The following is a 230,686-nucleotide window of genomic DNA, read 5'->3' as shown; positions in this document are numbered from 1 at the left end:
ACTCTTCATCTAAAAAACTTAGTCGGTAAATACGGCGGGGTCTTCCTTTATGCGATACTTTCTCTTCACCGATAATCGTTACCAATTCGGCATCCGTCCATTTTAGTAGGATTCTATTAGCACTCCTTATCGTTATATTGAGTGTGGACGCTAATTCTTGACCTGTGTACTCAATTTTTTTATGTCTAGAAACGCGTGCCATTAGCTTTGTCATGTAGGATGCAGACATACCTGCTTTTGCAGCTTTTTCTAGTAGTTGTGGATCGGTAATTACTAAATTATATCTTTCGTATTGTTTGTTAGTCATTACATCGACAGGACCCAAAACACTACGATCTTCCCGTACGATATAACAAACGTTGCCACCTAACTCTTTGGATTGTCGAAGTGCTAAACGAGCGTGATTGCCTGCCTCGGCAGCAGTACGACCAAAGCCAACACCCAGACTTATTGTAATGCCAAGTTCACTTTTGACATCCTGCAGTAATGGGATAAATTTATACCCTCTCGTTTCACGTTCAAAAATGCCACGAGTTGTAATGAATGTATATTCTTCTCCACCTAAATTGAGTAGATACCCATCAAGCTGTTTAATATAATCCAGAAGCATTTGTTGGATACTTAATTTAAATAATTGAACATCATGCTCAGAAGAATAATTTACTGTGACTCCTTTAAAATTATCAATGTTAATGAGGCCGAAAACAATTTGAGATTCTTTGTTTCTTCGTGTAGTCGTTGCTAACAGAGCTCTTTCTAATGAAATAGTCAAATCTTGCTGAGTCGGAGTTACCCATTCATTGGGGATACCTCTAGCGGATAGATGTTTAGAAACTTCTTGAATTCCTGTAAGTGCAATAGAATTGTTTTTTTGATGATTGTCCACATGAAACTGAACGACTTCTTCAATAATCGTATTCGCCGAAGGATTTTTATAAGTAATCAGTTCACAATTATCTTCTTCAAGCTCTATTAAAATTTGTTCAACATACTTAACTTCAACTGTATCAATGGACAAGGATTTTAAGCTATATCCATTTTTAATAATAAATAACGATCTATATAATCCGGTGCCCATAATCGGCATATGGTGCACAGGTATTATAAATTCCACTGCTTGTTTGACGATATTGTATGAATGATATTCGGTAAACATTAGAACTTCAACAACATCCATTAGTTCTCTTGTGATATCAATAAGTAGACTATCAGGATGGATTACACGGAAAACGGGTTTGAAATTAGGAAAGTTTTTTAAGGTTTCACGTGTTTGATTGACAAGCGCTTCTGGACCTATTATCCCGATATTTATTTCTGATCTGTCTGAAATAAAATGATCTTTTTGCATAAATTCATCCCCATTCACCATTTTAGTCATATGAATCTTTGAAATCATGTCCTTTAATATAATATTTAGTTCATAATACTTTCTAATAGGTAGTCTGTCAAAAACAAGGCAATATAAAGTGAAACATTGTTATTGTTCTAATCTATTAAAAGACCACATAAAGACTTGTCTTTTAATGAACGTGTACATACAATTAAAAAGAGTGAAAGTTGAAATATTTAGGTTGCTAGCTAAAAGCAGAAATAATAAATAGGAGTGGTAAAATGAAGACGCTTACAGAACTAGACGATTTTATGACAGCGCCATCACTAGAGTTGATTGAAGATTTAAAATTAGTGGACGGGGATATTATCATTTTGGGTGTGGGAGGAAAAATGGGGCCAACGCTAGCGAAAATGACGAAACGGGCCATTGATCAAGCTGGCTTGGACAAAAAGGTAATTGGTGTTTCTCGATTTTCATCAGAGGATTTAAAAAACGAGTTAGAGGAATTTGGCATTGAAACGATTGCAGTCGATTTGTTAAAAGACGAACAATTGCAATTACTACCAGATGTTAAAAACGTAATTTTTATGGCGGGCAATAAATTTGGTACTGCTGGCAACGAACATTTCACATGGGCAATGAATGCTTATTTACCTGGTAGAATCGCAGACAAATTTAAGAACTCTCGAATAGTTGCATTTTCTTCTGGGAATGTGTATCCACTCACAAATGTTGTGAATGGTAATTGTTCTGAAGATACACCGGCAAGTCCGATTGGAGAGTATGCACAATCGTGTTTGGGAAGAGAGCGTGTTCTGACAAACTTTTCACGAACGAATGACACACCAATGCTCATCTTACGTTTGAATTACGCAATAGACTTGAGGTACGGGGTATTACTTGAAATCGCTAAGCATGTGTTCGAAGGTAAGGCCATTGATCTAACAATGGGGAGTGTCAATGTTATATGGCAAGGAGATGCCAACGAATATGCTGTAAGATCTTTATTGTATTGCGAGAATCCTCCTAAAATATTGAATGTGACTGGGCCAGAGACGATCTCAGTTCGCTGGTTGGCAAAGGAATTTGGAAAACGATTTGACAAAGAAGCAGAGTTTATCAATGAAGAACAGTCGACAGCATTATTAAATAACTCCTCTAAAGCACATCAATTATTTGGTTATCCAAAGGTACCACTACAACAAATGATTGATATGACAGCAGAATGGTTGGTTAACAAAGGAGAAACGCTTAATAAGCCAACTCATTTTCAAGAGCGCAAAGGAGAGTTTTAAATGTTGAATCCTGCGGTTAAAGAAAGTTTACATAAAGGGGCAGTTATACCGGCTCACCCTTTAGCGCTAACAGAAGATCGCCAGCTTGACGAAGCCGGTCAACGAGCACTTACTCGTTATTATATTGATGCAGGAGTAGGCGGGATTGCTGTTGGCGTCCACACAACACAGTTTGAAATACGTGATCCACAGTTCAATTTATTCGAAAAGGTATTAACGATTGCGATTGAAGAGATGAAGAAAGCACAGGTTCCAAATTCATTTATTAAGATCGGTGGAATTTGTGGACCAGTAGAGCAGGCCATCGAAGAAGCGAAGTTTATCAAATCAATTGGTTATGACATTGGTTTGTTGAGTATGGGTGGGTTACAAAACGTTACCGAGGAAGAGTTGCTACATAGGACTGAAAAAATTGCAGAGATCATCCCGGTTTTTGGATTCTATTTACAAACGGCAGTTGGTGGCCGAATACTTTCGTATGACTTTTGGAGAAGACTTGCGAATATCCCGAATGTTCATGGCATAAAAATAGCACCTTTTAATCGCTATCAAACTTTTGACGTCGTCCGTGCGGTTTGCCACTCTGAAAGAAATGAAGAAATCGCAATTTACACAGGAAATGATGACAATATCATTAATGACTTGTTAACAACCTATCGAATCACTGTAAACGGTGAACAGGTAGAGAAACAGATTGTAGGCGGTTTACTTGGGCATTGGTCAGTGTGGACGAAAACAACAGTGGATATTTTTAATACAATAAAAGACATTCGAGGAACAGGGCAGATTCCAAGCGAGCTCTTAACATTGGGACAAGAAATAACAGATGCGAATGCTGCATTTTTCGACCCAAGCAATCAATTTACAGGTAGCATTGCAGGTATCAACGAGGTGCTGTCAAGACAAGGACTTTTAAAGGGGCGTTGGTGTCTACTGGAAAAGGAAAAACTGAGTCCAAATCAATTGGATGAAATAGACCGTGTCTATGCCGAATATCCACATTTACATGATGATGCATTCGTGAAAGAGAACTTGGCCAAATGGTTCAAAGAGTAAGGAGCAAATCAAATGAAATCTATTGTTGCGAGTCATCAAAAAGTCCATATTATCGAGATTGCTAAGCCAACTATCGAACATTCCTACGTATTGGTGAAAACATTACATTCTGTGATTTCACCTGGGACGGAACTTAGCTTAGTCGGAATAAGTAAGGATAGTGAAATATCATTAGGTTATAGTGCAGTAGGAATTGTTGAAGAGTGCGGGGAAGATGTAGAGACATTCCAAATAGGTGATATTGTCGCGTGTTACGGAGCACCCTATGTTGGTCATTCGGAGTTTTTATTAGTCCCGACAACATTGTGTGCGAAGGTCCCAGCTAACGTAGAGCCAAAGGAAGCCGCATTAGCAGGGATTGGCGCGATTGCGATTCATGCACTTAGAGTTGCAAAGCTTGGTTTTGGCGAAACGGTTGTAGTCGTTGGTTTAGGATTACTAGGTCAAATGATTGCTAAAATCGCTGCCGCAGCCGCATATGATGTAATTGCTTTCGACGTTCAATCAGAACGAGCCGCAATGGTCAATGGAGAAATGGGAATTCGTTCATTTTCAACGATGTCGGAGATGGAAGCAGAAATAAAGAAATGTACGCAAAGCAATGGAGTAGATGCCGTTCTATTATGTGCAGGTGGCAAGCGCTCCTCGCTAACAAGCCAAAGCTTAGAATGGATTCGTAAGCAGGGGAAAGTGGTAATTGTGGGAGACATTGAACCGGATTTCCCTCGCCAATTGATGTTTGCAAAGGAAGCACAAATCCTTATTTCGAGAGCCGGTGGTCCAGGACGCTATGATCCGGTATATGAAAAGCAAGCTATCGATTACCCATATGGCTACGTACGATGGACGGAAGGTAGAAACGTAGCGGAATATTTACGGCTAGTAAGCGAGAAACGTATCCATGTACTACCCTTCCTAATGGATGAGGTCGATTTTAATGACGTACCTACTGCATACGATGATTTGATGAATAAAAAATCACTAACAAAAATTATTAACTATATATGTTGACGTTTAGAACTCTAACTATAACACGTGTGGTGCCTGCAGCGATAAGTCGGACAAATATCACGGTGTCTATCTTATAAATTCGATTACACATGTAATCGCTCATTCTGGATTTTATAAAGTATCATTAGTGAATTAAAAGGAGGCTTTACAAATGTTAAAGGTTGGAGTTATAGGGGGAGGTTCTATATCAGCGTTTCACATTAAGCCATACGTAGAAAACGTTGGAGTAGAGTTGGTAGCATTATGTGATAAAAATGCAGAACGTCTAGCGATAGCAGGCGAACTGTATGGTGTAAGTGGATTGTATAGCAACTATGAAGACTTATTAGAGAATCCGGAAATCGATGCCGTTAGTATTTGTACATGGAATAATACCCATGCAGAGATTGCTATCGCTTCATTGGAAGCAGGAAAACATGTTTTGGTTGAAAAGCCATTGAGTATGACTGTCGAACAAGCCTTAGCTGTTGAAGAGGCAGTCAAGAGAACGGGTAAAATTCTACAGGTTGGATTTGTCAGAAGGCATGGGGATAATACGAAAATACTAAAACAATTTATCGATTCAGGTGATTTCGGGGAGATGTATTATGCTAAGGCTTCCTGTATCAGAAGGCTTGGCAATCCTGGAGGTTGGTTTAGTGATCAGTCAAAATCAGGCGGAGGGCCGCTTATCGATTTAGGCGTTCATATGATTGACATATGCTGGTATTTGATGGGCAAACCGCGCCCTGTCTCAGTGAGTGGAAATACCTACTCAAAGCTGGGTAACCGAAGCAATATAAAAAACTTATCATTCTATCAAGCGGCTGACTATGACGCGGCATTAAATAATGTCGAAGATCTAGCAAATGCCCTCATTCGTTTTGATAATGGTGCTTCTTTATTTGTAGATGTTAGTTTTACGCTACATGCTAAAGAAGACGAATTATACGCTAAATTATTTGGGGAAAAAGGCGGAGCAGAAATCGAGCCACAATTAGCGATGGTGACAGAAAAAAATAATACCATTCTAAACATTACGCCGCAAATTGATAATCTTAGTTTTGATTTTGAGAAAGCCTTTACGAATGAAATCAATCATTTCGTTGACTGTTGTATAGAAGGAAAAGAAACGATAGCACCTGTTGCTGACGGCGTGCAAATTATGAAAATGCTAAACGCTGTCTATGAATCAGCAAAAACAGGCAAAGAAGTGTATTTGTAAATGGATACGTTGAAAAAAGATCTTGTCATTATAGGTGCTGGTCTAGGCGGTTGCGCCGCAGCATTATCGGCTTGTGCTAATGGATTAAATGTCGTGTTGACGGAAGAAACTGATTGGATTGGTGGTCAAGTCACTTCACAAGGGGTACCACCAGATGAACATCAATGGATTGAAGAGTTCGGCTCAACACGGAGATACCGGGAATATCGTAGTAAAGTACGCGAAACGTATTTGCGAGCAATGGATGTCACGGTTCAGAACACAGCATTTAATCCGGGGAACGGTTTAGTGAGTAAGATTTGCCATGATCCAAGAGTTAGCTTACATGTATTAAAAGAAATGCTTTTGCCGTACGTCTTAACAAATCAGCTAACGATTCAGTTGAATACAATTGTTACATCGGTTGAAAGAACGGGTAGAACAGTGATGAACGTAACCTATCAAAATACACTGACAGGAAAATTAGGTAAGCTGGCTGCTCCGTATTTCATTGATGCTACGGAAGCTGGGGACCTATTGCCACTCGCCAATATCGAATTTGTAACGGGTGCAGAAGCAAAGTCTGATACAAAAGAGATACATGCATTAGAAATCTCGGATCCGAATGATATTCAAGCATTTACTTATGTACTTGGAATGGAATATAGAGAAGGAGAAGATCACACAATCCCTGAGCCGGAGATGTACTCATTTTGGAAAGAGTTTCATCCGGACATATGGCCTGAAAAATATTTGAGTTTCTTCGCTCCACACCCGATCACGAAAGAGAAAAGAGAGTATACGCTATTTCGTGAAGAGCAGGGGTTTCCACTCTGGGAATACCGACGTAGCTTTGATAGAAAACAATTTACAACTCCTGTTTATACGGGTGATGTAAGTTTAATGAATTGGCCACAAAGTGACTACTTTTTAGGAAATATTTATGATGTCACAGAAGAAGAAAAAGGAAGAAATATATACCAAGCTAAACAGCTTAGCTTATCACTTCTCTACTGGCTACAAACCGACGCCCCACGACCTGATGGTGGCAAAGGATACCCGGGGTTAAAACTGCGTAAAGATTTATTCGAAACGGAAGATGGCTTGGCAAAAGCTGCTTATATAAGAGAGTCAAGGCGAATCAAAGCGGAATACACAATTGTCGAACAAGATGTTTCCCCTGAATTTAATGATGGAAAAACAGGCAAGTTATACGAGGATCGGATTGGAATCGGGTCATATAGTATTGATTTGCACCCGAGTATGACAGGGAGAACGTATTTTGATGTTGATGCCTTACCATACCATATTCCATTAGGTGCGCTAATCCCAAAGGATACTGATAATTTATTGGCAGGTTGTAAAAACATAGGGACAACACATATCACAAATGGCTGCTATCGACTTCATCCAACAGAGTGGAATATTGGAGAAGCTTGTGGGGCATTAGTTTCTTTTTGTATAAAAGCGAAGGCAAAACCAAAAGAAGTACGTGAAAATAGTCAGTTGTTAATGGAATTTCAAACGAAGCTAAGAGCAGAGGGCTTTGAACTTGAGTGGCCAAAAGAGTTCTACAAAGATTGAAATTCTTTAAAGCACGAGTGGGGGGATATTATGAAAATTAGTGTGAGTATGTATAGTTTAGCAACAACAATAAAAAAAGAACACTGGTCGGTTGAACAATTTATTGACTATGCAAGTATGATTGCAATTGATGGTGTAGAGCTACTCGATGTGTACTGGGAAAACAAAGCAGATATAACTGAAGAACTGGACCGAGTAAGAGTTGCATTAAAAAAATATAACTTACGAGTGTCTGCCTATGACATTATGAATAGCTTTGTAAAAGAAACAAGGGAAGAACGCGCTGAAGAAGTAACTGCCGTTGTGAATGCAATTCAAGTGGCAAAAAAACTGGGCACAAATATTGTTCGTATATTTTGTGGAGATGCCAAAGAAGACTTAACCTTTGAAAAAGGATTCGCTTGGATTATTGAAAGTTTAAAAGAATGTGCACGAACTGCTGAAAAAGAGCAAGTATATTTAGCGATTGAAAATCACGGATTATTGGCTGGTAAGAGTAGACAAGTAAAAGAAATTATTGATGCAGTGAATAGTCCGTATGTAAAATCAACATTTGACACAGGAAACTTTTTGCTTGTTCATGAAAAGCCGACAAAGGCGTTTGAGCAGCTAAAAAACGATATTGTGCATGTTCATTTTAAAGACTTTCGTGCAAAAACGGCAAACGAATCTGTTCGTGGGTTTTTATCAACAGATGGTTTGGAACTAATCGGTGTAATACCTGGTGATGGTGAAGTCGATCTGAATTATATTGTAGAAGGTTTAAAAAACATTCATTACGACGGTTGGTTATCGATAGAGTATGAGGGGCATGACGATGCAAAAAAAGCGAATGCAGAGGCGGTTAATCGTTTAAGAAACCTATTGAATTAGGAGGCTTGCAACAATGATGAAAATTATACTTGGCGGCTTGGAGAAACTCGACTTTAGCGCAACAGCAGAAAATATCCGAGTAGTAGAATCAGTAGAACAATTATTGAAGAAAAACAATGATGAAATTACATATTTCTCAACTTTGACAGAAGAAAATAGTAATGCTGTAGTTCGTAATCCAGAAAACGTTTATATTCCGGCAACTAGCCTATTAGAAAGCCATAAATCGTTAGGATTACACATTTATTTTGATTTGGAAAGCTATCCGTTTTATCAAAAGGTGAAAGAAATAATTAGTAAAGAAGATCAACCAAAAGGTGTTTTCCGTTTTAGGCGAACTGTTCAGCATGATCGTAATCACTCGTTACTCACTGGTGATTTATATACCTTGTCATCATTATTTGGCAAGCCACAAGATATCCGCGTAAAACAAACAGACCAATCTGTTACACCATCCCATACGATTATTTTGATGAACTTTGGTGGAGGAACGATGGCCCATATCGAATACACGGTAAGTGATCGGGAGCGCATCGAACTTGAGTGGAGTGGGATAAAAAAAATAATCGAGTTTGATAGTGATCAGATGGTATCCATTCAGTCAACAAGAAAGCCGGCCCAACCATTAGCTTATTCAGTTGACGCTATTTTAGCATGTGCACAGAAAGTAGATCAGGAACTTATTGACCGATTGAATGATTTTAGCAGGCTTATCGATGGAGGTGTCTATTCATGAAGATTGGGATAATGAGTTTCGCACATATGCACGCATATAGTTATGCTAACGCATTAACTAAATTACCAAACGTTGAATTAGTAGGCATTTTTGATGACGATATCGATAGAGGAATAGAAGCGGCCGAAACGTATCATACAACACATTATAGTGACCAAGCTGGATTTCTAGCATTAGACATGGATGCTGTCATTGTTTGTAGTGAAAACAATCGTCACAAAGAAATGGTTTTGCATGCAGCGAAAGCTAAAAAGCACATCTTATGTGAAAAACCAATTGCGACGAATCTTGCAGATGCACAAAAAATGATTCAAGCATGTAAAGATCATAATGTGATTTTGCAAATTGCTTATCCAGTAAGATTCAGTTCACCCATTCAGCAACTAAAAGAAATGATTGATAACGATGAGCTAGGTGAAATTATTGCCTTTCGGACAACAAATCGCGGACAAAATCCGGGTGGTTGGTTTATCGATGAGGACCAATCAGGTGGTGGGGCTGTCTTAGATCATACAGTGCATATGGTAGATATTATGCGCTGGTATTTAAATGAAGAAATCTCCGAAGTGGAAGCGATTGTCGATTCATATTTTCATGGAATAGATATTGATGATGCGGGACTTTTGACTTTTGAATTCGCAAATGGAGTAGTCGCTTCGCATGATGCAAGCTGGTCTCGTTTTACAGAATACCCATCATGGGGTGATGCAACAATTGAAGTCATTGGAACAAAGCAAACTGTGAAAGTGGATGTATTTCAAGAACACTTTAGAATGTTTACCAATGATAATAAATCATTGGAGAATGTTTTTTGGGGAAATGATATGGACTTTGGATTGATACAAGATTTTGTTAACTGTGTGAAAGAGGGAAGAGAACCGTCAATCACGGGTTATGACGGGTTGAAGTCATTAGAGGTTTCACTGGCGGGATACGAATCAAGTAAGTTGAATAAGACGATTCACTTATAATTACCGATAAATAAGGCACTAGTGATTATCAATTTTGATAGGAAACGATAGTGCTTTTTTCTGTTCTTTGCTTTGCGATAGGGCGAATAGTAAATAAAAAACATCTATTGGAAAAGGTGCTGAGAATCATGGACGAAATTATTTATTGGAATCAGCATGAAACAACTTTGTTTGCTGTTGAAGAGTTAAGAAGGTTGATGCGCAATGCTGGATATGAATGTACGATAACAGATTCCGGAAGGTCGTCCAGTCATATTGAAAATAGTAATAGAAAAATTCACTTGATCACAACAAATGAATATCATGCCACTTGTAAAGATAAAAAAATAATCACAATTAACGATGATGGATTTGCGTTGTTTAAGTCTAGCAATGATGTGTGGATTATCGGTAATGAGGCACGTTCGATTCTATATGGCGTTTATATGTATTGTAGAATTCGTTTTGGCTATGAGTGGACTCGTTTGGATGAAGAACGCATTGTGGATAAAGATATACCTACACATGAACAACTGTATATTCATGAGCCGATGTTTGCTAGGCGAGGTAATATTATCGAAACCATTAATGATCCTAATTATATTAACGCTCTTATTGATTGGGGTGTGAAGAATGGTCAAAATGAATACTTTTTCACATTCTTTTTATGGAATGACATCAAATCATACGTGTCCTCTACGTTGAGAAAACGGAATGTTCATGTAACTTTAGGTGGACATAGCTTAAGCTTTTTACTAAATGAAATACAAGAAAAAACAAGTGATAGTGAACTTAAACAGAACGATAAATTGAAGTTTTTTGCTGAAAATACGAAGCTTCAAGATAAGGTTATTCAAAAAATAGTAGACATCTGTATGGAAAATGAAGTGATTACGAGAGTCTCTTTATGGCCAGAGGATATCGGAATTGATGAGAAAAATGGAAGCGAGTTTTTACCGACATATATTCGATTTACCGAAAAATTGAAAGAAGCTCTCCAGAAGAACAAATCACAAGTAGGTGTGGAATACATTGTCTACAATGCAGGTTTGTCTTGGAATATGTTAGAAAGAAAAGAGCAAATGGAATCCTCGTACCATGTCGATGTATTGTATGCCTTTTGGGGAAGGGATTATTCAACCTCAATTGACTCCAACGAACCTAAACAAAAGAGAGCATATGAAACATTGCAGGATTGGAATAAGGAAGCCATTAAAAAAGGCCGATCATTAACTGTTCTAGAATATTATAGTGATCATTTTATGTTATCCGAACTGTTCCCTCCATTACTGACAAGAATTCAGCAGGATTTACATGATTACAAAAAATTGAATATACAAGGCGTTTTAAATTTAATTGTACCGACGCATCAAAAACGAAAACATCCTGAAATAGAGGAAAACTATCCATGGAAATGGATTCACCATTTCAATAATTATTTATACGCTAGAATTGCATGGGGCGAAGAATACAAGGACGTTGTCGAAGAATACTTTAACGTACTGAATGAAGACAAAGAGGCATTTCAACAACTGTTTATCGAACTGGAAAAACTTATTTCACAGCACACGAAGTGGAATGCTCCCCTATTTCCAGCACGGCTTGTTGACCCGGAAAAAGTACAAGACCGGTTAAACTATCCTCAAATTCCATTGTACTTACGTGAAGTTTATAAACGTTTAGCTGAGTGGGATTTAACGGAGACAGAATCATTATTAGCGATTCAAACAAAAGATAACTTAACATCATTTACAACGAAAGAAATGATGTTAATTTATTTTTATTATCTAAAAGAGGTAGCTGGAATTCATGCAGAAGCATGGACATTAGAGGTAGAACATTAATACAAGAAAGGTAAGCGGAGGTCTATAAATGGGTATTAGCAATCTACATTATTACGTACCCACCCAAAAGGTGGACAATCAAACTTTAATTGAAAAAGAGCTTATTATTTACGGCGGTACACCAGCAGGGTTAACGGCAGCTGTTCAAGCAAAACGGATGGGTATAACGGTTGCAATAGTGGAGTTTAGCAAAAATATTGGTGGGATGACTGCCAGTGGATTGGGTGCGACAGATCTTGGTGCGGAAGATGCAGTTGGTGGTCTTTCGCGTGAATTTTATCAAGAAATTGCAAAATATTATCACAAAGAAAAGCAATGGACATTCGAACCTAAAGCAGCTCAATTTGTGTTCAATCAATGGATGAGAATATATGATATTCCAGTATATTTATACCAACATTTAGCTGAAGTAACGGTAGAAAATCAGCAGATTACTGAAATTGTCATGGAAAACGGAGCCCGATATAGTGGGAAAATCTTTATGGATTGTAGTTATGAAGGTGATTTACTCGCCAAGTCAGGTGTTTCTTATTTTGTTGGACGCGAATACAATGCAACATATCAGGAAATATATAATGGCATTCAGTTTGGTGCGCCGCATCATAAATTCGAAAAATGGATTGACCCTTATGTTGTTGAAGGACAACCGAAAAGTGGCGTTTTGCCAGGGATTACAGAAGATGATCGTGAACAATTGGGCTATCAAGGGCAAGGAGATCATCGGATTCAAGCGTATAATTTCCGCATTTGCTTGACAAAAGATCCAGAGAATAAGTTACCTTTCCCAAAACCAGCTCATTATGATGACAAACGATACGGACTTTTACTGCGCTATATTCAATCTGGAGTTTGGGATGCCATGAAACTTCATACGATGTTGCCAAATGGCAAGTCAGATTTAAATAACTATGGAGCGATTTCAACAGATCATATCGGGATGAATTACGATTGGCCGGAAGGAAGTTACCAAAGACGTGAGGAAATCTTTCAAGATCATGTAAATTATGATATGGGAATGTTGTACTTTTTAGCGAATGATTCGCGCGTTCCAGATGCAATACGTCAGGAAGTGAATGAGTGGGGATTGCCGAAAGACGAGTTTATAAAAACGGGAAACTGGCCACATCAGTTGTACATTCGTGAAAGTAGACGAATGATTTCTGAATATGTCATGACGGACCGTAATTGCCTGCAACAAACTTTTGTTGACGATTCAATCGGTTTGGCATCGTTCCATATGGATTCTCATAATTGCAGACGCGTCGTCATTGATGGCCGATGTGTGAATGAGGGGGATGTTCAAGTTCCCATTGGCCCTTATGAAATTTCATATCGATCCATTCGTCCAAAAGCTACGGAATGTACCAATTTACTTGTCCCGGTTTGCTTATCAAGCTCTCATATTGCGTATGGATCCATTCGAATGGAACCCATTTTCATGATTCTAGGCCAGTCGGCGGGTGTGGCTGCAGCTCTTGCTATTCAGCATGAAACAACTGTACAAGATGTCAATTACGAGGAGCTGAAGCAGGAGCTTCTAAAGGCCAATCAAGTCGTTCGATGGGGGACAGGTATGGTTGATGATCCGATAAAACGAATGGAAGAAACGTTTGGTAAATAAAATAATCAAAGAAAGATTATTTATCTAATGGAGGATTCATATGAAGATACTATCTTGGAATCATGATCGCTTGGAAGAGCTAGTTGAGTTGTGGAATAAGGAATTGGCCGAAGACTTTCCAATGCGTAAAGAGTTGTTTGAACAAAATAGTTTTAATGATAAAAACGTTTCCTATGAAGATTCACATATCGCTGTAGATGAACAAGACCATGTCATCGGCTTCGTTATCGCTAAACACTGGAAAGAAGAAATCGATGTTAAAATGGATGACAAAAAAGGTTGGATTCAAGTGCTTTTAGTAGATCGTGACCACCGTGGAAAAGGAATTGGAACAGAGTTACTTGAACGTGCAGAAACAGGATTAAAGGAAAAAGGAGTTGTGACCATGCAATTGGCTGGTGATCCTTTTCATTATTTCTCAGGCATTCCAGAACAATATCAAGATGCACAAAAATGGGCAAAGAAAAATGGTTATGTTAAAAAATTAGCCACCTATGATTTAATAAACCATTTGGACAAAAAGTATCCTTTCCCAAAGATTGATTCTGTTACATTTTCAAAACTAAAAAGAGAAGAGGAAGCAGAATTCATTTCATTCTTAGAAAGGTGTTTCCCGGGAAGATGGGAATATGAAGCCATTAAATATTTTGAAATGAATTGGGAAGGCCGAGAGTTCGTCGTCCTTAAAAAGAAGGGTCAGATTATCGGATTTTGTAGAATTAATGATTCCCACTCGCCATCAATTGCGCAAAACGTTTATTGGAGTCCGCTTTTTACCCGAGAAATTGCTGGGATTGGTCCATTAGGAATAGATGCAAATGAACAAAAAAATGGCTATGGATTAGCGATTGTTCAAGCCGCAATGGCGTATATACAAGAAAGAAATATCGAAACAATTATCATTGACTGGACAATATTAGTGGAGTTTTATGAGAAATTAGACTTCAAAATATGGAAAAGTTATGGGGTTTATTTGAAAGATGTTAAGTAATTATTTCCATAAAGGAGTTGAACAAATCGTCATAATTTCACCTCTTGGTCAACTGAATTTCGATCTCTTTTGCAAGCAAAAAACGCGCGATATAATAATGTTGAAGTAAAGAGGCTCGGATAAAACATAAAAAAATGCATGAAGGCAAAATTCGCCAACATGCATTTTTATGCTTTTATAATGTTTCTTTTTCATTTTCATGAGTGGATCGGAGGGGAAAAAGACCGACTCCTCGAAAATGCTGATGCATTTCCTTCGTTCAATGCTTATTCGACGAAGTCTATTCAATGTCCTGAAGGGTTTAGCGCAGATGTTGAGTCCCGCAGGGAAAGCCGTCACGTAGAACGGCTTTTGCGAGCAAAAGCGCAGAGTTGGGAGCCAATCGAACTCTTCGTTTTTCGATTGGCTCGAGCGCGCCCCGCAGAAAGCGTGTCTTTTGGAGCGCAGAGGAATGGCTATTTAAAGTTTTGTCCCAGCCTTGTTTTGTTTATTACATGTACAAGGTTTCATAGAAAGAAAGGTTGGAATGTGAACGGTCTTCAAATTTGTTGCATATTAAGCAATTCCTTATACATTAACAAGTATTAGTTGTATTAGTACGAGTAAATTTTTGTGATTTGAGAAGCTAGCTAAGAATTTGTAACAAAAAGAGTCATTGCGCGTCTGACTACTATAATACTATTTTAAAAACTAGGAGGAGTCTAGTATGAGCAAAAGCCGCTTTTTTATATAGCGATTGTATCTGTCGCAACAATAATGAATGTGTTTGCCGTTTTATGCATTCTTTTTCCGTTCCTTGCTCAACAAGTACAAAATCTTTCTCCACTTGTTTACGTTTATATGTATCTTGATCATTTACAGTTCACGACGATTGCATGTAGTGTCTTGCTGGCATTCCCTATAATTTATGTACTGTCAAGACGTTTCCGCACGCATAAAGCGCAGTTAATTGTCATAGGTATTCAGCTTGTATTGTTAACGTCGCTAGTAGTTATCGTGTATTTCAACCTGGATTATTTAAATGAAATAATGCTTCGACCGACATATGAATGATTATTGTTTTGTGTAGTCGGTTGTGCAGTCAATTACCGATGAGCTAAGTCATGAGATGAATTTTAGGTAAGTGCAGACTTTCTGCATATTTAGGGGGTAGAGGAGACAGAAACTCAATCATTTCATGAAAGGAGATCTACAGTATGAAAAGTTACGGAAGGTTTGCGATGATGATTGTGACATCCACAGTTATCATGTTTGGATTGATGTATTTGAACACATATGCACTCGACCATGTATTCTTCAGTGAAACACGACTGTATATGGCTTTGCTGATGGGAGCTACAATGGCAATGATTATGATGGCATTCATGTGGAAAATGTATGCGAATAAAAAGTTGAATGTTGGAATTTTAGGCGTAAGTGTAATCATTTTTGCTTTGTCATTGTATTTAGTCCGCAGTCAGGCGACTATTGAAGATACATCTTGGATGAAAGCGATGATTCCGCATCAATCAATTGCCATTTTAACGAGCGAACGCGCAAAGATATCAGATTCACGTGTGAAAGATTTAGCGGACAAAATTATTGAAGCGCAGAAGAAGGAAATTGAAGAAATGAAGGTATTAATTGAAGAGTTGGAGCAACGTGAATGAATTATTTAATATCGTTAATTTAAATATGAGCAACAAAGGATAAAAAGACGTCAATGAAGGCGTCTTTTTGTTTTAATTATTTAGAATAAAAACACATTAGTATAGAACTAAAGAATACGGTAAATTTTTCCGATAGTAATATTGTATGCTAATAACCAATTTGTGTTTTAGGGGGAAAGTCATGTTAACGATACAAACATTAAGTAAACAGTACATTAATGGCTCCTGGAGAGATGGAGGAAGTCGTAATAAGCTTGTAAATGTTGATCCATACTCGGGTGAAGAACTTGCAAGTATGAAGATCGGGACAATAGAGGATGTCGACCAAGCTTATAATGCGTCATTTCGTAGTCAGAAAGAATGGGCGCACGTAAATGCCTATAAGAAGCGTACCATTTTAGAAAATGCGGTCGCTTATATTGAACAGCACGAAGAGGAAATTACAGAGATAATTATTCAAGAATTAGGCGCAACTAGACTTAAAGCGGCTTTTGAGATTGGCCTAGTCAAGAACATGATTAAAGAGGCAGCTACGTTCCCACTAAGAATGGAAGGGAAGATATTGCCTTCGACAGAAGATCATAAGGAAAATAGATTGTACCGTGTACCGGTTGGAGTTGTGGGTGTCATCAGTCCATTTAATTTTCCTTTTTTCCTATCCATGAAATCTGTTGCACCTGCTTTAGGTGCGGGGAATGGCGTTGTCCTTAAACCACATGAAGAAACACCTGTCACTGGTGGGACACTAATAGCTAAGATTTTTGAAGAGGCTGGATTGCCTTCTGGGCTATTAAATGTTGTCGTAACAGATATTAAAGAAATCGGTGATGCTTTCATTGAGCATCCGATACCTCGAATAATATCGTTTACTGGATCGACTCAAATTGGACGACATATTGGTCAAGTTGCTATGAAAAATTTCAAAAAACCTTTGTTGGAATTAGGTGGAAATAGTGCATTCATCATTATGGCGGATGCAGATATTAATTATGCTGTAAATGCGGCCACTTTCAGCAGGTTCACGCATCAGGGACAAATTTGTATGTCTGCAAATCGGATTGTTGTCCATAAAGATGTATATGAGGAATTTATCAAGAAATATAAAGAAAAGGTTTCATCCCTAAAGGTCGGTGATCCGAAAGAGGCTGACACCATTATTGGACCAGTTGTAAATAAGCGACAGGCATCCACATTGAAGTCGTACATTGATAAAAGTATTGAAGAAGGGGCTTCTATTATATTAGATGGTTCCATTACTGGTAACTTGGTTGCGCCAACAATTATAGGAGATGTTACACCGGATATGACGGTAGCTCAGGAAGAGTTATTTGGACCAGTTGTGTGCGTCATGCAATTTGAAACGGAACAAGAAGCAGTTAACATTGCAAATGATACACGTTTCGGATTGAGTGGAGCGATCCATACGAGCAATCTTGAAAAAGGTGTTGAAATGGCTAAGAAAATTCATACGGGTATGATTCACATCAATGATGTAACGATAAATGACGAGCCGATTGTTGCGTTTGGAGGAGAAAACCAATCTGGAATTGGACGGCTAAATGGGCAATGGAGTTTGGATGAGTTTACTACAATGAAATGGATATCATTAAATTTTGGACAACGAACCTTTCCATATTGAAGTAGGGGGTACAGACAATTGACGAAGCATGATACAGCGACGAATGTTGAGATTTTAGATGCTTTCATAAAGATAGCACCTTATTTAAATCGCTTAATACAAGATGATATTACAATAGGGATTTACGATACAAAACAATTGTTGTTAAATATACCAGGGGAAACGTTTGCATTGGATGTGTCTGTTGGTGATCCGTTAGCGCCGGGAGATATTATAACAGAAGCTCTAAGAGAAAATAGTGACAAAGTCGCCATGGTGCCCAAAGAGCTTTTTGGATTTCCATTGATTGCTCGGGCCATTCCCCTTCACGATGATCACGGCAAGATTGTCGGTGGAGTAGGGATAGGGACAAGTCTTCAAAAATCTAATGAATTGTTCATGGTTGCCGATAGCTTATCTGCAATTGTTGAGGAAACCGCTGCTTCTCTCGATGACATTGCAAATTCTGTTACCAATTTAGCAGATCAAGTAGTCGATGCAAATGAAATAATCGCAGAAGTAATGACAGGAACTGATGAAATTGGAAACATCTCTTCGGTTGTTAAAGGAATATCTGATCAAAGCAATCTCCTGGGACTGAATGCTGCGATAGAAGCAGCAAGGGCTGGTGAACAAGGTAAAGGATTTTCAGTAGTAGCTGACGAAATCCGTAAACTCGCAACCAATTCAAAAGAGAATGTTTCGCAAATTGATCAAGTTATCCAACGAATTACTTCTGCTGTAGATGCGTTAAACAAATCATTCTCAACGATTAATGAAGTATCTTCCAATCAAGCGGCAGCGATCGAAGAAATTTCAGCAACTGTTCAAGAAATCAGCCGGAATGCTCAAAGTTTATCTTCCATGGCAGAGAATACATTAGAGAATCAATAATGAAGTACAAAACGACCGGAACTTAACTGCTAAGTTCTTGGTCGTATTTTTTTGCTGATAATAAATTATTTAATAGTCAGTACATGGTGAGAGAGGTAATTTCGCAATTTCCGTTATCACCTATTACGTTTGTACAAGCGACACAACTTTCATTGAATATAGTAAGAAAGAGTAAAGAAGGAGGTGAATTGAATGAGATATCACTATAAACCTATTCGATGTGTGCAAGCTACTCCAGTTGATTCTTGTTTTAATCCATGCAGAGCTTGCCCGCCAGGTCAACGAGGCCCACAAGGTCCTGAAGGTCCACAAGGTCCGGCGGGCCCACAAGGTCCTGAAGGTCCACAAGGTCCGGCGGGTCCACAAGGTCCGGCGGGTCCACAAGGTCCGGCGGGTCCACAAGGTCCAGCGGGTCCACAAGGTCCAGCAGGTCCACAAGGTCCTCCGGGAGGTGTGCTTGGTGCAGCATATATTTATGATACAACACAACAGACACTTGAAGAAGGTGATTCTGTAACTTTTGATACAAACGGAAATATCACACCTCCAGGATTCGTCACACATGTTCCAGGTGATGCGGAAATTACCATTAACGAAACAGGCACATATTTGATTACCTACGAAGTGAATCCACAACAAGGAACATCCGCATTTGCGTTATTTAACGGTAACAGTCAAATTATTGGGACAGCCTATGGGGCAACGTCGGGTAACCAACCTTTCGTCGGTCAACAAATTATCACTTTAACGGCTGGGGATGTTCTAACTGTGAGAAATCTTGATGGACGTACAGTATTAGACAATCAAATATCTCCAGACATTCCAGTCATCAGTGCTTCTATTGTGATTGTGCAATTAGCGTAAATAGTTGACTTGTTTATGTGGCAAATCATACAGAAAGCCGAACAGATTGTATACTCTTATTCGAGTATACAGTCTGTTTTTATCGGTTATATATTTACTCTACCTGTAATAATTTCCTAATTTCTTTAGCTGGTAGTGGTTTGTAGAGAACAAAACCTTGCACAATCGTACAGTTGTGGTCTTTTAAAAACTCTAATTGATCCAAAGTTTCCACACCTTCAGCGATGACTTCCATTCCTAAATTGTGTGTCAAGTCTATGATTGTTTGTACAATGATGGCGTTATGTTGATCCTTCATCATATCTGCAATGAATGACCGGTCAATTTTAATGAAATCGATTGGAAGATGTTTGAGGTAATGAAGCGAATTGTGTCCTATCCCAAAATCATCAATACTAATCGCGATACCGATCTCTTTTAGCTTTCTTACAACGTTAATGGAGGATTCGTCTTCCATAGCTATATATTCTGTAATTTCAACGCCTAAGTATTGAGACTTTAGCCCAGTTTCTTCTAATGTTTGTTCGATGAATTGTACGAGGTTCGTTTTATTGAACTGTTGTGAAGAGAGATTGACATGGACTTGGATGTGTTTCAAACCGTCGTCCTGCCACTTTTTGTTCTGTTTACATACTTCAGCGATAACCCACTCACCAATTTTTGTAATGTACCCGTTTTCCTCAGCTAACGAAATGAAACGATTAGGTGCGAGATGGCCGAGTGTCGGATGTTGCCAACGAATTAACGCTTCCAACCCAACGATCTCTTGCGTACAACTATGAAGTTGAGGCTGATAATACAGAATAAATTCGTTTTGTTCAAGTGCTCTTCGCATGTCCATCTCAAGTATGGAGTCACCCATCAGATCAGTTAACGTATCTGTGGAATGAAGAGCATAGCGATTTTTCCCAAGAGACTTCGCTTGATACATGGCATTATCCGCATAAATAAGAAATTTTTCTTTAGGTATAGGGTGATCGGGATATATTGCAATTCCTATACTCGCTGTTGTGTAAATTTTTTCGTCATGTACATAAAAGGGTTCTTGGAAAAGCTTAATAATCGTATCGGCTTTATTAGCTATATCAGTTGCGTCTTCAAAATCTCGCAGTAACATGACAAACTCATCGCCACCCATTCTGCCAAGTATATCTTTTTTTCCTAAGCACCCAGCTAAGCGTTTGCTTACTTCGATCAAGAGCTCGTCTCCATATGAATGACTAAAATTATCATTTATGATCTTAAAGCGATCAAGATCAATGAACAATAAAGCTAATTCATTACCTTTTCTAAATGCTTTATGTTCTTCAATAAAAGCAGATAGTTCCTTGTTGATGAAGCGCCTGTTAGGTAAATTTGTTAACTCATCATGAAACGCTAAATAGTTATATTTCTCCTCCAGTAAGTATCGTTCAGTAATATCTCTGAACTGTCCATATGCCCCAATTAATTTCGTGTTTTCAAAAATAGGATAGGCGTCAAACAAACAGACAACAGTATTCTCTTCTATGTTTGGAAAAGGTATTTCTTCATCCGTAATGATCTTTTCTTCTTCAAGTACAGCTTTAAAATGGTTGCCGACTAATTGAAATTGATGTATAGGAAGCCCAATTAAAGATTTTTTTTGATTTACGATTTGTTCTGCAAATAGATTGGATGTTGTTACAACTCCATTTTCATCTGTAATGATAATACCGTTTTTTGTTCGTGTGAGGAGAATTTGATTTAATATATTGAGTTTCTTATTTTGTTTTCGAAGTAAAAGCTCTCTCTCAATCGAGTCAACAGTTAGTGCTAACATTGTTAGTAATAATGGGTTTTGAAATGGGAGTGGTGTCATAATGGATATACTTCCAAGTAGTTTCGTCTCGCCTTTTACATGAAAAGCCGTACCATAGCATGCCACATCGTGTAGAACAGAATGGTAATGCTGATCGCCGATAATGCTAACAGGGTGTTTTTGTTCCAAAGAGAGTGTCACCACGTTTGTACCTGTGTCTTCCTGTGAAAATTGACTGCCTGCAACAATCCCAAATTGTTCGATAGCTGCTTTGATTGTTTCGTCTCCAGTTACGTCAATCAAGTAACCATCTGCATCAGAGACAACTACAAGTATAGGTGTTCCTTTTAAAGAATCAAGAAGCTTGTTAGAAAAGAAGCGGACCACTGATAAAATTTCACGATAGAAAGTCAATTTCTCTTCAAAAGCTACTTCGCATAGAAATTTTTTTGGTTTTGCTACTTTGTCTGGATCCATTCCAGCCAATTTACATTTTCTCTTTGATTCTTTTATGTAATGTGGTTCTGTCATGTGGAATGCCTCCATCGTGAGTGATAGGGAATCGTGACGTCGAAGATATTGTTTATTTCTCAGGAAATAAATGTCTGTGTATTTGGTTGTTTTGAGATGTCGTGAAAGCAGTGTATCCACTATACATGGCAACTAAACTGAAAGCGTTCCTAATTCTTTGCTTATAAACAGGATGTAGACTTGTGTATAGACAAATAATGTTCAATCGTAGTTAGTTAATGAATATGAAATTGTGGTCGGTTATTGAATGTCCATCAAACCTTTCTGCATATCTTTTTCATAATCATTTTCTATAATAGATTGAGATGTATTGGGAGGTGAGGATGCTGAAGAGAATTTCCACAAAACTAGCTGCCTACTTTATATTGTCATTTCTTTTGCTTGAATCGATTCTTATGATCTATCTGCACCAAACGATAATTCACGCGCGAATTGAAGAAGAGTTTGAGAGAGTGATGGCTAATGGCTCTAACCATCGTGAGGTGTTAGAGGATTACTATTCTGAAGAGACGATGAATCATATCGTCTTAATGGAATACGGCAAGGAAAGCGAAGTAGTTATCACGGGAGAAAACGATGAGGTTATTCAGAGTTCAGCCGAAAACCTTCTTGCTTTGAATAAGTATTTGAAGCTATTGGACGGTTCTCGCCGAGAAGATGATCAGTTGCTATTAGATGATTGGAAAAACTCGGAGTATATTGTGAGTGTTCATCCTTATCAGATAGCTGATTGGTCAGGTCATGTAGTGATGTTCCAAAAGACTGAACCTATTCAACGATTAGTCGACCGTGTCAACTTGCATTTCGGTTTAGCAGGCGGTGTAAGCATAATCATTTTGTTTGTCATTTATCTTGTCCTATCCAAGTTTTTAACGCGTCCGCTCGTACATATGAAAGAAGCAACTGAAAAATTACGTGAAGGAGATTTTCGTGTTAGTTTGCCGAATGCAGGAAAAGATGAACTCGGAGAACTGTCTATGGCCATTATGGAACTGGCGACGGACTTGGAAACTATGAAAACGGAGCGAAATGAATTTTTAGCGTCGATTTCCCATGAACTTAGCACGCCTCTGACGTATATGATCGGCTACTTGAAAGTGGCGATGAGAAATGAGCTTACGGATGAGGAAAGAATGGAATACTTGAAGATCATTGCGGAAGAATCGAACCGAATGAAGGAACTTGTGAAAGATTTAATGGAGTTAGCGAAAATGGATGAATTGTCTTTTACGGTTGAAAAGACGTATTTCTCGGCACAACGATTTGCAAAGGAATTATATCGTCTCGTACAACCTTCATTTGAACTGAAAAACATCAACCTAACCATTTTATGTGAAAAAGACTTTCAACTGTTTGCAGATCCCTTACGCTTGGAACAAATTCTATTGAATTTGTTGGATAATGCATTGAAATATTCAGAAGCGAATACGGACGTAACGATGACCGTATACGAGGAGGGTGCTAATGCAGTCCTACAGGTCTCTGACGAAGGAATTGGTATTCCTCATGATGAAATTGACCGGATTTTTGACAAGTTGTATCGAGTTGAGAAATCTCGTTCACGTACGTCTGGAGGCTCAGGATTAGGACTAGCGATTGTGAAGGAGCTAGTTGAAGCGCACGATGGTGTCATTTATGTAGAAAGCCGCGTTGGCACTGGCTCCACTTTTATCGTGAAACTATAAGTTGAAAGGGGAGATTACATTGCGAAAGATCCTACTCATCGATGATGAACAAAGAATGCTTAATTTACTTGAATTATTTTTAGCTCCACATGGATTTGCCTGTTTGAAAGCGGAGAGTGGTGAAAAAGGGATTGAAATGATCCAGTCACAACAAATAGATCTTGTCATTTTGGATATTATGATGCCTTTCATGGATGGCTGGGAAGTATGTGAAATGATTCGCCAACAAGTAAATGTGCCGATTATTATGTTGACTGCAAGGGCAGATAAATTAGACGTTGTTCGAGGATTAGATGTTGGCGCTGATGACTACGTTACAAAACCGTTTGATGAAGGTGAACTCGTTGCAAGAGTGAATGCGTTACTTCGAAGAGTGCATAAACAGGAAGACGAAAATACAACGGTAAATGGTGAATTCATCTTAAGTCATTACACGTATTCGTTGAAATATAGGCATGTTGAAGCCTATCTGACACTGAAAGAGTATTCCATTATTCATACGTTAATTAGCAATCCGAAAAGGACGTATACGCGAGAGCAGTTACTGCGTACTGCATGGAATTACAACACCTACACGGACATTCGTACAGTAGATTCACACATTAGAAATCTACGGGAAAAATTGAAAGCGGCTGGTTTTCCAATCGAGGAATTTCTCCATACTGTGTGGGGGATTGGTTATAAATGGGGATAAAGAGATTTTGGTGGAATCGATTACTGAAAAAGTAAAAGAAATAAATCAAGTCGCTAAGAAATATAGGAGGTGTTTTACATTTGTATGGAATCTTATCTGAGATAAGTGTAAGTATTACCGAGCCAATGACTCGACTCATCAATTCATTTGGGAATTACCCCCTAGTTGTTGCACTATTACTAGGTGTAATTGGTGCGGCTGCTCCTTGTCAGCTCACAGGCAATATAAGTGCGATGACGCTGTATGGGCAACGATCTGTACAAACAAAGAGTGATTGGAAAGAAGTCCTATTTTTCATTCTAGGTAAAGTTGTTGTTTTTAGCATATTTGGGCTTTTCGCATGGTTGTTTGGCCAACAATTTGAATCATCCTTAGTAGGCTATTTTCCAATCTTTCGAAAGGTTATCGGTCCCCTCATTGTCCTTACAGGTCTTGTACTTCTCGGGATTGTAAAGATGCGCTTTTTAAATCGATTAGCGATACATGTCCCTCAACGGTTACGTGACGGGAAGCTTGGTTCTTTTCTGTTTGGTGCAAGTTTTTCAGTCGCATTTTGTCCGACAATGTTCATTTTGTTTTTCGGTTGGCTTATGCCTGTTGTCACTGCCACGTCCTATGGCTTAATTCTTCCAGCTGTTTTTGGTATAGCTACTGCATTTCCTCTTATTTTGTTGTTTGTGTTTATTTGGTTTTTTAACGTAGACAAACGGATTATGCGAACAAGTGTCAAGATTGGTGCTGCTATTCAAAAAGTGGCAGGTGTCATGCTTATCATCATAGGATTATTGGATACTGTGACTTACTGGAGTTGAATTTTACTTGAAATGACTCGTGTAAACAGTTCCATCCTCTCAAGTGTAATTCCTACAAATGAGAACTCCTTCCTATTTGTGATGAATTGATTACGATATGCATAGATTTTCCTTATTTATTTGCTACGCTACGTAACGAACGATGGTGAAGGATTGGAGGAAACGATGATGAATAGCAACAAACTCGCACTGATGATGTTAGGGGGCTTCCTAATATTGAGCGGCTGTGTGAAAGAGGAGCCTGCAGAAGTCCGTACGGATCAGACAATGATGAATCATGATGAAATGGAAGACGGTATGAGTCATGGTGAAATGGAAGGCCATATGAGTCATGATGAAGTAATGCAATTAAAAGATTCTACAGGTGAAAATGAATTGATTGTCCCACCGGTTCTTGAGCGGAATATAGATGGTGATGTCACTTACACGGTAAGGGCTCAAAAAGGGGAAACTCAAATATTTAATGGAAGTAAAACGAAAACGTATGGCTACAATGGAACGTTTTTAGGCCCCATGCTCCAGTTTACAAAAGGAGAAACGATTAAAATCCGGACAATTAATGAACTTGATCAAGAGACAACTTTCCATTGGCATGGGTTGGAAGTGGCTGCTGATGCAGACGGTGGCCCTCATGATGCACTACAACCGGGTGAGGAGAGAGTAATTGAGTTTAAGGTGACACAAGAAGCGGCAACACTGTGGTTTCACCCTCATCCTCATGGAAATACTGCAGATCAAGTATACAACGGATTGGCTGGTTTAATTTTTATTGAGGATGAAAACTCAAAGCATCTTAATGTGCCGGATGACTACGGGAAAAATGATTTTCCGTTAATCATTCAAGATAAGCTGTTTGATGAGAACCATCAATTGAATTATCGTGAAGCTCGAAATGAAGACGGCACAATCGGTGATACGTTACTCATAAATGGAACGGTCAATCCCAAGTTGACAGTGGAGAAAGAGAAAGTACGGTTGCGAATCGTAAATGGCTCGAATGCGAGAAATTACACATTGAAGTTAAATAGTGGGGATTCGTTTGTTCAAATTGGTACGGATGGCGGTTTTTTGAACGAGCCTGTAACCGTTCAGGAAGTCACGTTGACACCTTCTGAAAGAGCGGAGATTGTCATTGACTTTCAAGCAATTGATGCAACTTCTGATTTGGCATTAGTGAATGAAGATGGCTCCGTGCTGTTGCCTTTTGACATTTCTCATTCAAATGGAGTGGCAAGCGAATTATCGACACAGTTAAATGATTTCACGCTGACTGCTGAGGAAAAGAACTTGCCAGTTAATAAGACGGTAGAATTATTCGGGATGATGGATCATGTGACGATTAACGGGAAGAAATTCGACCCGGACCGAATCGACTTTACACAAGAGCAAGGCGTTACTGAAGTATGGGAAATTTATAATAAGCCGGACATAATGGGTGGAATGATTCATCCGTTCCATATTCATGGTGCACAATTCAAGATTATTAGCAGAGATGGCGCTGCACCTCCAGAGAATGAACAAGGATGGAAAGACAGCATTGCTGTACATCCCGATGAGACAGTGAAGATTGCCATTCAATTTAAAAATAAAGGGTTGTATATGTTCCATTGTCATATACTCGAACATGAAGATAATGGAATGATGGGACAAGTTTTAGTAGAGTGATCGAAGAGGTTTTACACCTTCTTATGTGGGGAAGAGAGTAACGAACTTCATAAAAGGAGCTGAGCAAATGAACGTGAACTATGAAGAATGTCTCCAAGCCTGTTTGGAATGCTTGGAAGCGTGCAACAGATGTTACGATGCTTGCCTAGGTGAAGAAAACGTGAAGATGATGGCGGACTGCATTCGTCTAGACCGTGAATGTGCAGATATATGTGCGTATACGGCACAAGCAATTACACGTAATAGTCCGTTTGTAAAAGAAATTATGGAGTTGTGTGCGAAAATTTGTGAAACATGTGAAGAAGAATGTGACAAACATGACCATGAACATTGTAAACAGTGTGCAGAAGCTTGCCGTAAATGCGCAGAGGCGTGTAAAAAAGCTGTCGCTTAACAGCAACTTTCGATAGAAGGAAGAAGGGGTAATCCACTTCCTTCTTTTTTCTTGTCAAATGGAAGGAATGAAAGTCCTGTTGTAACGTAATATTCATCGAAAGCTGATGCATAAATCGATTCCAGTTGGAAAATGCTATGTGGTATAGTGGAGAGGATGAAAGAAGGTGAATGTCGTGCGAAATAAGTATGGGAAATTGCTGAAAAAAGATAATATCGTTGTATTTCCAGGCGCATTGGATGGGCTGATTGAAAAAGGACTGGATGCCGTTGAGGATGTGGACTACGAACTTGCGGTTGAATCCTTTGACCAAGTTTATCATTTTGACCCGGACAATATGCGTTTGTTGGCACCGTATGCTGTTTCTTTATATGAAACGAGAAACTTTGAAAAAGCGAAAGAAATCGCTACGAAATTATTACATAGTGGAGCAGCAGAGTATTTAGATGCGATGGAATTGTATTTAGCAATCAGTATTCAATTGCAAGATTATGAAGAAGTGGAAATGACCATCGCTACACTTCTCGAGGAAAATATTGTACCACCAGACATGATACAAAAGTTCAACTATTTACGTGATTTAAATAATCGATTAGCGAGCCGCTACGCTATCTCTGAAGAACCAATGATAGAACTACAAGAAGCACTGACAATTGAAGAGTTTTTAGCGAACACACCTGAAGTGCAACAACAAATAGTAGCGTCAATGGAGAATCGCCAGGTTGAGGCGGAAAGTTTAAAATTACTCGCTGAGATTGCCGAACATGAAGAGATTCATCCTCTAGTTGTTACATATGCGCTCGTTCTTTTACGTGACGCTGCTTGCGATAAAACATTGACTGTGAAGAAATTCGGATTTGAAAAAGCGGTCGTACCCACTGAATTACATTTGCCAAACCAAGATGAAAAAACACGGGAAGTAATTGATCGGATAAGCGACCTTAACGAAAAAGATCCATCGAGGATGCAAATGGCGATTGAAGCGAGCTTGCGTTATGGCATCATTGCATACCCATTCAGTTGGGAAGGCTTTTCTGCGGAAGAAGTTGCGCAAGGCTATATTCATTACATAGATGGTTTGTTTACTGGGGAAAAGTGGATTGATTCGGAACTAATGAACTTGATCCAATCAATTGATGAACAAACTGAACAATAAGTAGCAGTAAATCTGTTGAAAGATCGAAAGACTATGATATACTATAGTGGTTGTAAATGGCGTATTAACATGCGATATTATACTTGTCATAAATGATTCGGAGGTATTTACTAATGTCAGTTAATTGGGAAAAACAAGAAGGTAATAAAGGTACACTCACAGTTGAGGTGCCAGCAGAAAAAGTGAACGCTGCGATCGATGAAGCGTTTAAAAAAGTTGTAAAGAAAGTTCAAGCACCTGGATTCCGTAAAGGGAAAATGCCTCGTAAAATGTTTGATAGAATGTACGGAGTGGAAGCTCTTTATAATGACGCACTTGATATCATCCTACCGGAAGCTTATGGCAATGCACTAGACGAGTCAGGTGTAGAGCCGATTGCTCAACCTGAAATTGAAATCGACGAAATGGAACAAGGCAAAGCGCTTGTATTCAGAGCGATTGTTACATTAAAGCCGGAAGTTTCACTTGGAGACTACAAAGGTCTTGAAGTTACTCGCCAAGAAACGGCTGTGACGGATGAAGAGATTGAGGAGCAATTGAAAGATCGTCAACAAGCACTTGCAGAGATGGTTGTAAAAGAAGATGGAGCAATTGAAGACGGCGACACTGCAAACATCGACTTTGAAGGGTTCGTTGATGATGAAGCGTTTGAAGGCGGGAAATCTGAAGGATACGACTTGCAAATCGGATCTGGTTCATTCATTCCAGGTTTTGAAGAGCAATTAATCGGCCTTAAAGTCGGCGAAGAGAAAGACGTAGAGCTTTCATTCCCTGAAGAATACCATGCTGCTGAATTAGCAGGTAAACCAGCTGTATTCAAAGTGAAAATCAATGAAATCAAAACAAAAGAAATTCCTGAACTAAACGACGAACTAGCTCAAGAAATTGACGAAGAAGTCGAAAGCCTTGAAGCACTTCGCACAAAGTTAAAAGAAAAGACTGCTGAAGAAAAGAAAAATGCTGCTGATGCTGCATTGCGTGACGAGCTTGTCGAAAAAGCTGCAGCGAACGCAGAATTCGAAGTACCTGAAGTAATGGTAGATTCTGAAGTGGATCGCATGATGCAAGAGTTCGGTCAACGTTTGCAAATGCAAGGTATGAACCTTGACCTATACTTCCAATTCTCTGGTCAAGACGAAGCAGCTCTTCGTAGCCAAATGAAAGACGATGCACTTAACCGTGTGCGTGTATCATTGACACTAGAAGCAATTGGCAAAGCTGAAGATCTTCAAGTAACTGAAGAAGAAGTGAACGCAGAACTTGAAAAGATGTCTAAGCAATTTGGAATGGAAGTTGACCAAATTAAACAAACACTAGGTGGAACGAAAGTTCTTGAAAACGACTTGCGTTTGAATAAAACAGTGGAATTCCTCGTTGACAACGCAAAAATCACTGAATAAGTAGACACAATCATACAAGGTGCGGCTTTCCCGTACCTTGTTTTTCATAGGACGAATTGAACCTGTGGGAAAAGAGGATAAGTTCTAATTAGTTGATAAAAACGGGGGAATCTTGTAAGATTGTCACTTGATAGGGGTGAGCTTGATGTTCAAATTTAACGATGAAAAAGACAACTTGAGTTGTTCATTTTGTGGTAAAACCCAAGACCAAGTAAGGAAACTTGTTGCTGGTCAAGGTGTTTATATTTGTGATGAGTGTGTCGAGCTCTGTGCTGAAATCGTTGAGGAAGAAGTAGGCCTTGAAGAGCACTTTGAGCTTAAAGACGTACCGAAACCACGTGAAATACAAAGTATTCTTGATGAATATATTATCGGTCAAGATAGAGCTAAGAAATCATTGGCTGTGGCGGTATATAACCACTACAAACGGATTAATACGAACAGTAAAGTAGATGATGTGGAAATTGCAAAGTCAAACATTGTCTTAATAGGACCTACTGGAAGCGGGAAAACATTATTAGCTCAAACGTTGGCACGTATTTTGGACGTTCCATTTGCGATTGCAGATGCAACTTCCCTAACTGAAGCCGGCTATGTCGGTGAAGACGTGGAAAATATTTTGTTGAAGCTTATCCAAGCTGCAGATTTCGATATTGAACGAGCTGAAAAAGGAATTATCTATATTGATGAAATCGATAAAGTTGCTCGTAAATCCGAAAATGCTTCGATTACACGTGACGTTTCTGGTGAAGGCGTACAGCAAGCGCTTTTGAAAATCCTTGAAGGAACGGTAGCAAGTGTACCGCCACAAGGAGGAAGAAAGCATCCACATCAGGAATTCCTGCAAATCGATACGACAAATATTCTATTTATCGTAGGTGGAGCATTTGACGGGATGGAAGAAATCATTAAGCGTCGTACGGGTCAAAAAGTGATTGGATTCGGAACGGATATTGAGAAAGCTGATGAAGAAGCTTCCTTACTTTCTAAACTGATTCCTGAAGACTTACAACGCTTTGGATTGATTCCGGAATTTATCGGTCGTCTACCGGTTATCGCTACTTTGGAGCAATTAAATGAAGATACGCTGTATCAAATTTTAACGGTTCCAAAAAATGCAATTGTCAAGCAGTACCAAAAGATGGTTGAACTCGATGGCGTTGCGTTACGTTTTGAAGAAGATGCGCTTCTTGAAATCGCTAAAGAGGCGATTGTTCGAAAAACAGGTGCTCGTGGATTGCGTTCTATCATTGAGAATATCATGTTAGATATTATGTATGAACTTCCTTCTTTGGAGGAAGTAACAGAATGCATCATTACGAAAGACGCTGTTCTAAAAAAGTCCAGCCCGATTCTTTATCGGGAAGATGGATCTGAATTTGATTTGGATCCAGAAAAGAACACGGCATGATAACAGGAGGGACAAAGCCGACTCCGGCGAGGCGATTCATTCGCTCATCGGTTGTCGGCTTTTTCCACCTTATATGAATTGCGAATATTGGACATACATAAGATAGGAACTTTCGGAGGTGACTACTGCATGGATATTGAAACAAAAGCAAATGTTCCACTGTTACCATTGCGCGGAATGTTAATGTTTCCGAAGATGGTTTTACATATTGATGTGGGGCGCGAACGCTCAGTGTTTGCAGTCGAACACGCCATTGCAAATGGCAATATCATCATGCTCGCTTCTCAAAAAGATACGAGTGTCGAAATACCTGAAGCGGATGATCTGTACACAATTGGTTTGTTGGCCCATGTAAAATCGTTGAATGAACTACCGAACGGTACATACCGAATCCAACTTGAAGGCTTGGAACGAGCGGAATGGAGCAATTATGAAGAAGCAGATCTATATCCTGTCGTCGATGTGAAGGTTATTCCCGCAAAGGAAGAGAACGATGCAGAAATGATAGCGCTAAAGCGTACATTGCTCCCGTATTTCAAGAAGTACGCCAAAAACTCATCGAAAATCTCCCAAGAGACGTACGATTCGATTGCATCGATCGAAGAACCAGGAAGATTCGCAGACACAGTTGCTTCCCATCTACCGTTAAAGTTGGCAGCTAAGCAAGAAATTCTTGAAATGAGTAATGTCAAAAAACGATTGGAATTTCTCGTACACAAACTCCATGATGAGCAAGCGATATTAGAATTGGAAAACAAAATAAACAATCGCGTAAAGTTGGCGATGGAACGGACTCAGAAAGAGTTTTACTTACGTGAACAAATGAAAGCCATTCAAAAAGAGCTTGGTGATAAAGATGGAAAAAACATTGAAATTGTTGAGATAACAGAGAAAATTGAAGCTTCAGGGATGCCTGAACATGTAAAAGTTGTAGCCTATCGTGAATTGCAGCGTTATGAAAAAGCGCATTCGGCTTCAGCCGAAAGCGGTGTAATTCGTAATTATCTTGACTGGCTTGTGGCACTGCCTTGGACAGATGCGTCTGCAGACCAACTTGACATTAATCGATCTGAAGAGATTCTAGATCGTGATCATGAAGGGCTTGAATCTGTTAAAGAACGTATTTTAGAATACTTAGCTGTCCGTCAAATAACAAATTCACTAAGAGGACCAATCCTATGTCTGGACGGACCACCAGGTGTTGGTAAAACTTCACTTGCCCGTTCCATTGCAGAATCGTTAGGCAGGGATTTTGTGCGTATTTCCCTTGGTGGCGTTCGAGATGAGTCTGAAATTCGGGGTCATCGACGGACATACGTTGGGGCCATGCCTGGTCGAATCATTCAAGGGATGAAAAAGGCAGGAAAGATTAATCCTGTTTTCTTGTTAGATGAAATTGATAAAATGTCAAATGATTTTAGAGGAGATCCTTCTGCAGCGATGTTAGAAGTGTTAGATCCTGAACAGAACCATTCGTTCAGTGATCATTATATTGAGGAACCATATGATTTGTCAGGTGTTTTATTCATTGCAACATCCAATGATGTCAATGCCATCCCGGGTCCATTGAGAGATCGAATGGAAGTCATTTCAATTCCAGGTTATACAGAGGTTGAAAAGCGGGCAATAGCAAAAAATCATTTGATTCCTAAACAATTGAAGGAACACGGTTTAACGAAATCACAAGTTCGTTTTAATGATGAAGCGATTATGCATATCGTCCGCTACTATACACGTGAAGCAGGCGTCCGTGGACTTGAACGTGAAGTGGCGCGCGTATGTCGTAGGGCAGCTAAAAAAATCGTGACAGGCGAAAAGAAAAGTGTGACCGTAAGTGCCAACACTTTGGAGTCACTACTTGGTAAGAGAAAGCACGATTATGGTCAAGCGGAACTGAAAAATCAGATTGGTGTTGCGACCGGTTTAGCGTATACATCCGTAGGCGGAGATACTTTACAAATTGAAGTTTCATTATCGCCCGGGAAAGGTAAACTCATCTTGACTGGGAAATTAGGGGACGTCATGAAGGAATCTGCCCAAACAGCGCTTTCGTATGTCCGATCGAAAGCAGAGCAGTTTAACATCGATCCGGAATTTTATGAAACGAAGGATATTCATATCCATGTTCCACAAGGGGCAGTACCAAAAGATGGTCCATCTGCAGGTGTGACAATTGCAACTGCGCTTGTCTCTTCGTTAACGAACAAGCCTGTTCGACGTGAAGTCGGCATGACAGGCGAGATTACGCTAAGAGGACGAGTTTTACAAATTGGTGGTGTGAAGGAAAAATCGCTCAGTGCCCATCGAGCAGGTTTAACAACCATTATTTTACCGATGGCGAATGAGCGTGATATTGAAGATATACCGGAAAGTGTACGTAGTGAGCTGTCATTCAAGCTTGTTTCGGATGCTGAAGAAGTATTAGCAATTGCATTAGAGGAGGCTTCCGAATGAAAGTCAATCAAGTAGAAATGATTATGAGTGCCGTAAAACCTGAGCAATATCCAGATGATGGATTCCCGGAATTTGCATTAGCGGGACGCTCCAATGTTGGAAAATCGTCTTTCATCAATAAGATGATCGGTCGAAAAAGTTTAGCGAGGACATCTTCCAAACCAGGAAAGACACAAACGCTGAACTTTTATAAAATCGAAGAAAAATTGTTTTTTGTAGATGTACCTGGATATGGCTATGCAAAAGTGTCAAAATCCGAGCGAGAAGCATGGGGCAAAATGATTGAGCGGTATTTGACGGGACGAGAACAACTACGTGCAGTTATTCAAATCGTCGACCTTCGTCATCCCCCAAGCGCTGATGATTGCGTCATGTATGATTTTTTAGGGCATTACAATATCCCTACCATCATTATTGCAACGAAAGCTGATAAAATTCCAAAAGGAAAATGGGAAAAGCACAAAAAGATTGTCCGCGATACATTACATGTAAGAGCTGGAGATCCGATTGTTTTGTTCTCATCTGAAAAAGGGATTGGTATGGAACAAGCTTGGAGCGAAATTGAAAGTCGGATGTAAAGATAACGTTTCATAACAGAAAATCCGGATTAGCATTTGTGGTCCGGATTTTTTTCTGCCAATCAGGTCACACTAATTGATAATCATTATAAATATTGCCATTCAACCATTGATGGTTCAAGAGTTGTTCACAAAAACTACAGAATTCGACATCGTTATATGGTATAATCGATATGTTTAAAAGAACGGGAGAGGTGTGAACACCCAATGTATACAATCGTAGTCGGTGTCAATCACCGGACGGCTCCAGTAGAAATAAGAGAAAAGTTATCTTTTGTTGAGACTGACTTGCCGCGGGCAATGCAAACTTTGCAAAAAGAGAAAAGCATATTGGAAAACATCATCATTTCTACGTGTAATCGGACGGAAATTTATGCAGTAGCGGATCAAGTCCATACGGGACGTTACTACGTAAAGCGGTTTTTAGCCGATTGGTTTAACATGGAGCTTGAAGATCTTTCCCCTCATTTGCTTATTTATGAAAATGATGCAGCAATCGAACATTTGATGAGAGTAGCTGCTGGAATTGATTCGATGGTTCTTGGTGAGACACAGATTTTAGGACAAGTCCGTGACAGTTTCTTGAAAGCACAAGAAATTGGAACGACTGGAACAGTTTTTAATGAACTATTTAAAAGAGCGATTACGGTGGCTAAACGCGCGCATTCCGAAACGGCAATTGGAGATAATGCAGTATCCGTTTCCTATGCAGCTGTTGAACTTGGAAAGAAAATTTTTGGTTCATTACAACAGAAACATATCGCCATTTTAGGTGCAGGGAAAATGGGCGAGCTTGCTATTAAAAATCTGCATGGTAGTGGTGCAGGAAAGGTCACGGTCATAAACCGAACACTTTCTAAAGCTGAAGAAATGGCTGAACAATTTGGTGGTGTTGCCAAATCGATGCAAGAGTTACAATGCTCATTACTTGAAGCGGATATATTGATTAGTTCTACAGGTGCTACAGACTACGTCATTGACTTTGAACTGATGCAAATGGTGGAGAAACTTCGTAAAGGGAAACCATTCTTTATGGTTGACATAGCAGTTCCTCGAGATCTGGACCCGCGTATTGGAGAGTTGCCAAATGTCTTCCTGTATGACATTGACGATTTACAAGGGATTGTTGAAGCGAATTTAGCAGAGCGTAAACGGGCTGCGGAAGAAATTGGCCTCATGATTGAAGAGGAAATCGTAGTATTTAAAGAATGGATTACAACTTTAGGTGTTGTACCACTTATTACAGCCTTACGGGAAAAAGCGAATGCAATCCAATCTGAAACGATGGATAGTATACTAAATAAAATGCCTAATTTGTCAGAGCGTGAGAAGAAGGTATTGAATAAACATACGAAGTCAATTGTCAACCAGCTCTTAAAAGAACCGATTCTTCAAGCGAAAGAACTGGCAATGGATGGACAGGCAACAGAAAAGTTGGCGTTGTTTAAACAGATATTTGGTTTGGAAAATGAGCCGGTTTTTCAAAACGTACGACAAGCAGAGGAACACGTTAAAACGACAAAAAATGTAAGCGTACAAGCAAATCCAATTGCATAAATCTTTACCTGTTAGTGGAAGCGAACACAATGATGATGCGAAGAACTTGTTGCATTTCCATCTATTTTAAAAACATGAGGGATGAAATACGATCTTCATGTGAAAGGCAGAGAGTGCATCATGGCTGAATTAACGATGGCGAGATTTCATGAAGTGATCGTCATTCTTTATGCGGTGAGCCTTGTTTTTTATTTTGTTGACTACTTGAATAAAAACAGATTGGCTCACCGCAGTGGTTTTTTCATTTTATCGATCGTATATATGATGCAAAGCGGCTACCTGCTATGGCGACTTGTTGAGACCCAACGTTTACCAATCCTTTCCCTTTACGAAGGGATTTATTTTTATGCATGGCTACTGATCAGCTTATCAATGGTTCTTCAACTTGTTTCGAAAGTCGGTTTTGCCGTTTTCTTTTTGAATGGAATAGGCTTTGTATTTATGACGATCTATACATTTGCACCTTTACAGCTTGAGCAGTCGCCAATTGGCGATTCACTTATATCTGAATTATTAATTATTCATATAACTTTTGCAATCTTTTCTTATGCAGCTTTTTCCATGTCTTTTGTTTTCTCAATTCTCTACTTGTTAGTTTATAAGTTGTTGAAACAGAAAAAATGGTCTAAGCAGTTTGGACGCTTACCTGCACTTCAAACTTCTTTGACAGGTATGAAAGCCTCCATTTATGTAGGAATACCAATCTTATTTGTTAGTTTGATCTTAGGGACACAGTGGGCATTTGTTGCACTGGATGATTGGTCACTTACAGATATTAAAATTATTGGCTCATTTTTTATCATTTTCATTTATAGTTTAGTATTGTTCTTACAACGAAGAGGTAAACTGACAGCAAATGATTTTGCTTGGGCGAACGTCTTCGCTTTTCTATTTGTTATCGTCAACTTTTTCTTAGGGAGCAAGTTGTCCCAATTCCATTTTTGGATGTAAGACGCAAACAGAAACACTTACTCGTTTTTATGAGCAATTAATAAACTTACCACCGGAAGGAAGATACAATTGAGAAAAATCATCGTAGGTTCACGAAGAAGTAAGCTTGCATTGACACAAACAAATTGGTTCATCGATCAGATGAAGGCCGCAGGAGCTCCTTTTGAATTTGAGGTGAAGGAAATCGTCACAAAAGGTGACCAAATCTTGGATGTTATGCTATCCAAAGTCGGTGGTAAAGGCTTGTTCGTAAAAGAAATTGAACAAGCATTGTTTAACAAAGAGATCGATTTTGCAGTCCACAGTATGAAAGATATGCCAGCCGTTCTTCCGGAAGGATTAACGATTGGTTGTATACCGCCACGTGTTGATGCACGGGATGCTTATATCGCAAGAGGGCATGTTAAGTTCATGGACTTGCCGGTCGGAGCAGTTGTCGGTACATCCAGTTTACGTCGTAGCTCACAATTACTCTTGCTACGACCTGACTTGGACATTAAATGGATCCGCGGCAATATTGATACGCGTCTTAAGAAAATGCAAGATGGCGAGTATGACGCGATTTTATTGGCTGCAGCTGGTTTGAAGCGTATGGGCTGGAGTGACGATGTCGTGACAGAGTATATGTCGATTGAAGACTGTATACCTGCAGTTGGACAAGGAGCTTTAGCGATTGAATGTCGCACAGAAGATACAGAGTTGCTAACGGAATTGAAAAAAATGTCAGATGACAAAACGTGGAATGAAGTTGATGCTGAGCGAACGTTCTTATCCGAAATGGATGGATCTTGCCAAGTCCCAATTGCAGGGTTTGCACACACTGTTGGAGAGGAAATAACTTTTACAGGTTTTATCGCTTCTCCTGATGCGAAACAAGTCTATAAAAAAACAGTCAGTGGAAAAGATCCGATTGCGTTAGGAAAATCTGTTGCATCTACTTTGCGTGGGGAAGGTGCTGCTGAAGTCATCCAGAAAGTGAAGGCTGAAATGGATGCCTAAACGGTACCCTTTGCAAGGTGAAACGGTCATATTTACCGGGACACTAAAATCACCAGATGCGCTAGAACTTGTGAAGGAATATGGAGGCAATCCTCATTCTTTACCACTCATCCAGGTGAACGAAATCGAACAAACAACAGATAATGAGCGACTGTTGGAAGCCGCACACTATGATTGGCTTATTTTCACAAGCCAAAATGCGGTTCAGGTGTTTCATGAAAAAATGCTTCGTCATGCTATAAAACCTGCACAAATTCCATGTAAAATTGCTGCGGTAGGTAGCCAGACTGCTTCTGCTTTAGAGAAGATCGGGTTTACTGTTTCTTTTATCCCTACAACTTTCAGTGCGGATGTGTTTGTCCAGCAGTTTAAACCAGAAGGAACAAACCTCTTAAAAGTACTGTTTCTTAGAGGCTCTCTCGCAGGAAGTATTCTACGTGAGGAACTGCCGTTTCAAGTGGAGGAATGGACAGTTTATGAAACAGGTGCAAAGCCCGCTTCTATCATTTCCATTGTGGAATTGTTAAAAACGGAGAAGAACTGTACAATTTTATTTGCTAGCCCATCTGCCGTGCATGTTTACGAGCAAGGCGCTGCACCGATAATCGGTTGGGAAGGGTTCACGATAGGCGCAATAGGGCATGTAACAGAAAAAGCGTTGCTTGCTGCAGGAGCGACCGTTCACGTGAAACCAGAGACCTATACGTTAAAGGAACTCGTCAACGCTTTGGCGAGGCGAAAGGAAGTAATTCAATGACACAGCTACAATTTCGACGCAATCGACGTCTTCGTAATTCTTCTACATTACGTTCGATGGTAAGAGAAACACACTTACGTAAAGAAGACTTCATTTACCCTCTATTTGTAATTGAAGGGGAAAATGTTAAAAACGAAATCAATTCAATGCCCGGTATTTATCAATTATCACTTGACCGACTACTAGAGGAAATAAAAGAAGTACATGCATTAGGCATTCCTTCCGTCATTCTTTTCGGTATCCCGGCAGAGAAGGATGCAGTTGGAACAGGTGCCTACGCCGCTGAAGGAATTGTGCAACAGGCAACACGTCTCATTAAAGAAGCGTATCCTGACCTTGTCGTCATTGCAGATACTTGCTTATGTGAATATACCGATCATGGTCATTGTGGTGTTGTCCATGGCGACAAAGTATTGAATGACCCATCGTTAGACTTATTAGTAAAGACGGCAATTAGTCAGGCTGAAGCGGGTGCCGATATTATTGCACCATCCAATATGATGGACGGATTTGTCATTGCGATCCGACAAGGATTGGACGCTGCAGGCTTTGAACATATTCCAATTATGTCCTATGCAGTAAAGTATGCTTCTGCATACTACGGTCCTTTCCGTGATGCGGCTGACTCTGCTCCGCAATTCGGTGACCGGAAAACGTATCAAATGGATCCTGCAAATCGTATGGAAGCGCTTCGAGAAGCGGAATCAGATGTTGTAGAAGGTGCAGATTTCTTAATCGTCAAACCTGCATTATCGTACTTGGATATTATGCGTGATGTGAAAAACAATGTGTTGTTGCCTGTAGTCGCTTATAACGTCAGTGGAGAATACTCCATGGTGAAAGCAGCTGCACAAAACGGTTGGATTAACGAAAAAGAAATTGTGCTGGAAACGTTGACGAGTATGAAACGTGCAGGTGCAGATCTCATTATGACATACCATGCTAAAGACGCAGCGCGTTGGTTGGAGGGAAACTGAATGGGTAGAAACTATGAACAATCCAAACAAGCTTTTGCTGAAGCGGTTCAGCTAATGCCTGGAGGGGTGAATTCTCCAGTTCGTGCTTTTAAATCGGTCAATATGGACCCGATTTTCATGGAAAGCGGAAAAGGACCAATCATTACCGATATCGATGGGAATGAATATATCGATTATGTGTTATCATGGGGTCCGCTTATTTTAGGTCATACCGATGAGGATGTCGTTGAGGCTATTAAAAAGGTTGCTGAAACGGGTACGAGCTTCGGTGCACCGACGCTATTGGAAAATGAATTGGCACAAATCGTTATCGATCGAGTTCCATCCATCGAAGTTGTTCGTATGGTATCATCGGGAACAGAAGCGACGATGAGTGCATTACGTCTTGCTAGAGGGTACACAGGAAGAAACAAAATCTTGAAGTTTGAAGGATGCTACCATGGGCACGGCGATTCATTGCTTATTAAAGCGGGTTCCGGTGTTGCAACACTCGGTCTTCCAGATAGTCCAGGGGTTCCTGAAGGAGTAGCAAACAATACAATTACGGTCGCATACAACGACTTAGACGGTGTCAAGCAAGTGTTTGAACAATTTGGTGATGACCTTGCAGGTGTTATTGTCGAACCGGTTGCAGGGAACATGGGTGTTGTTCCACCAGAACCTGGTTTCCTTGAAGCATTGCGTGAAATGACAGAAGCAAATGGCACGCTACTCATTTTTGATGAAGTAATGACCGGCTTCCGTGTAGATTACAATTGCGCACAAGGATATTTTGGCCTAACACCTGACCTTACTTGCCTTGGTAAAGTTATCGGTGGAGGCCTACCAGTCGGCGCATATGGTGGTAAACGCGAAATTATGGAAAACATCGCGCCAGCAGGAACGGTTTATCAAGCAGGAACACTTTCAGGAAATCCACTCGCTATGACAGCGGGTATCGCGACATTGAAAAAATTGACGCCTGCCTCCTACGATCATTTTAAAAAGCTTGGCGATCAATTGGAAGCAGGTTTCCGTGAAGCAGCGACGAAATACAATATTCCGCACACTGTAAATCGTGCTGGGTCTATGATTGGCTTCTTTTTCACGAACGAAAAAGTTTACAATTATGACCAGGCAAGAACATCGGACTTGGAACTGTTCGCAGAATACTTCCGTTTGATGGCGGAAGAAGGCATATTCCTACCGCCATCCCAATTTGAAGGCATGTTCTTGTCAACTGCACATACAGAAGAGCATATTGAAAAGACGGTTCAAGCTTTCCATAAAGTGTTTGCACAATTAGCGAAGTAAGATAAGCTAGAGCACGCATTTGAGTGTTGCGTTTGATACTTGAGACTAAATAAAACCGTGTGAGAATCCAAGACATGAAAACTTGGTTTCACACGGTTTTTGTGTTGCTGCAAGATGAACCATATAGATTTCTTAGTTAAATTTAAAGTTAAACGTGTCATTCTTTTCCGCGCAACTTCTACTTTCAGTTACTTCGCATATAATGGCAAAGGAACGATACTGGGGAGGGAATCGGAGAATGAAAACATTACAATGGAACATGGAAGAAATATTTTATTTCCCATCTGAAGTTGGCGTCCCTTCAGAAAATGGGACAGTCAAAGTGAAAGCAGGATTTACTGAAAATCGAACGGACGATGCTGTGCGATTGACAGGGATCTATCATATTGCTGCAAATGTCGATTTTGCTGAAGGTCAACGACAGGACGTCTTACCGGAAGAAACCGTCTATGTAGATGATGTGGAATTGGACGGTCAAACAGGGTATTTTGAGTATGCTGTGCCATTATACGTGGATTTACCACCTGAAGTGACGCAGCCTTTAAAGGTGGAGGCGACGGATGTCCAAACTGCAACCGATGAAAACGGTGCATTTAAAGTTTCTTGGTGTGTTACATGCTCGTACGATGATGCGGTCGCTGAAGCGGAAATTGAAGAAGAGGCGGTGGAGGACAAGGCGACAGCGCAGCATTCAGCAGAAGCAACTCAAACAGAAGCCTTTGACCAAAAGCACCAAGCGAGTCGGGAAGTGGCAGTGTATGACAGCAGTTCGCTAACGACAAAAGATGACGTACTGTCATACATCGCCACATTGCCTGATGAATGGACGTCAACCACTTTTCGTTCAAATGATGTCTTTGTACAGCAGGAAAGCTAATCCTGCGAGTATGCATAATAATAAAAAATCACCTGTCGTCGGTACGATTAAAAGGCGGATCAATTGAAAAATGGCAATTGGGATAATGATCCCTTTGCAATAAAATCTTGTTTTTCGTAACCATGGCGGTAGTAAATACGGGTTGTAACCTCGTCTCATCATTTCATCCTTTCTAATTGGACTTGACGCAAGCTCCTCCATTCAGCTACAATAAGCGTAACTAGATAATGATGCGTTGATTGGGATAGTACGCAACATCATTCATTTCAGAGAGGGTCTGGTCGCTGAGAGGGCCTATGAATGGGTTGAAGAAAGTCACCCAGGAGCAGTTTCCGTGAAATTACGTAGCGGGAGCCGGTTTGAAGCCGTTACTTGTTATTGAGGTGCAAATGATCGCTATTTGCACGAATAAAGGTGGTACCACGGATAACTCCTTCGTCCTTTTCGACGAGTGGAGTTTTTTTGTTGCCGTTTTTATGCAAAAGCGTATCAGACAAGTCACAAGGAGGAGTTTACATGTCAACAGAAAACATTTCGATGCCAACAAAATATGAACCGCAATCAATTGAAGCAGGTCGCTATGAATGGTGGCTTCAAGGCAGTTATTTTGAAGCGCAACCAAAGAGCGGAAAAGAGCCGTACACAATTGTCATTCCACCACCGAACGTAACGGGTAAACTACATTTAGGGCATGCTTGGGATACGACGCTTCAAGATATTTTGATCCGTATGAAGCGTATGCAAGGCTATGACGCGTTATGGTTACCAGGTATGGACCATGCGGGCATTGCGACACAAGCGAAAGTGGAAGAGAAACTCCGTGCCGATGGAATTACACGTTATGATTTGGGACGTGAAAAATTCCTTGAAGAGACATGGAAATGGAAAGAAGAATATGCAGGGCATATCCGAGCACAATGGGCAAAATTAGGCCTTGCACTTGACTACTCAAGAGAGCGTTTCACGCTAGATGAAGGTCTTTCTAAAGCAGTACGAGAAGTGTTCGTAAAGCTGTATGAGAAAGATTATATTTACCGTGGCGAATACATTATTAACTGGGATCCAGCGACAAAGACGGCGCTATCTGACATCGAAGTGATTCACAAAGACGTGCAGGGTGCATTCTATCATATGCGCTACCCACTCGCTGATGGAACAGGTAGTATTGAAATTGCTACGACACGACCAGAAACGATGTTAGGGGACACGGCAGTAGCGGTACACCCAGAGGACGAAAGGTATAAGCATTTAATTGGCAAGAGGGTGAAATTGCCGATTGTCGGAAGAGAGATTCCAATCGTTGCGGACGATTATGTCGATATGGAATTTGGAAGTGGCGCTGTAAAGATCACACCTGCTCACGACCCGAACGACTTTGAAATTGGAAACCGTCATGACCTTCCTCGTGTACTTGTCATGAATGAAGACGGCTCTATGAATGAGCTTGCTGGCAAATATAACGGAATGGACCGTTTTGAGTGCCGAAAAGCAATCGTTAAGGACTTGCAAGAGATGGGTGTGTTATTCAAAATCGAAGACCATATGCATTCTGTTGGACACTCGGAAAGAAGTGGGGCAGTCGTCGAACCGTATTTGTCGACACAATGGTTTGTACGCATGGCGCCTCTTGCAGAAGAAGCGATTAAACTCCAACAGAGCGAAGGGAAAGTCAACTTTGTTCCAGAGCGTTTTGAAAAGACGTATTTGAATTGGATGGAAAATATCCACGATTGGTGTATCTCGCGTCAATTGTGGTGGGGCCATCGAATTCCTGCTTGGTACCATAAAGAGACAGGTGAAGTATATGTAGGGCATGACGCACCAGCTGACATCGAAAATTGGCATCAGGAGGAAGACGTACTTGATACTTGGTTCTCCTCTGCGTTGTGGCCGTTTTCAACGATGGGTTGGCCGGATGTAAACAACGAAGAATTCCAACGTTATTATCCGAACGCTGCCCTTGTAACAGGATATGATATTATCTTCTTCTGGGTTTCTAGAATGATCTTCCAAGGACTGGAGTTTACGAATGAACGTCCGTTTAAAGATGTGTTAATCCACGGTTTAGTGCGTGCTGAAGATGGTCGCAAAATGTCTAAATCACTTGGTAATGGTGTCGATCCGATGGATGTGATTGATCAATACGGTGCAGATGCTTTGCGTTATTTCCTGGCAACAGGCTCTTCTCCAGGTCAAGATCTTCGTTATTCAACAGAGAAGGTTGAAGCAATTTGGAACTTCGCCAATAAAATTTGGAACGCATCCCGTTTTGCGTTAATGAATATGGATGGCATGACCTTTGACGAAATCGATTTGACAGGTGAGAAATCCGTCGCGGATGCTTGGATCCTTACACGACTCAATGAAACGATCGAACAAGTAACAAAACTTGCAGAGCGTTATGAATTTGGGGAAGTGGGCCGTGCATTGTACAACTTCATCTGGGATGATTTCTGTGACTGGTACATTGAAATGGCGAAATTGCCATTATACGGTGAAGACGAAGCGGCGAAGAAAACGACTCGTTCGGTACTCGCATATGTTTTAGACAACACAATGCGTTTGCTACACCCACTCATGCCGTTCATTACAGAAGAGATTTGGCAAAACTTGCCTCATGAAGGCGAGTCCATCACAGTTGCGGCATGGCCGATAGCTGATCCAGCGTTGACGGACACTGCGAAAGCGTCAAATATGAAGTTACTCGTCGATCTCATTCATGCGGTACGAAACATCCGTGCTGAAGTGAATACACCGATGAGCAAGAAAGTTCCACTTTATATTGCGGCGAAAGACGAAGTAGCAGTAGCTGTTTTGGAAGCGAACCGTAATTACATCGAGCGCTTCTGTAATCCAGAAACACTTGAAATTGGCGTCGGCATCTCGGCACCAGGTAAATCAATGTCAGCTGTTATCACTGGCGCTGAACTATTCCTTCCACTCGAAGGTCTTCTCAATATCGATGAAGAAATCGAACGTTTGAAGAAAGAACTCGCGAAGTGGGAAGGCGAAGTGAAACGTGTCCAAGGCAAGTTATCGAATGAACGGTTCGTCTCAAAAGCGCCTGAAGCTGTCGTTGAAGAAGAACGTGCGAAAGAGAAAGATTATCTAGAAAAGAAAGCAGCCGTCGAACGCCGTATCGAGGAACTGCAAGAGATTTAAATGGAATGAGAAGTCGAAGTTGAGTGCATTTGCTCAACTTCGATTTTTTTGATTCGCGAGAGAGTGAGTCGTAAGTTTATAGGCTTGTTCCGCATGCATCCGTGTGTCTCGTGCCGAACAACGTTGGCAGTCTCTCGGATAAAGCAGTCTGTCCCATGCCCACTTATTAATTTGCCAATCAAAAATCGCATGAAACTAATTTCCCGTTAGCTTCATGCGATAGATAAGACGAACTAGTATTACACACTGTCCAATTTCCGAAATGCAAGGAATGAAAGAATTACGCCTAAAAAGAGGAGTCCATAGGGCAAAACAATCTGCTCAATTCTAGGGTCTAACACGAGAATGCCACCGACGATTGAAAGATGCAGTCCAAACAACATTGCGCCTACTGGCGAGTTGGACTTTTTCATTGTCCGGAAGAAAAAGATTGTTGCAAAAACGAAAAGTGGTACGCCGATGAGAAGTGTTACAAACACAGTAACCATGGGGCTCATTGTATCATCCTTTTCTAAATAATCATCAATTACTTCAACGTATTCATGATGTATGCAATTAATTTCTCAGCAACTGAAAAATCATGCGTTACATACAGAGAACGTGCGCCGACGGGGTCTTCAATTTCATTTAAGAGCCAACTGCCATCGGGACGTAGCAAAAAATCGATTCCAATATAATCGCTTTTTAATGCACGAGCAATCTGTTGTACTTCTGTCACTTGATCGTACGACAAACAATATTTTTCTACAGTTCCGCCTAACGTAAAATTTGATTTAAAAGATTGCACGCCTGTGCGTTTTACCGCACCAAGCACTTCATCACCAAGCATGAAAACACGTACGTCTTGCGCATTCGTTTCAATGAATGGTTGATAAATGAATTGTAACTGAGGGTTTTGTGTAGAGACATCTAATGCTTCTTGTCGCGAGTGACAAAGGTAAACGTTATTTCCGCCATAGCCATCGACCGATTTTAGGACAACCGGGTACGAATCAATTTCGTCAATTGTCCGTAATTTTTTTGTCGGTACACTACGTATGCCAAGCAACGAAACGAATTCATACGTCTTTAACTTGTCATTCGCAATTTCATTCACTTGCGAGCGATTAATAACCCGATGGCCCATTGACTCCCATTTGTAGGCTAAAGCAGGTGTGCGATCGCGGAAAAGAACAAAATCTGCTCCTTCACTAGGTTGTTCATCATCTACAATTAATTGTAATGAAATTCCTGCAGACTTGGCGTGTTGTTGTAAATCTTCAATGAAGGCGTAATTGCGTTTTGCTTCAATGGAAGAGTAGTAGAGATACCCTTTCATGAAAGCTTCCTAAGGATGTAGGCAATCATCCGGTCCGCGACGTTAATGCCTGTAACGGTGTAGATGTTGCGAATATGAGCAGCTGCATTCACTTCACAAACGAGTGGCTGTTCATTCTCTCCAAACAATAAATCCACGCCTGCAAATTCAGCACCGACTGCTTCTGCTGCCCGAATGGCTATTGTCTGTTGTTCCTTTGTCAATTCGATGACTGTTGCGACCCCGCCATTTGTAATGTTTGCACGAAAATCTGTTTGAGATGAACGATGCATAGCCGCAACAACTTCGCCACCAACAATATTGACACGAATATCTCTTCCTCTACTCGTTGCGATGAATTGCTGAAACACATAATCAACACCGCGCAATGCATCCACTTTTTCAAAGAAATCTTTTTCTGTTTCAATTAAATACACTTTCATCCCGAAAGAACCGTGACCTTCCTTAATGATTAACGGTAAGCCTAATGTTTCAAGGACTTTTTCGTAATAACCTGAACCTTCAATTGTAAAATTCGGATACACTTTTGGGGCAATAATTGTTTCAGGCATTGGGATGTTATGCGTTGCCAATTGAATGTATTGTTTCGCTTTATTGTCACATGTTTCAATGACAACAGGGTCATTAAACACCGCAATTCCAGCATTTTTTAAGTAGGTTGCTAATAAAATATCCTTATCTAAAAAAACTACAAAATGAGGGGGGGAGGCCAACTCTTCATGCAGATTCATTAGGACTTCATAGTTCTTTTTTATAAATGCTTGCACACCTGCGCGCTCAGCAGCTTCTTTCATCAGTTCCGCTTGATCGCGAAATTTATCGCTCGTCAAACTACCATTATAAATAATCCAACAACTTTTCATATCAATTCCTCCGCACATGCTATACTTTACCTAAGCTGATTCTATCATAAGGAGCGAGACAATTGATTCCTAAACTTAATGAGTATAAAGAACGATTTAACATACAATGTGCAAATGAAATTAAACCTGGCTTAGCAAGTATTCAAGAAGCGTTGCAGAAAGTAGGGAATCCTCAAAGAGATTTACAGTTCATTCACGTCGCAGGCACGAATGGAAAAGGGTCTACTGTCGCGTTCATGGAGTCGATTTTAAGTGAGCATGGTTATACGACAGGCGTGTTTTCATCACCGGCGATACAGGATGTACATGATCAAATTCGTATTGCGGGTCGTCCAATTGCAACAGAAGAAATGGACTGCACCTTTGAGAAGATTAGAAGAGCAGGTATTAGTGGGATGCTGACAGACTTTGAGTTGTTGACTGTAGCTGCATTCGTTACGTTTGAACGGTTGCGACCTGATTATATCCTTCTCGAATGCGGGATGGGAGGGTTGCTTGACAGTACGAATGTCGTTACTCCACTTGTGTCGGTCATCACGTCCATCGCGAAAGATCACGAAGCTTTTTTAGGCACAACGATTGAAGCAATTACTACACAGAAGGCAGGCATTATTAAAGAAGGCATTCCCGTTGTAGTAGGAGAGGTGCCCGAAGAGGCGGAGCAAATCATCCGATTGAAAGCTTTAGAAACGAAGAGTGAGGTTGTTGTATACGGAGAAGATTTCTATATGGATGAAGACAAGCACTTCCATGGGTGTCTACGGGTCTTTATTCCAAAAAGAGAGATGAAAGGTCCGCATCAAGCAATTAATGCTTCACTTGCAATTGAAGCATTAGGGAAAGCGGGTATCTCATTGCATGAAAAACAAGTCGCAAAAGGCATTGCAGAAACGTCTCTACCTTTTCGTTTTCAAGAAATCAAACCGGGCGTGTTTGTTGATGGGGCCCATAATCCAGCCGCTGCAAAAAGATTGACCGAAACAATCGAACGTCAATTTCCAGGTGAAAAAGTGGATTTTGTTGTGGGGATGCTAAAAACGAAAGATATAAAAGCGACGTTAGATGAACTTATACCGGTCGCAGCAAGCTTTACGTTTGTTACATTCCAGCATCCACAAGCTGCAAGTGCAGAGGAATTATTGGAGAATTGTCAATATAATAGAAAAAAGGTGACAAACGCTGACGATAATACTATAATACTAGTAAGGGAAGGTTCAAGAAAGAAGATAGTAGTAGGTTCTCTCTATTTACTTACAAGTCTTTTGGACTATAAATACTAATTTACTTCGTAGAATGATTCTTAAAGGTGAGGGGTGTTTGGTAGTTGTCTAAGGAGACGAAGGTTACACTTTTTCATTTCATCGTGTGGTTGCTAATCGTGCCACCTGGAATCACATTTCTTTTGGCGACACAAATGCCTAAAACGGTTTCACCATTGTATGTCACGTTGTTTGTCTTGTTTGGTTTGTTGACTGTTCTGTTTCCGATTAAGAAAAATGGCAATACGGTTACATTGTTAATGTGGATTACGCTCCCTTCGTTTTTATTATATGGACTTGTAATCGAAGTTATTGTTATGCAACTATCCATACTGGGCGCAATAATTTCTACAAAAAATCGACAGCAAACGATTCAACGTTTCTTTGTAAACTCAACAATGATGTTCATGTTATCGCTTGCTAGTGCGGCTGCTTTTCATCTTGTTGGTGGACAAATCGGTTCGCTTGAATTTTGGCCAATGTTGCTGAGTGTAATTGTTTATCGTTTGACATACACAACAACAAACTTAGGGTTTATACAACTGTATATGAGGTTGCGAAAAATGAAATTGCCTTTCTCCGCTAAAGAGATTGGTGATGAATATGCTACAACCGTGCTTATCCTACCTTTAGCTCTATCCTTGTACTTCATGTTGCAAATTGTCGGGATTGGCACATTTTTATTAATGGGTTTACCGTTTTTTTGTACAATTGGTATGATACGGATGTATAGTCAATCGGAAAAAGTGAACGGGTTACTTGAGAATGCCGGAAGTATCGGTACAGAACTATCGTTGTTAACGGATAGAAAACGTGTAACAGAGCAATTCGTTCAACAAACGTGCAAGTTGTTCAATGCGGATAGTGTGTTGTTTTTTAAGTATTATGAAGGATGGTTGGAATTGGAGATTGCATTTGCAAAAGATCGATTTGTCGAGTTGCATTATGGTTCGATTCCAGTAGGTGAGGGTGTGGTCGGGAAAGTTCTCGAAACGAATGAGCCGGTCATTTATTCCAAAAGAAAGGAATGGCAAAATTTCGCCACAGAATTTGTACCGATGGAATTAGAGAGTATGCTATGTATTCCGCTATCACATAACGGTCTAACGATAGGCGTGTTATCACTAGGTTCTAATCGTCGAAATGCATTTAAAGATTACCAACTAAAAGTATTAGAGTTATTAGGATCGTATTATATTGTAGCTCATGAAAAATCGGGTTATGTACAAGAGGCAAAAGTAAAAAGTGAGCGGTGTGCTTTAACAAATCTTTATAACTACCGCTACTTGGAAGAACAATTGCGTATAGAAATGCAGCGTATCCATACGGGGGAACTCGACCAATTGTCACTTGTCATGTTGGATATTGATCGGTTCAAAGGGGTCAACGATACATACGGCCATCAAAGTGGGAATGATATACTTTGTCAACTCGCGAGCATTCTAGAAGAGGAAATTCCTCCAAATGGTACCGTAGGGCGATACGGAGGAGAAGAATTCGTTTTCATTTTACCGAATTATTCAAAGCAGGATGCATTGGAATTTGCTCATGCGATACGTCACCGCATAAAGGGTCATCCGTTTACGATAATCCAGGACCTAGCGGAGAACAAGCAGACGATTGAGTTATTCATTACAACAAGTATTGGTGTTTCAAATGCGCCAACCGACACAGACGATGCCATTTCGTTGTTTCGAAATGCAGATCGAGCATTATATATTGGTGCAAAACAATCGGGCAGGGACAGGGTTGCGGCGTATAGTAAATAATTGGTCGGGGGGTCTCGTGAATGAAGATGACAACTACACAAAGACGAATCATACATGTCATGTGGCTTTGTATTGTGCCGACGGCGTTTTACGTGGCCTATCAGTTTTATCCGGCCAATGAAATTGACTATTCGAACTTACTGATGCTTGCATTCGTTCTTCTTGCAATTATGAATTTGCCGATTGCTTGGCAACATGTATCCATGACGCTGGAACGGTGGGTCGTCTTTACTGTGTTTTTTCAGTATGGAATTATTGCGGAAATGGTTTTCATGCAAGTTGGAATGATCATGCTGATTTTTACATTGAAATCTTCAACCCCTAAACTATTACGATTTACATTTAACTCTATTAACTTTGCAGTCACTTCGTTACTCAGTAGTCTTGTTTACTATGCAGTTGGCGGTTCCTTGGAGTATATGTCGTTTAGTACATTCATGATCGCCGGGTTCATCTATGCTTCGGTCTATTCATGGTTCAATAGTTTATTGCTCACCGCTTTCTTTCGGATCTTCAAACAAGAGACAGGGAAAATGGGCAAAATTATCATCTGGGATTATGTAACGTCTATTCTTCTGTTGCCCTTTGCGATCATTAGTTGTTATTTGTTTCAGCAGTTTGGAAACAAATCGATGTTATTAGTTGGTATCCCTTTCATCCTTGTACTCCTTGTTACAAGAAGTTATTTGAGGTCGAACCAGCAAAACGAAGTATTATCATCTGCGGCCATGATTGGACATGAACTTGCAGAACAGTTACGTGTGGATGAAGTGCTTCAATCGTTCCTCGGAAAAATAAAAACGGTCATCCCTTATGAAAGTGCGTACATTATTGACCGTCGTATCGGTGAGCAGTTGGTCCTTCTCACTTCGACTGAGTGTGTGGACTACGTGGAAGGCCCTCAAAAGGTTTTGGTCCCTCCAAAGAAGACAGAGCAGGATGGTTTGAGTAGCGGACGCACGAAGAAATATTCTACACGCAAAGATTTACAAACACTACGAGGATTTACATTCCCAATTGCTGTTGAAAGTGCCATGACTGCACCCATTGTTCGATATGGAAAAACGGAAGCCTATCTTCTCGTAACGTCGACACGGGAATATGCTTTTAACGATGTTCCTACTAAAATTGTGGATTTGTTAACAGGTTATTTAGCTGTAGCCGTTGAAAAAGCACGTTATTACGAGCGGACAGTAGAGAAAAGTGTGAAATGCGGGTTAACGGGTTTATATAATTTCCGTTATTTAGATGAAAAGATGGACGAAGAACTCGTACGATACCATACAGGAGAAATCGGAACTCTGTCGACAATTATTTTAGACATTGATCGATTCAAAGGAATTAATGATTCATATGGTCACCAAAGTGGAAACGACTTATTAGTTGCTTTTGCTACCATTTTGCAGAATTATACTCGTGACGGAGTGACATTGGCGCGTTATGGTGGTGAAGAATTTGTCTTCATCTTGCCAGATTGGTCAAAGGAAGCAGCAATTGCTTTAGCGGAAACAATACGAAAAGAAGTAGAAGAGACGACGTTTACCATACTTCCGGACTTATCGCCAGATCGGGAGCCGACAATTGTCCAAATGACTTGCAGTATCGGAGTTGCTTCCCTTCCTGAAGATGCTGCGGACGGCAAAGATCTTTTACGGAACGCAGATCGCGCTCTTTATATTGGTGGTAAACAAGCAGGAAGAAATAAAGTAGGCGTGTATGAGGAAAACCCGAAAATCAATGCAGCAACATAAAGTGTGTCGATAAACAGTGTAAGACCAATTACGGATTGTAATGGTTTTACACTGTTTTTTTTGAATGAAAGCTTATACAATTTCATCCGTCTTGTGTCGTTCATTCTATGAATAAATAACTAATTTCGTTGTGTAGTTGCTAAGTTCAACCAAGTTTTGTATGCTGTAAGTAATAGATTTACAGAAAGGGCGGATTCCTGTGAAAAGTAGAAGGAATGTAATGAATTCACAAGGAATGACACTTGTAGAAGTGTTGGCAGCTCTCGTGTTGTTAGGCATTGTCTTCGTCGGTTTTATGACCATTTTTCCACAAATGACGATCTTTAATAATAAAACCGAAACAAAATTGAAAACGATGAATGAAGCTCGAATTCTGTTAGACGATTTTAAACAATCCAGTCATACATATAGCGATTTTAATAATGGAAGTAAGTATGTGGAGCAAGAGGGGACTTGGACCAAAGTCGTTCCAAGTGGAAATGGTTTATCTACCACTTACCGAATTACAAAGTCCCGTGATGTAGCTTCGGATGGGTTAACTGGACAAGTAAATCTCCATCAGGTCTATATTGCCATTCAAAAGGATGGGAAAGTAAAAAGTGAAACATTTGGCTACATTGAAATTGCAGATGAGTAAAAAAGGGGGGGCGATGATGGCTAAACAACAAGGCATGACGCTCATTGAAGTCCTCGTTACGCTTGTTCTAACGTCTTTAGTCATCATGCTCATTTGGACGACCATTTTGACGAGTATGAAATATAACGTGATGGAGTCCAAAAAGATTCGGATGCAACAGGAAGTTAACTACCTCATTACAAAAATTCAACAAGTACACCGTAAAAACGATTGTTATGAACTGCAAATAGAAGAGACACGTGTAGAAATGTCAAGCTGTCAGGGGGAGCTCCTTTATGGAGAGACGTTTAGCAATGGCTTTGGCTTTGAACCACAAAGCATCTCAGACATTCAACCGAGAGAAGTCAATTTAGATTTGTCGATCACGATTTTTGACTTGACGAATGAAGCGCAAGGCAAACAAAGAAGTCTCACAGTGGATACAGTCTTTGCTAGATATAAAGACCAATAAGTTAGGAGGAGCGACGATGAAAAGGACAACCAATGAACAAGGTTACGCATTATTGCTCGTTCTATTTTTAATATTTTTTATTCTCCTCGCGAGCGCTGTATTCATCAAAGGTTCTATTAGCAATGCAAAGCAAGAAAAGAAAGTAGATATGAATCATTTATCCGTCGTGGCGGCTGAGATGGGTGTGGATTATTATCAAAATAAGTATAAAAATGTTTTCTTTAAAGAAAAAAAAGACGTATGGAATCATTTATATGAACAATTTACAATAGATAAGCAAGAAATTATGAGTAAAAAGATTAGTGAAGTCAGGAAAATAGAAGAGATACGAGCTAAATCAAACGAATATGAAAGAGAAGTTGCTATAAGTCTGAAAAAAAAACTTGAAGGTCTTGAAAATTTTATTTTAGATGAAGGAGAGGAGCTAAACAGCAGAATTGTTAATAGTAGAGATTCAAAGATCACTTTTTCAGATTTGAAACTTTTGGACAACCAAGGTGTTCGAGTACAATCTATCAACAACAACAATAATCTAACTTATTATCTGGTTATTGAAGGGGAGATAGAAGGTAATTATAAAGGGGAAGAAAGTTTTCTCAATCTAAACTTGATATTCTATATTCCTGATATGTTTGTAGAACAAGGGACGGAATTACCAAGTAATATTAATATACTTGAGAATCCCCTATCATTTATTGAAAGACCTAAAGTGAATTGTGATAAAAGTATTACTAATAGCCCTTGTGTTGGAACCTCAAAAACTCAATTGGAATCTGCCAATAATTCACAAATTTATTTTGTTGGAAATAAAAATTGGAACGGGGCTATTTCACACCACTTTAATAATAGCGAAATCTATGTTGATGGTAATATTGAGAATATTATGTTGAAGGGTGCGACTGGAATAAAGATATATTCAAAAGGTGAATTTTATCTTAAGCAAGGGGAGCCTTTGTCTAACTCGATAATCGTAACTGACTCGAATTTAATTACAGATAAACTCAATCGATTGGAAAGTAGTAAGCTTTTTGTTAAAGGGAATTTAATTTATACAAACAAGTTAAACATATTTAAATCTACTGTATATGTTGGGGATGACCTAGAGGTATCTGGAAACGGCAATACTGACGTAAAATTTAATAATTCTAACGTGTATATTAATGATAACTTCAAACATCCAAAAGGGAAAACGATAATCAGTGGAAATTCAAGAGTATGCGTTGGGAATGATTTTATTTATGGTTCAAAAGGTTTGGAAATTGAAACAGGGAGTAAACTTTTTATAACAAAAAATATTATTACAAATGGTACAATAAACAGTTATATAAATGACAAACGCATCGAAAAAGTAACAAAAGATGAATTGAAATACTTATGCAATTCAACTCCCAATGAGCAAAATTGGGAATATGATTTGGATGTAAACTATTGATTAGAATTGAAATATCGTCTTTTAAGCTTTTAGTATAATTCATCTTTTATATAATAAGAGAGGTGTATGATGAGAAAATCAATCATTGGAGTTAGCATCGTGGTCATTATAGCTTCAGCAATATACGCACTTAACGCCACAAATGTGCTTGCTAGTTCTATTTTTTCAACAAAGGAATTTTCTGATCATACGTATGTTGGTCCGTTCTCCGTATCCAATGTGAAAGTAAAGAAGGCAAAGGAGCAGCTTGCCACAGATTTTGCGTTGTTACAACAACAAATGCAAGTCGATGTCATGTACCAAGACTATTCGTTCGTACTTCCTGAAGAGCTCATTTCTTTTGATGTTGAGCAATCCATCGAGCAAGCTGAATCAGGGAAGGACAATCCAATCATTGCGCACGTGAATCAGGAAGGACTAGAGACGGTATTACGCAATGAACTTGCAATTTTGTCGTTATCTGACGCATCCATCACGGCAATTGCTAAAGGAATTGAAGGGGAATTGGTAACAGGAATTATCCCTCAAACAGTTGACTTGGTCGACTACATACAAGAAGAAGATAAGAGAATGGCCGAGGTCGCTACAGCTACTTATGAAATGAGTCATGTGAGTCCATCTTTTAGTCGAGCAATAAAAGCGCTAAATGAACTGACGATTGAACCTTTTGAAACCATTTCATTACTTGAACTGCTCACACAATCTAGTGTAGGTGCACTAACAGAAGATGAATTGCACATGATTGCCTCTTCCTTGTATACGGCAGTCCTTCAAACAAATTTTACAATCGATGAAAGAACGATTGGTACCAGTCTATCCAATGATGTGAAAATCGGTTTTGATGCAACGATCAATGAAGCATTGAATCTGGATTTGAAATTTACAAACCCGAATCGCTCAACTTTCATTCTAAAAACAACATGGCAGAATGGGGACTACCATCTGTCCATTGAAGGACTTCCTTTTTATTACACGTACGAACCATTTGTTTTGGAGGAAGAGAAATTCGATTTTCGAACGATCATACAATACAGCGCGTTCGTTAATCGTGGACAAGTCGTTCTTGCGAAAGAAGGAAAAGAAGGTGTGGAAGCGACTGTCCATCGCACAATTTCACATAATGGCGATGTCGTAACAACAGAGCTAATTGCAAAAGACTTTTATGCTCCCCAAGCACGCGTTGAACTACATCCATTACAAAGTGAGAAAACCTCTTCGAATACAAATAACACAACGAATGAGAATTCTTCAGCTACAGGGGAAAGTGGACAAAATGAAACGAGTGGAGGGTCTGCAACTGTGGACGAAGGTAGCAATGACGGTGGGCAGGATAGTTCTTCAGTAGGTAATCAAGTTGATAGACCCGTTGAAAAACCACCTGCAACAGGTGAAAACAATCAACACGGCAACAACGAGCCGGAATATGATAAAAGCGGTCTCCCGCTGACAAGTAAGTGAATTAGAGGGGGTTGCAAATGGCGACAACACGAAAACGGTTAGGCGATTTACTCGTTGAATCCGCACTGATAACAGACGCTCAACTTCAAACTGCATTGGCAGAAAAACCAAGGGATCAGAAGCTAGGGGACGCGCTTTTACAAAGAGGCTATATTACGGAACAGCAATTGATTGAAGTATTGGAATTCCAGTTAGGCATTCCCCACGTCAATCTATTCAGATACCCTTTCGATCCAAAGTTGTTCAATGTTGTCCCTAAGGACTTTGCGAAACGCAATTTACTCGTACCCCTTAAAGCGGAAGGAGATCGATTGTTTGTCGCAATGTCTGACCCGATGGACTATTTAGCAGTAGATGATTTGCGATTATCAACAGGATTCCATATTGAAACCGCCATCGCGTCGAAAGACGATATATTAAAGACAATTTCTAAGTACTATGACGACGATTCATTAGAAGAGTTTTTCATCGATCAGCCGGATGATGCAAAAGAGCAACAAGATGAATTGACGGATTTGGATTCGCCGATTGTTCGTCTAGTCAATCAAATTCTATCTTCAGCAATTACACAAAAGGCGAGCGACATACATATTGACCCCCAAGAACATCAAGTTGTCATCCGTTTTCGCATAGACGGTATGCTGAAAACAGAAAGGTATTTGCCGAAACATATGCAAGCGATGCTCATCGCCCGGATTAAAATCCTTTCGAGTCTCGACATTACGGAACACCGTGTACCACAAGACGGGCGCATTAAAGTGACGATTGACTTCAGACCGATTGATTTGCGTGTGTCTACTTTGCCGACTGTTTTCGGAGAAAAGGTCGTTATGCGGATTTTGGATTTAAGCAGTTCATTGAACGACTTGACGAAATTAGGATTCAGTGATGTGAACATGAAACGATTTTTACAAGAAATCGAACGGCCAAATGGGATTGTCTTAATTTCAGGGCCAACGGGTTCAGGGAAATCATCGACATTGTATGCGGCACTTAATCGGCTCAACCAAGAAGAAGTGAACGTTATCACCGTCGAAGATCCTGTCGAATACCAGCTTGAAGGGGTCAATCAAATTCAAGTGAATGCTACGGTCGGATTGACGTTTGCAAATGGTTTACGTTCAATTTTAAGGCAAGATCCTGATATTGTGATGGTTGGTGAAATCCGTGATCGGGAAACTGTTGAAATTGCAATCCGCGCTTCCCTCACTGGGCATCTCGTATTAAGTACGATTCATACGAATGATTCCATTGCGTCAATTACGCGTTTAATTGACATGGGTGTGGAGCCGTTTTTAGTAACAGCTTCTGTCAATGCAATTGTCGCGCAACGTCTTATCCGGCGCGTCTGTCGGGATTGTGGCAAGCCGATGCCAGCCTCAAATCGTGAAAAAGAGATTTTTGCAAAACGTGGGAAGTCGATTGAAACGATTGTTCGAGGACCTGGTTGCGCAGCTTGCAATATGACGGGATATCGCGGCAGAATTGCAATTCACGAAGTACTTGTCATCAATGATGAAATGCGGGAAGTCATTAATAATCATGGAACACCTGCACACCTTCGTGAAATTGCAATGCGTAATGGCATTATCTTCTTAATAGACGACGGACTCGAAAAAGTACAACAAGGTATGACAACAACCGAAGAAGTGCTTCGTGTAGCACTTATCGAATAGAGGCGATAGTATGACTGAAACACTTAACGCAGTGTTAACAAAAGCGGTAGAATTGAAAGTTTCCGATATTCATTTAACTGTCGGACAGCCACCTGTTTTTCGGATGCATGGTGAATTGAAGCGTTATGGCGATGTACCGGTCGACGAAACGTATACAGAAGCAGTGGCGAAAGCGACCATCCCTGCGAAGTTGTATGAGACTTTCGTAGAAAAAGGCCAAATCGATTATTCGTATGAATTAAAAGGAATCGCACGTTTTCGGGTAAATGCTTTTCAGCAAAGAGGCGCGATCTCACTCGCATTCCGAACGATTCCAACAAATATACCATCCATTGACGACCTGCAAGTACCGAATGTTTTAAAACAATTGGCACAAACGCCTCAAGGACTCATTTTAGTAACCGGTCCGACTGGTTCAGGGAAGTCGACGACGTTAGCAGCAATGATTCGTTACATGAACGAAACGATGCGCAAACATATTATTACACTGGAAGATCCGATTGAGTATGTCCATACCCACGAATCGTCCATCATTGATCAACGTGAAGTCGGTTTTGACACACAATCGTTTGCAGATGGATTACGTGCTTCGTTACGCCAAGATCCAGACGTCATCCTTGTAGGAGAAATGCGTGATCTTGAAACGATTTCTACCGCAATTACAGCTGCAGAAACCGGGCATTTAGTGTTGGCGACACTTCATACGTGGAGTGCAGCTTCGACAATCGATCGGATTATTGACGTGTTTCCACACGGACAGCAAGCGCAAATACGCGTGCAACTGGCCGGCGTGTTGACAGCGGTATTGTCTCAACGGTTGTTTCAGACGGCAGACCGAAAAGGACGGAAAGTCGCAACCGAATTAATGATTGCAAACCCTGCAATTGCCAACTTAATTCGCTCTGAAAAAGTACACCAAATTCCAAACGTCATCCAAACAAACCGTGCGATGGGTATGCACATGATGGAATCTTCCGTAAAACAGTTGCTTGAACAAGGAGCAATTTCATATGAAACCGCCATGCCCTATTTAAAAGGTGATGAGTAACGATGGCTCGCTTTAAATATGAAGGCCGAGATGCCCATGCCAAAAAGTCAGGTGTTATAACGGCTGCGAATAAAAGAGAAGCGGCGATGAAACTAAAAAGCCAAGGAATCCGTGTAACTGACTTGACGGAGCAAGCGGAAACCGTATTGACGAAAGAAATTCATATTGGCAAACCAATCAAACGAACACAGTTCATTATGTTCCTCCGTCAATTTTCCACACTGCTTCGAGCAGGTGTGACGATTGTTGAATCAATCCGCATCTTGTCCATGCAAGTGGAATCCAAACCGTTTCAAAAAATCTTAGTGTCGATTGGCGATGATTTACGCGGCGGCGGTTCATTATCGGAATCACTTACGAAGCATCCGAAAGCATTTGAACCATTGGTCATTAATATGGTAAAAGCAGGAGAGTTATCAGGTTCTGTTGACGATTCATTGGATCGGTTGGCAGAGCACTACGAAAAGGCTCACCGTACAAAACAAAAAGTCATTTCAGCGATGTCTTATCCAATTGTCGTTGGAATCGTCGCAATCGGTGTCGTCATATTCCTCTTATCGTTCGTTGTACCGATGTTTGTCGACTTGTTTGAGAGTATCGGTGGAGAATTACCATGGCTCACACAATTTGTGCTAAAAGCGAGCGACTTCTTGTTGGCGTACTGGTACTTATTTGTGCTACTAGTCGCTGGACTCATTGTTGGTTTCTTACTGTTACGTAGCAATAAAGAAGGCAAATTCCTGTTAGATTCATTTTTATTACGCATTCCGATATTTGGAGATTTATTAAAAAAATCCGCACTTGCAACCTTAACACGAACTTTAAGTTCATTGTTTACAAGTTCAGTGCCCATTTTACAAGCATTATCCATGACGGAGAAAATCGTCGAAAACGAAGTAATAGCGCGTGTCGTGGCACAGTCCAGGTTGTCTTTAGAACGGGGCGGCTCATTAACCGACCCGATGGCCAAACACTGGGCATTCCCGCCCTTAATTCCTCACATGATTGCAATCGGCGAGCAAACAGGTTCACTCGACGCCATGCTCGCAAAAGTGGCGGATTTCTATGAAAAGGAAGTAGAAGCGGCAACCGATCGTTTAAAAGCACTGATTGAACCGATAATGATTATTTTACTAGCCGGTCTAGTAGGCACAATCGTCCTTTCGATTCTCTTACCGATGTTTACAATTTTCACTGAAATAGATAGTATGTAGCGGATGCTGTCGAAAAATAAATAGTTTCAAAGAAATCTAGGAATTTAGTTCCGTTTTTGTAGAAAGTTTGCTATTCTTAAAAGGTACACAAAAGTACGCACTTATAGGGAGGAATTCATAATGAAAAAGTGGTTACAAAAACGTTTGAAAAACGAAAAAGGGTTAACACTTGTCGAGCTTTTAGCCGTCATCGTCATCCTGGGGATCATCGCAGCAATCGCAGTACCGTCGATAGGGAAAGTTATTGATAATACTAAAGATAAAGCAATACTAGCGGATGCTTCCAATATCTTATCCGCTACAAAATTAGCAGTTACGCAAGGTGATTGCAAGAGTGCATCAGAATGTGAGCAATCAGATCTATCAGGCTATCTAGAAAATATTGGTGGCACTTATTCTACTAAGAAGAATGAAAGTGGTGTTTGGACAGTCACTTATTCTAAAATAGGGGATATTAAGAACGATAAATACAAAGCTACTTCAGGTAATACAATGACTGAAGACGAGTTACTAAAGAAAATGGGAAGTAAAGAGTAATATAAAGGAGTCCTACCATGCAATTATTCTCCCGCCGCAAACAACCGGCTACACTCACAATTGAAGAAAACGCAATCCGTTACGTCCGGTTGAAGTCGCGGGAACCCCTTGTGATCGACACGGCTGAAGAAATCCAGCTCCCGCCGAACACAATCGTCGAGGGCAAAATTGTCGACTCCGAAAACATAACGATGATTTTAGAAGGGGTCGTAAAGGAATGGGGCATCGCCAAGCGTGAAGTCCAATTTCTTGCCCCTGATACATATGTAATGATCCGTAAAGTACCGTATCCTGAAGACATCCAGCCCGATGAATTGAAAGGGCATTTTTTCATTGAAATCGGTTCAACGATTTATTTACCGTTTGATGATCCTGTTTTCGATGTGGTCCCTTGCGATTTGAACCCTGCTGCCCATGAGGCGATTTTAATCGCGTCCAAGGAGAGCATTCTTGACCAGTATGAACACGTACTAAAAGAAGTAAAGCTCCATCCAGTCGTTGCCGATATCGGACCGCTCGCGCTGTACCGATTGGCGCATAAAGTGCATGCATTCACGGGTGATGAACACGTCATGCTCGCGGATCTCGGTGAAGGCAAGTTAACGGTTTCTACTTTCCACCACCATTATCCACTGTTCATGCGTCCTGTAGACCTTCAGCAATCTGCAGACCTTTCCGTTGTGACAGATGGACACGTGGATGCATCAATCATTACGCCGACGTCCATCGTGATGGAACTAGAAAAACTAGTGAATTTTTATCGCTATAATTTACAGAATGGGACTGCCTCCATTACCCATCTACTCGTTAATGGGGAGTATGATCATATGGATGCACTACTAGAAGCTATTCGGCAACGGTTTTCAATCCAGGCTGATCGTTTGTTGCAACAGCCATTTCAACTGGCAGATGGACGCGACCTACCAGCAACATTCAATCGTGCGATCGGATTGGCATTGAAAGAGGTGTAAAGATGCTCGTTGATATTAATTTATTGCCCGAAAAAGAGAGGGAGCGCTCTACGCTACTACTTGCTGCACTTATACTAATTGGTGCGGCTCTTCTTTTATGGGCTGTTTTTTTTATAAGCTCACTTCAGTTGGCGAAGTCTACCACACAAGTAGAGGGCCAAATTGTTGAGTTGCATGCTAGACAAGAAGCTATCCGTGAACGCTTGCAACCAACAGATACAGTGAGCGACCGTGATCAGTTAGCAGCAACTGTGACATGGGCAGAATCCTATCAGTTTGCAACTTTACCATTGCTGCGAGAAATGATTGCCTTAATGCCGGACAGAGGCTTTTTTGTTACTTTCCAGTTTACTGCTCCGAATCAGGCCACAATCGCGGTTCAATTTGATGATAAACAGGATGCGGCGCATTATTTGACACGTATTCAAGCTTCATCGCTTGTGAACACAGCGATGATCGAATCTTTAGTTGCCGAGGAGTTGGAGGAAGGTGACGGTAAGAATGAAAACGTCCTTCCGCGTTTCCTTGCGACATACGTTGTCGAATTTGTAGACGAGCGCGGAATGGTTATTGAAACAGAGGACGCTAATCCGGATTTGGAAACGGAGATAGAGGAAACCGACATAGAGGAAGTGGATGGAGAGGTGGACGCGGATGAGTAATTTGACGAAACGGCAAAAGGAAAAAGCACTCATTGGATTAGCTGCCCTCTTTCTACTAGCACTCGGAGCATATTCGTACGGTAAACTGTACAGTCCTGCAAAACAGGCGAATGAACAAGCAATTCAATCGTTGACTAACGAACGAGATATCCTTTTCGCATTGCAACGCCAAGAAGCACAACAGGTTGGAGAGAAAACGTTTAGTTCAAGAACCTTACAAGAAAGAGTTCCTGTCAAACCTTTGGAAGACCAACTACTTCTACAAGTGCATGAAGCAGAAGTTAAGTCTGACACGTTCGTACATGAAGTAAATTTCACTTTAGATGAAACCGTGTTGGACAATTCTCCTGAAGAAGTCGAAAAAGTCCACGCGTTGCTGACTGAAGTGCATTTACAAGCTGATGCTTATTCCAAAGTGGATCGCTTTATCGAGGAAATTGAAGCATTGCAGCGAATTGTTGTTGTGGAATCGATTGAATTCTCTGCGCCTGTTGAAGAGCGTACGAGTAATGACGACGATGTGCTAATGGATTTGACAGTCACGTTTCGCGCATTTTATCGACCAGACCTTGTGGAACTTCTAGAAGAGTCGCCGAAAGTCGATGCACCGGAACCGTCCTCTAAAAAAGATCCTACGCCTATCAATCCAATTCCGTCGATGGAGGAAGAGTAATGACTGTATTATGGGGAAGTGTATTTTTCATTTATGGATGCATCTTCGGCTCCTTTTTCAACGTCGTTGGCTTACGTGTCCCGAAAAAGGAATCAATCATTACCCCTCCATCGCACTGTACACATTGCGGGAAGAAGCTCGGAATGATCGATCTGATCCCTGTTCTCTCTTTTATCTTTTTAAAGGGGAAATGTCGTCGTTGTGGGACAAAGATTAGCCCGATCTATCCATTTATGGAGTTCGTGACGGGAGGATTGTATGCACTTGCGTATGTGCAAATCGGTTTTAAGTTGGAGTTAATCATTGCGATTTTATTCATTTCATTGCTCGTAATCATTACCGTTTCGGATATTGCGTACATGCTTATTCCTGATAAAGTGCTTCTTCCGTTCGCTATTACTTTTCTTATCGGTCGATGGATCATTCCGACGAGTCCGTGGTGGGACAGTTTGCTTGCGGCAGCCGTTGGATTTAGTGTGTTATTTCTAATAGCGATTGTGTCGAAAGGTGGCATGGGTGGCGGAGACATTAAACTGTTCTTTGTCATTGGTCTTGTGTTAGGTACCATCAATACACTCGTTACGCTATTCCTTGCCTCACTCATCGGTTCTGTCGTCGGGATTTATATCCTTAAAAAGACGGGTAAAGGACGAAAAACGCCAGTGCCATTTGGTCCTTCAATTGCAATTGCGGCCATCGTTGCATACTTTTGGGGAGCAGACTTTGTCGATTGGTATCAGCATTTATTCATTTAGGTCGATAAATTTCTTTGGACAAGGCGACATACGTCTTGTTCTTTTTCATGTTTGTTTTGATATGGTTGCTTAAAACGAGGTGAGCAGACGTGAATTTTAAGAAGAAATATTCGAAAATGACAGTTCTGGCAGCAATGATCCATGGAGTAGTGATTGGCATTGCGGCTGTTGCCATCGTTGGCTTTGTCATTGTCGGGACAAGTGGAATAGGGAAAGAACAGGCAGTGGAGAAGGGAGTTGCCACGCAACCGGAAAAAAAGGGAGAAGAGGAGAAGACTCCGGTTTCAGGTGATGTGGTACCAACTGGCGATCCGTTGAAAATGGTTGCGAAACAACATGGTGTTTTCTCATCAGCAGACGCGGCAAAAGAATTCATTGCAACAGACGCTGCATTAGCAAAAGCGGCTGTCATTGAGGCGGACGGTCAATTTTTTGTTTGGAGTGCAATCGGCCTTGCGGAAGATGAGTTGATTGTCAGTGAAGCGGAAGGGACATTCAGAAAACCGTTTTATGCTGAAACATCGGCTTGTTCAGCAATCGGAGCTGGGAAATTGACGAAAGCGTTAAGTGAGACCGATTTAGCGCAAATTAAAATTTTGACGACCTCAGGAGAAGGGGAGTCTGACGAAAAAGGTGTGGCAGACTTTAGAAAGAATTTGGTTGCTGTGACGGCGTTTACGTCAGATTTGCAAGTGATTCGTTTGCAATTATTAGCTCATTATACACATAAAGATGGGTGTGCCAAAATCAGTTTTTGATAAGTTTTCCAGTCCATTATTAATTTTTGGCCGTTTAGAGAAAATTTTCATTTGCCACCTCCTCGTATATGATAAAGAAAAAGGAGGGAGTAAAGTGAAGTTCACTGTACAAAAGCCAATCATTTTAGCATCTGGCTCACCAAGAAGGCAGGAATTGTTGACGTTAGCAGGTATTCCTTTTGACGTGCAAGTCAGTCATGCAGAGGAAGATATCGAATTGATTGAACAAGATTTTGGTAGGTATGTGGAGCAGTTGGCAGTAAAGAAAGCTTCCGTCGTTGCAGAAAATCATCCCGAGGCGCTCGTCATTGCTGCAGATACGATTGTCGTCTATGAAGGAGCGATTTATCCGAAGCCTTCATCAGCAGAACAGGCGGTAGCGTTTTTGAAGGAATTCTCCGGTAACACACATTCAGTTTTTACAGGTGTTTGTTTACTGGAAGGTGGAAAGTCGAAATTATTTTCGGTAGAAACGAAAGTGACGTTCCGCTCCATTGACGAAGCATTAGTACATGCTTATGTCCAATCGGGGGATCCAATGGACAAGGCTGGCGGATATGGCATCCAAACAGCTGGTGCATTGCTCGTTGAAAAAATAGAAGGCGATTATTTAAATGTTGTCGGTCTGCCTTTGTCGAAGCTAGTTGAGCTGTTAAGGAAAGAAGGGCACATCCGTTTGAAGGAGGGTGAACATTTCCTTGACAGTTGACGTGAAAAAACAAATGATGATCCGGGATGTACATATCGCTGACAGACCGCGTGAAAGGCTGATTCGACAAGGGGCGGCAAGCCTTTCGAATCAAGAACTTGTTGCGATTCTTTTGCGGACAGGTACACGAGAGGAATCCGTTCTCATGCTTGCAAACCGCATCCTAAAAACTTTTGATAAAATCCAAGATTTAAGAGACGCGACCGTCGAAGAGATGATGGCTGTTAAAGGTATTGGACAAGCAAAGGCTGTCCAAATTCTTGCTGCCGTGGAAATCGGAAAGCGACTTTATCAGAAACATTCCGAGGGGCGTTATGTCATCCGGTCTCCCGAAGATGCAGCAGCTTATTTGATGACTGATATGTCTTCGCTTTTGCAAGAACATTTTGTCGTTTTGTTTCTGAACGTGAAAAATGAAGTGTTGCATAAACAGACAATCTTCATCGGTAGTTTAAATTCATCGATTGTACATCCACGCGAGATTTATCGCGAAGCTGTAAAACGTTCAGCAGCTTCAATCATTGCTGCGCACAACCATCCTTCCGGGAATCCCGCGCCGTCACCCGAAGATATCGAGGTGACGAAAAGGTTAGTGGAAGCAGGTTCGATCATCGGCATCGACTTGCTCGATCATGTCATCATCGGGGATCATAAATTCATCAGCTTGAAGGAAAAAGGATATATGAACTAGAAATAAACGCCTATTTTGGTAGATTACAATTCGACATAAAATCACAAAAAACGTCATAAAGCCAATAAATAAAAGGTTTTTTAACTAGTCTAAGAGTAATGGAAATCGTTCACACACTTATTAATCTGTCAGCTAAAACGATTGACACTGTGAATTTGTTCGCCAATCCGTTATAATGTGGTTTATGATTTGAAGAAGACCATATTTAAGCGGTCGAATAGAAAGGAAGAACAAATTTGTTTGGATTAGGATCTAGAGATGTCGGTATTGACCTCGGCACAGCTAATACATTGGTTTTTATTAAAGGAAAAGGGATTGTTCTTCGTGAACCTTCTGTCGTTGCAAAAAATACTGTTACGAATGAAATCGTAGCCGTCGGTTCGGCTGCTAAAAATATGATTGGCCGGACACCAGGCTCCATTGTAGCAACACGTCCAATGAAAGATGGTGTCATTGCGGATTTTGAAATTACGACAGCGATGATCGAGCATTATATGCGTGAAGCGACAAAAGCTGCGGGTAGTTCTTGGAAAAAGCCCAACGTAATGGTTTGTGTACCATTTGGTATTACATCTGTTGAACAACGTGCGGTTATTGACGCTGCAAGACAAGCTGGCGCAAAAGATGCGTATACAATCGAAGAGCCTTTTGCAGCAGCAATCGGCGCTAATTTGCCTGTTTGGGAACCTACAGGAAGCATGGTCGTCGATATAGGTGGGGGTACGACTGAAGTAGCGGTTATTTCACTTGGCGGTATTGTCACTAGCGAATCAATCCGCATTGGTGGAGACTCCATGGATGGTGCAATTATTAGCTACATTCGTAAAGTGTATAATTTGACGATTGGTGAACGCACTGCTGAAGCCATTAAGATTGAAATCGGTTCAGCGAAAGTATCAAACAAAGCTGAGAAGATGGAGATTCGTGGTCGTGATTTATTGACTGGTCTGCCGAAAACGTTGGAAATCTCTTCAGATGAAATTGTTGAAGCGCTCCGTGAGTCGATTCTACAAATTATCGAAGGTGTTAAGAAAACGTTAGAAGCGACACCACCGGAATTGTCTGCAGATGTCATGGAACGTGGAATTGTGCTGACTGGTGGCGGTGCGTTACTCGACAATTTGGACAAGGTTATTTCTGATGAAACGAATATGCCTGTTTTCATTGCTGAGGATCCATTGGATTGTGTGGCAATCGGGACAGGGAAAGCACTCGATAATTTTGAGTTGATTAAGAAAATGCAAGTTCGATAATTTGAGGGAGGATTTATGCAATGCCACGATTTTTTTCAAATAAACGGTTGATTTTATTGCTTGTAGGCGTAATCGTCCTAGTGGCATTGATTTCCTTCTCTCTTCGGGACAGGCAGAATGCCACCCTTCCAGAAAAAATTGTTAAAGATGTTGTCGGTTTCGGTCAATCGTTGTTCTCGAAACCGGCACATTACTTAACCGGCACTTTGGATAAGATTGATGGACTATTGAATACATATGAAGAAAACAAGAGTTTAAAAGCAAGACTACAAGAATATGCCGCTACACAAGCCGAATTATTGGACGTGAAAGCGGATAATGAAAAATTGCGTGAAATCGTCGGTAAGCAAGATAGTCTACGGGATTATAATCCGATTCATGCGACCGTCATTTCGAGAAACCCTGATCAGTGGGAGGAAAAAATTATCATTGATAAGGGAATTGAACACGGCGTCCGACTGAATATGGCTGTCATTACAGCAAACGGTTTAGTTGGGAAAGTCGTACTTGAAAGTGCGTTCACGTCTACGGTTGAATTACTATCCACGGAAAACCCAAATTTCCGGGTTTCAGCGATGATTCCGGGAGAGACACCTATTTTTGGCTTGATTGAAGGATATGACACGACGCGTGGCGAATTGATTATGAAACGAATCGATTCCAACTTTGAAGTGAAGGAAGGTCAAAAAGTTGAATCGTCAGGACTTGGTGGGATTTTCCCTAAAGGTTTATACATTGGAGAAGTGACTGAAGTATCCACAGATGACTTTGGGTTGACAAAATTGGCATATATCCGTCCGGCTGCCGATTTTTCGATGCTCGATCATGTGATGGTGGCAGATCGGGTATCCACAACAGAACCAAAAGAAGGCACTGACGGAGCGAGTTCTTCGGACGGCAAGGGGGACGATGGATCGTGATTAGGTTCATAATCCCTCTTATTGCTGTCGTGTTATTTTTTTTGGAACCTGTTTTCAGTCTGTTTTCGCCGGTTTCGATTGGTCATGTAGAATATACCCTTGTACCACGATTAGTCATCGTCTATTTAATCTTTATCGCCGTTTACTTCAATCGTAAACGAGCAATCTACTATGGAATCGTATTTGGACTCTTGTATGATATGTATCACATTGATATTATTGGAGTATATACTTTTTTATATCCGGTACTATGTTATCTTGCGTATTTGATTATCCGACAAGTGCACCGCCACATTTTGACGGTGATGGTGCTGTCTTTAGTGATGATTGCATTGCTTGAGTTACTTTCTTATTCATTCGCAAGTGTCATTGCCCTCACGTCAATAGGGTTTGAAGAATTCATCGTGAGTCGACTCGTTCCTACAATGATTGCTAATACAATTTTTGTTGGGATGTTTGGGTACTTCTTCAAACGACTCCTAATAAGAGAGAGCTACTAAACACCGGTCTATAAACAAGAAATTGTGAGGGACGCAAATGACGAAACAGCACTATGTAACGATAAAAGGGACAAAAGACGGACTTGTCCTCCGACTAGACGACAAATGCGCTTATTCGGACATGCTTGCAGAACTCCGCAATAAAGTGAGCGAAAATAGTCTGGACGGTCTTGCTGAAGTGAAAATCCATATTGGAAATCGCTACTGTAACGAAGAAGAACTAAAGGAAATCATGAATGTCGTCCATGAATCACCGCATTTACAGGTTTCGAAGATTCAAAGTGAAGTCATTTCAATTGAAGAAAGCAATCGAAAAATTTTGGAGAACCAATCCGAAACGTTCATTGGAATTGTCCGATCTGGGCAAGTGGTGAAGGCTGACGGAGACCTTGTCGTTATCGGTGATGTCAATCCGAATGGACGTGTCGTTGCTGCTGGAAGCATTTATATATTAGGACGACTGAAAGGGATCGCTCATGCGGGTGCGAACGGCAATGAGGAGGCTGTCATTGCAGCATCTTGGCTAGAAGCAACGCATTTGATGATAGCAGATAAAATGGAAACGATGACGGATGAACTGACAGTATTGTCTGAGCAACCTGAGATGGAGTGTGCGTACATTCATCCAAATGGCTTCATCGCCATAGATCGTTTGCAGGAGCTTCGGATTCTCCGACCTAATTTGTCAACATTTAAAGGAGGGAGCTAGTGTGGGAGAAGCAATTGTCATAACGTCTGGAAAGGGAGGAGTCGGAAAGACGACTACCTCTGCTAATCTTGGGACTGCATTGGCTCTGCAAGGTAAGAAAGTCTGTCTCGTTGATACGGATATCGGACTGCGTAACCTGGATGTCATTTTAGGGCTTGAAAATCGGATCATCTATGATCTCGTGGATGTCATTGCAGGTAGGTGTAAAATTCACCAAGCACTTGTGAAGGATAAGCGGTTTGAAGAAGGGCTGTTTTTATTACCCGCAGCGCAGACAACCGATAAAAATGCGGTTACTCCTGAGCAAATGAAGGAATTAATTACCGAGTTGAAGAGAGATTATGATTACATTTTAATTGACTGTCCAGCCGGTATTGAGCAAGGGTACAAAAATGCGGTTGCAGGGGCTGACCGTGCAATCGTCGTCACGACACCTGAAATTTCTGCTGTCAGAGACGCTGATCGGATCATCGGTTTATTGGAGCAAGAAGAGATCGAGCCACCTAAACTGATCATCAATCGGATTAAAAGCCGCCTCGTCAATAGTGGAGATGCGTTAGACGTCAATGAGATTACGACGCATTTATCCATCGACTTACTTGGAATCGTGTTGGACGATGAAAATGTCATTTCTTCATCAAATAAAGGGGAACCAGTCGTGATGGACCCTTCCAATCCTGCTGCAATTGGTTACCGGAATATTGCCCGCCGTATTTTAGGTGAATCGGTGCCGCTAATGTCGCTGGATGAAGGGAAAGCAGGCTTTTTCGGGAAATTAAAATCATTATTTGTAAAGTGAACACAAATCCTTGACATGACCTGTCAGGGGTTTTTATTATTGCGCTAAAAAATTGGCAGGCTTTATGAAGTAGATTTGCTAATAAATTTTCTGACAAAAAGATTGTTTCAAGTCTTTTGCCCATAATATTCCCGAACGTCCCATCATATACTGAGAAAAAAGGTGGTGTGACGGGGTGAAATGGAAGACGAAATGGATTCTTGCTATTCTTTTGGCAATTGGTGTGTTCAGCTTTGCTAAGTTGGAAGAGATGGGCGTCGTGAACAAACCGATAACCCAATATATAACAACTGGAAAGGACTTTATCGTCATGAAAAAATGGGTATCTTCATTGATAGATAATGACGATGAAGATGCAATTGTTGTATCCGCGGAGCCGGTGGAAGAACTGCCATTTGCTGCATACGAATCGATGCAACCGTATAAAGACGGGGTAATTGTCTCGTATACACACGCGATGCCGATTACAGCTCAAGGTGACGGACTTGTTGTGTTTACAGGTTCTACGCGGCAATCCGGTAAGACTGTAACCGTGCTCTATGATGATGGTGATGAGGTGACATATGGGTTTGTAGGATCCATTCAAAAGTTGCCGTATTCAACTGTGAAAAAAGGGGACACGCTCGCTTTGATGGATGAAGAAGCCATCTATTTGAAAGTGAAAAGAGAAGGGGTTATTTTAGAAGCGGGTGTATTAGCTACTTATTTCTCGGATACGAACGAATGAAGTTTCGTTTACATCCGATACTTGCCCCATTTTTTCTCTTCTTAGCTTTTACTGGAGGTCTGTCCTATTATGCGCTCATTTTCATATCGCTACTTCTCCATGAAGCAGGTCATTTAATTGCAGCACGAATGTGTGGAATGAGCGTGCAATCTTGTACAATAATGCCTTATGGTGGAGAGTTACGAATTCATAATCGCTTTATGCATGGAAAGATGCAACGGATTTTTGTAGCGATCAGTGGACCACTTGCTACCATGATGGTCCTTCTCCTAGCAATGGTGTTTTCATTTCCAGGAGATGAGCAAGTTGTGCATATTCAATTCGCAATTTTACTCATAAATTTACTACCCATTTTACCACTTGACGGTGGACAAGCTATAAGTGCGCTTCTTGAAACGGCAGACAAAAAATATGAAGTGAGAACGGGGTACTTGCTTTTCTCAATTTTCGCGCTGCTATTCAGCATTGCTTTCATGTCTTTTAGAATGCCAGAGACGATTCTTTTCCTATTACTAGCTCTTTTTCTACTGAGCCAAAATGTGTCCGCTTTTCAATTTCGAAAATATGAACAAGCTTATGAGAAGTTGATACGAAAACAGTTGACGCCATAGCGTAGACGTGATAATATTTTACTGTTATTGTTTGTAGCACCCGTGCTACAACCGCACTGATAAGGTACAAGCATCTTTCGGGATCACCTTTGAAGGCGAGTCTGAGTCTATAGAGGAGGTGCAAGTATGTACGCAATTATTGAAACTGGTGGAAAGCAAATCAAAGTCGAAAAAGGCCAAGAAGTCTACATTGAGAAAGTAGTCGGCGAAGCTGAGGAAACTGTAACATTCGACAAAGTTCTATTCGTAGGTGGAGATGACGTGAAAGTTGGCGCGCCATTCGTTGAAGGTGCTTCTGTAACGGCTAAAATCGTTAAGCATGGTCGCGGTAAGAAAATCACGGTATTCAAATACAAGCCGAAAAAGAACTACCACAAAAAGCAAGGTCATCGTCAGCCATACACTAAAGTTGTCATCGAAGGCATCAACGCGTAAGCCGGCATGATCAAAATCATGATTAATGAACAACCATCTGGCCGGATCGCCTCTTTTGAGATGAAAGGCCATGCCGATTACGCTGAACATGGAAAAGATCTCGTCTGTGCAGGTGCATCTGCAGTTTCTTTTGGAGCTGTCAATGCAATTATTGCACTCACTGGCATCACGCCTGATATCCGACAAGGCTCGGACGGAGGGTATTTGAAAGTGGAGTTTCCCGAAACGGAAAAAGATGAAGAAATCCAATTGATCGTGAAGGCGATGATTGTTTCATTACAGACGATTGAACAAGATTACGGGCAACATATAAAACTTATTTTTTCCCGATAGGAGGTGGCACTTATGTTACGTTTGGATCTCCAGTTTTTTGCATCGAAAAAAGGAGTAGGTTCTACAAAGAACGGTCGTGACTCCGAATCGAAACGTCTTGGCGCAAAACGTGCTGATGGACAATTCGTTTCAGGCGGCTCTATCCTTTATCGTCAACGCGGAACAAAAATTCACCCAGGTGAAAACGTTGGTCGCGGTGGTGACGATACACTTTTTGCAAAAGTTGACGGCGTTGTTCGTTTCGAACGCTTTGGCCGCGACAAGAAAAAAGTTAGTGTATACCCTGTAGCTCAAGAAGCTTAATGGTATCGTATTTAGAAAGGACTGCATTTTACCATGCAGTATTCAGAGTGTAGACAAAGTTGATTTGGACTTTGTCTACACTCTTTTTTACTGAAATTTATAGTACATAGGAATCCTTCAGCCTGATTGAAAACGCTTGTCCGGTAGTAGGCAGTCTAAGTTCGGGACGTCCTGTCCCAACGACTGCATGACCTGCGTCGTGCAGGCCCGCGCGAAGGCGAGCGAAGACGCGAATAGAACTAAAGTTCATGAGCGGACGAGCGAGACGAGCAACAACGGATGCGAGCGTTTGTCAACAGGCTGAGGACTGCATTTTACCGTGCAGTCCTTTTTATTTTTTGACGAATCACAAGGTCAAAATGCTATACTGTATAGTATGAAACTCTGGCGGTGATAAAATGGGGTCCGAAAATCTTACAATAGGAAGTGCATTGAAATTTGCACGGCACGATTTTTTGAATGAGTTACAGCTCATGCTTCTTTATTTGGATCTTGGAAAAACAGCTGAAGCAAGAAAGACGTTGTTGGAAACAACAGAACGCATGCGGCACGTTTCCTTGTTAGAGAAGCTTCAATTGCCTGAAACGGAACTTTTGCTAAGTACATTCGATTGGATGTATACGGTTTTTTCAAAATCACTGACGTGTCATATTGAAGCGGGGCCACGGGCTGTCGAGGATGAAGCCGTTGTGTCTTATTTGAAAGCTTTATTGAAGACGATTGAAGAAGGCGTCGATCCACTCAGTGACTATCATATCGATGTACTCGTCAAAGCTACATCTGAAGAATGGTCGATTCAGCTGACAGTAACAGGATCACTTACACATATCCCGCAATTCGTACATGAACAGAGAGGGTTTCTTGTACGCGAGTCGAAGCAAGAGCAGCAATGGACGTTCACGCTAAGTGGACGATAGGAGGAAAATACATGTTTGTCGATCACGTAAAAGTATATGTAAAAGGTGGAAATGGCGGCGATGGGATGGTCGCATTCCGCAGAGAGAAATACATCGCCTATGGAGGACCTGCTGGTGGAGACGGAGGTAAAGGTGCGGATGTCGTTTTTATCGTCGATGAAGGATTGCGTACGTTAATGGACTTTCGTTACCAACGTCATTTTAAAGCGACACGAGGGGAACATGGAGCAACGAAGAATATGCATGGAAAAGGTGGCAAGGATCTTGTTGTCAAAGTACCACCTGGGACGATTGTCAAAGACGCAGAGACGGGGCATATCATTGCCGATTTAGTGGAACATGGTCAAACTGCTGTTATCGCCAAAGGAGGCCGCGGTGGGCGAGGGAACTCCCGTTTTGCGACACCTCAAAACCCTGCACCTGAGCTTTCGGAAAAAGGAGAACCAGGGGAAGAGAAAGAGATCATCCTTGAATTGAAAGTATTAGCGGATGCCGGATTAGTCGGTTTCCCAAGTGTAGGGAAGTCCACGTTGCTCTCTGTCGTTTCAGCAGCAAAACCGAAAATTGCTGATTATCATTTTACAACACTTGTCCCGAATCTTGGAATGGTTGAGTTGGAAGATGGCAATACGTTTGTTCTTGCGGATTTGCCAGGCTTAATTGAAGGGGCGCACGAAGGGATTGGTCTAGGTCACCAGTTTTTACGTCATATTGAACGAACACGTGTCATTATTCATGTTGTCGATATGTCCGGTTTGGAAGGACGAGACCCGTATGAAGACTATGTCACCATTAATGAAGAACTGGAAAAATATAATCTTCGCTTGATGGAACGTCCGCAAGTCATCGTTGCAAACAAAATGGATATGCCGGATGCTGAAGAGAACCTTGTTCAATTTAAAGAAAAATTGAATGATGAAGAAGCATTGATCTTCCCGATTTCTGCGATTACACGCGAAGGATTGGATCGGTTATTGTTCAAAGTTGTTGAACTTCTTGAGACAACACCTGAATTTCCGATGCACGAAATTGAAGAGGAGGATGAAAATCGCTCTGTTCTTTATAAACATGAATCTGAAACGGCAAACTTTAAAATTACACGTGATGATGATGGAGCGTTCGTTCTATCCGGTTATGCACTTGAACGCCTATTCAAGATGACCGATTTCAATTTCGATCAATCTGTTCGGAAGTTTGCACGTCAAATGCGTGGTATGGGAATCGATGATGCACTTCGCGAACGTGGCGCAAAAGACGGAGATACGGTACGGATTCTCGACTTTGAATTTGAGTTCTTAGAATAAGCATTCATGTTTGATTGAAACACTGCTAGGAGGCATGACATGAAGCCATTGGGGGAAGGGCAGTTTTATTTAGTACGAGAAGATGTACTGACCGAATCGATGCAAAAAATGCTTGAAGCGAAGCGTCTGCTTGCAAGCGGGGAAGAGAAGACGATTCAGGAAGCAACGAGACGTGTTGGACTCTCTCGTAGTGCCTATTATAAATACAAAGATACAGTCTTTCCGTTTGAATCGATTGCACGTGAACGAGTGTTGACAATTTTTATTCAAATGGAAGATCAAAAAGGGTCGCTTGCAACATTGCTTCAACTAATTGCTGAAACGAGATGCAATGTTTTGACGATCCACCAGACAATTCCTGTGCAAGGCCGTGCGAATATCACATTGTCATTGGATGTTACCGAAATGCTCATCAAGCTGGAAGAATTCATGCAAAAATTAAAAACACCGAGTTTTATCGACTCGGTCCATTTAGTTAGTTCAGGTGCCCTTTAAAAGCTGAATGGAAAACACTTGTCAGCCCACCTGCTTGTAAAAGCGGGTGGACATGCAAGTGGAACAATAGTACAGCAATTTCTATTTACAATAACTTTCATCAAATGAATTTACTACATAAGGTGTTCTGGATTTGGAGGAAGATAGACGATGCGAAACATTGATTATAAGCCAACTGTAGCGTACTTAGGGCCTGAAGCATCTTTCACGCATGTGGCAGCATCATATTTGTTTGGAACAGACGGATTGGTGCCTCAACCGACGATACCAGATTGTATTGAAGCGGTGACAGCGGGACGAGTGGCATATGCAATTGTCCCACTCGAAAATGCATTGGAAGGCTCCGTGCCAATGACGATCGATTATTTATTTCATGGAAGTGAATTATACATAAATGCAGAAATTTCCACGCCGATTGAACAGCATTTAATGGTGAACAACTGTCAGAAAGATGCAGTAAGCAAATTGGATTCTATCCAGTCGCATCCACATGCACTTGCACAATGCCATAAATATTTGCAATACCATTACCGTCGTACACCGCTATTGCAAACGACTTCGACGGCAGCGGCTGCTAAATACGTTGCTGAAAATCCAGATTTACGCATCGCGGCAATCGGTAATCGTTTAGCGGCAGAAAAATACAACTTACATATTGCGGAAGAAAACATTCACGATTTTCATTTTAACCACACACGTTTTGTTGTGTTGTCATTACGGAAAGGGTTTTTGGAAGTTGAAGGCCATCAGGAAAAACCTAAAACGACCTTCATGGTAAAACTGCCTGAAGATGATCGTTCCGGGGTGCTTCATCAAATCTTATCTGTATTTGCATGGCGGAAATTGAATTTAAGTAAAATTGAATCACGGCCGTTGAAAACTGGCTTAGGAAACTACTTTTTCATAATCGATGTGTTGGAACACGAAGACCATCCGATGATGCAAGGTGCCATGGAAGAACTGGCAGCGTTGAATTGCAACGTCCGCTCATTCGGTTCCTATTATTCGTTTGAACAGCAACCTTCACGCTAATGGTAAATTAGCTTGGAGGTTTTTCATTTTTAGCGTCCAATAAGTTTCTTAATGAATAATACCCCTTCCTCGTTAATATACATAGTAAGAGAGAGGGCGCCATTCATGAATTTGCGTCACATAGTCGGGCGTTCGTTCATACGATGAATTGATGGAAGGGGGATTTTTTAAATGGATGTCCATATTGTAGTAAAGGGAGATACATTGTGGAAGATTGCACGACAATACGGTATCTCTTTTGAAGATTTAAAAAGAGTGAACGCTCATCTGGCAAACCCTGATTATATTGTACCGGGGATGAAAATATTTTTGCCGATGAAGAAGAAAGACCAAATGCCCGGAATGAAGGTGCCTGATAAAAAAACGGATCAGGTTAAGCCTACAAAACCGATGAGCAAACCGGTGACGGAGACAAAGCCTGTAAAGCCAAAAGAACCAATCCCATTGCCGCAGACAAAGCCTGAATCAGTAAAACCAACACCAACGCCAAAACCTACACCGATACCGCCTGCAACAAAACCGACGCCACCACCTGTACAAATGCCGTCTGGGGAACAAAAACCCGCACCACAACAACCTGCACCTCAGATGCCGCAAATGGTGATGCCGCACTATTACCAGCCAATTATTCCGGTACCTTGTGGCTGGATGCCGATTTACGATGCCGATTGCTATCCAATGCAACATCATCAGTTTACACAACCTATGCAAAAGCTGGAAATGTCCATGCCGGCCGAACAAGCAAAACCATCGCAACCAACTACTCCTGCACAAATGTGGATGCAACCTCCAGCAATTGATAGGAGTGAAAGCATGGACGAATCTGATATGGATGAATCACCAATTTCCCCAGGGATGGGTATGGGAACACCGCCAGCCTATCCGACGAGCGGCTGGGAGATGATGGAGTCCACCATGATGGATCAGATGGAATCTTCCAATCAGATGGTTTACAGTCCACCAGGTCCAGGCTATGTCCCGCAAATGATTTCACCAGATTATCAACAACCGTATAACATGATGTATCCTCAAGGTGCTTATTCGCAATGTTATCCATGTCCACCGATGGTTCCTTACGGATGCCATCCTCATCATGGTTATTATCCAATGATGCCTATGCAAGGCATGTATATGCAACCAATGCAACAACAAATGCCAATGACAAATCCATACGGCCAAATGGATAACAACGGCTGCGGATCGTGCTGACCGGCGTATGACGCTGGAAAAAAACATCCGAAAGGTAAAAGAGAACGTTTGGAAGTTGGTCGAAGGAGAAACAGCCTATTCTTTAAAGAAATACAAATCCCGGTCCACTGCCGTCAAAGTGGAATACATCCATCGGCAATTGCACGCAATCCGATTTCCACACATCGTGCCACTCATGACGACAGAAGATCCGTTATTCATCATGCAACCATGGATCGAAGGAACAAAGCCGGTCAATTTCAGGAAAAGAATTGACCGGACGGATTCGTTGCTAGCCTTGCATGCATTGCATAAGACAATCGAACAAATTGATTGGGATGCATCGCCATTTTTGCATAGGTATCAATTGCTTGATAAATGGCAAGATCGATTGGATCGCTTTGTAGAATATCGCCCTGCTTGTGAGAAGTTTCTCGATCAACATGCAATTAATGAAATGATTGCTTTTGGAAACAATGCCATGTCGGTACTTAAAAAGAAAGTTAAGAATCAGGCAGGACACACACTCCTACATGGTGATGTCGTTCATCACAATATATTACGGGATGAAAATGGCCTGATCCGTTTTATTGATTTTGACTTGGCATGCACAGGGCCACCAGGGACTGAATTAGCGCTATGGACACATCGTGTCATGCCGAACATCGGATATAATGTGGAGTTTTTGTTCGGTGAGCAAGTCGCGTTGAATGATATGGACAATGCATCCAAAGCGATGTTGCTTTATCCGAACGAAGTGTTTAGGGAGTGGTTGCATCTTTTCTCCTTGCCGCCAGATAGCCAAGAGCGACTGGCGAGAAAGCTGATTCCTTTTACTGAAAATGCGGTCTCAGCGTGGCCGAAGTTATGGTATGATATTATGCGTATGATGAAATGAAACAATTGTTAGTACCATTTATGTTGGAAGACAATTGTCTAACGAAAAGTGAACAGATATGCGCGTTATTAAATGAATGTGTAGTAATTTGCGGACCTTTTATAGCTACGTGTGAAGCCAGGTTTTCAACACTATGGTTTCATGCGTTTTTTATATGGATCAACGATTTTGTCAGTCGTTTTCGGAAATTCAATTTCACTTTCGAAACATAGACAAATGCTCTCAACTCTAGGTAGAAAACGCGTTCGTATGTTATAATGTTTTCTATACAGTAGGGGGAGAATAATTTGTACGATTATATTAAAGGATATGTCACACGGGTAACACCGGAATACATAACACTGGAACAAAGTGGCGTCGGCTGGCAGATCATGACGCCAAATCCATACGCTTTTCACCAATCCGAAGAAGTGCAACAAGTGTTTACCTACTTACATGTACGAGAAGATATGCAATGGCTACTCGGATTTAAAACGTTGGAACAACGCGAATTGTTCAAGAAGCTCATTACGGTTTCAGGAATCGGACCAAAAGGCGCATTGGCGATTTTAGCAAGTGGTGTGCCAGCGCAAGTTATCGGGGCAATTGAGCGCGAAGATGAGACATTTCTTGTGAAGTTTCCAGGTGTCGGAAAAAAGACTGCCCGACAGATGATTTTAGACTTAAAAGGCAAGTTGGGCGATTTGTTCACGGAAATTGAAATGCCGGATACAGACGTAACACTCCTATCAATGGCGGAAAATGATTCGTTGGAAGAAGCGATGTTGGCATTGCAGGCACTTGGCTATTCCCAACGCGAACTATCGAAAGTAAAACCGACATTGCAAAAAGAAGAAGAGCTGAATACGGAAGCTTATATGAAACTTGCCTTAGGTTTGTTATTAAAGCAAAAATAATCGTCATTTCTAGGAAAGGAGGAGGGTAAAAAGATGGAGCGTGTCATATCTAGCGAACAATCCAATTATGATGACAACTTCGAACAATCATTGCGTCCACAAAGGTTGCAGCAATACATCGGTCAAGAGACAGTGAAGGACAACCTCAGTATTTTCATTGAAGCTGCGAAAGGACGAAGTGAAAGTTTGGATCATGTCTTGTTATATGGCCCGCCAGGACTAGGAAAAACGACTTTAGCTGCGGTCATTGCAAATGAAATGGGTGTCAACGTCAAGATGACAAGTGGGCCTGCCATCGAACGTCCGGGAGATTTAGCGGCCGTGGTTTCGTCATTGGAGCCAGGAGATGTGTTGTTCATCGATGAAATCCACCGTTTGAATCGTTCGATCGAGGAAGTACTCTATCCGGCGATGGAGGATTTTTGTTTAGATATCGTTGTTGGAAAAGGTCCATCTGCCAAATCCATTCGTCTGGACTTGCCTCCATTCACATTGATCGGTGCAACGACAAGGGCGGGTTCGCTATCTGCACCGTTGCGTGACCGTTTTGGTGTGCCCTTACGCCTCGAATATTATGGTGTGGAGCCTCTAAAAGAAATCGTCATACGCAGTGCGACACTTTTTGAAGTGGAAATTGATGAGGCGGCAGCGGTTGAAATTGCAAGACGGTCTAGAGGAACGCCCCGTATAGCGAATCGTTTGCTTCGAAGGGTTCGGGATTATGCCCAAGTGAGAGGCGATGGAAGTATCACAATGGGCATCTCAAAAGAAGCGTTAGAAATGTTACAAGTCGATTCGCATGGTCTTGACCATATTGACCATAAGCTAATCCGAAGTATGATTGAACGGTTTACAGGCGGGCCGGTAGGCATTGATACGATTGCGGCAAGCATCGGTGAAGAGTCCGTAACAATTGAAGATGTGTATGAACCGTATTTATTGCAAATCGGTTTCATTCAACGGACGCCGCGCGGAAGAATTGCGACACGTCTTGCATATGACCATTTCGGATATGCTGTACCTGAAGGTCGAACGTAAGAAAAAACGAAACTATGATAGAGGGAGTATTTCGGAATAATGGATGTAAATGATTTTGATTTTGAATTACCAGAAGAGCTGATTGCCCAAACACCACTCATTGATCGAACAGCGAGCCGGTTAATGGTGCTGGATCGAGTTACTGGTGCAGTGAAGCATCGGCAATTCCGTGACATCATTGATGAATTAAACGCGGGAGACGTTATCGTACTAAATGATACACGTGTCCTCCCAGCGAGATTAATCGGTGTAAAAGAGGAGACAGGGGCTTCCATTGAAGTACTTCTTCTGAAAGAGAAAGGGTCCGATGAGTGGGAAACGCTCGTAAAACCTGCAAAACGAGTTAAAGTTGGAACAGTTATCACATTTGGTGACGGCCGGTTGACGGCACAGTGTACAGCGACGATGGACCAAGGTGGGCGGGTATTCAAATTCCGCTATGATGGGATATTCTATGAAATTTTGGATGCTTTAGGGCAAATGCCATTGCCTCCTTACATCACAGAAACATTGGACGACCAATCTCGCTATCAAACCGTATTTGCAAAAGAACGGGGTTCTGCTGCCGCACCGACTGCAGGTCTACATTTCACTGAAGAGATTTTACAGGCAATCAAAGAGAAGGGCGTCGGTGTTGAATTCATCACCTTACATGTCGGCTTGGGCACATTCAGACCGGTTAGTGCAGATACGATTGAAGAACATACAATGCATGCGGAATACTACAACGTAAGTGCGCATACAGCTGAAGCCATTAACAAGGCGAAAGCAAATGGTGGTAAAGTGATTGCCATTGGTACGACTTCTGCCCGAACGCTCGAAACAATTGCAACATTACACGATGGGAAAATTGTGGAATCAAGCGGTTGGACTTCCATCTTTATCTATCCGGGCTATACATTCAGCATTCTTGACGGGATGTTGACAAATTTTCACTTGCCGAAATCAACATTGATCATGCTCATATCCGCATTAGCTACACGTGAACATGTATTAGCAGCTTATCGTGAAGCGGTTCAAGAAAAATACCGTTTCTTCAGTTTCGGTGATGCCATGTTCATTAAACCACATACAAAGTAAGAGGGAAAAAGCAAGATGCCCTTTGAGAAAGGAAATTATTCATGCCAGCAATTACGTACGAACATATAAAAACGTGTAAACAGACAGGTGCGCGCCTTGGGATTGTCCATACGCCACACGGTTCCTTTGAGACACCGGCATTCATGCCTGTTGGCACACAAGCGACCGTGAAGACGATGTCTCCTGAAGAACTGAAACAGATGGGCGCAGGCATCATCTTAAGTAACACCTATCATTTATGGCTCCGTCCTGGCCACGAAATTGTGAAGGAAGCAGGTGGTCTGCACAAATTCATGAACTGGGATCGACCGATTTTAACGGATTCTGGAGGATTCCAAGTATTTTCTTTGAGTGATTTTCGTAAGATAGAAGAAGAAGGTGTGCATTTCCGCCATCATCTTAACGGCAGTAAATTGTTTTTAAGCCCTGAAAAAGCGATGGAAATTCAAAATGCTCTCGGCTCCGATATTATGATGGCGTTTGACGAATGTCCTCCTTTTCCGGCTACCTTCGACTACATGAAAGCAAGTGTTGAACGGACGTCCAGATGGGCTGAAAGATGTTTGACTGCACATGCCCGACCAAACGATCAAGGACTGTTTGGCATCGTGCAAGGAGGAGAATTTGAAGAGCTGAGAAAACAAAGTGCGAAAGATCTCGTTTCTTTAGACTTCCCGGGGTACGCAATTGGTGGATTATCGGTCGGCGAACCAAAAGATATTATGAATCGCGTACTGGAGTTCACAACGCCTTTATTGCCACAGGACAAGCCACGCTATTTAATGGGGGTTGGTTCACCAGATTCATTAATTGATGGAGCAATCCGCGGGGTGGACATGTTTGACTGTGTATTACCGACTCGAATTGCAAGAAACGGTACGCTGATGACGAGTGAAGGCCGAGTTGTCGTGAAAAATGCAAAATACGAACGTGACTTTGGACCGTTAGATCCGAATTGCGATTGTTATGCATGCAAAAACTATAGCCGAGCATATATCCGTCATTTAATTAAGGCAAATGAAACCTTTGGCATCCGTTTAACGTCCTATCATAACCTCCATTTCTTATTGAATTTAATGGAGCAAGTAAGGGACGCGATCCGCAACGATCGTCTCGGTGACTTCCGGGAAGAGTTTTTTGAACAATACGGATTTAATAAACCAAATGCAAAAAACTTTTGAATCTTGTATAATAACCAAGAGAAGAGGGGGGAAACGAAATGAATGATATGTTAGGTACTTTACTACCAATTATTGCTATGTTCGCAATCATGTGGTTTTTATTGATTCGACCAGCGCAAAAGAGACAAAAGCAGACAAAGCAAATGCAAGATAGCCTTAAACGTGGCGATAGAGTCATTACAATTGGCGGTATCCATGGAACAGTCGACGCTGTCGATGATAGTTCCGTGTTCTTGAAAGTTGCTGATGGCACAACTTTGCAATTCGATAGACAAGCTGTCGGTCGTGTTGTAGAATCTAGTGCTCTTTAAAACAATTTAAAGAGCTTTTCTGAAAACGAGAAGAGGTGGTCTACAGGTACTCCCTGCAGACCGCCTCTTTTGTGTATATTCCTATTCAAGTAAAGGCATCCTTCCAACTAGGGAGGGATTTGAATGAGTGACTTGCTCATTATTAGCTTAAGAACGGTATTAATGTATGCCTTAATTGTCGCCATCTTACGCGTTATGGGAAAACGTGAAGTAGGTGAGTTAAGTGTCATCGATGTCGTCATCTTTGTCATCATGGCGGAAGTTGTTGCGTTTTCTTTAGATTCGCCAGATAAAAAACTAAGTCATTCAATCGTACCATTGCTACTCTTGTTAGCGATTCAGTTATTGACTTCACTGATCTCTTTGAAAAGTAAAAAATTCAGAGATTTAGTGGACGGCGATCCGACCGTCATTATTGAGGACGGCATCATACAAGAAGAAGAGATGCGCAAGCAACGGTATAATTTAGACGACTTATTTCAACAACTTCGTGAACAACAAATTGGTTCTGTCCGTGAAGTTTCCTATGCCTATTTAGAGCCGTCCGGTAATTTGTCAATCTTCAAATATGAAGACACACAACCTGTTTTAGCACTCATTTCTGACGGTATCATTCAAAGTCGACATGTAAAACTGATTGGTAAGACGGAAGAATGGTTGCTCAAAGGCTTGGAAGATGTAGGCGTCAATCATGTTGAACAAGTGTTTTATTGTTCCTACGAAGAAGGGAAGCTCCATTATCAATTAAAAAATAAGTATCAGTAAACCTTTGTGAGTCTTTTTAACATGCGTACATCGTTTTTCTTCACTTGACCGAACAATAAAAGAAGTACAAGTAAGAAAGCCGTAGTAATTAAGCATTCCACTAGTAATCCAAATTGGCCAATCGGTATGAAAATTGGTCGCATGACGGCTGTCATGATAAAGGACACATAAGGTAGAGCAAACATTGTAAATCCAGCGCCAGCAGCCTTATTTTTACGCAATGTTGCAATATGAAGGAAAGAAGTGACGAGCACACCAAAGCCGATTGCTAAAACGGCTCCTGTTTCTTGCAGTCCTGCTTGGGAAGCTAATACAAACATGACACCTAATTTTGCGATGCCTCCGTAGACGGAGTTCATCATACCGGCTTTCGCATCACCAGTCGCTTGTAAGATGGAATAGAGTGGACTTTGAATGTAGTAAAAAAAGAAAACTGGTGCGAGCAAGGACATATAGGAACCGCCTTCAGAAATATGAAAAAGCTTTTCTGCTAAATCCTGTCCATGAATGTAAAATACAGCTGCAGCAAATGCGCCTGTCAAAGCAGAAAGCCTTAATGCCAATTGAATCCGTTCTTGGAGTTTTTTGCGATTGCTCGTAGCTGCTGCCCCACTGACAGCTGGCACGAGGACAACGGATAATGCATATGGAATGAATGATGGGAATAAAAGCAAAGGGATTAACACACCTGAGATAATGCCGTAAAGAGAAGTCGCAGCTACAGCACCTACACCGGCAAGAGAGAGTGCACGTAAAAAGATGATCGGTTCTAAAAACCATGTAAATGTTCCGAACAACCGACTGCCGGATGAAGGGAGCGCGATGGAAAGAATCGGGTTCATCGGAAACTTCTCTTTTTTGTCACTTGGTTTACGTTCACTACGTTTATGTTGTGCGTATTTAAAATACAAATAAGCTGCAGATAGCATTTCTGCAAGTAATGTAATGCCCATAGCATAAGCTGCATTTAATCCCGTATTTTCCGGTACGAGTACCATTGGCAACAGTAACGTGATTAAAATGATCCGGAATAATTGCTCAATGATCTGAGACCAAGCCGTCTCTTCGATTCTGACAATCCCTTGGAAATAGCCACGAATTAATCCACCAATTGCTGCAATTGGAATGATCGCAATTCCAACATAGATTGTCGTGGATGAAGCCGCGTTTCCAAGTAACGTTTCAGAAAGATAAGGTACGAAGAGGATGGATAGTGGAATGAAAACAGCGCCAGTAAAGATTGTAATGACGGTTGCAGTTTTCATAACTGCCGGTAGTCTCGCAGTTTCACCTTTCGCTTTCAACTCTGCAATCACTTTTGCGACAGCAATGGGTACGCCTAATTGGACGAGTGATAAGAAAAAGATGAAAGCAGGGTATGCAGTCATATAAATACCGACGGCTTCTTCACCTGCAACACGCATGAATTGGATGCGATAGACGAATCCTAATAGCTTTGTCATGAATACTGCGATCATCAAGATAGCTGTGCCACGTATGAAAGTGGACATTCGTAAACAACTCCTTCTCAATTCCGGTCATATCGTATACACTAAACCTATGCATAGGTTTGTCTATTTACGACTGAACGGGAAAGGAATGGTGGAGATGACGATTCAATTCGAGCAACTATTCAAGCAAGCGCTACCTGCAGTTCAAAGTAAGCGGAATGAACTTCGGCTATATGGTTATCCAACTGTAACCGATGAAGAGATTTGGAAATACTGCATTCAGAAAAAGTGGCGGAAGAAAAAAGTGGAAGATATGCCCATTCATGAAGTGGTCAGTGGCATCTTACGGTTAACGGCTGCGGAATTTATGACGTATACACAAATTGAGCAACAACGAGACTCAAACTGGTTTTCGGATTTAAACAGCGATGAACTCCAATTGCTTCTTTCACCAAAGAAAGCAGAGTGATTTGACGTTTTTTGGATGACCAACTATTTGACAGATGCTAGACTCTGTCTCATAATTGGAGTGTTGTATTTTATAAACTGTACATAGGTATTGCACCATCGCTCCACGTACAGAGGGGGAACGGAATCGATGAAAAAAAGAAGCCGGATTGTAGCCTTTTTATTATTGCTCGTCATGCTAGGCTCTCTAGTAGGAACTACAGCTAATCCGATACTTAAAGATGTTAGACTAGGCCTTGACCTACAAGGCGGATTTGAAGTGCTTTATGAAGTCGAACCACTTCGGGATGGACAAAAGATTACGGAAGATATCGTCAAAGATACTGCTGGGGCATTGCAGAACCGGGTGAACGTCCTTGGTGTCAGTGAACCAAGTATCCAAGTGGAATCGGACAACCGTATTCGGGTTCAGTTAGCAGGCGTTGAAGATCAGGAAGCAGCTCGTGAGCTTTTATCAACACAAGCAAACCTGACGTTCCGTGATGCGGATGATAACCTACTTTTAGATGGTAATGACCTGAAGGAAGGAAAAGCGAAAGCGAACTTTGGCGACACAGGAAATCCAATTGTCACTTTACAAATGAAAGATCCAGAGAAATTCGGGGAAGTAACGGCTCAAGTGTCCAAAAACCCTGAAAATGTTATGGTCATCTGGATGGATTTTGAAGAAGGTGTGGACTCCTACAGAGAGGAAAGAATGAAAGCGAAACCGAAATTCATTTCAGCTCCTGGAGTAGACAAGGCGATTTATTCATCAAATGTTGAGATCTCAGGTAGTTTCACGGTGGAAGAAACAAAGAACTTGGCAGGTATTTTGAATGCCGGTGCACTTCCTGTTCACCTTGAAGAAATCTACTCAACGTCTGTCGGTGCACAATTCGGTACACAAGCGTTGGATAAGACGATAACAGCAGGTATCGTAGGGATATCACTCATCTTCTTATTTATGCTGATCTATTACCGAGTGCCTGGTTTTGTAGCGGTCGTTACATTATCGGTCTACATTTATTTAATTTTACTCGTCTTCACGAAAATTAATGGTGTCTTGACATTACCGGGTATCGCAGCGCTTATGCTCGGAGTCGGTATGGCGGTTGACGCGAACATTTTGACATATGAACGGATTAAAGAAGAGTTACGTGTCGGAAGATCCGTACGTACATCGTTCTTAACAGGGGCGAAGTCAGCATTTACAGCGATTTTGGACGCGAACATTACGACATTGCTTGCGGCGGTTGTCTTATTTATCTTCGGGACAAGCTCTGTTAAAGGGTTTGCGACAATGTTGATCATTAGTATTCTTGTCAGCTTCTTAACGGCTGTATGGGGTTCACGTCTATTACTTGGATTGCTTGTACACAGTGGGATGCTTGACGGCAAGACAGGTCTGCTGGGCATTTCGAAAAAACGGATCCATTCTCCGGCAGAAGAGTTAGATACGTTTGACTTGTCCACTAAGTTTGACCGTTTCGACTTTGTTCATTCTCGTAAAAGATTTTATGTGCTTTCCGTCGCGTTGATTGTTTCAGGCATAATTGCGCTTGGCATTTTCAAATTAAACTTAGGAATCGATTTCTCAAGTGGTACGCGAGTTGAAATCTTATCCGATAAGTCATTGACGACTGAACAGATTTCGAAAGAACTTGATAAAATCGGTCATCCATCTTCTGATATTGTCATTTCAGGTGATACCGATAATATCGGGGTCGTCCGTTACAAAGACGATTTTAGTAAAGACACAGTCAATACTATTAAGCGTGATATTAAAGCCCAATTTGGTCATGAGCCAAACGTTTCAACCGTTTCTGACACAGTTGGTAAAGAATTGGTGAAAAATGCATTGTATGCATTAATGATTGCGGCATTGGGCATCATTATTTACGTAGCTTTCCGTTTTGAATGGCGTATGGGCGTATCGTCCATTATTGGATTGGTTCATGATGCATTCTTCATGGTAGCCGTATTTAGTATTACTCGTCTTGAGGTCGATATTACGTTCATTGCGGCCGTCCTTACGATTGTCGGTTATTCCATCAACGACACAATTGTAACGTTCGATAGAATACGTGAGAATATGAAAAAGGTCGGTAAGATTGACAATGCAAATGAACTGGCTGACATTGTGAATAAATCACTTCGACAAACGCTTGGCCGTTCGGTCAATACTGTATTGACAGTGGTTTTCGTCGTCGTTGCTTTAATTGCCCTCGGTGCAGAAGCAATTCGTCCTTTCTCCATCGCGTTACTAATCGGTTTAATCGCGGGTACGTATTCTTCCATCTTCATATCGGCACAAATTTGGTATGACTTGAAGAAGAAAGAATTGCTGAAAACGGGTGGTTTGAAAGTCGAGAAAGAGAAAAAGCAATGGGGTTCTGACGAGCCGGTTGTGTAAATACATGTGTTTCAACTTTTTACCGAACAGGGTATACTTTGTGTATACCTTGTTTTTTTAGGTAAAGGGAGGGTTTAGAAATGAAGCAACAATGGGCCATTATTTTAAGTATTCTTTTTGCAATTCTCATCGCATTTTTTGCTGTATTGAATGTGGAACCAGTACGTGTAAACTATCTATTTGGCACTGCACAATTACCACTAATCCTTATCATCCTATTCACAGCGTTACTCGGTGCAGCAATTAGCGGATTCATGGCGATGATTAAAACGATACGGATGAATCGACAAATTAATGAACTGAAGAAAGAAATGACCGCAAAAGAAATTACAATTGCTACTCAACAAAACGAGTTGGCTGCTTATCAGCAAACAGATGAACCGAGTAATCGTATTCAAACAAACGATTAGACGCTAGCGAGGCTGGGACAAAACTCTAAATAGACCGTTCCTCTGCGCTCCAAAAGGCACGCTTTCCGCGGGGCGCGCTTGAGCCTCCTCGTCCGCTGCGCTTCCTGCGGGGTCTCAACATTCGCGCTACAATCCCGCAGGAGTCGGCCTTTTTCCGCTCCGACTCACTCAAGAATTTGAAAAGAAACATTGGAAAAATATAAAAAAACTGCATGACGGCGAATTAGCCTACTTAATGCAGTTTTTTTTATGTTATGTCCCAGCCTCGTTCTATTGGATAGCATATTTTTCATTAGACCGTTCCTATCGGTTTACCTTTAAGTCCCTCTGGTTATTCGATATAATGAAAGATAAGGAAGTGAGTCAAATTGATAGAATCGGCTAAAACGTGGACAATTAATCGTCCAGATGAACAAACTGTTACGGCACTAATGAACGGCCTTAGCTTACCTTCAGTCCATGCGAAAATCCTAGTATCCAGAGGACTTACTGATGTCGAGCAAGCTAAGTCCTTTTTACATATGAATGAAACCAACTTGCACGATCCGTTTTTACTGCATGAAATGGACAAAGCTGTTGAGCGGATTCGACAAGCGATAGAAGGTCAAGAGAAAATAACGGTGTATGGTGATTATGATGCCGATGGCGTAACGAGTGTGACAGTCTTGACGACTGCATTGGAACGGCTTGGTGCTCTTGTAGACTTTGCAATCCCGAATCGGTTTGAGCATGGTTACGGACCGAACACGGAGTTATTCAAGCAACTTCATGCATCTGGCACGTCGCTAATCGTTACAGTGGACAATGGGATAGCTGGTTTGGATCCAATCGCATACGCGAATTCGGTAGGGATGGACGTCATCGTTACCGATCACCATGAAATCGGACTGACAATGCCTGATGCATTGGCAATCATTCATCCACGTCATCCAGAGGGAGAGTACCCATTTGGAGAATTGGCAGGGGTTGGTGTCGCTTTTAAACTGGCCTGTGCTTTACTAGGTGAAATTCCTGAAGATCTTTATGAGATGGCTGCGATTGGCACCGTAGCAGATTTGGTGCCTTTGAAAGATGAAAACAGATTCATTGTTAAAGAAGGGTTAAGAAGAATGCGAGCGTCGAAGCGCCCGGCGATTCAAGCGCTTGTGAAAGTGAGTGGAACCGAGCAACAAAGTCTTTCAGAAGAGTCGCTCGGTTTCATGATAGGCCCACGGCTAAATGCACCTGGACGTCTTGGGAGTGCAAACGATGCAGTCCATCTCTTAAAAGCTACAGATGCAATGGAAGCGATGACGTTAGCAGAAAAGCTTGATACGTTGAATAAAGAACGTCAAGCAATCGTCAGTCAAATTGCAGAAGAGGCTGAACAAGCAATGATAGAAATGTATGGCGACATGCTGCCATATGTCATTGTTCTAGCAGGGGAAGGATGGAATCCAGGAGTAGTAGGCATCGTCTCTTCCAGGTTGACTGAAAAGTATTATCGACCTTCCATTGTACTATCGGTAGATATTGAAACGGGAACCGCAAAAGGTTCTGGACGCAGTATCGCCGGTTTTGATTTATTCAAAGAGTTGTCTAAAAACGCATCCATTCTTCCGCACTTCGGCGGGCATGAAATGGCTGCTGGTATGTCGTTGTCACTTGATGATGTAGATCAATTGAGAGAGAATCTAAATGAGCAAGGAAAAATGCAGTTAACGGATGCATTACTCACGCCAACTCTACAGATCGATGTACCGTTAACGATTGAAGAGATAGACGTTGAAGTCCTTGAAGAATTAGAACACTTGCGTCCTTTTGGCATGTCTTTTGAAAAGCCGGTATTTCTCATTGAAAACCTTTCTGCTTCATCCATCCGAAAAATTGGAGCTGCAAAGAATCATTTGAAGCTCGAGTTGACGGATGGAGCAAATACGCTAGATGTGATCGGATTTGGCAATGGGGCAATTGCTGATGAGATTAGTCCGGGTGCTAAATTATCCGTAACGGGAGATTTGCAAGTGAACGAATGGAATGGTCGGAAGAAACCCCAATTGTTACTACAAGATCTTCAATCGAATGACCGACAATTATTTGATTTGCGTGGTATTCACGAACCGACTCGTTGGGCTTCCATCATTCCGGCAAAAAGTGCTCTCTACATCGCATTTCAGGAATCGACTATCGAGCAATACCAAAAGCGTATGCCAGATCGTCCAATCCATCTACATGGTAGAGAAGCATATAAAGAAATCGATCATGTAATAGTATTGGATGTTCCAACAGACTTGGAACAATTGAAGACGGTTTTATTAGCTACAAACCCTAAACGTATTTATGCTCATTTTCATGTGCCTGAATCCAAGTATTTTGAAGGAATGCCTAACCGCGAACAATTCGGTTGGTATTATAGTTTCTTGAAAAAGCGTGGGAGTTTCGATGTGCGTAATCAAGGCCAGCAATTATCCAAACATAGAGGGTGGAAAATTGACATACTATATTTCATGACAAAGGTGTTTTCTGAGCTAGGATTTGTTAAGATAGAGAATGGTGTTGCAAATGTCATAGACAATGCTGAGAAAAAAAGTCTTTCTGCAGCTCCTTCCTATCGGCAACGGGAGCAGCAAATTGAACTCGAAAAAATGCTTGTATATGCATCTTATATGGAATTGAAAAAATGGTTTGATGAAATTTTCCAAGAGACAGCCAATAGGGAGGAACAATTATGGATTTAAAGAGCTTTGTAACAATAGTACCGGATTATCCGAAAGAAGGAATTAGTTTTAAAGATATAACAACCATTATGGATAATGGTGAAGCGTATAAATATGCGACAGATCAAATTGTTGAATATGCAAAAGAAATTGGCGTAGACATCATTGTTGGTCCAGAAGCAAGGGGATTCATTATCGGCTGTCCAGTCGCCTATGCGTTGGAAATCGGCTTTGCACCAGTTCGTAAGCCTGGTAAATTGCCAAGGGAAACGATTGCAGTCGAGTATGACTTGGAATATGGCAAAGACTCTTTAACGATTCATAAAGACGCAATCAAACCTGGACAACGCGTGCTAATCGTCGACGACTTGCTTGCAACTGGTGGTACAGTCGGTGCAACGGTAGAACTTGTGGAAAAGCTAGGTGGCGTCGTTGCTGGATGTGCTTTCTTGATTGAATTGACCTATTTAAATGGTCGAGACAAACTAAAAGGCTACAATGTCCGAGCACTCATGACGTATTAAGTGGATCTGCTGTACATCTGCGCATACAGTAAATAAACGCGTGAAACCAAGAAGATAGACAATTGGTTTCACGCGTTTTTCGTTTTTCATTGTGACGGAAATGGGTCGTCTAGCTGATTAGGACGCTTTTTTTCCGATAAGTACTTTACATTCGATGGCATTTATACATACAATAGAATTATCTTTAATTTTTTTGCGGAAATAGTCGAAAGGAGTCATAAAATGGCGAAGAACCGTGACATGACGGCAGAAGAAATATTTGAATTAATTGCCTCCTATATGAATGAACAGCATGTCGCGTTCGTCAAGAAGGCATATGAATCGGCGAAAATTGCCCATGAAGGACAATTTAGAAGTTCAGGGGAGCCTTATATTCTTCACCCGATACAAGTAGCGGGCATTTTGGCTGAACTACAAATGGACCCGTCAACTGTAGCTGCCGGATTCCTACATGACGTTGTGGAAGATACAAATGTCTCAAGAGAAGATATTATTAACGATTTTGGTGAAGAAGTTGCCATGCTTGTAGATGGCGTGACAAAACTTGAAAAGCTAAAATTCAAATCGAACGAAGAAAAACAGGCAGAGAATCACCGAAAGATGTTTATAGCGATGGCGAGAGATATCAGAGTCATCCTCATTAAGCTTGCTGACCGCCTGCATAATATGCGGACATTGAAACATGTCAAAGAAGAAAAGCAACGGCGGGTAGCTGCTGAAACTTTGGATATTTTCGCTCCGTTGGCACATCGTTTAGGAATTTCCACGATTAAGTGGGAGCTTGAAGACACTGCACTTCGGTATTTGAATCCTCAGCAGTACTATCGAATCGTTAATATGATGAAGAAAAAGCGGGACGAACGTGAAAAGTATTTGTTAAATGTGATGGACGTCATTCGTGATGAAATAAAGGACATGGAGATCGAAGCGGAAATTAATGGCCGACCGAAACATCTGTATTCCATCTATCGCAAAATGATTTTACAGAAGAAGGAATTTAACGAAATCTATGACTTGCTCGCCATCCGTATTATCGTTAAAAGTATAAAAGACTGTTATGCAGTACTTGGCATCATCCATACGTTATGGAAACCGATGCCTGGACGATTTAAAGATTATATCGCCATGCCTAAACAGAATTTGTATCAGTCCATTCATACGACTGTCGTTGGACCTGCGGGCGATCCGTTAGAAATCCAAATTCGTACGGAAGAGATGCACCGGATTGCTGAATACGGGGTCGCTGCTCATTGGGCATACAAAGAAGGAAAAACTTTATCCGAAAAACCGGATAATATTGATTCTAAACTGAAATGGTTCAGAGAAATACTCGAATTCCAAAACGAATCATCAAATGCAGAAGAATTTATGGAATCCTTAAAGTTCGATTTATTCTCGGATATGGTGTATGTCTTTACACCGGATGGAGATGTCATCGAAATACCGAAAGGATCCGTACCAATCGACTTTGCATACCGCGTCCATTCGGAAGTTGGGAATCGGACGATTGGCGCAAAAGTAAATGGCAAAATGGTTCCGCTAGATACAGAATTGGTAACTGGCGACATTGTCGAAATCCTCACATCGAAACAATCATTTGGACCGAGTCGTGATTGGTTGAAGCTTGCCAATACATCTCAAGCAAGAAATAAAATCCGTCAGTTTTTCAAAAAACAGTTGCGTGAAGAGAATATTGTCAAAGGTTCTGAAATGGTCGAAAAAGAGATTAAGCTACAGGAATTTGACAGTAAAGCAGTGTTAACGACTGAAAATATACAACGGGTCATTGATAAATTCAGCTTTACATCTGAAGAGGACATGTATGCGGCAGTCGGTTCGAACGGCATTACTGCTCAGCAAGTCGTCAATCGATTAGCGGAGAAAATTCGCAAAGAGCGTGAACAGCAAGATACAATCGATAAAATTGTCTCGGACATGAAAGCGACACATCCAGTTCGCGCAACCGAATCAGGGGTTATCGTTCGGGGACTGGAAAACTTGCTAATTCGACTTTCGAAATGCTGTAACCCAATTCCGGGTGATGATATTGTCGGGTTTATCACAAAAGGCCGTGGTGTTTCTGTCCATCGAGCGGATTGTCCGAATATTGACGCAGAAGATAGCGACCGTCTCATTGATGTTGAATGGGCTGTAGAGCCGAATAATACGAGCAAAGATTTCCAAGTAGATATCGAAATTTCTGCGTTTGATCGACAAGGCTTGCTGAATGAAGTGATGATGGTGGTAGCTGATACGAAAACGCCAATGGTGGCGGTAAGTGGCAAAGCGGATCGTGACAAATTGGCTAAAATCAATATGACGATAAAGATTACAGATATCGCCCATTTGCATCGTATTGTTGAGCGCATTAAGCAAATTAGGGATATTTATTCTGTGCAGCGCGTTATACATTAACGTTTAGTAATTGATCAACAAGAGAGGTGTTTTACGATGAGAGTCGTTTTACAACGTTCAGGTCAAGCGTCCGTAAAGGTGAACGGAGAAATGACCGGCTCGATTGAAAAAGGGTATGTCCTCCTCGTGGGCATCACACATGAAGATACTGAAGACGACGCGGCATATGTCGCAAAGAAAATCGCAGGCTTGCGATTATGGGAAGATGAAGAAGGGAAGATGAACCGGGCTATTGACGAAATCGATGGCGCCATTCTATCGGTTTCACAATTTACATTGTATGGTGATGTGAAGAAAGGCCGCCGCCCGAGTTTCATTGAAGCGGCAAGACCCGAAGCTGCAAAACCATTATGGGACTATTTCAATGAGTGTTTACGCGAATGTGGTTTACATGTTGAAACAGGTATTTTCGGAGCTATGATGGATGTTGAGCTAGTAAACGATGGTCCAGTTACAATTATCGTCGAATCGAAATGAGCAGATGTGGATCGGAAAGCGGAATTGCCATCGTGTAATTTCGCTTTTGGGGATTTTTCAGGTATCGCGTTGGTAGTGCAAGTCCTTTGTGTTATGCCGCGCTCAAAACAAGCTATCCCTCGAACAAAACCAAACACCTACTAAAAAAACGCATGGAGCCAAGCATTTAATTGCTGGCTCCATACGCTTTCCTATTGCTTATTTCATTCTTCAATTCTACTGTTAAGCTATATAAAATAGTAAAGTCTTTCATTGCTCATCAAAATACGCTAGCAATCCTTTATAAATCCCGTGAGTAGCTTGCTCGCGAAATTTTTCTGTGATGAGCACTCGCTCTTCTGAAGGGTTTGAAAGGAAGCCTAGTTCAATTAAGAGCGAGTTTTTCCGATTTTCTCGGAGGACTAAAAAGTTTGCGGGTTGTGCGCCGCGGTTTCGTAAATTGATGTTATTGGCAAGCCCATCATTAATGGATGTAGCCAATTGCTTTTGATTCGAATGCGTGTAGTAAGTTGTAAAACCCGTGATCGAGGTATCTGGATTTGCATCATAATGCAAGCTGATGAAAGCATCTGCATCTGCCGTTTTGCTGATGGTCGTCCGTTTTCTTAAGGCGATATACGTATCGGATTCTCGTGTCATTATGACATTCGCACCCGCTGCACGGAGTTTTCCTGCTAACAATTCAGCGGTTTTTAGTGTCAAGTACTTTTCGTCAGTCCCTTGAGCGCCAGTTGTTCCTCTGTCATGTCCTCCATGCCCGGCGTCGATGGCAATTGTTAACCCTTTTAATGTCCCTGGTACTCTTTTTTCTACTGGTTTATCGGTTGTCATATTTGCTTGCGATACATTGCCGGTAGAAACAACCCATTTAGCAATATAAGCAGGCTGTCCTGAAGGCAATGTCACATGATACCAATCTCCCTCTTCACCCGTAACCGTCAAACGATCACCAGCATCTGCACGTGTGACAATGGCGGAAGAAGTAGTTGCAGAGGACCGGATATTTGTCCCATTTGTCAATACCGTAACTTGCTTTGTTGTTGAAGCCGCTTCCGATTTAGTTTTCTTTGGTCCAAGTGTGCCATGGAAAGTGTATACCCAACCGTACCCATCTTTCCCCATTGAAATGCGGACCCAATTTCCGTCAATCGCATCAACAGGGTAAGCGTCGCCTTCGTGTACTTGTCCTATTACCTTAGAAGAGAGACCCGCTTCTTTACGGACGTTCAATGCATTGACAGACACAGTAAATTGTTGAGCATTTTTTGTTTCAGTTGTTTTTCCGTTTGTTTGTTGAGTAACTGAAGAAATGTAATCCGTATGTACCCATCCTTGTGATCCGTTTCGTGAGATAGAAGCCCATTGTCCTTGTCTGCCAGTGACCGTAACGGTTTCACCCACTGATAGTTTACCGATTACAGCAGCATTCAGCGTAGGCTCTGTTCGTATGTTTAAGGCATCTACTTTTGAAACCGCTGTTCCTTGAATGGATTCAGAAACACCGTCTTTCAACACGAGCCATGAAGCGACCCAGCCAGTATCGGAGTTCAACTGAATTTTATACCAGTCGCCAGATGAAGATACTATTTCTGCCTTTTCCCCTTTTTTTATGGAGGCGACAACAGGGTATGTAAGACCTGGGCCAGACCGCACATTCAACGATTGCGTATTAATTGTCACGGTTTCTCCACCTGCTAAAACAGATGGTGTGTTATGAAAAATTGAAATTAGCAGGATGAATGCGAGCACCCATTTCATTAATGTAGACAATCTATCACTCTCCCTTAGTTTCATTGTAGAAGTTTTTGTCGGAAAAAACCATAGTGAAATGAAAAAGGTTGACACTTTGCCAATCAATGATTAAGATAATGTTTAACTGAATTGCGTTTACATCGTAAACAAAGCTAATGATATGGAAAGTAACTGTATTGCAGACTGACAAGAGAGGGATGAACGTGGCTGAAATTCATCCTACAGACGGATAAAGTGAACAACACCATTGAAGCTCCATGCTGAACGATTTCTAGTAGGTATGGACGGAACCGGCCGTTATCCGGATACGAGTGGGTACGATTTCTGTACCAATTTGGGTGGAACCGCGGAAGCTTAACTTAGCTCTCGTCCCTTGTGCAAACAAGGGATGGGGGCTTTTTTGTATTTCTGCATCTAACAGTATATGGGAGGGGAAGTCAAATGAATTTTAAAGTACCAAGAGGAACGCAAGACATTTTGCCTGCAGAATCGTGGAAATGGCAAAGAGTAGAGGCCATTATCCGTGAAGTTTGTGACATGTATCGCTACAAAGAAATCCGAACGCCAATTTTCGAACAAACTGAACTCTTTCAACGGACGGTTGGTGATACGACGGATATCGTAACAAAAGAAATGTATACATTCAAAGATCGTGGAGACCGGTCTATGACGCTTCGTCCAGAAGGAACGGCACCCGTTGTACGTTCATATGTGGAAAATAAAATGTTCGGTTATCCGGACCAGCCGGTAAAGCTTTACTATCAAGGTCCTATGTTTAGATATGAACGTCAGCAAGCTGGGAGGTACCGTCAATTCGTACAATTCGGTGTGGAAGCGATCGGTAGTGCGGATCCAGCCATTGATGCGGAAGTCATTTCATTAGCGATGGAAATGTACAAACGAGTCGGCTTGAAGGATGTCAAACTTGTGCTCAATTCGTTAGGAGATAAAGAATCAAGGACGGCTCACCGAGAAGCGCTTGTTGCGCACTTTACGCCAAAAATCGATGAACTTTGTTCCGATTGCCAGTCTCGTCTTGCGAAAAACCCGTTACGGATCCTTGATTGCAAAGTTGACCGTGAACATCCGTTAATGGCAACCGCACCATCTTTGACGGATTATTTGAATGAAGAGTCGGCAACCTACTTTGAACAAGTGAAACGCTATTTGGGCGCAATCGGTATAGAGTATGAGTTAGACCCGAACTTAGTACGAGGCCTTGACTACTATAATCACACAGCGTTTGAAATAATGAGTACTGCTGATGGCTTTGGAGCAATTACAACACTTTGCGGGGGCGGTAGATATAACGGAGTCGCTGAAGAAATTGGTGGTCCTCCGTCACCTGGTGTAGGGTATGCAATGAGTATTGAACGCTTATTGCTTGCGATGGAAGCGGAAGGCAAGAGCTTTACGGAAGATGCCCAACTAGATGTCTATGTCGTAACGCTTGAAAAGGCGGCTCACGAAAAAGGGTTTGCTTTGTTGCAACAGCTTCGCAATGCTGGCATCCGTGCGGATATGGATTATTTGGATCGGAAAATGAAAGGGCAGATGAAGTCTGCAGACAGATTCAATGCGAAAGCAGTCATTGTAATCGGGGAAGATGAAGTGAATAATGGCGTGGTGCAAGTAAAGAATATGGCAGACGGCACGCAAGAGAAAATTACAGATGCAACAGTTATTGACACATTGTTAGAAAAGTTGAGATAAGGAAGGTTGATGAACAGTATGCAACGGACTCATTATTGCGGACAAATGACAGAAGAAGTAATAGGGCAGAAGGTAACCCTTAAAGGATGGGTGCAAAAAAGGCGCGATTTAGGTGGACTCATTTTCGTAGATTTACGCGACCGTACAGGAATTGTACAAATTGTCTTTAATCCGGATTTTTCACAAGACGCGCTTGCAATTGCTGAAAAAATTCGAAGTGAGTTTGTCGTTGAGGTTAGTGGAAAAGTAGTGGAACGTGAAGAGAAGCAAAAAAATCATAAAATCCCTACCGGTTCAATCGAAGTGCACATCGAAAATGTCCATATCATTAACGAAGCGAAGACGCCGCCGTTTATGATTGAAGATGATACAGATGTGAATGAAGAGACACGTCTTAAGTACCGTTATCTTGATTTACGTAGACCTCAAATGGCACGCGTGTTTAAAATGCGTTCAGATATTACGAAAACTGTTCGCAACTTCTTGGATGATGAAGGTTTCCTAGAAGTTGAGACACCAATCTTGACGAAATCTACACCTGAAGGGGCACGTGATTACTTAGTACCAAGCCGAGTACATGATGGCGAATTTTATGCATTGCCACAATCCCCTCAGTTGTTTAAACAGATGCTGATGGTGTCCGGTTTTGATCGTTATTACCAAATTGCCCGTTGTTTCCGTGATGAAGATTTACGAGCAGACCGTCAACCTGAGTTCACGCAAATTGATATGGAAATGAGTTTCATGACCATTGAAGAAATTATTGAGTTAAATGAGCGCCTCATGAAAAAAGTGATGAAGAATGTAAAGGGAATCGACGTAGAAACACCTTTCAAACGCATTCCTTACGACGAAGCGATGAGTCGTTTCGGTTCGGATAAACCAGATACGCGCTTTGGCATGGAACTACAAGATGTGTCCGAACTTGTGAAAGATTCATCCTTTAAAGTGTTTGCAGGAGCAGTGGAATCTGGTGGCCAAGTGAAGGCGATCACAGTCAAAGGAGCAGCAGCGAACTATTCACGAAAAGACATTGATGCTCTTGGTGAATTTGCGGCTCGATATGGTGCGAAAGGGCTTGCTTGGTTGAAAGTCGATGCAGAAGGATTGAAAGGTCCGATCGCAAAGTTCTTTGAAGGCGAATTAGCTGAAGCGCTTATTCAAACAGTACAAGCGGAAGACGGGGACTTATTGTTGTTCGTCGCAGATAAAAAATCTGTTGTCGCAGACGCACTCGGTGCATTACGTTTAAAATTAGGAAAAGACTTAGGCTTGATTGATGAGTCGCAATTTAATTTCCTTTGGGTGACAGATTGGCCGTTATTTGAATATGACGAAGAAGAAGGTCGCTACTATGCTGCACATCATCCATTCACGATGCCTGCAGATGTTGAGGAACTAGAAACAAATCCGAGCGCGGTAAAAGCGCAAGCGTATGACCTTGTGCTAAATGGTTTTGAACTCGGTGGAGGATCGCTGCGTATTTATCAACGTGATGTTCAAGAGAACATGTTCAAGGCGTTAGGCTTCACAGCGGAGCAAGCACGTGAGCAATTCGGTTTCCTTCTCGATGCATTTGAATACGGAACACCACCTCATGGGGGCATTGCATTCGGTTTGGACCGCCTTGTCATGTTGTTGGCGGGCGCGACGAATTTACGCGATACGATTGCATTCCCGAAAACAGCAAGTGCGAGTTGTTTATTGACAGAAGCACCAAGTTCTGTTGATGGAGCACAGCTAGCAGAGTTAGGAATCGCTATCCAATCGAAGTGAGTAGTTTGTTGAAAAAGGAACAAATTGCCGAAGTGTAATTGTTGAATCGGCAGGAGTGATATGATAGGATACTAGTAATACGAATCCTGAAGTGTACGTTTTATGTTCATCAATTTTTGACCCAACATTTTTGTCGTAGGGAGCTCTAATTTCACTCTAGATGACCTGCCCTTTAGGGGGACTTCAGAAAGAGTGGATTGGGCACCCACCTGCTGAGAGCGGGTTCAAAACGATAACGATAAGACGGCACATTTGGGATTCGTCTCAACCGATATTATACGGATTTACCCATATTCCCCTCTTGCGATCTTGCGGAGGGGTTTTTACTTGATTCATAGAAGAAAGGCGGAATTGTCATGCTCCATCAATTTTCCCGTAATGAGCTCGCGATAGGCAAAGAAGGACTAGAGCGTATGCGCAACAAGACGGTTGCCATTTTAGGTGTAGGTGGTGTCGGTTCGTTTGCTGCGGAAGCTTGTGCACGCAGTGGAGTCGGCCGAATCATTCTCGTAGATAAGGATACTGTCGACATTACAAACGTAAATCGTCAATTGATTGCGACGTTGTCGACGGTTGGTCGTTCAAAAGTTGAAGTGATGCAAGAACGGATAGCGGATATTAATAAAGACTGTGAAGTAGTTGGTCTTCATATGTTTTATACGGAGGATACGTATGAAACCTTTTTCAGTTATGAACCTGACTATGTCATTGACGCTTCCGATACAATTAGTTACAAAATTCACCTTATTAAAGAATGCTTACAACGTGGCATACAGATTATTTCCAGCATGGGCGCAGCAAATAAATTAGATCCTACTCGTTTTCAAATTGCAGACATTTCTAAAACGCACACCGACCCAATTGCCAAAGTCATTCGCCTCCGATTACGAAAAGAGGGCATTCGAAAAGGCGTCCCGGTTGTTTTTTCTGATGAAAGTCCGATTGTTGTACGTGAAGATGTTGTTGGAACGGTAGGGAATCCGGATGCCGCTATACGGAAAGCAAAAATGCCGCCCTCATCGAATGCTTTCGTGCCATCAGTAGCGGGATTGGTTTGTGCAAGCTGGGTGCTTAACGATATTGTTAAGGACTTGCCGATTGAAAGAGTGAACGACAGTAAGTAAGTTTCACAAAATATAGAGAAGAAAAAATAAAACTGCACGAAACGAAGTTACACAAACTTGGTTTCATGCAGTTTTTTTATGCTTTTGCTTAAACATGTAAATTTCAACTGAAATAACGTTGATTTCCGTTCCGGGCGGACGCTTTCCGGGGGGCTTGCCCTCAGCCAAGCGAACAGCAGAGGGTTCGCTTTGCCGTATTTCTGCGTTTTTTGCGGAAATTAAGGCATCCTTGCTCCCAACGCTACGCTAATGCTCGCAAAAGCCGTTCTACGTGACGGCTTTTCCTGCGGGGTCTTCACGCTGCGCTGATCCCCCAGGAGTCGCCGCCCTGCACTCCAATCAACTGGATATCCTTTGAGACAGGGGTAACATTTTAGCCTCCCTAGCCGGTCCTCTCCTCGTCCAACTGTCCAGCTTCTTAAGTCTTTAGAAAGCAAAATTCAGCATCGCCTACATTTTGCCACCTCGTTTAAATTTAATAGATTTCTCGAACAGACCAATATCTGCAAATAGAAGGGCAAAGTTTTTCCCGGAGGTGTGGAAGTGAGAACCTATGTATGAAAATCGAAGCCTAGGAACCATTGATATGACACGTTAGTATCAATATCCTTGATTGTCTGGCGTATGGATCGGCCCTAAAAGGTATATTGAATAATGTCATCTTGATTAAGACCACAGAATCTATGCTGGGTCTTCCGATGGTTGATTAAAGATCTTCAACTAATGGATAGATGAAGGAGAAATCAATAGCCGCATTCAGTCTGCGCGCTAGATGGTCTTGAGGAACCAACTGCTCTATTGTCGGTATCTCCAACTGTTCGTGTTCATTAAGTTAGTTCCTAATCATTATTTTCATCACCTCATTCAGTTAATAGAAAACACCGTTGATTGCGACCAAAAAAGCGTTGGGAGCATGTGCTAATATTTCTACACAAACCGTAGAAATATACAACTCAAAAACTGCGCTGTTCGATTGGTTGAAGCCGTGACCCCCTCCGCTCTCAGCGCAAATCAACATTGCTGCTGTATCTCTATTTTAAAAGAAAAGAGACTGTAGACAAAAGGCCAAATATATGGTGTTTGTCTACAGTCTGTCACATGTGTTTAGTAAACATGTGTAATTAGTTCATGACTAGTCCGCCGTCCACAATTAAGTTTTGGCCTGTCACTGCGCGGCTCCATGGGGATGCGAAAAATAAGATTGCGTCCGCCACGTCTTCAGGTGTCGTCACTTGTTGTAGAGGGGTGCTCGCTTTAATGATGTCAAAGACAGCATCAGGTGTTGCTGCACTTGCGTCCGTCTTATGTAACAATCCACCAGACACCATATTAGCAGTGATGCCGTATGCCCCTAGTTCTTTTGCAATGTTCCTCGTTAAACCGAGTAACGCTGCCTTACTCGTATTGTATTCATGGTATGGGACGACAGGGTTTTGAAATAAATTTGTACCGATTGTAATAATGCGACCGAACTGTAGGGATTCCATATCTTTTCTCGCTGCTTGTAACGTATTAAGAGTCGCTTTGACACTTCCTTCAAATTGACATTGAAAATCTTGCCATCCAATTGTTTCGAGATCTTTCCTTGCATCTCCATTGAACGAAAAATTGACAAGGGCATTATTAACGATCGTTGTGATAGGTTTCCCGAAAAATCTTTTACCTTCCTCGAACATTCTTTTGACATCTTCTTCACTTCGGATATCTGCTTGAATTGCGACCGCTTTTTCTTTGCCAATTGAGCGAACGAGCTCTTCTGCTTGTTCGGCGCTTTTATAATAGTTTACGATCACTTTTGCACCTTCGCGGGCAAATGCTTGGACCACAGCTTTTCCTAATCCTCGACTACCTCCCGTAATGACTACCACTTGTTCTGCAATGTTCATTCTCCATCTCTCCTTCAAATGTTTGAATTGCACAAAAAAAGACCACTGGAAAAAGCGGTCATGTGCATAGATAAGATGAACTCGCCACTTCCCTCCGTCGGTATTAACCGAATCAGGTTCAAAGGGTCAGAGTTTCCTCTTCTCAGCCAATAGGCTCCCCCAGTGATCATATGTATTTGTGTCTACCTCTTACTATACCATAGTTTGTTAGAAATAAGTCACTTGTTGAAAGGGGAGGGAACTGCTACAATATGAATATGGGTCATAATACATAGAATTGTTCTTGTGATATGTAAGGAAGAAAGTTATAAATCCACTGCAAGTTACGATGAGAGGACTGGAAATGATGCAAAGACAAGACGGCATATTATTGGAAAGTGGTACGAACGAAATTGAAATCGTTGAATTTGAAATTGGCAATAATCGATATGGCATTAATGTGATTAAAGTAAAAGAAATCATTTTACCTACTCCAATCACAATCATTCCACATGCACATCCTTCAATTGAAGGGATAATCCAATTGCGTGGGGACGTATTGCCTGTCATTGATATGGAAACCGTTATGGGCTTACCGAAGACAATTGGAAAAAATGAAGGTAAATACATCGTCGCTGCGTTTAATCAACAACAAGTAGTTTTCCATGTGCAAGATGTATCACAAATTCATCGGGTATCATGGGATCAAATTGAAAAACCCGCAGACCTCTATTCAGGTGATACGACACAAGTGATCGGTGTAATTAAACGATCGGAAGATATGCTGTTGCTACTAGACTTCGAAAAAATTGTCCTGGACATAAATCCTGAGAGTGGAATCCGTGTCGAAGAAGTGAAGAAACTTGGTGTACGCGAGCGGTCTGACAAACGTATACTTGTTGCGGAAGACTCTCCTTTGTTGCGTAAATTGTTAAATGATACGCTTACCGAAGCAGGTTATGCAAACATCGAGTTCTTTGAGAACGGAAAAGATGCTTTGGCGTATTTGGAAAATGCCGTCGCTTCAGGTCAGAAGGCACAAGAAGTTGTCCAACTTGTGATTACAGATATTGAAATGCCACAAATGGATGGTCATCATTTCACAAAACGTATCCGTGAAAACGAACAGCTTGCTATGTTGCCAGTCATTATTTTCTCATCATTGATTACGGATGAATTAAAACATAAAGGTGAAAACGTTGGTGCGAATGATCAAGTAAGTAAACCGGAAATTGCTGAACTTGTTTTGAAAATGGATCAATATATTTTATAAAAAAAGAACACATCCTGTACACAAAATAGACAGGATGTGTTTTTTTATTTTCTTTGTCTGAATTCCTTTAACCGTTCATAAATCCCTGCGAGTTTCTTCTCCTCACCCGCGATAACAGGTTCGTAAAATTCCACGTCTTTCAATTTGTCTGGGAGGTATTGTTGATTTACCCAGCCGCCGAAAGATCCAATTGGGGTATCATGAGGATATTGATACCCACCGTGGCCGAGTTCAGCAGCTCCGGCATAATGCGTATCACGCAAGTGGAGGGGGATGTCACCTGTTTTCCCTTCGTTGATGGCGCGGATTGCTGCATCCATTGCTTTATATGCTGAATTGGACTTTGATGCGAGACACATTTCGATGACCGCGTTCGCAAGTGGGATACGCGCTTCGGGCATGCCTAATCGAATAGCCGCATCCGTCGCTGCAAGTACGTGTGGACCAACTTCGGGTGCTGCTAAACCGATATCTTCGTACGCCATGACGAGAAGCCGTCTTGAAACAGCAATCAAGTCGCCGGTTTCAAGCAGATTAGCCAAGTAGAAGATCGCTGCATTCACATCACTTCCACGCACAGACTTTTGCAATGCAGAGAGCAAGTTGTAATGATGAGATCCTTTTTTATCGCCAACGAGTCCAATTCTGCCAATTAAGTTTTCGATGAGACAATCTTCAATAACAATTATTCCGTCTTCCTCATCACTCGCAGATACGATTGACTCGAGTAATGTAAGAGCTTTTCGAGCATCTCCGTTCACACCGCCTGCTATCTGTTCGACTTGCTCGTCCGTAATGGCAATAGGCGTTTTCCCAAGACCTCGCTCAACATCGTGGATGGCACGTTTCAACAACTTGACAACATCTTCGGTTTCCAATCGTTTGAGCTGTAAAATCTCCCCGCACCGTGAACGAATGGCAGGATTCACGTCGTGGAAAGGATTTTCGGTTGTTGCACCGATTAGCACGATTGATCCCTTTTCAACATGTGGTAACAACGTGTCTTGTTGCAATTTATTAAAACGGTGGATTTCATCCAAAAACAAAATGACTTTTCCTGTTATCCGAGCTTCTGCAACAACTTCCTCGACATCTTTTTTACCGGAAACTGTTGCATTCAGTGCGATGAACGGTAAGTCGCTAGTGCCGGCAATTGCATACGCTAAAGAGGTTTTGCCGATACCCGGTTCGCCGTACAGTAGCATGGAAGGGACATGCCCTTTACGAACTAACCGGTAAAGGGCTGTATCTTTTCCGATAATATGTTGTTGACCGGCAATCTCGTCAATTGTTCGTGGTCGCATTCTAAAAGCTAATGGTTCGTTGTGCAAACTATTCACTCCCCGTACGTACATCCGTTCCACCATTATACACAAAGAAAACCGAGAAGTCATTTGCAGGAAGCCAACCTTCAATTATGCTATAATGTTTTGTACTTATTGAAAAGGACGTTGGTTATACATGAGAATTTCAACGAGAGGCCGCTATGGCCTTACAATGATTGTTGCACTTGGAAAGAAATATGGTGAAGGTCCAATGCCTTTACGGAAAATTGCCGAAGAGCATGATTTGTCTGATGCATATCTTGAGCAACTCATTCCGGTATTGCGAAACAGTGGTCTCGTAACAAGTGTTCGTGGTGCTTATGGCGGCTATAAACTTTCCAAACCGCCAACAGACATTACAGCAGGGGACATCATTCGGTTATTAGAAGGTCCTATCCAAGTTGTTGAAGGGATTGAAGAAGGAAATATCCCTCAACAATCATTATGGAATCGGATTGGGGATGCAATTCGAGAAGTTCTTGACACGACAACGATCCAAGATCTCGTCGATGCAGAAGAATCTTCTACAAATGACGGATATATGTATTACATTTAAACGGTTTCACTAAAGGAGTTTACTCATGCAAACAATCTATATGGATCATGCTGCAACTACACCTGTACATCCGGAAGTACGGTCAACATATATTGAAGCGATGGATAAAGTATTCGGCAACCCTTCGAGTATTCATCAATACGGACGTTTAGCTAGAAAATGGATCGATGACGCTCGTAAGGAAATTGCTCTGAGCTTACAAGCGGAGCCAAATGAAATTATTTTCACTTCAGGTGGTACGGAAGCTGATAACATTGCAATATTTGGGACTGCGAATGCAATGAAGGAGAAAGGTAATCACATTATTACAACAACCATCGAGCACCATGCCGTCTTACACGCCTGCCAGGAACTGGAGAAAACAGGTTTTCAAGTGACGTATTTACCTGTGAATGAAGACGGTGTAATTGCTGTGGAGCAAGTAAAAGATGCATTAACGGAGAATACGATTCTCGTTACGATTATGTACGGGAACAATGAAGTTGGTTCCATCCAACCGATTCAAGAAATTGGAGAACTGCTCAAAGGACATCAAGCAATTTTCCACACCGACGCTGTCCAAGCGTACGGTATTGCGCCCTTAGATGTACAAGAATTACAAGTAGACTTGCTCAGTGCATCCGCTCATAAGTTGAATGGGCCGAAAGGAATTGGCTTTCTTTATCAACGAAAGGGCATCACTACTCACCCCTTATTATTTGGCGGAGAGCAGGAACGGAAGAGACGAGCGGGGACTGAAAATGTGCCCGCCATTGCCGCATTTGCTAAAGCGGTTCATATTGCTCAGGTTGATATGGAGAACAACCAAAAAACGTATGAACGCTACAAACAGCTCATACAAGCTGTTTTTACCGAAGAGGGAATCCAATTTGAATTGAATGCCCAACGAGCGCACCGATTACCACACATCTTCAATATCAGTTTTCCAGGTACAGATATCGAGTCGTTACTCGTCAACATGGACATGGCAGGAATTGCTGTATCAAGTGGTTCTGCTTGCACGGCAGGATCACTTGAACCGTCTCATGTTCTGTCAGCGATGTACGGGAACAAGTCTTCAAAGCTAAGAAATTCGGTACGATTCAGTTTTGGTTTAGGATTGGATGAAGACATGGTGCGGCGTGCAGCTACTACAACAGCAACGATTGTTAAACGTCTAGTGAAATGAACGGATAAAGGATGAATATAAATGAGAACAACAACTAAATCGAAAGCAGAAACCCGCGTAGTTGTCGGGATGTCCGGAGGTGTCGATTCTTCTGTTGCTGCATTACTTTTAAAAGAGCAAGGCTATGATGTCATCGGTATTTTCATGAAAAACTGGGATGACACAGATGAATTCGGCGTATGTACGGCGACCGAAGATTACGAAGATGTCATTAAAGTTTGTAACGATATTGGTATCCCTTATTATGCAGTCAATTTTGAACAACAATATTGGGACAAAGTGTTTACCTATTTCCTTGAAGAATATAAAGCAGGACGGACACCAAACCCTGATGTGATGTGCAATAAAGAAATTAAATTTAAAGCTTTCCTCGATCATGCGATGAGTTTAGGTGCTGATTTCTTGGCAACAGGCCATTATGCGCAAGTTGTTGAAACAGATAACGGTGTTGCAATGTTGCGAGGGAAAGATGAAAACAAAGATCAAACGTACTTCTTGAACCAGTTAAATCAAGAGCAATTACAAAAAGTGATGTTCCCAATTGGCTCCCTTGACAAATCAGAAGTACGATTGATTGCTGAAAAGGCCGGACTAGCAACTGCAAAGAAAAAAGATTCAACAGGCATCTGTTTCATCGGGGAACGTAATTTCAAAGAATTTCTTTCCCAATACTTGCCCGCTCAACCTGGTGATATGAAAACAATGGATGGAGAAGTTGTCGGCAAACATGATGGACTGATGTATTATACAATTGGTCAACGGCACGGTCTCGGAATCGGTGGAGCAGGGGATCCTTGGTTTGTTCTTGGAAAAGATTTAGCGGACAACGCTTTGCTCGTCGGACAAGGATTCCATAATGATGCACTCTACTCAGATAGCTTAACAGCCATTCAAATAAGCTTTGCAACCGCAAGAGACTTACCGGACACTTTTTCGTGTACTGCGAAATTTCGTTACAGACAACCGGATACCGACGTCACTGTCCATTTAGGTGAAAACAATACTGCGACAGTCACTTTTGCACAACCGGTTAGAGCGATTACTCCAGGTCAAGCAGTCGTCTTTTATGATGGGGAAGAATGCCTAGGTGGAGGGACGATTGACACAGTCATTAAAAACGGTGTCCAACTAGATTATGTAGGATGAGAGGAATCACAAATGGAATTTAATGAATTAGGTATTAAAGCACTTCAAGACGGCGAATACGAAAAGGCGATTGAGGCGTTCATGAAAGCGGCAGAAGCAGAACCAGATAATCCAGTGGGATACATTAACCTAGGAAATGTATTTGCTTCTGCAGGTGATATTGAAAGAGCAGAACGCTTTTTCCAAAAAGCAATTACGCTCGATGAACATGCAGGATCTGCGTTGTATGGACTTGGAAATCTTTATTTTACAAATGAGCGCTTTGAAGAGGCGGCTAAGTTATATGAAAAAGCAATTCGTGCAGGATTAGATGAAGCGGATGCCTACTTTATGCTCGGGAAATGTTTACGAAATACCGACAACAGTAAACTCGCACTCCCTTATTTCCAACGAGCTGCTGAGCTGGCGCCTACAGATTTGGAGATCAGATTGTCATTCGGCATTTTACTCGCAGAAATGGAATTGTTTAAGCAAGCTCAAGAAGAGTTTACATTCATACTGGATAATGATGCAGATAATGCAGATGCTCATTACAATCTAGGTGTATTGTATGCGGTATCTACAGATCGCAAAGACGATGCACTCCATCATTTGGAACAGGCTTTTACCATTGAACCTGAACATACTCAAGCTCGCTATATTTTTGACATGATCAAAATAGGGGAACAATCGTAACAAGTAGATGGCTAGGTGGTGATGACCATGACGGTAGGAAATGGACAAGGGAATATTGAGCAACTTTTCATCGTCGGAAGACCGGTCGTCACGATTTTTCACAATCCTGACAGCCTTTTTTCTATTGTGAAAATGAAAATCACAAAGACGAACAGCGGTTATGAAGATAAGGAAATTGTCATCAAAGGCAGTTTTCCTCCATTGTCAAACGAAGATGATTACCGGTTTACAGGGCGACTCGTCAATCACGCCACTTATGGCAAACAGTTTGATGTATTCACGTTTACAAAAGAAATGCCTGAAACGGAAACTGGAATTGTCCATTATCTTTCGGGCGACTTGTTTCCGGGTATCGGGAGGAAGACTGCTGATACGATTGTAAAGCAATTAGGAAAAGATGCGATTAAACGCATCCTTGAAAATCCCGATGTTCTTGATCAAATCCCTAAATTAGCGGCTGATAAAAAAGAGACGCTCGTCACGGTGTTACAAGAAAATCTCGGTTTGGAACGGAGCATGGTCCAACTGAACGAATGGGGATTTGGTCCACAACTTTCCATGCGAATCTACCAAACTTATCGTGAAGAAGTATTAGAACTTCTGAGAGAGAATCCTTATCGACTCATTGAGGATATTGAAGGAATCGGTTTTCAACGTGCAGATGAATTAGGAAGGCAATTGGGCATCACCGGCAATCATCCTTCACGCGTCAAAGCGGCTATATTACATACAATGAATCTAGCCGTTCAATCAGTAGGTCATGTATACTTGGAAGCAGAGAGTGTCTTGCCAGAAGTGAAACGGCTGTTGGAAAGTAGTCAACGTGCAGAAGTTCCTTTTGACAACATTTCTCAAGCGGTAATCGAACTGGTTGAGGAAGGAAAGTTGTGCGGAGAAGGAAGACGACTCTATATCCCTACTCTTTATTATTCAGAAATTGGTATTGTCTCCAAGCTGGATCGGATTATGGAAAATGACCATTCGGATAAATTCCCGGTGTCTGAAATCCGTAAAGCAATTGGGGAGGCGGAGGAACGGCTTGAAGTCAGCTACGCGCCTACACAAGTTGATGCGATTGAGAAGGCGCTCCATTCTCCTGCGATGATCCTGACAGGTGGACCAGGTACGGGCAAAACGACAGTTATTAGAGGTTTGGTTGAAGTTTATGCCGAATTGCATGGACTGTCACTCGATCCAAAAGTGTACGCGCAAAAAGAAGAGACATTTCCAATTGTTTTGGCAGCGCCGACTGGTCGTGCGGCGAAAAGGATGTCGGAGTCAACAGGCCTTCCAGCCATGACTATCCATCGCCTTCTAGGATTCACTGGGCAAGAGAAAGAAGATGCCATTGGAAAAGAAGTCGAGGGAAGACTCATTATTATTGATGAGATGTCGATGGTCGACACATGGCTTGCGCATCAGTTGTTAAAGGCGTTGCCGACTGAGATCCAAATTCTCTTTGTGGGGGATCAAGATCAGTTGCCTCCTGTAGGTCCTGGCCAAGTGCTAAGAGACATGCTCGATTCGAAAAAGATTCCCGTCGTGGAGTTGAAGGAAATTTATCGTCAAAGTGAAGGGTCAACGATTATCGAGCTCGCACATATGATTAAAAATGGATCATTGACAACGGATATAGTGAAAAAGACAGGTGATCGTTCATTTATACGCGCAACGGGCGATCAGATTCTCGAAGCTGTTGAACAAATAGTCAAAAATGCGGTCTCCAAAGGGCATCCAATCAAAAATATTCAAGTATTGGCACCGATGTATAAAGGACCAGCAGGCATTGATGGCTTAAATAAAATGATCCAGAAGATGGTGAACCCACCCGGTCCGGACCGTAAGGAAGTCAATTTCGGCGACGTCGTGTACCGAATCGGTGATAAGGTACTGCAACTTGTCAACCAACCCGAAAGTAATGTTTTCAATGGAGATATGGGAGAAGTCATATCAATAATTAAGGCGAACGAAACCGTAGACAAAAAAGAAATGCTCATCGTATCTTATGACGGAATCGAAGTTGAATACGAGCGAAATGACCTGAATCAAATTACTTTGGCGTATTGTTGTTCAATCCATAAATCGCAAGGCAGTGAGTTTCCAATAGTCGTCATGCCTGTCGTACGTGGTTATCGTAAGATGTTGCGAAGAAATCTCTTATATACAGGGATTACAAGAGCAAAAGATTTTCTCATCCTGTGTGGTGAACCTGAAGAGTTTTCAATTGGAATACAGCGTACGGATGAACTGGAAAGGCAGACAACGTTGAAAGAACGTCTTCGAAAAGAAGTGGCTGCCCAGTCGCAAGAAGTTGAACCACCGATGCAGTCAGCAGATGAAGTGAAGAAGCAACCGGACAATACTTCTTTGGCCGATGAAGAAACAGAAGACTTTAGACTGACCAAAGAAACGATCTTTGGAATTGATCCGATGATTGGTATGCAAGGAGCCAGTCCATATGATTTTATGGAAGTGATGGATTGACAACCCGTTAGGTTTTTCCTATAATCACAAGTAACATACGAATTCGTTGACGGAGACAGTACGCAATGAACCATGTAATAGAAAGGAATCCCACAGGCTGAAAGGATTCTCATGGTAATTGTCGGAAAGCTACTCCTGAGTGCAACTAATCCTTGCCGTTAGCCGCGTTATGGCTTCTTGAGATACCGGTCTAACCGGTAAATTAGGGTGGTACCACGAAAAGTCTTCGTCCCTTGTACAGGGGCGGGGATTTTTTTATTGCCAAACGGCATGACGCTCTACCGAATTCGTGCATATAGAACAGGAGGCTTACACATGAAACAATTGACTGCAGCAGAAATTCGTAAAATGTTCCTTGATTACTTTAAAGAATTTGGTCACGATGTAGAACCATCAGCTCCACTTGTGCCGATTGATGACCCTTCACTCCTTTGGATTAACAGCGGTGTGGCAACGCTTAAAAAGTATTTTGATGGACGTGTTGTGCCGACGAACCCTCGAATTGTCAATGCACAAAAATCCATCCGAACGAATGATATTGAAAATGTAGGGAAAACTGCTCGTCACCATACGTTTTTCGAGATGTTAGGAAACTTTTCGATTGGTGATTATTTCAAGAAAGAAGCGATACATCGTGCATGGGATTTTCTCACAAACGAAAAATGGATCGGCTTTAATCCTGAACTGTTATCGGTAACAGTCCATCCGGAAGACGAAGAAGCCTACGCTATTTGGCGAGATGAAATCGGTATTCCTGAACAACGAATCATACGATTGGAAGGGAATTTCTGGGATATTGGGGAAGGCCCAAGTGGTCCAAACTCAGAAATATTCTACGACCGTGGTCCGGCATATGGAGATGATTTTTCAGATCCTGAATTATATCCAGGCGGGGAGAACGAACGGTATTTGGAAATCTGGAACTTAGTCTTCTCTGAATTTAACCATAACCCAGATCATACGTACACGCCGCTCCCTAAGAAGAACATTGATACAGGAATGGGATTGGAGCGAATGGCTTCTGTTATTCAAAACGTGCCAACCAATTTCGACACAGATCTGTTCATGCCGATTATCCATGCAGTGGAAAAGGTATCAGGTGAATCATATGGACAAGATGCAAACAAAGACACTGCTTTTAAAGTCATCGCAGACCATATCCGTACAGTAGCATTTGCGATTGGAGATGGAGCGCTACCATCCAACGAAGGGCGTGGATATGTCCTTCGACGACTATTGCGTCGAGCGGTGCGTTTTGCAAAACAGATTGGTATTCACAAGCCTTTCATGTTTGAGTTAGTACCAGTTGTCGGTGCGATCATGGAAGATTTCTATCCACAAGTGACCGAGAAAGAAGCGTTCATCATGAAAGTCATTAAGAATGAGGAAGAACGCTTCCATGAGACGCTAAACGAAGGATTAACGATTTTAAACGGGATCATTGACAAAGCAAAGTCATCAGGTCAAGCAATCGTTTCAGGCGCAGATGCGTTTAGACTGTATGATACGTACGGTTTTCCGTTTGAACTGACAGAAGAGTTTGCTGAAGAAGCAGGCGTGACGGTCGATCGAGCAGGTTTTGATGAAGAAATGGACAGTCAACGAAAGCGTGCGAGAGCGGCTCGGGTTGACGTCGATTCGATGCATGTCCAATCAGAAGTACTGAGTAATATTCATGCTGCTAGTGAGTTTGTTGGGTATGATCAATTGACGACTGAAGCACAAATCATCGCATTGTTGCATAATGGTGAAATGGTTGCACATGCTTCTGAAGGTGATGAAATCCAATTCATGCTGGATCGTACCCCGTTTTATGCTGAAAGTGGTGGACAGATTGCAGATACCGGTACGATTTCGGGAGAAGCGTTCATCGTCGATGTGAAAGATGTTAAAAAAGCACCAAACGGTCAGCATTTGCATAATGCCATTGTTCGTTCAGGAGAAGTGAGCGTGGATGCAAACGTCTTGGCTGAAGTGGATGCTGTTTCACGTCAACAAATTATTAAAAATCACACAGCAACACATTTGCTCCATAAAGCATTGAAAATCGTACTTGGGGACCATGTCAACCAAGCAGGTTCATACGTAGGTCCAGATCGACTCCGTTTTGACTTTTCTCACTTCGGACAAGTGACGAAGGAAGAGTTGGAAAGAATTGAAGCAATTGTTAACGAAAAGATATGGGATGATATTCCTGTTGAGATTGCTCAAAAGCCAATTGAAGAGGCAAAGCAAATGGGTGCAATGGCATTGTTCGGTGAAAAGTATGGCGATGTCGTCCGTGTGGTCACTGTGGGAGACTTCTCTTTGGAGCTTTGTGGAGGTTGTCACGTACCTGCAACTTCTTCCATTGGACTTTTCAAGATTGAATCAGAAAGTGGAATTGGCGCTGGGACGAGAAGAATTGAAGCGTTGACAGGTAAAAATGCCTACAAATCCTTTAAAGAAGAGGAAGCGTACCTAGGAGAAGCGGCAGCTCTGTTAAAATCAAACCCGAAAGAAATCGTCAACAAACTTTCTTCCACATTGGCAGAGATGAAAGAGATCCAACGTGAAAATGAATCCCTTTCTGCTAAATTAGGAAATAGCCAGCTGACGGACATTCTTTCTTCTGCGCAACAAGTGGACGATGTAACGGTCATCTCTGCGAAAGTGGACGTCAAAGATAATCAAGCGTTGCGCCAAATGATTGATGAGCTGAAACAAAAAGTTGCAAAAGGAATTATTGTACTCGGTGCCGCTGCAAACGACAAAGTTTTGTTAGCAGCAGGTGTAACAGAAGACTTGAAAAATGGGAACTTCCATGCTGGAAAAATCGTCAATCATGTAGCAACGATTTGTGATGGAAAGGGCGGCGGTCGTCCCGATATGGCAATGGCTGGAGCAAAAGATGCTTCCAAACTTGATGAAGCACTTCAATCCGTGTATGATTATGTCAAATCCGTTTAAGCGGAAATGGATGTCGGGTATAGAGAAATTGGGAAAGGTATCCGATTTGTAAACGGACGATTGGAAAGCGGGGTGTCGACTATGAATTCATACGACAAGACGATGAAATTCAACTTTCCTGAAGAATCGATGGAACAAGAAGTGAAACAGGTCATGCTTCATGTGCATACTGCGCTGGAAGACAAAGGTTATAATCCCATTAACCAAATCGTCGGTTATCTTCTTTCCGGCGACCCGGCTTACATTCCTCGTCACTACGAAGCTCGGAATCTAATCAGGAAGCTGGAAAGAGACGAAATTCTTGAGGAATTGGTCAAGTTTTACATTCGTGAAAACAGAGGTAAATCGAATTGAGAACAATGGGATTGGATGTAGGTTCAAAAACGGTCGGCATTGCAATTAGCGATGCGCTCGGGTGGACAGCCCAAGGTATCGAAACGATAAAAATCGATGAGAGTGCCGGCCAATTTGGCATCGAAAGAATTCAACAACTCGTTAAAGAACACGTTGTTACATGTTTCGTAGTAGGTTTTCCGAAAAACATGAACAATACCGTTGGACCTAGAGGAGAAGCATCTGAAAAATTTGCGGAGCTGTTAAAAGAGACGTTTAATTTGCCTGTCATTCTTTGGGACGAGCGTCTGACGACGATGGCAGCGGAACGGATGTTAATTGAAGCGGATGTCAGCAGGAAAAAACGCAAGTCAGTCATCGATAAGATGGCGGCTGTCATGATACTACAAGGGTATCTTGACTCAAAAAATTGATGAGGTGAATGAAATGGAACATGGACAAGAAACAATGACAGTAGTAGATGAGCACGGCGAAGAGCACGTTTGTGAAGTGATTTTCACATTTGAATCGGAAGATTTCGGGAAGTCATATGTTCTCTATCATATTTTAGGTGAAGATGAGAACGACGATGAAGAAGTTGAAATCCATGCATCTGCATTTATTCCTTCTGAAGACAATGAAGACGGTGAATTGTTACCGATTGAAACGGATGAAGAATGGGATATGATCGAAGAAATGTTGAATACCTTCCTAGCTGAGGAAGATGAAGACGAAGAGTAATTGATAATGTGCACGTACGGAATGGTGCAAGCCATTCCGTTTTTTTCGGTGCAAAAAAGTAAACGATTTCTTTCTACTAGACAGCAAGATTGTTTGAAATGAGGTGAAGCAAAGTGGATAAAGGGACGAAAAAAGATCAGATGTTTGAAAAGATGCTGGAGCAAAAAAAAGAAGTGAAAATCGTTAGACGAATTGTATTTGTTGTAGCAATCGTACTACTGATTGTTGGGCTTCTAAGTGGCCGCGCCATGTATAAATACATAACAGAAGCCTTGCAACCAGTAGATCCCAATTCTGAAGAAGTCATTGAAGTTGAAATACCGATAGGATCAGGTCTCACTTCAATTGCACAAACTCTTGAAAAAAAGGGGATTATTAAAGATGCAAAGATTTTCAAGTACTATGCAAAATTTAATAACGAATCCCAATTCCAAGCCGGATCTTATGGCTTAACAAAAGCAATGACGTTAGATGAGTTAATTGAAAGTTTGAAAACGGGTAAAGTGTACCGGACGCCGGTATTTACAATGACTGTGCCTGAGGGATTAACACTGGATCAGATCGCAAAGGTTGTCGAAAAACGTACTGGTGTTAAAGAACAAGCTTTTCTTGATTACGTCAATGATAAAAATATTATCGCAGACTTGATGAATAAGTATCCAAATATCTTATCCGATGAAATTTTAGCGGAAAACGTGAAATATCCATTGGAGGGCTATTTGTATCCAGCGACTTATCCATTCTACGAAGAGAAACCATCTGTTGAGACAGTTGTCACAACGATGCTCGATGCAACTTCAGCCAACCTGACCCCGTATTTTGCTTATTTGCAAGAGAATGAGAAAACCGTTCATTGGTTGCTGACATTTGCCAGTTTGCTTGAGCGGGAAGCGACAGCGAAAACGGATCGTGAAACAATTGCAAGTGTGTTTTACAATCGGATGAAAGAAAATATGCCACTTCAGACAGATCCGACTGTTCTTTATGCGTTAGGCGAGCATAAGGATCGAGTTCTATTTGAGGACTTGAAAATACAAGATCCTTATAATACGTATGTAAATACTGGGCTTCCTCCTGGTCCAATTGCCAATGCAGGGAAATCATCTATTGAGGCGGTTGTGGATCCGTCCATCACTGACTATTTCTATTTTCTAGCAGACGCTGAGGGGAATAACCACTTTGCCAAGACGTACGATGAGCACTTGAAGAACAGAGCGAAATACATTGATTAACTATATTTAGAATGATTGGACGTGGCGATGCAGTGACTGATTATGAAAGTTACTTGGCAAGCTTTACGGAAACGGTAGACCCTCTTATTAAAGAAATGGAGAATTACGCACAAAAATATTACATTCCAATCATGGATCCTAGTGGAATGAATACATTTCTTGGTTTGCTCCGCATACAACAGCCGAAGCAAATACTTGAAATTGGAAGCGCAATAGGATATTCTGCTATCCGTATGGTTTCTGCTTTGCATGGTGCATCCGTTGTAACAATCGAACGCGACCAGGAACGGTACGAGAAGGCGTTAGATTTTATTGCGAGAAGTGAATTCGGCAATCGCATACGGATTATTGAAGGCGACGCGTTGGAATTGGAAACGCAAGGAATTCTTGATGAATCATTTGATGCGTTATTTATTGATGCAGCGAAGGGGCAGTATAAACGTTTCTTTGAAAAGTATTCTGAGTTTGTGCGGCCGGGTGGAATTATTTATTGTGATAATATGTTCATGCACGGTGCCGTTCTATTACCCGATGAGGATGTACCAAAGCGTAATCGAACGATGATCCGAAATTTGAAAGAATTTACAGCATGGGTTATGAAACACCCTGCCTACGAAACATCATTGTTACCTGTCGGTGATGGAATACTTATTGCAGTAAAAAAGAGCAACTGAGGCGTGCCTCTATGTGCTAGGGGGATAGTGAATGAATTCAAGTAAACCGCTTGTCATTGGAATTGCCGGTGGTTCCGGATCTGGTAAAACGAGCGTCACGAATCGAATTTATAATGTGTTCAAAGAGCATTCGGTCGTAGTCATCGAACAAGATTATTATTATAAGGATCAATCGCATTTAGAATTCGAAGAGCGATTGCTGACGAATTATGATCATCCGCTCGCGTTTGACACTGATTTATTAATTGAACATGTAGAGATGTTATTGCAGCGACAACCCATTCAAAAGCCGGTGTACGATTATGCGCTGCATACGAGAGCAGAAGACATCATACCAATTGAACCGAAGGACGTCATTATTCTGGAAGGGATCCTTGTCCTTGAGGATGAACGACTTCGTGAGTTGATGGACATTAAGCTTTTCGTCGATACGGATGCAGATTTACGCATTATTAGACGCCTTATGAGGGATATTCAAGACCGTGGAAGAACAATCGATTCAGTCATCGAGCAATATTTATCAGTCGTCCGTCCGATGCATAATCAATTCATCGAACCGACGAAAAGATATGCGGACATCATCATCCCTGAAGGCGGCCAAAATGAAGTAGCAATCGATTTAATGGTCACGAAAATAAAAACAATTCTTGAATATGGAACGAAATTGTAATATGATGTAGTCAGAATTCAATATAAATAATCCTATGTCGCATACCTCTTGAAGGAGCGGCATAGTGTTTTTATGAACAGGAATATGAGGAGTGTTGTATGATGGTATCAGAAAAAAAATATCCAATGACAGTTTCAGGGAAAAAGAAATTAGAAGAAGAACTTGAGTTTCTAAAAACGGTTAAACGAAAAGAAGTAGTAGAACGTATCAAAATCGCACGTAGTTACGGTGACCTTTCTGAGAACTCAGAGTATGATTCTGCGAAAGAAGATCAGGCGTTTGTTGAAGGGAAAATTTCTTCTTTGGAATCGATGATCCGTAATGCTGTTATCATTACAGAAGATGAATTGAACAACGATGAAGTGCAACTAGGGAAAACGGTTACATTTAAGGAACTCCCAGATGGGGATGAAGAGACGTATACAATCGTCGGATCAGCTGAAGCAAACCCAATTGAAGGCTTAATTTCTAACGATTCACCAATCGCAAAAGGGTTACTAGGCCGAAGCAAAGGTGACGAAGTGAAAATCATCACACCAGGCGGAGAAATGTCGGTTGTAATTGTCGAAATCAAGTAATTGAAAGTGGCCGCCGTCTATATGGTGGCCATTCTTCATTAGATGCAAGGATGATCAGGGGGAATAGAAAATGAATGAACATGAAGATTTTTCTCGGATTAACCGAAAAAAACGTCACAACAAAAGTAATCGTTTCCTCAACATAATGATTGGCATCGTGGTCGTACTCATACTCATCGTTGGAGCTACTCTTATAACAGGTGGTAAAAATAAAGGGAAAAAAGACGATCAGGCATCTGAAGAAGTTACTACTGACAAGCAAACGAATGATTCAAGTACGGACGAAGGTGCTGAAGCAGACGATGAGACATCCAGACAGGACGAGGACGATGAAACAGATGGAACGTCAGAGGACTCGGCACTAGAGGATGAAGAGGACGCAACCGGAAGTAAAGAAGAAGAGCAGGATACGGAAGCTGGTTCTGTAACGATCGTACCTAACGACGATGCAATTATTGAAGAAACGGTTGTCAATACTGCATGGGAACCAATTGGGACCGAGCAATCTGGTGCGCATACTTCCAAATACGATGGTAATTCAGTTGACTGGAATGAGAAAAAGAAGGCCATTGCGTATGCGACTGGCATTCCGGAAAATGAGTTAATTTATTGGAAAATCAAAAACGGTGGAAGCCCTCAAAAATCGATTGGAATTGTTTCAACAAAAGACAAGCAACAAAAGTACCGTGTCTATTTGGAATGGATCGATGGAGCAGGGTGGAAGCCTGTAAAGATGGACAAACTAACAACTTTAGATTTTGACTATTAATTAAGTGGAAATTGTCCGCTGACACGGAGGGTAAACAACATGAAAATCGCAATAATTGGTGCAATGGAACAAGAAGTGGAATTGTTAAGAGGGAAAATTGATGCGGCTACAACAACTACGATTGCTGGCTGTGAATTCATTGAAGGAAGTGTCGGCAGTCACGAGGTAATTCTTGTGAAAAGCGGCATTGGGAAAGTGAATGCAGCGGTTGCAACGACATTACTTATTCAGAACTACGCTCCTGAGGCTATCTTGAACACAGGTTCAGCAGGAGGATTTAAAGAGGATCTGGAAGTCGGAGCAGTTGTGATTTCCGATGAAGTGCGGCACCATGATGTGGATGTCACAGCTTTTGGTTATGAAATTGGACAAGTGCCAGGTATGCCAAATGCATTCCGTTCGGATGACAAGTTGATTGCACTTGCAAAGGAAGCGGTTGAAGAGATTGGTGAACATCGACACGCTACAGGTCTTATTGCATCTGGAGATGTGTTTATGAGCGACCCCTCTCGCGTACAACTTGTGAAAAAACAATTCCCGACGATGATTGCTGCTGAAATGGAAGCTGCTGCAGTGGCTCAAGTTTGTCACCAATTCGGAACACCGTTTGTTGTCATCCGTGCACTGTCTGATATTGCTGGGCAAGAAGCGTCCATCAGTTTCGATGAATTCCTTCCGTTGGCTGCTAAGCATTCTTCGGAAATTGTCATGCATGTCCTATCGAAATTGTAAGGGCTTTATGATATGATACAAACAGGTATTATTTCGTTTAAAGGAGGGGATCATCGATGTTTTATCTAATGGCAGGTGTATTTTTTGCATCGACTGTGATTGCGGTAGTCATCATGCGCGAGGTTAGTGCAAACTGATTTCTTTTACAAACAGAGGTAGTTTATAAACGTAACAAGAGGCGTTTCCTTTCACAGGGCCGTACCCTGTGGTTGGAAACGCCTTTTCAATGACTTATTGTGAGCAACGGATGACTGAAGAAACGTTCACTCATTGTATTCGTGCTTAAACAGTTGATATAATCGAACGATCGCCCGCTTTTCAATGCGTGAAACATAACTTCTTGAAATGTTCAGTTGCTCTGCAATCTCTTTTTGGGTCATTGGTTTGTCATCTAACAAACCGTATCGCCGTTGGATAATTTCTAACTCTCGACTATCCAATTTGCCAAGATGTCGATATAGCCTTTCTTTTTGTTCCTTTTGTTGCACCGTTTCAATTGGCGCTTCTTCGTCAGTTTGCAATAAGTCTGCGATTTGTAAAGATTGGCCATCCTTATCAGTACCAATCGGGTCAAATAGCGAGACATCTTTTTGCACTTTCTTTTGTGTGCGCAAGTACATAAGTATTTCGTTTTCGATGCAACGGGCTGCATATGTTGCCAGTTTGGTCTTTCGGTCCAATGTAAAACTGTTGACCGCTTTCATAAGCCCGATTGTACCGATCGAAATGTAATCATCAAGTTGTTCGTGTTTTGGATGGAATTTTTTTACGACGTGAGCAACGAGGCGCATGTTTCTTTCAATGAGCTCATCTCGTGCACTTTCATCACCTTCTGCCAATCGTTTCAAACAATCCGCTTCTTCTGCTTGTGACAGTGGTCTACGGAATGCCTGCCCCCGAATGTATCCTACCATTGCTGGGATTTCGACCCACAGTTGGACGAGTGCCATAACAAACCCGCTCATCAGTCCACCTCCTGTGTCGTTCTATGACAGCATATGCGTAGATGGCTTGTTTTAATTCGATGTTGAAGAAACGTTATGTATGAAGGGTTCGAATAACTGCAACACCTACTTTAGGCGTATGTTATGCTATAATTAATTTGAAAAAGTGAACTAACGGAGTGGATATTTTGTATAAAAACTTTTTACCGGATGAATATGTAAAAAGCATCTTTCAAATTTCACCGGATACATTACTGGAAAAAGGTATTAAAGGAATCATCACTGACTTGGATAATACGCTTGTTGAATGGGACCGTGCTGAAGCTACACCTGAAATTATTGAATGGGTCCGAATGATGGAGCAGGCTGGTTTAAAGGTGACAATTCTCTCGAATAATAATGAATTGCGCGTGAAGGCGTTTTGTGATCCTTTAGGAACACCATTCATCTTTGACGCACGTAAACCTTTACGTAGATCGTTTAAAAAAGCGCTTGCGCTTATGGGACTGAAAAGGGAAGAAGTCGTGATGGTCGGTGATCAGCTCATGACGGACGTGTTAGGTGGCAACCGTTTCGGTGTGCATACGATACTTGTTGTGCCTGTAGCTAGTTCCGATGGATTTTTCACGAAATTCAATCGCAAAATTGAAAGAAGAATCATGGCCAAGCTGAAACGTTCGGGACTGATTGAATGGGAGGAATAACATTGGAACCAATTACATGTATTGGGTGTGGAATTGAAATACAAACAGACGACCCCAAAAAAGAAGGGTATGCACCTGCCGCTTCTTTGGAGAAAGAGGAAGTCATCTGTCGTAGATGCTTTCGATTAAGAAATTACAATGAGTTACAACCTGTTTCATTATCAGGTGATGATTTTTTAGCGATTCTGAATGGAATTGGTGAAAAACAAGGCTTAGTTATTAAAGTCATCGACATTTTTGATTTTAATGGAAGTTGGATTAATGGGTTGCAACGTTTTGTTGGCCAAAAAGATATTTTACTCATTGGTAACAAATCAGATGTACTGCCAAAGTCCGTCAATCGCAATCGTCTCATTAATTGGATGAAGGCGGAAGCTGCAAAGCTTGGATTAAAGCCGGTTGATGTTTTGCTTATTTCTGCCCATAAAGGACATGGAATGGAAGAGGCGATGGCTGCAATCGACCATTACCGTAAAGGCAAAGATGTATATGTCGTCGGTTGTACAAATGTTGGAAAATCGACGTTCATTAACCGCATCATTAAAAATGCTACCGGCATGGGAGAAGTCATTACGACTTCGCACTTCCCGGGTACAACGCTTGACCTTGTTGAAATCCCGATGGATGACGGGAAAGCAATCTATGATACGCCAGGTATTATCAATGAGCATCAAATCGCACATCATCTAGACGCTAAAGATTTAAAGGCGATTACACCGAAAAAAGAACTGAAGCCGAAAGTGTTTCAGTTAAACGCACAACAAACGTTATTTATTGGTGGGTTAGCAAGATTTGATTTTATGGCAGGTGATCGTTCGTCGTTCACCATTCATGTTTCAAATGAATTAACGATCCATCGGACGAAACTGGAAAATGCCGATGCGTTGTATGCTTCGCATCGTGGTGGAATGCTTGCACCGCCAACTGGTGAATCAGTTGAAAAATTGCCTCCACTCGTCAGGCATGAATTTTCCATTAAGAATTCCAAAATGGACGTTGTAATATCCGGATTAGGCTGGATCACCATCCAACATCCAGGTGTCGTCGTGGCAGTACATGCCCCACGTGGCGTGAATGTTGTACTACGACCTTCACTCATTTAAGGAGGGGCACAACATGAAAAAATGGTACGCAGTCATTGGTGACCCAATTGCGCAATCCATGTCACCAGCCATGCATGATGCGTGGTTCAAGGAGAATGGAATTGATGCATCCTATATTCCGGTTCGGGTAAAGTCGGAGGATTTGGAGAAAACTGTAGCAAGTTTAAAACAACTTGGCTGTAGTGGCTGGAATGTTACTGTGCCACATAAGACAGCAATCATTCCGTTCTTAGATGAAGTGGATGAAGCGGTAAAACAAATGAATGCTGTGAATACGGTTTGCGTGATGGAAGATGGGACTTTGTACGGGACAAATACAGATGGTCGTGGTTTTTACAGATCGCTTGAAGAGGTTTATCCAGGAGAAGTGATCAATCGATCAATCTTAATGATTGGGGCAGGTGGAGCGGCCAGTGGTATCGCCTTCGCTTTACATGAAGCGGGATGCAGATCATTGACATTTACAAATCGTACTGTGGAAAAGGCAGAACAGTTGCAAGGCAAGTACCCCGATGCTACTGTACTTTCAATTGAAGAAGCGGAAGCGATGGTCAATCAATATTCATTACTCGTGCAAACTACATCTGTTGGGATGAATTATGCACAGTCCGGTATGCCGTTAAATCCTACTGGTATTCATAAAGATACGATTGTAGCAGATATTATTTACAATCCATTAGAAACTGAATTCCTTCATCAAGCACGTATAAGTGGCGGGCGTACGGTGAATGGCATTGGCATGTTTGTTCACCAAGGTGCATTGGCATTCGAATTATGGACGGGTATTTACCCGGACACAACAACAATGATTCAAACAATCTCAGAAAAACTTGGAGGAAATTAAATGTTAACAGGCAAGCAAAAAAGTTACCTTAGAAGTGAAGCACATCACCTTCAACCGATCTTTCAAATTGGGAAAGGTGGTCTGACTGAACCAATCATTAAGCAGATTGAGGAAGCGTTAGAAGCACGTGAATTGATTAAAGTGAGCATTTTGCAAAATTGCGAAGAAGATAAAAGTGAAATTGCTGAAAGACTTGAAGAAGCAGGTATTGATGTTGCGCAAGTGATTGGAAAAATTCTTGTGCTGTATAAAGAATCAAAAGAAAAAAAACGGATTGTTTTGCCATAAGAGGGACTGTCGATGAGAAAAGTTGGACTATTGGGAGGTACGTTTAATCCGCCACATATAGGACATTTAATCATTGCAAATGAAGTGAAACAAGTACTTGGATTAGATGAAGTGCGTCTCATGCCTACTGCAATTCCTCCTCATAAACACAATCCAACCGATGCAACACCAGCACAACGGTTGCGGATGGTACAGCTTGCCGTTGAAGGCGCGGATGGGTTAATGGAATCTTCATTTGAAATTGACCGTGGTGGTGTTTCGTACACCTATGATACGATGAGAGCTTTAAAAGAAGTGGAACCTGAAACGGATTTTTATTTCATCATTGGTGGAGACATGATCGACATACTGCCACAGTGGTTTCAAATCGAAGCGCTATGTAAGTTGGTCACGTTTGTAGGTGTCCAACGGCCGGGCTCTTCAGGTGAACAATCAGTCATTCCAGTTGAGTTCATAGATATCCCATCAATCGATCTTTCTTCTACGATGATTAGAAAAAGGACGGAAGCGGGACAGTCTATTCAATTTCTAGTACCGGATCCGGTCATATCGTATATTCGACAGGAGGGTCTGTATGGAAGTACAACTGCTAAAAGAAGAACTTGAACGTAGACTACCTCAGAAAAGATATGAGCATGTATTACGAGTGGCTGCCACTGCCAAGAAGTTAGCGCGCCATTATGATGTGGATGAAATACGTGTCGAACTAGCTGCGTTGTTTCATGATATCGCAAAATTCATGGAACCAGCAGAAATGCGCACACTGATTGAAAAGCATGGCGAAGATGTGCGTCTCCTCACTTTCCATCACGAGTTATGGCACGCTGCAGCTGGCCGAATTATTGCAGAAAAAACGTTCAATGTGTCCGATGAAGATGTTCTTAACGCCATCCGATATCACACGACGGGAAGAGCGGGAATGTCTCCCATTGAGAAGATTGTCTATGTAGCCGATTTAATCGAACCGGGCAGAGCGTTTCCTGGTATTGAACAATTACGTACCCTAGAAGGTAAATCTCTAGACCGAGTGATGCGGGATTGCGTGTCACATTCCATTAAATACTTACTGGACAACCATGTGGCAGTTTTTCCGGACTCGCTTGAATGTTATAATGAACATGTACAAAAAACGCAACTACGAAAGGAATCGTGAAAATATGCCAACATTACTCGAAACAGCTTATAAAGCGGTAGATGATAAGAAAGCACAAGAAATCGTCGTTCTAAATATGGAAGGAATCTCATTAATTGCAGACCAATTCATCATTTGCCATGCAAACTCTGAACGACAAGTGCAAGCAATCGCAAGAGAAGTAGTCGATAAAGCTGCTGAGCACAACTATGAAGTGAGAAGAATGGAAGGGTTGGACAACGGACGATGGGTCCTTGTTGATCTTGGGGATGTAGTCGTTCATGTATTCCATAAAGATGAGCGTGGCTATTACAACCTTGAAAAATTGTGGGGAGACGCGCCGTTATTACAATTGGATGAAATGCAATGACAGCAGCATATAAGGAATTTGCGACGGTCTATGACGAATTAATGACCGATATTCCGTACGATGACTATGTTGAACTGCTTGAATTAGCAATTGGCAGACTAAATGGAAAAAAGGTATTGGATGTCGGTTGTGGAACAGGGTTGCTGTCAGTGAAGCTTGCGCAAAAGGGTGCGGAAGTCACGGGCATCGACCTTTCAAACGACATGCTTGAAGTTGCTCGCAATCGGGCGATTGATTCCTCGCTATCTATCGAATTCAATCAACTGCCGATGCAACAAATTGCTGGGAATCCTAGCTTTGACGCAGCAGTGATTGCAATCGATTCATTAAATTATGTGTGTACCGAAGAAGAGGTACTCCAAACGTTCAAAGGCATCTACTCAGTGTTAAAAAACGGCGGCACCTTGTTGTTTGATGTCCATTCTACTTTTAAAATGGATACAATTTTCCTGGAAGGTCCATTTACGTTTGATAATGAAAAGATTGCGTACATATGGGAAACAGAAGAAGGGGAAGAAGCATACTCCGTCTATTCGGAGCTTGCTTTTTTCGTTAAAGAAGGTAGCGGACTGTATCGCCGTTTTGACGAGCGTCATACACAACGCACTTTCCCAGTCAATCGTTATGCAGAAATGCTAGCTGATGTAGGTTTTCACATTGAACGGATTTTTTCTGACTGGGAAGATGAGCCACCACATGAGGAAAGCGAAAGAATATTTTTTCAAGTGCGCAAATAACACTTTCAATTTTCTGTGAAATCATTTATAGTGAGGAAGACTCCATGTGAATGCCTCGTAGAAAGGGTGACTGCACTGTTTTTTACGAAGCTCTCTAAAAAATGGCGCATAATCATTACCCCTATTGCAGCAATCACAATCCTATCCGTATTCTTGTTCTTCCCCCGAGAGCAAAATGACAATACATCTGCAATTGTCAGCGGAAAATCTCCTGTTATGAATGTAATTGATGAAGAACCGACAATAGCGGCTGAACTACCCGCTGATGATCCACTCCCAACGGTATTGAGTGAACCAGCTCCAATCGTTGTGGATATTCGTGGTGCCGTAAAATATCCAGGTGTATACTCCTTGTTGGAGGGCGACCGTCTTATCGATGCAATTAACGCGGCGGGCGGTTATTTACCTGATGCGCAAACAAAGATGCTGAATCACGCGATGAAGGTTCATGATGAATTTTTCATCTATGTTCCAAGAGAAGGCGAGGAAGTTGAGCCACTGGCATCTGTTGGGCTGCTCGGCCAACACGAAGAAGAAACTGCTGTTGATGAGTCTACGGTAAATATTAATCTTGCGAATATGCAAGAGCTGATGACGATACCGGGGATTGGTCCCTCGAAAGCGACTGCGATTCTTGAATATCGAGAGGAACATGGACCGTTTCAAACAGTAGATGCAATTATGGAAGTGTCTGGAATTGGACAGAAAACATTCGATAAGTTGAAAGCTTACATCTCAGTGAACTAATGTTTGGAGGCATACATATGGAGCGAATTACATGGGATCAGTTTTTCATGGCGCAATGCCATTTACTAGCAGTCAGAAGCACATGTACTAGGCTTGCTGTAGGTGCAACAATCGTTCGAGATAACCGGATAATTGCAGGCGGTTATAATGGCTCGATTTCAGGTGGAGATCATTGCATCGACAATGGATGTTATGTTGTGGACAACCATTGCGTCCGCACCATCCATGCTGAAATGAATGCATTATTGCAATGTTCCAAGTACGGGAGTCCTGTGGAAGGTGCGACGTTATATGTCACACATTTTCCGTGCTTGCAATGCTCAAAAGCGATCATCCAGTCAGGCATAAAGAAGGTCAATTATGCAACTGATTACAAAAATGATGCTTATGCGATAACGCTTTTTGAACAATCAGGCGTCGAAGTAAAGCACATTCCTTTTGACGAAAGGGAAGTGGACTTCACGAAGGATTTAAAAATAGAGCTCATGCATGACTTGCTTTCAAAAATGGAGAGCGTTGGCACTCCGCATGAAGAACTTGTTCCATTCAGACAAAGGATGGATGACTTATTTGGAAAATGATCGGTCAAATACGTCTGATCTATGTGATGATACCGTTGACCGTATCGGCATTTGCTGTGTACGGTCAGGTTCATTTACTGGCACTTAATCTCCTTCTTATCCCCATCTTTCTTCGTAGAAAACAAGATTATCTGACCCCCATTATTGCATTGGCTACGGCAATTATTTCTTATACTTTTTTCTCTACACAAATACCTTTTTCCAATGAATTCGTTGATGACGTGATTGATATTCGATGGACGGACAAAGTGAAAGTCGATGGCGGTTCACTTAAAGGGTTTGCGAAAACCCAAACTGGTGACGTCGTCTATGTTATTTATCGGCTTGAAAGTGAACGTGAGAAAGAGCAATTTCAGTCTATGCATATTCCATCTTTACAAATGAAACTAGCAGGGACTTTCAAAGAAATTCCAGAGAGTCCACATCCGTATTCATTTCAAATGGCTTCATACTTACGAATGAATGGTGCTGTTAATTTGTTTGAATCAGATATGTTGGTAGAGGTCCGACATGCAAACGGTTTGTATTCATCGCTAAGTGCACATCGATGGTCGGTGCAACAGCGTATTGAACGACTATTTCCAGATGAATTGCAAACTGAGGCGAAAGCGTTATTAATAGGTGATCGCAGTGGGATGTCAGACGAACTGGCAGCGACCTATCGTACATTAGGCATTACCCATTTATTTGCGATCTCTGGACTTCATGTAGGATTGTTGACATACCTTATACGCGTTTTGCTCATTCGAATGAATATCAGAATGGAAACCGTCGATACGTTGCTCGTTATCCTTTTACCTCTGTACGCTGTGCTTGCAGGAGGCGCACCTTCTGTATGGCGGGCGGTATTGGTCACGATGCTTGTATTATTAACAGCTACTGGAAAAATGAAGATGAAGACAGACGATGCATTAGCCCTTAGTGCCATCCTTTTTATTAGTTGGCAACCGTATGTCGTCTTCCAGCCTGGATTTCAAATGTCCTATGTGGCTGCTTTTTCCCTCGTTTACTCCAGTACGCTCTTATCGAGGGCACAGTCACCAATAGTAGTAGCTTTTTTTGTTACGGCGATTACACAAATTGCATTATATCCAATTTTGTTGGTGCATTTTTATGAACTGTCTTTGTCTTCTTTCTTCGTGAATCTACTTTATGTACCGTTGTATGCGACGATTATTTTACCAGCGAATATTTTGTTACTTGTGTTAACTTATATTGCGCCAGTCCTTGCTTCAATTAGTTTTACATTGTATACACCCTTTAGAGTTTTGGTAGAAGAAGCTACTTTCTTCTTCGCTTCGCTTCCTTTTCAATTATGGACTCCTGGTAAACCTCATCCTCTATTTGTAACGATGGCACTGATCGGTAGCTTGGTCTTTTTCATCAAAATAGAACAGAGGAGAAATCTATTCTATGCTTCACTTTTCCTACTTGTCCCAGCATTATGTATACAGTTTACGCCTTATTTGGATTCGACGTTACGCGTAACTTATGTAGATGTCGGACAAGGGGATGCAATTGTTATCGAATTACCGAATCGTAAAGGTGTATATGTGGTGGATACGGGAGGAGTCGTCAGGTGGGGTGAAAAAGATTGGAGGACGCCTGAAAAAGAGTTCGAAGTGGGTAGAAGAATTGTTCTTCCTTATTTAAAAGGAAAAGGTATTACGAAGATAGATAAGCTAATCCTTACGCATGCAGATAGTGATCATATGGAAGCTGCGGATGAAATAATAGAAGAAATTGAAGTGGTGGAAATTCATATTGCGCCGCATACTGAGAAGGAAGAGACGATGAAAGAAGTATTGGAACTGGCGAGAGCGAAGCAAATACCGGTGTTAACCGTATCTGAAGGGGCTACGTGGTCTAACTCGTCAATCTCTTTCACTTACCTCGCACCAGATGAAGGAATTTATAAAGGAAATGATAGTTCGCTTGTTTTGTTCATGCAAACAACAGGGCCGAATTTTCTTTTTACTGGTGATTTGGAACGTGACGGGGAAAGTAAGCTCATTCGGGACTACCGACATATCAATTGGGGGGAAGTCTTCTTAAAAGCGGGTCATCATGGCAGCCGGACATCGAGTTCAGATGCTTTCATCGAAATAATACGACCGACAGTAGCCATCTTGTCGTATGGGAAGGACAATCGCTACGGCCATCCGCATGAAGAAGTGATGGAGACTCTTCACAAGTATAACGTGAAGTCGTATTCAACTGCTGAAGATGGATCGATTACAATTTCGGTAAATAAGGGGAAGTATGTCATTTCAACTACAAGAAATTGATAAGACGGTCTTGTCTAGTTCAATTAAGGACTAAACAGACCGTCTATTCATCGTACAATTATTGTGCGACGAAGTCGATAACTGTAGCAATAACGAAAATTGCAGAAAAAGCTACGAATGCGACAACAAAGCCGACACCAGAATCAATTAAATCATTGCGTTTTGACTGTACGTCATGTTCAAACTCATTCATTGCTACACCTCCAATTCCTATATAGTATAGATGATAATGACTAAAAAATCTATATGTAACGATTTATTCGTAAGACTTTATGACAAACGACACAAAGTGTTCATAGTTAGGGGAACGTGCTGTATAATGAAAACAGCTTTAGACTGGAGGGGAAATTTGTGGTCAATGCAATTTGGAAAAAAATCAGTAACGGTAACATCGAACCGGTCTATTTGCTTACGGGAATCGAACAACAGTTGATTGATACAACGATCCAACGGCTTATCAAAGCGATGCCTGATATTGACGCAGCAACGGTGATTCGTTTTGATTTAGAGGAGACGCCGATAGAAGCTGTCATTGAAGAGGCGGACACGCTGCCGTTTCTAGAAGAACGAAAGCTTATTATCGCCAACCATGCAACATTTTTAAAAGCTGCTGATAAATCAAAAGAGAAAATTGTACATAATGTTTCATTGTTAGAGCAATGGCTGGAAAATCCTTCGCCTACCGCTGTCGTGGTGTTTGTTGCCCCTTATGAAAAATTGGACGGTCGAAAAAAAATTACGAAACTGTTCCAACAAAAAGCAGTCGTTGTCGAAACATCTCCGTTAACTGGTCGAGATCTAACGACTTGGGTTCAACAGGAAGCAGCGAGTAGAGGAATTACAATTAGCGGAGAAATTGCGCAGTTGCTTGTTACGATGGCAGGAGATAGTTTGCTCGCGTTATCGTCAGAAATTGCAAAGATTGCGATGTACATGGACGGTGATGGAGAAGTTACTGGGCAAATTGTTGAAATGCTCGTCCCTCGTCAACCCGAAATGGATGTATTCAGATTGACGGATGCTTATATGACAGGAAATGTACCTGAAACGATCAAAATCTACCATGACCTCTTACGAAACGGTGAGGAACCAATCATGTTGACTTCACTTATAGCGGGACAAATCCGTTTGATGATTCATGTGTCGTCACTGGTAAAAAAAGGGTATCACCAACAACAAATCGCGAAAACGTTGAATGTGCATCCTTATCGCGTAAAATTGATTATGGAAAATCGACGGATTCCATCGATGCAACGGTTGTTACGAATTTTAGAGCGACTCGCCCATATTGACCATCAATTAAAATCAACTGGTGGGAAGAGGGAGAGAGTGTTGGAAATTTTCTTTATGGATCCAATGCGAGGCGAATGAAAAAGGCTGTACCTTGTCCATGTTAACAAGGTACAGCCTTTTCTCTTATAGCGCCTTTTTTGTAAGACGTGCTTTTTGACGAGCAGCTGTGTTTTTGTGGATTAGACCTTTACGAGCAGCTGTGTCCAATTTTTTAACTGCGTCTTTCAAAAGATCAGTAGCGTTCTCTTCTTTATTGACGATCGCAGTGTCAGCTTTACGTACAGCAGTACGCATAGCAGCTTTAATTTGTGAGTTTTGCTCATTTGCAGCAGCACTTTGTTTAACGCGCTTAATAGCACCTTTAATGTTTGGCATTCCATTCACCTCCAATTTCAGGTAAGGCAAGAGTGTTTCCATAATTACCATCCGGATATCTCTATACAACATTAACATTTTAGCAAAATGAGCGCAAGAACGCAATAAAAATATGCAAAGAATATTTCCTTGACACAACGTGCAAACTGCATCATGAGGTGATGACAATGGAAAAGTTGAATTTTTTTCGTACGGACTTGTTAGTAGAACACGAAGAGATGGTACGCCATCGGACTGAGCAAGAAAAAGAAACATTAAAAAAATCCAACGGCGTGTTATTCGATGAGCAAAGAAAGGGTAGAGTCATTGTTACGTCTGTAACGATAGATGCTGAAGGTGAGAAACGTATTGGGAAAAAGGCAGGAAAATACTTGACGTTGACATGTCCCACTTTAACTCCATCTGACACAGATGGATTGGAGGAGTTGACGAACGTATTAAAAACGAAGTTGGCTGAAATGACAGCGCACATTCCGAACTTGCAAAGCGGGAAAATATTATTGATTGGTCTTGGCAATCGTGAAGTGACACCGGATGCAGTCGGGCCATTGACAATGGACCGTATGAAAGAAATCGTTCCTCACTACTATTCAGATGAGGGAAGTGAACTTTATGTCTATGCGCCAGGTGTCACAATCCAAACGGGTCTTGAGACAGCCCATTTTGTCAATGCAATCGTTACGGAAATAAAACCGGACCTTTTAATTGTTGTGGATGCGTTAGCCGCCCGAGACAGTTCGAGATTATGTAAAACCATTCAACTAACGGATACGGGAATCCATCCAGGATCGGGAGTAGGGAATAGCAGAAAAGAGGTATCCCGTGAAACATTAGGGGTGCCTGTAATCGCAATTGGCATTCCGACAGTCGTAGATGGACCTGTGTTAATCGCAGATGCCATCAATACGTTATTCAATTACATTGCAACAAAAATTGAAGAAGAAAATAGCCCTTCTTCTCGCTTGTCTGTTTCTCCTTGGCTACGTAGTGAAAATAAAAATGCAGATCAATCGACATTGGTACCCATTTTTGGAGATTGGACAGCTTGGCCACACGAAGAACGCGTTCAATTGTTTGAAGAAGTTTTGGCAAACCATGAGTTGAATACGTTCATCTCCCCAAAAGAAATCGACTCATGGGCATATCAATATGCAGACTTACTTGCGACTGCTGTTACGGATTGGATGGAAACGATAAAAACGAGTCATTGACCTCCTTCTTCAAGCATATAGTTTTAGACGGGGGGATGTCGCTTGAAGAAAAATATGCAAATTTGGACCGTTATCGTATTCGCTCTTTTCCTGTTCCCGGTGATCATTCAATTTATACCGGAAGAATCCAAAATCTCCAACACTAAGATCATTAAAGAGAACGCATTGATCGTGTATGCATCCAATGTTGTTGAAGAAGAAGTTGAACCTGTCGTTCCGACTGAAGTGTCTGCTGGCAAAGTGTTATTGTACTACACCCATTCTCATGAAGCGTATGAACCGATGACGAAAGCCGCGGATGGCAAAGTAGCCGTTTCACACCATACGGAAAACATCATGAAGATGGGTGAAAAACTGAAAAACCAACTAACCATCAATGGATTGGAAGCAGAAGCGATTGAAGTGGACATTATGAAAGAAATGCTGAAAAACCGTATTCCTTATGCGAGAGCCTATAAAGAAATCCGACCTCACGTTAAAAAACGTTTAGCCGAAAAAGAGTATGATCTCATTATAGATATACACCGGGATGCAGTCGGACCGGAATTGACAACGCTCGTCCATGAGGGACAGCGTTATGCAAAAGTTGCGTTTGTTGTCGGGACGGATCATGCCGGATATAAACAAAACGAACAGCTTACAAAACAATTGAAGTTGCAAATGGAAAAAAGGATACCTGGTATTACACGAAATGTAATTTCTAAAGGTGGAGCAGGTGTCGATGGCAAGTACAATCAAGATTTACATCCGAAAATCATCTTGATTGAACTAGGAGGCATCGGAAACAACGAAGAAGAGTTGAATCGGACAATTGGCGTCATTGCAGAAGCTGTGAAAGAATTAGTGGAGCAAGGAGAAGGAACTGAAAAATAAGTGTTTGAGCGGAACGGTGACAATTACAAGGCTTGCAACATAAAAATCGTCCTAAACGATTATCTATGTAGGATATCGTATGGACGATTTTTTGTTTGCGTTAGGACAACCCTTTTTCCGAAAGCCATTCTTTATCTAATGCCATTCATCTGTTAGACTTGAGAAGCTTACATAGTATCTATAGTAGTTTGGAATTTGAAGTAAGAAAATGTAACATGTTTATCAGTTATTTGCTATAATGCAAATAGCTTATATAGGAGTGAACTGACAGATGAATCATGAAGAGAGAATGGCACGTCAAAAGAATATACGAAACTTCTCCATTATCGCTCATATCGACCATGGAAAATCGACATTAGCCGATCGATTATTGGAAAAGACTGAAACCGTTAGCTCGCGCGAATTGAAGTCGCAAACATTGGACTCCATGGATTTAGAGCGTGAAAGAGGAATTACGATCAAGTTAAACGCGGTACAATTGAAATACACAGCTAAAAATGGTGAAGATTATACGTTCCATTTAATCGATACACCTGGGCACGTCGATTTCACGTATGAAGTATCAAGAAGCCTCGCAGCTTGTGAAGGGGCAATACTTGTTGTGGATGCAGCGCAAGGAATTGAAGCGCAAACATTAGCGAATGTGTATCTAGCGCTCGATAATGACCTTGAAATATTGCCGGTTATTAATAAAATTGATTTACCAGCAGCAGATCCTGACAAAGTGAAGCAGGAAATTGAAGATGTTATTGGTCTTGATGCCTCTGAAGCTGTTCACGCTTCCGCAAAAGCGGGCATCGGTATAGAAGAGATATTGGAACAAATCGTTGAAAAAGTACCTGCTCCTATCGGAGATCCAGAAGCACCACTAAAAGCTTTGATTTTTGACTCGCATTACGATCAATACAAAGGTGTCATCGTCAATATCCGTATTGTTGAAGGAACCGTGAAACCGGGTGATAAGATCCGCATGATGGCGACAGGTAAAGAGTTCGAAGTTATTGAAACAGGAGTCTTCACGCCAAATGTTTCTTTACGTGATGAACTATCCGTCGGAGATGTTGGGTTTTTATCAGCTGCCATTAAAAATGTCGGTGACACACGTGTTGGTGATACAGTAACGAACGCTAAAAACCCAGCGAGCGAGCCGCTTCCGGGATACCGTCGAATGAATCCTATGGTATTTTGTGGATTGTATCCAATTGACTCATCGAAATACGTAGACTTACGTGAAGCGCTTGAAAAGCTCGAACTCAATGACTCTGCACTCGAATACGAAGCAGAGACTTCCCAAGCACTTGGTTTCGGATATCGTTGTGGATTCTTAGGTCTTTTGCATATGGAAATCATTCAAGAGCGTATTGAGCGTGAATTCAAGATTGACCTCATTACAACGGCTCCGAGTGTTATTTATAATGTTGTTTTGACTGATGGTACCCAAAAGAAAGTGGACAACCCTTCCATGATGCCAGATGCTCAAAAAGTGGATTATGTAGAAGAGCCATATGTAAAAGCGTCGATTATGGTTCCGAACGAATATGTTGGTTCGGTAATGGAACTTTGCCAACAAAAACGTGGAAACTTCAAAACAATGGATTACATGGATGCATCACGTGTAAACATCATTTATGAACTACCGCTCGCGGAAATCGTTTATGACTTCTTCGATCAATTAAAATCAGGCACGAAAGGCTATGCATCACTTGATTACGAGTTAATCGGTTATAAACAATCGAAACTTGTGAAAATGGACATCTTGTTAAATGGTGAGCAAGTAGATGCTTTGAGCTTCATTGTTCACCGTGATTTCAGCTATGAACGCGGAAAAGCGATTGTCGAAAAGTTGAAGACTTTAATTCCGAGACAACAATTCGAAGTGCCAGTACAAGCAGCGATTGGACAAAAGATTGTTGCTCGTTCAACAATCAAATCCATCGGTAAAAACGTATTGGCGAAATGTTACGGTGGAGATATTTCACGTAAACGGAAATTGTTAGAGAAACAAAAAGAAGGTAAAAAGCGTATGAAGCAAGTCGGTTCTGTTGAAGTACCGCAAGAAGCATTCATGGCAGTTCTTAAAATGGATGAAGAGTAAAAGGAGACGGGGGTCCGAATGGGACTCCTTTTTCTATGGAATCCGTTCATTTGTAGCAAGCGACTTGATAAGGTAAACTAATTGGATGTAGAAGATCCAACGCTATTGTTTAGACCATTAGCAGTTTAGAAAGGAGCACACTTTTTATGCGAGGCATGTACATTCATATTCCTTTCTGTCATCAAATTTGTCATTACTGTGATTTCAATAAAGTATTCTTTCAAAATCAACCAGTGGATGCTTATATCGAATCCATCGGAACGGAACTTTCGATAATGGTGGATGAAGGGCATTCATTCAACGAGTTAGAGACGGTGTTTATAGGAGGTGGAACACCGACCTCCTTATCAGAAAAGCAGTTAGAACGCTTACTTGAAATCGTTCATCAATTTGTGGATGTTCGTTCATTAAAAGAGTTTTCAACTGAGGCGAATCCAGATGAATTGACAGCAGGAAAGCTGGCGGTCTTAAAAAACGGAGGCGTAAACCGATTAAGCATTGGTGTCCAATCTTTTGATGAACAACTATTGAAACGAATTGGACGGACACATGGCGCGAATGATCCAATAAAGGTGATTCAGGATGCAAGACGCATCGGTTTTGAGAACATTAGCATTGATTTAATATACGGACTACCCGATCAAACAATGCAACAATGGAAAGAGACGCTTGACCTTGGGCTGGGACTTGACTTGCCTCATTACTCAGCGTATTCATTAATCGTAGAACCGAAAACTGTGTTTTACAACTTAATGAATAAAGGGAAATTACCTCTACCGGGAGAGGACGCCGAAGCAGAAATGTTTGAGGTCCTCATGGAAAGAATGCATAAAGAGGGCAAGCGGCAATATGAAATCAGCAATTTCTCTGTACCAGGTCTTGAATCGGTGCACAACCTCATTTATTGGGAAAATGATGAATATGCCGGAATTGGTGCTGGTGCGCACGGGTATTTGAACGGTTGGCGATATGCAAATCTTGGCCCGTTAAAAAAATACATGGGCAGTTTAGAGTCACAAGCTAGACCCATTATGGAACAACATGAAGTGACGCAAACGGAGGCGATGGAGGAAGAGTTGTTTTTAGGCTTACGTAAGCTGTCAGGTGTATCAACGCACACATTTCATGAGAAGTTCGGCAAAACGCTTGAAGATGTGTACGGAAAAGTGCTCAACGACTTAAACCAAAAAGGGTTAATTGAATTGACACCGACTCGTATTAAACTGACGAGGAAGGGAATCTTTAGGGGCAATGAAGTGTTTCAACAATTTCTTATGTAACCTCGAGTTTATCCGTTGACAGTCAATCGTCAATTTGATAAATTATGAGTAGTATTAGCACTCGCTTATAAAGAGTGCTAACAGGAGTGATGATCATGTTGACAAACAGACAATTGCTTATTTTGCAACTGACGGTTAACGATTTCATCGAGTCCGCACAACCTGTCGGGTCAAGGCAGTTATCTAAAAAACCGGAAGCGCCTTTCAGTCCTGCAACGATTCGGAATGAAATGGCTGATCTGGAAGAACTGGGTTATCTTGAAAAAACCCATACTTCTTCAGGAAGAATCCCTTCTGACAAAGGATACCGTTTTTATGTCGATCATTTACTGACACCAGAAAAATTGACAGTGGAAGACAGTGTCCAATTGCGTTCCATTTTTCAGGACCGCGTTGTAGAAACAGAAGAACTCATTCGTAATTCCGCGAAGATTATTTCTGAATTGACGAATTACACAGCAGTATTATTAGGGCCAGACATGTCCATGCACTCCGTGAAAAGGTTCTCCATCGTTCCGTTGGATGAAACAAAAGCGGTCGCAATTATCGTTACCGACAATGGGCATGTTGAAAATCGGGTTTTTGACGTGCCAAATGGTATGCGCGCATCCGATATTGAAAAAATGGTCAATATTTTAAATGAACGTCTAGTAGGAACCCCGTTAAGCTTTCTTCAAAACAAGCTTGCCCGTGAAGTGAAAATGATTTTTGACCAACATGTACACCAAGCTGGTGACTTGTTTGCTTCGTTCCAACGGGCTATGACAATCAAGCCTGAAGAACGTTTATATTTTGGCGGTAAAATGAACATGATGAAGCAACCGGAATTCCATGATTTTCAAAAGATGAAATTGTTTTTTGAAATGATGGAAAATGGCATGCCTGCTATGACTTTTTTCCAAGATGACAAACAAGGAATTCATGTACGAATTGGTTCTGAGAACAACAATAATGCAATTGAAGACTGTAGTGTCATCACCGCTAAATACGCTGCAGGTAGTAACGTAACAGGTGCAATTGCAATTATCGGACCAAAACGGATGGATTATGGTAGAGTCATTACGATGTTGGATATTTTAAGTGGTGATTTATCTAAAGCACTTGGAAAATTGTCAATAGGCGGCGACGGATTGGACAGGAGGAAAGATTGATGGCTGAAGTGACTAAGAAAGAAACAGAGGAAACCGTTTCACAACAACAGGTTCCTGAAGAGGCTGAACACGAAGTTCAACTAGAAGAAGATCAGCAACCTACGAACGGAACTGATGAAGGTGAGGACCAACTAGCTGGTGAACCTGAAGAAGTTGACGAGAAAGAGGAACGCATTCGTGAATTGGAAACAAAACTCCAAGAGCAAGAAAATAAGTTGCTGCGTGTTTTAGCAGACTTCGAGAATGCCAAAAGAAGAGCAACTCTTGATAAGGAAGCGTTAAACAAATACAAAGCGCAAAGTCTTCTGACAAACCTCTTGCCAGTATTGGACAATTTCGAACGCGCGCTTGCTGTAGAAGTCAAAGCGGAAGAAACACAATCTCTACTTACGGGTATGGAGATGATTTATCGAAATCTGATGGATTCACTGAAAGGTGAAGGATTAATAGAAATCGAAGCGCAAGACCAGGAATTTGATCCGAATTTCCATCAGGCCGTCATGACAGACAGTGACCCTGACAAAGCCTCAGGTATTGTGCTTCAGGAGCTCCAAAAAGGGTATATGTTAAAAGATCGTGTTCTTCGACCAACAATGGTTAAAGTTAACGAATAATAATTACTTGTTGAGACGCATTTATTTAGGAGGAATTTAGAATGAGCAAAATTATTGGTATTGACTTAGGGACTACAAACTCAGTAGTAGCAGTCTATGAAGGTGGAGAAGCAAAAGTAATTCCGAATCCGGAAGGCAACCGCACAACGCCATCTGTTGTAGCATTTAAAAATGGTGAAAGACAAGTTGGTGAAGTCGCTAAACGTCAATCCATTACAAATCCAAATACGATTATGTCCGTCAAAAGACATATGGGTACAGATTACAAAGTAAAAGTTGAAGATAAAGAGTACACGCCACAAGAAGTTTCTGCAATGATCCTTCAATATATGAAAGGATATGCAGAAGAATATTTAGGCGAAAAAGTAACGAAAGCAGTTATTACAGTGCCGGCTTATTTCAATGACGCACAACGTCAAGCGACAAAAGACGCTGGTACGATTGCTGGTTTAGAAGTTGAGCGTATCATTAACGAACCAACAGCTGCAGCATTAGCATATGGTTTAGATAAAACAGAAGAAGATGAAACAATCCTCGTCTATGACTTAGGTGGCGGTACGTTCGACGTATCTATCCTTGAACTTGGTGACGGTGTATTCCAAGTCCGTGCAACGGCTGGAGACAACAAATTAGGTGGAGATGACTTTGATGATGTCATTATCGACTACCTTGTACAAGAGTTCCGCAAAGAGAACGGCATTGACTTGTCAAAAGACAAAATGGCGATGCAACGTTTGAAAGATGCAGCAGAAAAAGCGAAAAAAGACCTTTCTGGTGTAACATCAACGCAAATCTCATTACCATTTATCACTGCTGGAGAAGCAGGTCCTCTTCACTTGGAAATTTCTCTAAGCCGTGCGAAGTTTGATGAATTGACTGCGAACCTAGTAGAGCGTTCAATGGTACCAACTCGTCAAGCGATGAAAGATGCTGGTTTGTCTCCATCTGAAATTGACCGCGTCATTCTTGTCGGTGGTTCTACACGTATCCCGGCAGTTCAAGAAGCAATTAAGAAAGAAACAGGCAAAGAGCCTTTTAAAGGCGTAAACCCTGATGAAGTAGTTGCGATGGGTGCAGCGGTACAAGGTTCTATCATCCGTGGAGACGTGAAAGATGTCGTCTTATTGGATGTAACGCCACTTTCCCTTGGTATTGAAACAATGGGAAGCGTGTTTACAAAATTGATTGAACGTAATACGACAATTCCTACAAGTAAATCACAAGTATTCTCGACAGCAGCTGATAACCAACCAGCAGTAGACATTCACGTGTTACAAGGTGAGCGTCCAATGGCAGCAGACAACAAAACACTTGGTCGTTTCCAATTGACAGATATTCCACCAGCACCACGTGGCGTTCCACAAATCGAAGTAACATTTGATATCGATAAAAATGGTATTGTAACTGTTAAGGCGAAAGATCTTGGAACGCAAAAAGAACAAAACATTACAATTCAATCTAGCTCAGGTCTTTCTGATGATGAAATTGATCGCATGGTAAAAGACGCTGAAGCAAATGCAGAAGAAGATAAAAAGCGTAAAGAAGAAGCAGACTTGAAAAACGATGCGGACCAACTCGTATTCATGGCTGAAAAAACAGTCAAAGACTTGGAAGGCAAAGTTTCTGAAGAAGAAGTCAAAAATGTTGAAGAAGCAAAAGAAGCGTTGAAAGCAGCAATTGAAGCAGGCAATTTAGAAGACATGCGTGCGAAGAAAGAAGCGCTTGAAGAAATCGTTCAACAAATGACAATGAAGCTCTATGAACAAGCTGCTGCAGAAGCACAAGCACAAGGTGAAAACGGTGAAGCAGGCAACCAATCGAAAGATGATGGTGTCGTAGATGCTGATTTCGAAGAAGTAGAAGATGACAAGAAAAACTAATTGATCGACCGATTGACGGAAAAGTCAAAGTCCGATATTCCGGCTTTGACTTTTTCTTTTTGAAAGATAAAGAAAGAAGTGGAGAAATGACCGCACTTTTGTCTCTTTTTTCTTACCGTGTTACAATAAAGCGAGTCTTCAACCTGTTGAGGGTTGGTAACGGGAAAATTTACGGGCAGTTGGGTTCCAATATGCATCTATTGAATTGTATGGATGCAGGAGTCTACTGCTCATTCATTTGAATAAGCAGTCAATGATTCATGGGAGAGTGGAATGATGAGTAAGCGAGATTATTACGAAGTGCTTGGCGTGCCTAAAACAGCTACAAAAGAAGAAATCAGAAAAGCCTATCGAAAACTTTCGAAACAATACCATCCTGATTTGAACAAAGAAGCTGGCGCTGAACAGAAATTCAAAGAGGTGACAGAAGCATTTGAGAACTTAAGTGACGACAATAAACGAGCACAATATGATCAATTCGGTCATGCTGGTCCAAATCAAGGCTTTGGTGGCTTTGGTGGTGGCGCTGCAGACGGATTCGGTTTTGAAGACATTTTTAGTTCGTTTTTCGGTGGTGGTGGTTCACGACGCCGTGATCCAAACGCGCCACGAAAAGGTGACGATCTCCAATATACGATGACAATTGATTTCATGGAAGCGGTGTTTGGTAAAGAAACTGAAATTGAAGTACCGCGTGAAGAAACTTGTGATACATGTTCTGGCACAGGTGCGAAAAAAGGTACACCTGTCAATACATGTTCACACTGTGGTGGTTCCGGTCAAATTTCAGTCACTCAAAATACACCACTTGGTCAAATGGTAAACAGACGGACATGTCCACATTGTCAAGGAACAGGAAAAATCATCCCTGAAAAATGTGGCACATGCCATGGTGCAGGTCGCGTAACAAAACGTAAAAAAATTAAAGTAACTATCCCTGCAGGCGTTGACAATGGTCAACAATTACGTGTGAGTGGTCAAGGTGAAGCAGGCATAAATGGTGGACCATCCGGCGATTTATATATCGTCTTCCGCGTGAGAGATCATGAGCGCTTCGTTCGTGAAGATGACGACATCTATTTAGAAGTACCAATGACCTTCCCGCAAGTTGCATTGGGAGACGAAATCGAAGTGCCAACAGTCCATGGGAATGTTAAATTGAAAATTCCTGCAGGTACACAAACTGGAACGAACTTCCGTTTAAGAGGCAAAGGGATAAAAAATGTCCACGGGCATGGGATTGGTGATCAACATGTCATCATTAAAGTGGTAACACCTAAGAAAATGACTGAAAAACAAAAGGAATTGCTACGTGAATTTGCTTCAATTGAAGGAAGTTCACCAGACGAGTTCTCAAGTTCTTTATTTGATAAAATCAAGCGGACGATAAAAGGCGATTGAAAGGGATGAATGCTGTTGAAGTGGTCTGAAATCTCCATCCATACGACACACGAAGCAACTGAAGCCGTTGCAAACATTTTACATGAAGCAGGTGCGAGTGGGGTGATCATTGAAGATTCCCATGAGCCTGATAAAATTCATGAAGATCGATTCGGAGAAATTTACGAATTGAACAAAGATGACTTCCCTGCAGAAGGGGTCATTGTAAAAGCCTATTTGCCAGTCAACAGTTTTCTAATCGAAACAGTGAAGGAAATTAGTGAATCTGTTAATGATTTAGCAGATTACGGACTTGACATTGGTATGAATATTGTAAAAACGAACGAAGTGGATGAAGAAGATTGGGCAACAGCATGGAAAAAGTATTACCACCCAGTTAAAATTTCAGAACGTTTTACAATTGTGCCCACTTGGGAAACCTACACTCCTGTGGCTTCAGATGAATTAATCATTGAACTTGATCCCGGAATGGCTTTCGGAACGGGGACGCATCCTACAACGGTCATGTGTTTACAAGCACTGGAGAAGTATGTGAAAAAGGGCGATCGTGTCATTGATGTTGGTACAGGTTCTGGTGTTTTAGCAATTGGTGCTGCACTCCTTGGGGCATCTCATGTTCATGCATTGGATCTCGATGAAGTCGCAGTCACGGCTGCAAAAGAAAACATTCATTTGAACAAAGTGCATGAAACGATTCAAGTTACACACGGAAACTTATTGGACTCTGTCAAAGAGCCGGCATCTATCATCGTTGCAAACATTCTAGCAGAAGTAATCATGACATTCTCCCAGGATGCTTTTGACATATTGCCAAATGAAGGGCTTTTCATCGTATCTGGCATTATTGCGCAAAAGAGAGACTTGGTAAAAGAAGATTTGATTGCAAAAGGATTTGAGATTGTAGAATCCGTTTTAATGGAAGAGTGGGTTGCAATTGTTGCTTCCAAAAGGAGTGCGTAACGATGCAACGCTATTTTCTGGATACTCCATTTAGTAATGAAGGAAATGCAACAATTACCGGAGAAGATAGTAAGCATATCGTAAAAGTAATGCGAATGACGGTCGGCGATACACTGATTGCTGTATCAGAAGGCGAAGCGTGCGTCGCGAGCATTATTCAGACTCAACCTGATGGGGTCACGATTAAACGGCAGGAAGGTTCTCTTCCCTTAAACGAGATGCCAGTAAAGGTGACGATCGCATGCGGTTTGCCGAAAGGCGATAAATTAGATCTGATCGTTCAAAAAGGTACTGAACTTGGGATGCATGCTGTTATACCATTTGAAGCAGAACGGTCGATTGTCAAATGGGACGCAAAGAAAGGCGATAAAAAAGTAGAACGTTTACGTAAAATCGCAAAGGAAGCAGCCGAACAATGTCACCGGACGGTTATTCCGAATGTTAGTGAACCCTTGTCGTTCAAACAGTTAATCCAAGTTTCCTCTCAATACGATGTTTGTCTTTATGCAGATGAAGAAGATGCCAAAAGTGATCGTCCGAACAAGATTGCAGAGAGACTGAAAAACGTGTATGATAAACAATCAGTATTAGTTGTTTTCGGTCCGGAAGGTGGCCTATCCAGAAAAGAGACGGCGTCAATGTCGACTGCAGGATTTCTTTCTGTTTCATTAGGACCACGTATTTTACGCACCGAAACAGCTCCATTATACGTATTGTCCGCTATGTCTTACGAATTTGAATGAAAGAGGTGAGCAGCTAGTGTCTTCTGTCGCTTTCCATACATTAGGCTGCAAAGTGAACCATTACGAAACGGAAGCGATTTGGCAACTTTTCAAAGATGCTGGATATGAACGCGCCGATTTCGAGAAAAATGCTGATGTATATGTTATTAATACTTGCACAGTTACAAATACAGGAGATAAAAAGAGCCGTCAAGTCATACGGAGAGCAATCCGAAGAAATCCGGATGCGGTCATCTGTGTGACGGGTTGCTATGCCCAAACATCTCCCGCAGAAATTATGGCGATTCCAGGAGTCGATATCGTTGTCGGCACCCAGGACCGTACAAAATTGCTTGGGCTTATCGATGAATACCGTGTTGAGCGACAACCGATTAACGCTGTCCGTAACATTATGAAGAACAGAGTGTATGAAGAATTGGATGTTCCAGCGTTCACGGATAGAACTAGGGCTTCACTTAAAATCCAAGAAGGGTGTAATAACTTCTGTACATTCTGCATCATTCCTTGGGCGCGCGGGTTAATGCGTTCAAGAGATCCAGAAGAAGTAATACGCCAAGCTCAACAACTTGTAGACGCGGGTTATTTGGAAATCGTCTTGACGGGTATCCATACGGGTGGTTACGGAGAAGATTTGAAGGATTATAACTTGGCTCGCCTTTTAAGGGACCTAGAAACAAAAGTAAAAGGCCTGAAAAGACTTCGAATCAGTTCAATTGAAGCGAGCCAACTAACCGATGAAGTCATTGAAGTGCTTCGTCAATCCTCTACGATTGTGCGTCATTTGCACATTCCGATCCAATCAGGATCCAACACGGTTCTTAAGCGAATGAGAAGAAAATATACGATGGAATTTTTTGCAGAGCGTTTGGATCGTTTACGTGAGGCATTACCTCATTTAGCGATTACATCAGATGTCATCGTTGGTTTTCCGGGAGAGACAGAAGAGGAATTCATGGAGACGTATAATTTCATTAGAGATCATCGTTTTTCTGAATTACATGTCTTCCCGTATTCAAAGCGTACCGGTACACCTGCAGCAAGAATGGAAGATCAAATTGATGAAGACGTAAAAAATGAGCGCGTTCATCGATTAATTGAGTTAAACGACCAGCTTGCGAAACAATATGCAGCTGATTTCGAAGAAGAAGTATTGGAAGTCATTCCTGAAGAGAAATACAAGCTCGATCCAGCGAGCGGCTTGTATGAAGGCTACACAGACAATTACTTGAAAGTCGTTTTCCCGGCAGATGAATCAATGGTCGGTAAAATTGTCAAAGTCAAAATTACAAAAGCAGGCTATCCATATAATGAAGGTCAATTCGTCCGGACAATAGAAGCCGAAGCCACGCTTGTTTAAAAGAAACAAACACAGTCCACTCTATATCGGGTGGACTGTTTTAATGCGTTTGCGACAAAGGTTTGCTATGATGTAAGAGGTACATACATCTTAAGGAGGGTATTGCATTGAACAAAGATTACGCAGCGTTTATCGATCATACATTATTAAAAGCTGACACGACGAAAGAGGAAATTGTTACATTATGTGATGAAGCTAGGGAATACTCCTTTGCGTCCGTTTGTGTCAATCCAACATGGGTGAAAACTGCGAGTGAACAATTGAAAGGTTCACCGGTTAAAACATGCACGGTCATCGGCTTCCCTTTAGGGGCTTCGACTTCAGAAGTGAAACGTTTTGAAACGAAAGATGCTATTGCAAATGGCGCAACTGAAATTGACATGGTTATTAATATTGGTGCCTTGCGAAGCGGGCAGGAGCAGCTTGTTAAAGAAGACATTGAAGCTGTCGTAACCGAGGCGAAAGGAAAAGCAATTGTTAAAGTAATCATTGAAACTTCCTTGCTAACCGATGCAGAAAAAAGAACAGCGTGTGAGCTTGCAAAAGAAGCAGGTGCGGACTTCGTTAAAACGTCTACAGGTTTTTCTACAGGCGGAGCAACTGCAGAAGATGTTAAATTGATGCGTGGAGTTGTCGGACCTGAAATGGGCGTGAAAGCATCAGGTGGCGTTCGTAGCTTTGAGGATATGAAAAAGATGATAGAGGCTGGGGCAACGAGAATCGGAGCAAGCTCTGGTGTGCAAATTATGCAAGGTCTGCAAAGCGATTCTGATTATTAAGTCACATGAATGGCACTAAAAAATAAGTTCCTATTTCGCATCGATATTTTGAAAGTTTTTTATTGACCATCTAGGCATTGTGCGATATAATTTTTTAGTACAAGGAGTAACACCTTGTTTCGAAGTGTGCTCGGAGGGAGGGACAAGAGATATGACGAAAACTGTCGTTCGCAAAAATGAATCGCTTGAAGATGCTCTTCGCCGCTTCAAACGTACTGTATCAAAATCTGGTACAATACAAGAGGTAAGAAAGCGTGAGTTCTACGAGAAACCAAGTGTCAAACGTAAAAAGAAGTCTGAGGCTGCTCGTAAGCGTAAATTCTAATAGCTGTCCATATGAAATAAAAACTAAGCATGTTATGCATGAAACCGGAGAATCCATTGCGATTCTCCGGTTTTTTACATTGAAAAAATTCTTGCATTCAAGTGAATCTTTTCGCCATCTTAATCGTATTAAAGGTATAATTACATATATAGAAAGAGGTGAACGTCTACATGCGTAAAATGATTGGCAAGTTTCTCCTTTTCCTTCTATTTGCTTCAGTCCTTTCCGTTCCATTTACAAGTGCAGTGAATGCGGGAGGCAATCCTGTTTATCACGTGAAACTGGATGAGTCTGTGGAAAGAGGGCTTCATGCTTATTTAAAGAGGGTTTTCGGCGAAGCGGAAGAAGCGAATGCGAAGGCGATCATTTTAGAAATTAATACACTTGGTGGATTAATCGATGCTGCGGGACAAATTGGTAAGCTTATGGATGAGACGGAAGTCCAGATCATCGCTTATGTCAATGACCGTGCGATTTCCGCTGGTGCTTACATTGCACTACATGCCGATGAAATCTATATGTCACCGAATGCCAAAATTGGTGCTGCACAGGCCGTTGATGGTGCAGGGAACGCAGCACAAGAGAAGTCGGATAGTTTTTGGAAAGCGGAGATGGTTAGTGCAGCCAATTCGTCAGGTAGAGACGCAAAATTTGCATTAGCGATGGCAGATGATTCTGTGGACTTACCGCAATACCGTGCCGGAAAAGGGCAGTTGCTGACACTAACTGCTAAAGAGGCTGCTGAAGAGGACGTGAAGTATAGTGAAGGGACGGTTTCATCATTCAATGAATTGATTGAATTGAAAGGCTTTGATGGGTCTGAAATCATCCAGACAAATCTTACCTTCACTGAAAGTTTGGCACGCTTCATTACGCATCCTGTCGTTGTCCCGATCTTACTGTCAATAGCAGGTTTAGGACTTGTTGTGGAGCTCTATTCACCAGGGTTTGGTGTTCCGGGTACCATGGCAATCACATCTTTACTGCTATTCTTATTCGGCCATCTTGTAGCAGGTTTGGCAGGTTATGAGACGCTGATTTTGTTTATAATTGGTGTCATACTCGTCATATTAGAGTTTTTCTTAGCAGGAGGGATAGCCGGAGCGTTAGGTGCGATTGCTATCATTGCAAGTATTATATTGGCGGGTGGCAACCCTGTGTATATGGCGTATTCTGTCCTTATCGCAATTGCCGTCGCTATCAGCGGGATGGTGATCTTAATGAAATTCTTCGGAAAAAAACTGCATCTCCTTAATAAGATGGTGTTAATGGATGCGACAGACACGGAAAGCGGGTATGTGTCGAACGTCAATCGGGTAGAATTGTTAGGGAAGCAAGGATTAGCGATTACACCACTTCGTCCTTCAGGTACGATTGAATTGGATGGCGAACGGATTGATGTAGTTTCCCAAGGTAGTTACATTGACAGAGGGAAACATGTTACGATAGTAAGGGTTGAAGGTTCCCGTATCGTTGTAAGGGAATCAAAAGAAAAGGGGGACAATGAATAATGGGTGAGTTATTAGGTTTAGGTGGTGTTTTCGTTCCGATTTTAATCATTATCGGAATCATCATCATTTTGTCGGTATTCTTTACGCTAGTACCAGTGACGCTATGGATTTCAGCGTTAGCTGCAGGTGTACGTGTAAGCATTTTCACATTAATCGGTATGCGCTTACGTCGCGTTATCCCAAGTCGTGTTGTTAATCCGTTGATTAAGGCACATAAAGCAGGATTAAATGTTGCGATTAACCAATTGGAAAGTCACTATTTGGCAGGTGGTAATGTCGACCGCGTTGTTAATGCGTTAATTGCAGCACATCGTGCGAATATCGAGTTATCGTTTGAGCGTGCAGCAGCGATCGACCTAGCTGGCCGTGACGTGTTGGAAGCGGTTCAAATGTCCGTAAATCCAAAAGTCATTGAAACGCCATTTATCGCTGGTGTTGCGATGAACGGTATTGAAGTGAAAGCGAAAGCAAGAATTACGGTTCGAGCGAACATCGATCGACTCGTCGGAGGTGCGGGTGAAGAAACGGTTGTTGCCCGTGTCGGTGAAGGGATTGTTTCCACGATTGGTTCTTCTGTGGACCATGCAAAAGTATTGGAAAATCCTGATTTGATTTCACAGACAGTATTGGCAAAAGGGCTTGACTCTGGAACAGCGTTTGAAATCCTGTCTATTGATATCGCGGATGTTGATATCGGTAAAAACATTGGTGCGGAACTTCAAACTGAACAAGCGATGGCTGACAAAAATATTGCACAAGCAAAAGCTGAAGAGCGTCGTGCAATGGCTGTTGCAAACGAACAGGAAATGAAAGCGAAAGTTCAAGAGATGCGTGCGAAAGTTGTCGGAGCAGAGGCGGAAGTTCCACTCGCGATGGCAGAAGCGCTACGTACAGGTAATATCGGAATTATGGATTATATGAACTATAAAAACATCCAAGCTGATACGGGCATGCGTGATTCCATCAGCAAAATCGGTGGAGACCAACAAAAGCCTGACACGACGAAAGAATGACGTTTGAGCACTTAATTCCCGGAAAGGGGATGCACAGATGGAATCATTAATTATTTTTGTGGTCATTACGATTCTTGGTATGCTCTTTAAAGGGAAGCAACCTGAGAAGAACGAGAAACCAGCGCCACGGCAACCTTCTTCACAAACGAACAGACCGGATACGATGCGTAAACTGAAAGACCTTTCACAAGAGATGGTCAAAGAGTTGCAAAGGGAGTTTCAGACAGAAGTGGATGAACCGCCAAGTCGACAAACACCTCCCATCCGTCAGGAGACACCGGCTGCTCCTAAGCCAGTCATTCCTAAGCCTGTGAAAAGTGAACAGATGTTGCCGAAGGAACGACCCGTTTTTGACCGGAATGTACCACGGGAAAGTTCTCGAGGAAGGTTATCCGCACATCAAGGAAAACACGTGTGGAATGAACAATTTAAACAACCTGACATGATTCCTAAGGACGAGCAAGACCTTATTAAAGGAATCATCTTCTCTGAAATTTTAGGACCACCAAAAGCAAAACAATAATCATCTACCCCCTATCCAAATCATAGGCTTGGATAGGGGGTTTTATCTTGAAAAAATTATTTAAAATGAACTCATCTGTCACAATTGATGAATTTGTAACAATCCGAATTACAGGGCCGTATGCACTTCTAAAACTTGGACCTGATTACGCAGCTATCCGAAGTGGTAATCATGTAATTGAAGCAACCGGTGAAGATCTTATTGTAGAAACGTTATCTGAAGAAGTAGCTGTCCTATCGTTTGAACTGATTACATCAATGTCTGTAAAAGAATTGAAAGATGGACAGGATGCTTATGATTCATAATCGGTATAACATCACAATGACAGGTAAAGTACATCCGTCGAGATTCTTGAGCTTTCTAGCTTCCTCTGGTGTTAAAGTGATTGGCTTAACAGAATCGGGTTCTGTCATCCATTTCCGCACCGATAAAAAAGGAGTCGCTTTCATCCGAAAACATCGTAGGAAATATCGGGTGAAAGTGGAAATTAGACGCAATGAGGAGCGTTCGCTTGAAAGAAGGTTGTTTACAGCGTACCGATTCCTCATTGCATGTGTCATACCCTTAGTCGCATCACTGTTTTTGTGGGACATTACGATTGAATCTGAAGTGCCTGAAGTGAATGAACGCATTGTTAAGCAATTGGAGCAGGTCTCTATTAAAAAATATCGGCCACTCTCCAAACTGCCTGACGAAGGAGAGATAAGAAGAGTGCTCATGCAAAATGATCCTTCTCTTTCATGGGTGCGTTTTACAAGATCCGGTAGTACAATGACGATTACACCGATGCTCTCACCGAAACTGAATGATCCCGTCAAAGACGATGGACCTCCTGCTGATCTTGTTGCACGGACGAGTGGTGTCATCACTGGCTTTCAATTAAGTAGAGGTGAAAGAGTGGCACGACTTCACCAAACGGTTGAAAAAGGAGACATTCTAGCGACAGGTATTTTAGAGCAAGGCGGTAAAAAGACTGTAGTTGGTGCTGCTGGGAAGGTATATGCAGATTATTGGTCCAAGTATACATTTACCATACCGAAGAAAATCGATTATGCATTGTTAGGAGAAGAGAATATTCGTTTGATATGGCAATCTCCTATCACTTGGAATTCAGGCAATGATTTTCCTTCTTTTCGGTCGTTTCTTGAAACCGAATGGCAAAGGAATGATCGCAAGGGACAATTCGAATTAGCTGAAGGGATGGAGGAAACGGTAATCATTCCTTTAATAAAATACAAAATCATGACAGAATCATCTTCAGAATTAATTATAAAGGATGAAAACATTTTACACCTGACGTTCCAAGATGATACAGTTAGAGGGACCATATTATTTTTAATGAATGAAAATATAGCGACAAAAAGACCCATACCCCAAGGAGACTGAAACTATTGAGCGAACAACAAATTCAACTTCATATTGAAGAGCCGAATGAGGCGGTAATGCTTCTTGGTATTTCCGATCAAAACATGAAATTGATTGAAGAAGCGTTACAAGTTTCAATTATTACGCGAGGCGATACAATTTCTCTAGTTGGTGACGAGCAGGCAATTGTATCGGGAAAATATTTATTAGAACAACTATTGAAAGTGATCCGTAAAGGAATCAATATAAACTTGCGAGATATTTCCACTGCGTTAGAAATGGTGAAAAACGAAACGATTGAATACTTTGCTGAACTCTATGATGAGGAAGTTGCAAGAACTGCTAAAGGAAAAGCAATTCGGGCTAAGACAATCGGGCAGCGTGAATATATCCATGCGATTCGAAACAAGGACCTAGTCTTCTGTATCGGGCCAGCAGGAACAGGAAAGACCTATTTGGCAGTTGTACTTGCTGTGCAAGCAATGAAAACGGGATCAGTCAAACGAATTATTCTAACAAGACCAGCTGTGGAAGCAGGGGAAAGCTTAGGGTTTCTTCCAGGTGACTTGAAAGAGAAAGTAGACCCGTATTTACGCCCATTGTATGATGCGTTACATGACGTTCTAGGAGCAGAACATACAGAACGACTCATGGAGAGGGGAACAATCGAAATCGCGCCTCTCGCCTATATGAGAGGGCGTACGCTCGATGATGCATTCGTCATTCTTGATGAAGCACAAAACACAACGAAAGCGCAAATGAAAATGTTTCTGACACGATTAGGATTTGGTTCCAAAATGGTCATTACGGGTGATAAGACGCAAATCGATTTGCCGCGTGGTGTAGAATCAGGTTTGAACGCTTCAGAATCCATACTGAAAAAAGTACCGGAAATCCATTTTCAGTATTTAGAGCAAGGTGATGTAGTCCGCCATCCAATTGTCGCGAAAATCATTGAAGCGTATGAAAACGAGCAGTCATAAAACTGACTGCTTTTTCATCATTTTATGCTGCGTTAGGAAGTTCTAGAGAATAGGTGGGGTTATCATTGTGTTTAAGACAGCTAAAAAATTGTTTACGTCATTAAAATTCAACTACTTTTCCCTGTTTATCATTAGTCTCGTAGCCATTGGGCTTTTTTCATTCATGTACGACAGTGTGAAACAAGAGACGTATGAGCTCCATGAATTCAAAATTTCTCCTAAAACAATCCGCTCCTTGAAAACCATTGAGGATACTGTAAAAACCGAGCAAGAAAAACGCAGGATTGAAAACGAAGTGACGCCTTTTTATCAGTTTGACGAGGAAGTCTCCAAAACGCGACAAGCGATTGCAGCAAGTCTCTTCGATTTCATCATTGAAGAGAAAAAAGCAAATATCCCGGATCCTGAAAATCCTGATAAGCTTGTTAAATCTCGATCCGAACAAATTGAAGAAGTGCGAAACAAATTTAAAAAGCTTGAAAAAGAGGAACCCGGACTACGGCTTACGGACGAAGCGATTGCGAGTCTATTAACTGCTGAAGTGTCAGATTTAACGAAAATGAAGCAGGAGATTGTTTCGATTATCGGGGAAGAGCTGTCCAAACCTGTCAGGTCTGAAGATCTTTCTGCAGTCAGATATGAAGTGGAGAGAAAACTTCGATCATCCGAAGCCGTTCCACCAGCTGAATTACAAACAATGATCACACTTGGTAGATCGCTTGTCGTTGAAACAGAAACAATCAATAAGGAATTGACCGACAAACGCATTGAAGAAGAGAAAAATGCTGTTGAGCCTACCCGTATTCTCCAAGGACAAGTCATTGTGAGGGAAGGTCAATTCATCGACTCTGAAATTTACCGTCAATTGGAATTGACTGGACTATTAACGAATCAATCCTCCTACAAACCGATGATCGGTCTTATTTTGTATGTTTTGTTCGTCTCGGCAATTATTTATTTGCATTTTGCAACGTGGCGAACAGATAATTATCAAAAAAAGAAATCATTATTAATCGCTATCGCAGTATTTTTTATTCTTGTCATTATTATGAAACTATTAAGTTTGATTGACAAAGAATTTGATGTGCAAGTCGCTTTCTTATTCCCTACAGCACTCGCTCCATTGCTTGTAAAGCTATTATTAAATGAACGGCTAGCATATATGATGACGATTGTAACGGCTGCGACTGCTGGTATTATGTTGTTAGAAGGCTTTTCAGCAATTATGCAGATGGAAATTGCCTTATACATCCTCTTTGGTGGAGTTATTAGCATTTATTTGTTAGGGAACAATGGACGAAGATCAAACATTTTACGGACGAGCCTCGTCGTTTCTGTCTCTAATATTCTATTTGTAGCTTTTTATTTACAAATGACACAATCGACGTATGATCTTTCGGAACTATCATTCTATTTAATTGCTGCTTTTGCTTCTGGTATTTTGTCTGGTGCATTGACGATTGGGCTTATGCCATTTTTTGAATCGTTTTTTGGAATTCTATCGGATATGCGGTTAATAGAATTGTCGAACCCGAATCACCCGCTCCTTAAAAAAGTCCTTACAGAAACGCCTGGAACCTACCATCATAGTGTCATGGTTGCGAATCTAGCGGATGCGGCTTGTGAATCGGTTGGTGCAAATGGATTACTGGCACGTGTCGGAAGCTATTATCATGACATTGGTAAAACTGTTCGTCCGAATTTCTTTATAGAAAACCAGCATGGTAATTTAAATCCGCATGATGAATTGCCACCAGAAAAAAGCCGTGATATTATTATTGCCCATGCGACTGATGGGGCGGAGCTATTAACGAAACATAAAATGCCGCGTGAAATCATCGATATTGCACGTCAGCACCATGGAACAAGTTTTTTAAAATTCTTTTTTGTAAAGGCGAAAGAGTTAGGGCAAGATGTTATAGAGGACGACTTCCGTTATCCTGGCCCTAAACCGCAGACGAAGGAAATTGCGATTATTTCCATTGCGGATAGTGTGGAAGCGGCTGTCCGAACGATTAAAGAACCGACACCTGACAAGATTGCAAAACTGGTGAATTCGATTATTACGAGCAAGTTGAACGATGGTCAATTTGACGAGTGTGAATTATCGATGAAGGAATTGCGAAAGGTCGAACGCGTTATTTGTGAGACGTTAAACGGCTTTTACCACAGTCGGATCGAGTACCCTGAATAATGAGGAAAGAGGGAGTTGTAATGCTCGCGATCTATTTTGAAGATGAAACGGCTAAAGTAACGGAAGATAGTATGAAGCTTGTGCAACAAGTGTTAGAACATGCTGCGGAAATGGAAAACTTAACAGGCAATCTTGAAGTGTCCGTTACATTCATGAATGATAAAGAAATTCAAGCCATCAACGCCGAATATCGAGGAAAGGACAAACCTACCGATGTCATTTCGTTTGCTTTGGAAGAAATGACAGAAGGAGAAGTCCCCATCGTTCAAACGGATGATATGCCTGTGTTGCTTGGAGATATCGTCATTTCCATTGAGACTGCAAAACGACAAGCAAGTGAATATGGGCATGATGAAAGAAGAGAGATTGGATTCCTTGCACTCCATGGCTTCTTGCATCTGCTTGGGTACGATCACTTGACGGAGCAGGACGAGGAAAAAATGTTTGGAAGACAACGAGAAATTCTTTCATCACTTGGCCTGGAAAGGTAAGAATTGTATGGTTCGTTTTTTTAAATCTTTTTACTATGCAATAAATGGTGTGTTGCATGGTTTTCGTTTTGAAAGAAATATGCAGTTTCATCTGCTAGCCGCAATCATTGTCTGTCTAGCTGGTGCTCTTACAGGCTTATCGACAACTGAATGGATGATCATCATCTTGCTGATTGGTGGTATGATGGCTTTGGAGCTCATGAATACCGCTATTGAAAGAACAGTTGATTTAGTGACAAAGGATATCCATCCTTTAGCAAAACAGGCGAAAGACGTGGCGGCAGGTGCTGTGTTGCTGTTTGCAATTGCAAGTGCCGTCATCGGTTTGATTATTTTCATCCCCAAATGGTTCGGATAAAAACTTTGGTAGAGGTGTAGTCATGGAAAAGCAAAATTTAATGAATGAAGCAAAAATAGCACGGAAGAAAGCATACGTCCCATATTCGAAATTCCCTGTTGGCGCAGCACTGATAGATACAGATGGAAACGTCTATCATGGTTGCAACATCGAAAATTCAGCGTACAGTATGACAAATTGTGCTGAACGAACAGCATTCTTTAAAGCAGTATCAGAAGGCGTCACGACATTCAAAGCACTCGCAGTCGTCGGAGACACTGAAGGTCCAGTCTCGCCATGTGGTGCATGCCGACAAGTCATTGCAGAGTTTTGCGAAGGCTCAATGCCGGTCTACTTGACGAACTTAAAAGGAGACGTCGAAGAGACGACAGTAGAGCAGTTATTGCCAGGGGCATTTTCCAAGGAGGATCTTCAGTATGCAGAAGGAAAGCAGTAAATTTACATCAGGATTCATTAGCATTATCGGTCGACCGAATGTCGGCAAATCGACGTTTTTGAATCGCGTTGTTGGACAGAAAATCGCCATTATGAGTGATAAACCACAAACAACTCGAAACAAAGTGCAAGGCGTTGTTACTACAGACAATTCACAAATGGTTTTTATTGATACACCGGGCATTCATAAGCCGAAACATAAGCTCGGTGATTTCATGGTGAAATCAGCACGTAACACGTTAAAAGAAGTGGACGTCATCATGTTTATGGTGAATGCCAATGAGCCGATTGGTGGGGGAGACAAGTTCATCATCGACCTCTTGCAAAATACTGAGACACCAGTGTTTCTAGTCATCAATAAAATTGACTTAGTTCACCCGGATGATTTGCTTACAACGATTACGTCGTATACGAAAGAATACGATTTTGCAGAAATCGTCCCACTATCCGCTCTAAATGGTAACAATGTTGAACGATTGATGGAAACATTAACAAAATATTTACCGGAAGGGCCAAAATACTATCCAGATGATCAAGTGACCGATCATCCTGAACGGTTCATCATCTCTGAATTGATTCGAGAAAAAGTGCTTCATTTGACACGTGAAGAGATTCCTCATTCCGTTGCGGTCGTCATTGAAAAAATTGCTCGGGATGAAGAACGTGACATGGTCGATGTGGCAGCTACAATAATTGTCGATCGTGATTCCCAAAAAGGGATTGTCATCGGTAAAAAAGGAGCACTGTTAAAGGAAATTGGAACGAAGGCACGTCGTGATATTGAAATGTTACTTGGTTCCAAAGTATTTCTGGAACTTTGGGTGAAAGTGCAAAAGGATTGGCGGAACAAACCGGGTCATCTTCGTGAATTCGGTTTCCGTGACGATGAGTATTGAGCAGTCAACTTGAAAAGGAGTGATGTCCTTGTTGAATAAATGGGAAGGCATCATTCTAAAAAGCATGCCATACGGTGAATCAAATAAAATTGTGACACTATACACACGGGAAGCAGGGAAGATGACCGCGATGGCGAGAGGTGCGAAAAAGCCTGCAAGCCGTTTAGCTGCTGTTACTCAAACGTTCACCCATGGCTTCTTTCTGCTTCACGCAGGACGAGGGATGGGGACGTTGGAACAAGGTGAGCCAGTCAATTCGATGCGTCATATTCGCGAAGATCTTGAAGCGACCGCTTATGCAAGCTTTGTCGTTGAATTGATTGACCGATTGACGGAAGACAAAGGGCAAGGACCGAATGTATTTGCGCTGTTACAAGACGCGTTACATGCAATGAATGAAGGGTATGACCCGGAAGCAATAGCGCTTTTCGTTGAATGGAAGATGCTTCCGGTGGCAGGTATCCATCCTGTTTTGCATCAATGTGCACATTGTAGAGCTACAGAAGGGGAATTCGCCTTTTCGTTTCAGATGATTGGTTTCTTGTGTCATCGTTGTTTCCAGATTGATCCCTATATTGTGCGTATTACACCAACGCAACTGCGTTTGATCAGGACATTTTTTACGGTTCCCATCCAGCAAGTTGGTTCGTTAACTTTAAAAAAGGCGACGAAACAATTCATGCGAAAAATTGTAAGGACGGTTTATGATGAACAGGTGGGTGTTCGCTTGAAATCGAGAGCGTTTCTCGACCAGTTGGAGCGTACGCCACAATTATTACCACAAAAAGAAAAACCGCAGGAAGACGGCGAATGACCTCTTCCTCGGTTTTTCTTTTTCTCAATTTATTAGAATGTAAGATGTTTTTCGATATAAGCTTTTACATCTGCGATTGGCATACGAACTTGCTCCATTGAATCACGGTGACGAACAGTCACTTGTCGATCTTCTTCAGAGTCGAAGTCATACGTAATACAGAATGGTGTACCGATTTCATCTTGACGACGGTAACGGCGACCGATTGATTGTGAATCATCGTATTGGACCGGGAAGTGTTTACGAAGTTCTGCGTACACTTCATCTGCCCCTTCAGCAAGCTTTTTCGATAATGGTAGGACTGCTGCTTTGATTGGCGCAAGAGCAGGGTGGAAACGCATAACTGTACGTTTGTCATCGCCTTCAAGCTCTTCCTCGTCAAATGCATCACAAAGGAATGCGAGTGTAACGCGGTCCGCACCAACGGAAGGCTCGATGCAATACGGGACATATTTCTCATTCGTTACAGGGTCTTGGTAATGGAAGTCTTCACCGGAATGTTCCATATGGCGCGATAAGTCGAAATCTGTACGGTTTGCAATGCCCCATAGCTCGCCCCAACCAAACGGGAATTTATATTCGATATCGACTGTCCCTTTTGAGTAGTGAGAAAGTTCTTCATCGCTATGTTCACGTAAGCGAATGTTTTCAACTGACAAACCAAGATCCAATAGCCACTTCTCGGAGAAGTCTCTCCAAAATTCATACCATTTCATGTCTTCTCCTGGTTTGCAGAAGAATTCCAACTCCATTTGCTCGAATTCACGTGTACGGAAAGTGAAGTTTCCAGGTGTGATTTCATTTCTGAAGCTTTTACCGATTTGGGCAATCCCAAATGGCATTTTTTTACGCATTGAGCGTTGAACGTTTTTAAAGTTGACGAAAATCCCTTGAGCCGTTTCAGGACGTAAGTAAATTTCGTTTGCAGATGAATCCGTTACCCCTTGAGAGGTTTTGAACATTAAATTGAATTGACGGATACCTGTATAGTCCATTGCTCCACAACTCGGACAAACAATTCCGTGTTCACTGATTAACGCTTCCATTTTCTCAAATGGCATACCGTCCACGACTAATTCAATGCCTTTCGCATCTAATGCATCTTCAATCAATTTATCTGCACGATGACGCGTTTTACATTTTTTGCAGTCAATCATCGGATCGTTGAAATTACCGATATGTCCGGAAGCTGCCCAAACTTTTGGGTTCATTAAAATGGCTGCGTCAAGTCCTTCATTGTAAGGAGACTCTTGGACAAATTTTTGCCACCAAGCTTTTTTTATGTTGTTTTTTAAGGCAATTCCTAGCGGACCATAATCCCAAGTATTCGCCAAACCTCCGTAAATTTCAGAGCCAGGAAACACAAATCCACGCTGCTTCGATACATTCACAATTTGTTCCATTGTCATCATAACTAATCCCTCCAATTAAAATAAGCACCCATCCCCGGACATAAAGTCCGAGGACGAGTGCATAATGACCCGCGGTTCCACCTCGATTGGTTGCAATAACAACCCACTTGAATGCATGCTAGCTCAAGGTTGCCGTTTCATGTCGTTACGGGCTTTCACTATCCCCGTTCGCTACCAAGACATTACTTATAGACCTCTCATCGCCTATTGAATTCTGTACATAGTGTAGCATGGTTCTTGAATCTCTGCAATTCATACAAATAGTGTCCAAAAAATATGAAGTACTTTGAGAAGAAATACTTCGGCTAGTCATTTGTTCACATAATCGTGACTTTCGATAAAGTGCTTTGCCGGTGCAAAAGCCATTGGGTTAGGAAATCTGATAGCAAAATGCTATACTATTCAAGGATATATTATCGAACGATTAAGGCGGTGATTCACTTGGAATTGAATAAGCGCCAGACCGAAATCCTTGAAATTGTGAAAGTGGATGGTCCTATAACAGGTGAACAGATTGCTGAAAGATTAAGTTTAGCTAGAGCGACGATAAGACCTGATCTAGCAATTCTCACTATGGCGGGTTATTTAGATGCCAGGCCACGCGTAGGTTACTTCTATTCAGGGAAAAAACCGGCACCCTCCATTGCAGATGGCATGATTGGTATGAAAGTTGGGGACTTCCAATCCATTCCGGTAGTTGTGAACGAAAATGTAACAGTTTATGATGCGATTTGTCAGATGTTCCTTGATGACGTAGGAACGCTGTTTGTTGTGGATAAATCCTCATTCTTAACAGGTGTTCTATCACGAAAAGATTTATTGCGAACAAGTCTTGGGAATACCGAGCTAGACAAAATACCGGTACATGTCATCATGACACGGATGCCGAACATCACGTATTGCAAAAAACAGGATTCCCTCATCCAAGTTGCAAAAAAGATGATGTTGCAACAAATTGATTCGCTACCAGTCGTTTCAGCGACAGAAGATGGGCTTGAAGTCGTTGGAAGGATTACGAAAACGAACATTACTGCTGCTTTTCTTTCACTTGCTGAAGAACATGATCTATAAAGTTGACCTCTGATAAAATGACAAAGGAGTGTTCCTATGACGAAATTGACATTGTTCATCGTTTCCGATTCAGTAGGGGAAACGGCCGACTTAGTAGCGAAGGCGGCAGCAAGCCAGTTCAGACATGACCTGGAAGCAGTTTCAATCAAACGTTTTTCGCATGTCGAAGATGAATCGCAACTCCGAGAGATTGCTTTTCTAGCCAAACGTCAGAATGCAATTCTCATTTATACACTTGTGAAAAGCTGCATGCGTGAAAAATTGAAAGAGGAGTGTCGGGCGAATGATTTGCAATGTGTCGATTTGCTAGGCCCTCTCCTCCTTGAAATCGGCAACTTGGTAAACGAGAAACCTTATGAAGAACCGGGGCTCGTTAGACAACTGGATGAAGATTATTTCAAGAAAATCGAAGCAATCGAATTTGCGGTCAAGTATGATGATGGCCGTGATCCTCGTGGCGTCCTAAAAGCGGATATTGTTTTAGTCGGTGTATCGAGAACGTCGAAGACACCGTTATCTCAATATTTGGCTCACAGAGGATTTAAAGTTGCAAATGTTCCCCTTGTTCCAGAAGTGGAGCCGCCAGAAGAGCTGTATCAAATTGATTCAGCTAAATGTTTCGGTTTAGTCATCTCACCAGGTGTATTAAATTCCATCCGCAAAGAGAGATTACTAGCTCTTGGTTTGAAAGATGATGCGAATTATGCACAAATCGAGCGGATTCAAGAGGAATTGCGGCATTTTGAAACTGTTGTTTCTAAAATTGGCTGCCAAGTGATTGATGTTTCAAATCGAGCAGTTGAAGAAACAGCGAATGTCATCCTCACCAAATTAGCTAGTCGTTTCCTATGAATTAATAAGGAGAAGGACCGTCCGATAAAAAAGGGTTGGTTCTTCTATTTAGATTGTGTACAATAGTGAATTGTCGCCGTTCTATAATCTTCTAGATTACATACACGGTTTTTTTATAATGTCACGAAATTTTTTTGTCGAATAAGCAGGATTTATGAAAACTATCTAGAATTCAAGTATGTGAGAAGAAAATGGTGATAGAATGACTAAAATTCCAGAAGAGACAATTGAGGCAGTCAGGTCGAAAACGGATATTGTCGATTTGATCGGAGAGTACGTCCAATTGACAAAGCGAGGGAGAAATTGGTTTGGATTATGCCCATTCCACGGTGAAAGTACGCCATCGTTTTCTGTGTCAGAGGATAAGCAATTGTTTCATTGCTTCGGTTGTGGAGCAAGTGGTAACGCTATTACATTTGTCATGGATATTGATAATAGCCCATTTACAGAGGCGGTCTCAAAATTGGCAGGACGCGCTGGTATCGAATTGGATATCTCTCTAACAGAAAGTGCAAGCCATTCGAAGTCTGGTGAGTTCCAACAGATGAGGGAAGCGCATGAACTTGCGGCTAATTTTTATAGTCATTTATTACTGAATACAGTGGAGGGTGAAAAAGCATTACAATATTTGGAACAAAGAGGATTTTCGCGTGAGCATATCGAAAAGTATGGTATAGGGTGGTCGCTTGACGATCGGGAAGTGTTAAGTCAACTTCTCCAACGTAAGAAATATGATATGAAGGAGATGGAGCGTGCCGGTCTTTGCATCATGAAAAATGATGGTACAGGCTACTTTGACAGGTTTCGAGGACGTATTATGTTTCCGCTGCATGACGATAATGGCAATGTAGTCGGTTTTTCAGGTAGGACGTTATCAACGTCCAAAGACGAAGCGAAGTATTTAAATAGTCCAGAAACACCTATATTTGAAAAGAGCCGATTGCTTTATAATTTTCATAACGCACGTCTTAATGTTCGTAAAACGGGTAAAGTAATATTGTTCGAAGGTTTTATGGACACAATTGCAGCAGAAAGAGCTGGAATTATGAATAGTGTGGCAGTTATGGGTACATCCTTGTCTGACACACATATTACGAAATTAAAAAGAATTGCGAACCAGTTGATTATCTGTTGTGATGGTGACAACGCAGGTTGGGAAGCGGCTAAGCGGTTTGCTAATCTTACTGCTCAAAAAGGACTAGACGCACAAATTGCGTTACTTCCTTCAAAGTTAGATCCCGACGAATACATTTCCACGTATGGTGGGGAATCATTCGTTGAGAAAGTGATCGGCAACCCACATACGTATATGTCGTTTATTCTGGCTTTTTACAAAAGGTCAAAAAACTTAACACATGAAAACGATGTGCTCCAATATATTCATGAAGTGCTAGAAGAGCTTGCCCAGAAAGTTTCCCCGATTGAACGAGATCTTATGCTCCGTCAATTGTCTACGGAGACGGGTGTTTCTGCACAGGCACTTCAAGAGCAATTCATTAAAAAGGTTGGCGAGTTTGCAAAACAGGAAAAAGCTGAAGTGTTTACTGGACAAGCATCGCCTTCCTTACCGAAGATGCCAAACCGAAACCTGTCCAGTATCGAAAGGGCAGAGCGGTTACTCTTATGTCACTTGTTGAATGATGGCCAGTTGTTTGACAGGATACGTGAATCCCATTCACAAGTATTTGACGGTGATGACTATACGGCTATTTTCGTCAAGTTGGCAGGTTTTTATGAACAACATGGGACACCAGACTTCCACAGATTTGCAGAATCCTTGGAAGATCGAGGACTCCGTAAAACTGTCATGGAAGCGGCGATGCTGGAGAGAGATCCTGAATATGCCGAACAGGAAATCCATGACTGCATTCATCATCTTGAGAGACATCGAATTATCAAGCAAATCAATCAGATGATGCATGAATCAAAAGAAGCGGAAAAGATGAACGATTATACCCGGGCACTGGAGCTGGCCAGGGAAATCATACAGCTCCGGAAATCATTATCGGCGATGTAAGCCGTATTCCGGTGAATTAAGGAGGAACGGGTATTATGACTAAAAATGAGCAAGCTGGAGAGATGGAGAACGAGATGACATTAGAAGAAGTGAAAGCAAGTTTATTGGAAGCGGGTAAAAAAGCGGGAGAATTATCACAGGACGAAGTGGCGGAAAAGCTTTCCGTATTTGAAATGGAACCGGATCATTTTGAGGAATTTTTGGATCAACTTGAAGCAGCCGGCATCGAAATGGAAAGAAAAGAAGATGAAGAAGCAGGTAAAGATGAAGAGCAATTTGATTTGAATGATTTAAGTGTTCCCCCAGGTGTGAAAATTAATGACCCTGTCCGGATGTATTTGAAAGAAATCGGACGTGTTGACTTGTTGACAGGTGATCAAGAAGTGAAGTTGGCGATTGCTATTAAAGATGGCGTAGCCGCTGAAGAGAAACTTGCAGAAATGCAAACGCCTGATCCGGAATTACTGGAAATTGTTGATAAAGGGGAGCACGCAAAAAAACGTCTTGCAGAAGCGAACCTTCGTCTTGTCGTCAGCATTGCGAAAAGATATGTTGGTCGTGGCATGCTCTTCTTGGATTTAATTCAAGAAGGAAATATGGGACTTATAAAGGCGGTCGAAAAGTTCGATCATACGAAAGGCTTTAAATTCAGTACGTATGCGACTTGGTGGATTCGTCAAGCCATTACGCGAGCGATTGCGGACCAAGCCCGTACAATCCGTATCCCTGTGCATATGGTGGAGACCATCAATAAACTGATTCGTGTTCAACGTCAATTGTTACAAGACCTAGGTCGTGAACCTTCTCCAGAAGAAATTGGAGAAGAGATGGACTTGACTGCTGAAAAGGTCCGTGAAATCTTGAAAATTGCTCAAGAACCTGTTTCACTTGAAACACCAATTGGGGAAGAGGACGATTCCCATCTAGGAGACTTCATTGAAGACTCCGAAGCGCAATCCCCATCGGACCACGCTGCATATGAATTGTTAAAAGAGCAGCTTGAAGATGTATTAGATACATTGACAGACCGTGAGGAAAATGTGTTACGTCTTCGTTTCGGTTTAGATGACGGTAGAACAAGAACACTTGAAGAAGTAGGTAAAGTGTTTGGCGTCACACGTGAACGAATTCGTCAAATTGAAGCAAAAGCACTTCGTAAGTTAAGACATCCTTCAAGAAGCAAACGTCTAAAAGATTTCTTAGAGTAAAACTGGGCATCGGCATACTGACTATGCCGATGTTTTCTTCATTATTCGTGCAGTTATCATGAGTAGGAGCGAGTGAAAACATGAATGCTCAACGGAAAAAGATCATCATGGCTGAAATCCATTATTGGAAACAAAACAAGTTATTACCTGAACACTATTGTGACTTTTTGCTTACGTTGTATACACAAGGGGAAGAACAAGTAGTCGATGTCAATGATGCGATTCTCGTGAAAGAAAAAAAGAGTGAGACGGCAAGTTTGCTAGGGATTGTTTTCTTTGTAAGTCTCATAGGTGCAAGCTTGTTCTTTCTAAATACGATTCCACTCGTTACGATAAGCGTAGCCATTTTATCGACGATTGTATTGCTTATGGTGGCAAAGAGGCTATTTCAACATCAATCTATCAATCGATCAATTGTATACATATTATCCGCTTTATTGGTATTAGGCGTTTCGGTGAAAATTTGGTTATTGTTTTTTGAGGGGCAAAACGTCTTGTTAATCATTTTGTTAAGTTTAAATTGTGTGCTTTGGCTTCTAGCAGGAAAATTTTTTAGATTAGTCTATTTTACACTTTCGGGCACTGTTGGATTAGCATTCATTGTCGGATTTTATGTTATGAAACTACTGTAAATAGGCAAGTGTTCCGGTCGTTCGAAAGAATGATTGTGAATCACTTGCAATTTTCGGTATAATAGAAATGTAAGCGTTAACAAATAGGGGGTCTGTACGATGAATTTCGATTTGACAGATGAACAGCTCATGATTAAAAAGATGATGAGGGAGTTTTCAGACGAAGTAGTTGCTCCGGGGGCCATCGAACGGGATAAAACGAAACATTTTCCTGTCGATATTTTTAAAGAGTTGTCTAAAATGGGGATGATGGGACTTCCGTTTCCTGAAAAATATGGGGGAGGCGGTGCGGATACAACAAGTTTCGCAATTGTCACAGAAGAATTGAGTAGAGCCTGTGCTTCAACTGGCATTACGTATTCTGCGCATATATCTTTAGGTGGTGCGCCTCTTCACTTGTTTGGCACGGAAGAACAGAAACAGGAGTACTTGGCGCCAATTTGTAAAGGTGAATCATTTGGAGCTTTTGGATTGACTGAACCGAATGCTGGGTCTGATGCGGGGGGGACACAGACGACTGCTAAAGAAGATGGCGATGATTTCGTCATTAACGGCTCAAAAGTCTATATTACAAACGCGAGTTACGCCAAACATTTAGCAATTACTGCGATCACTGACAACACCAACGGTAAAAAAGAAATCAGTGCCATTATTGTACCGACGGATGCAGAAGGTTTCACGGTTATTGATAACTATGAAAAAATGGGCTTGAATGCATCCAATACAACTGAATTAGTGTTAGACAATGTACGTGTACCGAAAAAGAACTTATTAGGTACACGGGGTCATGGATTTAGACAATTCCTCGTTACATTAGATGGCGGCAGGATTGGAATAGGCGCTATGGCTGTAGGGATTGCTCAAGCTGCCTATGAACGTGCGCTCCGCTACTCTAAGGAACGGAAACAATTTGGAAAGACGTTGTCGGAATTCCAAGTGACGCAATTTAAACTTGCAGATATGGCGATGAAAATCGAATTGGCTCGAAATTTGGTCTATAAAGCGGCTTGGTTAAAAGATCAAGGCCGACCATTCACGAAAGAAGCAGCGATGTGTAAGCTGTATGCTTCCGAAATTGCAATGGAAGTCGCAGACGAAGCAATTCAAATACATGGTGGCTATGGGTATATGAAGGAATATGAAGTGGAACGATATATGCGTGACGCCAAATTATTAGAGATTGGTGAAGGAACGTCAGAAGTGCAACGTATGGTAATTGCTCGACAAATTGGTTGTTAAGGAAAAAGTTTGTCCAAATTGTCACAAACAATTAAATGTACAGTGATAACTCTTTCAGTTTTTCTCACTATACAGTACAATGGTAGATGTGCACTGTATACTTTTACAGAATAAATCCTGAAAAAGGAGGGTAATTCGATGAAAAACAATCCTGTTGTACCTTATATCCTAATTTTCGCACTAGGATTGGGCCTAATTTTCTTCATGTCCCTTTATGGTATCGAGCAGAAAGAAGAGATCGCTGGAGCAGATGAAGAAGGAAAAACGGAAGAAAGCAATGATGGAGCAGCTTCTGAAGATTTTGATCCTGAAACCTTCGTACAAGGACAATGTATCGGCTGCCATGGTGGCGATTTAGCTGGTGGTATGGGACCTAGCCTAGTCGGTCTGTCAGATTCCAAAGAAGAGATTCATGACATCATTAAAAACGGTCAAGGTGGAATGCCACCGTTCGGAGGTAAAATCTCAGACGAGCAAATCGACCAATTGGCTGAGTATATCCTAACACTTAAATAAGCCTATGTAAGAGCTAGCAGGACTGGAATTCCATTCAGTCCCGCTAGCTTTTTCATTTCTGGCATTACACAGCTAAATGCCTTACAATAAGAGCATTGGAAAGGTGGGGATCATTTGAATTCCGAAAAGTTATCAAATCGATTGATGGCCGTTGCATCATTCGTCGAATCGGGAGCGATTGTCGCAGATATTGGAAGCGATCACGCATATTTGCCATGTTTTTTGGTGAATGCCGGCAAAATCAATAAAGCAATAGCGGGTGAAGTTGTAAAAGGTCCCTATGAATCCGCTGTGAAAAATGTGAAGAAAAACGGTTTGGACAATGCAATTACCGTTCGTCTAGCAAATGGTTTGCATGCAATTCAAGAAGCGGACGCTGTTGACACAGTAACGATTGCTGGCATGGGTGGTCCTTTAATCGCTTCGATTTTAGAGGAAGGCTCTTCCCAATTGCAAACGGTCTCCCGAATTATTGCACAACCGAATATTCATGCGTTGGCGATTCGTCAATGGGCAATAAAAAATAACTGGAAGCTTGTTGATGAGGAAATTATTAAGGAAGTTCATAAAATCTATGAAGTGCTTGTCCTTGAACGAGGTGAGGCTTCCTATAATGAAGCAGAAATGCTTGTAGGGCCATTTCTAGCGAAAAAAAGATCATCTGTCTTTTTGGAAAAATGGGAACGGGAGCTAGTGGAGTGGCAACGGATCGTTCAAGAATTACAACAAGCTGGAGAAAGCTCCAACATTTTAATGAAAAAACGCGAATTAGAAACTAAAATTGACTTGGTGAGGAGTGTACTGTCACGATGAAAAAAGTGAATGGGCATGAAATCATTTCCCTCTTTGAGCAATGGTCGCCAAAACGGTATGCAGAAGACTGGGATCCTGTTGGTTTACATATTGGACAGTTAAACAGAACTGTTCAGAAAGTATTAGTAACGTTAGATGTCAATGAAGCAGTTGTTGATGAAGCGATCGAACAAGGAGCAAATCTTATCATTGCACACCATCCACCGATTTTTCAGCCGCTAAAGCATATTTGGACAGACACACCCCAAGGTCGATTAATCGAAAAATGTATAAAAAACGATCTATCTGTTTATGCAGCACATACAAATTTGGATGTTGCACCTGGTGGGGTCAATGATTTGTTGGCGCATAAGCTCCAATTACGCCAGTTAGAGGTGATGGAGCCGACCGTATCAGATCCATTGTACAAATTAGCCGTATTTTGTCCAGCGGATTATGCAGATGATTTGCGGGAAGCGTTAGGCAATGCCGGTGCAGGCGCATTAGGAGATTATGCTGGTTGCAGCTTTAGTTCGACAGGTATAGGTCGATTTACACCGATCACCGGTGCAGATCCATTCATTGGGAAAGTCGGTAAAAGTGAAAGTGTCCCGGAAGAACGAATTGAAGTCATACTTCCTGGTCCAATAAGAAACAAAGTATTACAAGCAATGCTCGCTGCACATCCTTACGAAGAACCTGCCTACGACTTCTTCGTGCTCGATCAACGAACGGAGCAACTAGGTTTAGGCAGGGTCGGTGTATTGGAGGAACCAATGAGCCTTAAAGAGTTCGGGAGCTATGTGAAAAGTGTACTAGATGTTCCAGCGATCCGGCTTGTTGGTGATCCAGACAAACAAGTGAGGAAAGTGGCCGTATTAGGGGGCAGTGGAAGTAAATATATTCGAGCTGCTAAAAGGAAAGGCGCGGATGTTTTCGTATCGGGTGATATCGATTTTCATAGCGCACAAGATGCCGAATTAATGGACTTAGGAATTATCGATCCAGGCCACCACGTAGAAAAAGTAATGATTGAAGGTGTCGCAAAGAGAATGCAAAAGGAATGCACTGATAAAGGATTTGACGTAACGTTCATCCAATCAGCCATCGATACTGAACCTTTTACATTCCTTCAGTAAATCTTTCTAACCCGATGAACTCGTATCATTGGAACGATATGGATTGACATGACGTTGTTACGTAATCATAAAAACGAGCTGTCCCGTCGGTATTTCACCGTAGGGACAGCTCTTCTGTATCATTCGGTTGATACATAAGGTTCAATTCGTTTGACAGGTTCAGGATTTTTGATTTTTGGTAAAATCCGATTCAAAGTGAATTTTCTTTCTGGAATATGTGTCGCTGGATCTGCCGGGTTAAATTGTTCAAGGAAATTAATCACTTCACGCACGATGAGTGTCGGTGTAGAAGCCCCAGCTGTGACAGAAACAGTTTCTACTCCTTCTAACCAGGCAATATCAATCTCGGAGACATCCGAAATTCGATAGGATGGTGTATTCGCAATTTCAACAGAAACTTGTGTTAACCGGTTCGAGTTATTACTCTTCGGATCGCCAACTACGATGAGAAGATCAGATGCTCCTGCTTGTTCAGCAACGGCTTCTTGTCGAACTTGCGTGGCGAGACATATCTCTTTGTGCACTTCAATGTGTGGGAATTTCTCTTTTAACGCATCCATAATGTGCTCAACATCCCATTGACTCATCGTTGTTTGATTCGTAACGAGGAGTTTCTCATTGTGGAGATTTAGTTGCTCAACGTCTTCCATCGTCTCAATGAGATGGACTGCGTGTGGTGCAACACCAATCGCGCCTTCAGGTTCAGGATGGTGTTTTTTTCCGATATAAATGATATGATAACCTTCTGCGGTTTTTTCTCTAATCAGATCATGTGTAACCGTTACGTCAGGGCACGTCGCATCGATAGAAACGAGTCCTTTTCGCCGCGCGAGTTCACGGACTTCAGGTGAGACGCCATGTGCCGTGAAAATAACAGTACCTGTCTCCACTTGTTCAAGTATTTCTAATCGGTTTGGACCATCAAGTGTAATGATTCCATCTTCTTCAAAAGCGTCTGTTACATGTTTATTATGAACAATCATGCCTAGTATATAAATAGGTCTCGGCAACGTTTTGTCGAGTGCCGCATTTCTTGCAATGACCATTGCATCGACAACCCCGTAACAATAGCCGCGCGGGGAAATCTTCATTACTTTCATTTATTCCACACTCCTCAACAGGGATCTGTCTCCATTATAGCGGAGTTGAGGAACTGATTCAAAGTTATTAATTAGGTGGCTGAAAAATGCGAGGGCCCGAACCGCCTGCCAGATTACTTAATGCAGATCCTGCCGCTGATGCACTGCTTGGCGTCCCACTAGCTGGTGTAGCGCCTGCGTTCGGTAATGACTGGAAGCCTTTGTACAATCGCCACATAGCCGGCAAGTTTTGAACCATTGGCGCCATTTGTTGGACGAGTGGTGCGAATTGTTGGGCAGTGTTTAAGAACTGATTGGCCGTTTGCATGTACATTTCCATTTTGTTTGTATTCTTTTGACCGGCATTTTGTGAAGGCGGGCCAAACTGGTTTCCAGTTGGAGCCCCATAGAATTGTCTTTGCGGCATGTCGTAATTTTGGATAGGCTGTGGTCCGTACGGAATGGTTTGCCTCATCGCAACGGGAGGAGACTGATTTGAAGCAAATGGATAAAAAGATTCGTATCTCATAGGTAACCCCTTTCTATTCGTCATTGTGATCTTTCACAATATATACTATGCCAAAATCGCATACGACGGAACGGAATCATGATACAATAAGAAAACGTTAGGAGGCATACAATGTCTAAATTTACAGATTATCAATTTAAACCGTTTTTACGTGAAGCAATTGAACAATTAGGTTTCACATCCCCTACACCGATACAAAAAGAAATGATTCCATTGATCCTAAAAGGCACGAATGCAATTGGACAAGCCCATACCGGAACAGGAAAATCTCACAGTTTCCTCATACCAATCGTAGAACGGCTGGATGAACAGAAGGATGAATTACAGGCGGTTATCACTGCACCTACAAGAGAACTGGCAATGCAGTTATTTGAGGAATTGAATAAGATGATTGCTAACACTGCTATTAAAAGTTCGCTTTTGATTGGTGGCACGGATAAGCAACGTGCAATGGATAAGTTAAAGTCAAATCCGCATATTATTGTCGGTACACCAGGACGTATCCGTGATATGGCTGAAAATAAAGCATTAGCGATTCATACGGCTTCCATTCTTGTCATCGATGAAGCAGACCTCGCTTTTGACATGGGATTCATCGAAGATATCGATCAATTTGCTTCGAAAATGCCGACTGATTTAGAAATGTATGTGTTTTCTGCGACGATTCCAGAAAAACTAAAACCTTTCCTCTCAAAATATATGGAAAGCCCTGTGCATGTACAAATAGGCGATAAAAAACCTTTAACAGAAGGAATGCACTACTCACTCGTTCCCGTGAGAAGTATGGATCGAAAAAAGAAACTGTTGCATATTGTTCAGTCGATTAATCCCTATTTGGCGATTATATTTACGAACACAAAACAAAACGCTGATCAACTTGCCGATTATTTGGCCGATCAAGGCATTAAGGCAGGCAGAATTCACGGTGATTTATCACCTCGGGAACGGACGCGAATGATGAAACAAGTCCGTGATCTCGACTATCAATTTATTGTAGCGACTGACCTTGCTGCGCGTGGAATCGATATCCCGGGCGTCAGTCATGTCATTAACTACGAATTACCCGATGACTTGGAATTTTTTATTCACCGCGTAGGGCGTACTGCACGTGCAGGGTTGGAAGGAAATGCCATCACACTATATGAGCCATCTGAGGATGATAAAATCGTTCAAATTGAAAAACTCGGCATACCGTTTGTGCATGAAGATGTCAAAAACGGTGAGTGGTTTGAAGTGAAAGAACGCAATGCTCGTAAAAAGCGTGTCAAAGAAACAGACGATTTGGACCGTAAAGCTGCATCTTATGTACGTAAACCTGACAAAGTAAAGCCGGGCTATAAAAAGAAAATGACAAAAGAGATGGAGAAATTTAAGAAGAGGGAAAGGAGATTGAAACGGAAAAATGGGAAATGATCAACCGCTACTGTTAGGATCACATGTTTCAATGAGTGGCAAAAAGATGTTGCTTGGTTCAAGTGAAGAGGCACTCGGTTATGGGGCATCCACATTTATGATTTATACGGGTGCTCCGCAAAATACAAGAAGAAAACCAATTGAAGAACTGAATATTGATGCAGGCTTGCGTCATATGCAGGAAAATGGCATGGCCAATATCGTCGTGCATGCTCCTTACATTATCAATATCGGCAATACGACAAAACCCGAAACTTTCCGATTGGGTGTGGATTTCTTACAAGAAGAAATTAGACGAACAGCTGCACTTGGCGCAGATCAAATCGTCCTTCACCCAGGTGCACATGTCGGAGCGGGTGCTGATGCAGGTATTGCTAAAATTATCGAAGGGTTAAATGAAGTGCTGTCAGAAGATGCGAACGTTCGAATTGCTTTGGAGACGATGGCAGGTAAGGGTAGTGAGTGTGGTAGAAGCTTTGATGAGATTGCAAAAATTATCGATGGTGTAACGCATAACGAACGCTTGTCTGTCTGTTTTGACACGTGCCACGTCCATGATGCAGGCTACGATATTGTCAATGACTTCGAAGGTGTACTTGCACAATTTGATGAGATAGTTGGTAAAGATCGTATATCGGTCATCCATGTCAACGACAGTAAAAATGAACGTGGTGCCATGAAAGACCGCCATGAAAATATTGGACATGGGTATATCGGTTTTGAACCGTTATCGTATATTGTCCATCATCCAGATTTCAAGCACATACCGAAGATCCTGGAAACACCATTTGTCGGTACGGATGCAAAAAACAAACGTGCTCCATATGAACAGGAAATCGCTATGCTCAAAGCGAAAAATTTCCAACCGGAATTACGGGAACTTCTACTCGTTTAATGTTTATGGATTGACACCTCACACGTTCCGTGAGGTGTCAATCCAATTTACATTCGACTAGTAGTTCAGATCCTGTCTAAATATTGCCTGAACAATTCCTCGCCTTTTTTATCTCCGACAGCAGCCTTCACTTTTGAGATGAAGCTCTCCGGAACGCCAGTAAACAACCAATGAAAAGAAATTTCGTCTAGCAATGGCCGTAAAGCTTGTATTTCTCTGATCGATAAATCAATACCATATCGATCTGCTAACTGTTTTGCCTCTGCATCACTTTTAATTTTAATTTCATTTACAAATTGCAAATAGTCCAACATCCATCATTCCTTCTCAAATATTTGTATACATAAGAAACTTCGTTTATACTTTTACAAGTAATAGTAATCGTTCCTGTTTACTAGCAAGCTGTTACGTGATTCGAGCGAATTGCGTTAAATGAGGAGTAAGATAGAGAGGGTTATCGCATGACCAACACAATTATTGAATGCTCAAATATTAGTTTTACCTATGAACAATCTACAGTTCTCGATTCTATTTCCTTGAAAGTGAACGAAGGGGAGTTTTGGGCGCTCATCGGTCCAAATGGTTCGGGAAAATCTACCTTAATCAAAATCATTTTAGGGTTATTACAGCCGGATCAAGGGCGTGTAACACTGTATGGGGAAGATGCCGCTTCTTTTAGACAGCGTGAAAAGATTGGCTATGTCTCCCAAAAATCCAATTCTTTTAATGCTGGTTTTCCAGCGACAGTACTTGAAGTCGTCAAGAGCGGCCTTACGCGTAAAGTCGGTTTGTTTAAAAACTTCACGAAGGCAGACGAAAAGCAGGCATTGGAAGCCTTGAAAATTGTTAAGATGGATGCCTACGCTGCATCAAATATCGGCGAATTGTCCGGTGGGCAGCAGCAGCGAGTTTTCATCGCACGTGCATTAGTCGGCAATCCTGAATTACTCATTATGGATGAACCAACTGTTGGTATCGATCAAAAAAATGTTGCTTCGTTCTATTCTATGCTCAATGACTTAAACCGTGAACACGGTATTGCAATCCTACTCGTGACACATGAAATTGACTTAGTGACAGAGCTTGCTTCCCATGTTGCATGCCTCAATCGAACAATTCATTTTCATGGTCCTCAAGCGGCTTATCAACAGATGGATAACCGAGAAATTTCTAATTGGTATGGGCATCCAGTTCGTCGTGTTCATTCGTCGAAGAAGGAGGCTTGACGATGCTTTCAGCTATATTATCCTATGAGTTTTTGCAAAATGCTTTCTTGTCTGGGCTAATTATTGGGGTGATTGCACCACTTTTAGGCTTGTTCATCGTCGTCAGAAGACTTGCGCTCATTGCGGATGCATTAAGTCATGTTGCGCTGGCGGGTATTGCAGGTAGCCTTTATTTAAGTCAGACGGTGCTGTTCTTTGCTCCATTGAATCCAATTTATTTAGGAATGGCTACAGCGGTAGGAGGCTCTTTGTTAATCGAAAGGTTAAGAGGGGCTTATAAAAACTTTGAAGAACTTGCAATTCCGATTATCCTTTCAGCAGGCATTGGGTTCGGCGCAATCTTTATTTCACTGGCTAAAGGGTTCGGCTCTGATTTAGTCGGTTATTTATTTGGCTCCGTTTCGGCAGTGAGTCGACAAGATTTAGGGATCGTTCTAATTATTGCAGTTGTCGTAATCGCTTTTATTTCAATCTTTTACAAAGAATTGTTTGCATTATCTTTTGATAAGGAGTATGCGCGTGTCTCGGGCGTGAATGGAAAAGTGATTCAAACGGTGTTTATGATAATTGTGGCGCTTGTCATTGGCGCTTCAATGAGAATAGTCGGGATTTTACTTGTTTCTTCACTAATGACATTGCCAGTTGCCGCAGCGATTCAATTAGCGAAAAGTTTCAAAGGGGCTATGTTGTATTCCATCGTGATTGGAGAGTTATCTGTTTTAATCGGCCTTTTTGCAGCCTATCATCTGGACATTGCACCAGGAGGAACGATTGTAGTCACCTCCATTGTGCTATTATTACTAGTGCTGGGTTGGAATAAATTCAAAGGGAAGAAGCCAACTCGGAAAGTGAGAGGGGAATTTGTATGACACTTGATGAGGCATGGAGAATTTTACAAGCAAACCAATTTAAACGAACGAAAAATCGGGAAACGATCTTAGAATTTTTTGCGGATAAAGATCGCTATTTGACAGCGATGGAAGTTCGGAATTTTATGGTAATCAATAATCCTGGAATTAGTTATGACACGATTTATCGAAACTTGACGACTTTTGCGGAACTTGGCATTTTGGAGGAGACGGAATTGAACGGCGAGCGGCACTTTCGTATGCAATGCGATCACGGTGTCCATCATCATCACTTCATTTGTACGGATTGTGGCAAAACGAGAAGTATTCCACATTGTCCGATGGAAGAGATCTCTGTCAATCTACCTGGTTATGCAGTTGAAGGGCATAAATTCGAGATTTACGGAAAATGCCCATTATGTATAGAAGCATAGTATGTGAACAATAAAAAGTAGAGAACGGACAATTACGCCGCTCTCTACTTTTTTATTTGTTCATAAGTTGTTCGGTTGGAAAGTGCTTTTTAATCCATTCATCTGCTTCTTGCCAGCTGTGTACTCGAATGACACCTTCAGGAATCGGTTGACGGTTATAAGGTGTATCGAAAAGCAACACCGGAATCGATAGTGCCTCGTGGATATCTACGGCATTATCGTGCTTATCTTCGAAGAATGCATCCACGTTGAACTTTTTCGCCGTCTCGACTTTGTGATGACTGCCAATGAGTTCGATGTGATCGAAAGGAATCGCTTGCTGTTCAAACCAGTTATGAGTGCAGTCGATGACATTTTCACCGCGAGCAGATATATAATACAACTCGTAATGCTGTTGCCAGTCGGTTAATATCATCTTTGCATACTCCTGAGCAGGTGATGTCGCATAGATGGTAGATTCCGCTTGCTTGTACCACGTATAGAATTCTTCTTCTGTGATAGGAAAAGCTTTTGTTAAATCATATTCAATGATATCGTCTAACACAAGATTACAGCCGAATTGCTCATTGATATGCGGTAACAGGGAAGTCGGGCAAGTAACAGTTCCGTCAATATCAATGCCGAAACGAAATTTCCTCATTCAGTTGCTCCGCTTTGTAGAAGTAGCTCTTCTTGTCGTTTCTTTTCAAAGTATTCCTCTGCTAGCTTATCGATTTCCATCTTCAGTTCTTCAACCATTGTTTCTTCAGGCACTTTCCGAACAGTTTTCCCTTTCATGAAAAGTAAACCTTCCCCACGTGCGCCTGCAATGCCGATATCCGCTTCTCGTGCTTCTCCTGGTCCATTAACTGCGCAACCGAGTACCGCTACTTTAAGTGGTGCTTTAATCGTTGAAATGTACTCTTCAACTTCATTTGCAATGGAAATTAAATCGATTTCAATTCGACCGCACGTTGGACATGAAATAAGTGTTGCTGCGTTGGAAGAGAGACCGAATACTTTTAACAACTCACGGGCAACTTTAACTTCTTGGACTGGATCCGCACTTAATGATACGCGGAGTGTGTTCCCAATACCTGCAGATAATAATGTTCCGAGCCCGGCAGCACTTTTAATTGATCCAGCAAATAACGTTCCTGACTCAGTGATGCCTAAGTGGAGCGGATAATCAAAAGCAGCCGCCGCTTTTTTATAGGCTTCGACTGCCAAATTCACGTCAGAAGCTTTCAAAGATACGATAATATCGTGGAAATCAAGATCTTCTAGTATCTTAATGTGATGCAAAGCACTTTCCACCATACCGTCCGCTGTTGGATAGCCGTATTTCTTCAAAATATGTTTCTCAAGGGATCCTGCATTTACACCAATACGTATTGGGATTCCTTTTTCTTTTGCAGCTTGAACGACCGCTTCCACTTTTTCTTTTCGGCCGATGTTGCCGGGATTAATGCGGATTTTATCAGCACCTTGTTCAATTGCAATTAACGCTAATTTGTAGTCAAAATGGATATCCACTACAAGAGGGATGTTAATGCGCGCTTTAATTGCTCCGATTGAGTATGCAGCACGCTCGTCAGGACAAGCGACACGAACAACTTGGCAACCTGCTTCTTCGAGGCGTAAGATTTCTTCAACCGTTGCGTCGACATCATGTGTTTTTGTCGTCGCCATACTTTGAATAAAAAGCTCGTCACTGCCACCGATTGTCAAATTACCAACACGGACTGGACGGGTCTTCGATCTGTGTATCATTTCATTCATCAACATTCTCTCCTTAAAAAAACGATAATACTAGAATCTATTTTACCAATCAATGTGTTGAAAAGACAAGAGAGACCGCTCAATGCCCATTATTTGCAATTTGTAAGGTGTGTTTCTGTAAGTGGGAGCTTAATGGATAAACCACCTACAAGATCTTGGTTTTGTAAATGCGGATTAAGGGAATAGAAAATTGATAACCTTTCAACAAAGGATACGTCGCCATCTGGGTACATGGCAAAGAGGGTCTCAATTGTATCACCTTCAATTGTCTTGACGGGAATATAGTCTACGGTTGTTTCTTGACACGGTACTTCATCGCCAAAAAAGGAAGCGAGAGTGATTGTCCCATCAAACAAATCAACACGTATAATGTGAAAAATAATAAACAACACGACAGCAATGCCAAATGTACGCATGAACATCCCTCCTTTTACACTATATGCGTCAAAGAGGGAAGTATTCATTTTACTGTTTTTGGATAATACTTGAGTGCAAAGGCGATATAACTTATATGAATGATGGACGTAAGCCATGCACTAAAAGTTTCGGTCATTGGAAAGAAATCAAGAATCATTGTCAGTAAAAGGGGAAGGGTAATGGCTACGGCAGTCGTTCGCCATATGAAACGATATTCCACTCTCCTGCGAAACAACATCCCAAGCAACATGCCGAATGCGGCGAACAGACTAATTCTGACAAATACATAAAAAGTCGCGATGACGAACTGAAACACAATCGCAATTGGATAAAGCAAACTACCGATCGTTTCACTGTATGCTTCCAATTCAGGCGATGCTTCAAATAGACCACCATCTCCGAGCAAGTATCGGATAAAAGAGATCAGCGTCATCGTAAAAATGAAATAAAAAATATACCGAATTACACGGCCAATCGGAAGCAGTCGGAAAGCTGCTAATTTCTTTGGTGCAGACACGCCTGCAAGGAACAAATGTCGAAATGTCACAATGGTGCTACCTCCTTCTGTTTACTATCAGTTTACCATCTTCAGCAACGCGTTTGTTGGCTGGCAGATTCGACAGAATGATGACAATTTCTGAGTCGAATGTTAAGGGAATGTAAAGATTTGCGCACGACTATTTACAATTCGTTAATAATATCAACATAATAAGGGTGCGTATTATTAAGCATGATGGAGGTTGACAGTTTGATGGAAGTGAATTGGCAAGAAATGCTGTTTCAATTTGTAGGAGGTCTTGGGATTTTCCTATTCGCCATAAAATATATGGGAGACGGTCTACAAAAGGCTGCTGGAGACAGATTACGATCTATTTTGGATCGCTTTACAACGAATCCGTTCATGGGCGTACTTGTGGGGATCATTGTAACAATCTTAATCCAGTCTAGTTCTGGAACGACCGTAATTACTGTAGGTCTTGTAAGTGCTGGTTTCATGACATTACGACAAGCGATTGGTGTCATCATGGGTGCCAATATCGGTACGACTGTAACTGCATTTATCATTGGGTTGGATGTAGGCGCATATGCATTGCCAATCATGGCAGTTGGTGCATTTCTCATCTTCTTCATTAAAAAGAACAGCATTAAAAACTTGGGGGAAGTCATTTTTGGATTCGGTGGACTATTCCTCGGTCTCGAACTGATGAGTGCAGGGATGAAACCACTTCGTTCACTTGAAGTGTTCACAGACTTTACACTTGCAATGAGTGAGCATTCTATACTCGGAGTTGTTGCAGGGACAGTGTTTACTTTAATTGTCCAAAGTTCAAGCGCTACTGTTGGTATTTTACAAGGCTTATACGCAGAAAACCTTGTCGATATGAAGGCTGCACTTCCAATTTTGTTCGGAGATAATATCGGGACAACGATAACTGCAATTTTAGCTGCTATCGGAGCATCCGTAGCTGCAAGAAGAGCAGCTGCTACACACGTACTATTCAACGTTGTCGGCGCGATTATTTTCCTGTTGCTACTTCATCCGTTCACATTGTATATCGAATGGATTTCAGGCGTATTAAACTTGGAAAGTAAAATGCAAATTGCATTTGCACATGGAACATTCAACGTCATTAACACATTAATCCAATTTCCATTAATTGGAGTGTGGGCTTTATTTGTAACAAAAATTATTCCAGGTAAAGATGTAACGATCGAATACAAACCGAAGCATCTAGATCCGAACTTCATCAACCAATCACCTTCTGTTGCGATTGGACAAGCGAAAGAAGAGATTATCCGAATGGGTGATTTTGCGGTCCAAGGAATGCAAGAGACATTTGAATATTTAAAGACAAGCAATAAAAGACATGCAGAAACGGCTTATCAAATAGAAGATGCCATTAACAATTTAGATCGAAAAATAACGGATTATCTCGTTGATATTTCAGCTGTGAATATTTCACCAATTGAATCAGCACGCCACGTTATGCTCATGGATACGGTACGTGACATTGAACGAATTGGTGATCATTTTGAAAATATTATTGAACTGATTGATTTCCGTGAAGTGAACCGTGTTAAATTGACGCCGGATGCATTAGAAGATTTAACAGAGATGTTTACATTGACAATTGAAACTGTGGACAAAGCGATTCGTTCACTCGATATGAATGATGTTGAGCTTGCGAAGACCGTTGCTGAACAAGAAGACTTGATCGATAAGATGGAACGCAAATTTAGAAAAAATCATATTGTGCGTTTGAATGGTGGAAATTGTTCTGCGCAGGCAGGTATTGTATTTGTCGATATCGTTTCCAATTTGGAGCGTATCGGAGACCATGCCGTTAACATTGCGGAAGCAATTTTAGGAAAGCGAGTGTAAACGACAATGGAAGTGATCGGCTGGATTGTTACGATCGTTATGTTTATCGTTGCTTTTGCGGGATTAGTCTATCCGATCATTCCATCCGTAATTTTCATCATCGCTGGATTTCTATTATACGGATGGATTGTATCGTTTGAAGAACTTACTTGGTTGTTTTGGGTGATTCAAATTCTATTTGTCATCTTACTTTTTGGCGCAGACACACTTGCGAATCTTGTCGGTGTTAAAAAGTTCGGTGGGTCGAAGGCAGGGATGTGGGGAAGCACGATTGGTTTGCTCGTCGGTCCATTTGTCATACCGGTTGCTGGAATCCTAATTGGTCCTTTTATCGGTGCTGTACTTGCTGAACTGATTGTTTCGAGGTCTGGACTGAAACAATCACTCCTAACAGGGATTGGCTCATTGGTTGGCTTTTTAACATCTTTTGTCACGAAAGGTGCGATTATGCTCCTAATGATAGGGATTTTTATCTTCTTTGTTGCCATATAATTCATTTGAATTGAATGGCTTTAGAAATTTTGCTATCGTTAACATTGTAGGATAAAAACCAATCTATCGAGGAGGAATGGACAAATGGCTTACCAATTACCTGAGCTACCATACGCATATGATGCATTAGAGCCTCATATCGACAAAGAAACAATGAACATTCACCACACGAAACACCACAATACGTATGTAACGAATGTGAACAATGCATTGGAAGGACATGCAGATTTAGCATCTAAATCTGTTGAAGAACTCATTTCGAATATGGATGCAGTGCCTGAAAACATTCGTACAGCTGTCCGTAACAATGGTGGCGGTCATGCAAACCACTCATTCTTCTGGAAAATTCTATCTCCAAATGGTGGCGGTGCGCCAACTGGTGAACTTGCAGAAGCAATTGACAAGAAATTCGGTAGTTTTGATGCATTTAAAGAAGAATTTGCAAAAGCTGCTGCAACGCGCTTCGGTTCAGGATGGGCATGGCTTGTTTCCAACAATGGAGAACTTGAAATCATGTCAACACCAAACCAAGATTCTCCGTTAATGGAAGGAAAAACGCCAATTCTTGGATTGGATGTTTGGGAGCATGCATACTACCTAAACTATCAAAACCGTCGTCCTGATTATGTTTCAGCGTTCTGGAACGTTGTAAACTGGGATGAAGTCGCGAAAAACTATCAAAAATAATTGTTAATCGGCAACCAAGCATACATCCTTTTCGTCAGGATGTATGCTTTTTTATATTTTGAATGCTATAATTCATAATGAACTTATTATGTAAGGGGATTACCAATGAAGAAGTCGATACGCAAAACGGATCAAGCAAAAATCCGACAACGTAAACATATTGCTTTCAGGATGAATCTATTGTTCTTTTCGATATTCGTCCTATTTTCATTGCTCATTTTCCGACTTGGCTATTTACAAATTGTCAAAGGGGATGACTATAGAAGAGGCTTAGAACAAAAAGAAGAAATATCAGTGAACACGAGTGTACCTAGAGGAAGAATTTATGACCGTACAGGTAAAGTCTTAGTGGATAATCATCCGATGAATGCCATTACATATACAAAAACCTCCTCCACAACAGCAAAGGAAATGTACCAAATCGCTGAAAAGCTATCACAATTAATTGAGCAAGATACGAAACGGGTCACACTCGGTGATAAGCGGGATTTCTGGATTTTATTGCACAGTGAAGAAGCGGAGGCGAAAGTAAGTCGTAAAGAGATTGAGCAAATTAGTGAAGACGGTGTATCGAAAAAAGAAATCCAACGAGAGATTAATCGCCTTACACGCGAACGAATTACAGACGAAGAGTTGAATTCTTTTACGGATCATGAATTGGAAGTACTGGCGATCTATCGAGAAATGATGTCAGGTTACGCGTATTCACCGCAAATCATTAAGAGCGGGAATGTGACACCAGAAGAGTTTGCAGCCGTCTCAGAACGACTTGATGAGTTTAAAGGTGTGAATACGACAACTGACTGGGAACGTGTGAAATTCTCCGATAGTACAATTCTTGGTACAACAACAAGCCCGATCGAAGGCATACCGAGGTCCCATTTGGATTACTATTTGGCAAGGGATTATTCCAGGAATGACCGGGTAGGTAGAAGTTATTTTGAACAGTATTATGAAGAACTGCTAAATGGCGAGAAAAAAATCGTGAAAAACGTGAAGGATCGAACGGGTACTGTCATTGAAACGAAAACTGTACGCGAAGGGGAACCAGGTAAGGACCTTGTGTTGTCGATGGACAGTGAGTTGCAAGAGTCAGTAGAGGATGTAGTGTCATCTAAACTTCTTGAGATGAAAAAAGACCCGAAGGCTGGTTTGTTGGATCGAGCATTTGTAGTAATGATGGATCCGAATAACGGTGAAGTCCTGTCATTGGTTGGGAAACGACTAGTGAAGGATGAAGACACCGGCAAATGGGAAGTACGCGATTATGCCTATGGTACATTCACGTCTGCTTACGAAGTAGGTTCTACTATAAAGTTGGCAACTGTATTAACGGGGTATAGTGAGGGTGTTCTCTCAATTAATGAGACAAAAATCGATGAGCCGATTTATTTAAGAGGGTCGACAAAACGTTCGCTATTCAATCAGAACGGACGTGTTCAACTGAATGATGTTGTGGCCATTGGTCGGTCTTCAAACGTGTATATGTTCCGTATTGCGATGTCTTTAGGAAACGCAGTCTATCGACCGCATATGCCGTTACCGATTGACATGGAAGGTTTCGATAAATTAAGGAACTCATATGCTTCATTCGGTCTGGGCGTAAAGACCGGAATTGATTTGCCTGGGGAGCATCCAGGGCAAACCGGTCGGGAAACTGTGACTGAATCAGGGAAGCTGTTGGATTTCGCAATCGGTCAATTTGATACGTATACACCGCTGCAACTTGCACAATATGTCTCTACTATTGCAAATGGTGGTTATCGAATCGCTCCAAAAGTACTGAAAGAAATCCGTGAACCTTCACAAGATGGAGAAACATTGGGTTTACTGTTACAAGAAACGGAAGCAAATGTATTAAATCGCATTAACAATACAGCTGAAGAGATCGAGCAAGTCAAAAAAGGGATGGAATACGTCTATTATGGCCCGAATGGTACGGGACGTGGTATTTTTGACGGCGCATCGTACAAGGCAGCAGGTAAGACCGGAACAGCCCAATCGTTTTATTACGGAGATGACCGTAGCAAATATGGGACGCCTTCTGTCAATTTAACACATGTAGGTTTTGCTCCTGCAGATAATCCTGAAATTGCCTATGCGGTTGTTATTCCTTACGGATCCACCCAACGTGATGATTATCGTTACGCCAGTGATGCAATGAAATTGTTCGTTAGAAGTTCGGTCGATACGTATTTTGAGTTGAAAGAGAAGCGTATGAAGGAAAACCCGATTGAAACGACAACGCCGCAAATTGAGCGTGTTGTGGAGGATGAGGGGACTGACGAATAATTTATTTGGTTTGAATTGATCAATAGGAAGCTGTTCGATCAATTTATGATCGTAATAAAAGGCTGTCACAGAAGTTCAGTTGTTACTGACTTCTGTACAGCCTTTTTAGCAGCTCGCAAGGAGACTAATTTGTTATTAACTTTGCAATTTGTGGGATGTCCATCGATGAATCGACTTCGTACTCCCCGATTTGTATCCGACCGGATAATTTGTTTTGACTCAAATAATGTTCCAACTCGTTCTTGTTTTCAATAATGCCAGCACGCACAAGTTTGTTTGCGACACTCGTAGAAGTAGAGCCTTGTTCGATCGTTAAAATTGTTTTCGTAATTTGTTGCACTGAAACATTTGGCTTCGAATCGTCCTTCTTGTTTGTAGATGCTTTGCTTTGCTGTTGATCTGCCATAGAGTTGGTTTGAGCAATCGCTAACTCTTTTTTTACCCGTTCCAATTCAGCCGTAACTGCTTTTAAATTGTCTGTGTTAGATGAATCGTCCGCTTGTGTAGATGCATCCTGTGTAAAATAAAGGATACCCGCAGCGAGGATACAACCGATGCCAATACTTCTGAATACGTCTTTCATCGTGATGATACACCTCGTGTCTGCAGTACATGCATAACTTCTTCATTGGTTAACGAAGAGCGTTTCGCAATATCGGTTATAGAATAGCCTTGTGCATGAAGGGAAAGGATCTGGTTAACGATAATTTCGTGTATTGGCTTTGTTTTGAGTTGTTTTGAAGGGCTGATAGGATTGACGTCAATGAGCAATTCCTCTTCAACTGCTCGCAGTCTTTTTTTCAATTGATTTGTTTCTTGATGTAGACTAATTGAGATATCTTCTAATTCATCTGCTTGTTTACGTGAATTTTTAAAGAAGAAGGAAACGATAATACATATGATTCCGATGATTAGTAAAATTTCTGTAACATTCACTTCAATACGCCTCCGAAAATAGATTGCTTTTTCCCATAGTATCATAAGGAGCATCTGAATGTAATTTGAAACTTTCTTCTTTACATACACGTATGTTATGATACAATAAATAAGTCGTATAAATCATGCTCATATTTAATTTATCTAATTGCCAATGAGTGGGAGGGACAACAATGCGCGTAAATATTACACTTGCTTGCACAGATTGTGGAGAGCGTAATTATATTACAAAGAAAAACAAGCGTAACAATCCGGAACGTCTTGAAATGAAAAAATATTGCTCACGTGAAAAGAAACAAACTTTGCACCGTGAAACAAAATAATCGCTCATGCCAAAACCTTTACCGGTTTTGGTTTTTTATTTCAAAATGGGGGAATACTAAATGGGGAAACAATTTACGCGTACACAAATACTAGAAGTTATGAATGATATAGATAGATTGGCGCATGCCGATCAATCAAGAAAAATTTTTGAACAACTGTGTTTGACAGAAGTTTTTAAGGCGGCTTCAACAGTCGGTATTACGATTTCCAGGTATCCTGAAATTGATACAAGAACGATTATTGAACATGCGTGGGCATTGGGAAAACGAGTTGCTGTACCTCGATGCAATCCATCCACAAAAGAGATGGACTTCAGAATCATCAACTCGTACGATGACCTTGAAGTTGTATATATGAATTTACAGGAACCAATTATTGATCGATCGGTATCGGTTAGACCGGACGAAATTGACTTGCAAGTTGTTCCGGGGGTCGTATTTGCAAAGGATGGTTATCGTATCGGCTATGGTGGCGGGTATTACGATCGTTATCTATGTGCTTTTCAAGGTAACACGCTTTCATTAGCTTTTGATTTGCAAGTAGTCGAAAAAATACCGATTGAAACATATGATCAACCTGTGGGAAAAATTATTACCGAAACAGCAATTATAGATTGTGAAGCGGTGCGTGAAGAGAATGACTAACTACTTGACTGTATTGCAACTGCTAAAACGGTTTGGCATTCACATTTATACAGGTGATAAGAAGACAGATATAGAGCTTATGATGGCGGAAGTGAAAGAGTTGCATGAAAGTGGCCTACTGATGAAAGAAGACTACTTACAAGCGATTCTTATCTTACGGAATGAGCTGGGTAAAATTAATTCTTGATAGGTTTATCGTAGGATTTACAGAAATTCTCATATTAAAAAATGAAACTTTCTTGTCCCAAATCCGTCTATTATATGTAGTGCAAGACGAGATGCTGGAAAACAGATTTGTCATACGTACAAACAGTCCTTGCATTAACATAATAGACTGGATAGGGATTTCCCGCTGATGGCATGTCAGTAAATGACGCGTCCAACATGGACAGGGAACTCAAAAACGGTTCATTCATGCTGGTCAAAAAAAGGCGCGGCAATACTCTTTTGCAAAAGAACGATAAATAGAATGGTAAGCTGTTTTGATTGATTTACGAAAGGAAGAGAACAAAAATGAAAAAAATAAATTGGCCAAAACATGCCATACTTGTGATTGCCATCATTGCAACTTGGCTAACAACTTATATTGGTTATAAGACTAGTTTCAGCTTGAAAATCGATAATGTGATGCAAGAATTTATATTGTTCATGAACCCACTTAGCTTTTTGTTGTTTGTTTATGGTGCTACATTGTTTATTAAGACGACAAAAAGACGGAATATCTACTTGTTTTCAGTCAGCTTGATTACATCAATTATTATGTTTAGTAATGCTGTGTTCTATCGTTTTTTCAGTGATTTCATCACGTTGCCAGTATTATTTCAAACAAGTAATTTTGGGGATTTATCATCGTCTGTCTTTGCAAATATGCATGTTACAGATATTTTCTTCTTTACGGATGTTGTAATTGTCGGATTGGCGATTAAATTCGTGAATGAAGCACAAACTTCAACAAGCCAGCGTAAAATTGGACGTAAGCTTTACTTTGTCGTAGCTGCGACAATCTTAATGGTCAACTTGGGGTTATCAGAAGCACAAAGACCGCAATTGCTAACAAGAAGTTTCGATCGGGAATTGCTTGTAAAAAATATTGGTACGTACAACTATCATATTTATGATTTGTTCATCCAGTCAAAGACGCATGCACAACGTGCGTTGGCAGATGGCAGTGAGTTAACGGAAGTGGCGAACTATATTAATGCGAACTATGCTGAGCCGAATCCAGAAATGTTTGGTGCTGCAAAAGGTCGGAATGTCATTTTTGTTTCACTCGAATCACTTCAAAGTTTTGTTATCAACAATGATATGAAAGGTCACGAGATTACCCCTTTCCTCAATTCGTTGACAAAGGATCCGGATACTTTTTACTTCAATAATTTTTATCACCAAACGGGTCTAGGAAAAACTTCTGATTCGGAGTTCATTGTTGAAAACTCTTTGTATGGACGCAATGGTGGCGCGGTATTCTTTACGAACAGTGGTAACACGTACAATTCAATGTCTGAAAAACTAGGTGATAACGGCTATTTCACAAGTGTGATGCATGCGAATAACCGAAGCTTCTGGAATCGTGATATTATGTATCAGGCGCTTAAAATCGACAAATTCTATGATGTAGAGAGTTATGAAATCGGTGAAGGCGATGCTGTCAACTGGGGTATGAAAGATATTCCTTTTGTGGAGCAGTCTGTAGAGATGATGAAAGAAATGCCACAACCGTTTTCAACACGTTTGATTACATTGACAAACCATCACCCATTTACATTGGATGAAGAAGATATGATGATTCCAGCTTATGATTCAAATTCACGTACTTTGAACCAATATTTCCAAACTGTCCGATACATGGACGAATCGATTAAAGTCCTTTTTAACAATCTGAAAGAGAGCGGTCTTTATGACAATTCAATCATTGTCATGTATGGAGACCACTATGGAATATCCGAAAACCATAATAAAGCGATGGGTATGTATTTAGAGAAGGAAATTACACCATTTGATAATGTTGAACTGCAAAAAGTTCCTCTATTCATTCATATTCCAGGTTATGGAAAAGGTGAAGTGTCAGATGAGCTAGCAGGTCAAATGGATGTTAAACCAACTGTCTTGCACTTACTCGGCATTGATACAAAAGAAGATATGCAAATGGGATCTGATATTTTCTCTCCAGATCATGAACCATTCGTTATTTTTAGAGATGGAAGATTTGTGACGGAAAATACGATTTATGCACATGAAGTGTGTTATGATAAGAAGACAGGAGAACCAACTGATAGTGGTGCGTGTGAGCCTTATATTGAACGTGCTACAACTGAACTTGGCTATTCAGACTTGATTATCAATGGCGACTTACTCAGATTTACTGAGGAAGATCAATAATAGGTTGTATTGATGAAGTTCTGCACGGGTTCTTTTCCCGTGCAGGCTATTTTTTTGTAATGAATTGCACACGTGTTGTAGATTTGATGGTACATACTAATTAAGCAATGAAAAATTGAATTCGGAGGAGGGTCGCTGTGAAACAATATGCATCTATCTGTTTTTTATTATGCGTACTACTTGCTGGGTGTTCTAAGACAACCGACAACTTAGATGAAAAGTTAACCGAAGACGAAAAAATTGAACAGGATAAAGAAATTATTAATGAAGTCGCAGAACAGCGATTGCAAGCAGATCCTTCCGTTTTTCATTTTATTGCTGATTGGCTTACCGATACCGAAATTTTGTATGTTGAAAAAAATGAAGGCAAATACGAAGTGAAGAGCTTCAATATTGAGTCGGGACAACGTAAAGTTATCTTTGAAGATGACGCATTTGTCATTAACGTTTGGGTTCACCCTTCGCAGGAATATTTGTTAATTCATACGAGTGATCAGTATGATGCTGCAATTGTAAAGATGCTGTCGTTGGATGGTCGAGTGCTCCATGAAATTGAAATTGCGTCGACAGAGTTAGAAGTACAATGGAATTCGATAGACCCTCAAAAAATCCTTTTTACAGCTTTTCATGAAGATTGGTCCTTTGATATATTTGCATTTGACGGACATCTTGAAGATTTAAAGATTGTCAATGTGGAGGATCCTTTTCCGAAGTGGTTTGGTGAAAAACATATTGTTGCAGCCAAGTTGAACGATCATCCACTGGATGGAGCGCGTGTGGAAAGGGTTCATGTAGAAACTGGCGAGAGAGAAATGCTTAGTGAAAACCATATTGTTTATATGGATACATTTAAGGACTCCATTCTTTTTGTCGAAGCACCGGTTGACGGCTTCTATACGTATAAACTGCAGTCGGCAAATCGAACTGATTTTACAGAATGGAAAATGCCCGCAGTAAGCAATTATTCAGAGTGGGTTGTTCCTGAAATTGAATGGATTAATGAAACGACAGTCGTGCTAACGGGGAGCGAAAAAGAAGGCCAACTAGATGACTTGGCTGGACAGTATAGCCTTTATTTGATCACTGAAGGTCAGTTACAAAAGAAGTTACATGATCTCGATAATGCACCGTTGAAATGTTCACCTTCAGGAAATAAATGTTTAATAGATCATACGTCAGAAGAGCTTGTAGATATGGAGACAAGCAAGCGTTACCGATGGATTGAGTTTACAAAATAAAAACATCCTCTGTAGAAATGTGACAGAGGATGTTTTTATGCTTGGCTCATCAATGTACGAGCACTGGTGGATATCCTTGGAATACGATTGTTGCAATTGTAAAGCCGCCAAATATGACAGCAGAAGCAACATTGAACACGATACTAAGTACGTTTCGCTCTTTGAATCCTTGGATTGTACCGATAACAGATAGGATCGCAACGAGCCCAAAAATCACCATTAATAAGTTCATGCGGAAGACACTCCTTTCAACATAGAAAAAATGAATGCCGAATTAGCAATTATTCCTCTTCCATTGTACTGTTTCCTAAACAATTTGTCGAGGTTTATAAGTGACGATTGTTTGAAAATGGCGTATTAATTCATTACTATCATTTATAGGAGGTGTTATAGGATGTTGGAAATAAAGACTTATCCACTTGGACCTATTCAAACAAATTGTTATTTTGTAGGAAATGATAAAGGAGAATACTTAATTGTCGATCCTGGCGAGGAAGGGCAAAAAATACGAACTGAATTGGAAAAGTTGCAAGGAAAACCTTTGGCGATCCTTTTGACTCATGCACATTTCGATCACATTGGTGCTGTAGAAGACATTCGACGCACTTACCAAATTCCGGTGTACATTCATGAAGCGGAAAAGGATTGGCTAATGGAGCCTGCTTTGAACGGTTCTTCAAGATACCCTGGTTTGCCGCTTGTTCGTAACGAAAAAGCAGATTATTTCTTGGAAGAAGGGGAAATGAAAATCGGTCCATTTCGTTTTGAGGTGCGCCACACTCCAGGACATTCCCCGGGAAGCGTTTCTTTCATTTTTCATGATGCCCAAATTGCGGTTGTGGGAGACACGCTTTTTAAACAAAGTATCGGTCGAACGGATTTGCCGGGAGGAGATACACAATTACTGCTTCACTCTATCCACGAAAAGCTATTATCACTGGATGATGAAGTGATCATTTACCCCGGTCACGGACTACCGACGACTCCAGGGGAAGAAAAGGATCAAAATCCCTTTTTGAATGGATTTTAAAGAATTAAAAAAACAGCCGGAGGGCTGTTTTTTGCTTAGAGCATTAGTGTCCTGCACCTGGTACGTGAATGAATGTTGCATAGTAGCTGAATCCTACCATGAAAATCATCAAGTAAGCACCGAACATGTACATATACATACGCTCAGTCAGATTCAAGAATCCAAGTAACAGGAAGAAAATAGTGCTAGCGATGAAGATGACGGAAGCTGGTATCATCCCACCGACAAAAAACATGACAGCGAAAATACCAGTCCAAAAACCACATAGCTTGAACATGTTATCCATAAGTGCGTCCCTCCTTACCATCAAACAATACAAACTTCTCTCATTTATTATAATGGATAGGAACGGCAAAAGTAAACTCTTATCAAATCGACATTGTGACAAAACAATGGATTGCGAATAATCAACACAACACATTAGCAGTCATCAATAACGGAATTTGCTTGCATTTTAGCCTCCAAAAATTGAACTTACGTCAAACTATTCACTTTTTCATTGTTTGTCCGTATACTCGATTTAAGGTGTTATGCGGCCTAACATCTTTAGAAAGAGGGGTGTTCAATGGAAAAGAAAGATAACTTCATTGAGGACAAGTGCTTTACCTTATTGGAAAAAGCCATTCATAATGAAGCAACCGACATCCACCTTGTTCCTATGCAAGACCACTATGATGTATGTTTCAAAAAAAATTCCAAACTACACCAATTTGACACATATCCCCCGCATTTAGCAGCACGGATGATCTCCTTTTACAAATTCCTTTCCTCTCTCGATATAAGTGATAAACGAAAACCTCAAAGTGGCTCATTTCATAAAAAAATTCATGGACAAAATTATTCTTTCCGCGTGTCTACCATTCCCTCAGTAAACCTTAGAGAAAGTGTGGTCATACGACTACAGAAACACGATAATATTGTCGGTTTAGATGAGTTATGTATGGATCCGATTTGGGCACAACATCTGCTAACAGCCATTCAAAAAAGACAAGGGCTTATTTTAGTGACGGGTCCTACAGGAAGCGGGAAGACGACAACCATCTATTCTTTGACTGCACATTGTGTAGTGAACCATGCAATAAAACAATGTCAAAACGACTGATTTACCATGTAGTCATACTATCAAGTATATCAACGCCTTAAGCCTTCTTCTTTAATTAGTTCACGTAATAATTTTCGATAAATACCTGTCTTTTCTGCTAGTTGTCTCAAACTTATATTAGGATCCTTTAACAGTTCTTTTCTTATTATCTTTATCCTCTCTTTTCTTAATTCTGGACATGACCAATGAGGAGCAAGGTGTTTAAATGGACCAAACCTTTCCTCATCCACTCTCAATGTATATGGTTGGCAGCCTATAGCTTCTCCAAGAGCTTTTAAAGTGATTCCTTTATTCCTATCCAAATATCTTTGAGCACGTTCATAACGTTCTTTAGCGCGTTCTAGTGTTTCCCGTTTTTTAACTTCATTAATTGATTCTATTTCAATTTTTATATCCACGGTAACTTCTTGAGGAAGGTAGGCGTGTAATATGAGTTTGTTTTTTTTGGAATCTAATGTCGCCGTAGGAAATAAGCTTCCTATGAGTTCTTGCTGCTCGGACTCATCAAGCATAACATCGAATCGTTCAGCAACTGTCAAAAATTCAAGCACCGTATCATAGTTTATTTGCTTGTTTTGAATTAGCATTAACTTTCGTTTGCGTTCTGACAGTAATTCATTAGTTGTTATCAGTTGCTGGTCAAATCTTTTTCGATTTCCATCAAGCTTTTCTTTTGGCCATGTACCTTCCAAATAGAGGTCTAACAATCGGTCTATTTTTTCTTGCAGATTCTGTTTCTGCTTTTCAAGTTGTTTTATATCTTCACTGACTTTTAATATTTCATTTTCATCAAAACCTGAGTCTATATATTGTTTTGCTTTTGTTGGGTCGGTGAGGATGTCTTTAACAGCATTACGTAATTGGTTTTGCACTCGTTTAACATTTATATGTGGTTTAGTTTTGCATTTTTCGTTTATAGGGTGCGAATGTAAGATAGTTTCTATAGGGTATTCCTGATTGTCTTTACGACCGTATACAGTGTTTTTATGAATGATTAACGCTTTGCCACAACTCGCGCATTTCATATCAATCCCACGAAGGAAGTGAGGGGAAGCGGGCTTCCAATTGTATCTCCTTTCTATTTCAGCTTGTATTCTATTATAAGTTTCTTCGCTTCTCAGGAGGGGATATACATTAGGGACGCTAATGGTCTCGTTTTTAAATGCAATTTCAAATATACCATGATATGATTTGTGTTTAAGTTTCTCCACCACTTGAGAATCAGCCCAATCAACACCATTTACCGTTTTGCATCTCTTATTTAATTCATTTGCAATAGCGCTTGGTCCGAATTTTTTATTCAAATATAGGTCATCTATAAACGGAATAACCCAAGCTCGCTCTTGATTAATAGTAATTATCCCCGTTGTACGATCGTAATTATACTCAGCCGGTTGCGGACCCCACACTTTTCCTTCTCTTGTCCTTTGTCGTAAACCTCTACCCATTTTTCTAAGCATATCTCTGCGGGAACGTTGAGCAACGAGGTTTTTAATGTCAGAAATGAACTCATCATCGATATTGGATAAATCAACAATATTACCTGGCTCGGCAATCTTCACATTATTATCTCTAAGAATTCCTTTAAGATATTCCCACTTAACTGTGTCTAATCTGGATAACCGATCCTGCTCAATGCATAAAACGACGTCAACTAAACCTTCCTCTACTAAATCAAGCATCGCTTCTAGTCCGTCTTTTTTTAATTTTGTACCACTATCCACATCCTTAAATGTATCGACTATTTCCCAGCCCATAGATTCAGCGTATTTTGTTAGTTCGTATGTTTGAGCTTTCAAACTATATTTGTCTTCTTGCATTTTTGTCGAGACACGAATATAAATGGCTACTCTCATTATTAACACCCTCTCCAAACGAATATACGTTCTATATTATAGTGAAAGAAAACTCACCAAAAGGAAGGTGAGTTTCAGACAAAGTCCTGTTCTTTATTTAATTAGAAACCCTAACACTCCAATTATAGTAGCTGTAGCGATACCGATAGAGGTTAGTATAGTTGTGATTAAGAATCGTCTAGACTCTTTATCCTCTTTAAGGATTTCGGTCTTGAATGAATTGAATTTAGTCTCTAAACTGCCTTCAAATTTTGTATGAAGATGGTCTATTTTTTCAGATAGCAATTTTCCTTGAGCGTCAATTTTATGGTCCATTGACTTTTCTAAAGCGGTCACACGATCATCAATATACTCTTTTGGTGTGATTTCCAAATTGCTCACCTCTTTCGAAGAAGACTCATAATTTCCAGCAGCCGATTCGCTTTTAGCTGATTGGATTTCTTGTATAGAGTAAGAATTTACAGTTCCATTTTCATCAATTATAACATCTTTATTATTGAAATAACCACTTTTGTGCAAGTCAATTCTTTCGGCTGACATTTTTACACCAGTTCCATCTATTATTTCATATAAGTTACTCATGTTCATCACCTTGCACACTTTGTTTGACGTAAAAGAAAGTACTTTTCTCTTCATTTAAATTAGCAATTTGAAATCTAAAATTATGAGGACCCTCCAGAGTGAAATTGACATCAGTCAATTTTACTGTAAGTGTTAGGTGTATGGAGTTTTGATTGCTAGATGTTGCGATATCAAAAAAATTGCTTTCCATCATCTCACCTTTTGGTGAGTAAAGAAAAAATGCACACATTAAAGTTGTTTCAGGTGGTAAATTAAATAATCCTATAGATACCATGAAAGAGACTTTACTAGGAAATTCAGGAACGTCCAGATTACTGAAAGGTGCCATTATTACAGTTTTATTTTCTTCATCACTCTTTAAAACGTTTTCACATAGTACCATGTGTCCTATTTTAGGCATCATGACAACCTCCCTGCAATTAATAATAAAAACATGAATAGCATTTCGGATATGTTTACTACCAATCCATCCACTCCAAAGTCCCCAATTTCCCACGTAATGTTGTAAATCCATCCACCTTATGTTTGAAAATTAATTCCAGCCGATATTGCGCAAATTCTTCAGTTACAAAAAAGTAGTCTGCGATATCACTTATCAATACTGCTTCATCCATTGCAATCTCGTAAACTTGTCCTAGAAAACGAGATGGCATTAGCAGATAGGCTGACATTCTTTTCGCCTGTTCCTCCATCTTGGCTACTGCATACTTGTCTATGTTCAGCTGAGAGGTGTGGTGCGCATACAGATGGCAGAACTCTTCGGCGACTAGTAGCTTTCTTTCCACGTGAGGTAGATGTTCTTTAAGGAAGATAGTGCCCTGACGATCTTTATTTTTTGGAACAGAATACGCTTTGAGTCCATCAATGCTTTCTATTTTGACTCCACAATATTCAAGGAAGGACGTGTCTAGCGGAAGTATTCTAATCCCGTACATCCAGCAAATATTAGTTATATCGATTTCATCTGGATATTTATGATTGAAATTTGAGAGGACCGTCTCAGCCCGTTCCTCCCAATAGTCAGTAAGTTGTTTTCTAAGTTGCAATATCCTCACAGCCTAACCATAACTATTCAGTGGGTAGTAGATTTCAATCCTTCAGAGTTCCAAACCCATCTCCGTACTCTTCTTCATCATCGTCCAAAAACATCTTTTTCATTTTGTAAAGTTTAATTAGTTCTTTTACTTTACGTTCAGGATCTGTTGCTAAATCATGTAGCATAATCGGATGTTTTTTAAGTTCGTTAAACAAGATAAACTCTTCTTCCGACAGATTTATTTCTTGTCCAGCAACTATTGCCTTGTTTTCGGAAGTTCCAAGTAAATAGTCGGTGGACACCCCGAAAAAAATAGATAATTTTTCCAACATCTCAAAAGACGGCTGACTACTGCCGTTTTCGTACTTACCATAGCCTTGACGAGAAATGCCTAAGAAATCAGCCATCTCCTGTTGAGATAACTTTTTATTTTGTCTTAGTCTTTTTAACCTGTCTGGGAACATCAAGAGCCCCTCTCTTTACATGTATTTATTATCATTGTATAGCAACAGTGAGTTGCTTGCATTACAAGAAAATAAAAGTAGCTAAAACTGTTGACGAAACTAAAAGTTGCTGTTAAGATAAACACAAGAAGCAACCAAAAGTTGCGAAGGTGGTGATGTTATGAGAAAAGAAGAGCTGAAAGAAATACTAATAAAAGCTCGAAACAAAAAAGGTTTATCCCATGAAGATGTTGCAACTTTATCAAAAGAAAAAATAACTCGCCAATATTATGGGATGATTGAAAATGGTGAGAGAAAGCCTTCCGTTAAAGTAGCACAGGCAATTTCTGAAGTACTTTGCTTAGAATGGACCATTTTTTTTGAAGTGAAAAGCAACCAAAAGTTGCATGCCGTATTAGACTAGAATTTACTGAGTTGTTCCTCACACCCAGCAAACTGTATTCGATTAGCCACCTGCGCCATGACTCGATTAGACGAGCGATAAACAGTGTTAAAGTGCCGTGACTTGAATCCAGTTTGGTGGGTGTGAGAGAAGATTCGAAGGGAGGGGATTGTGTGATTAAAAGAGAGTTGCTTGAAATGAACGCCTATCTGCCAGTCAAATTAGCTGAATTGGCAAAGTCTGAACCAGATACTGCACTGGATTTGTTGCAGGCGTGGGGGGAAGGGACAAAAACTTTGCGAGTCCTATGGGCAGAGGTTACTGACGCATTGGCTCCGCATGAAGTAAAAATCAGTTCGTAACATACGAAGGGTGGTGAAAAAGTTGCTTTTTAAAGACAAAGAAGAAAGACGAAAGTTAATTGCAAGAATGAATGGTGAAATGAAGGCAATTACCAACAGTCCATCCATTGAAGTTAGGAAATTTCGTATTGGACTGTTGGCGAAGTTAGCAGGGGAGTTAAAGATCATTAATGACAGGATTCGTAGAAAATCCTATCAATTTGGAAGGGTTTCGTAACGGGGATTATAGGAGTTAGTCATCTATCTTCTACTAACAATTTTACCAGGTTCACAAAAAAATACTGTTCAATGTCTGAACATGTTCAGGATTTGAACATTGAGAGGGGGATTGAGTGTGAACATCGGACAACTCTTACGCGCTTCACGAAAGAGCGCAGGGCTTACACAAGAGGACATGTCCCCATTGGTCAATATATCAAGAAGTACCATCTCAAAAATCGAACGCAACGAAATGACATTGGCAACGGAGGACTTTATTAGATGGCTGCAAGTGATCCAAGTTAAGACGGCCATGCGTACATCAAACACGGCTCCACTGGAAGTTGGAATACTCCTTATCAACGGAGTGGATTTGCATATGCTATCTGACATGTTGACGCAGGTAGTCGCTGGCTTAATACGATTAATTTAATGGAGGGTTGAAGATGGAAAGAGTATATGAAGAGGTTCAAGCTAAACATTTGGAAGAATTGATTAACCTATCTCAACAGATCGCATCGGTGTTGGATGATATGGGCCACACTGTTCACTCAACTACGATTGACTCTAGATCAGGAAAGGTTGAGCACCAATGTAATCCCAATTTTTTCTTAAGCCAATTCTCGACATTCGACGTCCAAAAGCGTCTAGGTCGTGAAAGATATCCATTTAAAATCTTTACAGAAATTGAAGGAGTTCATTTCTTTGCAATTTTGAAATCAGAGGATATCCAACTAATTAAGGATCACTTGCCGAAGGAATGGTTACAGTCAGTGAAGGGTCCGGTCAAAAGTATCCAAGTCAATCAAACAAAAAGCCCACTCGCACTGGCATGCGAATGAGCAGATAGAACAAAAAGAACAAACATTCTACATTGATTATCTCAAATTCTAAGAGATAAATCAAGAGGGAGGAATCACCATGCAACAGCTTCAAGTCATCGAGCACGCAAACAGGCGTGTCCTAACGACCAACCAATTGGCTGAAGCATTTGAAACGAACGGAAAGATCATCACGCGGAACTTTCAACGTAATCAAGAACGCTACGAGATTGGTAAACATTATTATTCATTATCCGGTGAGGATTTGAAGCAATTCAAAGCTTCGCGTCAAAATGACGGAACCCTTAAATTCGTCTCTGTTTTATACCTCTGGACTGAGCTTGGTGCTTGGTTGCATGCAAAATCGCTCAATACGGATAAAGCTTGGGAAGCGTATCGCATGCTCATCGAAGAATACTACGCGATCACTCAGATGAGACAAGGAGTAGAGGATGGAGTCAATCAGACGCCATCCTTGTCCAACAAGGAATACTATCACTTAGAAAGTAGGTTGATAGCTTTGGAAGAGCAATTTAAAAATGCTTTAACGTTGCACTCAGGCGAACAGAAAAGACTACGCATGGCAGTAAACGAACGAGTATATCAGCTATCACGAAAGGAAAAGGGTGCTCGTCCAACATTGTTCAGGGCGATCTACACGGAGATTCGTGAGCGCTATGCAGTCGAATCCTATCGTGATGTTAAACAGCATCAATTACAAGACGCACTTCGCTTTGTCGATGGATGGGGAGGTGAATCGTTTGAAAAGAGGGCGTAAACCTTCTGTTGCTGAGTGCAAGTACATTAAGTCGTTTAGTTTGAATCCGATGAATTGGCTCATCAGCAAGAAGATGTCGGATGAATGGTTGATTGTTCACAGGGACACTGGCAGCACACGATTTATACCAGCACCGTAGGAGGTTGAATGATGAATCTACTAATCAGTGAGTCCCCATTACAAGTCTTGCCTACTTTGGCAGTAAAGGTAGGGCTCAACAAAGCAATAATCTTGCAGCAACTCTATTACAGATTGTTAATCTCAAAAAATATAAGAGACGGACATAGATGGTTTTACAAATCATTCGAAGATTGGCAAGCTGAAGAGTTTCCATTTTGGTCTGTGAGTACTGTTAAAAGAGCAATGAAAGAATTAGAAGACGATGGTTACGTCATTTCGACGTCAGCCCATAACAGAATAAAGATGGACAGAACAAAATGGTATCGGATTAATACTGAAAAGCTACGTTCTGAGCACTTTCAAAAGACATTAACACCAGGTGAAGAAAAGGTCGATGCATCGGTTCAAAATGATACGATGGAAGATGGCAAAACGGAACAATCTCATTGTGTCAAAATGACACCAGCAATAACCAAAGAAGTTAAGAGTAATAAAAAAGATAATGTCGAGATGACTCTCGACGTTGCTTCTGAAATTATTAATTATCTAAACCAGCAAACAGGAAAAGCCTTCAAACCAACTACGAAAGCAACCAAAGATTTTATTAATGGCCGATTGAGAGAAGGGCACACGGTAGAACACTTTAAAACAGTGATTGATACAAAAGTTAAGCAATGGCTGAATGATCCGAAATGGGATGCATATTTGCGACCATCTACTTTGTTCAACCCAAAGAACTTTGAAAACTATCTTAACGAGGCGCCTGTCGCCAAACCGGTTAAACCAAAACAAACATCATACACACCACCAGTACTGGACTTCGGGAAAGGGGAAGAATAAATGAGCTTCGAACTTGCTGAGAAAAGTATTTTAGGAACAATGTTGAAAGAAAACTACCTGATTCTTGATAGCGGTATTCAAGAAACGTTCTTTTCGACACACATTCACAAAAACATATTTACATCAATGTGTGAACTTTCTAGAAAGAGTAAGCCAGTAGATTACATCACCCTCATGACGATGAAAGAGCCTGCTGAACTTGGTGGCGCAAACTACCTTGCCGATCTAAACAACTTCTCCAACCCTGCACGGTTTGACGAATACAGAGAAATCATGATTGAGAACTGGAAAGAAAAAGAAAAGGCGAATCTCTTGCAACAGGCACAGTCAGAAAATTGGAGCATCGGGGAAATACAGAAAGCTTTCGATAATTTGGAGGCTGAAAATACACCACAGGAAGATGCATCAATAAAGAATGATTTAGTGAAAATCTTCGAGCTTCCTTTTCACCCACAAGAAATATCTAAGGGAACTACTACAGGACTTACAGATTTAGATAAATTGCTTGACGGTTTTCAGGATGGTGAAATGACTATAATCGGAGCACGCCCCTCAATGGGTAAAACGGACACGCTTAACCATCTAGCTTTACATGCAGGATGGAGAGGTCACTTACCGATTATATTCTCCTTGGAAATGAATAGAGGGTCAATGATCAACAGAATGATTGCTGTCACAGGTGGTTATAACCGTTTGCGTATGCGCGATCCATATAGACATTTTGATGAAACGCAAAAAAACAATTGGAGCCGTTCCATTGGATATTTAGGGAAAGCTGACATTCAAATTGATGATCGTAGTGGGTTGACTGTAGCTCAGATTAAAGCACGAGCTCGCCAAATTATAAAAGCGAACCCAGACAAAAGACCAGTTATTTATATCGATTATCTACAGTTGATTCGTCCAGATAATCCTCGAGAAGATCAAACGCAGAGGATAGGACAAATCAGTTATGACTTGAAAGGCATGGCGAAAGAATTTGGTTGTCCGGTCGTAGTTTTGTCTCAACTTTCTCGTAGCGTAGAAAAACGAGATGACAAACGACCAATCATGAGTGATTTGAGGGATTCTGGAAACATAGAACAAGACGCCGATGTCATCGCTTTCTTGTATCGGGATGATTATTACTATAAGGATTCTGAGAACCGTGATGTGCTCGAAATAATAATAGCAAAGCATCGGAACGGACCAACAGGAACGGCGATGGCAGCTTATATCAAAGATACCGGCAAGCTCTATAACATTGATTGGACAAAGCAAGGAACAGGCTGATATGGCTACGGTCAAAGAGGTTTTCGATTACGCCATTGAAACGGATCTCTCTGGACTTGCTCATCGTGTTTATTGGGCGATTAGCCAGCAACTTGTACAACTGAGCGACGATAGTTTAAAGCTAGATGCTGTCGACTATGATGAGAACGCAATTTCCAACCTCATCGAAAAAAACATGCTAGGAATCGGAAAGGTCAAGTTGTTTGTAATTCAGATGCTACAAAAAGAATGGTACTCGTTTTATTTTGCGGAAAACTCACTGGAAGCATATCAGCTGCACTGCAAACGTTTCGGAAAGCCTACTGGAAAGGTTGTGCATGCAGAAAGGTTGATGATTCCTCAAATGCATTTTGCAGACTCGGGGCAAGAAATCAACCTGTATGACTATCGAAAAAACGTTGTCGAGTTTCCCACATTCATTGGCAATGCAAAAGCAGGAGAGCATGTTCTCTACCGATTGGGGGTGAGCGTGTGACAGAAAAAGAGCGAGCGGAATTGATTGCAGCCATTAATCAGCGAATAAGCTATCCACCGTCATATTATGACAGCTTGACGGACGATCAATTGAAAGAGCTTCACAGTTACCATGCGGAGAGGAGGGATTGACGTGAAAGATAGAAAGAAATACTTGCTTTCTGAACTCAGGAAGATGGGCGTTCACACAAACGCCAAGCATGTGCCAATCGAACAATTAAACTATGAATCTTTGAAATATCTGCTCGCTGTTAAAAGAGCAGCAGCGTACTAAAAATAAAACGATGAGGTGAAGAAATGAGTATGATCATTGATTTAAACAACTTTGCAAGTGGAGCTGTTGCTGAAAAATTTAACATCGAGTTACAAAAGGTTCTTGAGAATATTGCAGATCCTAACACTGATTCGAAAAAAGCGCGAAAGGTCACCCTCGTTGTCACATTAAAGCCGAACGACAAACGAAATCTTGCAAATGTGTCGGTTGAAGCGAAATCCAGCATTGCACCACCACAACCAATTGGTGCAGACTTGCTGATTGATATGGATAAAAACGGACGTGTGACAGGCGCTGAACTGAAAAGTGGAATCCCTGGTCAAATGTACGTCGATGACAATGGCGAAGTCTTGGATGACAAAGGACGAATGACCGAAGAAGAAAAACCGAAAGCTACCGACGGCAAAGTCGTTAACTTTAAATAAAAATAGGAAGAGGTAGAGCGAATATGTTAAAAGATTTTGTTGAGTATTTATTGAATTTGAGAAGACCGGAAACTGTGGAAGCATTGGGCAACACTTATTCAACTCGGAGTCTGCACCGTTTAAATGTTGAGCACGACGTTAACACAATTGAAATTCAGAGTCTTTCAGGGTTGGTTGATTACATTCGGTCTAACTTTGACCATGAGCGTCCAGTAATGATTCATGTCGAGTCACCGACAAAGGTTAATGTCTTCGATGCCCTAAACGATGTTAACGACCGACGGACTTATATCAAAGCAAAAGCGTTACTTCCAAATATTCGATTTGAACAGTTCATGCCTCGTGAAGCATTTAACGTCATGCTGCAAGCCTGCTTTGTTGGTAGTCCAAGCAAGGAAAAAGTACTCCAGGTAATCGGTTCGATCGTCGAGGAAAACTCGGTGACACAACAAGATGACGGCTTCACGCAACGCGTCACGGCGAAGCAAGGTGTAGCAACGGTCGGATTCGAAAATGTTCCAAATCCAGTTTCACTAAAACCATTTAGAACGTTTGTTGAAGTTACTCAACCGGAATCAGACTTCATCTTACGGTTAAAAGAAGGTGGGCAAGTGGGATTGTTCGAAGCAGACGGTGGAGCGTGGGAGCTTAACGCCATGCACAATATTAAAGACTACTTCGAAAAGCAACTTGCCGATCTAGTTGATTCGAAAAAAGTGACAATCGTGGCATAAAAACAGAGGGGGCTTTCCCCCTCTTCTCATAAGGGAGGAATCTGATATGTCAAAGAAGAAAGGACGAGTCGTTTCTATGTACCAATATTTTGGGAAGCAAAGACGCGTCATTCACGGTCATTTGAGCATACAAGAGATTTCACTTTTACAATCAGAGGGGTGGAAGCTCGAAAAAAGAAAACCTTCTAGGAAACCTGTCATTGAGTACAAGAGAAATGGGATTCCGATTGCAAGGAGTGTAGCACGATGAGTCAATTGTCATTCGATGCACTTTTTGATGAAAGTAGGGAATTAATTCATTGTCAACTAAGTTCCGGTTTTCATTGGCTGCGGATCACTAATGGGCACACACCTTCGAAGTTCATAAAACGGATACACTTCACGCTTGATGGTTATGACAACTTATATGAAAACACAGTTGGCTATGAGGAGATAATGAAAAGTTTTGAAGGCAGTGTAAGGGTTGTTGAATGGAATGAGAGCGTGAACTTGTGTTGAATAGTAGACAAATATTGCCGAGAAAATTCAAATGAGGTGAGTAATGATGGGGAAAATTATCTGTCCTCACTGTAATCAAAGTGAAGGTTTCTACGCAAAAGAAAGAGTTAGTGGCACGGCAACCGTGCATTACACGGAGAATGGTGATTGGGCTTTAGATCAATCTGATATGTACGCTTCCTTACAGCATAGTGGGGGAAAGAGAGCTTATTGCAATCAATGTCATAAGTATATTGGCAAGACTGATGAACTAAAAACAGGAAATATTGAACAAGAATATCCCAATGATTAATCAACAGTTCAACCAATATGACAAATAAGGCGACATAACAAAAAGGAGTGTTTTTAATGGGGCAATTAACCCAAGAGCAAATAAATGTGGATTTATTCGATGAAGTTCAAAGATTAAAGAAGCAAGTTTGTGGACTGGAAAATAGTTTGAAAATATATAAAAGAGAAAATGAAACATTTGAAAAATCAACTTACATCGAGGATTTCATGTATGAACCTAAAGTTGACAACAAAGGCGAAATACCAATTTTAATTAAGGTGCATGGGGTAGAGCATACCTTGGGCATCACAGAAAATGATGCAAAAATGTTTTATCAAATCTTCACAGATAAAAACTTATAAGGAGTGAGAATCAATGGAGAAATGCGTAAGGTGTGATAAAAAGTTTAAGAAAAAAGATGAAGTCGTCATCACAGATGCCTTCGGAATTAAAGAAATGGTGCACACTGATTGCCTGTATGACTATGTACTTGGTGCTAGTAAGCAGGATTACTACGACACTTACGAAGATTACCTTTTGGAAAATAAATAGTCAGCAGCACGATCCAAAAGACAAATAAGGTGAAATATGAAGGATGATAAAAATGACGGCTGTAGAAGAAAAAATTACAATCAAGTACAAAACTAGGAAAGATTATTGCCCTTGTTGTCAAAGGGATTTAGATGAACCATCACTAAGTAAAATCAGGGAATTTGATTTCACTAAAAGAAGTTTTCAAGACTATGGTGCGCATTGGGAACTTTACGATGGTGAAGAAATGAAAGAAGTCGTCCGAGAGTTTGTTTATGAGACAATTGATTTTTTCGCTGTAACCAATCACGAGCCGATTCTTCTTGAAAAAGGCGAAATGGAAAGAATGTATGAATTTGCAAGAAAGTGTTTTGCAAAGTAAATAAGTGCATAGTACGACCATAAGGTTTAACAATTTCCACATTGAGGGAGTGATCTAATTGTATTACGTCACACCAAAAGATTACGAAATAGCCGAACAGAATGGAATTAGCGCTAAAAATGTTACTCAGCGTGTGTATAGATATGGTTGGGATATTAAAAGAGCAATCACTCAACCATTAGTCATTCGCAGAAAAGTAGATCCGTTGTGGGAAGAATGGAAAGATATCGCAACTGCAAATGGCATTGTAAAAAAAATCTTCAACCAGCGAATAAATAGACATGGTTGGACAGCTGAAAAAGCAGCAACAACTCCTGTCGGCAAAGCGATAAAGAAAAACGGTAAATGGACAGCAGAAGAAATAGAGCTAGCTAAAAAGAATGGTTTGGATAAGAACTACATGGACACGGTAAAAGCTCGCATCAGACTGGGATGGTCAAGAGAAGAAGCACTTAGTACGCCGATTTTAACAGCAGATGAAAGAGCAAAAAGAGTTGTCGAAGGGACAAGGAGATATCACAAGGAGAATGGTAGAAAAAGAATCTTCAATTAAGAAATAAAAAAGACAGGATTCCTCCTGCCAATCACACATTTATTATAACACAGGAGGGGTCCGGGTGGAAAAAACAGCGGTTATTGATTTACGAAAAAACGGGACATACATCGTAAAAGACGGGAAGCTTTTATTGATACCATGTCCTCCGGCAGGCTACGGGAAACAGGTTATTAATTGGCAAGGAGGAAAACCTTGCAACGGAACGATAGAAGAGTCGGTAAAATTTTAATAAGCTTATCGGAACAACCGAGGGCATTGAACGAGCTTAAAGCTTGTTTGATGCTCTTTTTTATTTGAGAGGGGTAAGGGGATGAAGACGTTGAAAGATCAGTTAGACGAAAAAGGACTCTCTCGTACATGTACAGGGGAAGTAGAACGAAAGAGTATTAGACCAAAACATAAATATTCAGAACGAATGTCAAATAGGGAATGGGTAGAGTTGATGGGTGTTAATCGAGATACTTATAAACGAGTTGGTGGAGCGATCAGAAAAAGATAAGGAGTGATTTGGATGCATGCATTTTGTTTACAAGAGATTGATAGAGAAGCTACGAAGCAAGCTGTCGATGAGGTATTAGAAAAGTATAGAATGTATTCGCTTCAAGTTAGCCTAGACAAGTTGCCATCCGTTACTGCTAAATATTCATTGGCTCCTATCAGCGGAAGAGGAATAGTGCATTCAGCGGTCGAATCAGCAGCCATTAATAATGTAGATTTTGAAATAAAAAGGGAGAAATTTCTCAACTGGGTAGTCTATGCAGTGAACAGACTTAATTTTCAAGAGCGTTCTATTTTAATAACCCGGTATCTGAATAATGACGATCTCTTTGACTATGAAGTTTACACAAAGTTGAATATGTCAGAAAGGCAATATTATCGAATCAAGTCGCGACTGTTTTACAAGTTGGCGTTTGCACTCAAAATCGAAGTGTATAAGGGGGAAGGTATTCAGTGAACTTCGTAAATCCTATAAGAGACCTTGACCGAATTGAGGCCATGAAAAAATATCTTAAAGAGAAGTCCCAGCGCAATTATATTTTGTTCACACTTGGAATTAATAGCGGCCTAAGAATCTCGGATATTTTGCCTTTAAAAGTTGGTGACGTTAATAAAAGACTTTACTTTGTGATTACTGAACAGAAGACGAAAAAACGGAAAGAAGTCCAGATGACACCTTTGCTTAGAAGAGAATTAAGAAAGTATACGGAAGGCAAAGACGATGATGAATACCTTTTCCAAAGCAGGGAAGGTATAAACAGGCCGATCAGCAGGAGTATGGCTTATAAGATATTGAGAGAGGCAGCTGAATTTGTCGGGCTGGATAGTATTGGAACACACACTCTTAGGAAGACGTTTGGCTACCATTTCTATCAAAAGTATAAAGACCCTGTCATGTTGATGGAATTGTTTAATCATACAGAAGAGAAGACCACACTGCGTTATATTGGAGTAACACAAGACGCACTCAATCAGGCAATGGAAAGATTCGAAGGCTTATAAAGTGTCCCTTAGTGGACGCTTTTTTATTTGCCTAATTTACTGCATTTACTTATCAAACAAAACAGATCTAACAAAAGGACGCTTATTGGTTCTCTATAAAAAGTGAATGTGTAACTCATTATTAGAAATTGCGTTTAAAGCGATAGTAACAAGGCTTTTCGAGTACGCACCAATTACACACACTCCTACTTGAAGGTAACTGACATGAAATTATAGATCCAGCACGGCAGAAACATGGCAGACTTTTGGCAGGATAATGGCAGGTCGTTATTCGAAAAGCATGTTATTCTGTTAATGTTGGCAAGTAAGGTTTTCTTTCCCTGTCTAATTCGATAGAATAGGAGCAGGAGGGGATAATGTGAAAAAGCTAATAGTAATGTTCATGTGCATTATGTTGCTAGCTGCATGCGGAGGAAAAGATGTTGAAGATATGTATTCAATCAAAAATGATGAACCTGCACAGCAAGAAACGATGAATGTAACTGTAGAAACAGAAGAGATATACAAAGAAAAGGACTTGGAGAAAATTATCAAGGACATTTCTAACTTCCACTATGACCAAACAAAGGTCAATGGTTTGCGAATAACTTTTCTTCACGATGATAAAAGTTACGCAAATGCCAAAATCGCGTTCAACCAAACTGGAATGAATGCGACAGGAGTTAAGGAAAAGAAAAAAGCAGAAATCGAAATACAATAACAGATAAGCTCATACCGAAAACGGTGTGGGCTTTTTATATGGAGTGAAGCGAATGGGTAGTGCGTTAATAGTAATCGGGTTGGCTATGAGTATATTTGTAACCATTCCTGTACTGTTGTTCTTCTCTTACCTAATTCGAAAGGGTGGTAGATCATGATAGTACCGGATCACTTAATGAAACTCATCAACTCTGGACAACTAATAAAATTCTATAAATCGAAAGAATGGCGTGAATTACGAAAACTAGCAATGAAACGAGACAACTATGAGTGCCAGCATTGCAAGTTAGAAGGAAAAGTGACAACACGAGAAACAATTAACAAGCATGGCCGCAAAACAAAAATGGATGTAAACCATATCAAGCCAGTGAAGTTGTTCCCTCATTTAGCTTTGTCGTTAAGTAACACAGAATATCTATGCGTGTACTGTCACAACATTGCTGATGGCAAAGACGAAATGATTAAAAAGGAACCCAAGTTCGTTAACGAGGAGAGATGGTAATGAAGTGTGATTGCATTCGCTGCATATTAATGCCTTTTGCTATAAAGTCGGCTGAGAACAGATTGAAGGAATCCTTAAAATTGAACAACACAACAATCCGTACTTCTAATTACAAAGAAGGCGTAAGAAGTTTGCTCAAACGATAAAGCCACCTGACTACTACATCCCCCCCGGTCGAAACCAAACGACTTTTCCTGTGGGGGACGGAAACGGGAGGGGGCAAGGGGAAATAATATTTTTGTGACTTTCGCACATAAGAGGGGGGAGGGGGTAGAAATGTCAAAACCTAGCAAGAAGAAGCAGGAGGAATTAATTTCCAAAGAATCGGATAGATTGCACTCGATATTCCTTGATCTATCCGATAACCAAAGGGGAGTAGCCAAGGAACTCATTGAACGGATCGCATTCATGACAATTCAACTGCAGATATTAGAAAACACGATCAAGACAAAAGGACCAACGTATTTATTTAAAAATGGTTCTCAACAAATGCTTATTGAAAACCCAGCGCAAAAATCATATAACACGACCATGAATCGATATACCACAGCATACAAAGAACTCTTCAATCTTTTCGGAAAGATGAACGAGAACAAGAATGTAGTTGATGACGATGACGGCTTTGAAGAAGTATGAGTATCATCCGTATATCGATGAATACATTCGCATGGTCGAAAAAGAAGAAATCCGGACGTGTCATGAACAAAAACTTTTAATAGCGTATGTAAGAAGAACGCTTGACCGTGACGATGTGGTGATTGATGAGGAAGCAATCAATAAATCTGTGGAAGTGCCAGAAAAATATTTCTTCATCTTCTTTCCATGGGAGAGATTTCTGAATGCGTTGATGTTCGGCGTCCGATATACTTCCGGTGATTTAGTCTGGAATGAAATATTGATGCTTCTTGGAAGGGGAGCTGGCAAGACGGGTTATGCTGCTGCCGATTCTTTTTATATGGTCACCAGTCATAATGGGGTGAAGAATTACGATGTTGAAATTGTAGCCACATCCGAAGAACAGGCAGAAAGAACGTTCAATGACGTCCACGAAGTTTTGGAGAGCAAGAAGTGGACGGACAAATTGAAGCGCGCTTTCAAATGGACAAAAACGAAAATCCAGCATAAGAAGACAAGGTCCGTCATCAAGTACAATACTTCAAACGCCAGAACAAAGGACGGTAAACGCGCAGGTTGTGTATTCTTCGACGAAACTCATGAATATGAAGATTACAAGAATATCAATATCTACACTACGTCCCAAGGTAAAGTAAAAGATTCGCGCATCATCTATACAACAACGGATGGATATGTACGGGGTGGTCCGCTGGATGATCTGAAAGAAAAAGCGAGAATGGTGTTGAATGGTGAACTTGATGATATCGGCTTCTTGCCCTTCATCTGCAAACTGGATGATGACGAGGAAGTACATGATCCTGCAAATTGGGAGAAGGCAAATCCGTCCTTGCCGTACAACAAACCATTATTTGCAGTCATTAAAAAAGAGTATCAGAACGCTAAGCTAAATGCTTCGTTATGGGTTGAGTTAATGACTAAGAGGATGAATCGTCCTCAAATTGATGTACGTCGGGAAGTTGCTTCATATGAAGATAGATTGGCCACTGACCAACCCTTACCAGATGAATTAAAAGGAATTACGGCAATCGGTGGTTTGGACTTTGCGGACGTTCGAGACTTTTGTTCTGTAGGTTTGTTATTCAAACATGGCGGCAAAAGATATTGGATTCAACATACATTCATTCATCATTTGGCTTTAAAACTACAAGATATAAATCCGGAAATTATAGAGTTAGCGAAGAGTAAAGAGTTATGTACAATTGTTCATGATAAATCCATTGATCCCGACCGAGTGGTTAATTGGTATCTAGAACAAGCTAAAATATTTAATATCAAAAAAATATCAATGGATGATTACAGAGCGAGCATCCTGCGTCCAAAACTTCAAGAAGCAGGATTTGAAGTCGAAGTAGTAAGGCGTGGGCGCATTACACATAGCAAGTTGTCGCCTGTCCTGGATGATATGTTTATCAATCACACAATTGCTTTTCCTGATGACCCTCTTATGCGTTGGTACGTGGGTAATGTCTACAAGGATTTCCTAGGGAATGACAATATTGAGTACAAAAAAATCGATAAAGAAAAAAGAAAAACAGACGGTTTTTTTGCTTTCACACACGCTTTGAATTTTGATGGCGAATTAAAAGAACCGAAGAAACTAAAAATTTACAAAACAATTAACTTTTAAGGTGGTGATCCTTTTTGCTTTACAGTCTATCAACTCATAGGCGATATGCCGGAAAGGTAAGGTGATCCACACATCTCGCAGCCATGCGTTAAATGGTGTCGAAAGGTGGGTGATTTATTTGGGTTTAAGAGATTGGTTTTGGAGTTTTGCGAGAGGACCGGATAACACAGTAATGCTTGACGCGTGTTCATCTGAATTGTTTGTAGAAGTTTTTTACAAAAAGTTGGCGATAGATAGTAGTGTTAATTTAATCGCTAACGCGCTAGTGAAATCTCGTTTTCGCACATTAGAAAAAGGTAAAATCAAAAAAGGAAACATACATTATCTTTTCAATGTAAAACCAAACAAAAACCAAAACGCTTCAGAATTCATTCATGAAATGACATCGAATTTACTTTATGACAACGAAGTATTAGTCGTTATGTTGGATGATGAATTGTACATTGCTGATGACTGGGAAAGAAAAGAATTCGCTATCAAAGAAAATATTTACAGTAAGGTCACTATTCGAAATCTCACACTTGAACGGTCGTTCAACGAAAGTGAGGTTTTTTATTTTAGGTTAAACAACGAAAACATCCTTGAAGTGATTAACGGTTTGTATGCATCTTATGCAAAACTTTTAACAGCAGGAATGAATAGTTACAAACGGAAAAACAGTAAAAAGTATTTTGCGAAATTGGGTTCTCTTTTCTCTCAACAGGACGAAGATCAAGATGACTTATCCGAAATGTTTTCCGAGCAGTTTAAGAAGTTTTTTAACGCTGAAGGTGATGCTTTATGGCCGATGCAAGAAGGAATTGAATTGGAAGAAGCGGGGGAGCGTTCTGAAAAGGACAAAACCGACAGCAGAGACATACGCGCAATCATTGATGACATATTCGACTTTGTGGCGATGGCTTTTCACATTCCGAAAGGACTTCTCAAAGGCGATGTAGCTGACGTATCGGACATGACAGACAACTTCCTTACGTTTTGTGTTAATCCGATTGCTGAGTTAATTGGGGATGAAATAAATAGCAAGATGTACACGAAAGATGAGTACCTGGAAGGTACTCGTTTAAAAGTCGATACATCTCTGATAAAGGCAATAGATATCACGACAATGGCGAATGCGGTCGATAAATTTTTATCATCAGGCACACATAACCCCGACGAAAACAGGGATATGCTCGGTCTTGAACCGTTGAATGAAGAATGGTCCAAAGAGTATTACATTACGAAAAACTACGAATCAAGCAATCAGACCGCGAGAGGGGGTGAGAATGAATGAAGCGTAAACCATATTTCAAGAACGAAAAGTTAGCTCCTTTTCTTAACATTAAACCTGAATTCAAAGCAGAGGTTAAAGGTGATGAAGCCACCTTATACATCTATGGCGACATTGGAGATTCGTGGTGGGGCGAATCGGTGAGTGCTGCAGACGTCAGGGATTACTTAAAAGATACAGACGCAAGCACTATACATGTAAGACTTAACACACTTGGCGGTGACGTGTTTGATGGCTTGGCAATCCATAATCAACTAAAAGGTCATGCTGCTAAAATAATCATCCATATCGATGGTATTGCGGCAAGTGCAGGATCAATAATTGCAATGTCTGGTGATGAAATACTAATGCCAAAGACAAGCATGATGATGATTCATAATGCTTGGACGTTTACTTACGGTAACTCAAACGAATTGCGTAAGGTTGCTGCTGATCTGGATAAAATTAATGATACAATCATTGAATCTTACTTACCACGATTTGTCGGCACTCGTGAAGAATTAGTCCAGTTGCTTGATGACGAGACCTTCTTAACTGCTAATGAAGCAATTACGTTCGGCCTGGCTGATGTGGAAGTAGATGAAGCTGCACAACCTGAAGAACCTGTGCTCAACACTCTATTGGCGAAGTACGCTGCAAAAGCAAAGCCGAAAAGCGATGAACCTAAAAACTTATTGAATCAATTCAAACGCAACTCAAACGAGTAGGCGTTTTTAATTTACCTAAAAACAGGAGGTCATGAAAAATGACAGGAGTAAAAAATCTCGATCGCAAAGAATTATTGAAAGACAAAGAATCACAAATCAATGCAATGAAAGCGGCATTCGAAAGCGGCGATGCTAACGAAGTCGCTCAAAAAATTGTGGAGAATTATGAAAACAACATCCTTCATTTTGAAGATATGATGAATCAAACCATCCGTGAAGCCAATCGAGCGAACGAACAACAGTGGGATGCAAGTGTATTAGCTTCTCGCGGTGTTCGCGTATTAACGAATGATGAAAAGAAATTCTACAATGCGGCAATTGACGTTCAATCTTTTGATGGCGTGTCTGCTCTTGTTCCTCCCACTGTTTACGAACGAGTATTTGAGGACTTGGCTATTGACCATCCATTACTATCCCGCGTTAATTTCCAGCGTGTAGGAGCGACAACTCAATGGGTTGTACGTAAAGATGGAGCGACGACTGCGTTTTGGGGAGATGTGTGTGAAACTATCAAAGAAATGGTTGATCACGGGTTTGAAACAATCGATCAAGGTATGTACAAGCTTTCTGGTTTCCTAGTTGTTTGTAAGGCGATGTTCGAGCTTGGTCCCGAATGGTTAGATCGTTATGTTCGTGCATTCTTGTCAGAGGTAATTGCAGCTGAATTAGAAAACGTTATCGTAACAGGAGATGGTAACAAAAAGCCTATCGGAATGATTAAAGATTTAAATGGGGCAGTTGTTGCGGGAGCATACCCGGATAAAGCTAAAATTGTCCTTGCTGACTTTACACCTAAGACGATTGGAGAAAAGATTCTTGCTCCTACGACAAAAGGAGGGACACGTCGCTATCAAGGTGTGACTCTTATTGTCAATCCCCTTGACTATGCAGCTAAGTTTTTCTCATTAGGTGCAAAGCGTAAAGACGATGGCACTTGGTCTTATGACAACTTCTCTGTACCTGGCTTGGATATCATTCAAACTCCTGCGGTTCCGACCGACACAATGATTGCGGGGAATCCAAAAGACTACTTCATGGGAGTTGCAGGAGAGTCCAAATTGGAATCTACAGACGTACTTCGCATGATTGAAGACCAACGTTTGTACCTTGTCCGTCAACTTGCAAACGGACGTCCGTTGGATGCTGATTCATTCACTGTATTTGATATTACAAATACAAAGTTCGATGGTCCTGCTGATCCACCACCTGCCCCTTAATCGGGCGGGTGTTTTTGATTAAAGAAAGGATGTGTTATTAATGAAATACAAAGTGTTGGAGAGATTTCGAGAAAAGAATCACGATGACTTAATCTACGAAGCTAATGGCATTTATCCAGCTGAAGGTTATAAGGCAACCAAAGCACGCGTTGAGGAATTGACGACAAAGAAGAACAAATACAATAGACCATTCTTGGAAGAAATTAAATCAAAAAAATCTAAGGAGTGAATTCAATGACTCCTGCTGATGAATTGTTGAAAGAAGTAAAGAACCATTTACGTATCACTTGGGTTGAAGAAGACACAGACATCGTAAAATTAATTGATCGCGCAAAATCATACTTCAAGTCGGTCACTGGTGCCGATTTAGATTTTTTCAAAGACGGACAAGCTAAGCACTTACTTCTCGAAAGGTGTCGATACGTATACAATCGGTCGGCAGAAGAATTCGAAAATAATTTCCGACACGAGATTATCAACTTGCAACTATCCACTGCAGTTGCTGAAAGGCGTGAACGTCTTGGTAAAGCATGATCCGTATAATGACGGTTTCCTAACTTATGGTCGTGATGTAACTCAATATGATGGAAAAAAAACCATAGGAAAGGTATTCGAATCGCAAGGAACTATGGCTTTCACCGAAATGAGTGCGCGCGACCAAGACTATCAACTTGTGGATGCGTTAGGTAGCACTCTCGATTTGAAAGTGAAAACCATGTACCCATTTCACATGGAATCTCAATTAATCAATAAATTAGTCGTGCATCTGAAAGGTGTTAAATACGAAACGATAAAAGTAGATCGTGATCGTAACAAAGAACAGCTTTTTTGGTATTTGCAGAAGGTGGGTGTTGTTAGTGAACGAATCGGCTAAGGTGTATATGCGAAAGGTTAAGAATCTCATCGTGGAAGGATTGGAAGGGAATTTCCCAGACATCCCCCTCTATGAGGATGAGGTACCGGAAGAAAAAACTGCCGAATACGACAACGGCACCCCTTATCGTTTAATGGTCATGAAGATGGGCCCTGTCGGGAAGCAGGAAAACGCCACTGTGTTATCACAGGAATTCACGGTTGACTTGTATTTGGAGAACAGCCCGGATGTAGATGAAACTACGTTGGATGTGATTGTTACGGTCAAAGGCGTACCAAATGTCATTTTTGATAATTCAACAAAGTTCCGTGCCCGTCATGCCAATGCGAATCGGTTTGTCGATGTGGTATCGATGAATTTTACAAGGAGGTTTAAAGTTGAGTGTAAAATTTGAATTCGACTTTGAATCCTTTGAGGAAATGCGTACTCGGATAGAATCGATTGATAGTGATATTGAAACTGAACTGAACCAGATATTAAAAGATGAGGGTAAAAAAACGATTGAACCGTCTATTACTGCCCTCATTCCGATATCCGCAAAAAGAAGGGGAGCTCACGCAAAAAACAGCAAATGGTCAACACAAGATTTAGGCAATCTTGAGATTACTATCAAAGCAAAAGGCGGAGCGGCAAACAAACCCGGAAGCTTCGGCTACTTGGTTTTTCCAAATGAGGGTCGTGGACCTCGAAATCATGTAGCTCATCACTTTATGGAAACAGGTCGTGACTTAGCTCTACCTAACCTAGTTGAAGTCACGCAACAAAAACTAATTGAAAGAATAGAGGAGGTACTTTAATGGTGGCACAAGTTGTAACAGAATTTGATCCGACAGACATCACCGAAGCGTCAATTCAATTTAAAACATCTTCAGGCACATACGATCCAGGTAAGCCATTTGGTTGTGTTGGATCGCTATCTGGAGAAGGTGAGAACTTTACGATTGAGAAGAAATGCGGTCAGCGAACAATGAAATCGAAAACCAAAACTTCAAAGTTGAACATGACCCTTTCTGGACATATCCCATTAGCTGTCGCCCGTGACATTTTCGGACTAACTAACAAAGATTTAAAGCCTGGCATCTGGGCTGCAGGGACACTAACCAAAGGAAAAGATTTCATTCTGACTGTGACGGCAGTAGATGAATTTGAAGACAATAAGAAGCTCATGGCATTCCCTAACTCTTCAAATACAGCAGGCTTTAAAATTCAGCCATTAGAATCAGGGGTTGAAGAAGTAGCGATGTTAGAAATCCAATTTTCGTCACTTGCTGACGAGTTAAATTTTTTCTATTACGAAGCAATCGTTGCCGAGTTGGAAGACCCGACAATCGAAACAAAATGGCATACAGCTTTTAATAGAGAACTAGTAGAAGTAGTTCCAGGACCATAAGAAAGCTCACTTAGGTGGGCTTTTTTTATTTGGACAATAGGGAGGAATTAACCATGAGTAAATTGACTGTCATCGAATTAAAAGAGTATGAAATCAAAGAAGTGAATGGTGAATTTGAAAGAGTAGTGACGAACATTGAACGCCATCCTTTGTATTTCAACAATCATTCACTGCGAGTCGGAAAACAATACGGCATTCTCGAAAAAGGTTTGGAACAAGAGTTGTTCGCGTTGTTTGCGCTAATGGGGGCGGATACTGTTGAATCGGTCACGAAAAACGGCGAAATGGACTCATCAAAAGTCTTGCCTTTAACAGAATTACTAACCCTGGATCGGATGAAAGATATCATTTGGCTAGCTTATGTAGGCGCAAAAACCGACGACTATCTTGACAATGAAGATTTCAAGGAACTGTTTGACGAAGACTTTGAAACAACTATGGGCATCTATGTCGAAGTGCTAATGAGCAATTTCCAAAACGTTAACAAACCTAATAAATTCAAAGCGGGATTAAGCAAATCTACTAGCAAACCTAAAGGCGGAAAAAAGTAGTACCTCCACAACTTGAATTTGAGTGTGTGGAGGACTTGTATGCATGGTGTGTAGTGACGATTGGCATGGACGAGAACATCTTTTGGTATAGTCCACTGCCCTCATTTAATCGAATCATGGATAGCATGGTGGCTGTCGAGTCGTGGAAAAACAACCCGAGAACGACGGGGTAAAAGTGTGGTGAGAAAATGTCGAAAAATCCTGAAGCTAAAATTACCGTCAAAATGTTTAATGACGACTTTAAAAAGGGAGCCAAAGAACTTACAAAAGAATCTCAAACAATAAGTCGTGAGTTTAAACTTCAATCCGAACAAATGAAACTGACTGCGACTGAAACCGAAAAACTGCAAGCGAAGATGGATTTTTTATCGAAAAAACACGATGTCGCAAAGCGATCTGTTCAAGAACACGAGCAAGCTTATGAACAAGCGAAGTCAATGTTTGGAGAGAACTCCAAAGCCGCTGAAGACATGGCGAAGAAGTTGGACAATGCCCGCATCGATGAACAGAAACTCGCCAATGAAATCGAGCTCACGAATCGTAAGCTTAAAGACCAACAAACTGAAGCAGGAAATACAGCGAGTAAGATTGATGAAATGGGCGAAAAGATATCCAATGTAGGCTCCAAGATGAAGGACGTCGGTGACGGTATGACTGATGCTGGGGCAAGGATGTCTGCGGGAATAACCGCTCCAATCGTTGGCATAGGAGTGGCGGCAAAGTCTGCATGGGAAGAGATTGACAATGGACTTGATACCATCGTTTCCAAAACTGGTGCGACAGGCGAAGTGTTGGAATCGCTTGAAAAAAGCTTTGATAATGTCTATCGGAATAATAAATTCGATGCACAACAAGTTGGCGATGCGGTAGGGGAAGTTAATACTCAATTTGCTCTGATGGGCGAAGAGTTGGACAATGCTTCTGTGAAGATGTTGCGGTTTGCTGATATTAATGGTGCGGACGTAGCTGGATCATCCATTAAATCAAAGCAAGCGATGTCCATGTTTAATTTGGAAGCTGAAGATTTAGATATGGTTCTTGATAGCGTTACAAAGACTGCCCAAAATACCGGGCAATCAACGGATAAACTATTCGAAGTAGTCACGAAAGGCGCTCCCCAATTACAAGCGATGGGTCTTGATTTCGCCCAATCTGTAGAAGTCATGGGGAATTTTGAAAAAGCAGGTATCGATTCCTCAACAGCTATGAGTTACCTTTCCAGGGCGCAAGTTGAATTCGCAAAAGACGGAAAAAAAATGCAAGAAGGCCTGGAAGAGACTATCGCAAAAATGAAAGGCGCGAAAGACGAGACTGAAGCGCTTGAGCTTGCAGCGGAAACCTTTGGTACAAAAGGCGCTACTCGTATGTATGATGCCATCAAAAATGGAGCTTTTGAATTCGATGAGTTTGCAAACGCTGCTACAAATGCACAAGGAGCAGTAGACCAAACCTTTGAGGGGATGGAAGACCCGATTGACAGCGTTTCAATCGGAATGAATAACTTGAAAGCGGCTGGCGCTGATTTATTCGGCATGCTCCAAGAACTTTTATTGCCAGTCGGTTTGCGACTCATCGAAATGCTACAAGGTGCCGTTGAATGGTTCATGGGGCTTTCAGACAATATGAAAACAACAATTATCGTCGTGGCGGCAATAGCAGCGGCAATTGGTCCGCTTGTGTTATGGATCGGGACTTTGGTGAGTACTGTCGGTTCGGCTATCCTGGTGGTCGGCAAGGTGGTTTCATTGTTTGCGAAGCTCGGTCCTATAATTACAGGGTTAAAAGCCGCATTTGCAGTATTAACGGGTCCTGTCGGTTTAGTGATTGCTATCATAGCTGCGCTCATTGCAATCGGTGTGGCATTATACAGGAATTGGGATACTATTTCGACTAAAGCGGTTGAAATATTCACTGGTTTGCAAGTGTTAATAACAACAGCAATGGATTCCGTGAAAACGAAAATCGATAATGTCATGCGTACCGTAGAGACGATATTCACCACTGCTATGGAGTATCTATCCAATCTAATCGGCGTTAATTTTGGAAGTATCCAAGACAATGTTTCGTTGGTCATGGAAGGCATTCGGAATATCATTGACACTGTTTGGAGCTATATTAAAGAAACATTCAATAACGCATTGGAGTTCTTGAAGGCTTTATTCACGGGCGATTTTGAAAGAATGAAGGAAATTGCAAGCGAGCAACTAGCGTTGATTAAAGAAACAATTGGTTTCCTATTGGATGATGTGAAGATGATTTTTACAAACGCATTTAATATCATTAAAACTTTCGTGTCCACGGTTTTTGGAAATATCAAGACTGCCATCACTTCAAAAATCACCGAATCTAAAAATACAGCTTTAACTGTCATCGAAGCCTTGAAAACAGGATTCTATGATAAGGTCGGTTCGATTTTAACTAAGGCGAAAGATACTTTCGATAAAATCAAAAAGGCAATCACGGATCCTATTGATACGGCAAAAGAGACAGTTTTAGGTATCATCGATACGATTAAAGAAGCATTCAGCAAAATGAAAATCACAATCCCTAAACCAAAACTGCCGAAAGTCAGCGTGGAAATGAAAACCAAGAAAATACTAGGTAAGGATATCCCATGGCCAGACTTTAGTATTGAGTGGTTCAAGACTGGTGGTGTATTCACGAAGCCTGTCGTTGCAGGAAATGCAGGATTTGGGGACGTCGCTGAAGCTATTGTGCCATTTGAAGGCAGCCATGCCGCTCGTATTGCTAGATTAATAGCAGAACAGCAAAATAAGCTTGCAAATGGCGCATCCGGTTTAATTGCCCCAAAACAAGACATCGTCATTGAAGCTAGTGACGTCATTATGGATGGTCGAGCTGTCGGAAAGGTAGTTTGGAAGCCTGTTAAAGAACGCATCGATTATGCTGAAAAAGAAAATGATTTGATGCGATGAGGGGAGGAAAATAAGTGAAAAGCCCATTAAATTTTTCGATTATAAAAAACAGCCGGACGTACGATCTACATTCGTTAGGTATTTGGGTGTCGGATATTCAAATTTCCTCCCCTAATCCGCGTCGGGAATTAATTCACGTGCAAGGTATGAATGGTTCTTTGCAGTCGGAATCCACCGAGGGAGAAAGACAAGTTGTTGTCTCAATACAAATTGAAACGCAAAGCGACAGCGAGTTAGAAGATTTGAAAAGCGTGGTGTACGACTTATTTTACAGCAAAGAAGAATTTGAAATTGTAAGAGATTATAAACCGGACAGGATTTTGAGGGTTGTGCAAAGTGCGCCTTACGACTTCAAAGCAGTAACTTGGTTTGACGGCGAAGCAGATATATATCTAACAATGCTAGATCCGTATTTTTACGGTCCCGAAAAATCCGTACCATTAGACAACAATCCAATCATCAACCAAGGCACAGCGGATACGTATCCAATCACGACCATCAATATCAAAAAGGATACGACATTTGTGGCAATCGGCAACGGCCAAGAGGTTAACTTGATTGGCAACTACGGAGAACTCAACGAAGTCCCTTTTGTGCGTGAAGAGCGCATTTTTTGGGACCAGATGGGCACTACAGTCGGTTGGGGCGCTACCTCCACAGTCGAGGGAGGACAAATAGCAGGCGTCATGCGGACGGATGGCTATAGCTTTTTTGCGACTGACTATGGCACGGGCAGCGGTTGGCGCGGTCCTGCATTAAAAAAGTCAATTGGGCAATCGGTTAAAGACTTTCGTCTTGATGTCTTGTTGCGACAAATCGGCGGACAAGGTCAAGTCGGCAGTGTGGAGGTCATGTTGTTAGATGCTCTCAATCGAGTGGTCGCTAAAATATTAATGACTAAACGCTCACCTCACTCCCCAGCCATCTGGGCGCGCATCGTAGCGGGTAACGAGCAGGACGGACATGACATCATCAATAGTCGTGGTGCTAACGATTGGACGTGGCATCAGTTTGACGGCATGTTGCGGATTGAGCGCGTGGGGAACGTTTGGAAAGCGTACGTGGCACGTTATGATGCAGAGCATGGTTGGCACGCTCGTCTTGGTGGGGAGTGGGTGGATACGGCAGGTGTTGCGACAGCAAATATCACGCAAGTACAGACACAGTTATGGGCGCACGGTACAACTCCACCTACCACGACTCAACGTATTGATGACATTAAGGTGTTTAAGATTAACGACGTGCCTGATGGTATACCTTATGTGGCTCGTGCGGGTGATATTGTTGAGTTTGACCACACAAAAAACGTCATCACGCTTAACGGCGAGGACATGACGCACGAAAAAGCGTTTATCGGCAAGTATTTCCCGATTAATTCCGGCGCGAATTATTTAACAGCCGAACCAATGGACGCAATCGAATCAGCAGCAGTGAGGTGGCGAGATAGATGGCTTTAATTCATATCCTAGACAGTCAATCAGATAAGATTATCGGCACGCTCGATACGTCAAAAGGGCAAGTGATTGAGCCGAAAATGACACGAAGCATTGAAAATTTTTATACCTTCACGATGACCGCACTTGACCAATTCGATAAACTCACAAAACGCAACCGTTTGCTCGTACAAGATGCAGATGGTTTTTTTTATGAGTTCATTATCGAAAATGCAGGTCAATACATTCGCACAGAAAAAGAAGTTAGGTCGTTTGGTAGCTTTGTGGACTTACAAAAGGCAAAAGTCATTTCACCACAGGATTTGGATTTGACGGGAGCGACTCCTGCTTCTGCTCTTACTGCGGCATTGGACGCTACTGAATGGAAGCCGGGTATAGTTGAGTATACAGGCAGTTTCCGCACGATTAAATTAGACAGTCACACGGATCCATACAGCCTACTTAAATTAATCGCGTCTACTTTTGAGTTGGAAATCCGTTATCGCGTGGAAGTCAAAGGCAACCGCATCATCGGTCGCTTTGTCGATTTAGTCGAGCGCATAGCTGGATTTGAGGGCAAAGAAATTGAGTACGGCAAGGACTTAGTCGGCATCCGTAGAGTAGAGGACACGTCCAACATCGTCACGGCTTTACTTGGTCTTGGCCCAGTCAGAGAGGATGGCACACGCTTAGAGGTGTTTGTCGAGGACAAGGATGCCCTCGCTCGATGGGGACGCAATGGCAATCACCTTATCCAAGTCTATGAGCCTACTTCCACAGACGAGGATATGACGGAAGCGAGATTGCGCTCTCTGACGCAAACGGAACTTAAAAAGCGTGTGGAAGCCATTGTGACATACGAGTGTAAGGCAGTCAGCCTAGAGCATGTATTTGGCTACGAACACGAGCGTGTGCGACTTGGGCAGACTGTGCGAATTAAGGATGACGGGTATACGCCCCCATTATACTTAGAAGCGCGTATAAGAGAGACTGTGGAGAATATCGCTACCGCTAAAGTATTAGATTTTAAGATTGGCAATTACATTGAATACAGCAAAGCTGACTTGGAAAAACAAATCGCTGCACTCAAAAACACAATGAGCGAGCGCCTAGCTAATATGGTATATGCCACCGTTACGTCGTCATCAGGTACCATCTTTAAAAATGGAGTAGGCTCAACCACGCTAACCGCTAACGCCCTTTTAAGCGGCGTTGAATTTGACGCTGACGGCACAAAATATACGTATGTTTGGTCAAAATACGACAAAAACGGCTACCCCGTTGCAGGTTGGTCGGCTACTGGAAAAACGTTAACTGTTTCAGCGACTGACGTGGACGAAAAAGCTATGTACATGGTTAGTGTCTCGAATGACAAGATTAATGTGCCTGCTCAGATTACTATCTCAAATGTGTTTGATGGCGCTGACGGCACAAACGGCACTGATGGCAAGGACGGTGTAGACGGCGTTAGTGTTACATCTGTCACAAACTATTATCTTGCTAGCGCTTCGTCAAGTGGCGTTACTACGTCCACGACGGGGTGGACGACTGCCGTACAGAACCCGACAAGCGCGAAAAAATATCTGTGGAATTACGAAAAAACGACTTTGACAAATGGAACTTCCATTAACACAACGCCCGTCATTATCGGTAACTATGCGGCTGATGGCTCATCAGGACGGGGCATTAGCAACATCGTGGAGTATTATCAAATATCTAACAGCAACACGGTTGCGCCTACTAGTTGGGTAACGACGCCACCTGCTACCACTCCAACAAATAAATATTTGTGGAATTATGAGAGAATCACCTATACCGATAACACAACATCTGATACGCCAAAGAGAGTGATTGGTACGCATGGGGAAACGGGTGCAACAGGTGCAGATGGCGCAGACGGAAAAGGCGTCACATCCGTAATTGAGGAGTACTACCACTCCACAAGTCCAACCGTACTCACAGGTGGCGCATGGTCAACAACCGTCCCTGCTTGGGCAGACGGCAAGTATGTATGGGTACGCACGAAAGTCACCTATACGGATAATACGTCTACCACAACTGACCCTGTCAATGTGACGGGACAAACGGGTGCTAACGGAGTGACTACCTACAGTTGGCGTATGTATGCAGATGATGACAAGGGGACGGGTATTAGTGCTAGTCCTGCAGGCAAGAGGTGGATTGGTTGGGCGCACAATAAGACATCGGCAACGCCTAGCAACACGCCGTCTGATTATGCTTGGAGTCCGTTGTATGACAATGTGGCGGTGGGTGTAAGAAATCTACTACTAGGGACAGAAAAAGATGTTTGGGTAGAGTATATCAACGCTGTGTTATCAGTTTCAGACGGCGCCAGAACTAAGTCTGTAAAAGCAACAAGTAAAGTTTCGACAACAACAACCTTCGGAATACAGCAATCAATAAAAAACAGAAAAACTCAACTTAAGACTGGTGAGATATACACTTTATCATTTTTGGTAAGAGGCAATATCGAGTCGCTTAATTATATATACATCATTAATACTGGAGTTGCTAATCAATCCATCGGCTCTGTTATTGTCGCATCTCAGACAGAATTTAAGAAAGTTAGTATAACATTTGTAGCAAGTGGTTTAACCGGAGCTTCTACGGGGTCATACGTTATGATTTCGAGACAGTCCGCACTCTCAACATCGGATTGGTTTGAGATTCAAGAAGTCAAGCTCGAAAAAGGAAACGTGGCAACAGACTGGACACCAGCCCCCGAAGACGTCGAGCAATCAATTGCCGATGCGGAAAACAGCGCAAAGCAACACGCCAATACGGTTAGTCAAGCCGCATATGATTTGGCATTGGCAGACGCTAAAGCCTACGCTCAGGCAAACGCCATCATGGCCGGAGAGACGTACAATGGCACGAGCATCACTAACACTGATGGCGTATTAACTGTACGTGGGGATGGATTGGTGAGAATAGTCCAAAACGCCACAAGAGGATTCTTTATACAGCGTCGTGCCAATTCAACTTCGCCATGGGTAGATGTCTATTTTGTGGATACAAACGGCAAACTCCACACAGTTGATGGAGTATTTAGCGGCACAATTACTGGCTCGTTAATCATTTCTGAAAATATTGGTGAAGGCAGGCGCAATAGAATTGAGTTAGATCATGGCGTCATACGTATAAGAGAGTTTGTATACGCTCCAGGTACAGCACACCACGACAAGCTGTTAAGTGATGCTAGCCTATCCACTCAAGGCTTAAATGCGACGAAGCATGAAGCTGACGGAGTGGATTTTTTGTTGCAAGTACCTAAAATACAGACGGATGCATTTATCACGCCCCCATTGTCAAATGGTTGGGTAACGTATAGTGCTAGTTACTATCCCGCTCAATACATGATTGACCCGATGGGATTTGTTACGTTGCGCGGAGCGGTGAAAAACGGACAACCAGGTCATGTCTTTTATTTACCTGAGGGCTATCGTCCGAGTAAGCAGATGTTGTTTATTGTTCCATGTGGATTTACGATTGGCGATTTCGCAAAAATTGAAGTATATCCATCAGGGATGGTAACGGTCTATACCACAGTTACTAGTCGGGTGATGTTAGATGGCATCCGATTTAAAGCGGAGGCGTAGGCGTGGAAAAGATACAATTCTATAAAATTGATGATGACGGGTTTTTTTTAGAGCCCGTCGTTTTCGATTATAAAAAAGTAGGAGAATTACCTTTGAATTTAATTTCCAAGCCTATTCCAGAAGGTTTTTATCGTCCGAAATGGACTGGCACGGAATGGATTGAGGGGTTAACGGAGAGTGAGATTGATGCTATCAAGAATCGTCCACAAGAGCCGTCAGAATTAGAGAAATTAAAATCAGCTGTAGATTTTATACTACTAAATTATTGAGGAGATTGGAGATGTCAAATATGGCGTTATATTTAGCAGATGGTATTGAGCAAGGTAGACTGGATTACAAACAAGTTTTTTCAAATCCGAAATTGCTTGGACTTAAAGATGATGTGGATCTAATGCTTATTGCTGATGGTTACGGGAAAAAGATAGTACCGATTTAAGGACGTCCGCACGGGCGTTCTTATTATTTTCGATAAAGAGAAAGGGAAGGGGGTACTTGAATGCGGAAGGGAGAGAGTACCGGTGACGCGGATGGAAATGACAGGTATTAAAGGTATTGGAGCACTTGTGATAAGCTTCATCATCTACTTAATAGATGTAGTCAATGAAGCGGTTGTAGTCCTCGTGTTCTTTATGCTTCTTGACGTTGTTACAGGTCTAATGAGGTCTTGGATAACGAAGTCGTGGGATAGCACTATCGGTTTTGCTGGTGTCGTAAAAAAGATAGGTGTATTTATCATGATTGGAATGGCTGCGGCAGTCGAGTATATGGTCATGTCAGTAGGGCAAGACCCTAACAGTCTGATTATCTTAGGTGTCACATCATTCTTTATCGTCAATGAAGGGTTATCTGTGTTAGAAAATTGCGCACAGATGGGGCTGCCGATACCGGCAGTTCTTTTTAATGCACTGGAAAAAATGCACCGCGATCCTTCTGGTAAGGATCATCGACTCGCGCGACACCCAATGCTCGATCGAATCGATAAAAAGGAGCTATTGAAGGAAAATGAAGCTTTACATCACCAATTAGCAAAAAGGGAGGAAAAAAAGGATGAAAATTAATTGGAAAGTAAGATTGAAGAATAAATACTTCTGGCTGGCTATGGTGCCGGCTTTTTTGTTGGTCGCACAGATTGTGACCGGATGGTTTGGGTACGAACTAGCAGCAAATGTAATAGGTGACGAGGCAGCCAATTTTATTAATGCGGTATTTGCCTTGCTTGTCATTCTTGGGGTCGTAGTAGATCCGACAACGGACGGTATGGAGGATAGTGAGCAGGCTATGCGGTACAAAGAGCCAAAAAGAAAGGGATGAAATAATATGGTCAAAATCGCGCTAGACGCCGGACACGGAATTAATACACCAGGCAAACGCTCACCTGATGGAGAGAGAGAGTGGTCATTTAACAATGCAGTCATACTCGCATGTATCGAACGCTTGAACACGTATCAAGATGTGCAAATCCTTCGCCTTGACGACCCTACTGGTAAGACGGATGTATCACTAGTTGCTCGAGTTAAAAAAGCGAACGATTGGGGAGCGGATGCATTAGTATCGGCTCACCATAACGCGCTGAAAGCAGTTTGGGGCAATCATGGGGGCGTAGAAACATTCGTTTCAAATAATGCAAGCAAAGCATCTGTTGAATTAGCAAATATCATCAATCCACAAATTGTCGATGCGATGGGCTTGCGTAATCGCGGAGTGAAACGTGCTGATTGGTACATGGTGCGCTATTCAAAAATGCCAGCTATCTTAACAGAAGGTGGATTTATGGACAGTACAACCGATATAACGGCGTTGCGTGATTCCGAAAAATTAAAGGCGCAAGGATATGCAATTGCAGACGGTTTGGCGGCATACTTTGGTTTAAAGGCAAAGAAAAACAATAAGCCAACAGGAGGAATTACAGTCAATACACCTAGCAATCGTGGTATAGGAATAGTCGAAATACTGGATAACACAGTATTGCGCAAGGAGCCGACCTACACGAGCAGCATCATCCGAAATCTAAACGCTGGTGAAAAGTACGTAGTATATGCTTTAGAAAACGGCTGGTTTAATGGCGGTGGCGACCAGTGGATTTTTGCAAAGCACACGCGGTTTATGCCTAATTCGGATACTAAGATTTGATATAACGGGGACGTTTACTAAATTAATTTGCATAAATAATCAGTCAGTGATAGAGTTAATATACTCTTCATTCACGTAAACATATCCCTAAAATAAGAAGAGTGATAGCACCCCGTCCTTTATTGGATAGGGTGCTTTTTTATTTTTTGGGTAGATGCAAATCCTCCAACATTAAACGACCTTTATAATAAGCATCTTCCGCTGTGTTAAATCCCGACTTATAGTGTTGCTTACCATCAACAGTAATCCAAGCCCGATAACGTAGTTCTTTGGATTTTCGGGTGTAATATTTACTAACTCCACGATAACCCGTACTACTGTCTTTACGCGGTTCTTTGTCTTTAAATAATTGCAGTGCAACACCGTTCACGCGCTTCTCATCATATTTTTCTCGCAAATGTTTTTCTTCCATTTCTTTTTTAAGGCATCCGCATGATTGAGTGTCTCCTGCAGTTAAATCAGTTGATACGGCATTGATATATTTGCCGCAATCACATTTGCAAGCCCACACAATTTTACCCCGTTTCCGTAAATCGGTTTTTTGTAGTGCGGTAAGGCGACCAAAACGATCGCCAGCCGTTATATTGCCCGTCATCAGATGCACTCCACACTCATAGGATTATCCCAGTCGCAGGCTTCTGATTCGTCTTCCAGCAGTCCGTTTAAAATCCCGTCCTTGTCCAACCAGTGGTCTTTAATTTCCCAAGTGACTGTGACCTCATTCCCGTCTGCATCAATGCCTGACGCTTCGTAATATGGGTTGCCATGCGTCCCTGTCAGATATGCTTCTTGTGTCAATGTGTACTCGATTCCTTCAAAAGTCACTTTTTCCATTTTTCCCATCTCCTCTAAATAGTATTTTTCTAATTTTAAAGCAGTTGCTAGTGGTATATTGTGTATCTCACTCTCGCCCTTTTGTAATCGAGCGAGAGTATTTTTGGGAATGCCTGTATCTTTGTGGATGCGATAGTACGTTAAATCCGATTTGTGGAGTAGCCACTTTATCATATCAACTACTTTTTCTGTGTGTGTCAATGTAATTCCTCCTTATTTAGACAGGTTGCCTGCCATTAAATCGACTTGTGACATAAATTTTAAATAATCTTTTACTGATGATTTTTCTGTCAACTCATAGATTTTTTCGACTGGAAGGACTTGCTTTCCGCTTGATGCATTGATTTTCTTTGCGTTGGTGATAAGTATGGAAAACTCATGTTCAGCTTTGCTTTTTGCGTACTGCATTGATGGTTGATCGCCCGACTGGAAAAGCTCCTTTGCTCTTACGTTTACGATTTTCGGTAATTCTGCCATTTGATTAGCCCCCTTTTTGATTTCTGCCCATGCCATTTTAAGTGCTGCTGAAATATACTCGCTTGCTTTACCACCGAATTTCGCCGAACCTTCCTTTGCGATTTCCCAAGCTTTCTTCATGACGTTTTTCATTTTGTTTTCCTCCTTGTTTGTTTTCTTAATCTTATTATAACACATATGTTACCCGTGTAAACAACAAAAAGTAACTTTTGTGTCCTTTTTATAAAAATGAGCCAATAGTCCTTTGGGTGAAATCTGATTTCTCTTTACATACAAACATTCGTTCTCTATAATAAATAAAAAGGAGGGAACGAGTGTGCGTAAAACATTGGAGAGATCGGTTAAATTTGGTGAGGTATTGGATATGATGTATGTCACCAAGGATGGGTCGATTAGCAAACGGCGAATCAAAGTGTTGCAGGTTGGCGAAGTGTCATTTCGTGCATACTGTCATTTGCATAGATCTAACCGCACATTCACTATCAATAACGTATTGGCACTTGTACCCGTAGTGACCAAAGAAAGCAGAGTGATTTAATCATGTTGATTCCTGGAGAAGCACTTCCGCATTTTGAAAATCTAATATACATGCCTATGCTGTTGACGATATTATCCAGAGATCGTCAGGCATTTGAAAAAGGTTGTTGTAAATTCAGCGATCCATATATTAAGCTTGTAGATAAGGCACTGGAACGTGTGCAGAAAGACTTGAAAACATCATCCGACTATTTACGTCAAAACAAAATGAAGCTAATTAAAGGAAAGTCTGAAGAAACGTTCACTACATACACATTCATCTATCAAGGTTACGAAGACCAACGTCGGTACCTAAATGCGCGACTCAAAAATCGTACTGAAGAATTAATGGAGCTGTTTATGATTAAATAGAAGAAAACCACCGCACTCATAATTAGAGTTGGTGGTTTTTATTTTTCTTCTATTATAAATGAGAAAAACATTTTGACTGGCAAAAGAGAATCAATGACATTGTTTTATTAACCGTTATACTGTCAATCAAATGGAGAGACACGTTATCACATTGGAGGATCCCGTTGAGAATAATCATTCCCATTTGTTGCAGATTCAAGTGAACGAGCAATCTGGCATGACGTATGCAGCAGGACTAAAAGCAATCTTAAGACATTCTCCAGATGTTATTATGATTGGTGAAATCCGAGATGCTGAAACTGCAAAAACGGCAGTCGGAGCGTCTCTGACAGGTCATCTCGTGTTAACGACAGTGCATGCGAAAGATCCTGAAGGCTGTTTTTTCCGTTTAATGGACTTCGGCATTACGGCGGAAGAATTGAGGCAAACAATTGTCTGTATTTCTTCGCAGCGTTTAATCCAACAACCGAATGGCCAAACGAAAGCAATCTTTGAAATTGTACAAGGAGCATTGTTAGAAAAAATGGCTGATAGTATTGTGAATGGAGAAAAGGTAGCTGTTCCTCCTGAAATCAGATTGGAAGCCGTCATGGAAAAATACTCAACAGACAAGCGGGACTTCTATGAATAAACACGTACTCAGACGAATCAGCCAACCGACTAAACAAATTATCAATCAATCGGTTTTTCTGAAACGTTTAGCCAGCTTGCTGAAGGAAGGTTACACGTTTCATGAAGGTCTAATTTTGTTAATCCCACACCACCATAAAGAATACGATGAATTGCTTCGTTCAATTGAAAACGACTTAAAAGAAGGAGCGGAAGTTTCTGCTATTCTCTCTCGTTTAGGGTTTTCGAAAAGTATCCTTTTGCCAATCGTCATTTCAGAAGTAGACGGAAGATTAGCGGAAGCGCTAGAAGGCATTGCAGTTCGGTTGCAAATGGTAGAGCAACGAAGGAAGAAACTTAAAAGCATTCTTTTGTATCCACTCGTACTCTTCTTTTTCATGGCGGTGTTGTTAGTAGCTTTTAGAAATTACTTCTTGCCGAACATGCAACTGTTGTCCATGACTCGAAATGATGATGCAACTGGACTCGTTTCAGTATTACCCATCATTGTTTCGAAAATGCCGGATATTGTTATTGCGAGTAGTATCACTACAATTTTCGTCGTTTGTGTCGTGTTGGTCTTTTATCGCCGAATGTCGCCAGCGAAGCAGATACTCTTCATCATGAAACTACCTATTATTGGTTCGCTAATCTCTAAAATTAAGACGAGGGACTTTGCGGGTGAAATAGGTAGTCTTCTAGACTCCGGCATTTCCATGCAAGATGCACTCGCAATACTCGCAAATCAAGAAGTCGATGTGTTAGTAAGTGAAATTGCTAAAGTATTAAAAGGCTATGTCATTTATGGAGAACCGTTAGATCAAGCGATTCGTTTGACGAACGGTTTACGTAAAGAATTAAGTGCTTATGCGAAACATGGTGCTGATACAGGACACTTAGGGAAAGAGTTGCTGATCTACAGTGACCACCTGCATCAAACGATAGAAGAGGAGTTAACAAAGTGGCTGTCCTTGTTACAGCCTTCCCTTTTTACGATTTTAGCGCTTTGCATTTTAGCTGCCTATTTAGCGCTACTATTACCCGTATACGATTTATTTAACACTTTTTAAGGGAGGAAACCAATGTTTACGATAAAATCACAAAAAGGTTTTACGTTAATTGAAATGATGATCGTCTTGCTCATTATTTCAGTTTTAGTGTTAATTGCCATTCCGAACGTCACAAAGCACTCCAGTACAATTGATCAGAAAGGGTGCGAAGCTTTTATTAATACAATAGTAGACAAGCGCATCCTTGCTGAAAACTCAATGATATCAAGGGTTGAGAGGATGTGCCTAAAAGGGCTAATTAATTTGGCTACTATTACGCACATAAAAAGACAAAAAATAAAGAAGTCATGCGTGTTCGAACTGGACGGCAATCCAATAAGAACCGTTATCCCACTGTTCGCACCAGTGAATAACACCTACATAACTTCTTGATGTATCTATCTTATCAAATTGGTAGGGGATATTCAAGGAGAATGGCAAGGAGTTTTCACTTTGTTTAGTGGAGACTCCTTTTTGATTTGTCTGTGCCACTGGAGGGCATTTACAATGACAACATATTTACTAAACACCGAATCCACTTACAAAACTCTTCAGCCATTTAAATCAATTGAGGATCACAATGCTAACATTGCAGCCATCCGTGAGCAGTTTAACGATCAGCTTACAAAGTCAGAAAAAGAAGTGCTTGATGTATTAAGTAGATACTCAGCAAAGTATTTTGGTTTGTCGTATCTATCTAAGTCTAAGATTGCAGAAATGATAGGGATAAGCAGAAGAACTGTTATTCGTGCTTGTTTAAAGTTTGAGCAACTAGGATTTATCAAGCAGTATAAGTTAAAGAGGGCTAAAGGAGATAAGAGACAGTCTACTAATGCCATTGTTTTTGTTGATGTCACACCACAATGTCACACGGAATTGTCACACCAAGAAGCTCTACCTAAAGCTCCAGAAAAAACTAATAGATTAAAAGATAATACGTATCCTGAAGCTTTACAGTGCTTTTACAGCCACTTCAAACAAAGAATCGTGTCAATGATAGGGAAGGTGGATCAAAATTTAATTTCCAAACTTTTTGGTATCTATAAAGCACAATCCATCAAGATGCTCCGTTTCAGCATTTACACGGACAAAGTGTCTGAATTAGAAGCTCTCAGTATGCAAGCATTGTCAATAACACTCAAAGCAACGCAGAACAAGCCCATCAGGAGTCTGACAGGCTTTTACAGCGGTGTTTATTCAAGATTGATAGAAAGACACATTATTGGCATAGAACGCTCCTACATGGCTGTAAAGAGCCACACAGAGCTTGAGTGGTTTATGCCTTCTTATCGTACTGAATAGTTATCACGTCTTCAATTTTATGTAATCTGCTTGAATCTAAGCGATTTAATGCGTCCACTATTCGTTCTAAAGTTTCAAAGCTGATTGACTTACTTTTGCCATTGCACAGCTCGCTGATTGTAGCAGGTCTAATTTTACCTTCAACAGCGATAGCATTCCTTGATATATCAGCTTCTTTAAGTGTTTTGTCTAAGGTTACATTCACCGTGAAATTCAATTTAATCACTCCTTTTGAGTTGAGTTTATTATACAATAAAAAATTCTTTACGCAAAGTGTTTGACGTTTAACGTAATACGTGATAAGTTATATACAACGTTAAAAGTTAAACGCTAAACGTAAAGGAGGTTGGCAAGTGTTCATTCTAAAATCTATGTATCTACCATTCAGAAGAATATGGCTTGATGATGATGAGGTAGCTTGCAAAGGGGAATTATATTGGCTAGTGTTTCCAGCCATCACGTTTTTACTGTATGCAATCTGCTTAATTGCAACTTGGGGAAATTAAAAGGAGGGATAACAATGGCAAAACGATTAACAGTTGAAATTAACGAAGAGCAGTACAAGGCTTTGCAACAGTTCGCAGGAGCCTACAATATTACAATTTCACAGATTTTGGGGAGCTATGTAGCTGATTTAGTCGAAATTGATTCAAATGGTAGCGATGAAAGAGAGTTTTGTAAACAGTATTTTGACAGGACTTATCTATCTTGGATGTATCTCAAATAATGAGCTAGGATTCACTATTAATTTTTTTACACTCTAACCGTAGCAGCAATCGCACCAACAAATATACTAATGAATGGGGAATGGGAAATGGAGAAAACAATCGAAGCAGTAAACGTAGCAGTAGGATCAATGAGGATTGACTATATCGCACACGGCATCAGTGAGAAAGAGCTATTCGAAGAGTTCCAAGACTTTATGATTCTAAGGGGAAATATGAATCTACTAAATGCACAACGTAGAGAAGTAGACATTGAGGTTATGAACGTGGAGTTTATTCAAGAGTGAGAAGGGGGATGGGACACTGTGATGGTGTCCTTTATTTTTTACTGACGTTTACGTTTTGTGAATACGAATCTATAATCTAACACGAAGGCACAACTAAACCAGGGGGAATGGGAAAATGAAGAATGATCTGAAAAACTTACAGAAAATAGAAATGGACTTAATTAGGACAAATCCTAATCAGCCACGAAAACATTTTGACGAGGAAAGCTTAATCGAGCTATCAGAGTCTATTAAAAGCGATGGTCTAATGTCACCAATAATGGTGCGCCCATTAAATGGAACGTATGAAATTGTTCAAGGTGAAAGAAGATACAGAGCGGCTAAACTAGCTGGAATTGCGGAGATTCAGGCTTTTGTCGAGGAATTAAACGATGATGATGCTTTTCACCTGTCCGTCATTGAGAATATTCAAAGGGAACAGATGACGCCAATTGAGGAAGCAAATGCTTTTATGAAATATGTTGAAAATGGTTACACACATGAGCAGATTGCGAAAAAGGTTAATAAAGACAGAACTTTTATTACAAGTCGATTAAGAATGTTGCAACTACTACCTGAGCTTCAAGATTGGATTGCTGAGCGCCGTATTTCACATGGGCATGTAACACAACTCTTAAAGTACGAAGCTATTTTAAATAGGCACATCGGAAGAAATGTGAGTACAAGACCTGTACAAAAATTATTTATGAGCATCTTCGAAGATAAGAGCAAAATAAGCGTTAATGATGTAATAAATTGGGGTGAAAATATGAGATGGCATTTTCTGATAGCCATCGTTGGAACATTTAATGGTCGTGGTGAAACTAAAATATGGAACAAACACCGTTCAATTAAAAGTTTTTGTGGTGACTATCATCTTCACATAAAAACTATTACACCAGAAGATTTAGAGTTCTTAGCGGAGTGGGATATTTCCCATTCAGATCAAAGTGTGAAAAAATCAGAAATCTATAGGGTGTACGAAGACTTGGAAAGCAAGTTGTTTAACAGTGAGCTGGATATTAATGGAATATGGGACTCACAGAATGTTTACTATTTGGGTGAGAAAACATTAGAACAAATAGAAGACTCTATCAAAGGGTACTTAGATACCATTGAGAATAGTCGAAATGAAATGATAAAAGCATACAGGGAAGCAGCTGAAAATGCTTCTTTAGATGAAGATAAAAAATCATATCTTGAATCTGCTAACAAATTAGAAAGCATGAGCGATGAAGAGTTTATGGAATATTGCTTAGATGGCATAGATGAAAATGTGTCACGTGACACAAAAGTTAATGGGTAACTTATTGATTATTAGATTTGAACAATATGAACTTTTAAGCAGGGGCAAATCGTCCTTGCTTTTTTCATTTCTTCTTCAACTAATTTACGATACTCCTCTTCTTCTTTAAGTTTCTTCTCAAGTTTTTCTTTTGTTTCTTTCCATGCTTTATGAATACTAATTTCCTGAGAATCTAGTTTTTGGATGGTATCTTCATCGGCGTTTTCATCAATAAACTTCGCTTTGCGGTAAGTATCACTACTTCCAAATCCTGATTTCTCTGCAACGGCATCTCTTGTTTTACTTTGTGGAGAATTCTCCACAA

The 230,686-nt window shown here is 41.2% G+C and carries 254 protein-coding genes, 1 other RNA gene, 1 pseudogene, 1 riboswitch and 3 other annotated features (2 of these 260 running past the window's edge); of the genes and pseudogenes, 220 read left to right on the top strand and 36 right to left on the bottom strand.

Features of this window, described 5'->3' with window-relative positions; translation table 11 throughout:
- Window positions 1-1,348 carry the 5' portion of a GGDEF domain-containing protein gene (locus tag QT711_RS04515; protein ID WP_317942317.1) on the bottom strand. It extends 8 nt beyond the left edge of the window, so 1,348 of the gene's 1,356 nt are visible here — the first part of the coding sequence; it begins with the start codon at window positions 1,346-1,348; the stop codon falls past the left edge of the window.
- A gap of 263 nt (window positions 1,349-1,611) precedes the next feature.
- Here QT711_RS04515 and QT711_RS04510 point away from each other — a divergent pair, with 263 nt between their 5' ends.
- From QT711_RS04510 to QT711_RS04435, 16 genes are all read left to right on the top strand, one after another.
- Window positions 1,612-2,628: an NAD-dependent epimerase/dehydratase family protein gene (locus tag QT711_RS04510; protein WP_317942316.1), complete on the top strand. Its 1,017-nt coding sequence runs from the start codon at window positions 1,612-1,614 to the stop codon at window positions 2,626-2,628.
- Window positions 2,629-3,684, top strand: coding sequence for a dihydrodipicolinate synthase family protein (locus QT711_RS04505; RefSeq protein ID WP_317942315.1), 1,056 nt, complete (start codon window positions 2,629-2,631; stop codon window positions 3,682-3,684).
- A 12-nt stretch (window positions 3,685-3,696) separates the two neighbouring features.
- Complete coding sequence (locus tag QT711_RS04500; protein WP_317942314.1) at window positions 3,697-4,695, top strand: zinc-dependent alcohol dehydrogenase; 999 nt, start codon at window positions 3,697-3,699, stop codon at window positions 4,693-4,695.
- A gap of 151 nt (window positions 4,696-4,846) precedes the next feature.
- A complete protein-coding gene (locus tag QT711_RS04495) occupies window positions 4,847-5,899 on the top strand; it encodes a Gfo/Idh/MocA family protein (RefSeq protein ID WP_317942313.1) in 1,053 nt (350 codons plus the stop codon).
- A complete protein-coding gene (locus tag QT711_RS04490) occupies window positions 5,900-7,462 on the top strand; it encodes an FAD-dependent oxidoreductase (RefSeq protein ID WP_317942312.1) in 1,563 nt (520 codons plus the stop codon).
- A gap of 30 nt (window positions 7,463-7,492) precedes the next feature.
- The gene (locus QT711_RS04485) at window positions 7,493-8,335 is read left to right on the top strand and encodes a sugar phosphate isomerase/epimerase family protein (RefSeq protein WP_317942311.1); all 843 of its coding nucleotides are present in this window, start codon (window positions 7,493-7,495) and stop codon (window positions 8,333-8,335) included.
- A 13-nt stretch (window positions 8,336-8,348) separates the two neighbouring features.
- On the top strand, window positions 8,349-9,071 hold the full coding sequence (locus tag QT711_RS04480; RefSeq protein ID WP_317942310.1) for a hypothetical protein: 723 nt from the start codon (window positions 8,349-8,351) through the stop codon (window positions 9,069-9,071).
- Window positions 9,068-10,042, top strand: coding sequence for a Gfo/Idh/MocA family protein (locus QT711_RS04475; RefSeq protein WP_317942309.1), 975 nt, complete (start codon window positions 9,068-9,070; stop codon window positions 10,040-10,042). The genes QT711_RS04480 and QT711_RS04475 overlap by 4 nt, the downstream gene beginning before the upstream one ends.
- A 50-nt stretch (window positions 10,043-10,092) precedes the next feature.
- Window positions 10,093-11,865 carry an alpha-glucuronidase family glycosyl hydrolase gene (locus tag QT711_RS04470; RefSeq protein WP_317942308.1) on the top strand — a complete coding sequence of 591 codons (1,773 nt, stop codon included), beginning with the start codon at window positions 10,093-10,095 and terminating at the stop codon, window positions 11,863-11,865.
- 28 nt (window positions 11,866-11,893) lie between these two features.
- On the top strand, window positions 11,894-13,486 hold the full coding sequence (locus tag QT711_RS04465; protein ID WP_317942307.1) for an FAD-dependent oxidoreductase: 1,593 nt from the start codon (window positions 11,894-11,896) through the stop codon (window positions 13,484-13,486).
- 40 nt (window positions 13,487-13,526) lie between these two features.
- Window positions 13,527-14,477: a GNAT family N-acetyltransferase gene (locus QT711_RS04460; RefSeq protein WP_317942306.1), complete on the top strand. Its 951-nt coding sequence runs from the start codon at window positions 13,527-13,529 to the stop codon at window positions 14,475-14,477.
- 756 nt (window positions 14,478-15,233) lie between these two features.
- Entirely contained in the window at window positions 15,234-15,530 is a 297-nt protein-coding gene (locus QT711_RS04455) for a hypothetical protein (protein ID WP_317942305.1), read from the top strand.
- 143 nt (window positions 15,531-15,673) lie between these two features.
- Window positions 15,674-16,126, top strand: a complete 453-nt coding sequence (locus QT711_RS04450; protein ID WP_317942304.1) for a DUF305 domain-containing protein — start codon at window positions 15,674-15,676, stop codon at window positions 16,124-16,126.
- A gap of 181 nt (window positions 16,127-16,307) precedes the next feature.
- Complete coding sequence (locus tag QT711_RS04445) at window positions 16,308-17,765, top strand: aldehyde dehydrogenase family protein (RefSeq protein WP_317942303.1); 1,458 nt, start codon at window positions 16,308-16,310, stop codon at window positions 17,763-17,765.
- A gap of 18 nt (window positions 17,766-17,783) precedes the next feature.
- Window positions 17,784-18,638 carry a methyl-accepting chemotaxis protein gene (locus QT711_RS04440; protein WP_317942302.1) on the top strand — a complete coding sequence of 285 codons (855 nt, stop codon included), beginning with the start codon at window positions 17,784-17,786 and terminating at the stop codon, window positions 18,636-18,638.
- A gap of 192 nt (window positions 18,639-18,830) precedes the next feature.
- Window positions 18,831-19,502, top strand: coding sequence for a BclA C-terminal domain-containing protein (locus QT711_RS04435; protein ID WP_317942301.1), 672 nt, complete (start codon window positions 18,831-18,833; stop codon window positions 19,500-19,502).
- Window positions 19,503-19,596: 94 nt separating this feature from the next.
- Here the strand turns inward: QT711_RS04435 and QT711_RS04430 are convergent, their stop codons facing one another.
- On the bottom strand, window positions 19,597-21,813 hold the full coding sequence (locus QT711_RS04430; protein ID WP_317942300.1) for an EAL domain-containing protein: 2,217 nt from the start codon (window positions 21,811-21,813) through the stop codon (window positions 19,597-19,599).
- A gap of 323 nt (window positions 21,814-22,136) precedes the next feature.
- Here QT711_RS04430 and QT711_RS04425 point away from each other — a divergent pair, with 323 nt between their 5' ends.
- The 17 genes from QT711_RS04425 to QT711_RS04345 all read left to right on the top strand — a co-directional run bounded on the left by QT711_RS04425 (window position 22,137) and on the right by QT711_RS04345 (window position 41,473).
- Window positions 22,137-23,498, top strand: a complete 1,362-nt coding sequence (locus tag QT711_RS04425) for a sensor histidine kinase (protein WP_317942299.1) — start codon at window positions 22,137-22,139, stop codon at window positions 23,496-23,498.
- A 19-nt stretch (window positions 23,499-23,517) separates the two neighbouring features.
- Window positions 23,518-24,192: a response regulator transcription factor gene (locus tag QT711_RS04420; protein WP_317942298.1), complete on the top strand. Its 675-nt coding sequence runs from the start codon at window positions 23,518-23,520 to the stop codon at window positions 24,190-24,192.
- 80 nt (window positions 24,193-24,272) lie between these two features.
- Window positions 24,273-25,004 (top strand): urease accessory protein UreH domain-containing protein, encoded by a 732-nt coding sequence (locus QT711_RS04415; protein WP_317942297.1) that lies wholly within the window; start codon window positions 24,273-24,275, stop codon window positions 25,002-25,004.
- Window positions 25,005-25,172: 168 nt separating this feature from the next.
- On the top strand, window positions 25,173-26,669 hold the full coding sequence (locus tag QT711_RS04410; RefSeq protein WP_398295638.1) for a multicopper oxidase family protein: 1,497 nt from the start codon (window positions 25,173-25,175) through the stop codon (window positions 26,667-26,669).
- A gap of 67 nt (window positions 26,670-26,736) precedes the next feature.
- Window positions 26,737-27,063: a four-helix bundle copper-binding protein gene (locus tag QT711_RS04405; RefSeq protein WP_317942295.1), complete on the top strand. Its 327-nt coding sequence runs from the start codon at window positions 26,737-26,739 to the stop codon at window positions 27,061-27,063.
- A gap of 166 nt (window positions 27,064-27,229) precedes the next feature.
- On the top strand, window positions 27,230-28,219 hold the full coding sequence (locus QT711_RS04400; protein ID WP_317942294.1) for a tetratricopeptide repeat protein: 990 nt from the start codon (window positions 27,230-27,232) through the stop codon (window positions 28,217-28,219).
- 113 nt (window positions 28,220-28,332) lie between these two features.
- A complete protein-coding gene (gene tig / locus QT711_RS04395; protein ID WP_317942293.1) occupies window positions 28,333-29,619 on the top strand; it encodes a trigger factor in 1,287 nt (428 codons plus the stop codon).
- A gap of 145 nt (window positions 29,620-29,764) precedes the next feature.
- Complete coding sequence (gene clpX / locus QT711_RS04390; protein WP_317942292.1) at window positions 29,765-31,030, top strand: ATP-dependent protease ATP-binding subunit ClpX; 1,266 nt, start codon at window positions 29,765-29,767, stop codon at window positions 31,028-31,030.
- A gap of 129 nt (window positions 31,031-31,159) precedes the next feature.
- Window positions 31,160-33,484 (top strand): endopeptidase La, encoded by a 2,325-nt coding sequence (lon, locus tag QT711_RS04385; protein WP_317942291.1) that lies wholly within the window; start codon window positions 31,160-31,162, stop codon window positions 33,482-33,484.
- On the top strand, window positions 33,481-34,062 hold the full coding sequence (yihA, locus tag QT711_RS04380) for a ribosome biogenesis GTP-binding protein YihA/YsxC (protein WP_317942290.1): 582 nt from the start codon (window positions 33,481-33,483) through the stop codon (window positions 34,060-34,062). Before lon ends, yihA begins: the two co-directional genes overlap by 4 nt.
- 207 nt (window positions 34,063-34,269) lie before the next feature.
- Entirely contained in the window at window positions 34,270-35,619 is a 1,350-nt protein-coding gene (hemA, locus tag QT711_RS04375; protein ID WP_317942289.1) for a glutamyl-tRNA reductase, read from the top strand.
- A gap of 120 nt (window positions 35,620-35,739) precedes the next feature.
- Window positions 35,740-36,570, top strand: coding sequence for a cytochrome c biogenesis protein CcsA (gene ccsA / locus QT711_RS04370; protein WP_317942334.1), 831 nt, complete (start codon window positions 35,740-35,742; stop codon window positions 36,568-36,570).
- A gap of 69 nt (window positions 36,571-36,639) precedes the next feature.
- A complete protein-coding gene (gene hemC, locus QT711_RS04365) occupies window positions 36,640-37,569 on the top strand; it encodes a hydroxymethylbilane synthase (protein ID WP_317942288.1) in 930 nt (309 codons plus the stop codon).
- Window positions 37,562-38,326, top strand: coding sequence for a uroporphyrinogen-III synthase (locus QT711_RS04360; RefSeq protein WP_317942287.1), 765 nt, complete (start codon window positions 37,562-37,564; stop codon window positions 38,324-38,326). The genes hemC and QT711_RS04360 overlap by 8 nt, the downstream gene beginning before the upstream one ends.
- Window positions 38,323-39,303 (top strand): porphobilinogen synthase, encoded by a 981-nt coding sequence (gene hemB, locus QT711_RS04355; RefSeq protein WP_317942286.1) that lies wholly within the window; start codon window positions 38,323-38,325, stop codon window positions 39,301-39,303. The genes QT711_RS04360 and hemB overlap by 4 nt, the downstream gene beginning before the upstream one ends.
- Entirely contained in the window at window positions 39,304-40,596 is a 1,293-nt protein-coding gene (gene hemL / locus QT711_RS04350; RefSeq protein WP_317942285.1) for a glutamate-1-semialdehyde 2,1-aminomutase, read from the top strand.
- A gap of 238 nt (window positions 40,597-40,834) precedes the next feature.
- Window positions 40,835-41,473: a hypothetical protein gene (locus tag QT711_RS04345; protein ID WP_317942284.1), complete on the top strand. Its 639-nt coding sequence runs from the start codon at window positions 40,835-40,837 to the stop codon at window positions 41,471-41,473.
- On the opposite strand, the gene QT711_RS04340 is transcribed toward QT711_RS04345, so the two are convergent.
- On the bottom strand, window positions 41,441-41,674 hold the full coding sequence (locus tag QT711_RS04340; protein WP_398295630.1) for a hypothetical protein: 234 nt from the start codon (window positions 41,672-41,674) through the stop codon (window positions 41,441-41,443). The genes QT711_RS04345 and QT711_RS04340 overlap by 33 nt on opposite strands.
- Window positions 41,675-41,699: 25 nt before the next feature.
- Window positions 41,700-41,919: a binding site (T-box leader), on the top strand.
- A gap of 70 nt (window positions 41,920-41,989) precedes the next feature.
- On the opposite strand from QT711_RS04340, the gene QT711_RS04335 reads away from it, so the two are divergent.
- Entirely contained in the window at window positions 41,990-44,635 is a 2,646-nt protein-coding gene (locus QT711_RS04335; RefSeq protein WP_317942283.1) for a valine--tRNA ligase, read from the top strand.
- Between the two features lie 239 nt (window positions 44,636-44,874).
- Here QT711_RS04335 and QT711_RS04330 read toward each other — a convergent pair whose 3' ends face one another.
- The 3 genes from QT711_RS04330 to QT711_RS04320 are packed head-to-tail and all read right to left on the bottom strand — an operon-like array spanning window position 44,875 to window position 46,816.
- Window positions 44,875-45,132 carry a hypothetical protein gene (locus tag QT711_RS04330; protein WP_317942282.1) on the bottom strand — a complete coding sequence of 86 codons (258 nt, stop codon included), beginning with the start codon at window positions 45,130-45,132 and terminating at the stop codon, window positions 44,875-44,877.
- 29 nt (window positions 45,133-45,161) lie between these two features.
- On the bottom strand, window positions 45,162-45,953 hold the full coding sequence (locus tag QT711_RS04325; protein WP_317942281.1) for an ATP-grasp domain-containing protein: 792 nt from the start codon (window positions 45,951-45,953) through the stop codon (window positions 45,162-45,164).
- Window positions 45,950-46,816 carry an ATP-grasp domain-containing protein gene (locus tag QT711_RS04320; RefSeq protein ID WP_317942280.1) on the bottom strand — a complete coding sequence of 289 codons (867 nt, stop codon included), beginning with the start codon at window positions 46,814-46,816 and terminating at the stop codon, window positions 45,950-45,952. Before QT711_RS04320 ends, QT711_RS04325 begins: the two co-directional genes overlap by 4 nt.
- 62 nt (window positions 46,817-46,878) lie before the next feature.
- Between QT711_RS04320 and QT711_RS04315 the strand changes: the two genes are divergently transcribed.
- The 40 genes from QT711_RS04315 to QT711_RS04120 all read left to right on the top strand — a co-directional run bounded on the left by QT711_RS04315 (window position 46,879) and on the right by QT711_RS04120 (window position 82,962).
- Entirely contained in the window at window positions 46,879-48,096 is a 1,218-nt protein-coding gene (locus QT711_RS04315; RefSeq protein ID WP_317942279.1) for a bifunctional folylpolyglutamate synthase/dihydrofolate synthase, read from the top strand.
- 44 nt (window positions 48,097-48,140) lie between these two features.
- Window positions 48,141-49,844: a sensor domain-containing diguanylate cyclase gene (locus QT711_RS04310; protein WP_317942278.1), complete on the top strand. Its 1,704-nt coding sequence runs from the start codon at window positions 48,141-48,143 to the stop codon at window positions 49,842-49,844.
- A 20-nt stretch (window positions 49,845-49,864) separates the two neighbouring features.
- The gene (locus QT711_RS04305) at window positions 49,865-51,595 is read left to right on the top strand and encodes a sensor domain-containing diguanylate cyclase (protein ID WP_317942277.1); all 1,731 of its coding nucleotides are present in this window, start codon (window positions 49,865-49,867) and stop codon (window positions 51,593-51,595) included.
- A 220-nt stretch (window positions 51,596-51,815) separates the two neighbouring features.
- Window positions 51,816-52,232: a PulJ/GspJ family protein gene (locus QT711_RS04300; RefSeq protein ID WP_317942276.1), complete on the top strand. Its 417-nt coding sequence runs from the start codon at window positions 51,816-51,818 to the stop codon at window positions 52,230-52,232.
- Between the two features lie 16 nt (window positions 52,233-52,248).
- Window positions 52,249-52,683 (top strand): PilW family protein, encoded by a 435-nt coding sequence (locus tag QT711_RS04295; protein WP_317942275.1) that lies wholly within the window; start codon window positions 52,249-52,251, stop codon window positions 52,681-52,683.
- A gap of 16 nt (window positions 52,684-52,699) precedes the next feature.
- Window positions 52,700-54,115: a hypothetical protein gene (locus tag QT711_RS04290; protein ID WP_317942274.1), complete on the top strand. Its 1,416-nt coding sequence runs from the start codon at window positions 52,700-52,702 to the stop codon at window positions 54,113-54,115.
- A 69-nt stretch (window positions 54,116-54,184) separates the two neighbouring features.
- Entirely contained in the window at window positions 54,185-55,573 is a 1,389-nt protein-coding gene (locus tag QT711_RS04285; RefSeq protein ID WP_317942273.1) for a VanW family protein, read from the top strand.
- A gap of 17 nt (window positions 55,574-55,590) precedes the next feature.
- On the top strand, window positions 55,591-57,249 hold the full coding sequence (locus QT711_RS04280; protein WP_317942272.1) for a GspE/PulE family protein: 1,659 nt from the start codon (window positions 55,591-55,593) through the stop codon (window positions 57,247-57,249).
- Between the two features lie 10 nt (window positions 57,250-57,259).
- Window positions 57,260-58,297 carry a type IV pilus twitching motility protein PilT gene (locus QT711_RS04275; RefSeq protein ID WP_317942271.1) on the top strand — a complete coding sequence of 346 codons (1,038 nt, stop codon included), beginning with the start codon at window positions 57,260-57,262 and terminating at the stop codon, window positions 58,295-58,297.
- 2 nt (window positions 58,298-58,299) lie between these two features.
- Window positions 58,300-59,511 carry a type II secretion system F family protein gene (locus QT711_RS04270; RefSeq protein WP_317942270.1) on the top strand — a complete coding sequence of 404 codons (1,212 nt, stop codon included), beginning with the start codon at window positions 58,300-58,302 and terminating at the stop codon, window positions 59,509-59,511.
- Between the two features lie 120 nt (window positions 59,512-59,631).
- Window positions 59,632-60,048 carry a type II secretion system protein gene (locus tag QT711_RS04265; protein ID WP_317942269.1) on the top strand — a complete coding sequence of 139 codons (417 nt, stop codon included), beginning with the start codon at window positions 59,632-59,634 and terminating at the stop codon, window positions 60,046-60,048.
- Between the two features lie 17 nt (window positions 60,049-60,065).
- On the top strand, window positions 60,066-61,019 hold the full coding sequence (pilM, locus tag QT711_RS04260; protein WP_317942268.1) for a type IV pilus biogenesis protein PilM: 954 nt from the start codon (window positions 60,066-60,068) through the stop codon (window positions 61,017-61,019).
- 2 nt (window positions 61,020-61,021) lie between these two features.
- A complete protein-coding gene (locus tag QT711_RS04255) occupies window positions 61,022-61,681 on the top strand; it encodes a fimbrial assembly protein (RefSeq protein ID WP_317942267.1) in 660 nt (219 codons plus the stop codon).
- Complete coding sequence (locus QT711_RS04250; protein WP_317942266.1) at window positions 61,674-62,354, top strand: pilus assembly protein PilO; 681 nt, start codon at window positions 61,674-61,676, stop codon at window positions 62,352-62,354. Before QT711_RS04255 ends, QT711_RS04250 begins: the two co-directional genes overlap by 8 nt.
- Window positions 62,354-63,109 (top strand): prepilin peptidase, encoded by a 756-nt coding sequence (locus QT711_RS04245; protein WP_317942265.1) that lies wholly within the window; start codon window positions 62,354-62,356, stop codon window positions 63,107-63,109. Before QT711_RS04250 ends, QT711_RS04245 begins: the two co-directional genes overlap by 1 nt.
- An 89-nt stretch (window positions 63,110-63,198) precedes the next feature.
- The gene (locus tag QT711_RS04240) at window positions 63,199-63,867 is read left to right on the top strand and encodes a hypothetical protein (protein ID WP_317942264.1); all 669 of its coding nucleotides are present in this window, start codon (window positions 63,199-63,201) and stop codon (window positions 63,865-63,867) included.
- Between the two features lie 94 nt (window positions 63,868-63,961).
- Entirely contained in the window at window positions 63,962-64,576 is a 615-nt protein-coding gene (locus QT711_RS04235; RefSeq protein WP_317942263.1) for a Maf family protein, read from the top strand.
- Between the two features lie 13 nt (window positions 64,577-64,589).
- The gene (gene radC / locus QT711_RS04230; RefSeq protein WP_317942332.1) at window positions 64,590-65,267 is read left to right on the top strand and encodes a RadC family protein; all 678 of its coding nucleotides are present in this window, start codon (window positions 64,590-64,592) and stop codon (window positions 65,265-65,267) included.
- A 236-nt stretch (window positions 65,268-65,503) separates the two neighbouring features.
- Window positions 65,504-66,520, top strand: a complete 1,017-nt coding sequence (locus QT711_RS04225) for a rod shape-determining protein (protein ID WP_317942262.1) — start codon at window positions 65,504-65,506, stop codon at window positions 66,518-66,520.
- Window positions 66,521-66,540: 20 nt separating this feature from the next.
- Window positions 66,541-67,440 carry a rod shape-determining protein MreC gene (mreC, locus tag QT711_RS04220; RefSeq protein WP_317942261.1) on the top strand — a complete coding sequence of 300 codons (900 nt, stop codon included), beginning with the start codon at window positions 66,541-66,543 and terminating at the stop codon, window positions 67,438-67,440.
- Window positions 67,437-67,940 carry a rod shape-determining protein MreD gene (mreD, locus tag QT711_RS04215; protein ID WP_317942260.1) on the top strand — a complete coding sequence of 168 codons (504 nt, stop codon included), beginning with the start codon at window positions 67,437-67,439 and terminating at the stop codon, window positions 67,938-67,940. The genes mreC and mreD overlap by 4 nt, the downstream gene beginning before the upstream one ends.
- A 37-nt stretch (window positions 67,941-67,977) precedes the next feature.
- Window positions 67,978-68,649 carry a septum site-determining protein MinC gene (gene minC / locus QT711_RS04210; RefSeq protein ID WP_317942259.1) on the top strand — a complete coding sequence of 224 codons (672 nt, stop codon included), beginning with the start codon at window positions 67,978-67,980 and terminating at the stop codon, window positions 68,647-68,649.
- A gap of 1 nt (window position 68,650) precedes the next feature.
- Window positions 68,651-69,448: a septum site-determining protein MinD gene (gene minD, locus QT711_RS04205; RefSeq protein ID WP_317942258.1), complete on the top strand. Its 798-nt coding sequence runs from the start codon at window positions 68,651-68,653 to the stop codon at window positions 69,446-69,448.
- A 175-nt stretch (window positions 69,449-69,623) separates the two neighbouring features.
- Window positions 69,624-70,175 carry a peptidoglycan DD-metalloendopeptidase family protein gene (locus QT711_RS04200; RefSeq protein ID WP_317942257.1) on the top strand — a complete coding sequence of 184 codons (552 nt, stop codon included), beginning with the start codon at window positions 69,624-69,626 and terminating at the stop codon, window positions 70,173-70,175.
- Window positions 70,172-70,786, top strand: coding sequence for a M50 family metallopeptidase (locus QT711_RS04195; RefSeq protein ID WP_317942256.1), 615 nt, complete (start codon window positions 70,172-70,174; stop codon window positions 70,784-70,786). The genes QT711_RS04200 and QT711_RS04195 overlap by 4 nt, the downstream gene beginning before the upstream one ends.
- 39 nt (window positions 70,787-70,825) lie before the next feature.
- Window positions 70,826-70,899: a sequence feature (ribosomal protein L21 leader region), on the top strand.
- 13 nt (window positions 70,900-70,912) lie between these two features.
- On the top strand, window positions 70,913-71,221 hold the full coding sequence (gene rplU / locus QT711_RS04190; RefSeq protein WP_317942255.1) for a 50S ribosomal protein L21: 309 nt from the start codon (window positions 70,913-70,915) through the stop codon (window positions 71,219-71,221).
- A 6-nt stretch (window positions 71,222-71,227) separates the two neighbouring features.
- Window positions 71,228-71,554 carry a ribosomal-processing cysteine protease Prp gene (locus QT711_RS04185; RefSeq protein ID WP_317942254.1) on the top strand — a complete coding sequence of 109 codons (327 nt, stop codon included), beginning with the start codon at window positions 71,228-71,230 and terminating at the stop codon, window positions 71,552-71,554.
- 12 nt (window positions 71,555-71,566) lie between these two features.
- Complete coding sequence (gene rpmA / locus QT711_RS04180) at window positions 71,567-71,857, top strand: 50S ribosomal protein L27 (RefSeq protein WP_041075331.1); 291 nt, start codon at window positions 71,567-71,569, stop codon at window positions 71,855-71,857.
- 398 nt (window positions 71,858-72,255) lie between these two features.
- Entirely contained in the window at window positions 72,256-72,774 is a 519-nt protein-coding gene (locus tag QT711_RS04175) for a Spo0B domain-containing protein (protein ID WP_317942253.1), read from the top strand.
- An 11-nt stretch (window positions 72,775-72,785) separates the two neighbouring features.
- On the top strand, window positions 72,786-74,078 hold the full coding sequence (gene obgE / locus QT711_RS04170; protein ID WP_317942252.1) for a GTPase ObgE: 1,293 nt from the start codon (window positions 72,786-72,788) through the stop codon (window positions 74,076-74,078).
- A 39-nt stretch (window positions 74,079-74,117) separates the two neighbouring features.
- Window positions 74,118-74,573 (top strand): ACT domain-containing protein, encoded by a 456-nt coding sequence (locus QT711_RS04165; protein ID WP_317942251.1) that lies wholly within the window; start codon window positions 74,118-74,120, stop codon window positions 74,571-74,573.
- A 150-nt stretch (window positions 74,574-74,723) separates the two neighbouring features.
- On the top strand, window positions 74,724-75,605 hold the full coding sequence (gene pheA, locus QT711_RS04160) for a prephenate dehydratase (RefSeq protein WP_317942250.1): 882 nt from the start codon (window positions 74,724-74,726) through the stop codon (window positions 75,603-75,605).
- Between the two features lie 171 nt (window positions 75,606-75,776).
- On the top strand, window positions 75,777-76,814 hold the full coding sequence (locus tag QT711_RS04155; protein ID WP_317942249.1) for a LysM peptidoglycan-binding domain-containing protein: 1,038 nt from the start codon (window positions 75,777-75,779) through the stop codon (window positions 76,812-76,814).
- Window positions 76,815-76,821: 7 nt separating this feature from the next.
- On the top strand, window positions 76,822-77,691 hold the full coding sequence (locus tag QT711_RS04150) for an aminoglycoside phosphotransferase family protein (protein WP_317942248.1): 870 nt from the start codon (window positions 76,822-76,824) through the stop codon (window positions 77,689-77,691).
- Window positions 77,692-77,978: 287 nt separating this feature from the next.
- Entirely contained in the window at window positions 77,979-78,587 is a 609-nt protein-coding gene (gene ruvA, locus QT711_RS04145; protein ID WP_317942247.1) for a Holliday junction branch migration protein RuvA, read from the top strand.
- A 33-nt stretch (window positions 78,588-78,620) separates the two neighbouring features.
- Window positions 78,621-79,625, top strand: a complete 1,005-nt coding sequence (ruvB, locus tag QT711_RS04140; RefSeq protein ID WP_317942246.1) for a Holliday junction branch migration DNA helicase RuvB — start codon at window positions 78,621-78,623, stop codon at window positions 79,623-79,625.
- Between the two features lie 39 nt (window positions 79,626-79,664).
- A complete protein-coding gene (queA, locus tag QT711_RS04135; protein WP_317942245.1) occupies window positions 79,665-80,705 on the top strand; it encodes a tRNA preQ1(34) S-adenosylmethionine ribosyltransferase-isomerase QueA in 1,041 nt (346 codons plus the stop codon).
- A gap of 41 nt (window positions 80,706-80,746) precedes the next feature.
- Window positions 80,747-81,886, top strand: coding sequence for a tRNA guanosine(34) transglycosylase Tgt (tgt, locus tag QT711_RS04130; RefSeq protein ID WP_317942244.1), 1,140 nt, complete (start codon window positions 80,747-80,749; stop codon window positions 81,884-81,886).
- 38 nt (window positions 81,887-81,924) lie between these two features.
- Window positions 81,925-82,197: a preprotein translocase subunit YajC gene (gene yajC, locus QT711_RS04125; RefSeq protein WP_317942243.1), complete on the top strand. Its 273-nt coding sequence runs from the start codon at window positions 81,925-81,927 to the stop codon at window positions 82,195-82,197.
- 123 nt (window positions 82,198-82,320) lie between these two features.
- Window positions 82,321-82,962: a DUF421 domain-containing protein gene (locus QT711_RS04120; protein WP_317942242.1), complete on the top strand. Its 642-nt coding sequence runs from the start codon at window positions 82,321-82,323 to the stop codon at window positions 82,960-82,962.
- Here the strand turns inward: QT711_RS04120 and QT711_RS04115 are convergent.
- Window positions 82,956-84,473, bottom strand: a complete 1,518-nt coding sequence (locus QT711_RS04115; RefSeq protein WP_317942241.1) for a putative polysaccharide biosynthesis protein — start codon at window positions 84,471-84,473, stop codon at window positions 82,956-82,958. The two genes, QT711_RS04120 and QT711_RS04115, sit on opposite strands and share 7 nt — an antisense overlap.
- 49 nt (window positions 84,474-84,522) lie before the next feature.
- Between QT711_RS04115 and QT711_RS04110 the strand changes: the two genes are divergently transcribed.
- The 7 genes from QT711_RS04110 (at window position 84,523) to dtd (ending at window position 93,798) form a co-directional block, all read left to right on the top strand.
- Entirely contained in the window at window positions 84,523-84,882 is a 360-nt protein-coding gene (locus QT711_RS04110) for a post-transcriptional regulator (protein ID WP_317942240.1), read from the top strand.
- Window positions 84,883-85,011: 129 nt separating this feature from the next.
- The gene (gene secDF / locus QT711_RS04105) at window positions 85,012-87,276 is read left to right on the top strand and encodes a protein translocase subunit SecDF (protein WP_317942239.1); all 2,265 of its coding nucleotides are present in this window, start codon (window positions 85,012-85,014) and stop codon (window positions 87,274-87,276) included.
- An 80-nt stretch (window positions 87,277-87,356) separates the two neighbouring features.
- The gene (locus QT711_RS04100; protein WP_317942238.1) at window positions 87,357-87,686 is read left to right on the top strand and encodes a LapA family protein; all 330 of its coding nucleotides are present in this window, start codon (window positions 87,357-87,359) and stop codon (window positions 87,684-87,686) included.
- Between the two features lie 368 nt (window positions 87,687-88,054).
- Window positions 88,055-90,403, top strand: coding sequence for a single-stranded-DNA-specific exonuclease RecJ (gene recJ / locus QT711_RS04095; protein ID WP_317942237.1), 2,349 nt, complete (start codon window positions 88,055-88,057; stop codon window positions 90,401-90,403).
- A complete protein-coding gene (locus tag QT711_RS04090; RefSeq protein WP_317942236.1) occupies window positions 90,394-90,906 on the top strand; it encodes an adenine phosphoribosyltransferase in 513 nt (170 codons plus the stop codon). Before recJ ends, QT711_RS04090 begins: the two co-directional genes overlap by 10 nt.
- A gap of 222 nt (window positions 90,907-91,128) precedes the next feature.
- Entirely contained in the window at window positions 91,129-93,321 is a 2,193-nt protein-coding gene (locus QT711_RS04085) for a RelA/SpoT family protein (protein ID WP_317942235.1), read from the top strand.
- A 36-nt stretch (window positions 93,322-93,357) separates the two neighbouring features.
- Window positions 93,358-93,798, top strand: coding sequence for a D-aminoacyl-tRNA deacylase (gene dtd / locus QT711_RS04080; RefSeq protein ID WP_317942234.1), 441 nt, complete (start codon window positions 93,358-93,360; stop codon window positions 93,796-93,798).
- Window positions 93,799-94,047: 249 nt separating this feature from the next.
- Here the strand turns inward: dtd and QT711_RS04075 are convergent, their stop codons facing one another.
- Window positions 94,048-95,568, bottom strand: coding sequence for an SH3 domain-containing protein (locus QT711_RS04075; RefSeq protein ID WP_317942233.1), 1,521 nt, complete (start codon window positions 95,566-95,568; stop codon window positions 94,048-94,050).
- A 128-nt stretch (window positions 95,569-95,696) separates the two neighbouring features.
- Window positions 95,697-95,927: a binding site (T-box leader), on the top strand.
- 64 nt (window positions 95,928-95,991) lie between these two features.
- Here QT711_RS04075 and hisS point away from each other — a divergent pair.
- The 4 genes from hisS (at window position 95,992) to QT711_RS04055 (ending at window position 100,163) form a co-directional block, all read left to right on the top strand.
- Window positions 95,992-97,263, top strand: coding sequence for a histidine--tRNA ligase (hisS, locus tag QT711_RS04070; RefSeq protein ID WP_317942232.1), 1,272 nt, complete (start codon window positions 95,992-95,994; stop codon window positions 97,261-97,263).
- Between the two features lie 18 nt (window positions 97,264-97,281).
- A complete protein-coding gene (aspS, locus tag QT711_RS04065) occupies window positions 97,282-99,039 on the top strand; it encodes an aspartate--tRNA ligase (RefSeq protein ID WP_317942331.1) in 1,758 nt (585 codons plus the stop codon).
- An 80-nt stretch (window positions 99,040-99,119) separates the two neighbouring features.
- Window positions 99,120-99,302, top strand: a non-coding RNA gene (gene ssrS, locus QT711_RS04060) — 6S RNA.
- A 93-nt stretch (window positions 99,303-99,395) separates the two neighbouring features.
- Window positions 99,396-100,163 (top strand): tRNA threonylcarbamoyladenosine dehydratase, encoded by a 768-nt coding sequence (locus tag QT711_RS04055; protein ID WP_317942231.1) that lies wholly within the window; start codon window positions 99,396-99,398, stop codon window positions 100,161-100,163.
- A 483-nt stretch (window positions 100,164-100,646) separates the two neighbouring features.
- Here the strand turns inward: QT711_RS04055 and QT711_RS04050 are convergent.
- Window positions 100,647-100,977, bottom strand: a pseudogene (locus tag QT711_RS04050) (transposase); the annotation flags it as partial.
- Between the two features lie 307 nt (window positions 100,978-101,284).
- Window positions 101,285-102,049: a 3-oxoacyl-ACP reductase gene (locus QT711_RS04045; protein ID WP_317942230.1), complete on the bottom strand. Its 765-nt coding sequence runs from the start codon at window positions 102,047-102,049 to the stop codon at window positions 101,285-101,287.
- A 72-nt stretch (window positions 102,050-102,121) separates the two neighbouring features.
- Window positions 102,122-102,220: riboswitch (TPP riboswitch) on the bottom strand.
- A gap of 175 nt (window positions 102,221-102,395) precedes the next feature.
- Here QT711_RS04045 and QT711_RS04040 point away from each other — a divergent pair.
- Window positions 102,396-103,301: a chemotaxis protein gene (locus tag QT711_RS04040; RefSeq protein WP_317942330.1), complete on the top strand. Its 906-nt coding sequence runs from the start codon at window positions 102,396-102,398 to the stop codon at window positions 103,299-103,301.
- Between the two features lie 44 nt (window positions 103,302-103,345).
- Here the strand turns inward: QT711_RS04040 and QT711_RS04035 are convergent, their stop codons facing one another.
- Window positions 103,346-104,632, bottom strand: a complete 1,287-nt coding sequence (locus tag QT711_RS04035) for a replication-associated recombination protein A (RefSeq protein WP_317942229.1) — start codon at window positions 104,630-104,632, stop codon at window positions 103,346-103,348.
- A gap of 130 nt (window positions 104,633-104,762) precedes the next feature.
- Between QT711_RS04035 and cymR the strand changes: the two genes are divergently transcribed.
- The 15 genes from cymR (at window position 104,763) to mtnN (ending at window position 119,333) form a co-directional block, all read left to right on the top strand.
- Window positions 104,763-105,182: a cysteine metabolism transcriptional regulator CymR gene (gene cymR, locus QT711_RS04030; protein WP_317942228.1), complete on the top strand. Its 420-nt coding sequence runs from the start codon at window positions 104,763-104,765 to the stop codon at window positions 105,180-105,182.
- A gap of 25 nt (window positions 105,183-105,207) precedes the next feature.
- Window positions 105,208-106,350 (top strand): cysteine desulfurase family protein, encoded by a 1,143-nt coding sequence (locus tag QT711_RS04025; protein WP_317942227.1) that lies wholly within the window; start codon window positions 105,208-105,210, stop codon window positions 106,348-106,350.
- Between the two features lie 21 nt (window positions 106,351-106,371).
- Entirely contained in the window at window positions 106,372-107,496 is a 1,125-nt protein-coding gene (gene mnmA, locus QT711_RS04020) for a tRNA 2-thiouridine(34) synthase MnmA (RefSeq protein ID WP_317942226.1), read from the top strand.
- Window positions 107,497-107,508: 12 nt separating this feature from the next.
- Window positions 107,509-108,171 (top strand): tetratricopeptide repeat protein, encoded by a 663-nt coding sequence (locus QT711_RS04015; protein WP_317942225.1) that lies wholly within the window; start codon window positions 107,509-107,511, stop codon window positions 108,169-108,171.
- A gap of 27 nt (window positions 108,172-108,198) precedes the next feature.
- Window positions 108,199-110,655: an SF1B family DNA helicase RecD2 gene (recD2, locus tag QT711_RS04010; protein WP_317942224.1), complete on the top strand. Its 2,457-nt coding sequence runs from the start codon at window positions 108,199-108,201 to the stop codon at window positions 110,653-110,655.
- 315 nt (window positions 110,656-110,970) lie between these two features.
- Window positions 110,971-113,604: an alanine--tRNA ligase gene (gene alaS, locus QT711_RS04005; protein ID WP_317942223.1), complete on the top strand. Its 2,634-nt coding sequence runs from the start codon at window positions 110,971-110,973 to the stop codon at window positions 113,602-113,604.
- Window positions 113,605-113,685: 81 nt separating this feature from the next.
- Window positions 113,686-113,958, top strand: a complete 273-nt coding sequence (locus QT711_RS04000; protein ID WP_317942329.1) for an IreB family regulatory phosphoprotein — start codon at window positions 113,686-113,688, stop codon at window positions 113,956-113,958.
- Window positions 113,955-114,371: a Holliday junction resolvase RuvX gene (ruvX, locus tag QT711_RS03995; RefSeq protein ID WP_317942222.1), complete on the top strand. Its 417-nt coding sequence runs from the start codon at window positions 113,955-113,957 to the stop codon at window positions 114,369-114,371. Before QT711_RS04000 ends, ruvX begins: the two co-directional genes overlap by 4 nt.
- 13 nt (window positions 114,372-114,384) lie before the next feature.
- Window positions 114,385-114,678: a DUF1292 domain-containing protein gene (locus tag QT711_RS03990; RefSeq protein ID WP_317942221.1), complete on the top strand. Its 294-nt coding sequence runs from the start codon at window positions 114,385-114,387 to the stop codon at window positions 114,676-114,678.
- A gap of 113 nt (window positions 114,679-114,791) precedes the next feature.
- The gene (mltG, locus tag QT711_RS03985) at window positions 114,792-115,910 is read left to right on the top strand and encodes an endolytic transglycosylase MltG (RefSeq protein WP_317942220.1); all 1,119 of its coding nucleotides are present in this window, start codon (window positions 114,792-114,794) and stop codon (window positions 115,908-115,910) included.
- 11 nt (window positions 115,911-115,921) lie between these two features.
- On the top strand, window positions 115,922-116,584 hold the full coding sequence (locus QT711_RS03980) for an O-methyltransferase (RefSeq protein WP_317942219.1): 663 nt from the start codon (window positions 115,922-115,924) through the stop codon (window positions 116,582-116,584).
- Window positions 116,585-116,615: 31 nt separating this feature from the next.
- A complete protein-coding gene (udk, locus tag QT711_RS03975) occupies window positions 116,616-117,254 on the top strand; it encodes a uridine kinase (RefSeq protein ID WP_317942218.1) in 639 nt (212 codons plus the stop codon).
- A 101-nt stretch (window positions 117,255-117,355) separates the two neighbouring features.
- Complete coding sequence (gene greA, locus QT711_RS03970) at window positions 117,356-117,832, top strand: transcription elongation factor GreA (protein ID WP_317942217.1); 477 nt, start codon at window positions 117,356-117,358, stop codon at window positions 117,830-117,832.
- Between the two features lie 70 nt (window positions 117,833-117,902).
- A complete protein-coding gene (locus QT711_RS03965) occupies window positions 117,903-118,601 on the top strand; it encodes a YrrS family protein (RefSeq protein ID WP_317942216.1) in 699 nt (232 codons plus the stop codon).
- 39 nt (window positions 118,602-118,640) lie between these two features.
- Complete coding sequence (gene mtnN / locus QT711_RS03960) at window positions 118,641-119,333, top strand: 5'-methylthioadenosine/S-adenosylhomocysteine nucleosidase (RefSeq protein ID WP_317942215.1); 693 nt, start codon at window positions 118,641-118,643, stop codon at window positions 119,331-119,333.
- Window positions 119,334-119,596: 263 nt separating this feature from the next.
- On the opposite strand, the gene sigK is transcribed toward mtnN, so the two are convergent.
- Window positions 119,597-120,298 carry an RNA polymerase sporulation sigma factor SigK gene (sigK, locus tag QT711_RS03955; protein ID WP_317942214.1) on the bottom strand — a complete coding sequence of 234 codons (702 nt, stop codon included), beginning with the start codon at window positions 120,296-120,298 and terminating at the stop codon, window positions 119,597-119,599.
- 167 nt (window positions 120,299-120,465) lie between these two features.
- Between sigK and QT711_RS03950 the strand changes: the two genes are divergently transcribed.
- The 11 genes from QT711_RS03950 to QT711_RS03900 are packed head-to-tail and all read left to right on the top strand — an operon-like array spanning window position 120,466 to window position 129,071.
- A complete protein-coding gene (locus QT711_RS03950; protein WP_317942213.1) occupies window positions 120,466-120,981 on the top strand; it encodes a YqeG family HAD IIIA-type phosphatase in 516 nt (171 codons plus the stop codon).
- On the top strand, window positions 120,969-122,084 hold the full coding sequence (yqeH, locus tag QT711_RS03945) for a ribosome biogenesis GTPase YqeH (protein ID WP_317942212.1): 1,116 nt from the start codon (window positions 120,969-120,971) through the stop codon (window positions 122,082-122,084). Before QT711_RS03950 ends, yqeH begins: the two co-directional genes overlap by 13 nt.
- Before the next feature lie 13 nt (window positions 122,085-122,097).
- Window positions 122,098-122,928: a shikimate dehydrogenase gene (gene aroE / locus QT711_RS03940; RefSeq protein ID WP_317942211.1), complete on the top strand. Its 831-nt coding sequence runs from the start codon at window positions 122,098-122,100 to the stop codon at window positions 122,926-122,928.
- Entirely contained in the window at window positions 122,929-123,216 is a 288-nt protein-coding gene (gene yhbY / locus QT711_RS03935) for a ribosome assembly RNA-binding protein YhbY (protein WP_317942210.1), read from the top strand.
- A gap of 12 nt (window positions 123,217-123,228) precedes the next feature.
- The gene (locus tag QT711_RS03930; RefSeq protein WP_317942209.1) at window positions 123,229-123,822 is read left to right on the top strand and encodes a nicotinate-nucleotide adenylyltransferase; all 594 of its coding nucleotides are present in this window, start codon (window positions 123,229-123,231) and stop codon (window positions 123,820-123,822) included.
- On the top strand, window positions 123,791-124,369 hold the full coding sequence (yqeK, locus tag QT711_RS03925; RefSeq protein ID WP_317942208.1) for a bis(5'-nucleosyl)-tetraphosphatase (symmetrical) YqeK: 579 nt from the start codon (window positions 123,791-123,793) through the stop codon (window positions 124,367-124,369). Before QT711_RS03930 ends, yqeK begins: the two co-directional genes overlap by 32 nt.
- Window positions 124,370-124,373: 4 nt before the next feature.
- Entirely contained in the window at window positions 124,374-124,718 is a 345-nt protein-coding gene (rsfS, locus tag QT711_RS03920; RefSeq protein ID WP_317942207.1) for a ribosome silencing factor, read from the top strand.
- Window positions 124,715-125,455: a class I SAM-dependent DNA methyltransferase gene (locus QT711_RS03915; RefSeq protein WP_317942206.1), complete on the top strand. Its 741-nt coding sequence runs from the start codon at window positions 124,715-124,717 to the stop codon at window positions 125,453-125,455. Before rsfS ends, QT711_RS03915 begins: the two co-directional genes overlap by 4 nt.
- 15 nt (window positions 125,456-125,470) lie before the next feature.
- Window positions 125,471-126,202, top strand: a complete 732-nt coding sequence (locus tag QT711_RS03910) for a helix-hairpin-helix domain-containing protein (protein WP_317942205.1) — start codon at window positions 125,471-125,473, stop codon at window positions 126,200-126,202.
- Between the two features lie 17 nt (window positions 126,203-126,219).
- Entirely contained in the window at window positions 126,220-126,783 is a 564-nt protein-coding gene (locus tag QT711_RS03905) for a ComE operon protein 2 (RefSeq protein WP_317942204.1), read from the top strand.
- A complete protein-coding gene (locus QT711_RS03900; RefSeq protein ID WP_317942203.1) occupies window positions 126,780-129,071 on the top strand; it encodes a DNA internalization-related competence protein ComEC/Rec2 in 2,292 nt (763 codons plus the stop codon). The genes QT711_RS03905 and QT711_RS03900 overlap by 4 nt, the downstream gene beginning before the upstream one ends.
- Window positions 129,072-129,129: 58 nt before the next feature.
- On the opposite strand, the gene QT711_RS03895 is transcribed toward QT711_RS03900, so the two are convergent.
- Window positions 129,130-129,264 (bottom strand): YqzM family protein, encoded by a 135-nt coding sequence (locus tag QT711_RS03895; RefSeq protein WP_317942202.1) that lies wholly within the window; start codon window positions 129,262-129,264, stop codon window positions 129,130-129,132.
- Window positions 129,265-129,422: 158 nt separating this feature from the next.
- On the opposite strand from QT711_RS03895, the gene holA reads away from it, so the two are divergent.
- On the top strand, window positions 129,423-130,442 hold the full coding sequence (gene holA / locus QT711_RS03890; protein ID WP_317942201.1) for a DNA polymerase III subunit delta: 1,020 nt from the start codon (window positions 129,423-129,425) through the stop codon (window positions 130,440-130,442).
- 45 nt (window positions 130,443-130,487) lie between these two features.
- Here holA and rpsT read toward each other — a convergent pair whose 3' ends face one another.
- Window positions 130,488-130,739: a 30S ribosomal protein S20 gene (gene rpsT, locus QT711_RS03885; RefSeq protein WP_317942200.1), complete on the bottom strand. Its 252-nt coding sequence runs from the start codon at window positions 130,737-130,739 to the stop codon at window positions 130,488-130,490.
- Window positions 130,740-130,906: 167 nt separating this feature from the next.
- On the opposite strand from rpsT, the gene gpr reads away from it, so the two are divergent.
- The 25 genes from gpr (at window position 130,907) to recO (ending at window position 155,991) form a co-directional block, all read left to right on the top strand.
- Window positions 130,907-131,950, top strand: coding sequence for a GPR endopeptidase (gene gpr, locus QT711_RS03880; protein WP_317942199.1), 1,044 nt, complete (start codon window positions 130,907-130,909; stop codon window positions 131,948-131,950).
- A gap of 42 nt (window positions 131,951-131,992) precedes the next feature.
- On the top strand, window positions 131,993-132,823 hold the full coding sequence (gene spoIIP, locus QT711_RS03875; RefSeq protein ID WP_317942198.1) for a stage II sporulation protein P: 831 nt from the start codon (window positions 131,993-131,995) through the stop codon (window positions 132,821-132,823).
- 271 nt (window positions 132,824-133,094) lie between these two features.
- On the top strand, window positions 133,095-134,918 hold the full coding sequence (gene lepA / locus QT711_RS03870; RefSeq protein WP_317942197.1) for a translation elongation factor 4: 1,824 nt from the start codon (window positions 133,095-133,097) through the stop codon (window positions 134,916-134,918).
- A gap of 146 nt (window positions 134,919-135,064) precedes the next feature.
- Window positions 135,065-136,198: a radical SAM family heme chaperone HemW gene (hemW, locus tag QT711_RS03865; RefSeq protein ID WP_317942196.1), complete on the top strand. Its 1,134-nt coding sequence runs from the start codon at window positions 135,065-135,067 to the stop codon at window positions 136,196-136,198.
- A 95-nt stretch (window positions 136,199-136,293) separates the two neighbouring features.
- Window positions 136,294-137,349, top strand: coding sequence for a heat-inducible transcriptional repressor HrcA (hrcA, locus tag QT711_RS03860; RefSeq protein WP_317942195.1), 1,056 nt, complete (start codon window positions 136,294-136,296; stop codon window positions 137,347-137,349).
- Window positions 137,349-137,963: a nucleotide exchange factor GrpE gene (gene grpE / locus QT711_RS03855; RefSeq protein WP_317942194.1), complete on the top strand. Its 615-nt coding sequence runs from the start codon at window positions 137,349-137,351 to the stop codon at window positions 137,961-137,963. Before hrcA ends, grpE begins: the two co-directional genes overlap by 1 nt.
- Before the next feature lie 41 nt (window positions 137,964-138,004).
- Window positions 138,005-139,843 (top strand): molecular chaperone DnaK, encoded by a 1,839-nt coding sequence (dnaK, locus tag QT711_RS03850; RefSeq protein ID WP_317942193.1) that lies wholly within the window; start codon window positions 138,005-138,007, stop codon window positions 139,841-139,843.
- Window positions 139,844-140,119: 276 nt separating this feature from the next.
- Entirely contained in the window at window positions 140,120-141,244 is a 1,125-nt protein-coding gene (dnaJ, locus tag QT711_RS03845; protein WP_317942192.1) for a molecular chaperone DnaJ, read from the top strand.
- Window positions 141,245-141,259: 15 nt separating this feature from the next.
- The gene (prmA, locus tag QT711_RS03840; RefSeq protein WP_317942191.1) at window positions 141,260-142,204 is read left to right on the top strand and encodes a 50S ribosomal protein L11 methyltransferase; all 945 of its coding nucleotides are present in this window, start codon (window positions 141,260-141,262) and stop codon (window positions 142,202-142,204) included.
- Between the two features lie 2 nt (window positions 142,205-142,206).
- On the top strand, window positions 142,207-142,947 hold the full coding sequence (locus QT711_RS03835) for a 16S rRNA (uracil(1498)-N(3))-methyltransferase (protein ID WP_317942190.1): 741 nt from the start codon (window positions 142,207-142,209) through the stop codon (window positions 142,945-142,947).
- 16 nt (window positions 142,948-142,963) lie between these two features.
- The gene (mtaB, locus tag QT711_RS03830) at window positions 142,964-144,304 is read left to right on the top strand and encodes a tRNA (N(6)-L-threonylcarbamoyladenosine(37)-C(2))-methylthiotransferase MtaB (protein WP_317942328.1); all 1,341 of its coding nucleotides are present in this window, start codon (window positions 142,964-142,966) and stop codon (window positions 144,302-144,304) included.
- A gap of 107 nt (window positions 144,305-144,411) precedes the next feature.
- Complete coding sequence (gene deoC, locus QT711_RS03825; protein ID WP_317942189.1) at window positions 144,412-145,083, top strand: deoxyribose-phosphate aldolase; 672 nt, start codon at window positions 144,412-144,414, stop codon at window positions 145,081-145,083.
- A 151-nt stretch (window positions 145,084-145,234) separates the two neighbouring features.
- Entirely contained in the window at window positions 145,235-145,408 is a 174-nt protein-coding gene (gene rpsU / locus QT711_RS03820) for a 30S ribosomal protein S21 (RefSeq protein WP_009496905.1), read from the top strand.
- Between the two features lie 170 nt (window positions 145,409-145,578).
- A complete protein-coding gene (locus QT711_RS03815; protein WP_317942188.1) occupies window positions 145,579-146,919 on the top strand; it encodes an NfeD family protein in 1,341 nt (446 codons plus the stop codon).
- A complete protein-coding gene (floA, locus tag QT711_RS03810; RefSeq protein ID WP_317942187.1) occupies window positions 146,919-147,932 on the top strand; it encodes a flotillin-like protein FloA in 1,014 nt (337 codons plus the stop codon). The genes QT711_RS03815 and floA overlap by 1 nt, the downstream gene beginning before the upstream one ends.
- 37 nt (window positions 147,933-147,969) lie before the next feature.
- Window positions 147,970-148,455: a hypothetical protein gene (locus QT711_RS03805; RefSeq protein ID WP_317942186.1), complete on the top strand. Its 486-nt coding sequence runs from the start codon at window positions 147,970-147,972 to the stop codon at window positions 148,453-148,455.
- 47 nt (window positions 148,456-148,502) lie between these two features.
- Window positions 148,503-148,760, top strand: coding sequence for a hypothetical protein (locus tag QT711_RS03800; protein ID WP_317942185.1), 258 nt, complete (start codon window positions 148,503-148,505; stop codon window positions 148,758-148,760).
- A gap of 16 nt (window positions 148,761-148,776) precedes the next feature.
- A complete protein-coding gene (locus QT711_RS03795) occupies window positions 148,777-149,841 on the top strand; it encodes a sporulation protein YqfD (RefSeq protein ID WP_317942184.1) in 1,065 nt (354 codons plus the stop codon).
- Between the two features lie 5 nt (window positions 149,842-149,846).
- Window positions 149,847-150,803, top strand: coding sequence for a PhoH family protein (locus tag QT711_RS03790; RefSeq protein WP_317942183.1), 957 nt, complete (start codon window positions 149,847-149,849; stop codon window positions 150,801-150,803).
- Window positions 150,804-150,870: 67 nt separating this feature from the next.
- Window positions 150,871-152,997: an HD family phosphohydrolase gene (locus tag QT711_RS03785; RefSeq protein WP_317942182.1), complete on the top strand. Its 2,127-nt coding sequence runs from the start codon at window positions 150,871-150,873 to the stop codon at window positions 152,995-152,997.
- Between the two features lie 20 nt (window positions 152,998-153,017).
- Window positions 153,018-153,488, top strand: coding sequence for an rRNA maturation RNase YbeY (gene ybeY, locus QT711_RS03780; protein ID WP_371389514.1), 471 nt, complete (start codon window positions 153,018-153,020; stop codon window positions 153,486-153,488).
- 7 nt (window positions 153,489-153,495) lie between these two features.
- Window positions 153,496-153,846 carry a diacylglycerol kinase family protein gene (locus QT711_RS03775; RefSeq protein WP_317942180.1) on the top strand — a complete coding sequence of 117 codons (351 nt, stop codon included), beginning with the start codon at window positions 153,496-153,498 and terminating at the stop codon, window positions 153,844-153,846.
- Window positions 153,847-153,868: 22 nt separating this feature from the next.
- Window positions 153,869-154,282 carry a cytidine deaminase gene (locus QT711_RS03770; RefSeq protein WP_317942179.1) on the top strand — a complete coding sequence of 138 codons (414 nt, stop codon included), beginning with the start codon at window positions 153,869-153,871 and terminating at the stop codon, window positions 154,280-154,282.
- A complete protein-coding gene (era, locus tag QT711_RS03765) occupies window positions 154,263-155,177 on the top strand; it encodes a GTPase Era (RefSeq protein WP_317942178.1) in 915 nt (304 codons plus the stop codon). Before QT711_RS03770 ends, era begins: the two co-directional genes overlap by 20 nt.
- Before the next feature lie 28 nt (window positions 155,178-155,205).
- Window positions 155,206-155,991: a DNA repair protein RecO gene (gene recO / locus QT711_RS03760; RefSeq protein WP_317942177.1), complete on the top strand. Its 786-nt coding sequence runs from the start codon at window positions 155,206-155,208 to the stop codon at window positions 155,989-155,991.
- A 32-nt stretch (window positions 155,992-156,023) separates the two neighbouring features.
- Here recO and QT711_RS03755 read toward each other — a convergent pair whose 3' ends face one another.
- Complete coding sequence (locus QT711_RS03755; RefSeq protein ID WP_317942176.1) at window positions 156,024-157,403, bottom strand: glycine--tRNA ligase; 1,380 nt, start codon at window positions 157,401-157,403, stop codon at window positions 156,024-156,026.
- Window positions 157,404-157,793: 390 nt separating this feature from the next.
- Here QT711_RS03755 and QT711_RS03750 point away from each other — a divergent pair, with 390 nt between their 5' ends.
- The 9 genes from QT711_RS03750 (at window position 157,794) to QT711_RS03710 (ending at window position 166,869) form a co-directional block, all read left to right on the top strand.
- Window positions 157,794-158,474, top strand: a complete 681-nt coding sequence (locus tag QT711_RS03750; RefSeq protein ID WP_317942175.1) for a helix-turn-helix transcriptional regulator — start codon at window positions 157,794-157,796, stop codon at window positions 158,472-158,474.
- A 36-nt stretch (window positions 158,475-158,510) separates the two neighbouring features.
- Window positions 158,511-159,326 carry a pyruvate, water dikinase regulatory protein gene (locus tag QT711_RS03745; RefSeq protein ID WP_317942174.1) on the top strand — a complete coding sequence of 272 codons (816 nt, stop codon included), beginning with the start codon at window positions 158,511-158,513 and terminating at the stop codon, window positions 159,324-159,326.
- A gap of 202 nt (window positions 159,327-159,528) precedes the next feature.
- Complete coding sequence (gene dnaG / locus QT711_RS03740; protein WP_317942173.1) at window positions 159,529-161,343, top strand: DNA primase; 1,815 nt, start codon at window positions 159,529-159,531, stop codon at window positions 161,341-161,343.
- Window positions 161,344-161,378: 35 nt separating this feature from the next.
- Window positions 161,379-162,551 (top strand): RNA polymerase sigma factor RpoD, encoded by a 1,173-nt coding sequence (rpoD, locus tag QT711_RS03735; protein ID WP_371389520.1) that lies wholly within the window; start codon window positions 161,379-161,381, stop codon window positions 162,549-162,551.
- A gap of 80 nt (window positions 162,552-162,631) precedes the next feature.
- Complete coding sequence (locus tag QT711_RS03730) at window positions 162,632-163,183, top strand: hypothetical protein (protein WP_317942172.1); 552 nt, start codon at window positions 162,632-162,634, stop codon at window positions 163,181-163,183.
- 99 nt (window positions 163,184-163,282) lie between these two features.
- Window positions 163,283-164,422 (top strand): acyl-CoA dehydrogenase family protein, encoded by a 1,140-nt coding sequence (locus tag QT711_RS03725; RefSeq protein WP_317942171.1) that lies wholly within the window; start codon window positions 163,283-163,285, stop codon window positions 164,420-164,422.
- A gap of 138 nt (window positions 164,423-164,560) precedes the next feature.
- On the top strand, window positions 164,561-164,938 hold the full coding sequence (cccA, locus tag QT711_RS03720; protein WP_317942170.1) for a cytochrome c550: 378 nt from the start codon (window positions 164,561-164,563) through the stop codon (window positions 164,936-164,938).
- Window positions 164,939-165,052: 114 nt separating this feature from the next.
- On the top strand, window positions 165,053-165,751 hold the full coding sequence (locus QT711_RS03715) for a tRNA (adenine(22)-N(1))-methyltransferase (RefSeq protein WP_317942169.1): 699 nt from the start codon (window positions 165,053-165,055) through the stop codon (window positions 165,749-165,751).
- On the top strand, window positions 165,748-166,869 hold the full coding sequence (locus tag QT711_RS03710) for a Nif3-like dinuclear metal center hexameric protein (RefSeq protein WP_317942168.1): 1,122 nt from the start codon (window positions 165,748-165,750) through the stop codon (window positions 166,867-166,869). Before QT711_RS03715 ends, QT711_RS03710 begins: the two co-directional genes overlap by 4 nt.
- A 119-nt stretch (window positions 166,870-166,988) precedes the next feature.
- Here the strand turns inward: QT711_RS03710 and QT711_RS03705 are convergent, their stop codons facing one another.
- Both QT711_RS03705 and vrrA read right to left on the bottom strand, forming a co-directional pair.
- Entirely contained in the window at window positions 166,989-167,969 is a 981-nt protein-coding gene (locus QT711_RS03705) for a 4-hydroxy-3-methylbut-2-enyl diphosphate reductase (protein WP_317942167.1), read from the bottom strand.
- Window positions 167,970-168,036: 67 nt separating this feature from the next.
- Window positions 168,037-168,477, bottom strand: a complete 441-nt coding sequence (vrrA, locus tag QT711_RS03700; RefSeq protein ID WP_317942166.1) for a VrrA/YqfQ family protein — start codon at window positions 168,475-168,477, stop codon at window positions 168,037-168,039.
- 111 nt (window positions 168,478-168,588) lie between these two features.
- On the opposite strand from vrrA, the gene QT711_RS03695 reads away from it, so the two are divergent.
- Both QT711_RS03695 and QT711_RS03690 read left to right on the top strand, forming a co-directional pair.
- Window positions 168,589-169,890, top strand: coding sequence for a DEAD/DEAH box helicase (locus QT711_RS03695; protein WP_317942165.1), 1,302 nt, complete (start codon window positions 168,589-168,591; stop codon window positions 169,888-169,890).
- Complete coding sequence (locus QT711_RS03690; RefSeq protein WP_317942164.1) at window positions 169,880-170,785, top strand: deoxyribonuclease IV; 906 nt, start codon at window positions 169,880-169,882, stop codon at window positions 170,783-170,785. Before QT711_RS03695 ends, QT711_RS03690 begins: the two co-directional genes overlap by 11 nt.
- Window positions 170,786-170,850: 65 nt before the next feature.
- On the opposite strand, the gene QT711_RS03685 is transcribed toward QT711_RS03690, so the two are convergent.
- Window positions 170,851-171,099, bottom strand: coding sequence for a hypothetical protein (locus QT711_RS03685; RefSeq protein WP_317942163.1), 249 nt, complete (start codon window positions 171,097-171,099; stop codon window positions 170,851-170,853).
- Window positions 171,100-171,246: 147 nt separating this feature from the next.
- On the opposite strand from QT711_RS03685, the gene QT711_RS03680 reads away from it, so the two are divergent.
- The 3 genes from QT711_RS03680 to QT711_RS03670 are packed head-to-tail and all read left to right on the top strand — an operon-like array spanning window position 171,247 to window position 173,293.
- Window positions 171,247-172,011, top strand: a complete 765-nt coding sequence (locus QT711_RS03680) for a metal ABC transporter ATP-binding protein (protein WP_317942162.1) — start codon at window positions 171,247-171,249, stop codon at window positions 172,009-172,011.
- A 2-nt stretch (window positions 172,012-172,013) separates the two neighbouring features.
- Entirely contained in the window at window positions 172,014-172,880 is an 867-nt protein-coding gene (locus tag QT711_RS03675; RefSeq protein WP_317942161.1) for a metal ABC transporter permease, read from the top strand.
- Window positions 172,877-173,293 carry a Fur family transcriptional regulator gene (locus QT711_RS03670; protein WP_317942160.1) on the top strand — a complete coding sequence of 139 codons (417 nt, stop codon included), beginning with the start codon at window positions 172,877-172,879 and terminating at the stop codon, window positions 173,291-173,293. Before QT711_RS03675 ends, QT711_RS03670 begins: the two co-directional genes overlap by 4 nt.
- A 52-nt stretch (window positions 173,294-173,345) precedes the next feature.
- Here the strand turns inward: QT711_RS03670 and QT711_RS03665 are convergent, their stop codons facing one another.
- From QT711_RS03665 to QT711_RS03650, 4 genes are all read right to left on the bottom strand, one after another.
- Entirely contained in the window at window positions 173,346-173,933 is a 588-nt protein-coding gene (locus tag QT711_RS03665) for a 5' nucleotidase, NT5C type (RefSeq protein WP_317942159.1), read from the bottom strand.
- Window positions 173,930-175,054, bottom strand: a complete 1,125-nt coding sequence (gene ispG, locus QT711_RS03660; protein WP_317942158.1) for a flavodoxin-dependent (E)-4-hydroxy-3-methylbut-2-enyl-diphosphate synthase — start codon at window positions 175,052-175,054, stop codon at window positions 173,930-173,932. Before ispG ends, QT711_RS03665 begins: the two co-directional genes overlap by 4 nt.
- Before the next feature lie 89 nt (window positions 175,055-175,143).
- On the bottom strand, window positions 175,144-175,470 hold the full coding sequence (locus QT711_RS03655) for a hypothetical protein (protein ID WP_317942157.1): 327 nt from the start codon (window positions 175,468-175,470) through the stop codon (window positions 175,144-175,146).
- Between the two features lie 44 nt (window positions 175,471-175,514).
- Window positions 175,515-176,018 (bottom strand): DUF1189 family protein, encoded by a 504-nt coding sequence (locus QT711_RS03650; RefSeq protein WP_317942156.1) that lies wholly within the window; start codon window positions 176,016-176,018, stop codon window positions 175,515-175,517.
- A 204-nt stretch (window positions 176,019-176,222) separates the two neighbouring features.
- Between QT711_RS03650 and QT711_RS03645 the strand changes: the two genes are divergently transcribed.
- From QT711_RS03645 to QT711_RS03630, 4 genes are all read left to right on the top strand, one after another.
- Window positions 176,223-177,854: a Na/Pi cotransporter family protein gene (locus QT711_RS03645; RefSeq protein WP_317942326.1), complete on the top strand. Its 1,632-nt coding sequence runs from the start codon at window positions 176,223-176,225 to the stop codon at window positions 177,852-177,854.
- Window positions 177,855-177,860: 6 nt separating this feature from the next.
- On the top strand, window positions 177,861-178,346 hold the full coding sequence (locus tag QT711_RS03640) for a DUF456 domain-containing protein (RefSeq protein ID WP_317942155.1): 486 nt from the start codon (window positions 177,861-177,863) through the stop codon (window positions 178,344-178,346).
- An 84-nt stretch (window positions 178,347-178,430) separates the two neighbouring features.
- On the top strand, window positions 178,431-179,033 hold the full coding sequence (gene sodA / locus QT711_RS03635) for a superoxide dismutase SodA (RefSeq protein WP_317942154.1): 603 nt from the start codon (window positions 178,431-178,433) through the stop codon (window positions 179,031-179,033).
- A gap of 105 nt (window positions 179,034-179,138) precedes the next feature.
- Window positions 179,139-181,325 carry a peptidoglycan D,D-transpeptidase FtsI family protein gene (locus tag QT711_RS03630; RefSeq protein ID WP_317942153.1) on the top strand — a complete coding sequence of 729 codons (2,187 nt, stop codon included), beginning with the start codon at window positions 179,139-179,141 and terminating at the stop codon, window positions 181,323-181,325.
- 124 nt (window positions 181,326-181,449) lie between these two features.
- Here QT711_RS03630 and QT711_RS03625 read toward each other — a convergent pair whose 3' ends face one another.
- Window positions 181,450-181,908 carry a hypothetical protein gene (locus QT711_RS03625; protein WP_317942152.1) on the bottom strand — a complete coding sequence of 153 codons (459 nt, stop codon included), beginning with the start codon at window positions 181,906-181,908 and terminating at the stop codon, window positions 181,450-181,452.
- The gene (locus tag QT711_RS03620; protein ID WP_317942151.1) at window positions 181,905-182,306 is read right to left on the bottom strand and encodes a hypothetical protein; all 402 of its coding nucleotides are present in this window, start codon (window positions 182,304-182,306) and stop codon (window positions 181,905-181,907) included. The genes QT711_RS03625 and QT711_RS03620 overlap by 4 nt, the downstream gene beginning before the upstream one ends.
- 128 nt (window positions 182,307-182,434) lie before the next feature.
- Between QT711_RS03620 and rpmG the strand changes: the two genes are divergently transcribed.
- The 5 genes from rpmG to QT711_RS03595 all read left to right on the top strand — a co-directional run bounded on the left by rpmG (window position 182,435) and on the right by QT711_RS03595 (window position 186,846).
- Window positions 182,435-182,584 (top strand): 50S ribosomal protein L33, encoded by a 150-nt coding sequence (gene rpmG / locus QT711_RS03615; RefSeq protein WP_317942150.1) that lies wholly within the window; start codon window positions 182,435-182,437, stop codon window positions 182,582-182,584.
- 60 nt (window positions 182,585-182,644) lie between these two features.
- Window positions 182,645-183,229, top strand: a complete 585-nt coding sequence (locus QT711_RS03610; protein WP_317942149.1) for a 5-formyltetrahydrofolate cyclo-ligase — start codon at window positions 182,645-182,647, stop codon at window positions 183,227-183,229.
- Window positions 183,222-183,416, top strand: coding sequence for a YqgQ family protein (locus tag QT711_RS03605; RefSeq protein ID WP_317942148.1), 195 nt, complete (start codon window positions 183,222-183,224; stop codon window positions 183,414-183,416). The genes QT711_RS03610 and QT711_RS03605 overlap by 8 nt, the downstream gene beginning before the upstream one ends.
- 326 nt (window positions 183,417-183,742) lie before the next feature.
- Complete coding sequence (locus QT711_RS03600) at window positions 183,743-185,608, top strand: LTA synthase family protein (protein WP_317942147.1); 1,866 nt, start codon at window positions 183,743-183,745, stop codon at window positions 185,606-185,608.
- A gap of 137 nt (window positions 185,609-185,745) precedes the next feature.
- Window positions 185,746-186,846, top strand: coding sequence for a YqgU-like beta propeller domain-containing protein (locus tag QT711_RS03595; RefSeq protein ID WP_317942146.1), 1,101 nt, complete (start codon window positions 185,746-185,748; stop codon window positions 186,844-186,846).
- 49 nt (window positions 186,847-186,895) lie between these two features.
- Here the strand turns inward: QT711_RS03595 and QT711_RS03590 are convergent, their stop codons facing one another.
- Window positions 186,896-187,078, bottom strand: a complete 183-nt coding sequence (locus tag QT711_RS03590; RefSeq protein WP_317942145.1) for a DUF2759 domain-containing protein — start codon at window positions 187,076-187,078, stop codon at window positions 186,896-186,898.
- A gap of 162 nt (window positions 187,079-187,240) precedes the next feature.
- Here QT711_RS03590 and QT711_RS03585 point away from each other — a divergent pair, with 162 nt between their 5' ends.
- On the top strand, window positions 187,241-187,876 hold the full coding sequence (locus QT711_RS03585; RefSeq protein ID WP_317942144.1) for an MBL fold metallo-hydrolase: 636 nt from the start codon (window positions 187,241-187,243) through the stop codon (window positions 187,874-187,876).
- A 43-nt stretch (window positions 187,877-187,919) separates the two neighbouring features.
- On the opposite strand, the gene QT711_RS03580 is transcribed toward QT711_RS03585, so the two are convergent.
- On the bottom strand, window positions 187,920-188,162 hold the full coding sequence (locus tag QT711_RS03580) for a DUF2626 family protein (protein ID WP_317942143.1): 243 nt from the start codon (window positions 188,160-188,162) through the stop codon (window positions 187,920-187,922).
- 279 nt (window positions 188,163-188,441) lie between these two features.
- Here QT711_RS03580 and QT711_RS03575 point away from each other — a divergent pair, with 279 nt between their 5' ends.
- Entirely contained in the window at window positions 188,442-188,978 is a 537-nt protein-coding gene (locus tag QT711_RS03575; protein ID WP_317942142.1) for an ATPase, T2SS/T4P/T4SS family, read from the top strand.
- A 29-nt stretch (window positions 188,979-189,007) separates the two neighbouring features.
- Here QT711_RS03575 and QT711_RS03570 read toward each other — a convergent pair whose 3' ends face one another.
- From QT711_RS03570 to QT711_RS03550, 5 genes are all read right to left on the bottom strand, one after another.
- Window positions 189,008-190,834 (bottom strand): recombinase family protein, encoded by a 1,827-nt coding sequence (locus QT711_RS03570; protein ID WP_317942141.1) that lies wholly within the window; start codon window positions 190,832-190,834, stop codon window positions 189,008-189,010.
- Window positions 190,835-190,927: 93 nt separating this feature from the next.
- Window positions 190,928-191,416, bottom strand: a complete 489-nt coding sequence (locus QT711_RS03565) for a hypothetical protein (protein ID WP_317942140.1) — start codon at window positions 191,414-191,416, stop codon at window positions 190,928-190,930.
- On the bottom strand, window positions 191,409-191,816 hold the full coding sequence (locus QT711_RS03560) for a DUF6941 family protein (protein WP_317942139.1): 408 nt from the start codon (window positions 191,814-191,816) through the stop codon (window positions 191,409-191,411). The genes QT711_RS03565 and QT711_RS03560 overlap by 8 nt, the downstream gene beginning before the upstream one ends.
- 58 nt (window positions 191,817-191,874) lie before the next feature.
- A complete protein-coding gene (locus QT711_RS03555) occupies window positions 191,875-192,462 on the bottom strand; it encodes an ImmA/IrrE family metallo-endopeptidase (protein WP_317942138.1) in 588 nt (195 codons plus the stop codon).
- 43 nt (window positions 192,463-192,505) lie between these two features.
- Window positions 192,506-192,916, bottom strand: a complete 411-nt coding sequence (locus QT711_RS03550) for a helix-turn-helix domain-containing protein (protein ID WP_317942137.1) — start codon at window positions 192,914-192,916, stop codon at window positions 192,506-192,508.
- A gap of 160 nt (window positions 192,917-193,076) precedes the next feature.
- Between QT711_RS03550 and QT711_RS03545 the strand changes: the two genes are divergently transcribed.
- The 47 genes from QT711_RS03545 to QT711_RS03315 all read left to right on the top strand — a co-directional run bounded on the left by QT711_RS03545 (window position 193,077) and on the right by QT711_RS03315 (window position 222,926).
- On the top strand, window positions 193,077-193,319 hold the full coding sequence (locus QT711_RS03545; RefSeq protein WP_317942136.1) for a helix-turn-helix transcriptional regulator: 243 nt from the start codon (window positions 193,077-193,079) through the stop codon (window positions 193,317-193,319).
- Window positions 193,320-193,471: 152 nt separating this feature from the next.
- Window positions 193,472-193,660 carry a hypothetical protein gene (locus QT711_RS03540; protein WP_317942135.1) on the top strand — a complete coding sequence of 63 codons (189 nt, stop codon included), beginning with the start codon at window positions 193,472-193,474 and terminating at the stop codon, window positions 193,658-193,660.
- 22 nt (window positions 193,661-193,682) lie between these two features.
- Window positions 193,683-193,877, top strand: a complete 195-nt coding sequence (locus tag QT711_RS03535; RefSeq protein ID WP_317942134.1) for a hypothetical protein — start codon at window positions 193,683-193,685, stop codon at window positions 193,875-193,877.
- A 117-nt stretch (window positions 193,878-193,994) separates the two neighbouring features.
- Window positions 193,995-194,291 carry a helix-turn-helix domain-containing protein gene (locus tag QT711_RS03530; protein ID WP_317942133.1) on the top strand — a complete coding sequence of 99 codons (297 nt, stop codon included), beginning with the start codon at window positions 193,995-193,997 and terminating at the stop codon, window positions 194,289-194,291.
- A gap of 13 nt (window positions 194,292-194,304) precedes the next feature.
- The gene (locus QT711_RS03525; protein ID WP_317942132.1) at window positions 194,305-194,700 is read left to right on the top strand and encodes a hypothetical protein; all 396 of its coding nucleotides are present in this window, start codon (window positions 194,305-194,307) and stop codon (window positions 194,698-194,700) included.
- Between the two features lie 79 nt (window positions 194,701-194,779).
- Complete coding sequence (locus tag QT711_RS03520; protein ID WP_317942131.1) at window positions 194,780-195,457, top strand: ORF6N domain-containing protein; 678 nt, start codon at window positions 194,780-194,782, stop codon at window positions 195,455-195,457.
- Window positions 195,441-195,596, top strand: a complete 156-nt coding sequence (locus tag QT711_RS03515; protein ID WP_317942130.1) for a DUF6906 family protein — start codon at window positions 195,441-195,443, stop codon at window positions 195,594-195,596. Before QT711_RS03520 ends, QT711_RS03515 begins: the two co-directional genes overlap by 17 nt.
- 11 nt (window positions 195,597-195,607) lie before the next feature.
- Window positions 195,608-196,417 (top strand): conserved phage C-terminal domain-containing protein, encoded by an 810-nt coding sequence (locus tag QT711_RS03510; protein WP_317942129.1) that lies wholly within the window; start codon window positions 195,608-195,610, stop codon window positions 196,415-196,417.
- The gene (locus QT711_RS03505) at window positions 196,418-197,689 is read left to right on the top strand and encodes a replicative DNA helicase (protein ID WP_317942128.1); all 1,272 of its coding nucleotides are present in this window, start codon (window positions 196,418-196,420) and stop codon (window positions 197,687-197,689) included. It begins immediately after the preceding gene.
- A complete protein-coding gene (locus QT711_RS03500; RefSeq protein ID WP_317942127.1) occupies window positions 197,661-198,164 on the top strand; it encodes a hypothetical protein in 504 nt (167 codons plus the stop codon). Before QT711_RS03505 ends, QT711_RS03500 begins: the two co-directional genes overlap by 29 nt.
- Window positions 198,161-198,295, top strand: coding sequence for a hypothetical protein (locus QT711_RS03495; RefSeq protein WP_317942126.1), 135 nt, complete (start codon window positions 198,161-198,163; stop codon window positions 198,293-198,295). The genes QT711_RS03500 and QT711_RS03495 overlap by 4 nt, the downstream gene beginning before the upstream one ends.
- 1 nt (window position 198,296) lies before the next feature.
- Window positions 198,297-198,437: a hypothetical protein gene (locus tag QT711_RS03490; RefSeq protein ID WP_317942125.1), complete on the top strand. Its 141-nt coding sequence runs from the start codon at window positions 198,297-198,299 to the stop codon at window positions 198,435-198,437.
- A 23-nt stretch (window positions 198,438-198,460) separates the two neighbouring features.
- Window positions 198,461-198,862 (top strand): replication terminator protein, encoded by a 402-nt coding sequence (locus tag QT711_RS03485; RefSeq protein ID WP_317942124.1) that lies wholly within the window; start codon window positions 198,461-198,463, stop codon window positions 198,860-198,862.
- A 23-nt stretch (window positions 198,863-198,885) separates the two neighbouring features.
- Window positions 198,886-199,596 carry a hypothetical protein gene (locus QT711_RS03480; protein ID WP_317942123.1) on the top strand — a complete coding sequence of 237 codons (711 nt, stop codon included), beginning with the start codon at window positions 198,886-198,888 and terminating at the stop codon, window positions 199,594-199,596.
- Between the two features lie 46 nt (window positions 199,597-199,642).
- Window positions 199,643-199,846: a hypothetical protein gene (locus QT711_RS03475; protein WP_317942122.1), complete on the top strand. Its 204-nt coding sequence runs from the start codon at window positions 199,643-199,645 to the stop codon at window positions 199,844-199,846.
- Entirely contained in the window at window positions 199,843-200,094 is a 252-nt protein-coding gene (locus QT711_RS03470) for a hypothetical protein (RefSeq protein ID WP_317942121.1), read from the top strand. Before QT711_RS03475 ends, QT711_RS03470 begins: the two co-directional genes overlap by 4 nt.
- A gap of 46 nt (window positions 200,095-200,140) precedes the next feature.
- Complete coding sequence (locus QT711_RS03465; protein WP_317942120.1) at window positions 200,141-200,386, top strand: hypothetical protein; 246 nt, start codon at window positions 200,141-200,143, stop codon at window positions 200,384-200,386.
- A 56-nt stretch (window positions 200,387-200,442) separates the two neighbouring features.
- Complete coding sequence (locus QT711_RS03460) at window positions 200,443-200,727, top strand: hypothetical protein (protein ID WP_317942119.1); 285 nt, start codon at window positions 200,443-200,445, stop codon at window positions 200,725-200,727.
- Between the two features lie 13 nt (window positions 200,728-200,740).
- A complete protein-coding gene (locus QT711_RS03455) occupies window positions 200,741-200,917 on the top strand; it encodes a hypothetical protein (protein WP_317942118.1) in 177 nt (58 codons plus the stop codon).
- A 43-nt stretch (window positions 200,918-200,960) separates the two neighbouring features.
- Entirely contained in the window at window positions 200,961-201,278 is a 318-nt protein-coding gene (locus QT711_RS03450) for a hypothetical protein (RefSeq protein WP_317942117.1), read from the top strand.
- A 58-nt stretch (window positions 201,279-201,336) separates the two neighbouring features.
- Window positions 201,337-201,831 carry a hypothetical protein gene (locus QT711_RS03445; protein WP_317942116.1) on the top strand — a complete coding sequence of 165 codons (495 nt, stop codon included), beginning with the start codon at window positions 201,337-201,339 and terminating at the stop codon, window positions 201,829-201,831.
- A 64-nt stretch (window positions 201,832-201,895) separates the two neighbouring features.
- Complete coding sequence (locus QT711_RS03440) at window positions 201,896-202,063, top strand: DUF3954 domain-containing protein (RefSeq protein WP_317942115.1); 168 nt, start codon at window positions 201,896-201,898, stop codon at window positions 202,061-202,063.
- An 81-nt stretch (window positions 202,064-202,144) separates the two neighbouring features.
- Window positions 202,145-202,333, top strand: coding sequence for a hypothetical protein (locus QT711_RS03435; RefSeq protein ID WP_317942114.1), 189 nt, complete (start codon window positions 202,145-202,147; stop codon window positions 202,331-202,333).
- Between the two features lie 12 nt (window positions 202,334-202,345).
- A complete protein-coding gene (locus tag QT711_RS03430) occupies window positions 202,346-202,789 on the top strand; it encodes an ArpU family phage packaging/lysis transcriptional regulator (protein WP_317942113.1) in 444 nt (147 codons plus the stop codon).
- Complete coding sequence (locus tag QT711_RS03425) at window positions 202,786-203,334, top strand: site-specific integrase (protein WP_317942112.1); 549 nt, start codon at window positions 202,786-202,788, stop codon at window positions 203,332-203,334. Before QT711_RS03430 ends, QT711_RS03425 begins: the two co-directional genes overlap by 4 nt.
- A gap of 358 nt (window positions 203,335-203,692) precedes the next feature.
- Window positions 203,693-204,034, top strand: a complete 342-nt coding sequence (locus QT711_RS03420) for a putative periplasmic lipoprotein (protein ID WP_317942111.1) — start codon at window positions 203,693-203,695, stop codon at window positions 204,032-204,034.
- 153 nt (window positions 204,035-204,187) lie between these two features.
- Window positions 204,188-204,535: an HNH endonuclease gene (locus QT711_RS03415; RefSeq protein ID WP_317942110.1), complete on the top strand. Its 348-nt coding sequence runs from the start codon at window positions 204,188-204,190 to the stop codon at window positions 204,533-204,535.
- A 276-nt stretch (window positions 204,536-204,811) separates the two neighbouring features.
- Window positions 204,812-205,171, top strand: a complete 360-nt coding sequence (locus QT711_RS03410; protein WP_317942109.1) for a hypothetical protein — start codon at window positions 204,812-204,814, stop codon at window positions 205,169-205,171.
- The gene (locus QT711_RS03405) at window positions 205,143-206,798 is read left to right on the top strand and encodes a terminase TerL endonuclease subunit (RefSeq protein ID WP_317942108.1); all 1,656 of its coding nucleotides are present in this window, start codon (window positions 205,143-205,145) and stop codon (window positions 206,796-206,798) included. The genes QT711_RS03410 and QT711_RS03405 overlap by 29 nt, the downstream gene beginning before the upstream one ends.
- A gap of 109 nt (window positions 206,799-206,907) precedes the next feature.
- Window positions 206,908-208,071 carry a phage portal protein gene (locus QT711_RS03400; RefSeq protein WP_398295572.1) on the top strand — a complete coding sequence of 388 codons (1,164 nt, stop codon included), beginning with the start codon at window positions 206,908-206,910 and terminating at the stop codon, window positions 208,069-208,071.
- Entirely contained in the window at window positions 208,068-208,775 is a 708-nt protein-coding gene (locus QT711_RS03395; protein ID WP_317942106.1) for a head maturation protease, ClpP-related, read from the top strand. The genes QT711_RS03400 and QT711_RS03395 overlap by 4 nt, the downstream gene beginning before the upstream one ends.
- 38 nt (window positions 208,776-208,813) lie before the next feature.
- Complete coding sequence (locus QT711_RS03390) at window positions 208,814-209,992, top strand: phage major capsid protein (protein WP_317942105.1); 1,179 nt, start codon at window positions 208,814-208,816, stop codon at window positions 209,990-209,992.
- A 40-nt stretch (window positions 209,993-210,032) separates the two neighbouring features.
- Complete coding sequence (locus QT711_RS03385; RefSeq protein ID WP_317942104.1) at window positions 210,033-210,221, top strand: hypothetical protein; 189 nt, start codon at window positions 210,033-210,035, stop codon at window positions 210,219-210,221.
- 5 nt (window positions 210,222-210,226) lie between these two features.
- Window positions 210,227-210,526, top strand: coding sequence for a head-tail connector protein (locus QT711_RS03380; protein WP_317942103.1), 300 nt, complete (start codon window positions 210,227-210,229; stop codon window positions 210,524-210,526).
- Entirely contained in the window at window positions 210,492-210,866 is a 375-nt protein-coding gene (locus QT711_RS03375; protein WP_317942102.1) for a phage head closure protein, read from the top strand. The genes QT711_RS03380 and QT711_RS03375 overlap by 35 nt, the downstream gene beginning before the upstream one ends.
- Entirely contained in the window at window positions 210,850-211,260 is a 411-nt protein-coding gene (locus QT711_RS03370) for a hypothetical protein (RefSeq protein WP_317942101.1), read from the top strand. Before QT711_RS03375 ends, QT711_RS03370 begins: the two co-directional genes overlap by 17 nt.
- Entirely contained in the window at window positions 211,244-211,663 is a 420-nt protein-coding gene (locus tag QT711_RS03365) for a hypothetical protein (RefSeq protein ID WP_317942100.1), read from the top strand. The genes QT711_RS03370 and QT711_RS03365 overlap by 17 nt, the downstream gene beginning before the upstream one ends.
- Window positions 211,663-212,256, top strand: a complete 594-nt coding sequence (locus QT711_RS03360; RefSeq protein WP_317942099.1) for a phage tail protein — start codon at window positions 211,663-211,665, stop codon at window positions 212,254-212,256. The genes QT711_RS03365 and QT711_RS03360 overlap by 1 nt, the downstream gene beginning before the upstream one ends.
- A 53-nt stretch (window positions 212,257-212,309) precedes the next feature.
- Entirely contained in the window at window positions 212,310-212,807 is a 498-nt protein-coding gene (locus QT711_RS03355) for a hypothetical protein (RefSeq protein WP_317942098.1), read from the top strand.
- 188 nt (window positions 212,808-212,995) lie between these two features.
- The gene (locus QT711_RS03350) at window positions 212,996-215,743 is read left to right on the top strand and encodes a phage tail tape measure protein (RefSeq protein WP_317942097.1); all 2,748 of its coding nucleotides are present in this window, start codon (window positions 212,996-212,998) and stop codon (window positions 215,741-215,743) included.
- Between the two features lie 14 nt (window positions 215,744-215,757).
- Entirely contained in the window at window positions 215,758-217,200 is a 1,443-nt protein-coding gene (locus QT711_RS03345; RefSeq protein WP_398295565.1) for a phage tail domain-containing protein, read from the top strand.
- Window positions 217,191-220,796 carry a phage tail spike protein gene (locus QT711_RS03340; protein ID WP_317942096.1) on the top strand — a complete coding sequence of 1,202 codons (3,606 nt, stop codon included), beginning with the start codon at window positions 217,191-217,193 and terminating at the stop codon, window positions 220,794-220,796. Before QT711_RS03345 ends, QT711_RS03340 begins: the two co-directional genes overlap by 10 nt.
- A gap of 2 nt (window positions 220,797-220,798) precedes the next feature.
- Window positions 220,799-221,065: a hypothetical protein gene (locus QT711_RS03335; protein ID WP_317942095.1), complete on the top strand. Its 267-nt coding sequence runs from the start codon at window positions 220,799-220,801 to the stop codon at window positions 221,063-221,065.
- An 11-nt stretch (window positions 221,066-221,076) separates the two neighbouring features.
- A complete protein-coding gene (locus QT711_RS03330; protein ID WP_317942094.1) occupies window positions 221,077-221,232 on the top strand; it encodes a hypothetical protein in 156 nt (51 codons plus the stop codon).
- A 91-nt stretch (window positions 221,233-221,323) separates the two neighbouring features.
- Window positions 221,324-221,854, top strand: a complete 531-nt coding sequence (locus QT711_RS03325) for a phage holin family protein (RefSeq protein WP_317942324.1) — start codon at window positions 221,324-221,326, stop codon at window positions 221,852-221,854.
- A complete protein-coding gene (locus QT711_RS03320) occupies window positions 221,844-222,107 on the top strand; it encodes a phage holin (RefSeq protein ID WP_317942093.1) in 264 nt (87 codons plus the stop codon). The genes QT711_RS03325 and QT711_RS03320 overlap by 11 nt, the downstream gene beginning before the upstream one ends.
- Window positions 222,108-222,113: 6 nt before the next feature.
- Complete coding sequence (locus QT711_RS03315) at window positions 222,114-222,926, top strand: N-acetylmuramoyl-L-alanine amidase (protein ID WP_317942092.1); 813 nt, start codon at window positions 222,114-222,116, stop codon at window positions 222,924-222,926.
- 139 nt (window positions 222,927-223,065) lie between these two features.
- Here QT711_RS03315 and QT711_RS03310 read toward each other — a convergent pair whose 3' ends face one another.
- The 3 genes from QT711_RS03310 to QT711_RS03300 are packed head-to-tail and all read right to left on the bottom strand — an operon-like array spanning window position 223,066 to window position 224,369.
- The gene (locus QT711_RS03310) at window positions 223,066-223,521 is read right to left on the bottom strand and encodes a hypothetical protein (protein WP_317942091.1); all 456 of its coding nucleotides are present in this window, start codon (window positions 223,519-223,521) and stop codon (window positions 223,066-223,068) included.
- Window positions 223,521-223,961 carry a helix-turn-helix domain-containing protein gene (locus tag QT711_RS03305; protein ID WP_317942090.1) on the bottom strand — a complete coding sequence of 147 codons (441 nt, stop codon included), beginning with the start codon at window positions 223,959-223,961 and terminating at the stop codon, window positions 223,521-223,523. The genes QT711_RS03310 and QT711_RS03305 overlap by 1 nt, the downstream gene beginning before the upstream one ends.
- A gap of 12 nt (window positions 223,962-223,973) precedes the next feature.
- Window positions 223,974-224,369 (bottom strand): hypothetical protein, encoded by a 396-nt coding sequence (locus QT711_RS03300; RefSeq protein ID WP_317942089.1) that lies wholly within the window; start codon window positions 224,367-224,369, stop codon window positions 223,974-223,976.
- 184 nt (window positions 224,370-224,553) lie between these two features.
- Here QT711_RS03300 and QT711_RS03295 point away from each other — a divergent pair, with 184 nt between their 5' ends.
- From QT711_RS03295 to QT711_RS03270, 6 genes are all read left to right on the top strand, one after another.
- Window positions 224,554-224,775 (top strand): transcriptional regulator, encoded by a 222-nt coding sequence (locus QT711_RS03295; protein WP_317942088.1) that lies wholly within the window; start codon window positions 224,554-224,556, stop codon window positions 224,773-224,775.
- Between the two features lie 50 nt (window positions 224,776-224,825).
- The gene (locus QT711_RS03290; RefSeq protein ID WP_317942087.1) at window positions 224,826-225,125 is read left to right on the top strand and encodes a hypothetical protein; all 300 of its coding nucleotides are present in this window, start codon (window positions 224,826-224,828) and stop codon (window positions 225,123-225,125) included.
- A 130-nt stretch (window positions 225,126-225,255) separates the two neighbouring features.
- Window positions 225,256-225,756: a GspE family protein gene (locus tag QT711_RS03285; RefSeq protein ID WP_317942086.1), complete on the top strand. Its 501-nt coding sequence runs from the start codon at window positions 225,256-225,258 to the stop codon at window positions 225,754-225,756.
- On the top strand, window positions 225,749-226,804 hold the full coding sequence (comGB, locus tag QT711_RS03280) for a competence type IV pilus assembly protein ComGB (protein WP_317942085.1): 1,056 nt from the start codon (window positions 225,749-225,751) through the stop codon (window positions 226,802-226,804). The genes QT711_RS03285 and comGB overlap by 8 nt, the downstream gene beginning before the upstream one ends.
- A gap of 12 nt (window positions 226,805-226,816) precedes the next feature.
- Window positions 226,817-227,176: a prepilin-type N-terminal cleavage/methylation domain-containing protein gene (locus QT711_RS03275; RefSeq protein ID WP_317942084.1), complete on the top strand. Its 360-nt coding sequence runs from the start codon at window positions 226,817-226,819 to the stop codon at window positions 227,174-227,176.
- Between the two features lie 114 nt (window positions 227,177-227,290).
- Window positions 227,291-228,085, top strand: coding sequence for a Fic family protein (locus QT711_RS03270; protein WP_317942083.1), 795 nt, complete (start codon window positions 227,291-227,293; stop codon window positions 228,083-228,085).
- On the opposite strand, the gene QT711_RS03265 is transcribed toward QT711_RS03270, so the two are convergent.
- On the bottom strand, window positions 228,060-228,302 hold the full coding sequence (locus QT711_RS03265) for a helix-turn-helix domain-containing protein (protein WP_317942082.1): 243 nt from the start codon (window positions 228,300-228,302) through the stop codon (window positions 228,060-228,062). The genes QT711_RS03270 and QT711_RS03265 overlap by 26 nt on opposite strands.
- A gap of 136 nt (window positions 228,303-228,438) precedes the next feature.
- Here QT711_RS03265 and QT711_RS03260 point away from each other — a divergent pair, with 136 nt between their 5' ends.
- The 4 genes from QT711_RS03260 (at window position 228,439) to QT711_RS03245 (ending at window position 230,382) form a co-directional block, all read left to right on the top strand.
- Window positions 228,439-228,591, top strand: coding sequence for a hypothetical protein (locus QT711_RS03260; protein ID WP_317942081.1), 153 nt, complete (start codon window positions 228,439-228,441; stop codon window positions 228,589-228,591).
- A 14-nt stretch (window positions 228,592-228,605) separates the two neighbouring features.
- Window positions 228,606-228,812, top strand: coding sequence for a hypothetical protein (locus QT711_RS03255; RefSeq protein WP_317942080.1), 207 nt, complete (start codon window positions 228,606-228,608; stop codon window positions 228,810-228,812).
- Between the two features lie 87 nt (window positions 228,813-228,899).
- Window positions 228,900-229,097, top strand: a complete 198-nt coding sequence (locus QT711_RS03250) for a hypothetical protein (protein ID WP_317942079.1) — start codon at window positions 228,900-228,902, stop codon at window positions 229,095-229,097.
- 115 nt (window positions 229,098-229,212) lie between these two features.
- The gene (locus QT711_RS03245) at window positions 229,213-230,382 is read left to right on the top strand and encodes a ParB/RepB/Spo0J family partition protein (RefSeq protein WP_317942078.1); all 1,170 of its coding nucleotides are present in this window, start codon (window positions 229,213-229,215) and stop codon (window positions 230,380-230,382) included.
- Window positions 230,383-230,393: 11 nt separating this feature from the next.
- On the opposite strand, the gene QT711_RS03240 is transcribed toward QT711_RS03245, so the two are convergent.
- Window positions 230,394-230,686 carry the 3' portion of a hypothetical protein gene (locus tag QT711_RS03240; protein WP_317942077.1) on the bottom strand. Its footprint extends 547 nt past the window's final position, so only the last 293 of its 840 coding nucleotides appear in the window; its start codon lies off the right edge, out of view; the stop codon is at window positions 230,394-230,396.

The sequence above is a fragment of the Sporosarcina saromensis genome (genome assembly GCF_033253735.1).
Lineage (GTDB): Bacteria > Bacillota > Bacilli > Bacillales_A > Planococcaceae > Sporosarcina > Sporosarcina saromensis.
This window is presented reverse-complemented; position numbering and strand designations above follow the sequence as displayed.

Excerpts from the sequence above, each read along its gene's own strand:
- QT711_RS03590 (WP_317942145.1), bottom strand. The coding sequence starts at position 187,078 with ATGAACTTATTAATGGTGATTTTTGGGCTCGTTGCGATCCTATCTGTT.
- rpsT (WP_317942200.1), bottom strand. The coding sequence starts at position 130,739 with ATGCCAAACATTAAAGGTGCTATTAAGCGCGTTAAACAAAGTGCTGCT.
- secDF (WP_317942239.1), top strand. The coding sequence starts at position 85,012 with ATGAAAAAAAGAAGCCGGATTGTAGCCTTTTTATTATTGCTCGTCATG.
- QT711_RS04290 (WP_317942274.1), top strand. The coding sequence starts at position 52,700 with ATGAAAAGGACAACCAATGAACAAGGTTACGCATTATTGCTCGTTCTA.
- QT711_RS03245 (WP_317942078.1), top strand. The coding sequence starts at position 229,213 with ATGAAGAATGATCTGAAAAACTTACAGAAAATAGAAATGGACTTAATT.
- QT711_RS03275 (WP_317942084.1), top strand. The coding sequence starts at position 226,817 with ATGTTTACGATAAAATCACAAAAAGGTTTTACGTTAATTGAAATGATG.
- QT711_RS04345 (WP_317942284.1), top strand. The coding sequence starts at position 40,835 with ATGAAAACATTACAATGGAACATGGAAGAAATATTTTATTTCCCATCT.
- ispG (WP_317942158.1), bottom strand. The coding sequence starts at position 175,054 with ATGAATGAAATGATACACAGATCGAAGACCCGTCCAGTCCGTGTTGGT.
- rpmA (WP_041075331.1), top strand. The coding sequence starts at position 71,567 with ATGTTACGTTTGGATCTCCAGTTTTTTGCATCGAAAAAAGGAGTAGGT.
- QT711_RS04340 (WP_398295630.1), bottom strand. The coding sequence starts at position 41,674 with ATGGAGGAGCTTGCGTCAAGTCCAATTAGAAAGGATGAAATGATGAGA.
- udk (WP_317942218.1), top strand. The coding sequence starts at position 116,616 with ATGAATTCAAGTAAACCGCTTGTCATTGGAATTGCCGGTGGTTCCGGA.
- QT711_RS03610 (WP_317942149.1), top strand. The coding sequence starts at position 182,645 with ATGGGGAAACAATTTACGCGTACACAAATACTAGAAGTTATGAATGAT.
- QT711_RS03520 (WP_317942131.1), top strand. The coding sequence starts at position 194,780 with ATGCAACAGCTTCAAGTCATCGAGCACGCAAACAGGCGTGTCCTAACG.
- QT711_RS03455 (WP_317942118.1), top strand. The coding sequence starts at position 200,741 with ATGGAGAAATGCGTAAGGTGTGATAAAAAGTTTAAGAAAAAAGATGAA.
- QT711_RS04055 (WP_317942231.1), top strand. The coding sequence starts at position 99,396 with ATGCTCCATCAATTTTCCCGTAATGAGCTCGCGATAGGCAAAGAAGGA.
- QT711_RS03475 (WP_317942122.1), top strand. The coding sequence starts at position 199,643 with ATGTCAAAGAAGAAAGGACGAGTCGTTTCTATGTACCAATATTTTGGG.
- QT711_RS03775 (WP_317942180.1), top strand. The coding sequence starts at position 153,496 with ATGGTTCGTTTTTTTAAATCTTTTTACTATGCAATAAATGGTGTGTTG.
- tgt (WP_317942244.1), top strand. The coding sequence starts at position 80,747 with ATGCCAGCAATTACGTACGAACATATAAAAACGTGTAAACAGACAGGT.
- QT711_RS03465 (WP_317942120.1), top strand. The coding sequence starts at position 200,141 with ATGGGGAAAATTATCTGTCCTCACTGTAATCAAAGTGAAGGTTTCTAC.
- QT711_RS03315 (WP_317942092.1), top strand. The coding sequence starts at position 222,114 with ATGGTCAAAATCGCGCTAGACGCCGGACACGGAATTAATACACCAGGC.
- QT711_RS04425 (WP_317942299.1), top strand. The coding sequence starts at position 22,137 with ATGCTGAAGAGAATTTCCACAAAACTAGCTGCCTACTTTATATTGTCA.
- QT711_RS04335 (WP_317942283.1), top strand. The coding sequence starts at position 41,990 with ATGTCAACAGAAAACATTTCGATGCCAACAAAATATGAACCGCAATCA.
- vrrA (WP_317942166.1), bottom strand. The coding sequence starts at position 168,477 with ATGAGATACGAATCTTTTTATCCATTTGCTTCAAATCAGTCTCCTCCC.
- QT711_RS03565 (WP_317942140.1), bottom strand. The coding sequence starts at position 191,416 with ATGAGTAACTTATATGAAATAATAGATGGAACTGGTGTAAAAATGTCA.
- QT711_RS03250 (WP_317942079.1), top strand. The coding sequence starts at position 228,900 with ATGGAGAAAACAATCGAAGCAGTAAACGTAGCAGTAGGATCAATGAGG.
- sigK (WP_317942214.1), bottom strand. The coding sequence starts at position 120,298 with ATGAGCGGGTTTGTTATGGCACTCGTCCAACTGTGGGTCGAAATCCCA.
- radC (WP_317942332.1), top strand. The coding sequence starts at position 64,590 with ATGATGATCCGGGATGTACATATCGCTGACAGACCGCGTGAAAGGCTG.
- QT711_RS04155 (WP_317942249.1), top strand. The coding sequence starts at position 75,777 with ATGGATGTCCATATTGTAGTAAAGGGAGATACATTGTGGAAGATTGCA.
- hemW (WP_317942196.1), top strand. The coding sequence starts at position 135,065 with ATGCGAGGCATGTACATTCATATTCCTTTCTGTCATCAAATTTGTCAT.
- QT711_RS03620 (WP_317942151.1), bottom strand. The coding sequence starts at position 182,306 with ATGATACTATGGGAAAAAGCAATCTATTTTCGGAGGCGTATTGAAGTG.
- QT711_RS03685 (WP_317942163.1), bottom strand. The coding sequence starts at position 171,099 with ATGTTGGACTATTTGCAATTTGTAAATGAAATTAAAATTAAAAGTGAT.
- QT711_RS03340 (WP_317942096.1), top strand. The coding sequence starts at position 217,191 with ATGGCTTTAATTCATATCCTAGACAGTCAATCAGATAAGATTATCGGC.
- QT711_RS03710 (WP_317942168.1), top strand. The coding sequence starts at position 165,748 with ATGAAAAAAGTGAATGGGCATGAAATCATTTCCCTCTTTGAGCAATGG.
- QT711_RS04085 (WP_317942235.1), top strand. The coding sequence starts at position 91,129 with ATGGCGAAGAACCGTGACATGACGGCAGAAGAAATATTTGAATTAATT.
- QT711_RS03905 (WP_317942204.1), top strand. The coding sequence starts at position 126,220 with ATGGAGCGAATTACATGGGATCAGTTTTTCATGGCGCAATGCCATTTA.
- QT711_RS03550 (WP_317942137.1), bottom strand. The coding sequence starts at position 192,916 with ATGTTCCCAGACAGGTTAAAAAGACTAAGACAAAATAAAAAGTTATCT.
- obgE (WP_317942252.1), top strand. The coding sequence starts at position 72,786 with ATGTTTGTCGATCACGTAAAAGTATATGTAAAAGGTGGAAATGGCGGC.
- QT711_RS04445 (WP_317942303.1), top strand. The coding sequence starts at position 16,308 with ATGTTAACGATACAAACATTAAGTAAACAGTACATTAATGGCTCCTGG.
- minC (WP_317942259.1), top strand. The coding sequence starts at position 67,978 with ATGACGAAACAGCACTATGTAACGATAAAAGGGACAAAAGACGGACTT.
- rplU (WP_317942255.1), top strand. The coding sequence starts at position 70,913 with ATGTACGCAATTATTGAAACTGGTGGAAAGCAAATCAAAGTCGAAAAA.
- rpmG (WP_317942150.1), top strand. The coding sequence starts at position 182,435 with ATGCGCGTAAATATTACACTTGCTTGCACAGATTGTGGAGAGCGTAAT.
- comGB (WP_317942085.1), top strand. The coding sequence starts at position 225,749 with ATGAATAAACACGTACTCAGACGAATCAGCCAACCGACTAAACAAATT.
- hemL (WP_317942285.1), top strand. The coding sequence starts at position 39,304 with ATGGGTAGAAACTATGAACAATCCAAACAAGCTTTTGCTGAAGCGGTT.
- QT711_RS03795 (WP_317942184.1), top strand. The coding sequence starts at position 148,777 with ATGACAGGTAAAGTACATCCGTCGAGATTCTTGAGCTTTCTAGCTTCC.
- rpsU (WP_009496905.1), top strand. The coding sequence starts at position 145,235 with ATGACGAAAACTGTCGTTCGCAAAAATGAATCGCTTGAAGATGCTCTT.
- QT711_RS03665 (WP_317942159.1), bottom strand. The coding sequence starts at position 173,933 with ATGAGGAAATTTCGTTTCGGCATTGATATTGACGGAACTGTTACTTGC.
- QT711_RS03690 (WP_317942164.1), top strand. The coding sequence starts at position 169,880 with ATGGGAAATGATCAACCGCTACTGTTAGGATCACATGTTTCAATGAGT.
- QT711_RS04495 (WP_317942313.1), top strand. The coding sequence starts at position 4,847 with ATGTTAAAGGTTGGAGTTATAGGGGGAGGTTCTATATCAGCGTTTCAC.
- floA (WP_317942187.1), top strand. The coding sequence starts at position 146,919 with ATGGGTGAGTTATTAGGTTTAGGTGGTGTTTTCGTTCCGATTTTAATC.
- QT711_RS03915 (WP_317942206.1), top strand. The coding sequence starts at position 124,715 with ATGACAGCAGCATATAAGGAATTTGCGACGGTCTATGACGAATTAATG.
- ccsA (WP_317942334.1), top strand. The coding sequence starts at position 35,740 with ATGGCTGAATTAACGATGGCGAGATTTCATGAAGTGATCGTCATTCTT.
- QT711_RS03435 (WP_317942114.1), top strand. The coding sequence starts at position 202,145 with ATGAAGACGTTGAAAGATCAGTTAGACGAAAAAGGACTCTCTCGTACA.
- hemA (WP_317942289.1), top strand. The coding sequence starts at position 34,270 with ATGTATACAATCGTAGTCGGTGTCAATCACCGGACGGCTCCAGTAGAA.
- QT711_RS04150 (WP_317942248.1), top strand. The coding sequence starts at position 76,822 with ATGACGCTGGAAAAAAACATCCGAAAGGTAAAAGAGAACGTTTGGAAG.
- QT711_RS03405 (WP_317942108.1), top strand. The coding sequence starts at position 205,143 with ATGACGATGACGGCTTTGAAGAAGTATGAGTATCATCCGTATATCGAT.
- hrcA (WP_317942195.1), top strand. The coding sequence starts at position 136,294 with ATGTTGACAAACAGACAATTGCTTATTTTGCAACTGACGGTTAACGAT.
- QT711_RS03390 (WP_317942105.1), top strand. The coding sequence starts at position 208,814 with ATGACAGGAGTAAAAAATCTCGATCGCAAAGAATTATTGAAAGACAAA.
- QT711_RS03755 (WP_317942176.1), bottom strand. The coding sequence starts at position 157,403 with ATGATGACAATGGAACAAATTGTGAATGTATCGAAGCAGCGTGGATTT.
- QT711_RS03965 (WP_317942216.1), top strand. The coding sequence starts at position 117,903 with ATGAATGAACATGAAGATTTTTCTCGGATTAACCGAAAAAAACGTCAC.
- QT711_RS03575 (WP_317942142.1), top strand. The coding sequence starts at position 188,442 with ATGGAAAAGAAAGATAACTTCATTGAGGACAAGTGCTTTACCTTATTG.
- QT711_RS03805 (WP_317942186.1), top strand. The coding sequence starts at position 147,970 with ATGGAATCATTAATTATTTTTGTGGTCATTACGATTCTTGGTATGCTC.
- QT711_RS04250 (WP_317942266.1), top strand. The coding sequence starts at position 61,674 with ATGAGTAATTTGACGAAACGGCAAAAGGAAAAAGCACTCATTGGATTA.
- QT711_RS03350 (WP_317942097.1), top strand. The coding sequence starts at position 212,996 with ATGTCGAAAAATCCTGAAGCTAAAATTACCGTCAAAATGTTTAATGAC.
- QT711_RS03835 (WP_317942190.1), top strand. The coding sequence starts at position 142,207 with ATGCAACGCTATTTTCTGGATACTCCATTTAGTAATGAAGGAAATGCA.
- QT711_RS04275 (WP_317942271.1), top strand. The coding sequence starts at position 57,260 with ATGACTGAAACACTTAACGCAGTGTTAACAAAAGCGGTAGAATTGAAA.
- QT711_RS04505 (WP_317942315.1), top strand. The coding sequence starts at position 2,629 with ATGTTGAATCCTGCGGTTAAAGAAAGTTTACATAAAGGGGCAGTTATA.
- rsfS (WP_317942207.1), top strand. The coding sequence starts at position 124,374 with ATGCCAACATTACTCGAAACAGCTTATAAAGCGGTAGATGATAAGAAA.
- QT711_RS03680 (WP_317942162.1), top strand. The coding sequence starts at position 171,247 with ATGACCAACACAATTATTGAATGCTCAAATATTAGTTTTACCTATGAA.
- QT711_RS04480 (WP_317942310.1), top strand. The coding sequence starts at position 8,349 with ATGATGAAAATTATACTTGGCGGCTTGGAGAAACTCGACTTTAGCGCA.
- QT711_RS04430 (WP_317942300.1), bottom strand. The coding sequence starts at position 21,813 with ATGACAGAACCACATTACATAAAAGAATCAAAGAGAAAATGTAAATTG.
- QT711_RS04270 (WP_317942270.1), top strand. The coding sequence starts at position 58,300 with ATGGCTCGCTTTAAATATGAAGGCCGAGATGCCCATGCCAAAAAGTCA.
- ruvB (WP_317942246.1), top strand. The coding sequence starts at position 78,621 with ATGGAGCGTGTCATATCTAGCGAACAATCCAATTATGATGACAACTTC.
- alaS (WP_317942223.1), top strand. The coding sequence starts at position 110,971 with ATGAAACAATTGACTGCAGCAGAAATTCGTAAAATGTTCCTTGATTAC.
- aroE (WP_317942211.1), top strand. The coding sequence starts at position 122,098 with ATGAAAAAATGGTACGCAGTCATTGGTGACCCAATTGCGCAATCCATG.
- QT711_RS04100 (WP_317942238.1), top strand. The coding sequence starts at position 87,357 with ATGAAGCAACAATGGGCCATTATTTTAAGTATTCTTTTTGCAATTCTC.
- QT711_RS03330 (WP_317942094.1), top strand. The coding sequence starts at position 221,077 with ATGTCAAATATGGCGTTATATTTAGCAGATGGTATTGAGCAAGGTAGA.
- QT711_RS04460 (WP_317942306.1), top strand. The coding sequence starts at position 13,527 with ATGAAGATACTATCTTGGAATCATGATCGCTTGGAAGAGCTAGTTGAG.
- QT711_RS03560 (WP_317942139.1), bottom strand. The coding sequence starts at position 191,816 with ATGCCTAAAATAGGACACATGGTACTATGTGAAAACGTTTTAAAGAGT.
- QT711_RS04320 (WP_317942280.1), bottom strand. The coding sequence starts at position 46,816 with ATGAAAAGTTGTTGGATTATTTATAATGGTAGTTTGACGAGCGATAAA.
- QT711_RS03605 (WP_317942148.1), top strand. The coding sequence starts at position 183,222 with ATGACTAACTACTTGACTGTATTGCAACTGCTAAAACGGTTTGGCATT.
- pilM (WP_317942268.1), top strand. The coding sequence starts at position 60,066 with ATGCAATTATTCTCCCGCCGCAAACAACCGGCTACACTCACAATTGAA.
- dnaG (WP_317942173.1), top strand. The coding sequence starts at position 159,529 with ATGACTAAAATTCCAGAAGAGACAATTGAGGCAGTCAGGTCGAAAACG.
- QT711_RS03640 (WP_317942155.1), top strand. The coding sequence starts at position 177,861 with ATGGAAGTGATCGGCTGGATTGTTACGATCGTTATGTTTATCGTTGCT.
- QT711_RS03505 (WP_317942128.1), top strand. The coding sequence starts at position 196,418 with ATGAGCTTCGAACTTGCTGAGAAAAGTATTTTAGGAACAATGTTGAAA.
- QT711_RS03670 (WP_317942160.1), top strand. The coding sequence starts at position 172,877 with ATGACACTTGATGAGGCATGGAGAATTTTACAAGCAAACCAATTTAAA.
- QT711_RS04410 (WP_398295638.1), top strand. The coding sequence starts at position 25,173 with ATGAATAGCAACAAACTCGCACTGATGATGTTAGGGGGCTTCCTAATA.
- QT711_RS04110 (WP_317942240.1), top strand. The coding sequence starts at position 84,523 with ATGCATAGGTTTGTCTATTTACGACTGAACGGGAAAGGAATGGTGGAG.
- QT711_RS04475 (WP_317942309.1), top strand. The coding sequence starts at position 9,068 with ATGAAGATTGGGATAATGAGTTTCGCACATATGCACGCATATAGTTAT.
- sodA (WP_317942154.1), top strand. The coding sequence starts at position 178,431 with ATGGCTTACCAATTACCTGAGCTACCATACGCATATGATGCATTAGAG.
- QT711_RS04175 (WP_317942253.1), top strand. The coding sequence starts at position 72,256 with ATGGGGTCCGAAAATCTTACAATAGGAAGTGCATTGAAATTTGCACGG.
- QT711_RS04295 (WP_317942275.1), top strand. The coding sequence starts at position 52,249 with ATGGCTAAACAACAAGGCATGACGCTCATTGAAGTCCTCGTTACGCTT.
- QT711_RS04485 (WP_317942311.1), top strand. The coding sequence starts at position 7,493 with ATGAAAATTAGTGTGAGTATGTATAGTTTAGCAACAACAATAAAAAAA.
- QT711_RS03630 (WP_317942153.1), top strand. The coding sequence starts at position 179,139 with ATGAAGAAGTCGATACGCAAAACGGATCAAGCAAAAATCCGACAACGT.
- recD2 (WP_317942224.1), top strand. The coding sequence starts at position 108,199 with ATGACGGTAGGAAATGGACAAGGGAATATTGAGCAACTTTTCATCGTC.
- yihA (WP_317942290.1), top strand. The coding sequence starts at position 33,481 with ATGAAAGTCAATCAAGTAGAAATGATTATGAGTGCCGTAAAACCTGAG.
- QT711_RS04360 (WP_317942287.1), top strand. The coding sequence starts at position 37,562 with ATGCCTAAACGGTACCCTTTGCAAGGTGAAACGGTCATATTTACCGGG.
- QT711_RS03270 (WP_317942083.1), top strand. The coding sequence starts at position 227,291 with ATGACAACATATTTACTAAACACCGAATCCACTTACAAAACTCTTCAG.
- QT711_RS04405 (WP_317942295.1), top strand. The coding sequence starts at position 26,737 with ATGAACGTGAACTATGAAGAATGTCTCCAAGCCTGTTTGGAATGCTTG.
- QT711_RS03450 (WP_317942117.1), top strand. The coding sequence starts at position 200,961 with ATGATAAAAATGACGGCTGTAGAAGAAAAAATTACAATCAAGTACAAA.
- QT711_RS03730 (WP_317942172.1), top strand. The coding sequence starts at position 162,632 with ATGAATGCTCAACGGAAAAAGATCATCATGGCTGAAATCCATTATTGG.
- QT711_RS04000 (WP_317942329.1), top strand. The coding sequence starts at position 113,686 with ATGAATTCATACGACAAGACGATGAAATTCAACTTTCCTGAAGAATCG.
- QT711_RS04490 (WP_317942312.1), top strand. The coding sequence starts at position 5,900 with ATGGATACGTTGAAAAAAGATCTTGTCATTATAGGTGCTGGTCTAGGC.
- QT711_RS03980 (WP_317942219.1), top strand. The coding sequence starts at position 115,922 with ATGATTGGACGTGGCGATGCAGTGACTGATTATGAAAGTTACTTGGCA.
- hemB (WP_317942286.1), top strand. The coding sequence starts at position 38,323 with ATGACACAGCTACAATTTCGACGCAATCGACGTCTTCGTAATTCTTCT.
- dtd (WP_317942234.1), top strand. The coding sequence starts at position 93,358 with ATGAGAGTCGTTTTACAACGTTCAGGTCAAGCGTCCGTAAAGGTGAAC.
- QT711_RS03600 (WP_317942147.1), top strand. The coding sequence starts at position 183,743 with ATGAAAAAAATAAATTGGCCAAAACATGCCATACTTGTGATTGCCATC.
- QT711_RS03300 (WP_317942089.1), bottom strand. The coding sequence starts at position 224,369 with ATGAAAAACGTCATGAAGAAAGCTTGGGAAATCGCAAAGGAAGGTTCG.
- QT711_RS03485 (WP_317942124.1), top strand. The coding sequence starts at position 198,461 with ATGAGTATGATCATTGATTTAAACAACTTTGCAAGTGGAGCTGTTGCT.
- dnaK (WP_317942193.1), top strand. The coding sequence starts at position 138,005 with ATGAGCAAAATTATTGGTATTGACTTAGGGACTACAAACTCAGTAGTA.
- QT711_RS03770 (WP_317942179.1), top strand. The coding sequence starts at position 153,869 with ATGGAAAAGCAAAATTTAATGAATGAAGCAAAAATAGCACGGAAGAAA.
- mnmA (WP_317942226.1), top strand. The coding sequence starts at position 106,372 with ATGAGAACAACAACTAAATCGAAAGCAGAAACCCGCGTAGTTGTCGGG.
- gpr (WP_317942199.1), top strand. The coding sequence starts at position 130,907 with ATGGAAAAGTTGAATTTTTTTCGTACGGACTTGTTAGTAGAACACGAA.
- QT711_RS03325 (WP_317942324.1), top strand. The coding sequence starts at position 221,324 with ATGGAAATGACAGGTATTAAAGGTATTGGAGCACTTGTGATAAGCTTC.
- QT711_RS04165 (WP_317942251.1), top strand. The coding sequence starts at position 74,118 with ATGAAGCCATTGGGGGAAGGGCAGTTTTATTTAGTACGAGAAGATGTA.
- QT711_RS03705 (WP_317942167.1), bottom strand. The coding sequence starts at position 167,969 with ATGAAAGTAATGAAGATTTCCCCGCGCGGCTATTGTTACGGGGTTGTC.
- QT711_RS03360 (WP_317942099.1), top strand. The coding sequence starts at position 211,663 with ATGGTGGCACAAGTTGTAACAGAATTTGATCCGACAGACATCACCGAA.
- QT711_RS03255 (WP_317942080.1), top strand. The coding sequence starts at position 228,606 with ATGGCAAAACGATTAACAGTTGAAATTAACGAAGAGCAGTACAAGGCT.
- QT711_RS03460 (WP_317942119.1), top strand. The coding sequence starts at position 200,443 with ATGGGGCAATTAACCCAAGAGCAAATAAATGTGGATTTATTCGATGAA.
- pheA (WP_317942250.1), top strand. The coding sequence starts at position 74,724 with ATGCGAAACATTGATTATAAGCCAACTGTAGCGTACTTAGGGCCTGAA.
- greA (WP_317942217.1), top strand. The coding sequence starts at position 117,356 with ATGGTATCAGAAAAAAAATATCCAATGACAGTTTCAGGGAAAAAGAAA.
- QT711_RS04025 (WP_317942227.1), top strand. The coding sequence starts at position 105,208 with ATGCAAACAATCTATATGGATCATGCTGCAACTACACCTGTACATCCG.
- QT711_RS04510 (WP_317942316.1), top strand. The coding sequence starts at position 1,612 with ATGAAGACGCTTACAGAACTAGACGATTTTATGACAGCGCCATCACTA.
- QT711_RS03625 (WP_317942152.1), bottom strand. The coding sequence starts at position 181,908 with ATGAAAGACGTATTCAGAAGTATTGGCATCGGTTGTATCCTCGCTGCG.
- hisS (WP_317942232.1), top strand. The coding sequence starts at position 95,992 with ATGAATTTTAAAGTACCAAGAGGAACGCAAGACATTTTGCCTGCAGAA.
- QT711_RS03380 (WP_317942103.1), top strand. The coding sequence starts at position 210,227 with ATGACTCCTGCTGATGAATTGTTGAAAGAAGTAAAGAACCATTTACGT.
- QT711_RS03655 (WP_317942157.1), bottom strand. The coding sequence starts at position 175,470 with ATGCGTACATTTGGCATTGCTGTCGTGTTGTTTATTATTTTTCACATT.
- era (WP_317942178.1), top strand. The coding sequence starts at position 154,263 with ATGCAGAAGGAAAGCAGTAAATTTACATCAGGATTCATTAGCATTATC.
- QT711_RS04450 (WP_317942304.1), top strand. The coding sequence starts at position 15,674 with ATGAAAAGTTACGGAAGGTTTGCGATGATGATTGTGACATCCACAGTT.
- QT711_RS04245 (WP_317942265.1), top strand. The coding sequence starts at position 62,354 with ATGACTGTATTATGGGGAAGTGTATTTTTCATTTATGGATGCATCTTC.
- QT711_RS04015 (WP_317942225.1), top strand. The coding sequence starts at position 107,509 with ATGGAATTTAATGAATTAGGTATTAAAGCACTTCAAGACGGCGAATAC.
- QT711_RS03750 (WP_317942175.1), top strand. The coding sequence starts at position 157,794 with ATGCTATACTATTCAAGGATATATTATCGAACGATTAAGGCGGTGATT.
- QT711_RS03815 (WP_317942188.1), top strand. The coding sequence starts at position 145,579 with ATGCGTAAAATGATTGGCAAGTTTCTCCTTTTCCTTCTATTTGCTTCA.
- yhbY (WP_317942210.1), top strand. The coding sequence starts at position 122,929 with ATGTTAACAGGCAAGCAAAAAAGTTACCTTAGAAGTGAAGCACATCAC.
- QT711_RS04120 (WP_317942242.1), top strand. The coding sequence starts at position 82,321 with ATGAGTGACTTGCTCATTATTAGCTTAAGAACGGTATTAATGTATGCC.
- QT711_RS04280 (WP_317942272.1), top strand. The coding sequence starts at position 55,591 with ATGGCGACAACACGAAAACGGTTAGGCGATTTACTCGTTGAATCCGCA.
- aspS (WP_317942331.1), top strand. The coding sequence starts at position 97,282 with ATGCAACGGACTCATTATTGCGGACAAATGACAGAAGAAGTAATAGGG.
- QT711_RS03725 (WP_317942171.1), top strand. The coding sequence starts at position 163,283 with ATGAATTTCGATTTGACAGATGAACAGCTCATGATTAAAAAGATGATG.
- yajC (WP_317942243.1), top strand. The coding sequence starts at position 81,925 with ATGAATGATATGTTAGGTACTTTACTACCAATTATTGCTATGTTCGCA.
- QT711_RS04285 (WP_317942273.1), top strand. The coding sequence starts at position 54,185 with ATGAGAAAATCAATCATTGGAGTTAGCATCGTGGTCATTATAGCTTCA.
- QT711_RS03410 (WP_317942109.1), top strand. The coding sequence starts at position 204,812 with ATGTCAAAACCTAGCAAGAAGAAGCAGGAGGAATTAATTTCCAAAGAA.
- QT711_RS03480 (WP_317942123.1), top strand. The coding sequence starts at position 198,886 with ATGTTAAAAGATTTTGTTGAGTATTTATTGAATTTGAGAAGACCGGAA.
- QT711_RS04265 (WP_317942269.1), top strand. The coding sequence starts at position 59,632 with ATGAAAAAGTGGTTACAAAAACGTTTGAAAAACGAAAAAGGGTTAACA.
- ybeY (WP_371389514.1), top strand. The coding sequence starts at position 153,018 with ATGCTCGCGATCTATTTTGAAGATGAAACGGCTAAAGTAACGGAAGAT.
- QT711_RS04195 (WP_317942256.1), top strand. The coding sequence starts at position 70,172 with ATGAAGTTTCGTTTACATCCGATACTTGCCCCATTTTTTCTCTTCTTA.
- QT711_RS03695 (WP_317942165.1), top strand. The coding sequence starts at position 168,589 with ATGTCTAAATTTACAGATTATCAATTTAAACCGTTTTTACGTGAAGCA.
- lepA (WP_317942197.1), top strand. The coding sequence starts at position 133,095 with ATGAATCATGAAGAGAGAATGGCACGTCAAAAGAATATACGAAACTTC.
- QT711_RS03470 (WP_317942121.1), top strand. The coding sequence starts at position 199,843 with ATGAGTCAATTGTCATTCGATGCACTTTTTGATGAAAGTAGGGAATTA.
- QT711_RS04330 (WP_317942282.1), bottom strand. The coding sequence starts at position 45,132 with ATGAGCCCCATGGTTACTGTGTTTGTAACACTTCTCATCGGCGTACCA.
- QT711_RS03990 (WP_317942221.1), top strand. The coding sequence starts at position 114,385 with ATGGAACATGGACAAGAAACAATGACAGTAGTAGATGAGCACGGCGAA.
- dnaJ (WP_317942192.1), top strand. The coding sequence starts at position 140,120 with ATGAGTAAGCGAGATTATTACGAAGTGCTTGGCGTGCCTAAAACAGCT.
- QT711_RS03545 (WP_317942136.1), top strand. The coding sequence starts at position 193,077 with ATGAGAAAAGAAGAGCTGAAAGAAATACTAATAAAAGCTCGAAACAAA.
- QT711_RS04305 (WP_317942277.1), top strand. The coding sequence starts at position 49,865 with ATGAAGATGACAACTACACAAAGACGAATCATACATGTCATGTGGCTT.
- QT711_RS04045 (WP_317942230.1), bottom strand. The coding sequence starts at position 102,049 with ATGAACATTGCAGAACAAGTGGTAGTCATTACGGGAGGTAGTCGAGGA.
- queA (WP_317942245.1), top strand. The coding sequence starts at position 79,665 with ATGGATGTAAATGATTTTGATTTTGAATTACCAGAAGAGCTGATTGCC.
- QT711_RS03430 (WP_317942113.1), top strand. The coding sequence starts at position 202,346 with ATGCATGCATTTTGTTTACAAGAGATTGATAGAGAAGCTACGAAGCAA.
- QT711_RS03285 (WP_317942086.1), top strand. The coding sequence starts at position 225,256 with ATGGAGAGACACGTTATCACATTGGAGGATCCCGTTGAGAATAATCAT.
- QT711_RS04185 (WP_317942254.1), top strand. The coding sequence starts at position 71,228 with ATGATCAAAATCATGATTAATGAACAACCATCTGGCCGGATCGCCTCT.
- QT711_RS04090 (WP_317942236.1), top strand. The coding sequence starts at position 90,394 with ATGGATTTAAAGAGCTTTGTAACAATAGTACCGGATTATCCGAAAGAA.
- QT711_RS04325 (WP_317942281.1), bottom strand. The coding sequence starts at position 45,953 with ATGAAAGGGTATCTCTACTACTCTTCCATTGAAGCAAAACGCAATTAC.
- tig (WP_317942293.1), top strand. The coding sequence starts at position 28,333 with ATGTCAGTTAATTGGGAAAAACAAGAAGGTAATAAAGGTACACTCACA.
- QT711_RS03570 (WP_317942141.1), bottom strand. The coding sequence starts at position 190,834 with ATGAGAGTAGCCATTTATATTCGTGTCTCGACAAAAATGCAAGAAGAC.
- QT711_RS03900 (WP_317942203.1), top strand. The coding sequence starts at position 126,780 with ATGATCGGTCAAATACGTCTGATCTATGTGATGATACCGTTGACCGTA.
- QT711_RS04465 (WP_317942307.1), top strand. The coding sequence starts at position 11,894 with ATGGGTATTAGCAATCTACATTATTACGTACCCACCCAAAAGGTGGAC.
- lon (WP_317942291.1), top strand. The coding sequence starts at position 31,160 with ATGGATATTGAAACAAAAGCAAATGTTCCACTGTTACCATTGCGCGGA.
- QT711_RS03290 (WP_317942087.1), top strand. The coding sequence starts at position 224,826 with ATGCCTATGCTGTTGACGATATTATCCAGAGATCGTCAGGCATTTGAA.
- QT711_RS04500 (WP_317942314.1), top strand. The coding sequence starts at position 3,697 with ATGAAATCTATTGTTGCGAGTCATCAAAAAGTCCATATTATCGAGATT.
- cccA (WP_317942170.1), top strand. The coding sequence starts at position 164,561 with ATGAAAAACAATCCTGTTGTACCTTATATCCTAATTTTCGCACTAGGA.
- mtnN (WP_317942215.1), top strand. The coding sequence starts at position 118,641 with ATGAAAATCGCAATAATTGGTGCAATGGAACAAGAAGTGGAATTGTTA.
- QT711_RS03510 (WP_317942129.1), top strand. The coding sequence starts at position 195,608 with ATGAATCTACTAATCAGTGAGTCCCCATTACAAGTCTTGCCTACTTTG.
- QT711_RS03585 (WP_317942144.1), top strand. The coding sequence starts at position 187,241 with ATGTTGGAAATAAAGACTTATCCACTTGGACCTATTCAAACAAATTGT.
- QT711_RS03320 (WP_317942093.1), top strand. The coding sequence starts at position 221,844 with ATGAAAATTAATTGGAAAGTAAGATTGAAGAATAAATACTTCTGGCTG.
- clpX (WP_317942292.1), top strand. The coding sequence starts at position 29,765 with ATGTTCAAATTTAACGATGAAAAAGACAACTTGAGTTGTTCATTTTGT.
- QT711_RS03745 (WP_317942174.1), top strand. The coding sequence starts at position 158,511 with ATGACGAAATTGACATTGTTCATCGTTTCCGATTCAGTAGGGGAAACG.
- QT711_RS03310 (WP_317942091.1), bottom strand. The coding sequence starts at position 223,521 with ATGACGGGCAATATAACGGCTGGCGATCGTTTTGGTCGCCTTACCGCA.
- yqeK (WP_317942208.1), top strand. The coding sequence starts at position 123,791 with ATGGAAGTACAACTGCTAAAAGAAGAACTTGAACGTAGACTACCTCAG.
- QT711_RS04455 (WP_317942305.1), top strand. The coding sequence starts at position 15,234 with ATGAATGTGTTTGCCGTTTTATGCATTCTTTTTCCGTTCCTTGCTCAA.
- yqeH (WP_317942212.1), top strand. The coding sequence starts at position 120,969 with ATGGGAGGAATAACATTGGAACCAATTACATGTATTGGGTGTGGAATT.
- QT711_RS04435 (WP_317942301.1), top strand. The coding sequence starts at position 18,831 with ATGAGATATCACTATAAACCTATTCGATGTGTGCAAGCTACTCCAGTT.
- QT711_RS03645 (WP_317942326.1), top strand. The coding sequence starts at position 176,223 with ATGGAAGTGAATTGGCAAGAAATGCTGTTTCAATTTGTAGGAGGTCTT.
- rpoD (WP_371389520.1), top strand. The coding sequence starts at position 161,379 with ATGACTAAAAATGAGCAAGCTGGAGAGATGGAGAACGAGATGACATTA.
- cymR (WP_317942228.1), top strand. The coding sequence starts at position 104,763 with ATGAGAATTTCAACGAGAGGCCGCTATGGCCTTACAATGATTGTTGCA.
- QT711_RS03525 (WP_317942132.1), top strand. The coding sequence starts at position 194,305 with ATGGAAAGAGTATATGAAGAGGTTCAAGCTAAACATTTGGAAGAATTG.
- QT711_RS04255 (WP_317942267.1), top strand. The coding sequence starts at position 61,022 with ATGCTCGTTGATATTAATTTATTGCCCGAAAAAGAGAGGGAGCGCTCT.
- QT711_RS04115 (WP_317942241.1), bottom strand. The coding sequence starts at position 84,473 with ATGTCCACTTTCATACGTGGCACAGCTATCTTGATGATCGCAGTATTC.
- mreC (WP_317942261.1), top strand. The coding sequence starts at position 66,541 with ATGCCACGATTTTTTTCAAATAAACGGTTGATTTTATTGCTTGTAGGC.
- QT711_RS03395 (WP_317942106.1), top strand. The coding sequence starts at position 208,068 with ATGAAGCGTAAACCATATTTCAAGAACGAAAAGTTAGCTCCTTTTCTT.
- QT711_RS04300 (WP_317942276.1), top strand. The coding sequence starts at position 51,816 with ATGAATTCACAAGGAATGACACTTGTAGAAGTGTTGGCAGCTCTCGTG.
- QT711_RS03930 (WP_317942209.1), top strand. The coding sequence starts at position 123,229 with ATGAGAAAAGTTGGACTATTGGGAGGTACGTTTAATCCGCCACATATA.
- QT711_RS03895 (WP_317942202.1), bottom strand. The coding sequence starts at position 129,264 with ATGAATGAGTTTGAACATGACGTACAGTCAAAACGCAATGATTTAATT.
- QT711_RS03415 (WP_317942110.1), top strand. The coding sequence starts at position 204,188 with ATGATAGTACCGGATCACTTAATGAAACTCATCAACTCTGGACAACTA.
- QT711_RS03675 (WP_317942161.1), top strand. The coding sequence starts at position 172,014 with ATGCTTTCAGCTATATTATCCTATGAGTTTTTGCAAAATGCTTTCTTG.
- grpE (WP_317942194.1), top strand. The coding sequence starts at position 137,349 with ATGGCTGAAGTGACTAAGAAAGAAACAGAGGAAACCGTTTCACAACAA.
- QT711_RS03385 (WP_317942104.1), top strand. The coding sequence starts at position 210,033 with ATGAAATACAAAGTGTTGGAGAGATTTCGAGAAAAGAATCACGATGAC.
- QT711_RS03580 (WP_317942143.1), bottom strand. The coding sequence starts at position 188,162 with ATGGATAACATGTTCAAGCTATGTGGTTTTTGGACTGGTATTTTCGCT.
- QT711_RS04040 (WP_317942330.1), top strand. The coding sequence starts at position 102,396 with ATGCAAAGACAAGACGGCATATTATTGGAAAGTGGTACGAACGAAATT.
- QT711_RS03355 (WP_317942098.1), top strand. The coding sequence starts at position 212,310 with ATGAGTAAATTGACTGTCATCGAATTAAAAGAGTATGAAATCAAAGAA.